Source organism: Pseudomonas sp. MWU16-30322 (assembly GCF_020515535.1).
GTDB classification, from domain to species: Bacteria; Pseudomonadota; Gammaproteobacteria; order Pseudomonadales; family Pseudomonadaceae; genus Aquipseudomonas; species Aquipseudomonas fluorescens_H.
This window is the reverse complement of the sequence record NZ_JAIWYL010000006.1, coordinates 1-226,819: the sequence shown is the minus strand read 5'-3', so window position 1 is coordinate 226,819 and position 226,819 is coordinate 1. Positions and strand designations below refer to the sequence as shown.

Here is a 226,819-nt window from a genome sequence, read left to right as displayed (position 1 = left end):
GAGGTGTGGCGGTTGGAGGATTTCTGATCTTTTTGCCGCTGGAACGGGAAACCCGCAGATGAGTGATTGTCTGCGGGTTTTTTGTTGGCTGCGATTTGCTTTTCTGTAGGAGTGAGCCTGCTCGCGATGGCGCCCTGACAGGCGACCATGCTCTGTCTGATTGAGTGAATATCCGTTTCTGCGGGTGCTGCGGCTGGCGGTTTCGCTCTTACAGCGAGTCACTTTTGACAAACGCCTCAAAAGTAACCAAAAAGTCTTGCTCCTGCGTTCGGCCCGCTCGCTGGGGCTCGGGGTTCCTTCGCTGCGGGATCGATCCGGGGGCAGCGCCTACGGTTTGCTTCGCTGCACCTCCTCTCGCTGTGTTTGGCTGCGCCAAACGGTCGCTGCGCTCCCACCCCCGGATCAATCCCTCCACTCAGCCTTCCGACGTCGCCCGTGGATCAAGATCAAGAGCGACAGCCGAGCTTGCGCTCATCCTGGAGTGGGGCGGCTTCGCCGCATGGGGTGTGCGCTTGCTAAATTGTAGGAGCCAGCTTGCTGGCGATGGTGGCCTGACAGCCGACCAATCTCTACCTGAATACACCGGGTTCAAACTGTGGGAGCGGGCTTGCTCGCGAAGGCGTCCTGATAGCTCACTGATCCATCGCAGATGTACTCAACCCCTGTGGGAGCCTGGCTTGCCAGCGATGGCGGCCTGACAGCCGACCAATTTCTATCTGAATAAACCGGGTTGAAATTGTGGGAGCGGGCTTGCTCGCGAAGGCGTCCTGCCAGCTCACTGATCCATTGCAGATGTACTCAACCCCTGTGGGAGCCTGGCTTGCCAGCGATGGCGGCCTGACAGCCGACCAATCTCTACCTGAATACACCGGGTTGAAATCGTAGTAGCCAGCCTGCTGGCGATGGGGTTAGTCCGGTCACCAAGGATATTGGGCCTGTTTAAATCTGTGTCAAATAACCAGAACCTTCCCACAAGGTTTTCAGGTTGTCCCTCGGACGCCCGGTCTCTAGGCTTTGTCTGTCGCTGCCAATTCAGCGACCGGGAGGTGAGATACCCGATTTGGATCCCCAGACAAGTGCCCCCATAATTGCGGTCAGCTTTCGCTGTCAGCAATTCCTTATGGCGGCTATGTACGGGCGGACTTCGGTCCGGCCGGATTTGGGGTCCTTACCGGTAATCTCACTCCGTACATGGCTGCCACCTCTTCTCCGAGTGAGATCGGGAGCAAGTGGCTGCAACACTTAAAAGGACTTGTTCGATGGACAAACTGATCCCCGACCCACCCCACGAAACCACAGCACCACCCGTCGACGCCATCCGGGTTGAAGACCTGACGAAAGACCGTGAAGCCATCAAGCGCGCTGTCGATTTCTACTTCACCCCGCAGCCCGCTCAGGCGCATCAGTCCAGCACAATGTTCCTGGTCAACCCAAGCATCGACACCGAAACCTTGCTGGCCCACGCCTACGAATCGTTGGCCTGCGCCAGTGCCATGGCCAGCAACTTCGCCAACGAACTCAGCGGCCTGCAACGCAGCACCGTACTGGTGATCCAGCAAATCATCATGCTCGCCGAACTCGCGGTAAACCGGGTGCTGGACCGAGTCGATCCACAGACCTGACGAGCGCCCATCGTTCATCGCCAGCAGGCTGGTTCCCACATTTGAAATGCTTCACTGTGGAAGTGAGCTTGCTCGCGAAAGCATTTTTCTAGCTGTCGGAATACTTCCTGTACCTCATCAATTAGTAGATTTTTCCTACCGGATTTTCAGGTTGTCCCTCGGAAGCAGCCTCTCTACCTTGGGTTGTCTCTGGCAAACAGCGAACTTGGCAATAGACCGAAAACGGGCTGTTGCTCTTTTCACTGAGCCGTCGCTATGACTCTGAGGTTTAAAATGGAATTGCTTCCCGTCGTTACGCCCCGTCTCAACACGAACACCGCGTTGGGGCGGGCGCTGGTATCGATGTTCAAGTCAGTTGAGGCGGAACTGATTCAAGAGAACGCTGCGCCGGGGGCGGTCAAGATCATCGTGTTTGGAGGATGCGCGGTTCACCTCTACACCAATCACCGCATATCGTTGGACGTCGACGCGGAAATCTATGAGGCTTGTATTCCGGCAGGATTCGACCTGCGTACGCTGCTTGCCGAGGTGCCGGAGCCGTTTGTCGATGAGCGTTCTGCGCGAAAGATGGAGTTGAACTACGACTTGCAATACAACACTAGCTTTGGCCCGATTCACGAGGACTATTGGTCTCGAAGTATTCCCATGCCAGAGTTTTCGCGGGTGTCCCCTCTGCGTGTACATATTGCTGCACCCGTCGACATAGCCATTACAAAACTGGGCAGGGCTACCGATCACGATATCGCCGACATCAATGCCCTTCTCAGGTTTGGATTCATACTGACCAGCGAGCTCCGGCGTCTGGCATTGCAGGCCATTGATGTATATGTTGGCAACAAAGAGCCACCAACTTCGGTTCTGACTAACATATTGCAAGACTATCTGGAGAAGGGAGATGACGAAGGTGAATGACGCGCACGTCCTCTCATCCGCGTTGGATACTCTCGTCAGGAGCCCTCTCAATCAGGCCGATGACGTCGCGCTGGTGAACGCTGCGAAAGAAGTGTGGTACTCGAATTCCAGTGTTGAAAGCGAGGTTAAGGCGTTTCTGAAAAATCACAGTGACGATATAGAACGCCGTCGCGCGGCTTACCTGTTGGAGCGGTTTACGCGCTTCTCTTGTGTGTCTGATAGTCGCGTGCTGGAAACGCTGCATGCGTTGCAGCTTTTCGCGCACTCGACGCCGAAGCAGGATGTTGCACCTCCAAAGATGGTTTCGTTACGCAATCGCAAGGATCAATTAGCCGTCTCTTGGGGGTTAGCAGAAAGCCTTGGATTGAAGGTTCAAACGCTGATGCCATTCCAGACTCGCCATTACCAGGCAGAACAGCATTTACCCTGAGCTGAACGTATCAGCGATAAAAAACCGGCCTGAGCCGGTTTTTTTGTGTTGATTAAACCTTGGCGCTAACCTCACTCCGATTAACCAACGCCTCAATCGCCCCACTCAAACTCGCCGCTTTCTCGCCAATCAACAAATGCCAGACCCCACCTTCCAACGGGCTGACACCCTGGCAACCCAACTCTTTCAACTGAGCCTCGGACAGCGCTTTACCATCGGCCAGTTGCAGGCGAATACGGGTCAGGGCGATGCAGTCCAGTTGCAGCACATTCTCGCTACCGCCCAAGGCAGTCAGCCATTGTTGGGCTTCCGGTGCTGTGACCAATACGGCTTTCGATTCCTCGACCACCACCGCAGGCGCAGCCACCAACGCACGCCCCAGCGTCGGCATGGCGAGGCGGATTTCGTCGGCGATGCTGTCGGCCAATGGCCCAACCACCACCTGCAAGCTGCCGCCCTTGCCCGGGCGTACCACGGCCATCGCGCCCAGCGCTTTCAAATCCGCATCGGATGCCTTGTTGCGATCGACCATTTCCAGGCGCAGACGAGTCGTGCAGGCGCCAACGGTGACCAGATTCTCGGCACCGCCCAAGGCTTTGATGTAAGCCGCCGCGCGCTCGTTCTCGGTGAGAACTGCCTTGTCAGCCGCCGCCACATCCTCACGCCCCGGCGTCTTCAAATTGAAGCGACGAATACAGAAATCAAACACCGCGTAATACACCACGGCATACGCCAGACCGACCGGAATCACCAGCCAGCCATTGGTCGAGCGCCCCCAACCCAGCACCATGTCGATGAAGCCGCCGGAGAAGGTGAAGCCGAGGTGGATGTTCAGCGCATTGGTGATCGCCATCGACAGACCGGTCAGCAGCGCATGCAGCAGATACAACAACGGTGCCAAAAACATGAAGGCGAATTCGATTGGCTCGGTCACGCCGGTCAAAAACGAGGTCAGGGCCATCGACAGGAAAATCCCGCCCATCACCTTGCGGCGCTCCGGCAGCGCATTGCGGTACATCGCCAGGCACGCGGCGGGCAGGCCGAAGATCATCATCGGGAACATGCCGGTCATGAACTGGCCGCCCTTTGGATCGCCAGCGAAGTAGCGTGACAGGTCGCCGGTGACCAGTGCGCCGGTAGTCGGGTCGGTGAAGTTGCCGAACACAAACCACGCCATGTTGTTGAGGATGTGGTGCAGGCCGGTGACGATCAGCAGGCGGTTGAACACGCCGAAGACGAAGGCGCCGAAGCTGCCGCTTTCCATCATCAAGGTGCCGAAGCTGTTGATGCCGTGCTGGATCGGCGGCCAGATGTAGCCGAACACCACGCCCAGCGCGACGGCGGCGAAACCGGTGACGATCGGCACGAAGCGTCGGCCACCGAAGAACGCCAGGTACTCCGGCAGCTTGATGTCTTTGAAGCGGTTGTACAGCGCGCCGGCCATCAGGCCGCTGACGATCCCGGCGAGCATGCCCATGTTGATGCTCGGGTCGAGCACCTTGAGGGTGGAGATCATCACCAGGTAACCGATCACCCCGGCCAGACCCGCGGTGCCGTTGTTGTCCTTGGCGAACCCGACCGCGATGCCGATGGCGAAGATCATGGCCAGGTTGGCGAAGATCACTTGCCCGGCATCGTGGATGATCGCGATGTTCAGCAGGTCGGTGTCACCCAGACGCAGCAGCAGCCCGGCGATCGGCAGGATCGCGATCGGCAGCATCAGCGCACGGCCGAGGCGTTGCAGGCCTTCGATGAAGAGTTGGTACATGGTGGTTCTCCCTGCTCTTTATAGAGAGCTTGTTGTTAGTGCAGAGGCCAATGCTGGTGGCAGGCGTGACGTACCGTAGCGGCGCTGTTCAGTTTCAACAGGTCGAGGCTGAGGCGTTGGCATTCGGCCTCGTGCAACTGGCGCACGCGATCCTTGATTTCACCGATCTGCACCGGGCTCACCGACAACTCGGTCACGCCGAGGCCGATCAACACCGGCGTCGCCAGTGGGTCGGAGGCGAGGGCACCGCAGACGCCGACCCAGCGCTTGTGCACTGCCGCACCTGCGCAGGTCATGGCGATCAGTCGCAGCAGCGCCGGGTGCAGGGCATCGACCCGAGCGGCCAAACCTGCGTGGTCGCGGTCCATCGCCAGGGTGTATTGCGACAGATCGTTGGTGCCGATCGACAGGAAGTCGGCGTGCTCGGCCAGTTGTTCGGCTTGCAGCGCGGCAGCGGGGACTTCGATCATCACGCCGATTTCCGGGCGCTCGCTGATGCCCAACTCCAGACACAGCGCATCGACCCGTTGACGGATGTGCAGCAGTTCGTCGACTTCGGTGACCATCGGCAACAGGATCCGGCAACGGCGCAGCGGGCTGACTTGCAGCAGTGCGCGCAGTTGCTGATCGAGAATTTCCGGGCGGGCCTGAGCCAGACGAATGCCGCGCAGGCCGAGCACCGGGTTGGCTTCGGCGGGCAGCGGCAGGTAGTCGAGTTGCTTGTCGCCGCCGACGTCGATGGTGCGAATGATCACCGAGTGCTCACCCATGGCATCGAGCACAGCTTGATAGGCGGCGCGCTGCTCTTCGATGTCCGGCGCGGTCTGCCGGTCGACGAACAGAAACTCGGTGCGCAGCAAGCCGACGCCATCGGCGCCGTTGGCAAAGGCGTCCGCCGCTTCATGGCTGGAGGCCACGTTGGCGACCACTTCGATCGCCACGCCATTGCGGGTTTCGGCGGGCAGATGGGCTTTGGCTTGTTGCGCATCGCGGCGTTGCTGGCGCTCGATTTGCGCTTGCTGAACTTCGGCCAGGCGTTCGGCGTTCGGCGTCAGTTCGAGGCGTCCGCCATCGGCATCCAGCACCACCGCCTGACCTTGCGGCTGATCGAGCAGAGCGGCGCCCAACGCCACCAGGCATGGCAGGCCTTTGCCGCGCGCCAGAATCGCGACATGCGACGTCGCGCCACCCTCGGCCATGCACAACCCGGCGACACCCTGCGCGCTGAGTTGCAGCAGATCCGACGGCGTCAGTTCATGCGCAGCGACGATGGCGCCGGGCGGCACGTCGTAATGCCAGGCTTCACCGAGCAGGGCGCGCAGGACGCGCTGTTTGAGGTCGCGCAGGTCGTTGGCGCGTTCGGCCAACAGTGCGCTGCCGGTGTGTTGCAGCACTTCGCACTGCACGTCGATCGACTGGCTCCAGGCGTGAGTCGCCGCCGTGCCTTGGTCGATAGCATGCTGCGCAGCGTCGAGCAGGGCCGGGTCTTCGAGCAGTGCCAGGTGCGCGGCGAAGATCGCTTCTTCGTCGGCATTCTTGTGCCTCTTGGCCTCGGCCAGGGTGCCGTCGATTTCGCTGCGCACTTGATTGAGGGCGGTGTCGAGGCGTTGTAGTTGTTCGGTTGAATCATGATGGCCGGGATCGACTGGCAGGACTGGCAGGCTGATCGCGCTCAAGCGAAACAGCGGCCCGCCGACCAGTCCCGGCGCCGCGCACACACCGTGCAGCACACCGGCTTCGGCCGGACGTTTGCGCGGTGCGGCGCTGACCGGTGCTGCGGCGTGATGGTCGTCGGGCAGGGCAGTCGCCAATGCATTGAGCAAGGCTTGCAGCGCGGCTTCGGCGTCCGGCCCCTGACAGCTGACTTGCACTTCATCCTGCTCGCCAACCGCCAGTCCCATCAGCCCGATCAGGCTGTTGCACGGCGCCGACTTACCAGCGAAGTGCAGCTGCGACTGGCTCTTGAAGCCTTGTGCGGTCTGCCGAATCAGTGCGGCCGGGCGTGCATGCAGGCCGCCGCGATGCGCCACCAGCACATGACCGTGAACCTCGGGTCCGTCCAGCGTTTCAGCATTTGCCACCGAACTGTTGCGCGCAACGATGTGCAGCAACGGATCGCCGACCTTTACCGGTTTGAGCGTGATCGGGCGCACCTGGAAGTCCTGGCTGTTGGTCAGGATCAGCAGGCTGACCAGGCTCTTGCACTGCTGGCCGACCTTGTCCAGGTCGTAGCGCAACAACGGTTGGCCGTTGCTGACCCGCGTACCTTCCTTGACCAGCATCGAGAAGCCTTCGCCGTTCAGTTCAACGGTGTCGAGGCCCAGGTGCAGGAGGATTTCCGCGCCGTTGTCGGCACGCACGGTCAGTGCGTGGCCGGTGCGGGCGACGTGGATGATCACCCCGGCGCAGGGCGAATACAGGGTGTCGTTCAGCGGATCGATGGCGATGCCGTCGCCCATCGTGCCACTGGCGAACACCGCGTCCGGGACTTTGGCGAGCGTGAGCACCGGGCCGCTGAGCGGGGCGCTGAGGGTCAGCTCTTTATTGTTGTTGTGCATGGCTCGGTCTCATCAGGTGTGCAGTCATTCGGACTTAGTGCGTACGCGTCACTTTGCTCAGGTGGCGCGGCTGATCCGGGTCCATGCCTCGGGCCACGGCCAGGTTGGCGGCCATCACGTAGAAGCTCTGGATCGCCAGAATCGGATCAAGGGCCGGGTGTTCGGCGCGGCTCAGGGTCAGGTCGCGTTCGAGGATGTCGTCCGGCGCCGCGAGCAGCACACGGGCGCCGCGTTGACGCATCTCTGCCGCAAGGCTGATCAGACCGGCCTGTTCGGCACCGCGCGGGGCGAACACCAGCAGCGGGTAATGCTCGTCGATCAGCGCCATCGGGCCGTGGCGGACTTCGGCGCTGCTGAACGCTTCGGCCTGGATCGCCGAGGTTTCCTTGAATTTCAGCGCGGCCTCTTGGGCGATGGCAAAACCGGCACCACGGCCGATGACCATCAGGCGTTCACAGTCGCGCAAGGCGTCGATGGCCGCGCTCCAGTCTTGTTGCGCCGCGTCGCGCAGGCCTTCGGGCAGGGCGTTGTGCGCTTCCAGCAGTTCGCTGTCTTCTTTCCAGTGCGCGATCAGGCGGGCGCTGGCGCTCAGGGTGGCGATAAAACTCTTGGTCGCGGCGACGCTGCTTTCGGTGCCGGCGAGCAGCGGCAGACTGAATTCGCACGCCGCTTCCAGAGGGGAGTCGCTGGCGTTGACCATCGACACACTGAGGGCACCACGCTTGCGCAACAGACGCAGGCTGTTGACCAGGTCCGGGCTCTGCCCCGACTGCGAGAACGCGAACGCCACCTGACCGCTGACCTTCAGCGGCGCCTGCTGCATGGTCACCACCGACATCGGCAACGACGCCACCGGCACACCCAGTTGCTGCATGGTCAGGTAGGCGAAGTAGCTCGCCGCGTGGTCGGAGCTGCCGCGCGCGACGGTCATCGCCACTTGTGGCGGCTGACGGCGCAGGCGTCCGGCGATCTCGATCATCTGCGGGTCGAGCTGTTGCAGTTGGGCTTGCACGGCCTCGAACGAGGACAGCGCCTCTTCAAGCATTTTTGAAGTCAATGTCTTCTCCTTCGACCATGACGGCGGTCAGTGTGAGTGAGCGATCCAGCCGCACGCAGTCGGCCCAGGCACCCGGTTGCAGGCGCCCGCGTTCAGTGATGCCGAGGTAGTCGGCGGGAAATTGCGACAGACGCTGCGAGGCCTCGCTGATCGGCAAACCGATCTTCACCAGGTTGCGCAGGGCCTGATCCATGGTCAGGGTGCTGCCGGCCAACGTGCCATCGGGCAGGCGCACGCCGCCCAGGCATTTGGTCACGGTGTGGCTGCCGAGCTTGTATTCACCGTCGGGCATGCCGGCGGCCGCGGTCGAATCGGTGACGCAATACAGGCATGGGATCGATCGCAGGGCCACGCGGATCGCGCCGGGGTGCACGTGCAGCAGATCCGGGATCAGCTCGGCGAATTTGGCGTGGGCCAACGCGGCGCCGACGATGCCCGGCTCGCGGTGATGCAGCGGGCTCATGGCGTTGTACAAGTGAGTAAAACTGGTCGCGCCAGCCTCCAGAGCGGCGACGCCTTCCTCGTAACTGCCGAGGGTGTGGCCGATCTGCATGCGGATGCCGCGGCTGCTGAGTTCGCGGATCAACCCGTCGTGGCCGGCGATTTCCGGAGCGATGGTGATCACCCGGATCGGCGCCAGCGCCAGGTATTCCTCGACTTCGGCCATCAACGCGGTGTGGGCGAAGTTCGGTTGCGCGCCGAGTTTGCCGGGGTTGATGTACGGGCCTTCGAGATGCACACCGAGTACCCGGGCGGCGCCTTGCGGACGCTGTTCGCAGAACTCGCCGACCTCTTTCAGCACGCTGGAGATCTCGGCGCTCGGCGCGGTCATGGTGGTGGCCAGCAGCGAAGTGGTGCCGAAGCGCACGTGGGTTTTGGTGATGGTCTCAAAGGCACTGGCGCCTTCCATGATGTCTTTGCCGCCACCGCCGTGGACGTGCAGGTCGATGAAACCCGGCAGCAGGTACGGAAAGTCATTGTCGGCCGGATCGCAGGGCACGCCTTCGATCGACACGACTTTGCCGTGTTCGTGGATCAGCCGGCCGCGAACCCAGCCGTGAGCGGTGAGGATGTTGTCTTCGGACATTTCGGTTCTCGCTGTTTGACGGCTTCGCCCGGTTAGCGGCGCAGCTCTGCAACAAAGTCGTAGTAGTCGTTGCGGCAATAGGTGTCGGTGACTTCGATCGGCGTGTTGTCTTCCAGATAGCCGACCCGGGTCATCAGCAGCATGGCGGTACCGGGGGCGATGCCGACCAGCGCGGCGAACTCGTCCGAGGCGTTGATCGCCTGGATGTGCTGCAGGGCGCGGACGATCGGTTTGCCGATGCCGTCGAGGTATTCGTAGAGCGAATCGCCGACCAATTGCGGCTTGGGCATGATCGAGGCGGGCAGGGTGCTCATCTCGATGGCCATTACGGTGTCGTCGGCCTTGCGCAGGCGTTTCATGCGCGCCACCTTGTCGTTCGGCGACAGGCTCAGGCGGATCAGTTCTTCGTGAGTCGGCAGGGTGATTTCGCGCTCCAGCCACTGCGAGCTGGGCACGAAACCCTTGAGGCGGAGCATTTCGCTGAAGCCCGAGAGGCGCGACAGTGGTTGTTCCAGACGGGGCGTGATGAAGGTGCCGGAACCTTGCAGGCGGCGGATCAGACCTTGATCAAGCAGCACTTCCAGCGCCTTGCGGGCGGTGACCCGGGAGATACCCAGTTGCTCGCTGAGATTGCGCTCGGAAGGCATCGCCTGCTCGGCCTTCCACTGCCCGGAATGGATCGCCGACTCCAGATTACGCGCCAGCTGCAGGTACAGCGGTGTCGGCTGAGAGTCATCTGGGCGTAGGGCCTGGAGGTCGTTCATGTAGGTCATTTCCGACGCGAGTGTAGGATTGTTGTTGCTCGCTTGTGGGGCGGAAATTAATACCACTTGAATACCATGTCAACGCAGGGAATTGGCCTGCAGTCCAATGAAATGGCGGGTTTCGGGTGTGATGTATTGAAGTGGTATTAGAGGTGGAATGCAGAAAGCAAAAGATCGCAGCCTGCGGCAGCTCCTACAGTGGGAAGTGGTATCAACCCTGTAGGAGCTGCCGCAGGCTGCGATCTTTTGATTTATTTTTTTCAGGTGACCAGTGGTCGCTGGTTAAGGGCGGATCTCGATCATCGTGCCGTCCGGCACCAGGCCCCAGACTTCACGCATGTCCATGTTGCGCATGGCGATGCAGCCGTCGGTCCAGTCCAGGGTGTGGAACAGGTCTTCGGGCGTGTCCTCGGTGTCGGGCGTGCCGTGGATCATGATCATCCCGCCAGGCTCGACGCCTTCGCGGCGGGCGCGGGCCGAATCGCTGATGTTCGGGTAGGAAATGTGCATCGCCAGGTTGAATTTTTCGCTGACCTTGCGCCAGTCGATCCAGTACAGACCTTCCGGGGTGCGTTTGTCGCCCTCAATCAGTTTCGGACCTTTCTTCGCGCCCTTGCCCAGGGAGATGCGATAGGTCTTGAGTGGCTTGCCGTCGGAGATCAATTGCAGTTGATGCGCCGATTTGAACACCAGTATTTTTTCGATCCGGGGGGTATTCGATGGCGTCACGGTGGTCACGAATGACGCTTGGGACACGGTGACGAACGACAGGCAGAGCAGGGCAAGCAACCAGCGCATTGAAACGATTCCCCAAGAGTGACGCATTGTTAAGTGTAGGAGCTGCCGCAGGCTGCGATCTTTTGATCTTTGATTTTTTTGAGTCAGCTGATGGCAGGCTGGACCAACGGTGGAATCGATTCCGAACGAACCGGATACGCCTCGACCCGTCGATCAGCGAAGAAGCATTCTAAAGTACGCCCCACCGTGCGAAAAGCCAGCTCGTCCCACGGGATGTCGGCTTCGTCGAATAGTTGCACTTCGAGGCTCTCGGGGCCGGCGGCAAAGTCCAGATCGGCCAGTTCGGCACGGAAGAACACGTGCACCTGGCTGATGTGTGGCACATCGATCAGCGTATAGATGCTCAGGTTGCGCACCCGGGCGCAGGCTTCCTCGGTGGTTTCGCGGATCGCGGCCTGCTCGATGGTCTCGCCGTTTTCCATGAAACCGGCGGGCAGCGTCCAGTAGCCGAGACGGGGCTCGATGGCGCGGCGGCAGAGCAACACTTGGCTGCCCCAGGTCGCGACGCAACCGGCGACGATATTGGGGTTTTGATAGTGAATGGTCTGACAGCTGTCACAGACAAATCGCAGCCGCGAATCGCCTTCGGGAATGCGCTGGGTCACCGGGTTGCCGCACTGGCTGCAAAATTTCATGCTGGGGTTCCTGAATGCTGCGCCTATCTTGGCGCGCAGCGGTGCCGGTCGGCAAGTTGTCGTTTCGCGACATGGCCCGGCGAGGGGCTTGGGCGGCTGCCATGATTGGTGCATGATGCAGGGTAAGGCACAGATCGAGAACACTCATGCTGGACGAGCTACTGCATAGGGTAAGCAACCACACACCGCGCACGCTGGAGACCGATAAACGTTTCCCCGAGGCCGCTGTTCTGGTGCCGATCACCCGCAGTGACGAGCCCGAGCTGGTACTGACCCTGCGCGCCAGCGGCCTTTCGACCCATGGCGGCGAAGTCGCCTTCCCCGGCGGACGCCGTGACCCGGAAGACCCCGACCTGATTTTTACCGCCCTGCGCGAAGCCGAGGAAGAAATCGGCCTGCCACCGGGGCTGGTCGAGGTCATCGGCCCGCTCAGCCCGCTGATCTCCCTGCATGGCATCAAGGTCACGCCATATGTCGGGGTGATCCCGGACTTTGTCGAATACCAGGCCAACGATGCCGAGATTGCCGCAGTATTCAACGTGCCGCTGGAGTTCTTCCGCAAAGACCCGCGCGAACACACGCATCGTATCGACTACCAGGGTCGCAGCTGGTACGTGCCGAGTTATCGGTACGGCGAGTTCAAGATCTGGGGGTTGACGGCTATCATGATCGTCGAGCTGATCAATCTGCTCTATGACGAACAGATCAGCCTGCATCACCCGCCCAAAAGTTTTATCAATACCTGAAGCCATCGCTCGAATGGCCCGTTCGTGAGCCCTGAGGAAAACAAGATGAAATACCGCCTGGGCGACGCCCGCGTCGACACCCATCCACAGAGCTGGGTAGCGCCCAATGCCGTGCTGGTGGGCAAGGTCAAACTCGAAGAGGGCGCCAACGTCTGGTTCAACGCCGTGCTGCGCGGTGACAACGAACTGATCCTGATCGGCAAGAACAGCAATGTTCAGGATGGCACCGTGATGCACACCGATATGGGCTATCCGCTGACCATCGGCACCGGCGTGACCATCGGTCACAACGCCATGCTGCATGGCTGCACCGTCGGCGACTACAGCCTGATCGGCATCAACGCGGTGATCCTCAACGGCGCGAAAATCGGCAAGAACTGCATCATCGGCGCCAATTCGCTGATCGGCGAAGGCAAGGAAATTCCCGATGGCTCGCTGGTGATGGGCTCGCCGGGCAAGGTAGTGCGTGAACTCACCGAGCCGCAGAAGAAAATGCTCGAAGCCAGCGCCGCGCACTATGTGCACAACTCGCAGCGCTACGCGCGTGACCTGGTAGAGCAGGAAGAATGAGTACGCCTGAAAGACCCGTTGCCTCGCCGTGCGTGAATATCTGCGCACTGGATGAGGACGATATTTGCACCGGCTGCCAGCGTACGGTCGCGGAGATTACGCGCTGGGGGCGGATGACCAACGACGAGCGGCGGGTGGTGCTCGGGTTGTGCCATGAGCGGGCGAAGGCGAGCGGGTTGGTGTGGATGATCCCCGGGAAATCTGGCGTCTGACAAACCGCCTTCGCGAGCAAGCCCGCTCCCACATTGGATTTGTGTTCACCTTCGATCAACTGTGGGAGCGGGCTTGCTCGCGAAGAGGCCGGAACAGTCGCTACTTCTTATTGGCCCAACTCAAAGCCTCAAGTAACCTGTGCGCCAATTTGACAGGTCGCCCCCATGATTTTCCTCATCGCCTACATCAGCAGCGTCGTGCTGATCAACTTCGCTTTCTCCACTGCGCCGCACCTGGACATCATCTGGTCGGCCTGGGGCGGGTTGGTGTTCGTGTTGCGCGACATGGTGCAAACCCGTTTTGGCCACGGCGCCATCGTGGCGATGCTGGCGGCGCTGGTGCTGTCCTACGTCACCTCTGATCCGTCGATCGCCTTGGCCAGCGCCACCGCGTTCGCGATCTCCGAGTGCATCGACTGGCTGGTGTTCAGCGTCACCAAACGCCCGTTGCGTGACCGCTTGTGGATCAGTTCGGCACTGAGCATTCCCCTCGATACCTTCATCTTTTTCGGCATGATCGACCTGATGACGCCACCGGTGATCATCACCGCGCTGGTCTCGAAGTTCGCTGGCGTCACTGCCGTTTGGCTGATCATGGCCTGGCGCGAGCGCAAACAGGCTGTCGCCAGCTAAGCCAAACCCTCCGGTTCATGTAAAATGCCGCGCTTTCTCCCCATGGAAAGCGCGTCTGGCGTTGCTTTCCTCGATGATCCGCTTCTTTGAGGACCTGAGATGACCCGTATCGGAACTCCATTGTCGCCGACCGCGACCCGCGTATTGCTGTGTGGCTGTGGTGAGTTGGGCAAGGAAGTGGTGATCGAGCTGCAACGCCTGGGCGTTGAAGTGATTGCCGTCGACCGTTACGCCAACGCGCCGGCCATGCAGGTTGCGCACCGCAGCCACGTGATCAACATGCTCGACGGCGCGGCCCTGCGTGCCGTCATCGAAGCCGAGAAGCCGCACTTCATCGTGCCGGAAATCGAAGCCATCGCCACCGCCACGCTGGTCGAACTGGAAGCCGAAGGCTTCACTGTGATCCCGACCGCGCGCGCCGCGCAACTGACCATGAACCGCGAAGGCATCCGTCGTCTGGCCGCTGAAGAGCTGGACCTGCCGACCTCGCCGTACCACTTTGCCGACACCTTCGAGGACTACAGCAAAGCCGTTCAGGACCTGGGTTTCCCGTGCGTGGTCAAACCGGTCATGAGCTCGTCGGGCAAAGGCCAGAGCCTGCTGCGCAGCGCTGATGACGTGCAGAAAGCCTGGGATTACGCACAAGAGGGCGGTCGCGCCGGCAAAGGTCGGGTGATCATCGAAGGCTTCATCGATTTCGACTACGAAATCACTCTGCTGACCGTGCGCCACATCGGCGGCACTACGTTCTGCGCACCAGTCGGTCACCGTCAGGAGAAGGGCGACTATCAGGAGTCCTGGCAGCCGCAGGCCATGAGCCCGATTGCCCTGGCTGAGTCCGAGCGCGTGGCCAAAGCTGTGACCGAGGCTTTGGGCGGTCGCGGTCTGTTCGGCGTCGAGCTGTTCATCAAGGGCGATCAGGTGTGGTTCAGCGAAGTCTCGCCGCGCCCGCATGACACCGGTCTGGTGACCCTGATTTCTCAGGATCTGTCGCAGTTCGCCCTGCACGCTCGCGCCATTCTCGGTCTGCCGGTGCCACTGATCCGTCAGTTCGGCCCTTCGGCTTCGGCAGTGATTCTGGTGGAAGGTCAGTCGACCCAGGCCGCGTTCGCCAACCTGGGCGCTGCGTTGAGCGAGCCGGATACGGCGTTGCGTCTGTTCGGCAAGCCTGAAGTCAATGGTCAGCGCCGGATGGGCGTGGCGTTGGCGCGGGATGAGTCGATCGAAGCTGCGCGTGCCAAGGCGACCCGGGCGGCTCAGGCTGTTGTTGTAGAGCTGTAAACCGAGGCGCGGCATTCGCGAGCAAGCCCGCTCCCACATTGGATCTGTGGCGTACACAAAACCAATTGTGGGAGCGAGCCTGCTCGCGAAGCTTTTGATCTTCTGTCAGGCAACCTGATTCAGATCGTTATTGCGCGTTTCCTTCAGGCACAGCACAGCAATCAAGCTGAGAACCGCTGCCGCCGACACATACCCGCCGACATAACTCAAACCGCCCATCGCCACCAGTTTCTGCGCGAAGAACGGGGCGGCCGAGGCGCCGACGATGCCGCCCAGGTTGTAGGCCGCCGATGCGCCGGTATAGCGCACGTGCGTCGGAAACAGTTCCGGCAGCAGCGCGCCCATCGGGGCAAACGTCACGCCCATCAAGAACAGCTCGATGCACAGGAACAGCGCCACGCCCCAGGTCGAACCTTGCGTCAGCAGCGGCTCCATCAGGAATCCGGACAGGATCGCCAGCACACCACCGACGATCAGCACCGGTTTGCGCCCGTAACGGTCGCTGGCCCAGGCGGACAATGGCGTTGCCGCGGCCATGAACAGCACGGCAAAACACAGCAGTCCAAGGAACGTCTCACGGCTGTAACCCAGTGTGGATACGCCGTAGCTCAGGGAAAACACCGTCGAGATGTAAAACAGCGCATAGCACACGACCATCGCCGCCGCGCCGAGCAGGGTTGGCGCCCAGTACTGGCTGAACAGCTCGACCAGCGGCACTTTCACTCGTTCCTGACGGGCAATGGCGTTGGCGAACACCGGGGTTTCGTGGAGTTTCAGGCGCACGTACAGGCCGACCATCACCAGTACCGCACTGAGCAGAAACGGAATCCGCCAGCCCCAGCTGCGGAACTGCTCGTCGTTGAGGGTCATGGCCAGGGTCAGGAACAGCCCGTTGGCCGCGAGAAACCCAATCGACGGGCCAAGCTGCGGAAACATGCCGAACCACGCCCGTTTACCCTTGGGCGCATTCTCCGTGGCCAGCAACGCCGCGCCACCCCATTCGCCACCCAGTCCCAACCCCTGACCGAAGCGCAGCACGCATAGCAGAATCGGTGCCCAGGCGCCAATGCTGGCGTAACCCGGCAGCACGCCGATCAGCGTGGTGCACACGCCCATCAGAAGTAGCGAGGCGACCAGTGTCGATTTGCGCCCGATGCGGTCACCGAAATGGCCGAACAGCGCCGAACCCAGCGGGCGGGCGAGGAAGGCGATGCCGAAGGTGAGAAACGCCGAAAGCATCTGCGCGGTGCCGGACGTCTGCGGAAAGAACACCGGCCCGATCACCAGTGCGGCGGCAGTGGCGTAGACGTAGAAGTCGTAGAACTCGATGGCGGTGCCGATGAAACTCGCCGTCGCCACGCGGGTGGCGGAGTTGGTCGGTTGGGCAGGCGCGGTGTCGCTGTAAGCGGTACTGGTCGTCATGCGGTGATCCCTGACAGTCATGAGCTCCGTTGGAGCGAATTATTATGGTCGAACACCCAGGGATGTGGGATCAGGCGCGAGCGCTGTTTCGAGTAGGAACAGTCGTCGGGGTGGTGCGGAAAATTACCGAAACCGTTGGCGTGCGGGGTAAGCACAGGGCTCGGCGGCGCTTGGGTAAGCGGCTCGATTATAGGAAGGGGGCTAACAATCAAACAAGAGCAAAGGATCGCAGCCGTTGGGCTTTCTGTGGCGAGGGAGCTTGCTCCCGCTCGGGCGCGCAGCGGCCGCATGAATCTGTGGGGTAAATCAAAAGCCAGGGCTGCTTCGCAACCCAGCGGGAGCAAGCTCCCTCGCCACAACAGCGCTTAGATCTTGGCGGGCACCGAGGTCGTATGCCAGATCAACACCTTGCTCACCCGGTTGTCTTCGGTCTCGAGAATTTCCAGCCGATAGCGGCCGATCTTCAGGCACACCGCGCTATCGGGAATGGTCTCCAGTGCTTCGGTCACCAGGCCGTTAAGGGTCTTCGGCCCGTCGCTCGGCAAATGCCAGCCCAGGCATTTGTTCAACTCGCGGATCGACGCGGTGCCGTCGATCACCATGCGCCCGTCGGGCTGCGGATGGATGTGCGGGTTGTCGAGGCTGTGCTCGCTTTCGAATTCGCCGACGATTTCTTCGAGAATGTCTTCCAGGGTCACGATGCCCAGCACTTCGCCGTACTCGTCCACCACCATGCCCAGCCGGCGCTGCTGCTTGTGGAAGTTCAGCAGTTGCAGTTGCAGCGGGGTGCTTTCCGGGACGAAATACGGTTCGTAGCTGGCGGCCAGCAGCGCTTCGCGGGTCAGGTTGCCATCGTTGAGCAGATGGCGGATCTGCCGGGTGTTGAGCACCGCTTCGACCTGGTTGATGTCGCTGTGGAACACCGGCAGGCGTGTGCGCTTGTTCTGGCGCAGTAGTTCGATGATCTCTTCGATCGAGTCGTCAAGGTTGATGCCGTCGACATCGCTGCGCGGCACCAGAATGTCATTGACCGTGATGTTGTCCAGCGCGTGGATCCCCGAAACCGGGTGTGTGCGAGACGGGTGTTCCGGGTCGTCGTTGTGCTCAGCGGGATCTTCGTCTTCGCTCTGCTGGACCACTTGGGGCTTGCGCGCGAAGGGGCGCAGCAGCCAACCGCTGAGGCTGCTCAGCAGCCAGGCCAGCGGGTAAAGGATTTTCAGTGGGACGGTCAGCAGGGTATTGCCGAACGACAGCACTGCATCGGGATAACGCTGGGCTACGCTGCGCGGAAAGTAATCGGCAAACACCAGCAACACGGCGCCGGCGCCCAGGCAGGCAGCCCAAGGGCCGTTCTCTTCGCAAAGAAAGATCGCCAGCAGTGTGGCGATGATCACCGCGAGCGCTCGGCACAGGGTGTTGCACAGGATCAGGCTGTCGAGCGGAAAGCTCAGCTTCGCCAGCGGCTTGTCGCTGGCACGCGAGGCCGTGCGTTGCGCCAGCAGGTGCTGCTGAGCGACTTCGACGGCAGTAAACAGCCCCGACCATAAAATCAGCAGGACAAATACCGCGAGCATCGGCCCTATGGGCAAACCGTCCATTTATGCCGCCCGTCAGATGTGCAGGATGTATTCACGAACCAGTTTGCTGCCGAAATACGCCAACATCAGCAGGCAGAAACCGGCGAGAGTCCAGCGAATCGCCTTGTGGCCACGCCAGCCGAGGCGATTGCGGCCCCACAGCAGCACGCTGAACACGATCCAGGCCAGGCACGCCAGCAAGGTCTTGTGCACCAGATGCTGGGCGAACAGGTTCTCGACGAACAGCCAGCCGGAGATCAGCGACAGCGACAGCAGCGTCCAGCCAGCCCAGAGGAAGCCGAACAACAGGCTTTCCATGGTTTGCAGCGGCGGGAAGTTCTTGATCAGGCCCGACGGATGCTTGTGCTTGAGCTGGTGATCCTGCACCAGCAGCAACAAGGCCTGGAACACCGCGATGGTGAACATGCCGTAAGCGAGGATCGACAGCAGGATATGGGCGAGGATGCCCGGTTCTTCGTCGATGATCTGCACCGTGCCGGCCGGCGCGAACTGGGCCAGCAGCACCGTGGCCGCGCCGAGCGGAAACAGCAGCACCAAAAGGTTTTCCACCGGGATCCGCGAGCAGGCCAGCAGCGTCAGAGCGATGACGGCCGCGGCAATCAGGCTGGCGGCGCTGAAGAAGTCCAGGCCGAGGCCGATCGGCGTCAGCAGGTGAGTGAGCAGGCTGGCGCTGTGGGCGAGCACGGCGAAGATGCCGAGCGTAACCAGCAGGCGCTTGTTCGCCTTGGCGCCGGAGGCCAGGCGGGTGCCCTGATAAAGGGTCGCAGCGGCATAAAGGAGAGCGGCGGCGAGCGTGGTCAGCAAACTGGGTGACAAGGGGAGCATAAATCCTGTTAGGCAGGCCCGAAAGGCGCTGAGTTTGGCATAGAACCGCCACACCACGAAAGTGCGAGGTGTCCGCCCGACGCAGTCTTCGCTATAATCCGCGACCTGCCCACGCCGCAGGCTCGCCGAGCACATGTTGAATCCGGTCTGGGCCGCCATTATCCCGGTCTACACAGGGCCTGAAAGGATCGCGCAATGTTTGAAAACTTAACCGACCGTCTCTCGCAGACGCTGCGCCATGTCACCGGCAAGGCGAAGCTGACTGAAGACAATATCAAAGACACCCTGCGCGAAGTGCGCATGGCGTTGCTCGAAGCCGACGTCGCCCTGCCGGTGGTCAAGGACTTCGTCAATTCGGTCAAGGAGCGCGCTGTCGGCACCGAGGTGTCGCGCAGCCTGACGCCGGGCCAGGCGTTCGTGAAGATCGTCCAGGCCGAACTCGAAAGCCTGATGGGCGCGGCCAACGAAGACTTGAACCTGAGCGCCGTGCCGCCCGCCGTCATTCTGATGGCCGGTCTGCAGGGCGCCGGTAAAACCACCACCGCCGGCAAACTCGCGCGCTTCCTCAAGGAGCGCAAGAAGAAGTCGGTGATGGTCGTGTCGGCGGACATCTACCGTCCTGCTGCTATCAAACAGCTGGAAACCCTGGCCAACGACATCGGCGTGACGTTCTTCCCGTCCGACCTGAGCCAGAAGCCGGTCGACATCGCGACCGCTGCTATTAAAGAAGCAAAACTGAAATTCATCGACGTGGTCATCGTCGATACCGCCGGTCGTCTGCACATCGACGAAGAGATGATGGGCGAGATCAAGGCGCTGCACGCCGCGATCAACCCGGTTGAAACCCTGTTCGTGGTCGATGCCATGACCGGTCAGGACGCCGCCAACACGGCCAAGGCCTTCGGTGATGCGCTGCCGCTGACCGGTGTGATCCTGACCAAGGTCGACGGCGATGCCCGTGGCGGTGCCGCACTGTCGGTACGCGCGATCACCGGCAAGCCGATCAAGTTCATCGGTATGGGCGAGAAGAGCGAAGCGCTCGATCCGTTCCACCCTGAGCGTATCGCTTCGCGGATCCTCGGCATGGGCGACGTGCTCAGCCTGATCGAACAGGCTGAAGCGACCCTCGACAAGGACAAGGCCGACAAACTGGCCAAGAAGCTGAAAAAGGGCAAGGGCTTCGACCTCGAAGACTTCCGCGATCAGCTGCAACAGATGAAGAACATGGGCGGCCTCGGCGGGCTCATGGACAAACTGCCGAGCATCGGCGGCGTCAACCTGTCGCAGATGGGCAATGCCCAGAACGCGGCAGAGAAGCAGTTCAAGCAGATGGAAGCCATCATCAACTCCATGACCCCGGCCGAGCGCCGCGACCCTGAGCTGATCAGCGGTTCGCGCAAACGCCGGATCGCCATGGGTTCCGGCACTCAGGTGCAGGACATCGGCCGCTTGATCAAGCAGCACAAGCAGATGCAGAAGATGATGAAGAAATTCACCGCCAAAGGCGGAATGGCGAAAATGATGCGCGGCATGGGCGGTATGTTGCCCGGCGGCGGCATGCCGAAAATGTGATTCAGGACACCAAGACTTCGCCGGTCGTCGCACCGGCGCAGACCCTGCAAGGATGCAGGATCAACAGCAAACCCGCACTCGGCGGGAGCTGACTGGCCGTTTTCATCGACGGCTCTATATGCAAATCCGCACGGCATGCCATAGGCGCCGGAAAAAGTCATTTGCAAAAGTCCGGATATTCCTTAGAATATGCGGCCTTTCGGGCACCCATGCCCGCTGTGCATTTAGATTTGCAGCACCGACTACAGGAACGATGTTCACATGCTAACAATCCGTCTTGCCCTTGGCGGCTCCAAAAAGCGCCCGTTTTACCACCTGACCGTAACCGACTCGCGTAACCCGCGTGACGGCTCCCACAAAGAACAGGTTGGCTTCTTCAACCCTGTTGCCCGTGGTCAGGAAATCCGTCTGTCCGTGAACCAAGAGCGCGTAGCCTACTGGCTGAGCGTTGGTGCACAGCCTTCTGAGCGTGTTGCTCAGTTGCTGAAGGAATCTGCCAAGGCTGCAGCCTGAGCAGTATGAGCGCGACGCCAGAAAAAGCTGATGACCTGATCGTTGTCGGCAAGATTTTTTCGGTTCACGGCGTTCGCGGCGAGGTGAAGGTCTTTTCCTTTACCGATCCGATTGAAAACCTGTTGGACTACCGCAACTGGACGCTTCGGCGCGAAGGCGTGGTGAAACAGGTCGAGCTGGTCAGCGGCCGATCCACTCAAAAGGATCTGGTTGCCAAGCTCAAAGGCCTCGACGATCGCGATGAAGCCCGTCTTCTGAGCGGTTATGAGATCTGCATCTCGCGAAGCCTTTTGCCCAACCTGACAGGCGACGAGTACTACTGGTACCAGTTGCAGGGTCTGAGCGTCATCAACCAGGACGAGCAATTGTTCGGCAAGGTTGATCACCTGTTGGAGACCGGCGCGAACGATGTATTGGTGGTCAAGCCCTGCGCGGGCAGCCTGGATGATCGCGAGCGGTTGTTGCCCTATACAGAGCAATGCGTGCTGGCCATCGACCTGGATGCAGGCGTGATGCGGGTGGAATGGGACGCGGACTTCTAAGCAATGGCCAGCCTGCGCGTAGACGTCATTACGCTGTTCCCCGAGATGTTCTCGGCCATCAGTGAGTACGGCATTACCAGTCGTGCGGTCAAACAGGGGCTGTTGCAGCTGACCTGTTGGAATCCGCGGGATTACACGACGGATCGGCATCACACTGTGGACGATCGCCCGTTTGGCGGTGGTCCGGGCATGGTGATGAAGATCAAGCCCCTGGAAGATGCTCTGGTTCAGGCCAAGGCAGCAGCCGGGGAGGCGGCGAAGGTGATTTACCTGTCCCCCCAAGGCCGTCAACTGACTCAGTCGGCGGTACGCGAGTTGGCAAAATCGGATGCATTGATCCTGATTGCCGGCCGCTATGAAGGCATTGACGAGCGCTTTATTGAGGCTCATGTCGATGAAGAGTGGTCGATTGGTGACTATGTACTGTCTGGCGGCGAGCTGCCGGCCATGGTCATGATCGATGCGGTTACACGACTGCTGCCCGGAGCTTTAGGGCATGCGGATTCCGCTGAGGAAGATTCCTTTACGGATGGTCTGCTGGATTGCCCGCACTACACCCGACCTGAGGTGTATGCGGATCAGCGTGTTCCCGACGTGTTGCTAAGTGGCAATCACGCGCATATCCGGCGTTGGCGTTTACAGCAGTCCCTTGGTAGGACCTATGAACGACGCGCCGATCTTCTGGAAAGCCGCTCGCTTTCTGGAGAAGAGAAGAAGCTGCTCGAGGAATACATCCGCGAGCGGGACGATAGTTAACAACGTATCGATGGTAGATCAGTTGATTTACCTTAGGAGCACAGCATGACCAACAAAATCATCCTTGCACTCGAAGCAGAGCAGATGACCAAAGAAATCCCTACCTTTGCCCCAGGCGACACCATTGTCGTTCAGGTGAAAGTGAAGGAAGGCGATCGTTCCCGTCTGCAAGCGTTCGAAGGCGTTGTAATCGCCAAGCGTAACCGCGGCGTGAACAGTGCGTTCACCGTTCGTAAAATCTCCAACGGTGTTGGCGTAGAACGTACTTTCCAGACCTACTCCCCGCAGATCGACAGCATGGCTGTTAAACGTCGCGGTGACGTACGTAAAGCCAAGCTGTACTACCTGCGCGACCTGTCGGGTAAAGCAGCTCGCATCAAGGAAAAACTGGCTTAAGTCCAGCTTCCGATGCAGAAAAAAGCAGCCTACGGGCTGCTTTTTTGTTGCCTGCAATTTATCCACAGCATTTTTGTTTCAGGCCAGAACCATGACCACCCGTGACCAGGAAATCGAACGCCGCACCGAACTCTCGGTGACCCGCGTGACCAAAGCCGTCTTCCCGCCGACCACCAACCACCACAACACCCTGTTCGGCGGCACCGCGCTGGCGTGGATGGACGAAGTGTCGTTCATCACCGCCACGCGTTTCTGCCGTTTGCCGCTGGTGACCGTGTCCACCGACCGTATCGACTTCAATCACGCGATACCGGCCGGCTCCATCGTCGAGCTGGTGGGCCGGGTGATCAAGGTTGGCAATACCAGCCTCAAGGTCGAGGTGGAAGTGTTCGTCGAGAGCATGAGCTGTGACGGGCGCGAGAAGGCGATCCATGGGCAGTTCAGCTTTGTGGCCATCGACGATGACAAGCGGCCGGTGCCGGTGCTGCCCGGATTTCCTGCCTGATCTGAAACCGAGTCGCGGCCTTCGCGAGCAAGCCCGCTCCCACAGTGATCCGGGTGAACGCAAAAAATGTGTCCAACACAGAACCTGTGGGAGCGGGCTTGCTCGCGAATTCGTCAGATCAGGCGCCGCTGCTTTCAGGCTGGATCAACGCCAACAACGTCCACCCGGACCCCGGTTTCAAAGCAGTCTCCGGCGTCACCACATGCACCCAGCCGCTGTCATCGCGCATGAACAGCAGGGTCGCCCGACTGCCATGCAATGCCTGGTAGTCCTCCCAGCCAAAACCGTCCGTCAGCGTTGTGCTGTACAACTCGGCGCCATTGCTGATCAGGCTGGCCAGCTTGGCATAGGTCAGCGCCTCGCTCCCCAGCTGATTGCCACGATGCTCAAGACTCGCCCGGTGCTTGTCGCTGCGACGACTTTCCTGACCGCTGGCCAGGCCAAACAGCCGTTGATGACCGAAGTCATGGCGAAAGCGCATCGCCGCCAAGGTATTCAGCTCGCCTGAAGGCGACAGCGCCAACAAGTGCCCCAACCCCACCAGATCCAGATGCGCATCGGCATGCTGCGAAGCCGGGTTACCAAAGTACGTCGGCAACCCCTCCATGCGCGCCGCACGAATGTTCTCCCAGCTCGAATCGGTCAACAGCACCCGGCTGCCCAATTGCTGCAACGACTTGCCCAACAGACGCGCCGGGCCGTTTGCTCCAACGATCAGGAAGCCGCTCGGCGCTGGTTCGGCGACGTTCAGCAAGCGCGCCAAGGGGCGTGCTGTTGCGCTTTGCAGCACCACGGTGCCGATGATCACCGCGAAGGTCAGCGGCACCAGCAGCAGGGCGCCTTCATGTCCGGCTTGATCCAGGCGAATCGCGAAAATCGCCGAGACCGCCGCCGCCACGATCCCGCGCGGGGCGATCCAGCAAAGCAGGGCGCGTTCACGCCAGCTCAGGCTGGAGCCGGCAGTGCTCAACAGCACGTTCAACGGGCGCGCGATCAGTTGAATCACCAGTAGCAGAATCAGCACCAACGGCCCGAGGCCGATCAGGGCATGCAGATCCAGCCGCGCCGCCAGCAGAATGAACAACCCGGAAATCAGCAGTACGCTGAGGTTTTCCTTGAAGTGCAGGATGTGCCGCACATCCACGCCCTTCATGTTCGCCAGCCACATGCCCATCAGCGTCACCGCCAGCAGGCCGGACTCGTGCATCACCTGATTGGACGCAATGAAGATCCCCAGCACCGCCGCCAGCGAGGCGAGGTTGTGCAGGTACTCCGGCAGCCATTGGCGCCGGATGATGGTGCCCAGCACCCAGCTGCCGACCACCCCGAATACGCTGCCGCAGACAATCACGCCGCCGAAGGTCAGCAGGCTCTGTTCGAGGCCGTTGCCTTCGGCGCGCGCGATGATGAAGCTGTAGACCACCACCGCGAGCAGGGCGCCGATCGGGTCGATGACGATGCCTTCCCAGCGCAGGATGTTGGCGATCGAGGCTTTCGGCCGCACCACCCGCAGCATCGGCACGATCACCGTCGGCCCGGTCACCAGCGTCAGGCTGCCGAACAGGATCGCCAGCAGCCAGTCGAAGCCGAGCAAGAAGTGGGTCGCGACGGCAATCACCACCCAGGTCGTGAGCGCGCCGATTGTCACCAGCCGATGCACGACGCTGCCGATCTCGCGCCATTCCGACAGGTGCAGGGTCAGACTGCCCTCAAACAGGATCAACGCCACCGCCAGCGACACCAGCGGCATCAGCAGCGGGCCGAACATTTCCTGCGGATCGAGCCAGCCCAGTATCGGGCCTGCGAGAATCCCGGTCAGCAACAGAAACAGAATCGCCGGCAGCTTCAGGCGCCACGCCAGCCACTGGCAACCCAGCGCCGCGGCGCCGATCCCGCCAAATGCCAAGAGAATTTGCTGCTCGTTCATTGAAGCTCCCTGTTCCTTGAAATTGCGGGCTATGAAAGACTAGCGGCCAATCCTACAGTTCACTCTACATTTGCGCGCAGCCCTGGAGGTTGCGTGTCTTGAGCGCCCATGCCTGCCATCGACCATCCACTGATTGACCAATTCCTCGACGCCCTGTGGCTGGAAAAAGGCCTGTCCGACAACACCCGCGGCGCCTACCGCAGCGATCTGGCGCTGTTCAACGGCTGGCTGCAGGAGAAAAACCTCGAGCTGATCAATGCCGGTCGCGAGTTGATCCTCGATCACCTGTCCTGGCGCCTGGAGCAGAACTACAAACCCCGTTCCACCGCCAGATTTCTTTCCGGTGTGCGCGGCTTTTATCGCTATCTGCTGCGGGAAAAACTGATTACGGTCGATCCGACCTTGCGCGTCGACATGCCGCAACTGGGCAGGCCGTTGCCCAAATCGTTGTCGGAAGCTGACGTCGAGGCGCTGCTCAAAGCGCCTGATCTGAGTGAAGCCATCGGCCAGCGTGACCGCGCCATGCTTGAAGTGCTGTACGCCTGCGGCTTGCGCGTGACCGAACTGGTGAGCCTGACGCTGGAGCAAGTCAATCTGCGCCAGGGCGTGTTGCGGGTGATGGGCAAGGGCAGCAAGGAGCGGCTGGTGCCGATGGGCGAAGAGGCGATTGTCTGGATCGAGCGCTATATGCGCGATGGCCGCAGCGAGCTGCTCGGCGGGCGCCCCAGCGATGTGCTGTTCCCCAGTCAGCGCGGCGAGCAGATGACCCGCCAGACCTTCTGGCACCGCATCAAGCATTGGGCCAAGGTCGCCGGGATCGGCAAATCGCTGTCGCCGCACACCTTGCGTCATGCGTTCGCCACGCACCTGCTCAACCACGGCGCCGACCTGCGGGTGGTGCAGATGCTGCTGGGGCACAGTGATTTGTCGACCACGCAGATTTACACCCATGTGGCGCGGGCCCGGTTGCAAGACCTGCACGCCAAACACCACCCAAGAGGCTAATGAAAAACCTGTGGGAGCGGGCTTGCTCGCGAAGAGGCCGTCACAGAAGAGATATTTGTCGCCTGCCAAGACGCCTTCGCGAGCAAGCCCGCTCCCACAGGGTTTGCGTCGCCCACAATCTCTGGCGACAGGCGCATTCGGCCATGCGAGCCTTATGTGGTAGGCTTTGCCGGTTTGCACGATGGACGGTTATGACCCGGTGTTCCGGCTCGGGCGTTCTGACCGTTTCATTTGTCCGCCTTCAGGAGTTCTCATGCGTCTGACCCAGATTTTCGCCGCCGCCGCCATTGCGTTGGTCAGCACCTTTGCCGTCGCCGATGACGCGGCCGACAAAGCCATTCGTCAAAGCCTGGAAAAACTCGAACTCGAGGTTCCGGTAGAAAGCATCAGCGCCAGCCCGTTGCCGGGCATGTATGAAGTCAAGCTCAAGGGCAGCCGCGTGCTGTACGCCAGCGCCGACGGCCAGTACATCGTTCAGGGCTACCTGTTCCAGCTCAAGGACGGCAAGCCGGTCAACCTGACCGAGAAAGCCGAGCGCGCGGGCATTTCCAAACTGATCAATGCCATTCCGGTGGCCGAAACCGTGGTGTATCCGGCCGTGGGCGAGACCAAATCGCACATCACCGTGTTCACCGACACCACCTGCCCGTACTGCCACAAGCTGCACGCCGAAGTGCCTGAGCTGAACAAGCGCGGCATCGAAGTGCGTTACGTAGCGTTCCCGCGTCAGGGCCTCGGCTCGCCGGGTGACGAGCAGCTGCAAGCGGTCTGGTGCTCGGCAGACAAGAAAGCGGCCATGGACAAAATGGTCGATGGCAAGGAAATCAAGGCCGCCAAGTGCGATAACCCGGTTTCCAAGCAATTCGCTTTGGGTCAGTCGATCGGCGTGAACGGTACACCGGCCATCGTTTTGGCCGACGGACAGGTCATTCCGGGCTACCAGCCGGCGCCACAAGTCGCCAAACTGGCGCTGGGCGCCAAGTAATTCGCATCGTCACGGTCAGCCTTTGACGATCATGGTCCGGCGGTAACTCCGCCGGGCCATTAATAGAGAGCCGCGAACACGCGGTTGTTTTCCGGCCGACCTTGCGTCGGCCGTTTCATGGGGAGTTCACAGTGAATCCGGTCAAAGTAGGCATCTGTGGGTTAGGGACCGTCGGTGGCGGTACCTTCAACGTACTTCAGCGCAACGCCGAGGAAATTGCTCGTCGTGCCGGGCGTGGGATCGAAGTGGCACAAATTGCCACGCGCACGCCAAAGCCTCAGTTCCAGACGACCGGTATTGCGATTACCAACGATGTCTTCGAAGTGGCCACGAACCCTGAGATCGACATCGTCATAGAGCTGATGGGCGGCTACACCGTTGCCCGCGAGCTGGTACTCAAGGCCATCGAGAATGGCAAGCATGTGGTCACCGCGAACAAGGCACTGATTGCCGTTCACGGTAATGAAATTTTCGCCAAAGCACGCGAGAAAGGCGTGATCGTGGCGTTTGAAGCGGCCGTGGCCGGTGGCATTCCGGTGATCAAGGCGATCCGTGAAGGCCTGTCCGCCAACCGCATCAACTGGGTCGCCGGGATCATCAACGGCACCGGCAACTTCATCCTCACCGAAATGCGCGAGAAGGGTCGCACCTTCGAAGACGTGCTGGCCGAAGCGCAAGCGCTGGGCTACGCCGAAGCCGATCCGACCTTCGACGTCGAAGGCATCGACGCAGCGCACAAGCTGACGATTCTGGCGTCGATCGCGTTCGGCATTCCGCTGCAATTCGACAAGGCTTACACCGAAGGCATCACCAAACTGACCACCGCCGACGTGAACTACGCCGAAGCGCTGGGTTATCGCATCAAACACCTCGGCGTGGCGCGCAGCACCGCGGCCGGTATCGAGCTGCGTGTACACCCGACGCTGATCCCGGCGGATCGTCTGATCGCCAACGTCAACGGCGTGATGAACGCCGTGATGGTCAACGGTGACGCCGCCGGTTCAACGCTGTTCTACGGTGCCGGTGCGGGCATGGAGCCGACCGCTTCGTCGGTGATCGCCGACCTGGTGGACGTGGTTCGTGCCATGACGTCCGATCCGGAAAACCGCGTACCGCACCTGGCCTTCCAGCCGGACTCGCTGTCGGCGCATCCGATCCTGCCGATCGAAGCCTGCGAAAGCGCCTACTACCTGCGCATCCAGGCCAAGGACCATCCGGGCGTACTGGCTCAGGTGGCGAGCATCCTCTCGGAGCGCGGCATCAACATCGAGTCGATCATGCAGAAGGAAGTCGAGGAACACGACGGTCTGGTGCCGATGATCCTGCTGACCCACCGCGTGCTGGAGCAGCACATGAACGATGCGATTGCCGCTCTGGAAGCCTTGGCCGGCGTCAACGGTCCGGTTGTGCGGATCCGCGTCGAGCACCTTAACTAAGCAGCGGCAAGCTACGAGCGGCAAGCGGCAAGCTAGAGGCCAGTGACACTCAGCTTGCAGCTTGAAGCTTGAAGCTCGCAGCTCAAACCGAAGGTTTGAAAACATGCGTTATATCAGTACCCGCGGCCAGGCACCGGCCCTGAATTTCGAAGACGTCCTGCTGGCCGGTCTGGCCACTGACGGCGGTCTGTACGTCCCGGAAAACCTGCCACGTTTCACCCAGGAAGAAATTGCCTCCTGGGCCGGCCTGCCGTATCACGAGCTGGCTTTCCGCGTAATGCGCCCGTTCGTCACCGGCAGCATTCCTGACGCCGATTTCAAAAAGATCCTCGAAGAAACCTACGGTGTGTTCTCGCACAGCGCCGTTGCGCCGCTGCGTCAGTTGAACGGCAACGAATGGGTGCTCGAGCTGTTCCACGGCCCGACCTTGGCGTTCAAGGACTTCGCCCTGCAACTGCTCGGTCGGCTGCTCGATTACGTGCTGGAAAAGCGCGGCGAGCGCGTGGTGATCGTCGGCGCCACCTCGGGTGACACCGGTTCGGCCGCCATTGAAGGCTGCAAGCATTGCGAAAACGTCGACATCTTCATCCTGCACCCGCACAACCGTGTGTCCGAAGTGCAGCGTCGGCAGATGACCACCATCCTCGGTGAGAACATCCACAACATCGCCATCGAAGGCAACTTCGATGACTGCCAGGAAATGGTCAAGAACAGCTTCGCCGACCAGAGCTTCCTCAAGGGCACGCGCCTGGTCGCGGTGAACTCGATCAACTGGGCGCGGATCATGGCCCAGATCGTTTACTACTTCCACGCAGCCCTGCAGTTGGGCGGCCCGGCACGTTCGGTGGCGTTCTCGGTGCCGACCGGCAACTTCGGCGACATCTTCGCCGGTTACCTGGCACGCAACATGGGCCTGCCGATCAACCAGTTGATCGTCGCCACCAACCGCAACGACATCCTGCACCGCTTCATGAGCGGCAACCAGTACGTCAAGGAAACCCTGCACGCCACGCTGTCGCCGTCGATGGACATCATGGTCTCGTCGAACTTCGAACGCCTGCTGTTCGACCTGCACGGTCGCAACGGTGCGGCGATTGCCGGTTTGATGGATTCGTTCAAGCAGGGCGGCGGTTTCAGTGTCGAGCAAGAGCGCTGGACTGAAGCCCGCAAGCTGTTCGACTCGCTGGCCGTGGACGATGCGCAAACCTGCGAAACCATTGCCGAAGTCTACGCGCAGTGCGGCGAAGTGCTGGATCCGCACACCGCCATCGGCGTCAAGGCCGCACGCGAATGCCGTCGCAGTCTGGACATCCCGATGGTGATCCTGGGCACGGCGCATCCGGTGAAGTTCCCGGATGCCGTAGAGAAAGCAGGTGTAGGAAAAGCTCTCGAACTGCCTGCACATCTTTCTGATTTGTTTGAGCGAAACGAGCGCTGCACCGTTTTGCCAAACGAACTGAAAGCCGTACAGGCCTTTGTCAGCCAGCATGGCAACCGCGGCAAGCCGCTGTAAGTCGAAAAAGCTGTCACATTTTGAAGCCCGTCTCCTGACGGGCTTTTTTGTTTCTGCTGCCACACTGCTCGGGTTTTCGCCCATGAAGGACGGGTGAGTCGATCACGAAGGAAGTGGCAATGCTGTTTGAAAGAGGATGGAAACACACCCTGAAGCGGGTACTTCTGTTGTGCCTGTTGTGGGGTTGGCGCGTGGGTGCGGCGGCGCACCTGGCGCATGATGAAGAGCAGTTGAACATCGGCACCGTGGTGCTGGATGAGGAAGAGCTGCAATGGATCCGGGATAACCCGACGGTGATCGTGGCAGCGGAGCAATACCCGTTGTACCTGTTCCTGGATGAGCACGGTCACTGGAGTGGCCTTAACAGTGATGTGCTCAAACGCATCAGTGCCATGACCGGATTACAGTTCATCTACCGGGAATCCTTCTCGACCGCGCAGATGCTCGAGCGCCTGGAAACCGGTGCAGCGGACATGAGCACGACCCTGGCGATGAATGACGAGCGCAGATCGAGTCTGGATTTCAGCCATGCCTTTGGCGGTGCCGGCTGGGTGTTTGTCGGCCGTACCGGCGAACCCGGGCTGCATTCGTTGGAGCAGTTGGCCAAACGGGTGCTGGTATTACCTGGCCGGCACGCGCTGGAGGGGATGATCCGGCGCGATTATCCGTCCATCGAATTACGGTCGGTCAAAACCTATGCCGAGGCGCGGGCGTTGGTCGAAAGCGGCGAAGCCTATGCCACCATCGAAAACGAAATCGGCGCGCAACTCTACCCTTCGGGCCTGCTGAAGGTCGGCGAACTGCTGGAGGGCAAGTGGGAGGCCGATCTTCTGGCGGTGCGCAGAGGCCAGCCGCAATTGCTGAGCATTCTGAACAAGGCTCTGGAAGCGTTCCCGGCCTCAGAGCTACGAGCCATTCGCCTGAAATGGCTGGGCGGCATCGGCCAGAAGCCGGCCGCCGCCGGTTGGCAGCACTGGCTCCGCTCGAGCTGCTGGGGCGTGGTTCTGGTCGGGGGCTTTTGTGTGATGTCGCTGCTATGGAATCGGCGAATGGCGGCTGTGATCAAACAGCATCGAGACGTGCAAAGCGAACTCGGCGATCAGTTGGTGTTCCAGCGTGCGTTGATTGATGCCATGCCTGATCCGGTGTTCGTTCGTGACCTGGAGGGGCGCCTGATTCTGTGCAACAAAAGTTATGAAGAGGCGTTGTCGATCCGCTTTGAACAGGTGAAAGGATGCCGCTTGATCGACGTCGATGCGCTGCCGCGAGCTACCGCCGGGATGCTGCATGATGAGTTCATGATTCAGTTGAGGACACGCAGAACCCGCTTTAGCCGACGCCGCCTGCAATTCAATAATGGCAATCGGGAAATCTACCAGTGGACCGTGCCGTTCTACAGCGCGAAAGGCGAATTGCGAGGCCTGCTCGGCGGCTGGACGGATATCACCCAGCGCGACGCAACAACGGTATGACATCGCAGTGATACAGGGAAATTTCCTATGTCACGCGCCTCCTTTTCCGATGGGGGACTGAAGGAGGCTGCCCTAAAGTGGGCGGCAACTGCGGACAAGTCCGCGATTGCCGTTTCCGAGGTCGCCCATGCGCTCGCTCAAAGTCCTGATCCTAGAACCTGATCCTTATCGAATGATGGCGTTGCACCAGATGCTCAACGCGGTCGGCATCTATGACGTACTGACGGCGCCGTCGCTGGCTTCGGCGCGCTGTTCGCTGGAGCGTCGTACCCGGGTCGACATCGCGATCTGCGATCCGCAACTGGAAGGCGGGGAAGGCCTGGCACTGATCCGGCATCTGGCGGCCCGACGGGAGGCCAGCGCCGTCATCCTGCTGGGGCGGATGGCAGCGGGTCTGCTGAGCGATCTCGAAAGCATGCTGCACGCTCAGGACCTGAAGCTGCTCGGGCGCTTGCAGACGCCGGTCTCGGCGGTACTGATGCGCGGGTTGCTGGACAGCTACCTGCAAACGGCAGCCCATCCGTCGGGTGCCTGAACCGACGGTTTTGTTTCTGTCATCTTCACCGTGCATTCTTTGACAGACCGCTAACTGCTCCGGGAGCAGCGCGGTATTCAGAACTTTCTTCTCGGGCGGGTGGTCATTTATTGTGAACACGCCCCAGGCACAATGTTTTCGGACTATTGAGTGGAGATCGAGATGGAAAGTATCAGTCTATTGCTCGGTGAGGCTCTGAGCCCGTACCAGGTCACGTTGACTCCGTGTGGCGCCCATGGCGAATGCCTGGTGACGCTGAAGAACAGCAACGGGGCCATCGTGGTGGAGCGCGAATTCAATCAGGCGCAATTGACCGACAAGCGCCTGCTGACCGATGTGGTCGACGGTCTGCACCGCGATGTGCTGATCGCCGAAGGTCGACTGGAGCCCTGTGTGATCGCGGCTTTGCGCAATGCAGCGCTGGATAAGCGCGCTGCACTGTAAAGATGAAATATTTTTTGTGGGAACCTTCCTGCACTCTCGTCAGTCAGACCCCATAACAGCAGGATCAAGCATTGTGCTCCGGTGCTTGTCGCTTGCTGCTACGGGTCTTTATGTAGACCACGTTTAACCCCGAGTCGTCTCCCCACTTCTCGGGGTTTCTTTTGCCCGCAGGTTTTATTGCGCGGTCTGCTGCTCGAAAAACATCCGCGCCTGTTGCAGGTAATCCGTGCGCATCTCGGGATCCAGCCAGTCGGCGTACGACTGGTCAAGTTGCGCATGGGGCAGGGTACGCAGCAGTTGGTTGATCTCGCTGATCGCCTGACGGCCCTGAGGCGTATCGGAACATCCGACATAGCCAGACAGATACTTGCCGGTGCCGCGAATCGGATAGAACACCAATTCATCTTCGGCAATTTGCGCCTGCTGCGCCTGATAGCGGATCTCCGGCCAGTAACCCAAGACCACTTGCAGACGCCCCAGACGCTGCATCGACAGCAGGCTGCTCAGGGCATCATTGCCGTAGTGCGGCGTCAGTGCGCCGCCGGGTGCCTGCTTGAGCAGATTGTCGAGAAATTCGCCGTAACTACGCTCTGCGACGACCCCGACCTTGATTTCGCCATTGGCCAGAAATGCCGTCAGATCGACTTCGCCATCGACCAGGTAAGGTGCCAGTACGTCGCGATCTTTCTGCCGCACCACCAGACCATTACTGACAGCGCGAAACGCCGGGATAGAGAAAGCGATCCATTGCGTGCGCTCCTTGCTCCAGATCAGCGAGGGGTCGCAGGTGAAGGACGGCTCGTGCAGCATCTGCATGCCGCGGGCGCGATTGACCCGCATCAGCGTGTGTTCGTATTGCGGCATGCCGGCGATCAACATCGGCAGCAGTTGGTCGATGACGCCCTGGCCCTTTTTCGGGCCTTCGAAGATGGTCAGGGGCGGCAGATCGCGCAGTAACCAGATCAGTGTCGGTTTTGCCTGCGCCCAGGCGGGCAGAACCAGCAGAAACAACAGGCCGAACAGCCGCCACGTCCACCAGTGGTGGGCGCGGTTGGCGTCCGATGTCCGGTGATGTTTCAGGTTAAATGGCTCCGTCTGCGCGCAGTCGGGCGATCTGCTGTTCGTCGTAGCCAAGATCCTGGAGTACCTGCGCATTGTGTTCACCGAGCTGCGGCCCGACCCATTCGGAAGTGCCCGGTGTCTCAGAGAGTTTCGGCACGATGCCCGGCATCTTGAAAGGCTTGCCGTCCGGCAGTTTCGCCTGCAGGAACATTTCCCGGGCGAGGTACTGCGGATCGCTGAACATGTCTTCGGCACTGAAGATCCGGCTGGCCGGTACATCCGCCTGATTGAGCAGGTCGAGCACATTTTGCAGCGGCAGCGAATTGACCCAGCGGTCGATCACGCCATACAACTCGTCGCGACGATTATCACGCCCATCGTTGCTCGCCAGCGTCGGGTCGTTGGCCAGATCCTCACGACCGATGATCAGCATGAAGCGTTTGAAGATCGCGTCGCCATTGGCACCGATCTGCACGTGCTTGCCGTCGGCGCTGGTGTGGATCGATGACGGCGTGATGCCCGGCATGATATTGCCGGTGCGCTCGCGGATGAAACCGAACACGTCGAACTCCGGCACCATGCTTTCCATCATGGCGAAAATCGCCTCGTACAGCGCGACATCGACCACTTGGCCGAGACCGCCGTTGACCTCGCGATGACGCAGCGCCATCAGCGCGCCGATCACGCCCCACAGCGCGGCAATCGAATCGCCGATGGAAATCCCGGTGCGCACCGGTGGCCGGTCGTCGAAGCCGGTGATGTAGCGCAAGCCACCCATGGACTCGCCGACCGCGCCGAAGCCCGGTTGATCTTTCATCGGCCCGGTCTGGCCGAAACCGGAGAGGCGCACCATCACCAGTTTCGGATTCAGCGCGTGCAGGGTTTCCCAGCTCAGCCCGAGTTTTTCCAGCACGCCGGGGCGAAAGTTTTCGATCAGGATGTCGGCTTCGCCGAGGAGTTTTTTCAGGATCGCCAGACCCTCGGGGTGCTTGAGGTTCAGCGTCAGCGACTTTTTATTGCGCGCCTGGACGAACCACCACAGCGAGGTGCCTTCATACAATTTGCGCCACTTGCGCAGCGGATCGCCGCCGTCGGGCGATTCGATCTTGATCACTTCGGCACCGAACTCGCCGCAAATGCGCGAGGCGAACGGCCCGGCAATCAACGTACCCAATTCAATGACTTTCACACCGCTGAGCGGTTTGTTGGCGAACGGCATACTGAATCCTGTAGGACAAGGCTGAGCGGATACAGCGTTTTAACATAGCCGGCTGTCAGACGCCGCAGGTTGATCGCCATCAATTCGATGATTGCCTACGGCATCGGTTAGACTTGCCGACTTTCCTCGTATCAAGAAGCCCGTTCATGGCCCAGCCGTCTACCACGTACAAATTCGAACTGAACCTCACCGACCTCGACCGTAGCGTCTACGAGAGCGTCAAGCAGACCATCGCCCGTCACCCTTCGGAAACCGAAGAGCGCATGACCGTGCGGCTGCTGGCCTACGCCCTCTGGTACAACGAGCTGCTGTCGTTTGGCCGTGGTCTGTCGGATGTGGATGAACCTGCGCTGTGGGAAAAAAGCCTGGATGACCGCGTTCTGCACTGGATCGAAGTTGGCCAGCCGGACGCCGATCGTCTGACCTGGTGTTCGCGTCGTACCGAACGCACCAGCCTGCTGGCGTACGGCAGCCTGCGCGTGTGGGAAGGCAAAGTGGTACCGGTGGCCAAGAACCTGAAAAACGTCAACATCGCCGCCGTGCCGCAAGAGGTGCTGGAAACCCTGGCCAAGGACATGCCGCGCGTCATCAAGTGGGACGTGATGATCAGCGAAGGCACGATCTTCGTCACTGACGACCGCGGTCAGCACGAAGTCCAGCTGGAATGGCTGGCCGGTGAACGCGGCTGATCCTGCGCCGCTCACTGATTAATCCCACGTATTCAAGAGAAGTTTCCGTTACCCCATGCGTATTGATCCTCGACCGTTGCCTGCCACGCTGCCGTTTCTCGGTGACCTGCCACCTTTGCTGACGCGTTTGTACGCCGCGCGGGGCGTGCAGTCCGAGGCGGAGCTGGATAAAAGTCTGGCGCGGCTGATTCCGTTCCAGCAGCTCAAGGGCATCGAGGCGGCGGTGGATCTGCTGGTGACGGCGCTGGAGCAGCGTCAGCGGATTCTGATCGTCGGTGACTTCGACGCCGATGGCGCGACCGCCAGTACGGTCGGCGTGCTCGGCTTGCGTCTGCTGGGCGCGGCGCATGTCGATTATCTGGTGCCGAACCGCTTTGAATACGGCTATGGCCTGACCCCGGAAATCGTCGAAGTCGCCCTGACCCGCGAGCCGCAGTTGTTGATCACCGTCGACAACGGCATCTCCAGCGTCGAAGGCGTGGCCGCGGCGAAAAAGGCCGGACTCATGGTCTTGATCACTGACCACCACTTGCCCGGCGATGAACTGCCGCAAGCCGATGCGCTGGTCAACCCGAACCAGCCAGGCTGTGAGTTTCCGAGCAAGGCGCTGGCCGGGGTCGGGGTGATTTTCTACGTGTTGATGGCCTTGCGCGCGCGCCTGCGCAGCCTCGGCTGGTACGAGAGCAAACCGCAGCCGAACATCGGTGAACTGCTGGATCTGGTGGCGCTGGGCAGCGTTGCCGACGTGGTGCCGCTGGACGCCAACAATCGGATTCTGGTGCATCAGGGCCTCGAGCGGATTCGCGCCGGGCGTGCCCGTCCGGGGATCAAGGCGATTCTTGAAGTCGCCAAGCGTGACGCGGCGCGGATTACCTCCACAGACCTGGGATTCATCGTCGGCCCGCGTTTGAACGCGGCGGGGCGTCTGGACGACATGAGTCTCGGGATCGAATGCCTGCTCACCGCCGACGGCAATCTGGCCCGGGAAATGGCCGCGCAACTGGACGGCATGAACCAGGATCGCAAATCCATCGAGCAGGGCATGCAGCGCGAGGCGTTGGCCCAGCTCAAGGACTTGCCGGTGGAGTCGATGCCGTTCGGCCTGTGCCTGTTCGATCCCGAGTGGCATCAGGGCGTGATCGGCATTCTCGCCTCGCGCATGAAAGAGCGTTATTTCCGCCCGACCATTGCCTTCGCCGATGCCGGCGATGGTTTGCTCAAGGGCTCGGGCCGTTCGGTGCAGGGTTTCCACATCCGCGATGCTTTGAGCGTGGTGGCGGCGCAGCATCCGAACCTGATCACCAAGTACGGCGGTCACGCGATGGCAGCCGGCCTGACCTTGCCGCAAGAGAATTTTCCGCTGTTCGCCGAGGCGTTTGACGCTGAAGTGCGGCGGCAACTTCGCGAAGAAGACCTGACCGGGCGCATGCTGTCGGATGGCACGTTGGCCGTCGAGGAATTCCACCTCGAACTGGCCCGCGCACTGCGTCATGCCGGGCCTTGGGGCCAGCACTTCCCGGAGCCGCTGTTCCATGGCGTGTTCCAGTTGGTCGAGCAGCGAGTGGTCGGCGAGCGGCACCTGAAAGTGGTGCTGAAAAGCGAGTGCGGTTCGGTGAAGCTGGATGGCATTGCCTTTGGTATTGACCGTGACGTCTGGCCGAATCCGACCATTCAGTGGGTCGAGCTGGCCTACAAGCTCGACGTCAACGAGTTTCGTGGCAACGAGACGGTGCAACTGATGATTGCCCACATCGAACCGCGCTGATCCCCTGAGTGCTTTTGTGGCGAGGGAGCTTGCTCCCGCTGGGCTGCGAAGCGGCCCCAGACCCTGCAAACGGGTTGCTGCAGGAAAATCACAGTGCAGGGTTTTACGACTGCTGCGCAGCCGAGCGGGAGCAAGCTCCCTCGCCACAGGTTCGGTGGCACTCATGGAAAATGTCTTGAACCCTCCCTCATCCCCGGTTGTCGACTAGGCTCTAAGCACTGCTTGATTGGCCTTGTGACGTCTTGTCGAATTTTTTGCCCGCGGGGGCGGGTGCTGCACCTTTTCCTGTCACTCGTCGACTTTTCAAACAGAACCCTGGAGCCTGCCCACTGATTTGAGAGGTGCCCCATGAGTCTGCTGCTCGAACCCTTTACCCTCCGCCAACTGATCCTGCCCAACCGCATCGCCGTGTCGCCGATGTGCCAGTACTCCAGCGTCAACGGTCTGGCCAACGACTGGCATCTGGTGCACCTGGGCAGCCGCGCGGTGGGCGGCGCCGGCCTGATATTCACTGAAGCCACGGCGGTCACCGCCGACGGGCGGATCACCGCCGAAGACCTCGGTTTGTGGAACGACGAACAGATCGAACCGCTGCAACGCATCACCCGCTTCATCACCGCTCAGGGCGCTGTTGCCGGCATTCAACTGGCCCACGCCGGGCGCAAGGCCAGCACTCATCGGCCATGGATCGGCAAACACGGTAGCGTCAAACCGGAGGATGGCGGCTGGACCCCGGTCGGGCCATCGCCGATTGCTTTCGATCCGCAACACACACAACCGAAACAGCTTGATGAAGGGCAGATCGCCGAGGTCATTCAGGCCTTCGTTGCCGCCGCCAAACGCGCGTTGACCGCGGGTTTCAGCGTGGTCGAGGTACATGCCGCCCACGGTTATCTGCTGCATCAGTTTCTGTCACCGCTGAGCAATCAACGCCGCGATCAATACGGTGGTTCGTTCGAAAACCGCATTCGGCTGGTGCTGCAAGTCACCGAGGCCGTTCGCGAGGTGTGGCCGCAAGAGCTGCCGCTGTTCGTCCGGGTCTCGGCCACCGACTGGGTTGAAGACGGCTGGAACCCGGATGAAACCGTGGAACTGGCGCGTCGCCTCAAGGCACTGGGAGCGGATCTGATCGACGTCTCCTCCGGTGGTACCGCCGCCAACGCCGAGATTCCTGTGGGGCCGGGTTATCAGACGCGCTTCGCCGAACGGGTGCGCAAGGAGTCAGGCATCGCCACCGGCACCGTGGGCATGATTACCGAGCCGGCGCAGGCCGAGCACATTCTGCGCACCTGCCAGGCCGACATCATCTTCCTCGCCCGCGAGTTGCTGCGCGATCCTTACTGGCCGCTGCACGCCGACGATGATCTCGGCGGGCGTCAGGCGGTGTGGCCGGCGCAGTATCAACGCGCGACCCATCGTGATCAGCCGATCCACGAGTCTGACTTGCGCGATTGATTCCAGGCCTGCGTAACGTCTATAAAACCCGCCATTGAACCGGCGGGTTTTTTCTTGCCTGCCATTTGCCAAGGAAGTCGAGCATGTTGATCGAACGAGAACTCACCGAACACGACTTGCCGCTGCTGGCGCAGATCGACCGCAGTGAGCTGGTGGAAGAGTGCTATCGCCTGGAGAACGGCGTGCTGGTGCTTTATCCGGCACGTTTCGACATGCGCGGATGGCCGGAAGGCGAAGCCGAAGAGAATGCGCTGACGCTGGCGAAGTGCTTGCGGCGCGGTGGTTGGCTGTATGGGTTTTTCGACGGGCAGGCGCTGGTCGCGGCGGTGGTTGTGGATAACCGGGTTATTCACAATCAGGGACTGAGCATGCGCCAGTTGAAGTTTCTGCACATCAGCCGCGACTACCGGGGGCAGGGACTGGGGGCGAAGTTGTTTGCGCTGGCCTGCGAGCAGGGCCGGCGATTCGGTGCCGAGGCGTTGTATGTCTCAGCCACTGAATCGCGTAACACCGTGGAGTTCTATCAGCGTCAGGGCTGCCGGCTGGTTGATCAACCGGATCCTGAGCTGTTTGATCAAGAACCCAAAGACATTCATCTGTATTGCCCACTGACCTGACGCAGTTTCTTCAATATCCGATGTTGAATGTTCTGCCGCTTTCGCGAGCAAGCCCGCTCCCACCCTGGTTCCGTGTCAGTCACAAATTGTGTGATCGACCGAGAGCCAGAGTGGGAGCGGGCTTGCTCGCGAAGAGGCCCGCGCAAGCGCCTCAAATCATCAAGGATACTTGCGCTTGTCCGGCGCCGGCGGGAAGTACTGGTACAACCAGGTCTCGCTCAATGTGCGGTCATTGGTGCGGATGAACAAGCGCAGTTCCACCGGATCGACACTGTCGCTGGTCGGGTACCAGTCAAACAGGATCCGGTAACCCTTGATGTCATCCAATACCAGCACGCTGAAGTCCTGCACCTTGCCGTTGGAGCAGGTGACCACCGGTTCGATCCCGGTGCCCTGCGGCAGGCGATCGAGGCCGCCGCCGGTGAAGTCCACGGCAAAACGCCGCGCCCAGATCGGCGGGTAATGCTCGCCCGGTGCCCAGCCTTCGACGAATCCACCCATGCCCGAACGGGTCGCATGCACCCGCGCCAGCGGCGTACCGACCGGTGGCAGGGCGCTCCAGTAGAGCTTGTAGCCATAGTTCAGCGAGTCGCCTGCGGCCACCGGTTTTTTCGGCGTCCAGAACGCGACGATGTTATCGAGCGTTTCGCCGGTGGTAGGAATTTCCAGCAGATCGATGGAGCCTTCGCCCCACGCGGTTGTAGGCTCGACCCACAGGCTCGGGCGCTTGCTGTACCAGTCGACGGTGTCCTGATAGTTGGCGAACTCGTGGTCGGTCTGCACCAGACCGAAGCCCTTCGGATCGGTGTCGGCGAATGCGTTGAACTGCAGGGTCGCCGGGTTGTTCAGCGGACGGCAGATCCACTCGCCGTTGCCGCGCCACATCGCCAGGCGATCGGAGTCGTGAATCTGCGGGTGGATGGTGTCGCACATGCGGCGTTCGTGGGTGCCGCAGCTGAACATGCTGGTCATCGGTGCGATGCCCAGTTGTTCGATGGCGGTACGCGCGTTGATGTGGGCGTCGATTTCCATCACCACGCGCTCGGCCTGACAATCGATGTCGAAGCGGTACGCACCGGTGGCGCTCGGCGAGTCGAGCAGGGCGTAGACCACAAAGCGCGTGGCGTTCTGATCCGGGGTCTCGAACCAGAATTTGGTGAAGTCCGGGAATTCTTCGCGCTTTTTCGCGTAAGTGTCGACGGCCAGGCCACGGGCCGAGAGGCCATATTGGCCAGTCGCATCCACCGCGCGGAAATAGCTGGCGCCGAGGAACGACACCACGTCATGGCGATCCAGCTCCGGCGCCTTGAACAGCTTGAAACCGGCAAAGCCCAGGTCACCCTTGAGCTGCTGGGTATCGACCGAGGTGTTCTCGTAGTTGAACAGCGTCGGGCGGAAATGCACTTCGCGGGCCGTGCGGGTCTTCGGATCGACGCTGTACATGCGCACTGGCTGACGGAAACCCATGCCGACGTGGAAAAACTGCACGTCCAGCTGACCCTTGTTTTCTTTCCACAACGAATGATCGCCGTCGTAGCGGATCGCGTTGAAGTTCTGCGGGGTCATGGTCGCCAAAGTCGGCGGCAGCACCTGTTTGGTGTCCTGATAGGCCGTTCCGGCCAATTGCTTGGCTTGGCGCTTCAGCGCTTCGAAGTCGAAAGCCTGGGCCTCGCCATCGGCGGCGCCACCATTGGCTGCCCAGGCACGGGCGGCCAGCAGGCCGGAAGCCGAGAGACCGGTGTAAGCCGCAATGGCCATCGACGCTTTGAGCAAATTCCTGCGGTGCATAAATACAACCTGTCGTGAGCAATCCCGCGCCTTTCCTGGCACGTGCTGGATCAGAAATTACGGTTCGGACAAGCCTTCGGCCAAACGCAACGGACTATAAACAGATGCCGGCTAGCTTAAACGGTTCGCTCGCGTTGCAAAATTCGTTGATACACACCGACAGAGTGTCAATGAAACAAGACATGTCGGTTAAATGTCCGACGGCACTTTCTGATTTACAGGGCATTTCTGCTTTTTTCGACTAATTACTCTAAAAACCGCTTTTCAGCGCCGATTAAATTTCTATTCTATGAACATGGCCGGCACGACCGGCGGGGCACAGGCGCTGCTGTAAGGGGCAGGGCGATGTGGTGATCAAGCAATTCTTCGAAGTATCAGAGAAGGACATCGTCCATGGCAAAAATACAAGGCATCGCCGAAATGCTCGGCATCTTCCCCTGCCTCGGCAGCGGCCGAAGAAGGCGTCGTTTGAGTTCTGAAGAGCTGAAGCTGGTGGAGCGTTATCGCGAGTTGTCGGAGAGTGACCGGATAGCGATGCGGTATCTGGTGGATGCGATGCGGAGTGTTTCGCGGTTTTAGTGTTTGGATAGCCACTTGTGGCTAGGGAGCAAGCTCCTTAACCACAAGTTCGTTGTTCGGGTGAGCATCAGCGACAAGTAGCCAACACCGGATACGGCTTCTGGCCGTGCGTCAACTCCAGCACTTCAAGCCTCTGACCCCGGACTGCTGAATCTGCAGTAGCGGGATAAACGCCATTGTTCAGGCGCTAGCGGCGCCAAGTCCAGGTGCAAGTACAGCGTAGGAAACAGTACTTTTTCGCGAAGGCTGTATCTGTAGGAAACGCCTGTTTTTGCGCTGTCTGCAGCCGGCCTGCATCTGGGGCGCGTTTTTTCATTTATTTATGGAGATCCATGCAACGAACTGCAGGTTTTCTCCATGCTGATCGAATTTTCGGTTTCCAATTATCGCTCGTTCCGTGACAGGCAAACCCTGTCCATGGCAGCAAGCCCGCGCTTGAGCAAAACCCGAAACACTTTCAACGTCACCACGACCACTGAAAAACTTCCGGACCTGCTCAAGGTCGCTGCCATTTATGGCCCGAACGCTTCAGGCAAGTCCTCACTAGTTCGTGCGATGGGGATAGTGAGCAGGTTGCTGGCGACGCCAGCAGGCATCCAGGATGACGTGTTACCCGTTGCATCCTTTCGCTTTGACGCAGCGCTCAAAGAGTCTCCCAGCATTTTTGAATACGATTTCGTGCAATGTGGGCTGCGCTACCGATTTGTGCTCGCGTTGACGGCACAGCGAATTGTTCATGAACAATTGCTCTGCTATCCAAAAGGAAAAGAGACTTTGCTGTACAACCGTCAAGTTGATACTCAGGGCGAGCATTACACCTTTGGTAAAACTCTTGAAGGCGGTAAAGACGTACATTGTGCCTGGGGGCGTTTGACCAGTCCTAAGATGCTGTTCATCGCGCAAGCCGTTATCCATAGCAGCGAAGAGCTGACCCAGTTGCGCGCACCGTTTTGCTGGTTTCAAAGAGGCCTGCTGGTGGTCGAACAGAGCAACATGCGCAGCCTGTCTTCAGCATCGATTCGCTTTCTTCAGATGGCTGAAAGTCATACCAGCGATCTACGCGAATTTCTCTGTGCTCTGGATATTCCTGTATCAGCCATCCAGCTCAGTTCGGAACATTCTGTGGCGCCTCCAACCAACAGAAAAATGACATTGAAGGAGTTCGTTGCGGCTGCACAAGGAGACAGATTGACCCTTACGCACTCCAGTATCTCAGGCGAAGCCGAATTCGATTTTGCCGAAGAGTCATGCGGTACCAGGAACCTGATCGGCTTCTGGTTGCCTTGGTTCATGATGAATCAGGCTGGTGGCAGCGGCGTTCTCTGTGTCGATGAGTTGAACAGCAGTCTGCATCCTGAAATTGTCGTGGACTTGATTGGCAAACATTTGGACAGCGGGCTGAATACCCAGTTGATTTTCACCACTCACGACACGCACCTGATGAATGAAAAGATTCTGCGGCGTGATCAGTTCTGGATTACGGAACGTGATGCTTACGGTGCGACGAGTCTGTTTTCCGTTCACGACTTTGAAGGCCGAGAAAGCGAGGACGTTGAGAAACGTTATTTCGAGGGGCGCTATCGCGGGCTGCCGCTGATCAGGCAGGGCTGACAATGGTGAGTTTGAACAAGTCGTTTGATCGAAAAGCGTCACGCTTCAAACCGCAACCCAAAGTGCTTGTGCTCTGTGAGGACAGCAAGTCGGGAAAGCGTTATCTGGAGGAAGCCGCATTTCACTTTCGGGCCAGGGCTCAGGTTGAGATCGTCCACTGCGGTGTGACACACCCGAGCGGTATCGTTGAGCGGGCAGTGATGCGGCAGAAACGCTTCGATAAGGTATTTTGTGTATTGGATCGCGATACGCATCTGTGCTTCGAGCGTGCGTTGAGGACGGCCAAATTGCATCCAAAAATCAACGTCATCGCATCGTATCCGTGCTTCGAGTTCTGGCTCCTTTTGCACTTTGGCTTCAGTCGGAAGCCATATCGGGCCGCCGGGAAAAACTCCCCAGGTGATCTGGTGAACAAGTGCTTGAGGACTAAGCCGGATATGGCGGGTTATGAGAAGGGCAGAGACATCAGTTATTTCACCCGGTTGCTGGGTGAGCCGTTCCAGCGGGCGAGAACGCTTGCGCCGAAAGTGCTTGAGGATGTCGCGGTCAGTGGTGAGCCCAATCCCAGTACGGAAATCCATTTGCTGATGGATGAGTTCGAGACATTATCCAAGCCTCAACTCATCTAGCACCCTGCACCGGCCCGCATCCTTGCGGGCCGGTTGCTGATATTTAGCGACTCACCTTCCACGCATCCCCAGCCGGCGCCTTCCCATGGTCATACGGCTTGCCGATCCACATATAAACCAAGCCCAGCCCAATCACGATCACCGTACTCAACACCATCGCATAGTTCACGTACCACGCCGCATCCGGCGTACGTGGCCAGGCCATGTTGATGATTGCGCCGACGCCATACACCAGCGCGCCGATGTTCACTGGCCAGCCCCACGCGCCGAGGGTGAATTTGCCGCTGGGTTTCCAGCCTTTCATTCGCGCGTACAAAGCGGCCAGCACGATCATCTGGAACGCGAGGTAGATGCCGATGGCGGCGAAGCTGACGATGGTGGCCACGGCGTCTTGCAGGAAGAAGCCGAGGGCGATGATCAGGGCGGGCAGGACGCCGGACACGAACAGCGCGGCAACGGGCACCTGAGTGGTAGGAGAAATCTTTTTCAGCAGTCGGCTGCCGATGACCATTTCATCGCGAGCGTAGGAGTACAGCAGACGGCTCGCCGCAGCCTGCAGGCTGATGACGCAGGAGATGAAGGAAATCATTACCACGCCCATCACCACTTTCGAACCGACCGGGCCGAAGGCGTTGTTGAGGATGGTGGTGACCGGGTCCTTGTCGGTGCCGTTGATCACCGCTTGCATGTCCGGCACGGCGAGGATCAGCGCCAGGCAGGCGAACATCGCCGCGATGCCGCCGATGTAGATGGTCATGCGCATGGCCACCGGGATTTTCGCGCTCGGGTTCGGGGTTTCTTCGGCAACATCGCCGCAGGCCTCGAAGCCGTAGTAGAGGAACATCCCCGCCAGCGAAGCGGTGAGAAACGCCGGCAGGTACGAGCCGTCGACGCGTATGTCGAAGGTGTTGAACAGCACGCTCAGCGGCTGGTGACGCTCGAAGATCAGCAGGTACACGCCGACGATCACCGCGCCGACCAGTTCGCAGAGGAAACCGAACATGGCAATGCGCGCCAGCACTTTCGTGCCGCTCAGATTGACCAGCGTGGCGAACAAGGTCAGCACCAGCGCGATGACGATGTTGGTGTTGTTGCTCGGTTCAAACCCGAGCATGGCCGCCAGATACGGGCCGGCACCGACGGCCACCGCCGCGATGGTCACGCACAGGGCGATGGAGTAGATCCAGCCGACCATCCACGCCCACTTCTTGCCGACCAGACGTCGCGCCCATGGATAGACGCCGCCGGAAATCGGGAACTGCGAGACCACTTCGCCGAAGATCAGGCACACCAGCAACTGCCCGCAACCGACCAGCAAGTAAGCCCAGAACATCGGTGGCCCGCCGGCCGCGAGGCACAGGCCGAACAGGGTATAAACCCCTACGACCGGTGACAGATAAGTGAAGCCCAGGGCGAAGTTTTCCCACAGGCTCATGCTGCGGTTGAAGTTCGAGGTGTAGCCGAGTTTGCGCAGTTGTTCGGCATCGCTGTCGGCAACGGCGGCCGAGAGTTCGGGTGAGGCACTCATGTGTTTTGCTCCGGGAAATCGGCAGATTTCGGATGGCCGAGGCCGTGGCGGGGCTTTGCGGGCGCCGCCCGGGTCGGTAGTTATTGTTAGGTGTTGAATCCTGGTGGTGCGTGTGGCCGGTTTCTGCCTTGAAGCCGGAGTTGACGCCATCGCGAGCAGGCTCACTCCTACAGGTTGAAATGCGATTCCTTGTAGGAGCCAGCCTGCTGGCGATGCTTTAGTGCTTGAACATCACATGCCGAACCGTGGTGTAGTCCTCCAGCCCGTACATGGACATGTCCTTGCCATAGCCGGACAACTTCTGACCGCCATGCGGCATTTCGCTGACCAGCATGAAGTGCGTGTTGACCCAGGTGCAGCCGTACTGCAACCGCGCGGACAAGCGATGGGCGCGTCCGACATCCGCCGTCCATACCGAGGAGGCGAGGCCGTAGTCGGAATCGTTGGCCCACTCCAGCGCCTGCGCTTCATCGGTGAATTTGGTCACCGAGACCACTGGGCCGAACACTTCGCGGCGAACGATCTCGTCATCCTGTTGCGCGTCGGCCAGCACCGTCGGTTCGAAGAAGAATCCGTTGCCCTCAACAGCCTTGCCGCCGGTGATCAAGCGAATGTGCGACTGCGCTACGGCACGTTCGACGAATGCGGCGACGCGGTCGCGATGTTGCGCGGTGATCAGCGGCCCCAGTTCGGTCGACGGATCATCCTGCAAGCCGTACTTGATGCTGCTGACCGCTGCGCCGAGCTTCTCGACGAACTGGTCGTAGATGCCTTGCTGCGCGTAGATCCGGCACGCGGCGGTGCAGTCCTGCCCGGCGTTGTAGAAACCGAACGTACGAATGCCTTCAACCGCCGCATCGATGTCGGCGTCGTCAAAGATGATCACCGGCGCCTTGCCGCCCAGTTCCATGTGCATGCGTTTCACGCTGTCGGCGGTGCTGGAAATGATGTTCGAGCCAGTGGCGATGGAGCCGGTCAGCGAGACCATGCGCACTTTCGGGTGAGTCACCAGCGGGCTGCCGACGCTAGGACCGCGACCAAACACCAGATTGAATACACCGGCCGGGAAGATTTCCGACGCCAGTTCGGCCAGACGCAACGCGGTCAGCGGGGTCTGTTCCGACGGCTTGAGCACCACGGTATTACCGGCGGCGAGGGCCGGAGCGATTTTCCAGGCGACCATCATCAGCGGGTAGTTCCACGGCGCGATGGAGGCGATCACACCCACCGGGTCGCGGCGGATCATCGAGGTGTGGCCGGGCAGGTATTCGCCACCGGCCGAACCGCTCATGCAACGGCTGGCGCCGGCGAAGAAACGGAACACATCGGCAATCGCCGGGATCTCGTCGTTCAGTGCGGCGCTGTAGGGTTTGCCGCAGTTGTCGGATTCGAGTTTGGCCAGTTCCTCGCCGTGGGCTTCGATGGCGTCGGCGAGTTTGAGCAGCAGCAGCGAACGGTCTTTCGGCGAAGTTTGCGACCACTCGGCGAACGCGTTGTCGGCGGCGCGCACGGCGGCGTCGACCTGGGCCTCGGAGGCTTCGTTGATTTCCACGAGTACGCTGCCGAGCGCCGGGTTGAGCACTGGTTGGGCCGGGCCTTCGCCGTTGACCAGGTGGCCGTTGATCAAGAGTCTGGTTTGCATGTCTGTTGTCCTCGCTAACACTTTTATTGTTCTGTCGAAACCGGATTGAAACGGTGGGAGCGGGCTTGCTCGCGAAAGCGCTGTGTCAGTCAACATCGATGTTGGATGTGACGGCCTCTTCGCGAGCAAGCCCGCTCCCACAGGGGGATTTTGGTGTCTGTCAGATATTCATTTCCCGCCGCTACCGGCGACGCTCTCGCCACCCCGGGTCAGGTAATACGCGCCGAGAATCGGCAGCATGGTCACCATCATCACCAGCATGGCGACCACGTTGGTCACCGGCACATCCCGTGGGCGGCTGAGCTGGTTGAGCAGCCACAACGGCAACGTGCGCTCATGCCCGGCGGTGAAGGTGGTGACGATGATCTCGTCGAACGACAGCGCAAACGCCAGCATGCCGCCGGCCAGCAACGCCGAGCCGAGGTTCGGCAGGATGATGTAGCGAAAGGTCTGCCAGCCGTCGGCGCCGAGGTCCATCGAGGCTTCGATCAGGCTGTGCGACGTGCGGCGCAGGCGGGCGATGACGTTGTTGTAGACGATCACCACACAGAAGGTCGCGTGGCCGACGATGATGGTGAACATCCCCGGCTCGATCCCCAGCGTCTTGAACGTTGCCAGCAGCGCGATCCCGGTGATGATCCCCGGCAGGGCGATCGGCAAAATCAGCATCAGCGAAATGCCCTGTTTGCCAAAGAAATCGCGACGGTACAACGCTGCCGAAGCCAGCGTGCCGAGCACCATCGCGATCAACGTGGCGATGGCGGCAATCTGCAGCGAGAGCTTGATCGCCTCCAGCACATCCGGCCGTGAAAACGCCACGCTGAACCAGTGCAGGGTGAAGCCCTTCGGCGGAAAGCTGAATGCGGCTTCCTCGGTGTTGAAGGCGTAAAGGAAGATGATCAGGATCGGGAAGTGCAGGAACACCAACCCGCCCCAGGCGGCGATGCGCAGACCCAGTGAAGCGCGCTCAGAGTGCATCGAAGGCCCCCAGACGTTTGACGATGGACAGGTAAACCGCGATCAACACAATCGGCACCAACGTGAACGCCGCGGCCATCGGCATGTTGCCGATCGCACCTTGCTGCGCGTAGACCATGCTGCCGACGAAGTAGCCCGGCGGGCCCACCAGTTGCGGCACGATGAAATCGCCCAGGGTCAGCGAAAACGTGAAGATCGAACCGGCAGCAATCCCCGGGATCGACAACGGCAAAATCACCTGCATGAAGGTCTGGCGCGGCTTGGCGCCGAGGTCGGCAGAGGCTTGCAGCAGTGACGGCGGCAGACGCTCCAGCGACGCCTGAATCGGCAGGATCATGAACGGCAGCCAGATGTAGACGAACACCATGAAGCGCCCCAGATGCGAGGTCGACAAGGTACTGCCGCCGACGCCGGGAATGCCGAGGATGAACTGCAACACCGGCTCCAGTCCCAGATGCTGCACGAACCATTGCGCGACGCCGCCCTTGGCCAGCAGCAGCGTCCAGGCGTAGGCCTTGACGATGTAACTGGCCCACATCGGCATCATCACCGCGATGTAGAAAAACGCCTTGGTCTTGCCTGTGGTGTAGCGCGCCATGTAGTAGGCAATCGGGAACGCGACGATGGCGCTGGCGATCGACACGATGATGGCCATGCTCAGCGTACGCAGGATGATGTCGAAGTTCGACGGCTGGAACAGCGCGGCAAAATTCGCCAGCGTCAGGTCAGGGGTGACCGCCATGGTGAAGTCGTCGAAGGTGTAGAAACCCTGCCACAACAGCACCAGCAACGAGCCGAGGTAGATCGCGCCGAACCACAGCAACGGCGGCACCAGCAGCAGCGACAGATAAAGATTCGGCTTGCGATAGAGCAGGTTGGAAAACCGGCGCAAGGGCGGTGCCTGGGTCATTGCGAGCGTGCTCATGTCAGACCCCGCTCGCAACGGTATCGTGCAGCGGAATCATCGCTTCCCGCGCCCAGCGAGCGCTCAGGCGCTGGCCGGTCTGGTGCTGCGCGCTGCTGTCGATCCACTGATTGTTGGCGTGGCTGATGCTCAGGGTCTGGCCGTTTTCCAGCGTCAGTTCATAGCGCGTGGCGCTGCCCTGATACTGGATGTCGTGGAGCAGACCGCTGACTTCGATTTCATGGCTGGCGAGCGGCCCTTCGGCGAAACGCACGTGCTCGGGGCGAATCGAAAACGGCTGCGGATGGCCGCTGAGCTGACGCGCCAGATCGCCACGAATCACGTTCGAAGTACCGACGAATTCGGCGACGAAGGTTGTAGTGGGTTTCATGTACAGATTGCGCGGGGTGTCGACCTGCTCGATACGGCCCTTGTTGAACACCGCCACGCGGTCGGACATCGACAGCGCTTCGGTCTGGTCGTGGGTGACGAAGATGAAGGTGATGCCGAGCTGGCGCTGCAGTTTCTTCAATTCACTTTGCATCTGTTCGCGCAACTTCAGATCGAGAGCGCCCAACGGTTCATCGAGCAACAGCACCCGTGGGCGATTGACCAGGGCGCGGGCGAGGGCGACACGCTGGCGCTGACCGCCGGACAACTGCACCGGTTTGCGTGCGCCGTAGCCACCGAGGGCGACCATGTCCAACGCCTCTTCGGCGCGCTTGTGGCGCTCGGTTTTGCTCACGCCTTTGACTTTCAAGCCGTAGGCGACGTTGTCCAGCACGTTCATGTGCGGGAACAGCGCGTAATCCTGGAAGACGGTGTTCACATCACGTTGATACGGCGGCAGACCGGCGGCTTCGGCGCCGTGAATGCGGATCGAGCCGGCACTCGGTTGTTCGAACCCGGCGATCAGGCGCAGGCAGGTGGTCTTGCCCGAGCCGGAAGGGCCGAGCATGGAAAAGAACTCGCCGTCCTGGATATCGATGGAAACCCGGTCAACGGCTTTCACTTCGCCGAACTGCCGGGAAACGTTGGTGAACTGGACTGCAAGCGTCATGGTGCGGTGCTCCAAAAAGGCGCGGGCCGTCGCAGCGGCCCTGCCTGGACTTCTGAAAAAGCTGAATCTTGTTGCTTTTGTGGCGAGGGAGCTTGCTCCCGCTGGAGTGCGCAGCACTCCCGGATTGGCCACATGCGATTTGACTGGCAGACCGCATTGACAGGTCTTGGGGCGGCTTCGCCACCCAGCGGGAGCAAGCTCCCTCGCCACCGGTGAGCGGCGTGTCAGCGACCGCCCATGATCGCAATGTAGTCCTGAGTCCAGCGGCTATAAGGCACGAACTTGCCGCCCTCGGCCTGCGGGGTTTTCCAGAAGGCGATCTTGTCGAACTGGTCGAAGCCATTGGTCTTGCAGCCCTCGGCGCCGAGCAGTTCGCTCTCCTTGCACGCCGCCGGCACTGCTGGCAGGGAACCAAACCACGCCGCCACATCACCCTGGACTTTCGGCTGCAACGACCAGTCCATCCACTTGTACGCGCAGTTCGGGTGCTTGGCCTCGGCGTGCAGCATGGTGGTGTCGGCCCAACCGGTAGCGCCTTCTTTCGGGATGGTCGAAGCGATCGGTTGTTTCTCGTTGATCAGGCCGTTGACCTGATACGGCCACGCGCTCGACGCCACCACACCTTCGTTCTTGAAGTCACTCATCTGCACCGTGGTGTCGTGCCAGTAGCGGTGAATCAACGGCTGCTGCGCGCGCAGCAGATCGAGCACGGCTTTGTACTGCGCTTCGGTCAGTTGATACGGATCCTTGATCCCCAGCTCAGGCTTGGCAGTCTTCAGGTACAACGCCGCATCGGCGATGTAGATCGGCCCGTCATACGCTTGCACGCGGCCCTTGTTCGGCTTGCCATCGGGCAGCTCCTGAGCCGCGAACACTACGCTCCAGCTGGTTGGCGCGGTCTTGAACACGTTAGTGTTGTACATCAGCACGTTCGGGCCCCACTGATACGGGGTGCCGTAGGTCTGGTTGTTGACCACGTACCACGGCGCATCTTTCAGACGTGGGTCGAGGGTTTTCCAGTTCGGGATCAACGCGGTGTTGATCGGTTGCACGCGCTTGCCGACGATCAGGCGCAACGAGGCATCGCCCGAGGCGGTGACCAGGTCGTAACCGCCCTTGGCCATCAGGCTGACCATCTCGTCGGAGGTGGCAGCGGTCTTGACGTTGACCTTGCAGCCGGTTTCCTTCTCGAAACCGCTCACCCAGTCGTAGGCCTTGTCGCTTTCGCCACGTTCGATGTAGCCCGGCCAGGCCACGATATCCAACTGACCTTCGCCGGCGCCGACCGCCTTCAGCGGCTCGGCAGCTTGCAGGCTGGCGCTGGCCAGCAGGGCTGTGGTGATTGCACTGAGCAGTGCGGTCTTGTGCACGAACATGGTTGAACCCTCTTCTTTAAATTATGGTCGGGGCAGTTGTGAACGCGGTGAAGCCATGCCGTTTTGCGGCTTGTTATTAGCGTAGTCAGAGATGCTGGCCGTGGCGGGCCATGATGTGCCGCACCACGCTGTAGTCCTGCAACGAATCACTGGATAAGTCTTTGCCGTAACCCGAACGTTTCAGCCCGCCGTGGGGCATTTCGCTGACCAGCATGAAGTGGCTGTTGATCCAGGTGCAGCCGTACTGCAAACGGGCGGCGACCTGCATCGCCTTGTCCAGATTCTGCGTCCATACCGACGACGCGAGGCCGTATTCGGAGTCGTTGGCCCAGTCCACCGCTTGCGCGAGTTCGTCGAAGCGGGTCACGGTGACCACCGGGCCGAACACTTCGCGCTGGACGATTTCATCGCTCTGTTTGCAGCCAGCGAGCAGCGTCGGTTGGTAAAAGAAACCAGCGCCGGAATGCACCGCCGCGCCAGTCACCCGCTCGATGTGCGGTTGACCGAGGGCGCGCTCGACGAAACTGGCGACGCGGTCGCGCTGGCGGGTGCTGATCAGCGGACCGATCTCGTTGTCGGCATCGCGCTTGCCGGCGAAGCGCAGGCTGCTGACCGCTGCGCCGAGTTCGGCGACCAGTTTGTCGTGAATCCCGGCCTGCGCGTAGATCCGGCACGCGGCGGTGCAGTCCTGCCCGGCGTTGTAGTAACCGTAAGTGCGCACGCCGTCGACCACCGCTTGAATGTCGGCGTCGTTGCAGACGATCACCGGGGCTTTGCCGCCGAGTTCCAGATGCGTGCGCTTGAGGGTTTTTGCCGCCGCCTGAAGGATCTTCTGCCCGGTGACGATATCGCCGGTCAGCGAGACCATGCGCACCTTGGCGTGACCGACCAGATGACTGCCGACGCCTTCGCCACCGCCGCAGATGATGTTGATCACCCCGCGCGGCAGGATCTCGGCCAGTGCGGGCGCCAGCGCGAGGATCGACAGCGGCGTGTGTTCGGATGGCTTGAACACCAGGGTGTTGCCGGCGGCGAGGGCCGGGGCGATTTTCCACGCGGCCATCATGATCGGGTAGTTCCACGGCGCAATCGAGGCCACGACGCCAATCGGATCGCGGCGCACCATGCTGGTGTAGCCCGGCAGGTATTCACCGCTGAGCTGACCGGTCTGGCAGCGCACGGCGCCGGCAAAGAAGCGGAACACGTCGACGGTGGCGGTCAGATCGTCCTGCCGCGCCAGGTGCAGCGGCTTGCCGCAGTTCAAGGATTCGAGGCGGGCGAGGTAGTCGGCGTGTTTTTCCACCGCGTTGGCGATTTCCAGCAGCAGGTTCGAGCGTTGCTGTGGCGTGGTCCGTGACCATTCGGCAAGGGCGCGGTGGGCGGCGAGGATCGCAGTTTCGACTTGCTCAGTGCTAGCCTCGGCGATGTGGGTGAGGATTTCACCGGTGGCCGGGTTGAGGATCGGTTCGACAAAACCTTGCCCGGCGACCAGTTCGCCGTCGATCAACAACGCGGTACACATCGGGGTCTGCACGCCAGCCATTTTCCGCGATCTCTTTTCTTGTGTGGTCATTGTTGCTCCCGTGCCCGGGAGCCGACCGTCTTATAGATGCTGCAAGACTAGTGCGCGGCTCCGAGGTCGACAAATTCTAAATACTGAAGGTGGCATTCGATTAAATAGATGGCTTGCGTCCGCCGTGCGGTTGTTCGCGGGCCACGGTCAGGAATGGATCAACCAGCGCGGGGCGCGCTGTCCCTCGGCGCCAGGCCAAACCGACATCGAGGGTCTGGTTGAGGTCGGCAATCGGCCGCGCTTCGATGATGTCGCCTTCCAGTGACCACGGGCGGTAAGTCATGTCCGGTTGAATCGATACGCCCAGACCCGCCGCTACGAGGCTTCGCACCGCTTCGGTGGAGGCCGTGCGCAGGGTGATCTTCGGTTGCAGCCCGGCGCCGCGCCACAAGCGCTGGGCATTGCGATCCATCTCGTCGACGTTCAGTTGAATCAGCGGCTCGCGAGCGACGTCGGCGAGGTTGATGCTGTCGTGTTCCAGCAATGGATGCTGGGCCGGCAGCCACAGACGGTGCGGCGAGTGGGTCAGCACTTCGGTCTGCAAGGCGTGACGGTCTTCGAGGTTGGAGAGGATCAGTACGCCAATATCGATCTCGCCGCTGACCAACAGGTGCTCGATGTAGGGGCGCTCGTCCTCCATCACGCGGATTTCGACATTGGGGTAGGCGCGCTGAAAGCGGGTGAGCAGATCGGCGAGGTAGTAACCGGCGACCAGACTGGTCACCCCGACGATCAACTGCCCGGCAACCTGATCGGTGCTTTGTTGCAGGCTGCGCTTGGCGTTATCCACCGTGGCCAGAATCAGGTGCGCCTGACGCAGGAACTGATGGCCCTGATGAGTCAGGGTCATGCCCTTGGCGTGACGGCTGAACAGGCTGACGCCGATTTCCTCCTCCAGTTGCTGGATCGCCAGGGTCAACGTCGATTGGGAAATGAACGCGGTTTGCGCCGCCGCGGAAATCGAGCCGGTCTCGGCCACCGCGATGAAGTGACGGATCTGACGCAGGGTCATCATGAGCAGGGTACCCGGTGGGCGGTTTTTATAGATTGGCTGGAGTGTATATCTATTTTCACGAAGGGCTGGTGCAGGCGGAGCAACATCTGGAAGCACACTCGCAGGCCGGGCCGGGGCACTTTCGAACTAGGCTGAGGGCCTGATAGATCCGGATAACCCCTGTTTTGGAGGCTGAACATGAACACCCGTGGATTGCTCGATCAACTACTCAAGTCCGGCCAGGATCTGTTGCAGAACAAGGCCGGTGGCGCGCAGAACAAACCGGCGGCTGGTGGCCTGGGCGGTTTGCTCGGTGGCACTTCAGGCGCTGGTGCGCTGGGTGGCCTGCTCTCGGGGGCGGGCGGTGGCGCGTTGGCTGCCGGGGCGATGGGCCTGCTGCTCGGCAGCAAAAAAGCGCGCAAGGTCGGCGGTAAAGTTGCGGTCTACGGTGGCCTCGCTGCCCTTGGTGTGCTGGCCTATAAGGCTTACGGCAACTGGAACGCGCAAAAAGGCACCGCCCCACAAAACGAACCGCAGACGCTGGATCGACTGCCACCCGCGCAAGCCGAGCAACACAGCCAGGCGATTCTCAAAGCACTGGTCGCCGCCGCCAAGGCTGACGGCCACATTGATGACCGTGAGCGCCAGTTGATCGAAGGCGAGTTCACCAAACTCGACAACGATCAGGAACTGCAACACTGGCTGCACGCCGAACTCAACAAACCCCTCGACCCAGCCGATGTCGCCCGCGCCGCCGGCACCCCGGAAATGGCCGCGGAGATGTACATCGCCAGTGTGATGTTGGTGGATGAGGAAAGCTTTATGGAAAAGGCCTATCTGGAAGAGTTGGCGAAGCAACTCAAGCTGGAGCCGGGATTGAAGGTAGAACTGGAGAAACAGGTGCGCTTGACCGCTGCGTAATGCCGGCGGGCCCTTCGCGAGCAGGCTCGCTCCTTCCTTTGGAATGCGTTCCCTTGTAGGAGTGAGCCTGCTCGCGATTGCTTTCCAGCCTCACAACAACAGCAATGGCCGATCCATCGCCCCTTTTTGCCATTCCATCGCTGGCACGCCAGCCCGGGATTGTCGGACAGTCCCACCCCAGAGCCTTCCCGCCAAGCACGTCGGGCGGGCCCGAGGGTTAAAAAGCGTCTTATAAATGAAACACCGCCCTCGGCTATACTCCCCGCATTTCGACTTAGGCACGAGGACTCACTGTGAAGAACTGGACGTTGCGCCAACGCATTTTGGCGAGCTTTGCGGTGATTATCGCCATCATGTTGCTGATGGTCGTTGTTTCGTATTCACGCTTGCTGAAGATCGAAGCCAGTGAAAGCAGTGTGCGTGACGACGCGGTGCCCGGCGTCTATTACAGCTCGATGATTCGTGGCGCCTGGGTCGACAGCTATCTGCAGACCCAGGAACTGCTCGGCCTCAAGGAAGGGCAGGGCATCAGCAGCGAAGACGCAGCGGACTACAAGGCGTTCGAGACGCGCCTGCAAGAGCAGATGGCCAACTACCGCAACACCGTCACCACCGATGAAGACCGGGTCGAGTTCGCCGCGTTCGAGAAAGACCACGACGTCTACATGCAGATCCAGGATCAGGTGCTCGACTTGCACAAGCGCAACCTGGAAGCCGAGGCGGTCAAGCTGTTCACCGAGAAGCTGACCCCGGCGTGGTACACCGGCCGCATGAAACTCAATGACATCATCGGCGAGAACAAGAAGGTTGCCGATCAGGCCATGGCCAACATCGACGAAGCTGTGGCGGCAGCCAAGGTCAGCATGTTCGTCTCGCTGCTGGTGGCGGTGCTGGCGGCCGGTGCCTGCGGTCTGCTGCTGATGCGCGCGATCATGGCGCCGATGAACCGCATCGTGAAAATCCTCGAAATCATGCGTACCGGCGACCTGAGCAGCCGTCTGAACCTCGACCGCAAGGACGAGTTCGGCGCGGTGGAAACCGGCTTCAACGACATGATGACCGAGCTGACTTCGCTGGTGTCCCAGGCCCAGCGCTCCTCGGTGCAGGTGACCACCTCGGTGACCGAAATCGCCGCCACTTCCAAGCAGCAACAGGCCACCGCTACCGAAACTGCGGCCACCACCACCGAGATCGGCGCGACCTCGCGGGAGATCGCCGCCACCTCGCGGGATCTGGTGCGCACCATGACCGAAGTGTCCACCGCCGCCGATCAGGCCTCGGTGCTAGCCGGTTCCGGCCAGCAAGGTCTGGCGCGGATGGAAGACACCATGCACTCGGTGATGGGCGCGGCCGATCTGGTCAACGCCAAACTGGCGATCCTCAACGAGAAGGCCGGCAACATCAATCAGGTGGTGGTGACCATCGTAAAAGTCGCCGACCAGACCAACCTGCTGTCGCTCAACGCCGCCATCGAGGCCGAGAAGGCCGGTGAATACGGTCGCGGTTTTGCCGTGGTCGCCACCGAAGTGCGGCGTCTGGCGGATCAGACCGCCGTCGCCACTTACGACATCGAACAAATGGTTCGCGAGATCCAGTCGGCGGTGTCCGCCGGCGTGATGGGCATGGACAAGTTCTCTGAAGAAGTGCGCCGTGGCATGTCCGAAGTGCAGCAGGTCGGCGAGCAGCTGTCGCAGATCATCCATCAGGTGCAGGCGCTGGCGCCGCGGGTGTTGATGGTCAACGAAGGCATGCAGGCCCAGGCCACCGGTGCCGAGCAGATCAACCACGCGCTGGTGCAGTTGGGCGATGCGAGCAGCCAGACTGTCGAGTCGTTGCGTCAGGCCAGTTTCGCCATTGACGAACTGAGCCAGGTGGCCGTCGGGCTGCGCAGCGGCGTTTCGCGATTCAAAGTCTGATGAGCGAAATCACCGCCAAACGCAGCGCTGCGCCAGTGGCGAAGCAGGCGTTGTTCCTGCTGTTTCGCATCGGCAACGAACGTTACGCCCTGCGCGCCACCGAGGTGGCGGAAGTGCTGCCGCGCCTGCCGTTGAAGCCGATTGCCCAGGCACCGCACTGGGTCGCCGGGGTGTTCGCCTATCGCGGTACGGTGGTACCGGCGCTCGACCTCAGTGCGCTGACCTTCGGCCAGCCTGCCGAGGCGCGCACCAGTACGCGGCTGGTGCTGGTGCATTACCGCCCGGATGAACGGCAGCCGTCGCGCTGGCTCGGGCTGATCCTTGAGCAGGCGACCGACACCCTGCGCTGCAACCCTAAAGATTTCCAGCCTTATGGCCTGGACAATCGTCAGGCGCCATACCTCGGCCCGGTGCGCGAAGATGCCCAGGGACTGGTGCAGTGGGTGCGGGTCAACGACTTGCTGGATGACGCGGTGCGCAGCCTGCTGTTTCCGGCGCCGCCTGAGGCGCAGTCATGAGCAGCGACCAGCGTTTTTTCGATTTCCTCAAGGAACGCATCGGTCTGGATGTCACCTCGGTGGGCCCGGCGATCATCGAGCGGGCGGTGCGTCAGCGCACCACGCTTTCGCAAGCGGCGCACAGCGATGAGTACTGGCAACTGCTGCAAGGCTCGCGTGACGAGCAGCAAGCGTTGATCGAAGCGGTGATCGTCCCCGAAACCTGGTTTTTCCGTTACCCGGAATCCTTCGCCACGCTTGGCAAGCTGGCGCGCAAGCGTCTGGACCAATTGAACAACATGCGCGCGCTGCGCATCCTCAGCTTGCCGTGCTCGACCGGCGAGGAACCCTATTCGATTGCCATGGCTTTGCTCGATGCCGGTCTCAAACCGCATCAGTTCAAGGTCGACGGCATGGACGTCAGCCCGCTGTCGGTGGACAAGGCGCGGCGGGCTCTTTACGGCAAGAACTCGTTTCGTGGTCAGGATCTGGACTATCGCGAGCGTCATTTCACCGCCGAGCCGGAGGGGCATCGGGTCAACGAAGCGGTGCGCGAGCAGGTGCGCCTGCAGGCCGGCAATGTGCTGGATCCGACGCTGCTGGCGGGTGAGCCGCCGTTCGATTTCGTGTTCTGCCGCAACCTTTTGATCTATTTCGACCAGCCGACCCAGAAGCAGGTGTTCGAAGTGCTCAAGCGTCTGACGCACGTTGATGGCGTGTTGTTCATCGGCCCGGCCGAGGGCAGTCTGCTCGGGCGTCTGGGCATGCGCTCCATCGGCATCCCGCAGTCGTTTGCCTTCAGTCGGCACAATGATCCGCTGCCGGAGCCGGTGTCATTGCCGACCCCCACGCCATTGCCCGTGCGCCAACCGTTGCGCAGTCCGCCGCCGCCACCGCCGGTGCGCCCGCGTCCGTTTGCCAGCGTTGCACCGCTGCCCGTCAACAGCAAAAGCGCCACCTCGGACGCGGCGACCTTGCTCGCCAACATCGCTGCGCTGGCCAACGAAGGCAAGAGTGCCGAAGCCCGCGCGGCATGTGAGCAGTACCTGCGCAGTCACGAACCGGTAGCCCAGGTGTTCTACTGGCTCGGCCTGCTCAGCGACGTTGCCGGCGCCGCCCTCGAAGCCCAGAGTTATTACCGCAAGGCCTTGTATCTTGAACCGCAACACCCCGAAGCGTTGATGCACCTGGCTGCCTTGCTGCAGGCCCAGGGTGACAGCGCCGGTGCCAGACGATTGCAGGAACGCGCCGCCCGCAGCGGCCGCACCGCCGACAGTGAGCGTAAACGATGATCCCGTCCGACACCTTGAACGTCACCCACGAAGACGCCCGGGCCATCGATGATTGCTGGAACCGTATCGGCATTCATGGCGACAAGTCCTGTCCGTTGCTGGCCGAGCATATTCATTGCCGCAACTGCGCGGTGTATTCCGCCGCCGCCACCCGTCTGCTCGACCGCTATGCGTTGCAGCAGGACGAGCGCGATCCGGTCGCCGTGGCGGTTGAAACCGATGTGAAAACCCGTTCGCTGCTGATGTTCCGCCTCGGCGAGGAATGGCTGGGACTGGCCACCCGCACTCTGGTGGAGGTGGCGCCGCTGCAGGCGATTCACTCGTTGCCGCATCAGCGTTCGCGGGCCTTGCTTGGCGTGGCGAACGTGCGCGGGGCGTTGGTCGCCTGCCTGTCGCTGGTCGAACTGCTCGATCTGGACGGCAACGCCGCACCGGCCAGCGGCGCGCGGATCATGCCGCGCATGCTGATCATCGCCGCCCACGGCGGGCCGGTGGTGGTGCCGGTGGACGAAGTCGACGGTATCCACGCCATCGAGGAAAAAATTCTCGACGCCGCGTCGCGTGCCGGCGGTGAACACCACAGCACCGCCAGCGCCAAATACACCCGTGGTGTCCTGCAATTTCGGGGGCGCAGCCTGCGTTGGCTGGATGAAGAACAGCTGCTGTCCGCCGTGACCCGGAGCCTCACATGACCCCCGAGCAAATGCGCGACGCCTCGCTGCTGGAGCTGTTCGGTCTCGAAGCGGAGGCCCAGACCCAGGTGCTCAGCAGCGGGCTGCTGGCGCTGGAGCGCAATCCGACCCAGGCCGATTATCTGGAATCGTGCATGCGCGCGGCGCACTCGCTCAAGGGCGCGGCGCGCATCGTCGGAATCGACAGCGGTGTCAGCGTCGCCCACGTGATGGAAGATTGCCTGGTCAGCGCTCAGGAAGGGCGGCTGTTGCTGCGCCCCGAACACATCGATGCGTTGTTGCAGGGCACCGATCTGTTGATGCGTATCGCCACGCCGGCCAATGCCCCGCTAGCGCCGGACATCGAAGCGTATGTGGCGTTGATGGGGCGCCTGCTTGACCCTTCGGCACCGCCCGCAGTGGCGCCGCCGCCGATGGCCGAGTTGCAGATGCAGGCGCCAACGCCGACTCCGATTGAGCCTCCAGCGACAGTGATCGATACACCGCTGGAAGCGTCCGATTCGGCTCCGCGCAAGAGCAAACGCACCACCGAAGGTGGCGAGCGGGTGCTGCGGGTTACCGCCGAACGCCTGAACAGCCTGCTCGACCTGTCGAGTAAATCGCTGGTCGAAACCCAGCGCCTCAAACCGCATCTGGCGACCATGCAGCGCCTCAAACGCATGCAGAATAACGGCCTGCGGGCACTGGAAAGCCTCAACGTGCATCTCAAGGAACACGCGCTGAGCCTCGAAGCCCAGGAAGCCCTTGAAGATGCCCGCCGCTTGCTGGCCGAGTCTCAGCAATTGCTCGCGGAAAAGAACGCCGAACTCGACGAATTCGCCTGGCAAGCCAGCCAGCGCGCCCAGGTGCTCTACGACACCGCGCTGGCCTGCCGCATGCGCCCGTTTGCCGACGTGCTCACCGGGCAGGTGCGCATGGTCCGGGATCTGGGGCGCAGCCTTGGCAAACAGGTGCGGCTGGAGATCGAGGGCGAGAAGACCCAGGTCGATCGCGACGTATTGGAAAAACTCGAAGCGCCGCTGACTCATTTGTTGCGCAACGCGGTCGACCACGGCATCGAAACCCCGGAACAACGCCTGCTCAAAGGCAAGTCCGAAGAAGGCCTGATCCGCCTGCGTGCCTCGCATCAGGCTGGTTTGCTGGTGCTGGAATTGAGCGATGACGGCAATGGCGTTGATCTGGAAAAGGTCCGCCGCAGCATCGTCGAACGTCAGCTTTCGCCCGCCGAAACGGCGGCGCAGTTGAGCGAAGACGAGCTGCTGACATTCCTGTTTCTGCCGGGCTTCAGCCTGCGCGACACGGTCACCGAAGTGTCTGGACGTGGCGTCGGTCTTGATGCGGTGCAGCACATGGTGCGGCAGTTGCGCGGTGCGGTGGTGCTGGAGCAGACGGCAGGCGAGGGCAGCCGCTTTCATCTGGAAGTGCCGCTGACCCTGTCGGTGGTGCGCAGTCTGGTGGTGGAAGTCGGCGAAGAGGCCTACGCCTTTCCGCTGGCGCACATCGAGCGCATGTGCGATCTGCAGCCACAGGACATCGTGCAGATCGAGGGGCGCCAGCATTTCTGGCACGAAGGCCGGCACGTCGGACTGGTCGCCGCCAGCCAGTTGTTGAATCGTCCGGCCAGTCAGACCAGCAGCGAAACCCTCAAGGTCGTGGTGATCCGCGAGCGCGATGCGGTCTACGGCGTGGCGGTCGAGCGTTTTGTCGGCGAGCGCACGTTGGTGGTGCTGCCGCTGGATGAGCGGCTGGGCAAGGTTCAGGACATTTCCGCCGGGGCGTTGCTCGACGACGGTTCGGTGGTGCTGATCGTCGATGTCGAGGACATGCTGCGGTCGGTGGACAAACTGCTCAATACCGGGCGTCTGGAACGTATCGCCCGCTATGGCAATCAGGCCGCCGAAGTGGCGCGCAAGCGGATTCTGGTGGTCGACGACTCGCTGACCGTGCGCGAGCTGCAACGCAAGCTGCTGCTCAATCGCGGCTACGACGTGGCGGTGGCGGTAGACGGCATGGACGGCTGGAACGCCTTGCGTTCGGAGGACTTCGATTTGCTGATCACCGACATCGACATGCCGCGCATGGACGGCATCGAGCTGGTCACCCTGTTACGCCGTGACAACCGTCTGCAATCGCTGCCGGTGATGGTGGTCTCGTACAAGGATCGTGAGGAGGACCGGCGTCGTGGACTGGATGCCGGCGCCGACTATTATTTAGCCAAGGCCAGTTTTCATGACGACGCCCTGCTTGATGCAGTGGTTGAGCTCATTGGAGGAGCGCGGGCATGAAAATCGCAATTGTCAACGACATGCCCCTGGCGGTAGAGGCGCTGCGCCGTGCGCTGGCCTTCGAGCCGGCGCATCAGGTGATCTGGGTCGCCAGAGATGGCGCCGAGGCGGTGCAACTGTGCGCCGAAAACACTCCGGATCTGATCCTGATGGACCTGATCATGCCGGTGATGGATGGCGTCGAGGCTACCCGGCGGATCATGGCCGAAACCCCGTGCGCCATCGTCATCGTCACGGTCGACCGCCAGCAGAACGTGCACAGGGTCTTCGAAGCCATGGGCCATGGCGCGCTGGACGTGGTCGATACCCCAGCCATTGGTGCGGGGAACGCGCAGGAAGCGGCGGCGCCGTTGCTGCGCAAGATCCTCAACATTGGCTGGCTGATCGGCGAGAAAACCCCGCGCTCGCGCCCGGTGCCGACGCCCCACCGCAGTTCGGCGTCGTGCAAGCGGCTGGTGGCGATCGGCTCGTCCGCCGGCGGACCGGCAGCGCTGGAAGTGTTGCTCAAGGGCCTGCCGCGCAATTTCTCGGCGGCCATCGTGCTGGTGCAGCACGTGGATCAGGTGTTTGCTGCCGGCATGGCCGAATGGCTGGCCAGCGCCAGCGGCCTCGATGTACGCCTGGCCCGCGAAGGCGAGCCGCCGCAGGCTGGCGCGGTGCTGCTGGCCGGCACCAACCACCATATTCGTTTATTGAAAAACGGCACGCTGGCCTACACCGCCGAGCCGGTCAATGAGATCTACCGACCTTCGATCGACGTGTTTTTCGAAAGTGTCGCCAGTTATTGGAACGGCGATGCGATCGGGGTTTTATTGACCGGAATGGGACGCGACGGGGCGCAAGGGCTTAAGCTCATGCGCCAGCAGGGTTATCTGACCATCGCGCAGGACCAGCAAAGCAGTGCGGTGTACGGCATGCCGAAGGCAGCAGCGGCCATCGATGCTGCCGTCGAAATCCGTCCACTGGAAAAGATCGCGCCACGGTTGCTGGAGGTTTTCCCCAAATGAACAGGCTATTCCGCAATCCTGGCCCCCGCAGTACTCAGGTGACCGCCCATGAATGATTTACAGATCGACGACATTAAAACCGACGAAAACGCCGCCATGGTGTTGTTGGTGGACGATCAGGCGATGATCGGCGAGGCCGTGCGCCGTGGGCTGTCGAATGAAGAGAACATCGACTTCCACTTCTGCTCCGACCCGCACCAGGCCATCGCCCAGGCGGTACGGATCAAACCGACGGTAATCCTGCAGGATCTGGTGATGCCCGGCCTCGACGGCCTGAGCCTGGTGCGCGAGTACCGCAATCACCCGGCGACCAAGGACATCCCGATCATCGTCCTGTCGACCAAGGAAGACCCGCTGATCAAGAGTGCGGCGTTCTCCGCCGGGGCCAACGATTATCTGGTGAAGCTGCCGGACACCATCGAGCTGGTGGCGCGCATCCGTTACCACTCGCGCTCCTACATGACCCTGCTGCAGCGGGATGCGGCGTACCGTGCGTTGCGCGTCAGCCAGCAGCAGTTGCTCGACACCAACCTGGTGCTGCAACGGCTGATGAACTCCGACGGCCTGACCGGGCTGTCCAACCGCCGGCACTTCGACGAGTACCTGGAGCTGGAATGGCGCCGGTCGTTGCGTGATCAGAGCCAGTTGTCGCTGCTGATGATCGACGTCGATTACTTCAAGTCCTACAACGACAGCTTTGGCCACGTCGAAGGCGACGAGGCGCTGCGCAAGGTCGCCACGGCGATCCGCGACGCCAGCGCCCGACCGTCGGATCTGCCGGCGCGCTACGGCGGTGAAGAGTTCGCCCTGGTGCTGCCGAACACCTCGCCGGGCGGCGCACGCCTGGTGGCGGAGAAACTGCGCCAGACCGTGGCGGCCTTGAAGATTCCGCACAACACCCCGAGCGAAGGGGCGAGCCTGACCATCAGCATCGGCCTGGCGACCATGGTGCCGCAGTCGGGCAGCGATTGCCGGCTGCTGATTTCGGCGGCGGATCGCGGGTTGTACCTGGCGAAGAACAACGGGCGTAATCAGGTGGGTATCGAATAGGTTCGCAATCCCCCTGTGGGAGCGGGCTTGCTCGCGAATGCGGAGTATCAGTCGACATCGATGCTTAATGACACACCGCCTTCGCGAGCAAGCCCGCTCCCACAGAGGATGCGCGTCAGGCCATGTCAAGTGAATCGCCTTAACAGCCGCCAGACGGGCTGCCGTGACAGCCTGATTACGTTATACTCGCCGGCTTTCAAAAGTTCGCCAACGAGTGCTGCCTGTCATGGAAATCAACCCGATCCTGAACACCATCAAGGACCTGTCCGAGCGCTCCGAAACTATTCGGGGGTATCTTTGACTACGATCAAAAGCATGAGCGTCTGACCGAGGTCAATCGCGAGCTTGAAGATCCGAGTGTCTGGAACAAACCTGAATACGCCCAGGAGCTGGGCCGCGAGCGCTCGGCGCTGGCGCAGATCGTCGACACCCTCGACGAACTGAACGGCGGTCTGGCCGATTGCCGCGACCTGCTGGACATGGCTGTCGAAGAAAACGACGAAGGTGCAGTGGGCGATGTCGTCGCCGAACTGGCCCGTCTCGAGGAAAACCTCGCCAAGCTTGAATTCCGCCGCATGTTCAGCCACGAGATGGACCCGAACAACGCCTACCTGGACATCCAGGCCGGCTCCGGCGGTACCGAGGCCCAGGACTGGGCCAACATCCTGCTGCGCATGTACCTGCGCTGGGCGGACAAACGCGGTTTCGATGCGACCATCATGGAGCTGTCGGCCGGTGAAGTCGCCGGTATCAAAGGTGCGACCGTGCACATCAAGGGCGAATACGCCTTTGGCTGGCTGCGCACCGAGATCGGCGTGCACCGTCTGGTGCGCAAGAGCCCGTTCGACTCCGGCAACCGTCGCCACACCTCGTTCTCTGCCGTTTTCGTCTCGCCAGAGATCGACGATAAGGTCGAAATCGAAATCAACCCGGCAGACCTGCGGATCGACACCTATCGTTCCTCCGGTGCCGGTGGTCAGCACGTAAACACCACCGACTCGGCCGTACGTATCACCCACGTACCGACCAACACCGTGGTCAGCTGCCAGAACGAGCGTTCCCAGCACGCCAACAAGGACACCGCCATGAAAATGCTGCGTGCCAAGTTGTACGAGCAGGAAATGCAGAAGCGCAACGCCGCTTCCCAGGCGCTGGAAGACACCAAGTCGGACATCGGCTGGGGTCACCAGATCCGTTCGTACGTGCTCGACGCGTCGCGGATCAAGGATCTGCGCACCAACATCGAACGCAGCGACTGCGACAAGGTGCTCGACGGCGACATCGACGAATACCTGGAAGCCAGCCTGAAGTCGGGGCTGTAAAAGACGCACACAGGGGCGCTGATGCAACGCGATCCCTGTAGGAGCCAGCCCTGCTGGCGATTCCCGGGCCGCCAGGCCCGGGGGCAACGAACCTGATGGAATATCTAAAGACATGAGCGACCAACAACTCGACCCGCAAGCCCTGCAACAGGAAGAAAACTCGCTGATCGCCCTGCGCAAGGAAAAGCTGGCTGCCGAGCGCGCCAAGGGCAACGCCTTCCCGAACGACTTCCGCCGCGAAAACTACTGCGAAGATCTGCAGAAGAAGTACGCGGACAAGACCAAGGAAGAGCTGGCCGAGGCTGCTATCCCGGTCAAGGTTGCCGGTCGCATCATGCTCAACCGTGGCTCGTTCATGGTGATCCAGGACATGACCGGTCGCATCCAGGTCTACGTCAACCGTAAAACCCTGTCCGAAGACACCCTGGCCGCGGTCAAGACCTGGGACATGGGCGACATCATTGCCGCCGAAGGCACCCTTGCGCGTTCCGGCAAGGGCGACCTGTACGTCGAAATGACCAATGTGCGCCTGCTGACCAAGTCGCTGCGCCCGCTGCCGGACAAGCACCACGGCCTGACCGACACCGAACAACGCTACCGTCAGCGTTACGTTGACCTGATCGTCAACGAAGACGTGCGCCAGACCTTCCGCGTACGCTCGCAAGTGATCGCGCACATCCGCAGCTTCTTGATGAAGCGCGACTTCCTCGAAGTCGAAACGCCGATGCTGCAGACCATTCCTGGCGGCGCCGCAGCCAAGCCGTTCGAAACCCACCACAACGCGCTCGACATGGAAATGTTCCTGCGTATCGCGCCTGAGCTGTACCTCAAGCGTCTGGTGGTTGGCGGTTTCGAAAAAGTGTTCGAGATCAACCGCAACTTCCGTAACGAAGGCGTTTCGACTCGTCACAACCCTGAATTCACCATGTTGGAGTTCTATCAGGCTTACGCCGACTACGAAGACAACATGGACCTGACCGAAGAACTGTTCCGCGAACTGGCGCAGCTGGTTCTGGGCAGCACCGACGTGCCGTACGGCGACAAGGTGTTCCACTTCGGCGAGCCGTTTGCCCGTCTGTCGGTGTTCGACTCGATCCTCAAGTACAACCCTGAGCTGACCGCCGATGACCTGAACGACATCGACAAGGCCCGCGCCATCGCCAAGAAGGCCGGCGCCAAGGTGCTGGGCTTCGAGGGTCTGGGCAAGCTGCAGGTGATGATTTTCGAAGAGCTGGTCGAGCACAAGCTGGAGCAGCCGCACTTCATCACCCAGTACCCGTTCGAAGTGTCGCCGCTGGCCCGTCGTAACGACGAGAACCCGAACGTCACCGACCGTTTCGAGCTGTTCATCGGCGGCCGTGAAATCGCCAACGCCTACTCCGAGTTGAACGACGCGGAAGACCAGGCCGAGCGCTTCATGGCGCAGGTGGCCGACAAGGACGCCGGCGACGACGAAGCCATGCACTACGACGCCGACTTCGTGCGTGCGTTGGAGTACGGCATGCCGCCAACGGCCGGTGAAGGTATCGGCATCGACCGTCTGGTGATGTTGCTGACCAACTCGCCGTCGATCCGCGATGTGATCCTGTTCCCGCACATGCGACCGCAAGCGTAAACGTTTCAGTTAAAAAGCCGCCTAAAACAGGCGGCTTTTTATTGCCTGTCTGGTACAAATGTATCAATTGGTTACTTTTGAAATAGCAGAGGAAGTCCAGTCGTGATGGTTGCAATCGCTCAAGAAGGTGCAGCGGGTATCGCCACTGCGGTCGCTGAAAGTGTTCAGTACCAGGGCCGCAAGGCCAGCCGACAGGGCAGCGAGCAGCGTCGTCAGGACATTCTCGACGCGGCGATGCGCATCGTCGTGCGTGACGGCGTGCGTGCCGTACGCCACCGCGCCGTGGCGGCCGAGGCCGGTGTGCCGCTGTCGGCCACCACCTATTACTTCAAGGATATCGATGACCTGCTCACCGATACCTTCGCTCAATACGTCGAGCGCAGCGCGGCCTACATGGCCAAGCTGTGGATCAACAACGAAGGCCTGCTGCGCGAGATGGTCGTCAGTGGCGACGGCAGCCCCGAGTCGCGCTCGAAACTGGCGGATGACATCGCGCGGCTGATGGCTGACTACGTGCACCGGCAACTGGTCAATCGCCGCGAGCATCTGATGGCCGAGCAGGCGTTCCGCCAGGAAGCGCTGCTCAACCCGCGGCTGGCGGATCTGGTGCGCTCCCATCAGCAGATTCTGCTGCAGGGCACCTGCCAGTTGTTTCAGGTATTGGGCTCGCGTGAACCGCAGCAAGATGCCAAGGTGTTGACGGCGATTATCGGACGGATGGAATATCAGGGCCTGCTCAACGACGCCGAGCCTTTGGCCGAACAGGACATGCTCGGGATTCTGACGCGGTATATGCATCTGGTCCTCGCCTCGGTCTGACAGCTGATGGAAATCCCCTGTGGGAGCGGGCTTGCTCGCGAATGCGGTATCACATTCAACGATTCAGTTGACTGACCCACCGCCTTCGCGAGCAAGCCCGCTCCCACAAGGGGACTGAGCCGGATCATCAGGGCGACGCGTGTTCATAGGGAGTGTTGAATGAAAGCCTGGCGTGGCGTGCTGATCGCCTTGTCGTTCCTGCTGCTCAGTGGCTGTCTGGTGACCTTCAAGGATCCGCTGCCTGCCAGTGCCCCGGCGCCCAAGGGGTTGCTGGGCACATGGTCGAGCACCAATGCCTGGGGCGAGCCGATGAACCTTGAGCTGACCCGCGTCGGCACTGATCGCTATCAGGCCATCACCTGGTTCAAGGCCAGACCCCACGAGCGCGAGGCTTACCCGTTCACCGTGTCGCACCATGGCAGTCGCTGGTATCTGTCGGCGAAAGTGCCGGCGCGTTACGGTGGCCAATACACCATCGCCGGTTTCGAACTCACCGACAAACACGAGTTGGTGGTGTACAGCCTCGACCTCGAACAGATCAATCAGGCGATCAAACAGAAAACCCTCGACGGTCAGCCATTCCCGACCGACGATGGTGACGGCGTGCAGGTCGACAGCAGTCTCGACAAGGTCTTTGCTTACCTCGACGATCCGGCCAATTCCGATGCATTCGTCGAAGCCGCGCGCTATCAGCGCCAGGCCCGCGCCAAATAATTCAGTTTTCTACAGGAGTTTCGGGTGGACGATTACCAGCAGACGATACGCACGCTGTCCGATCGCATTGTGCTGGCGCAGACGCCGATCCGCGTGCTCGATGCGGTGAAGTGGGACGAGAATATCCGCAAGGGTTTTCTCAAGGCCAAGGGCAAGGAAATGCCGGCGGTGGATCGCGACTACTACCTCAATCGGCCGCTGTCCTTCGATTCGAGCAAGGTCAAACTGGAATTCCAGAACATCGAGCGCGACATCACCCGCCAGCTCGGCCAGTTCAACCCGGTCGGGCAGATCATGCGGCGCATGTGCAAGGAATACCGCATGGTGGTGCGCATGCTCGAAGCGCGCGGTACCGAGGATTTCGGCCTGATCTCGCAAGAGCTGTACGGCGCCGCCTCCGATGCGTTTCACGCCGGCGACCCGACCCTGGCCGACCTCGGCCTGATGATGTCCGACTACCTGAACAACATTGATGGCCGGGGCGACCTGAAGGACGAGCCGAAGATCCTCACCGCCAAGGACGCCGTGCACCTGCTGCAAACGCGTTTGAACAAGGTGTTCGGCGAGGCCGAGGAAACCATCCGCGTGTTCGAATCCGACGGGATTGTCGCCGACGCGGCGGCGGGCGCCGACTACATCAAGATCCGCACCGACGCGCTGTTCAACGACCGCGACGTGCGCGCACTGGAAGTCCACGAAGGCCTGGTGCATGTCGGCACCACCCTCAACGGTCTGAACCAGCCGATCTGCACCTTCCTGTCCAAGGGGCCGCCCTCGTCGACGGTAACCCAGGAAGGCCTGGCGATCCTGATGGAAATCATCACCTTCGCCTCCTACCCGAGTCGCCTGCGCAAGCTGACCAACCGTACCCGCGCGATTCACATGGTCGAGGAGGGCGCGGACTTCTTGCAGGTGTTCGAGTTCTTCCGCGAGCAGGGCTTCGAAATGGCCGAAAGCTACGGCAACGCCAGCCGGGTGTTCCGTGGTTCGACGCCGACCGGCCTGCCATTCACCAAAGACTTGTCCTATCTCAAGGGCTTTATCATGGTTTACAACTACATTCAGTTGGCCGTGCGTAAAGGCAAGCTCGAACAGGTGCCGCTGCTGTTCTGCGGCAAGACCACCCTGGAGGACATGCGTACCCTGCGACAGTTGGTCGATGAAGGTCTGGTGGTGCCGCCCAAGTATTTGCCGGAACAGTTTCGCGACATGAACGCGCTGTCGGCGTGGATGTGCTTCTCCAACTTCCTCAATCACCTGAGCCTGGACCGGATCGAGGCGGATTATTCCAATATCCTGTAGACCACACACAGACCCCCTGTAGGAGTGAGCCTGCTCGCGATAGCGGTGAGTCAATCAGCATAAATATCGCCTGACACACTGCTATCGCGAGCAGGCTCACTCCTACAGTTTTTGACTGTATTCCAACCCGAATCTTTTGCGAGGTTTCACCGGATGAGAATCCTCGGCATCCTTTGCCTGCTCCTGACCCTCGGCGGTTGCAGTTCGTTGTTGTTCTACCCTGAGCCGGGCCAGATCTTCACCCCGGAAAAAGCCAAGCTCGAATACCGTACCGTCACGCTGACTACGGCTGACGGCCTCAAGCTCAACGCCTGGTGGCTGCCGGCCAAACCCGGGGTCGAGGTCAAGGGCACGGTTCTGCACCTGCACGGCAATGGCGGCAATCTGCCGATGCACCTCGGCGGCAGTTGGTGGTTGCCGAAAAACGGCTATCAGGTGCTGCTGGTGGACTATCGCGGGTATGGCTTGTCGGAGGGTGAACCGAGCCTGCCGGCGATCTATCAGGACATCGACGCCGCGTTCGCCTGGCTGGATCAGGCGCCCGAGGTCAAAGGCAAGCCGCTGATCCTGCTCGGTCAGAGCCTCGGCGGCTCGATGGCTGTGCATTGGCTGGCGCAGCACCCCGAGCGGCAAAAACAGCTCAAGGCTTTCGTGCTCGATGGTGTGCCCGCCAGTTACCGCAGCGTCGGCCAGTACGCCCTCAGCACCTCATGGCTGACATGGCCGTTCCAGGTGCCGCTGTCGTGGCTGGTGCCGGACGGCGACAGCGCCATCCACTCGATGCCGCAGCTCAAGGGCGTGCCGAAACTGATCTTTCACAGCATCGACGACCCACTGGTGCCAATGTCCAACGCCATCCGCCTGTATCAGGCAGCGCCGCCACCGCGTGTGCTGCAACTGACCCGCGGTGGCCACGTGCAGACCTTCGGCGACCCGGTCTGGCGCCAGGTGATGCTGCGTTATCTGGAAGACCCCGAGCATTTCAACGGCCTGCGCCGCCTCGGCGAGATCCCGAACTACCCGCAACCCCCGAATTCTGAAAATGAGAGTCCGCAATGACTGAAGAACGTAACGCCATCCCGCTGATCATCACCGGTATCTGCAGCATCCTCGGCACGGTCGGTGCCCTTTGGTACTACGGTTACCTGCACTTCGCCAAACCCGAGGATGCGCTGCTGCTCAACGAATTCACCATGCTCAAGACCGTGCCGGGTGAAGACTACAAAATCTCGCTGGACCCGGCGCCGCAAGTGGCGCAGTGCATCGATGGCGTGCTGGTGCTGTTTGATACCGAGCAGAAAGGCCTGACCGGTGTGCTGATCAATGCGCAGAAAAAAGCCGTGCGCTGCATGGGGCAGGAAACCCCGCAGAAACTCGAGCAATAACCCGATCAAAACTGTGGGAGCGGGCTTGCTCGCGAAAGCGGTGTGTCAGTCACTCTATATTCCGACTGATCCACCGCTTTCGCGAGCAAGCCCGCTCCCACAGGGGAATATGTATGGCCAAAAAAAGCCCCGCCTGACTCAGTCAGGCGGGGCTTTTGCGTTACTGCGTGACGCTTAGTTCGAGCTGACGGCCGAACGTGGCAGCACTGGCTGGTTGTCGTTGGAAATGGTCACTTCCACACGACGGTTCATCGCACGGCCCGAGACGCTGCCGTTGTCGGCAACCGGGTATTCCTTGCCATAACCCTGAACCACGATGCGCGAAGGATCTACGCCCATCTTGATCAGTGCGACTTGAACCGAGGTCGCACGACGCTCGGACAGCGACTGGTTGTAAGACGCCGCGCCGGTGCTGTCGGTGTAGCCTTCGACGATCACTTTGCGATCAGGGTTTTCCTGGAGGAATTGCGCCAGTTTGTTGATGTTCACCAGACCGCTGGATTTCAGGTCAGCCTTGTTGGTGGCGAACAGCACGTCGCCGAAGGTCACCAGGGTACCGCGGTCGGTCTGCTTGGCGTTCAGGCTATTCTGCAGCTGTTTGATCTGCTGATCGCGAGCGTCCAGACGGGCCTGGGCACGTTGCGCGGCAGCGTTCTTCAGGTTGTTTTCAGCGGTGCGCAGGGCGATGGTCTGCTTGGCCACTTCCACGCGCTGGTTGGTCAGGTAGGCCAACTGGTCAACCTTGGCTGCGTCTTGCTTGTCCAGATAAGCCTTGTCAGCCTTGTCCAGATAATCGCTGGCGTCCTTGGTTTCCAGGGCAGCGACTTTGCTGGCCTGTGGGTTGGCCTGCAGGCCGGCGTAGTTGGTGCGCGCCTGTTCCAGGTTCGGGTTAGGCGGAGTGGAGCAGGCAGCCAGGGCAACGCTTGCGGCCAGAAGAGCGGGGATCATCAGTTGCTTACGCATAATTTGTCGTCCTTTCTATCGATAAAAGTTTCAGCTTTGCGATTCCGGATGCGCGCTTACTGCACGGTGCGCTGACTTTCCTGACGCAGTTCCTGAACACCTTTCTGGGAATCCTTCAGAGCCTGTTCGGCCTTGGCGGCCTGAGCCTTGCGTTCTGCTACACGCGCATCCCATTCGGCCTGTTCGGCGAGGGTGCGAGCCTGTTCATACTTCTTGTCGTGCATGGCGATTTCGGCTTGTTTCAGCTTGTCCTGCGCCTGCTTCATTTCCACCGCAGCAAACTCGGTACCACCGGCGCTGACGGCGCTGTTGACCGCCGATTGGGTCACGGCGTACTGCTCGGTCGGTGGGTTACCGGCGCAACCGGCCAGAACGAAGCTGGTACCGATAGCCAGAGCAGCCAGTTTCAGACCGCGCAGGTGGGAGAACGAGGTTTGGGTCTTCATGGTCTTCAACTCCATTGTTTAACTCCTGATAAAACTGAAAATCCATCCTGGTCGAGGAGCCGCGAGCGTCGTGTAAAGCGAGTTTTTGAAACGCTCGTTCCAGGCGTGGTTACAGCTTCCGACCGGAGGCGTTTTTCAAAAGTTCAGAAAAGATGGCCTATCGCCAAATTTTTTTTTGACCAAACGGACAAGGCTCTAAACCGGGAACTTTGGAGGCGGGGAGAGGTACGCGCGGGGAAAATCAGGCAACTTTTCAAAAGGAAACACGACCCTGTAGGCCTTCGCCTGCTCGCGATAGCAGTGTGTCAGTCGGCATCAAAAGCCACAGGTACACCGCTATCGCGAGCAGGCTCACTCCTACAGTTTGATGTGTGTTGTGTCAGTGTTTTTGCTTGCCGGCAGCGGCGGACAAGTCCTGCAGATGCCGCCGCGACAGCGCCAGAAACCGCGGTGTCGGCCCGACGTCTTCATACAGCGGATCACCTTCCTCATCGGTGGCGACCACGGTCGAACCTTTCACATACGGCAGGCTCGCCTCGAACTCTTCAAGCGCGGCGCCGATCAGTTCGCCGAGCAGTTCTTCCGGGTGGCGTTTGGGGTACATCTCGGCAATCGCCGCCAGCCGCGCAGCGGCCTCGACGTCCAGATGAATCGTGTAGCCGGTGTCGGTCAGGCGACCCTTGGCGTTTTCTTCCCAATGCTGGGCGAGTTCACGAATTTTCATGATGACCTCATTTCGTGCCTGCTCGTGGCAGGCCTGGGTGAGTGTCCGGCGGGGCCGGCGGCAAGCCGTTGTACGGCTTGCTATTGAGACTAGCTCCAAGCCCCAAGGTTTAAAGTCCCTTCGTCGTCTGCTTGTAAGAAGCGCCGTAGAGCGGCACTCTCTGGGCAAAGCATTCGTTTCTGAGCCGTCCCGATTACCGCTGGAGAACTGCTGATGACCGATATTGATGCACGCTTGCGCGAGGACGTTCACCTGTTGGGTGAGCTGTTGGGCAATACCATCCGCGACCAGTACGGCGAGGGATTTCTCGACAAGATCGAGCAGATCCGCAAGGGCGCCAAGGCCGACCGGCGTGGCTCGATGGACGCTGAACTCAGCGCCAGCCTCAATCAGTTGAGCGAAGACGAATTGCTGCCGGTGGCGCGGGCGTTCAACCAGTTTCTCAACCTGGCGAACATCGCCGAGCAGTATCAATTGATTCATCGTCGCGAAGAGTCGCAGCCGGCGCCGTTCGAATCCCGCGTGCTCCCGGAACTGCTCGCCCGCCTGCGCAATGAAGGCCACAGCGCCGAATCCCTGGCCCGGCAACTGGCGCGCCTGGAAATCGAACTGGTGCTGACCGCGCACCCCACTGAAGTGGCGCGGCGCACGTTGATCCAGAAATACGACGCGATTGCCGGACAACTGGCCGCTCAGGATCATCGCGACCTGACCAGCGCCGAGCGCGAACAGATCCGCAACACCCTGCAACGGCTGATCGCCGAAGCCTGGCACACCGAAGAAATCCGCCGCACCCGGCCGACCCCGGTCGACGAGGCCAAGTGGGGGTTTGCGGTGATCGAACACTCGCTGTGGCAGGCGATTCCCAACCACATGCGCAAGGCCGATCAGGCGTTATTTGCTGCCACCGGCCTGCGTTTGCCACTGGAAGCGGCGCCGATCCGCTTTGCTTCGTGGATGGGCGGCGACCGTGACGGCAACCCGAATGTCACGGCAGCGGTGACCCGCGAGGTGCTGTTGCTGGCGCGCTGGATGGCTGCCGATCTGTACCTGCGCGATGTCGATCACCTCGCTGCTGAACTGTCGATGCAGCAGGCCAGCGACGCGCTCAAGGCCAAGGCCGGCGACAGCGCCGAACCCTATCGGGCGGTGCTCAAGCAATTGCGCGAACGCCTGCGCGCCACGCGCAACTGGGCCCATGCGTCGCTGACTGCGCCCACGCCGGCACCGGCCGACGTGTTGCACAACAACCGCGATCTGCTCGATCCGCTGGAACTGTGTTTCAACTCGTTGCACGAATGCGGCATGGGCGTGATCGCCGACGGGCCGTTGCTCGATTGCCTGCGCCGGGCGGTGACCTTCGGCCTGTTCCTGGTGCGCCTCGATGTGCGTCAGGATTCGACGCGACACAGCTCGGCGATGACTGAAATCACCGACTACCTCGGCCTCGGTCGCTACGAAGACTGGGACGAAGAGCAGCGCATCAGCTTCCTCACTCGCGAATTGAGCAATCGTCGGCCACTGCTCCCGGCGCATTTCAAACCGTCCGCCGACACCGCTGAAGTGCTCGCCACCTGCAAGGAAATCGCTGCCGCACCGAGTGCATCGCTGGGTTCCTACGTGATCTCGATGGCAGGCGCCGCCTCCGACGTGCTGGCGGTGCAACTGCTGCTCAAAGAGTCCGGTGTGCTGCGGCCGATGCGCGTGGTGCCGCTGTTTGAAACCCTCGCCGACCTCGACAACGCCGGGCCGGTGATGGAGCGTCTGTTGCTGCTGCCGGGTTACCGCGCCAGGCTGCAAGGCCCGCAGGAAGTGATGATCGGTTATTCCGACTCGGCCAAGGACGCCGGCACCACCGCTGCGGCGTGGGCGCAATATCGCGCCCAGGAGCGGCTGGTGGAGATCTGCCGCGAGCAGCAAGTCGAACTGTTGTTGTTCCATGGTCGCGGTGGCACCGTGGGCCGTGGCGGCGGTCCGGCGCACGCGGCGATTCTGTCGCAGCCGCCGGGGTCGGTGGCGGGGCGGTTCCGCACCACCGAGCAGGGCGAAATGATTCGATTCAAATTCGGCCTGCCGGACATCGCCGAGCAGAACCTCAATCTGTATCTGGCTGCCGTGCTGGAAGCGACGTTGTTGCCGCCACCGCCACCGACGCCCGAATGGCGCCACCTGATGGATGAACTGGCCGCCGACGGCGTCGCCGCGTATCGCGCCGTGGTGCGGGAAAATCCGCAGTTCGTCGAGTATTTCCGCCAATCGACGCCGGAGCAGGAGTTGGGACGTCTGCCCCTCGGCAGCCGCCCGGCCAAGCGCCGTGCCGGCGGCATCGAAAGTCTGCGGGCGATTCCGTGGATTTTCGGCTGGACCCAGACCCGTCTGATGCTGCCGGCCTGGCTCGGCTGGGAAACCGCGTTGAGCAAGGCGCTGGCGCGTGGCGAGGGCGAACTGCTCGGGCAGATGCGCGAACAGTGGCCGTTCTTCCGCACCCGTATCGACATGCTGGAAATGGTTCTGGCCAAGGCCGACGCCGACATCGCGCTGTCGTACGATCAGCGTCTGGTCGAGCCGGACTTGCTGCCGTTGGGCGCGCAGTTACGCGACCTATTGTCGCAGGCGTGCGCGGTGGTACTCGGCCTGACCGGCCAGTCGCAGCTGCTGGCACATAGCCCGGACACCCTGGAATTCATCCGTCTGCGCAACACCTATCTCGATCCGCTACATCTATTGCAGGCCGAACTGTTGGCCCGTTCGCGGCAACAGAATGTCGAGCAGGGCAGCCCGGTGGAACAGGCGCTGCTGGTGTCTGTGGCGGGGATCGCCGCCGGTTTGCGTAATACCGGCTAAGGTTTTTGCTGTCGTGTCAGGCGCCCGGTGCACAGGCCGGGTGTCGCTTTGTATACGGCGAGCAAGTGCGGGCAGGCGACAGTTAGTGATGGGGTTGCGACTTGGCTCACCGGGTCGCAAGGTCGCGGCAGGCGGCGGTTTCTCCGACTTTTGGCGTCTTGTGTGGGCGCAGCCTGCTGTGTATCTTGATCAGCCTTTGGCCGTTTGTGCGGCCACGACCCATATTTTTAAGATCCGCCCCAAGAGGCGAATCCTGTTGTTTTCTATATAAAAAATTGAGGAGCACATCGATGCGCGTCATTCTGCTGGGAGCTCCCGGGGCCGGTAAAGGTACTCAGGCTAAGTTCATCACCGAGAAATTCGGCATTCCGCAAATCTCCACCGGCGACATGCTGCGTGCTGCGGTCAAGGCCGGCACTCCGCTGGGCGTTCAAGCCAAGAGCATCATGGATGCCGGCGGTCTGGTGTCGGATGACCTGATCATCGCGCTGGTGCAGGATCGCATCGCTCAACCAGACTGCGCCAACGGCTTTCTGTTCGACGGTTTCCCGCGCACCATTCCACAGGCCGAAGCACTGGTAACCGCCGGTGTCGAGCTGGACGCCGTGGTTGAAATCGCTGTTGAGGACGAAGAAATCGTTCAGCGTATCGCCGGTCGTCGCGTTCACGAGGCCAGCGGCCGCGTTTACCACATCGTCTACAACCCGCCGAAAGTGGCTGGCAAAGACGACGTTACCGGCGACGACCTGGTGCAGCGCAAGGACGACACCGAAGAAACCGTGCGTCATCGCCTGTCGGTCTACCACTCGCAGACCAAGCCGCTGGTGGACTTCTACCAGAAGCTCTCCGCTGCCAACGGCAAGCCGAAGTACAGCCACATCCCGGGCGTTGGTTCGGTGGAAGCGATCACCGCCAAGGTGCTCGAAGCGCTGAGCTGAAAAAGCTGATTGGCTGCATCATCCTCGGCCCGCTTGCGGGCCGTAGTTGTTTATACTGACGCACTTTTTCCACCACCTGTTTTGGATACATCGATGAGCACCTTGCTGGCCCTGGACACCGCGACCGAAGCTTGCTCCGTTGCCTTGCTGCATGACGGCAAGGTCACGAGCCATTACGAGGTGATCCCGCGTTTGCACGCGCAGAAACTGCTGCCGATGATCCAGCAACTGCTGGCCGATGCCGGCACCACGCTGCAAGCGGTGAACGCCATCGCGTTCGGTCGTGGGCCGGGTGCGTTTACCGGCGTGCGGATTGCCATCGGTGTGGTGCAGGGGCTGGCGTTCGCGCTGGATCGTCCGGTGCTGCCGGTGTCGAACCTGGCCGTACTGGCGCAACGTGCGTATCGCGAACACGGCGTGAGCCAGGTCGCAGCGGCCATCGATGCGCGGATGGATGAAGTGTATTGGGGCTGCTACCGCGAAACCGCGGGCGAGATGCGTCTGGTCGGTGTCGAAGCGGTACTGCCGCCGGAAGTGGCGGCATTGCCGGCCGATGCCAGCGGCGAGTGGTTCGGTGCCGGTACCGGTTGGGGCTATGGTGAGCGGATCGCGGTCAGTCTGTCCGGTCAGGACGCCGGCATGCTGCCTCACGCTGAAGACCTGCTGACCTTGGCGCGGTTTGCCTGGGAACGCGGTGAGTCGATCCCTGCCGATGATGCGCAACCGGTTTATCTGCGCGACAAAGTCGCCACCCCGAAGGCTCGCTGATTCACCACAAAACCTGTGGGAGCGGGCTTGCTCGCGAAGAGGCCATGTCAGTCTCTATCCAGGTGCCTGACACACCGCTTTCGCGAGCAAGCCCGCTCCCACAGATCCGGTGTTCAATTAAAGTCACTGCCAATCGTCAGTTTCCAACCCCGCGCTTTAAACCTTTTACGCTTTATGTGTTCTAGTTATCACTCGGCAGTTTGCTAAGTCGGCCAAGTGCCGCTAAATTGCCATCATCGATACCGAGCATGAATTTATGCGTATAGACGGCCTCTCCTCTCAGTCCTACCCCATCAAGCGCAAGCCTCGCAAAGGCAATGTGGCGCTGGATGAATCCGTCGACGATATCGACGGCGAGCTGGAATTCCCGACTGAAGAGCAACTGGCCGCCCGCGCTGCCAAAGCCTCCGCACAACGCCTTGCCAATCTGCCTGCCCGTCAGCAAGACATGATTTATCACCGCGCCATGAGCAAGAGCGTAGCGATGGCCCTCGCCAGCTACCTGAGCACCGCCGGTTTTGTCGATTGGGATGCGGATGTGCTGGGCCTCGACCTGTACATCTGATGGATCTGCCTTACTACCTCGGTTGCCCGTCCTGGAGTGAAAACGCCTGGCGCGAGTATCTGTACCCCGAAGACGCCAAGACCGCGGACTTCCTCAGTCTCTATTCCCAAGTGTTCAACGCCGTCGAAGGCAACACGACCTTCTACGCCAGCCCTTCGCCGGCCACTGTGCAGCGCTGGGCCGAGACCATGCCCGAACACTTTCGCTTCACCGCCAAGTTCCCCGGCGACATCAGCCACAGCGGTGACCTGCGCGATCAACTGACTGCCGCCGAAACTTTCGTAAACCTCCTCAGCCCGCTCGGCGAACGTGTTTCGCCGCTGTGGCTGCAACTGTCGAAAAGCTTCACCCCGCATCGGCTGCCGGAGTTGACCGCGTTCATCGACGCGCTGGACCGACCGCTGGCGGTGGAAGTGCGTCACGAACAGTTCTTCGCCAAGGGTGAGAGCGAACGCCTGCTCAATCGCTTGCTGCTCGACCGTGGCGTAGAACGCATCTGCCTCGATCCACGGGCGCTGTTCAGTTGCCTGTCGACCGAGTCTTCGGTGATCCACGCGCAATCGAAAAAGCCCCGGGTACCGACCCGTCCGGCGGCGTTCACCCAGTTTCCGCAGGTGCGCTTCATCGGCCACCCGGAGCTGGAAGCCAACGATCCGTTCCTGGTGCCGTGGGTGGCGAAAATTGCCGAGTGGATCGAAGAGGGCCGCACGCCCTACATCTTCCTGCACACCGCCGACAACGTCATGGCGGCGAAGCTGGCGCAACGTTTTCACGCACAATTGATGCAACGTTTGCCTGGCCTGCCATCCCTGCCTGAGCTATACAGAGAACCCGCCGCCGAGCAACTCGGCTTGCTCTGAGGCGGATTTTCCCTGCTCAGGAGCCTGCCGATGGACGCCCACGCCCGTAACGAACAAGCCCGCAAAGCCCAAGCCTTCAAAGCCCTGCATGAAGGTGCGGGGATTTTCGTGATTCCCAACCCGTGGGATGCCGGCTCGGCGAAGATGCTCGCCAGTCTGGGCTATCAGGCGTTGGCGACCACCAGTGCCGGTTACGCATTTTCCCAAGGCAAGGCCGACGGCGCCTTGAGTCTCGATGACACCCTGGCCAATGTCCGGGCAATTGTCGCGGCCACCGATCTGCCGGTGGCGGTGGACCTGGAAAACGGTTTCGCCGATGACCCGGCCGAGTGCGCCAAAAGCTTGCTGCGTGCCGCCGAGGCCGGCGCGGTGGGCGGTTCGATCGAGGACGCCACAGGCCGTGCCGACGCACCGATTTACTGCTTTGAACATGCCGTGGCACGCATCGAAGCTGCCGTTGCCGCTGTGCGCACACTGCCATTTCCCTTCACCCTGACCGCTCGCGCGGAAAACTACCTGCACGGCAATCCCGATATCCACGACACTATTCGCCGCCTGCAAGCTTTCGCCGAGGCCGGCGCCGACGTGCTGTACGCGCCGGGTTTGCGTAACGCCGAAGAAGTGCTGGCGGTGGTGCGCGCAGTGGCGCCGAAGCCGGTCAATGTGTTGATGTCCGGCGGTTTGAAACTGACCGTGAAGGAGCTCGAAGAAATGGGCGTGCGGCGCATCAGTACCGGTTCGGCATTGGCCTTGGCGGCGTTCGGTGAGTTCTTCCGCGCGGCAGAAGAAATCCAGCAGCACGGCACCTTCGGCTTCACGTCGCAATCGATGCCGTACGCCAAGGCCAATCAGTTTTTCAAGGGCTGAGCATGGGTCGCTGGATCGCGCTGTCGGTATTGTTGATGATTGCTGGCGCCGTGGTCAGCGCCTGGCGCGGCTGGCTCGACGTACCGGCCGAGTGGAATCCGTGGGCGCCGCTGGACGTGACGGCCGCGCCGAACTGGCTGACCGGTTTCAAACTGATGCGCCTGCGCGGCAATCCCGAGTTATGCGCACAAGTCCTGAGCAACTCGGGTCTGCGCGTCACAGCGCAAGCCGACAGCCCCGACGCCAAGTGTCCTTTGATTGACGCCGTGCGCGTGCAGGGCGCAGAGGTGGCGCTGAGCAGCAGCTTCCTCGCCAGTTGCCCGCTGGCGGTGGCTTACGCGATGTTTGAGCGGCATACCCTGCAACCCGCCGCGCAATCTGTTTACGGGCAGAGGGTGACGCGGCTTGATCACCTCGGCAGCTTTGCCTGTCGCAATGTCTATAACCGCGAGAGCGGGGCGCTCAGCCGGCATGCCAGTGCCGATGCGCTGGACATTGCCGGTTTTCGTCTGGCGGACGGGCGCACTATCAGCGTGCTCAAGGACTGGCCGAAGCAGAATCAGGACGCACGGTTTCTGCGGCAGGTGCGCGACGGCGCTTGCGAGGCGTTCAGTGTGGTGTTGAGTCCGGATTACAACGCTGCCCATCGCAATCACTTCCATGTCGATGTCGGGCGCTGGAGCGTATGTCGCTGAGGTGTCAGGCGGCGAGGCGCAGGTTCTGCAACACGATCGGGCGCGCCCAGCCGTTATCGAAGTCCAGTGCCTTCTGTTGCTCGGCAATTTCTTCCGGCGGGAACGGCGGATAAGGTTTTTGCAGCAGATCGAGATCGAATTCGGCAATCGGCAGGTACAGCGGCTTTTTCTGCGGCGCCGGGCCAGGCTCTGGCACAGGCTGACCGTTGTTGATCACGATTGGCCGGACCCAACTGCTGTCGAAATCCTGCTGCTCTTGCTGAGCCTTGAGTTCTTCTGGCGGGAACGGTGGGAACGGCTTGTCCAGCAGGTCGGTTTCGAACTCGGCGATCGGCAGGAACAGCGGCTCCGGCGGACGCACTTCGGTGTCGACCACGTCGCACTGACGCTGCTCGACGATGTGCGCGTGCAGCTCGCTGCCCAGGGTCGGTTCTTCCGGGCTGTTCAGGTCAACCGGTGGAAAGGTGCCACAGGCCGGCACCACATCACTCGTCTGTTCGGCCAGGGCCTGGGCAAAGAAATCCTGCCACAGGTGACTGACGCCGCCCAATGCTTGAGTGTTATGACGGCTGAAGTCGCCCTTGGGCGAAATGTAGCCAATCGATGTGGGAAGAATGCCTGACATTTTTTTCGGTTGACGCTCAGCTCTGGCAAAATGCGCGTTGATTGGTTTATCGGCCACTTTTTGCCGATCCTTAACTTTTTTGAGCGTGTTTTCATGATTGAGCAACCCGCGGCCTGCCGCATCCATGTCCAGGCCCTTGCCCCGACGTTTGAAGCGCAGGCCGAGCAATGGGCCGAGCGTCTGGGCCTGCCGCTGCAGGTGGACGACGGCGAGTTCGCCTTGCAGGTCGGCGAGCAGGGTTTGCAGCTGCAACAGCTCGGCCCGGATGCACCGGGGCCGGTGCGCGTGGACTTCGTCGAGGGTGGCGCGGCGCATCGGCGTCTGTACGGTGGCGGCAGCGGGCAGATGATCGCCAAGGCGGTCGGCATCGCCCAGGGCGTGCGCCCACGGGTGCTGGATGCCACGGCGGGGCTGGGCAAGGACGCGTTCGTGCTGGCCAGTCTGGGCTGCGAGATGAGCCTGATCGAGCGTCAGCCATTGATCGGTGCGCTGCTGGAGGATGGTCTGGCGCGGGCGGCGGAAGATTTCGACGTGGCGCCGATTGTCGCGCGGATGAAGCTGCTCAAGGGCAACTCCATCGAAGTCATGCGCAACTGGGAGGGCGAGCCGCCGCAGGTGATCTACCTCGACCCGATGTTCCCGCACCGTGAGAAAACCGCGCTGGTGAAGAAGGAAATGCGCCTGTTCCGGCCACTGGTCGGGGATGATCCGGATGCACCGGCGCTGCTCGAAGCGGCATTGGCACTGGCGACGCATCGGGTGGTGGTCAAGCGTCCGCGCAAGGCGCCGTGCATCGAGGGGCCGAAACCGAGCCATGCGCTGGATGGTAAATCCAGTCGGTATGACATTTACCCGAAGAAAGCGCTCAAGGCTTGAGACCGAGTTGTCCCTTTCGCGAGCAAGCCCGCTCCCACATTGGAATGCATTTCAAATGTGGGAGCGGGCTTGCTCGCGAAGAGGGCAGCCGCCACACCGCAAAATCAGGGCCGATACGCCCGCATGAACAACCCCACCACTTCCTGCACGTGACTCTCTGAAGCCTCTTCGCTCAGCGGCTCACCGCAGCAATACAGCAAGCGAAAATTCCCCGCGCCCTTGATCAGGCAGAAGAAATGCTCGGCCGCATTGCGCGGCTGATCGATGCGCAGCGCGCCGGTCTCGTCGATGCGCTTCAGCAGCCGCTCCATCCCTTGCACCATGCGCTCGGGACCGGCTTCGAAGAAAATCTGCGACAACTTCGGATCTTGCGTACCCAGCGCCATCATCAAACGGTGCAGATTCACCGACTCGTCGCTGTTGATCAGCTGATGAAAGCCCCGGGCAATGTTCAGCAACACATTTTCCACGGGGATGCCGGCGGGCAATTCGAAGAACAGCGGCGGTAACTGCTCCTCGCATTTGGCCATCACCGCGGAGGAGAACAGCGTCTCCTTGTCGTTGAAGTGGCTGTAAACCGTCAGTTTCGACACGCCAGCCTCGGCGGCCACCGCGTCCATGCTGGTGTTGGCGTAGCCGTGACTCAGAAACAGGGTTTTCGCCGCATCGAGGATCGCCCGGCGCTTGGCCGGATCCTTCGGACGGCCCGGACCGTTTGGAGCTGAAAGATTGTTCGACATTCTTCGCTTTTAATACTGGACTGGTGAGTTTGCTATTAATACCATACCGGCCAGTATAAATATTCCAAGCACCATTAGCGAAAGGTCCGTCACCATGTTCCGCCATGCGTTGTGCTTTGCCGTGCCAGTCAGCCTGGCTTTTTTATTGTCCGCGTGCGGTCAGGAAGAGGCGACGCAAGTCAGCGTTCGACCGGCCATGGTGGTGCAGCCAGAGCCTTCGGCGCAGGCGATGGAAAGTTATCCGGGCGAAGTGCGCGCTCGCTACGAACCCGATCTGGCGTTCCGCATTGGCGGCAAAGTCAGCCGACGACTGGTCGAGGAAGGCCAGCGCGTCAAGGCCGATCAGCCACTGGCTGAGCTCGATCCGCAGGATGTGCGCCTGCAACTCGAAGCCACCCGCGCTCAGGTTGCCGCCGCTGAAGCCAATCTGAGTCTGGTGCGCGCCGAGCGTGACCGCTACAAGACCCTGATGGAGCGGCAGATGGTCAGCCGTTCCGCCTACGACAATGCGGAAAACCTCTACCGCTCCGGCGAAGCCCGTCTCAAGCAGATCAAAGCCGAATTCAACGTCTCGACCAACCAGGCCAGTTACGCCGTGTTGCGTGCGCCGCAGGACGGCGTGGTGGCCAAACGTTCGGTGGAAGTCGGGCAAGTGGTTGCCGCCGGGCAAACCGTGTTCACCCTCGCCACTGATGGCGAGCGTGAAGTGTCGATCAGCCTGCCGGAGCAGAGCTTCGGACGGTTCAAAGTCGGTCAGCCAGTGACCGTTGAACTGTGGACCCAGCAGAACCAGCGCTTCGCCGGGCAGATTCGTGAACTGTCGCCGGCAGCCGATCCGAAATCCCGTACCTTCGCTGCACGCATCTCGTTCACCAGTGGCAAAGTCCCGGCGGAACTCGGCCAGAGCGCCCGGGTGTTTGTGCAATCGGCGGATGCCGTGCCGCTGTCGGTGCCGCTCTCGGCGCTCACCGCGGAAAACGGCGCGACCTACGTCTGGGTCGTCAGCGCCAACAACACCCTGAAAAAGACCCCGGTGCGCATTGGCCCGTTCGGCGAGAAAAGCGTGCCGGTGCTCGAAGGCCTCAACGCCAGCGACTGGGTAGTCGCCGCCGGCGTTCACGTATTGCTCGAAGGTCAGCAGGTGCGGCCTGTGGATCGCTCCAACCGTGTGGTCAATCTGGCGGACAAGGAGTAAGTCCCGATGCGCTTCAACCTTTCCGAATGGGCGTTGCGTAATCGCCAGATCGTACTGTTCCTGATGCTTTTGCTGGCCATCGTCGGCGCGTTGTCCTACACCAAACTCGGCCAGAGCGAAGACCCGCCGTTCACCTTCAAGGCCATGGTCATCCAGACCCGTTGGCCGGGGGCGACCGCGCAGGAAGTCTCGCGTCAGGTCACTGAACGCATCGAAAAGAAACTGATGGAAACCGGCGAGTACGAACGCATCGTGTCGTTCTCCCGCCCGGGTGAATCCCAGGTCACCTTTATTGCCCGCGACTCCATGCATTCGGTGGACATTCCCGACCTCTGGTATCAGGTGCGCAAGAAGGTCAGTGACATTCGCCAGACCTTGCCGCCGGGGATTCAAGGGCCGTTTTTCAACGATGAATTCGGCACCACCTTCGGCAACATCTACGCGCTGACCGGTGACGGTTTTGACTACGCGGTGCTCAAGGATTACGCCGACCGTATCCAGATCCAGCTGCAACGGGTCAAGGATGTCGGCAAGGTCGATCTGCTTGGCTTGCAGGACGAGAAAATCTGGGTCGAGCTGTCCAACGTCAAACTCGCCACCCTTGGCTTGCCACTGGCGGCGGTACAGCAGGCACTGGAAGAGCAGAACGCGGTGTCCACCGCCGGCTTCTTCGAGACCGGCAGCGAGCGTGTGCAGCTACGGGTCTCGGGGAATTTTCAGACAGTCGACGAGATCAAGAACTTCCCGATCCGGGTCGGTGATCGGACGTTCCGCATCTCCGATGTGGCCGATGTGCGTCGTGGTTTCAATGATCCACCGGCGCCACGCATGCGTTTCATGGGCGAGGACGCCATCGGTCTCGCCGTGGCGATGAAGGGCGGCGGCGACATTCTGGTGCTGGGTAAAGCGCTGGAGGGCGAATTCTCGCGCCTGCAAAAGAACCTCCCGGCCGGCATGCAGCTGCGCAAGGTGTCCGACCAACCGGCAGCGGTGAAAACCGGTGTCGGCGAATTCGTCCAGGTGTTGGTCGAGGCGCTGGCGATCGTGTTGCTGGTGAGCTTCTTCTCCCTCGGTGTGCGCACCGGCATGGTGGTCGCGCTGACCATTCCGCTGGTGCTGGCGATGACGTTCGCCTGCATGTATTACCTCGGCATCGGCCTGCACAAAATCTCTCTCGGCGCGCTGGTGCTGGCGTTGGGCTTGCTGGTGGACGACGCGATCATCGCTGTGGAAATGATGGCGATCAAAATGGAGCAGGGCTTCGACCGGATCAAGGCTGCGAGCTACGCCTGGACCAGTACCGCGTTCCCGATGCTCACCGGCACGCTGATCACCGCCGCAGGCTTCCTGCCGATTGCCACCGCGCAGTCCGGCACCGGCGAATACACCCGTTCGATCTTCCAGGTGGTGACCATCGCGTTGCTCGCGTCATGGGTGGCGGCGGTGATGTTCGTGCCGTATCTGGGGGAAAAACTCTTGCCGGATCTGGCGAAGATTCATGCGGCCAAACACGGTACGACCGACGGGCAGGCCGACCCCTATGGCACGCCGTTCTATCAACGGGTCCGGCGTCTGGTGGAGTGGTGCGTCGCGCACCGTAAAACCGTGATTGTGCTGACGGTGGGGCTGTTTATTGCGTCGGTGATGCTGTTCCGTTTCGTGCCGCAGCAGTTCTTCCCGGCCTCCAACCGGCTCGAGTTGATGGTCGATCTGAAACTGGCTGAAGGGGCGTCGCTGGCCAACACCACGGCCGAGGTCAAACGGTTGGAGGCGATGCTCAAGGATCACGCCGGCATCGACAACTATGTGGCGTATGTCGGCACCGGTTCGCCGCGTTTCTACCTGCCGCTGGATCAACAACTGCCGGCGGCGAGCTTCGCCCAGTTTGTGGTGTTGGCGAAAAACATCGAGGAGCGCGAGACCCTGCGTACCTGGTTGATCGACACGTTGAACGAGCAATTCCCGGCCTTGCGTTCGCGGGTCACGCGTCTGGAAAACGGCCCGCCGGTTGGCTATCCGGTGCAGTTCCGCGTCACCGGTGAACACATCGAAGAGGTCCGCGCCTTGGCGCGCAAAGTGGCGGCCAAGGTGCGCGAGAACCCGCACGTGGTCAACGTGCACCTGGATTGGGAAGAACCGAGCAAGGTGGTGTACCTGAACATCGATCAGGACCGTGCCCGGGCGCTCGGTGTGAGCACGGCCAATCTGGCGAAATTCCTCCAGAGTTCGCTGACGGGTTCGAGTGTCAGCCAGTACCGCGAGGACAACGAACTGATCGAGATTCTGCTGCGCGGCACCGTGCATGAGCGCACCGAGTTGTCGTTGCTGCCGAGCCTGGCGGTGCCGACGGATAACGGGCGCAGTGTGGCGTTGTCGCAGATTGCCACGCTGGAATATGGGTTTGAGGAAGGCGTCATCTGGCATCGCAATCGGTTGCCAACGGTGACGGTGCGCGCGGACATTTACGGCAAGGAGCAGCCGGCGACGCTGGTGCAGCAGATTCAGCCGACGCTGGATCCGATTCGCGCCGAATTGCCTGACGGGTATCTGCTGGATGTTGGCGGTACGGTTGAGGACTCGGAGCGTGGGCAGAAGTCGGTGAATGCCGGGGTGCCGATGTTCATTGTGGTGGTGCTGACGTTGCTGATGGTGCAACTGCGCAGTTTTTCGCGCACGGCGATGGTGTTTCTGACGGCGCCGCTGGGGTTGATCGGGGTGGTGTTGTTTCTGATGGTGTTCCGCCAGCCGTTCGGGTTTGTGGCGATGCTGGGGACGATCGCGCTGTCGGGGATGATCATGCGTAACTCGGTGATTCTGGTGGATCAGATCGAGCAGGATATTGCCTCTGGTCTTAAGCCTTGGCAGGCGATTATCGAGGCGACGGTGCGGCGGTTTCGGCCGATCGTTTTGACGGCTTTGGCGGCTGTGCTGGCGATGATTCCGTTGTCGCGCAGTGTGTTTTTCGGGCCGATGGCGGTGGCGATCATGGGGGGGTTGATTGTGGCTACGGCTTTGACGCTTTTGTTTTTGCCTGCTTTGTATGCGGCCTGGTTCCGAGTGCGTCGCGACGCTTGATGGTTTTGGACGTGGCGGCCTTTGGGCCGACCATGTTCCTGGGTTTTGGGGGTTTATCCGTTTTTTTGGGTGTGGCGGCTGGCGGTTTCGCCCTTACGGCGAGTCACTTTTCCAGACGCCGAAAAGTAACCAAAAGGCTTGGCCCCGGCGTACGGCCCTCGCTTGGGCTCGGGTTCCTTCGTTGCGGGGTTCATCCGGGGGCATCGCCTCCGGTTTGCTTCGCTGCACCTCCTCTCGATGTGTTTGGCTGCGCCAAACGGTCGCTGCGCTCCCACCCCCGGATGAACCCCTCCACTCAGCCTGCCGATGGGGCCGGCACGGCAAGATCAAGAGCTGCAGCCGAGCTTGCGCTCATCCTGTTGAGTGGTGAAAAGCGTGCGGTCGGCTTTTGCTTTTCTGTAGGAGTGAGCCTGCTCGCGATGGCGGCCTGACAGCCGACCAATCTCCAACTGCCTGCACCCAATCCCACTGTAGGAGTGAGCCTGCTCGCGATAGCGGCCTATGAGCCGACCAATCTCCAACTGCCTGCACCCAATCCCACTGTAGGAGTGAGCCTGCTCGCGATAGCGGCCTATGAGCCGACCAATCTCCAACTGCCTGCACCCAATCCAAAATGTGGGAGCTGGCTTGCCAGCGATGGCGGCCTATGAGCCGACCAATCTCCAACTGCCTGCACCCAATCCCACTGTAGTAGTGAGCCTGCTCGCGATAGCGGCCTACGAGCCGACCAATCTCCAACTGCCTGCACCCAATCCCACTGTAGTAGTGAGCCTGCTCGCGATAGCGGCCTACGAGCCGACCAATCTCCAACTGCCTGCACCCAATCCCACTGTAGGAGTGAGCCTGCTCGCGATGGCGGCCTACGAGCCGACCAATCTCCAACTGCCTGCACTCAATCCAACTGTGGGAGCGGGCTTGCTCGCGAAGAGGCCCGCCCAGCCACCCAACCTCTTTGGTCTGTTTAAAAATCGCTCGCTGAGCTGTCGGTTAACCGCGTCCCCGATCAAGTCGATCCGCAAGGCTGACCCACAATAAAAAGCCCGCTGACCTTCACAGGTTCAGCGGGCTTTTGCGTGCCGCGGCAAAAATTACAAGGTGCCGAACACTTTCTTCGCCAGACCCGTCGCTGCAGCGGCGGGATTCTTGCGGATGGTTTCTTCCTGTTTGCCGATCATTTCGAACAGGCCGTTCAGCGCTTGTTCGGTGACGTAGTTTTCGACGTTGGTGCTTTTTGCGTCCACCACGCCCAGGGTCGCGGCCTGGCCGGCGAAGGCGTTGTACTTTTGTGCTACGCCGACTTTGTCGGTGGCTTGTTTGACGATGGGCAGGAACTTGGCGCGGATTTGTTCGCGGCTGGTTTTGTCCAGGTATTGGGTGGCCGAGTCGGTGCCGCCGCTGAGGATGCCCTTGGCGTCGGCCACGGTCATTTTCTTCACGGCGTCGACGAGGATCGGCTGGGCCTGGGTCACGGCGCTTTCTGCGGCTTTGTTCATCGCGGTTTCGAGTTCGTCGACCTGGGCGCCCATGCCGAAGGCTTTCATCTTGCCGGCGACTTTACCGAGTTTGCCCGGCAGTTCGATTTTCACTTCCGGGTTGTTGCTGAAGCCGCCCGGGGTGCCGAGTTGTTTGACGGCGATTTGCGCGCCTTGGGTCAGGGCGTCCTTGAGGCCGCCGGTGGCGTCTTGTTGCGAGAGGTCGCTGAGCGACAGTGCCAGGGCGCTGGCAGAGATCATCAAGCCCGCGCACAGGCCGGCGAAGCGAAGGGTAGGGCGGAGCATGGCAGCTTCCTTGAAAGACAATTAGCGAATGGCGTCGACGCGGATTTTCAGCGGCTGCGGATCGTTGCCGTCCAGTTGCACGGCGTGGTTCTCGGTGGTGATGAACATCAGCTCGCCGTTGACTTCGATGCGCGCGCTGACCGAGTAGCGGTGGCCGGGTTTGACCTGGGCCGGATCGTAACTCAAGTGGAACGGCAGTGGCACCTGGCCTTTGACCGGGCCTTTCTGTTCGTCGAGGACCACCGCCGGGGCGTCGGCCAGCGATACGTCCTGCAGGCTCACGCTCAGGGTCGCGCTCGGTGGAAGGGCGATGCGTTGCAGGTAGAACACTTCGCCATCGAGGCCGACCTTGCCGGCGGGGGTGGTCGACTGGCAGGCGCTCAACAGGGTGGCTGCGGCGAGGAGGGTGAGTTTTTTCATTGGGGACCTCTGAGACGTTTGCGCCGGAAGAATCCCGGCACCGAAGGAAATCTAGCGGATTTTGGCGTCAGCGTCAGTGAACAAACGTAAGGGTTTTTCCAGCCAATGCATCAGGGCCTGAAATGACCACGCCTGTTGTTCGCGTGTGACAGGGGACAGTTCGATCGATCCCGGCGAAACCGGAACCGCTTGGTGGTAGCGGTTTTCAACGGCGCTCAGCACATAACGTTTGCCAGGGATGACACTGTCGGGATCGTATTTCAGATAAAACGAAGTGGCGGTCTGTTCGTCATGGTTGACGCGTACCAGTTCAACTTGCGGCTGCTCGAGTTCATGCAATCTGATGGTCACGGCTTCTTCAGCCGGGACCGTCGTGGGTTCCTGTACTTCGACATAAAGTTGCCCGATCGGGCTCAAGTGCAAGGTCTGACGATGCGGCGCCTTGTTGACGGTGACGAAGTAGTCCAGCTCGATCAGCAACGGTTGGCGGTTGTGGAGCATCTGGACATTGACCTGATACTTCACGCCCACATCGCTGTAAGGGTGGGGAAAGTCAAACTTCCATCCGGCGTCATAGAGCGAAGCATGGCGCCAGTCCTTGATCGTGACGGGCGCTGCAGAGTTGAGGCGTTTGACGCTGACCCGCGTTTCGCTGATGCCACCCTGTGGGGCAACAAAGTCCGCTGGCAGACTGAAGTTCAAAGTGACGCTGGGGGGTTGCTGATTTAACAGGCTCATCTCGATATCCGTATCGTGATTGGTTGATGGCGCCTATTAATTCATGAATCAACTAACGGGGCCATTGCAGGGCGTCCCCGTTAGTTGTCGGCAAGTTTCAGACTTGCGGTGCATCCGCTGTTTCGGCGGCATCTTCACTGCGATGCAGGGCTACCTGACGAATCGACAAACGAATCTCCGCCGGCAATACGCGTTTGGCCGCGCCTTCGGCCAGTTCGCCGAGCAGTTCGTGGTAGCTCAGCTTGCCGGCTTCGTCGCGACGCAGTACGTCGAGGTCGAGCAGGGTCTGGATGAAGTGACGGAACAGGCTCTTGTCGAAGAACTCCGGGGCGTTCAAACCGTGGAGGATCGACAGGCGCTGGGCCATGACCGTGCACAGGTCTTCCAGCTCTTCGGCGCTGATGCTGTGCTGGCCGCTGTTGAGCAGCAAGGACACGGTCATGTAGAAGCGCTGCAGGGTCTGGGCGATGCTTTTCGACAGCAGGGTCAGCAGCACAAAGTGCCGCGAACTTGGCGCCGGACGCATATACACATCCTTCTCGAAGCGCAGCAGGCCTTGCTCGACGAAGGCTTCCAGCCATTGATCGACCACGGCGTCGAGTTCGTCCAGGCTCCAGCGAATGAACAGCTCCGCCTGCAAGTACGGATACAGCGCGCGGGTGTAGCGCAGGATCTGTTCGCGGCTCATGCGCGAGGTGCTCTGGAAGAAACTCGCCAGCAGCGCCGGCAGGGCGAAGATGTGCAGCACGTTGTTGCGGTAGTAGGTCATCAGGACGGCGTTCTGCTCGTCCAGATAGAGAATCTTGCCCAGCGCATCGTTCTGCTCGGACAGCAGATCCATGTCCTTCACGTGTTCGATCAGCGCACGGCCATCGCCTTCCGGCAGGGTCGTGTGTGGCGAGTAGGGGACTTTGCGCAGCAGCGCCAGATACAGATCCAGCACCCGCGCCATCGCCCGATCGTCCAGCGCCAGGCGAGTGGTCGAGAGCAGTGCCAGCGCCACCAGATTGACCGGGTTGATCGCCGCCGCTTCGTTCAGGTGCTGTGCGACTTTCTCGCCGAGGCGATTGGTGGCTTCGTTGAGCCACGCCGGTTTGTACTGCGGGCCGAGTTCCTGTTGGCGCCAATCCGGCTGTTCGCTGTCGAGGAACTCCGCGAGTTTGATCGGCTCGCCGAAGTTCACCGCGACCTGACCGAAGCGCTGCTTGAGCGCGCCGATGACTTTGAAGATATCGAAGATCGACTCTTTCTTCTTGCTCGCGCCGCGCAGTTCGCCGAGGTAAGTACGACCTTCAAGCACGCGCTCGTAACCGATGTACACCGGCACGAAGACAATCGGCATGCGCGACGAGCGCAGGAAGCTGCGCATGGTGATCGCGAGCATCCCGGTTTTCGGTTGCAGCATGCGCCCGGTGCGCGAGCGGCCGCCCTCGACGAAGTATTCGACCGGAAAGCCTTTGGTGAACAGGGTGTGCAGGTATTCGTTGAACACCGAGGTGTACAGCGGATTGCCCTTGAACGTCCGGCGCATGAAGAACGCGCCACCACGCCGCAGCAGGCTGCCGATCACTGGCATGTTGAGGTTGATCCCGGCGGCGATGTGCGGCGGGGTCAGGCCGTTGCGGAACAGCAGGTACGAGAGCAGCAGGTAGTCGATGTGGCTGCGGTGGCACGGCACGTAGATCACTTCGTGACCCTGAGCGACCTTCTGCACGCCTTCGATGTGGTTGACCTTGATCCCGTCGTAGATCTTGTTCCAGAACCAGCTCAGCACCACTTCGAGGAAGCGGATCGCGGTGTAGGTGTAGTCCGAGGCGATTTCGTTGCCGTAGCGCAACGCCTGGGCCTTGGCTTTTTCCAGAGAGATGTTCTCGCGCTCGGCCTCTTCAACGATCGCTTGCTTGACCAGTGGCTGGTTGAGCAGGCCCTTGACCAGATTGCGCCGGTGGGAAATGTCCGGGCCGATCACCGCGGCTTTGAGGTTGCGGAAATGCACGCGCAGGATGCGCTGGGCCATGCGCACGGTGCGCTCGTGGCCCTTGTTGTGGTCGATCAGTTCGCGCAGGTGGATTGGCGCGGAGAACTGCACGCGAGTCTTGCGCCCCAGAACGATGATGCTCAGCAGCCGGCGCAAACGCCCGGTGACCGCCCAGCTGTCGGCGAACAGCAGCTTCCACGGACTGTTTTCGCTGTCCGGCGACTGGCCCCAGAACACGCTGACCGGAATGATCTGCGCGTCTTCGGCGGCGTTCTGGGTCAGGGCGCTGACCAGGCGGGTCAGGGTTGGCGGCGCGCCGCGCTTGTCTTGACGGCCGAGCCAGTCCGGGTCCGGCGTCAGGTAGAAAAACGCTGCCGGTTCGATCAACGGCCCGACGGACACCGGCAGCACCGGACGCGGCAGGCCGGCCTTGGTGCACTCGGTGTCGACTACTGCCAGATCGGTGAGCGAGGGATTTTGCAGGACGTAGAACACCGGACGACTGCGGTCGAGGTTGAGGGTGAACGACGACTGGTTGATCGTCTCCGAGCGAACCCAGAGGTACAACAGTCGGCGCAAGGTGCCAAACACAAGACGGCGGAACGGGGAACGGGTCATACGGCTTCTGCGTGAGTTGATAAAACCGAGCAGATGCTCGGGGGCGGACAGTGTGCCGGATTCATCGAAAATCGGCAAAAAAGCGGCGAAGTAAACTCCTGTTGAGAGTTTTCGTGCCTGTCATATACTCGGCAATCTGTCGCCGGGGCCCTTTATGGACGTCGGGCGCAGTCTGACGTTCCGCAAAGGCTTTCCTGCGAAAAGCCTGTTCAATAATAAAAAAGGAGTATGAACAGATGGCAACACGTGAAACCGGTAATGTGAAGTGGTTCAACGACGCCAAGGGCTACGGCTTCATTCAGCGCGACGACGGCGTGGACGTGTTCGTGCACTACCGCGCGATTCGCGGTGAAGGGCATCGCTCGCTGACTGAAGGTCAGCAGGTTGAATATGCGCTGGTGACGGGGGAGAAGGGGTTGCAGGCTGAGGACGTGGTAGGTCTGTAATACAACGCTCCAAAACACCCCAAAACCACTGTGGGAGCGGGCTTGCTCGCGAATGCGGTGTATCAGTCACTATTGATATCGACTGATACACCGCATTCGCGAGCAAGCCCGCTCCCACATGGGATCTGTGTTGACTGCGATTACGCGGTTTTCCAGGTGATCTCTTCTTCACCGTCCTCGCTGATGCGAATCCAGCGATCCGCCGTTTCTTCGCCTTCTTCCTCGACCCACGTGCCCGGTGCGCAACGCACTTCGACGTTCAGCGCGGCAAAGGCGGCGCGGGCGCAGGCGATGTCGTCGTCCCATGGGGTCGCATCGCTTTCCAGGTACAGGCTGTTCCACTTGCCCACGGCTTTCGGCAACCAGGTCACCGGCACATTGCCGGCCTTGCATTTGTAGGTCTGGCCTTTCTGTACCCAGTCGCTGCACGGGCCCAGGGCTTCGCCGAGCCAGGCGGAAATCGCCTTGTGGTCGACGTCGGCGTCTTTCAGGTAAATCTCGATATCCGGTTGGCGCATGGATGTCCTCACTGCGGGTCTGAAAAATCCATTCGCGGATTTAGCCGGCCCCGGGCACTTGCCCGAGACCAAAAGTTATTGAAGAACGAAATAATCGTAGCGCATCGACACGGTGGTCACGAACGGCTCGGCCTGTTCGATCACTGCGGCGCGGCGTTCGGCACTGGCGCGCCAGCCGTGGGGTGTCATCGCCAACAGGTTGGCGCGATCCTCGGGCTTGTCCAGCGTCAGTTTGAATTCCAGGGTTTCGCTGTGCGCCAGCGCCATGCCTTCCGGCACCAGGGCCAGATGCTTGTCGTCGGTGTATTCGCGCACTTCGTCGTACAGGCGTTCGCGCAGTTCCATCAGGTGGCCGCTGGTCGGGCCGACCTTCATCAGGCCGCCGCCGACGCTGAGCAGGCGCTTGGCTTCTGCCCAGTCCAGCGGACTGAAAACGCTGGCGAGAAACTGGCAACTGCCCGACGCCAACGGCACGCGGGCCATGCTGGCGATCAACCAGGTAAGCGCCGGATTACGCTTGCAGGCGCGTTTCACCGCCTCGCGGGAGATGTCCAGCGCGTAGCCATCGGCGTCCGGCAAAGCTTCGGCGATTTGTGCGGTGTAGTAACCCTCGCCGCAACCGATATCGACCCAGCGTGCCGGCGCATAACTTGCCGCCAGTTCGGCCAGACGCTTGGCCACCGGAGCGTAATGCCCAGCGTTCAGGAAGTCGCGGCGCGCCTCGACCATCGCCTGATTGTCGCCAGGGTCGCGACTGTTCTTGTGCTGCACCGGCAACAGGTTCAGGTAGCCCTGACGCGCACGGTCGAAGCGGTGGCCGGCGGGGCAGACCACGCCGTTGTCGACGCTGTTCAGCGGTTCACTGCAGATCGGGCACGCGAGCATCAGGCGAGCAACTTGATCAGAGTCTGGTAGTAGATCTCGGTCAGCACGTCGAGATCGGCCGCCAGCACACGCTCGTTGACCTGGTGAATGGTCGCGTTGACCGGGCCCAGCTCAACCACTTGCGTGCCCATGGTCGCGATGAAACGGCCATCAGAGGTACCGCCGCTGGTCGACGCCTTGGTCTCGCGGCCGGTGATGTCCTTGATGCTCGACGACACCGCGTCGAGCAGCGCGCCCGGCTCGGTGAGGAACGGTAGACCGGACAGCGCCCAGTCGATGTGCCAGTCCAGATCGTGTTTGTCGAGGATGTCGGCCACGCGTTTCTGCAGGCCTTCGACGGTGGATTCGGTGGAGAAGCGGAAGTTGAACACCGCCACCAGATCACCCGGGATCACGTTGGTCGCGCCGGTGCCGGAGTTGAGGTTGGAAATCTGGAAACTGGTTGGCGGGAAGAAATCGTTGCCGTGATCCCAGTGCTCGGCGGCCAGTTCGGCCAGCGCGGGGGCTGCGAGGTGGATCGGGTTCTTCGCCAGATGCGGGTAGGCCACGTGGCCCTGCACCCCGCGCACGGTGAGCTTGGCGCCGAGCGAGCCGCGACGACCGTTTTTCACCACGTCACCGACCAGTGTGGTGCTCGACGGTTCGCCGACGATGCACCAGTCCAGACGCTCTTTGCGCGCCACCAGACGTTCCACCACCGCTTTGGTGCCGTGGTGCGCCGGGCCTTCTTCGTCGCTGGTGATCAGGAACGCGACCTTACCCTTGTGGTTCGGGTAGTCGGCGACAAAGCGCTCGGCGGCGACGGTCATCGACGCCAGGCTGCCTTTCATGTCGGCCGCGCCGCGACCGCAGAGCATGCCGTGTTCATCGATCACGGCGTTGAACGGTTCGATCTGCCAGGCAGTCACCGGACCGGTCGGCACCACGTCGGTGTGGCCGGCGAAGCACAGCACCGGACCGTCGTCGTTGCCGTGGGTGGCCCAGAAGTTGTCCACGTCCTCGATGCGCATCGGCTCCAGGGTGAAACCGGCATCGCCCAGGCGCTGCATCATCTGCTTCTGGCAATCGGCGTCGACCGGCGTCACGGATGGACGGCGGATCAGGTCGATGGCGAGTTGGAGGGTCGGCGAAAGGTCGGCGTGGGCCGTCATGGAAAACTCCGGAGTCATGAATGTGGGCGCGGACTGACTGTAGGAGTGAGCCTGCTCGCGATTGCAGTGTGTCAGTCAACTTAAACATTGATTGTTACAACGCAATCGCGAGCAGGCTCACTCCTACAGGGGATGGTGTCCGGTCAGTCAGACCGTGTATCCCGCCAAGCCCTGCAAAATGGCGGTTATCTTAAAGCAAAACGGCGACCATTGGCCGCCGTTTAGTGCTTCGTCGAGGAATTAGACGACAGGCGCCGGTTCAGGCGCTGTCGCAGGTTTTGGCAGCGACGAGAGGAACGCCATGATCAGCGCGGCCAGGTACGGCAGCGACTGCACCAGCAGCATCGCCACCCAGAAGCGCATGTCGTTGCTCGGAATGCCCTGCACCAGGTAGATCCCCAGCGCCGCGCCCCACAACAGCAGCATGATGAACAGCTCTTCGCGCGCTTCGGAAATCGCCACCCAGAAGCCATGGTTGTCGGCGTTTTTCGGCGTGCGGAAGAACGGAATGCTGCTGGTGAAGAAGCCGTACAGCACCGCTTTGGCGATGGTGTGCGACAACGCCAGGCCAGCCAGTGCGGCGCAGAACGCATCCTTGAGGTTCACGCCCACGGCGCGACGGTAGAGGAAGATGATCTTGCCGACCTTGAACACGAACAGCGCCAGTGGCGGGATTGCGAAGATCAGCAGCGGCGGATCGACCCGTTGCGGCACGATGATCATCGCCGCCGACCACAACAGTGCGCCGACGGTGAAGAAGATGTTCATGCCGTCCGCGACCCATGGCAACCAGCCCGCGAGGAAGTGGTAACGCTGGCCACGGGTCAGCTCGGTGTCCTTGCCGCGCAGCAGGCTGCGGGTGTGGCGCTTGATGATCTGGATCGCGCCGTAGGCCCAGCGGAAACGCTGCTTCTTGAAGTCGATGAAGGTGTCCGGCATCAGACCCTTGCCGTAACTGTCGTGGTAATACGCCGCCGACAGGCCTTTCTCGAACACGCGCAGACCCAGCTCGGCGTCTTCACAGATGCACCAGTCGGCCCAGCCCAGCTCTTCCAGAACCGAACGTCGGGTCATGGTCATGGTGCCGTGCTGGATGATCGCGTCGCGGTCGTTGCGGGTGACCATGCCGATGTGGAAGAAACCTTTGTATTCGGCGTAGCAGAGCTTCTTGAAGGTGCTTTCGTTCTGGTCGCGATAGTCCTGCGGCGACTGCACCACGGCGATTTTCGGATCGGCGAAGTGCGGCACCATGTGCTTGAGCCAGTTCGGATGCACGCAGTAGTCGGAGTCGATCACCGCGATCACTTCGGCGTCCTTGGCGGTATGCGGAATCAGGTAGTTCAGCGCGCCGCCCTTGAAACCGGCCAGGGGCGAAACGTGGAAGAACTTGAAACGCGGGCCGAGGGTTGCGCAGTAGTCGCGCACCGGCTCCCACACGGCCGGGTCTTTGGTGTTGTTGTCGATGATCAGGACTTCATAGTCCGGATAATCGAGGGCGGCCAGGGCGTCGAGGGTCTGTTTGACCATCTCCGGCGGCTCGTTGTAGCACGGTACGTGGATCGAGACTTTCGGTCTGTAGTCCGAATCGCCCACCACCGGCAGGAATTCACGCCGGCGCTTGTGGGTCCAGACTGCTTCGGCCAGTTCATGCGCCTCGGTCAGCAACACGATGAACACCCCGAGCGCACCCAGCGCCAGCAGGAAACCCACCGTCAGGCTGAACCACGTGCTGTATTGCTGGCTGTAGTCGTAACCGATCCACACCAGCACCGAACCGCAGAGGAACGCGATAAAGGTCAGGAAGGTGCGGCCACGCTGGCGCAGGGCCGAGCCGTCGATCATCAGCAGGGTCAGCGACAGCAGTGCCAGCACCACCGAACCGATGGCCAGCACGCGCCATTGCGGGATGGCGACGACCGGGCCTTCGAAGTTGAATTTCTGCTGGCGGGCGGCGTTGAACACGCCCCAGTAGGCGCCCACCGAACCTTCGTCACTGGCCTTCCACGGCTGGTCGAACGCTTCGATCACGAAGTAGTTGAAGCCTTGGCGGTTGAGCTTGTTGACCAGTGTGCGCAGGTAGATCGCCTGATCCGCCGGCGACGCATCGGCGCCACCGCGCATGCGACCGTTGCTCGGCCAGCCGACTTCGGACAGCAGCAGCGGCTTTTTCGGGAACAGCTTTTTCAGGTCACGGGCACGGTCGAAGACGAACTGCCCGGCCTTGTCGACCGGGATGAATTCCCAGTACGGCAGGACGTGCGCAGCGATCAGGTCAACGTGCTTGGCCAGCTCCGGGTGTTCTTCCCAGACGTGCCACTGCTCGGAGGTGGTCACCGGCACTTTCACCGCCGCGCGCACCCGATCCAGCAGCACGCTCAGTTGCTCGGCAGTGATTTCCTTGCGGAAGATCGCTTCGTTACCGACCACCACGCGAACCACGCTGCGCGAGGTGTTGGCCAGTTCGATGGCGCGCTGGATTTCCCGCTCGTTGCGTTCCTGATCGGGGCTGATCCAGACCCCGAGGGTCACGCGCAGACCGAACTCTTCCGCCAGTTTCGGGATGTCCTGCAGCGAACCGTCGACCGAGTAGATGCGGATGTTGTCCGTCAGCTTGCTCATGATCTCCAGGTCGCGGCGCATTTCGTCGTCAGTCGGATACTGATCCTTCTGCGGGAGCTGGCCCTGCTGGAATGGCGAATAGGAAAAACCGGAGATCTGTTCCGGCCAGTTGGGCGCGGAGACCGGGCGGTTGATCAGCGCCCAGAAACCGGTGAACAGGGCGGCGATTGCCAGAACCACCACCAGGTTGAGACCAAATTTACGCGATGACATAGCTATTTCGGGTTCCAAAGGCTGTGGAACGAAGGAACGGATCGGCTTACGCCAAAAGGGCGCGAATCCTACACCGGCAGTTCACTGCTCGTACACCGGGCAGGAAAATGCCCGACATTGGGCAGTCCAACCTGATTTAAGTTCTTTAGTAACAGCTTGTAAGAGAAAACTTTGTTATTCAGTTATAGCAATTCCCGTGGCGAGGGAGCTTGCTCCCGCCGGACTGCGAAGCAGTCCGCTTTTCAAGGGCCGCTTCGCGACCCGGCGGGAGCAAGCTCCCTCGCCACAAGGCTTGTGCAAAACGGCGGCGTTCACCGTTCATAGCGTCAAAGATGCTCTTGGCCGCCGACGGCCCTATAATGCGCGCCGGTTTTTGGGGTAATGGTCATGAGTACAGAAGATCCGCGGTTTGCAGGCATCGCCCGTTTGTATGGCATCGAGGGCCTTGAGCGCCTGCGTGCGGCCCATGTGGCGATTGTCGGCGTCGGTGGCGTCGGTTCCTGGGCGGCGGAAGCCATGGCCCGCTGTGGCGTGGGCGAGATTTCGCTGTTCGACCTCGACGACGTCTGCGTCAGCAACGCCAACCGCCAGTTGCATGCGCTGGACAGCACCGTCGGCAAACCCAAGGTCGAGGTGATGGCCGAGCGCCTGCGCGGGATCAATCCGGATTGTACGGTGCATGCGGTGGCGGACTTCGTGACGCGCGACACCATGGCCGAGTACATCACGCCGAACATCGACTGCGTGATCGACTGCATCGACGCGGTCAACGCCAAGGCTGCACTGATCGCCTGGTGCAAACGCCGCAAGATTCAGATCATCACCACGGGCGGTGCGGGTGGGCAGATCGATCCGACGCTGATTCAGGTCTGCGACCTCAACCGGACCTTCAACGACCCGCTGGCCTCGAAAGTGCGCTCGACCCTGCGCCGCGACTACGGTTTCTCGCGCACCGTGACCCGCCATTACAGCGTGCCGTGCGTGTTCTCCACTGAACAGCTGCGCTATCCGAAACCGGACGGCAGCATCTGTTTGCAGAAGAGTTTTGTCGGCGATGGCGTGAAGCTCGACTGCGCCGGCGGGTTTGGCGCGGTGATGATGGTCACGGCGACGTTCGGCATGGTCGCGGCGACCAAGGCTGTGGACAAGATTGTGGCGGGTGTGCGGCGGCCGGCGGATCGGGTCAAACCTCAGGTTTGATTCTGGGGCTGAGGGCCTCATCGCGAGCAGGCTCACTCCTACAGGGGAACGCATTCCAATTGTAGGAGTGAGCCTGCTCGCGATGGCTGCGAAGCAGCCGCTTTATTTAGCCAACTCATTCATGCGCTTGAGCACGGCATTCAAGCCATTACTGCGCGACGGCGACAATTGCCGCGACAGCCCCAGTTGATTGAACCAGTCGGGCAAATCCACCTGCTGCAACTCGGCAGCGCTCAAACCGTTGACCCGCAACAGCAGCAACGCCACCAACCCGCGAATCATCCGCGCATCGCTGGCAGCGCTGAACTGCCAGTGGCCGTCCTGCAATTCCCCCACCAGCCACATCTGACTTTCACAGCCATGCACCCGGTTGGCCTCGCATTTGTCCGCGTCATCCAGCGGCGGCAGACGATCGCCAAACTGCATCAGCAACCGTGCGCGCTGTTCCCAACCGGCAGCATTCTGAAAGGTCTGCAGCGCTTCGGCAGCGGCGAGCGGCAGGCTCATCGCAGCAACTCCAGGGCCTGATCCAACGCTTCGAAGAAACGCTCCAGATCCTCGGAGTCGTTGTACAGCGCCAGCGACACGCGAATCGCCCCGGCCAGCTCAAAGCTTTTCAGCAACGGCATGGCGCAGTGATGCCCGGCGCGCACGGCGATGCCTTGTTCGGTGAGCAGGTGCGCCAGATCGGCGTTGTGCACACCCTCGACGACAAAACTCGCCAGCGCCAATTGCGGCTTGCCGAGCAGACGAATGCCGTTGCGCGCGGCCAGGCCTTGCAGCAGGTAGGCGTGCAGCGCCGCTTCGTGGGCCGACACCGCGTCCTGATCCAGCCCTGCCAGATAATCGAGAGTTGCGCCGAGGCCGATCACGCTGGCAATCGGCGGCGTACCCGCCTCGAAACCCAACGGGGCAGGGCGGAAGCGCGCATCGTGATAATTGGCTTCCAGCACCATTTCGCCGCCGAACTGCCACGGCTGCAGTTGCTCAAGCGCCTTGTTGCGCCCGAACAACACACCGAGACCATCGGGGCCGTACAGTTTGTGGCTGGAAAACACGTAGAAGTCGCAACCCAGTGCCTGCACGTCGTGGCGACCATGCACCACACCTTGGGCGCCATCGACCACGGTCAGCGCGTTCTGCGCCTTGGCCATCGCCAGCAGCGCTGGTAGCGGTTGCCAGGCACCGAGCACGTTGGACAGCTGACTGACCGCCAGCAAGCGAGTGCGCGGGGTGATCAAACGCACGGCGGCGCCGAGGTCGATCACGCCGTCGGCGTCCAGCGGCAGGATCACCAGTTTCAGCTCGCGACGCTGCGCCAGTTGCTGCCACGGCAGCAGGTTGGCGTGATGCTCCAGGGCGCTGATGACAACTTCATCGCCCGGATGGAAAAGATGCTCAAGGCCATAGGCCAGGAGATTCAGCGCGCTGGTGGCGCCGTGGGTGAAGATGATCTGCCCGCTGTCACCAGCATTCAGCCACTGGGCAACCTTGAGCCGACTGTCTTCGAACGCCTGCGTCGCGTGGGCGCCGGGCAGATGCTGCGCACGATGCACATTGGCTGCGCCGTTGGCGTAGTAGTGCGTTAGCGCGTCGAGCAGGGCCTGGGGTTTTTGCGTGGTGGCGGCGTTGTCCAGATAGGTCTGGTCCTGCCGTTGCAGGGCGGCGATGGCCGGAAAATCGGCGCGCCAGGGGGAGGGAATCATCATCTGTTCAGCCCTGTGAACTTGGGCGGGTGTACACCGAACCTTGTGGGAGCGAGCTTGCTCGCGAAAGCGGCGTGTCAGTCGAAATCAGTGGTGACTGACGCACCGCCTTCGCGAGCAAGCCCGCTCCCACAGGGGGATTGGGTGGCTGCTTAGTTGTGAGCGTGCAGCGCTTCGTTCAGCTCGATCGCCGATTTGTGGGTTTTGCACTCCACGGCACCGGTTTCCGAGTTGCGACGGAACAACAGGTCGGTCTGACCGGCCAGTTCACGCGCCTTCACCACCTTGACCAGGTTGTTGTGCTCGTCCAGCAGCGCCACCTTGGTGCCGGCGGTCACGTACAGGCCCGACTCGACGGTGTTGCGGTCGCCCAACGGGATACCGATACCGGCGTTGGCGCCGATCAGGCAGCCTTCGCCGACCTTGATCACGATGTTGCCGCCGCCCGACAGGGTGCCCATGGTCGAGCAGCCGCCGCCCAGGTCCGAACCCTTGCCGACGAACACGCCAGCGGACACGCGGCCTTCGATCATGCCCGGGCCTTCGGTGCCGGCGTTGAAGTTGATGAAGCCTTCGTGCATCACGGTGGTGCCTTCGCCCACGTAAGCGCCCAGACGCAGACGTGCCGCGTCAGCGATACGCACGCCGGCCGGAACCACGTAGTCGGTCATTTTCGGGAACTTGTCCACCGAGAACACTTCCAGCAGCTCGCCGCGCAGACGCGCTTCCAGTTGCAGTTCGGCCAGTTCGCTCAGGTCGATTGCACCCTGGCTGGTCCAGGCCACGTTCGGCAGCAGCGGGAAGATCCCGGCCAGGCTTACGCCGTGCGGCTTGACCAGACGATGCGACAGCAGGTGCAGCTTGAGGTAGGCCTCAGGCGTCGAGGTCAGTTGTGCGTCTTCGGCCAGCAGGGTGGCGACCAGCGGCTTGTGGCTCTCGGCCAGACGGGTCAGCAGTTTGCCTTGAACGGCGTCGATGCCTTTGACCGCTTCAGCCAGTTGCGCAGCCTGTGCAGTGGTGAAGGTGATGGCCTGGTTGCCTTCGGTGTAACCGAGGATCGGCGCCACGGCGGCGACCAGTTCGGCCGAAGGGTTGAGCAGTGGCTGAGCGTAGAACACTTCCAGCCACGCGCCTTGACGGTTCTGAGTGCCGACACCAAAGGCGATGCTGAACAGAGAGTTGGACATGTGAATACCTCTAGCAATAAGTGACGGGCTGCTTACTTGAGTGCGGCCGCGTAGATGTCTGGCTTGAAGCCAATCAGGGTTCGGTCACCGAGATCGAGCACCGGGCGCTTGATCATCGAGGGTTGAGCGAGCATCAGTTCGATGGCTTTCGACTGGTCGAGATCGGCTTTACGTTCGTCGTCGAGTTTGCGAAAGGTCGTGCCTGCACGGTTCAACACCGTTTGCCAGCCGTGCTCGTCACACCATTGGGTCAGGTGCTCACGGTCGATACCGGCGGTTTTGTAATCGTGGAAGTCGTAGCTGACAGCGTGTTCATCGAGCCAGGTGCGCGCCTTCTTCATGGTGTCGCAGGCTTTGATGCCGAAAAGGTGCAACGTTTTACTTGAAACGGTCAAGGAATCGCCCCCTTTACAGGTGCTGGAAAAAAATGGTGTCGGATTATGCCATGACCAAAGCGTTTCGGGCGCCCGGCTTCATTTGGCAATGCAAAACCCTGTGGGAGCGAGCTTGCTCGCGAAGGGGCCGTGTCAGTCAAAATCTCTGTTAATGACACACCGTATTCGCGAGCAAGCTCGCTCCCACATTGGAATGGCGTTGCGGGCGTGCGACATAGGTGCAACGGTCAGACGCATCCTAAGCGGCTAATATGGCAGTTCAACGCTGTCGATTGCCTGAGATTTCCGCTTTATGCAAACCGCTTACACCGTCCTTATCCTGCTGATGCTGGTCAGCGTTTCGCGTCTGGTTGGACGGGTCATCCCGCTGCCGCTACCCCTCGTGCAAATCGCCGCCGGTGCCTTGCTGGCCTGGCCGACGCTGGGCCTGCACGTGGCGCTGGATCCGGAACTGTTCCTGTTTCTGTTCCTGCCGCCGCTGCTGTTTTCCGACGGCTGGCGCATGCCCAAACGCGAATTCTGGCATTTGCGTGGGCCGATCCTGACGCTGGCGGTGGGCCTGGTGCTGTTCACCGTGGTCGGCGCCGGGTACTTCATTCACTGGCTGTTGCCGAGCATTCCGCTGCCGGTAGCCTTTGCGCTGGCCGCCGTGCTGTCGCCGACCGACGCCGTGGCCGTCTCGGCCATTTCGCAGAACCGTTTGCCGACACCGCTGATGCACATGCTGCAGGGCGAAGCGCTGATGAACGACGCCTCGGGTCTGGTGACGTTCAAGTTTGCCCTCGTCGCGGCAGTGACCGGGGTGTTCTCGCTGGCCAATGCCAGCCTGACCTTCGTGCTGGTGGCGGTCGGCGGGCTGGCGGTCGGTGTCGCGCTGAGCTGGCTGGTCGGGCGTTTGCGCGCATGGATGATTGCCCGTGGCTGGGATGATCCGGCCACCCATGTGGTGTTCATGTTGCTATTGCCGTTCGCCGCTTATGTACTGGCCGAGCGACTGGGTGCATCGGGGATTCTTTCGGCCGTCGCGGCGGGGATGATGCAGAGCTGGCTCGATCTGTTGCCACGGCAGACCAGCACCCGTCTGCTCAACCGTAGCGTCTGGTCATTGCTGGAGTTCGCCTTCAACGGTCTGATCTTCCTGCTGCTGGGCCTGCAATTGCCGGACATCATCAAAGCCGTGGTCAGCCACGAACCGACGTTGTGGCCGACCCTGCTGTATCGCGGCCTCGACGTGGTGGCGATTTTTCTCGCGCTGGTGCTGCTGCGCTTTATCTGGGTGCAGAGCATCTGGCGTTTGTCGGTGCTGCTGCGGCGGTTGCGCGGCAAGGGTGACCTGACGCAAGTACCCACGGCGCGCTCCTGCTGGTTGCTGACCGTTGGCGGTGTGCGCGGCGCGGTGACGCTGGCCGGTGTGATGTCGGTGCCGATGTTGATGGGGGCTGAGGCGTTTCCCGAGCGTGATCTGCTGATCTTTATTGCCGCCGGGGTGATCCTGTTGTCGCTGATTGTGGCGTGCATCGCCTTGCCGTTGCTGTTGCGCGGTATCGAAAAAAGTCCGGACGACAAGCGTCGTCAAGAAGTGCGCGATGCCTGGCGCAAGACCGCCGAAGCAGCGATCCATGCGTTGGAAACCGAAGAAGTTGCGCCGCAGGATGCCGCGCAGGCGGCGCTTTCGGCTGAACTCAAGGCGCGGATCATGTCCGAATACCGGCATCAGCTTGAGGTGTTCAACGATTCGGCTGAAGCCCAGGCGCTGGCGTTCCAGATGGATCTGCTGGAACGCCGTTTGCGCTTGAAGGCACTGCGCGCGCAGCGCCTGGAGTTGTATAGCCTGAGCCGTCAGCACCAGATTGGTGATGACGTGCTCAGAGAAGTATTGGGCGAACTTGATTTGAGCGAGGCGAATCTGGGGCAGGTCAAATAGCCTGATGGGGTGAGTTCACTCACACACCGGGTAGGGATAAGCGTTCGACATGAAGATTTTGTCCTGTTCGCTGAGATCCAGATTAATGAAGAGCTGGAAGTCACCGAGGGTCCAGGACTGCTTGATGCGATAGTGCATGATCGACGTTCGATCGTACGCCGAATAGATGCTTTCGTCGGGATTGCCGCGATCAAAGTACCAGTCGTGCAGGCGTTTGCGCGTCACGCTGGCCCGGTAGTCGTCTTCTTCCGGGTTGGCAGTTAATTCATGTTCCTCATAAATGGCTGGCATGTCCCAGGGGATGTTTGCTGTCGGGTTGGTTTGCTCATGCTCTGCGCCAAGCATGTGGCCGAACTCGTGCATTACATTGGCTGCGAAGTAACGTGCGCTGCCGGCTGGGTGGGGCCAGAGTCTCATGGTCGGCTCATCGGGGAATAACCGGGCATCGGTACCAATAAATGAAGAAAACGTTCCTTCCTGGCTGAGTATGCGGATATCGCCCGCTTCACCTTCGACGAAATCAAACTTCAAATTAATGTGCGGCAACCAGTTGCTGGCGGCGGCGATGGTCGCGTCCTTGAATTCTTGCGTGCCATTGAGGAAGGCGATGCGAAGTGTGCAGCCGGGTGTCCAGAATTTCGCCGGATTATTTTTAGCCCACATGTTTCTGAAACTCCCGAGCGTGTTTCAGAGACCGGAATATTTGCGTGTTTTCAGATTTTCTGCGTGGGTGAGGCCATGTTGAGTGCATAACTGAACATCCATGTTTTCATTCTTCAGGTTTAACTTGTCGGGTTGCTTGGTGTTCCCGGCAAGTCGCTTTGAATGAGGGATGCTAGTGACTGAACTTGAGTGGGTAAATTGAATATGTGTGCGGTTTTATGACGGGTCACCGTGCCAGCAGAACTGGCACGGTAAAGTAACTTATGACTGGCGAGTGACGAACGCGCGAATCCGCTCTGCGGCCTCGACACACTCGGCCAGTGGCGCGACCAGCGCCATGCGCACACGCCCGGCCCCCGGATTGACGCCGTCTACATCTCGCGACAAATACGAGCCCGGCACCACGGTCACGTGTTCCTGTTCGAACAGGTCGCGGCAGAAGGCGGCATCGTCGCCGGCCACGTTCGGCCACAGGTAGAAGCTGCCGTCCGGACGCTGCACATCCATCACCGGGCTGAGGATTGCCAGGACTGCGTCAAACTTCTCGCGGTACAGCGCACGGTTGGCGCGTACATGTACTTCGTCATTCCACGCGGCGACGCTGGCCAGTTGGGTTTGCACCGGCATCGCGCAGCCGTGGTAGGTGCGGTACAGCAGGAAACCCTTGAGGATATCGGCGTCACCGGCGACGAAACCGGAGCGCAGGCCCGGCAGGTTGGAGCGCTTGGACAGGCTGTGGAACACCACGCAGCGGTTGAAGTCCTTGCGGCCCAGTTCGACGCAGGCACTGAGCAGGCCTGGCGGCGGGGTCTGTTCGTCGAAGTACAGTTCGCTGTAGCACTCGTCGGCGGCGATCACGAAGTCGTATTCGTCGGCCAGGGCGATGAGTTTTTTCAGCACGTCGACCGGGATCAGTGCGCCGGTCGGGTTGCCCGGCGAGCACAGGAACAGGATCTGGCAGCGTTTCCAGATGTCCGGCGAGACTGCATCGAAATCCGGGTTGAAGCCGTTTTCGTCCAGGCATGGCAGGTAGTGCGGCTTGGCCCCGGCGAGGAACGCTGCGCCTTCGTAGATCTGATAGAACGGATTCGGGCTGACCACCAGTGCATCGTCACCGCGATTGACCACGGTCTGAGTGAAGGCGAACAGCGCTTCGCGGGTACCGTTGACCGGCAGCACATTGCGCGCCGGATCGATCCAGCCGCTCGGTACGCCAAAACGACGTTCGCACCAGCCGGCGATGGCTTCGCGCAGGGCCGGGATGCCAAGGGTGGTCGGATACACCGCCATCTGATCCAGATTGTTCGCCAGCGCTTCGGCGACAAAGCTTGGCGAGCGGTGTTTCGGCTCGCCGATCGACAGGGCGATCGGGCGTTTGTCCGGGTTCGGCGTGACCGTGCCAAGCAGGGCGCGGAGCTTTTCGAACGGGTAGGGCTGGAGCTGGTTCAGAGCGTTGTTCATGGGGGCCTCGTTCAATGTGGGAGCGGGCTTGCTCGCGAAAGCGGTGTCATTGAATGATGTGCTGCCTGACACACCGCTTTCGCGAGCAAGCCCGCTCCCACAGGGGGGAAGTTGCTGGATCAAATACTGATGCGCGAAAGCTTGATATCCGGTTCCTGATTGACGCTCAGTTGCTCGACGATTGCGTCCTGCAAGCGGCTGCACAGCAGCGGGTCGGAGAGCGGCTGGTTGTGGGCGTCGGTGATGAAGAACACGTCTTCCACGCGTTCGCCCAGGGTCGCAATCTTGGCGTTCTGCAGCGACAGGTCGAACTCGAGGAAGATCCCGCCGATCCGCGCCAGCAGGCCCGGGCGGTCAGGGGCGGTGAGTTCCAGCACCGTCACCGGACGCTGGGCGTCGTTGTGGATCGTCACCTGCGGCGCGAAGGCGAAGTGCTTGAGCTGGCGCGGCACCCGGCGCTGGATGATCGTCGGGTAGTCGTCGGGGTTGCGCAGGGCTTCGGTCAGACCGTCGCGAATCTGTTTGACCCGCGCCGGGTTATCGCCGATCGAGTCGCCGTCGGTGTCGAGCACGATGTAGGTGTCGAGGGTGAACTGGCTGCTCGAGGTGATGACCCGGGCGTCGTGAATGTTCAGGTTGAGCTGGTCCATCGCGGCCACGGTCACGGCGAAGAAATCGTGCTGATCCGGGGCGTAGATGAAGATCTGCGTGCCACCCTCGAATTCGCGTTGGGTGGTTTCCTTGATCAGCACCAGCGGACCGCCATCGGCCGGCTGCTGCAGGATCGCGTCACTGTGCCAGGCCACGTCGCCGGCGGTATGACGGAGGAAATAGTCATCGCCCAACTGCGCCCACAACTGCTCGACGTCGTCCGGGTCGGTGCCGCCGCGCACCAGAATGTCCAGTGCCGCGCTCTGGGTCTGGCGGATCTGCTCTTCGCGATCCACCGGGTTTTCCAGGCCACGGCGCAGGGCGCGTTTGGTCTCGGTGTAGAGCTGGCGCAACAGGCTCGCGCGCCACGAGTTCCACAGCGTCGGATTGGTCGCGTTGATGTCGGCCACGGTCAGCACATACAGATAGTCCAGACGGGTTTCGTCGCCGACGATCTGCGCGAAATCGTGGATCACTTGCGGGTCGGACAGATCCTTGCGCTGTGCGGTGGTCGACATCACCAGGTGGTTCTGCACCAACCAGACGATCAGGCGGCTGTCCCACAGCGGCAACTGATGGCGCTGACAGAACGCTTCGGCATCGACCGCGCCGATGTCCGAATGATCGCCATGCCGGCCCTTGCCGATGTCGTGGTACAGACCGGCCATGTAGATGAGTTCGGGCTTGGGCAGTTTGGCCATGAGTTTCGCCGCCAGCGGGAATTTTTCCGACACCTGGCTGTACTGCAACTTACGCAGGTGCTTGATCAGGTTCAGGGTGTGCGCATCGACCGTATAGATGTGGAACAGGTCATGCTGCATCTGTCCGACGATAAAGCCGAACTCCGGCAGGTAACGCCCGAGAATGCCGTAACGGTTCATCCGCCGCAGGTTGCGATGGATGCCGATCTTGCACTTGAACAGCTCGATGAACAGGCTGGTATTGCGGATGTCGTTGCGGAAGTTGTCGTCGATCAGATGACGATTTTCCCGCAGCAGACGAATGGTGTCGGCGCGCACACCTTTGATTTCCGGCTGCTGGGCCATCAGCACGAAGATCTCGAGCATGGCGAACGGCGTGCGGCGGAACACGTTGTCGTTACGTGCTTCGATGTAGCCGTCGTGCAGCTGGAAACGCGAGTTGATCGGCTGCGGCGGTGCCTCATCTTCCGGGGCGAGGATCACTTCCTCGAAGTGCTGGATGATCAGGTCGCTGAGCTGGGCGATGCTCATGACCACGCGGAAGTACTGCTGCATGAAGTTTTCGACGGCCTGTTTGGCGTCGTCACCTTCAAAGCCCAGCAGGCCGGCGATGGTCCGCTGATGGTCGAACAGCAGGCGGTCTTCCGAGCGGCCGGCGAGCATGTGCAGGGCGTAACGGACTTTCCAGAGAAATTCCTGGGAGGAGGCCAGCAGGGCGTTTTCGCTCTCGACCAGGAAACCTTCGCCGGCGAGGGCGCGCAGGTTCAGGGTGCCGTACTGACGCCGGGCCACCCACAGAATCGTCTGGATATCCCGCAGGCCGCCGGGCGAGCCTTTGACGTTGGGTTCCAGGTTGTATTCGGTGTCGTTGTACTTGTGGTGGCGGGCCTTCTGCTCGGCGCGCTTGGCCAGGAAGAACTCCTTGGCCGGCCACATGTGTGCGGTGCTGGTGACATCGAGCATGCGCTGGCGCAGACGCTCGGGGCCGCAAATGGTGCGGCTTTCCATGAGGTTGGTGACCACGGTCAGGTCGGCGCGGGCCTCTTCGGCGCATTCGTCGACCGAACGCACGCTCTGCCCGACCTCCAGACCGATGTCCCACAGCAGCGTCAGAAAACGCTCGATGGAATCGCGGAAAACTTCGTGGTCGGCGCTGTCCAGCAGGATCAGCAGGTCGATGTCGGAATACGGGTGCAACTCACCACGGCCGTAACCGCCGACCGCGACCAGCGCGATGTCGGCGTCTTCGCTCCAGTTGAACTGCTCCCAGGCCTTTTGCAGGATGTTGTCGACGAACCAGGCACGGTCTTCGATCAGCCGGCGGATGTCGCGGCCGCTGCGAAAACGCGTGTCGAGGACCTCGCGAGCCTGGCGGATCGCCTTCTTGAACGCCGCAATGGGACTCGCTTTCAGGGCCAGTTCAGCCTGGAACTGGCCGCGGTCGAAGAGTTCGGGATCCACCTGCGGCATCGATTGGCTTTCCTTCTATAAGGCTGGGAGCGTTCTTGGGATCAGGCCGAGACGCGCGGGATGGTGTCGTCAGCGCGCAGGGTGAAGATCTCGTAGCCGGTGTCGGTCACCAGCAGGGTGTGTTCCCACTGTGCCGAGAGCTTGCGGTCTTTGGTGATCGCGGTCCAGCCGTCACCCAGCACCTTGGTGTCGGCCTTGCCCTGGTTGATCATCGGTTCGATGGTGAAGGTCATGCCGGCCTTCAGTTCCATGCCGGTGCCGGCGCGACCGTAATGCAGGATCTGCGGCTCTTCGTGGAACACCTTGCCGATGCCGTGGCCGCAGAACTCGCGAACCACCGAGAAACCGTTCTTTTCCGCGTGCTTCTGGATGATTTCACCGATGTCGCCAAGGCGGCAGCCAGGTTTGACGATTTCAATCGCCTTGTACATGCACTCCTGAGTGACCTGCGACAGGCGTTCGGCCCAGACCGGCACTTCACCGACGTGGAACATGCGGCTGGTGTCGCCGTGGTAGCCATCCTTGATCACGGTGACGTCGATGTTCAGCGTGTCGCCATTCTTCAGCGGCTTGTCATTCGGGATACCGTGGCAGACCACGTGGTTGATCGAGGTGCAGATCGACTTCGGATAACCCTTGTAGTTGAGCGGGGCAGGGATGGCCTGCTGCACGTTGACGATGTAGTCGTGGCAGATCTGGTTCAGTTGATCGGTGGTAACACCCGGTTTGACATGTTCGGCAATCATTTCCAGCACATCGGCGGCCAGTTTGCCGGCGACTCGCATGCCAGCGATGTCCTCGGGGGTTTTGAGGTTGACGGTCATACAGGCTCTCTCTGCGCTCGGCGGCGCTTACTGATACGGAGAGGGTGGCAAGTGTTGGATTTGCGACCCTGAAAAACGCGATTCTATCAGACGGAAGGAGCAAATCCGCGCCTGCGTGCATCGCGTCTGTCTATACAATGGTGCGCCTGAAGGCGATTCCAAGGGGGCTGCGCCCATGTCCTTGGTGCGATTACAGATTCCGGGTTCCGTTTCTGCGCACCCTGTGGTATAAAATGCGCCGCTTTCCGGGGATACCCCGAAAAGCTTAAATCCACACACGTGTCGACACGATGACCTGGGTGCTTTTGGCTTTATGCCACTGGTTGGTCATTGGGATACGTGGAGGCCAAACCCGACTTATTAAGGAACTATCATGTCCCAAGTCAACATGCGCGATATGCTGAAGGCCGGTGTGCACTTCGGTCACCAAACCCGTTACTGGAATCCGAAAATGGGTAAGTACATTTTCGGCGCGCGTAACAAGATTCACATCATCAACCTTGAAAAAACCCTGCCAATGTTCAACGAAGCTCTGACTTTCGTAGAGCGTCTGGCCCAGGGCAAAAACAAGATTCTGTTCGTCGGCACCAAGCGTTCCGCTGGCAAGATCGTTGCTGAAGAAGCAGCACGTTGCGGTTCGCCGTACGTCGATCACCGCTGGTTGGGCGGCATGCTGACCAACTTCAAAACCATTCGTGCTTCCATCAAGCGTCTGCGTGACCTTGAAGTTCAAGCCGAAGACGGTACTTTCGCCAAGCTGACCAAGAAAGAAGCGCTGATGCGCTCCCGTGACCTGGAAAAGCTGGATCGCTCCCTGGGCGGCATCAAGGACATGGGCGGTCTGCCAGACGCACTGTTCGTGATCGACGTTGACCACGAGCGCATCGCGATCACCGAAGCCAACAAGCTGGGCATCCCGGTCATCGGCGTTGTCGATACCAACAGCAGCCCGGAAGGCGTTGACTACATCATCCCAGGCAACGATGACGCAATCCGCGCTATCCAGCTGTACATGGGTTCGATGGCTGACGCAGTGATCCGTGGTCGCAACAATGTTGCTGGCGGCACTGTTGAGTTCGCAGCTGAAGAAACTCAGGCTGCAGCTGAGTAATTGACGCCCTGGCGTTGACTCAGTAAGCAAAAAGGGGGCTTGGCCCCCTTTTTGCCACCTCGAAAACCGTTTGTTGGCGCCCGTGTCTGGTGGCGCAGCCCCTGCATCTGTAACGTGCGGCGGGTACAAGGTGATTCGGGAAGAATTGAACGCCCGTTCGATCGGGTGGAATGGTTGAAAACCTATCCAAGAGGAATTTGAAAATGGCAGCAATTACTGCAGCGTTGGTTAAAGAACTGCGCGAGCGTACCGGCGAAGGCATGATGGACTGCAAGAAAGCCCTGGAAAAGGCTGACGGCGACATCGAAAAAGCCATTGATGACATGCGTGCTTCGGGCGCGATCAAGGCTGCGAAAAAGGCTGGCAACGTTGCCGCTGAAGGCGCAATCGCAATCAAGGACGACGGTAAAGCTGCCGTTATCCTGGAAGTGAACTCGCAGACCGACTTCCTGGCTCTGCAAGACGACTTCAAGAACTTCGTTGCTGCCAGCGTTGAAAAAGCTTTCGCTGACAAGCTGACCGACGCAGCTCCGCTGATCGCTTCGCAAGAAGCTGCTCGCGAAGCACTGGTTGCCAAAGTAGGCGAAAACGTCAACATCCGTCGTCTGACCCGTATCGAAGGTGACGTTGTAGGTTCTTACCTGCACGGCAACAAGATCGGTGTTGTTGTGGCTCTGAAAGGCGGTGACGTCGAGCTGGCCAAAGACATCGCGATGCACGTCGCTGCGAGCAACCCTGAGTTCCTGCTGCCTTCGCAAGTTTCGGCTGAAGCGATCGAGCGTGAAAAAGCTGTGTTCCTGCAGCTGAACGAAGAGAAGATCAAAGGCAAGCCAGAAAACATTGTTGAGAACATGGTCAAAGGCCGTATCAGCAAGTTCCTGGCAGAAGCGAGCCTGGTTGAGCAGGCGTTCGTCAAGAACCCTGAGATCAAGGTTGGCGAACTGGCCAAGAAAGGCGGCGCAGAAATCGTTTCCTTCACCTACTTCAAAGTAGGCGAAGGCATCGAGAAGCCGGTCGACAACTTCGCTGAAGAAGTTGCTGCCCAGCTGGCTGCCGCCAAGCAATAAGGCGGTTTTTCAACTGTCGCCCGAAAGAGGCTGCCCGCTCACGCGCGCAGCCTCTTTTCAGATGGGGTTACCAATTTTTTATTGGTTTCCACTGGGAACTGACTTACAAAGCCAGGTTCCGATGGCGCTGAAGCAGCGCCAAGCTAGAGTGAACGCCAGCTGTAAAACAGCTTGCAAAGAATTTTTTAAATACGCCGCAGGAGAGATTCGCAATGGCTCAGCAGGGCAGTGGTTATCAGGCTCGCTATAAACGCATTCTACTCAAGCTTAGCGGCGAGGCCCTGATGGGCTCGGAAGAGTTCGGGATCGATCCAAAAGTGCTGGATCGGATGGCGCTGGAAGTCGGCCAACTGGTCGGCATCGGCGTACAGGTCGGTCTGGTGATCGGCGGTGGCAACCTGTTCCGTGGCGAGGCCTTGAGCAAGGCTGGCATGGATCGGGTGACAGGCGACCACATGGGCATGCTGGCCACTGTGATGAACGCCCTGGCCATGCGTGATGCGCTGGAACGTGCCAATATCTCGGCCATCGTGATGTCGGCCATTTCCATGGTTGGCGTGACCGATCACTATGATCGCCGCAAAGCCATGCGCCACCTGAACTCCAAGGACGTGGTGATTTTCGCCGCCGGTACCGGCAATCCGTTCTTTACCACGGATTCGGCAGCCTGCCTGCGTGCCATCGAGATCGACGCTGACGTCGTACTGAAGGCGACCAAGGTCGATGGCGTCTATACCGCTGACCCGTTCAAAGACCCGCATGCCGAGAAGTTCGATCATCTGACTTATGATGAAGTGCTGGATCGCAAGCTGGGTGTAATGGATCTGACAGCTATTTGCCTGTGCCGCGACCACAAAATGCCGCTGCGCGTATTCAACATGAACAAGCCCGGCGCCCTGCTGAACATCGTGCATGGCGGCGCTGAAGGCACTCTGATCGAGGAAGGTCAACAATGATCAACGAAATCAAGAAAGACGCTCAAGAGCGCATGCAAAAATCCCTGGACTCTCTGGCCCATGCATTCGGCCAGATTCGTACCGGCAAGGCTCACCCAAGCATCCTGGGCAGCGTGATGGTGCCGTACTACGGCGCAGACACTTCCATCACTCAAGTGGCCAACATCACTGTAAAAGACTCCCGCACCCTGCAAGTCGTCGCTTTCGAGCGCAACATGCTGGCGGCCGTCGACAAAGCGATCCAGAGCGCCGGTCTGAACCTGAACCCGACCAACCTGGGTGAACTGCTGCTGATCTCCATGCCGGCCCTGACCGAAGAAACCCGTAAGGGCTTCACCAAGCAGGCGCGTGCTGCCGCTGAAGATGCACGTGTTGCTGTGCGCAATATCCGCCGTGATGCGCTGGGCGATCTGAAAAAACTGGTCAAGGATAAAGAAATCAGCGAAGACGAAGAGCGTCGTGCCACCGCTGATATCGACAAGCTGACCAAAGACTTCGAGGCCCAGATCACCAAGGCCACGGACGAGAAAGAAAAAGACCTGATGGCCGTATAAGGGTCGAGTTTCAAATGGACAAGACCAAGCAGTCTGCGCCGTCCGCGGTGCCGCGCCATGTCGCGATCATCATGGATGGCAACAATCGCTGGGCGAAAAAACGCTTTATGCCGGGTGTCGCCGGGCATAAAGCTGGCGTGGATGCTGTGCGGGCGGTAATCGAGGTGTGCGCCGAGGCCAAGGTCGAAGTGCTCACCCTGTTCGCCTTTTCCAGTGAAAACTGGCAGCGCCCGGCCGATGAAGTCAGTGCCTTGATGGATCTGTTCTTCAAGGCGTTGCGTCGTGAGGCCAAGCGCCTCAACGACAACAACATCAGCTTGCGCATCATCGGTGATCGCTCGCGCTTCCACCCTGAGCTTCAGGCGGCGATGCGCGAGGCGGAAGCCATGACGGCCGGTGCCAACCGCTTCATCCTGCAGATCGCCGCCAACTACGGCGGTCAGTGGGATATTGCCCAAGCGGCGCAGCGTCTGGCGCGTGAAGTCCAGGCCGGGCATCTGCGTCCGGAAGATATCACTCCGGATCTGCTGCAGACCTGTCTGGCCACCGGCGACCTGCCGTTGCCGGATCTGTGCATCCGCACCGGTGGCGAGCACCGCATCAGCAACTTCCTGCTGTGGCAACTGGCGTACGCCGAGTTGTACTTCTCCGACCTGTTCTGGCCGGACTTCAAACACGAAGCCATGCGCACCGCGCTGGCCGATTTCGCTTCGCGCCAGCGTCGCTTCGGTAAAACGAGCGAACAGGTCGAAGCTGGAGCCCGGGTTTAATGCTTAAACAACGAATCATCACTGCGCTGATCCTGCTGCCGATCGCTCTGTGCGGGTTTTTCCTGCTCGAAGGGTCTGGTTTTGCCCTGTTCATCGGTCTGGTCGTGAGCCTGGGCGCCTGGGAATGGGCGCGTCTGGCTGGCTTTACCGCGCAGTCGTTCCGTGTCGGCTTTGCCGCTGTCGTCGCGCTGATGCTGTTCGTCATGTACGTCCTGCCGGGCCTCGCCCCTTGGGTGTTGGGCGCCTCGGTGTTGTGGTGGGCGGTGGCGACCTATCTGGTGCTGACCTATCCGCGTTCGAGCGAGCACTGGTCCACGGCGGCCACCAAACTGGTGATCGGCTTGCTGATCCTGCTGCCGGCCTGGCAAGGGCTGGTGCAGATCAAGCAGTACCCGCTGGGTAACTGGTTGATCATGGCGGTGATGGTGCTGGTCTGGGGGGCCGATATCGGTGCCTATTTCTCCGGCCGTGCCTTTGGCAAGCGCAAACTGGCGCCGCAAGTCAGCCCTGGCAAAAGCTGGGAAGGCGTTTACGGTGGTCTGGCGCTGAGCCTGGTGATTACCGCGATCGTCGGCCTGGTGCGTGACTGGACCGTTGGCGAGCTGCTCAAGGGCCTGATCGGCGCTGCGTTGATCGTATTCATTTCGGTGGTGGGTGACCTCACCGAGAGCATGTTCAAACGTCAATCCGGCATCAAGGACAGCAGCAACCTGCTGCCCGGTCATGGCGGTGTGCTTGATCGCATCGACAGTCTGACCGCCGCGATCCCGATTTTCGCTGTATTGCTGTGGATGGCTGCGCCGTGAGCCGCCCTCAACAGATTACCGTTCTGGGGGCTACCGGCTCGATCGGTCTGAGCACCCTCGACGTCATCGCTCGTCATCCTGAGCGTTATCAGGTTTTCGCGCTGAGCGGCTTCACGCGCCTGAGCGAGTTGCTGGCCTTGTGCGTGCGTCATGTGCCGCAATTCGCAGTCGTGCCGGAAGTGGCGGCGGCGCGTGGTTTGCAGGACGACCTGCGTGCGGCCGGTTTATCCACTCGCGTACTGGTCGGGGAGGGGGGGCTGTGCCAGGTCGCCTCCGCGCCCGAAGTCGATGCCGTGATGGCCGCCATCGTTGGCGCCGCGGGTCTGCGTCCGACCCTGGCAGCGGTGCAGGCCGGGAAGAAAATCCTTCTGGCCAACAAAGAAGCGTTGGTGATGTCCGGCGCGTTGTTCATGCAGGCCGTGCACAAGAGCGGTTCGGTATTGCTGCCGATCGACAGCGAACACAACGCGATCTTCCAGTGCATGCCGCAGGATTTTTCCCGTGGTCTGGGCGCTGTTGGCGTGCGGCGGATTTTGCTGACGGCTTCGGGCGGTCCTTTCCGTCAGACGCCGATGAGCGAACTGGCGCATGTTTCGCCTGATCAGGCGTGTGCGCACCCGAACTGGTCCATGGGTCGCAAGATCTCGGTGGATTCGGCCAGCATGATGAACAAGGGCCTGGAGTTGATCGAGGCTTGCTGGCTGTTCGACGCCAAGCCGTCGCAGGTCGAGGTGGTGATTCATCCGCAGAGTGTGATTCACTCGCTGGTCGACTATGTGGATGGCTCGGTATTGGCGCAGTTGGGCAACCCCGACATGCGCACGCCGATTGCCAACGCATTGGCCTGGCCTGAGCGGATCGACTCGGGTGTGGCGCCGCTGGACCTGTTTGCCATTGCCCGCCTGGATTTCGAAGCACCGGACGAGCAGCGCTTCCCTTGCCTGCGCCTGGCGCGACAGGCGGCAGAGGCTGGCAACAGCGCGCCGGCCATGCTCAATGCGGCCAACGAAGTGGCGGTCGCGGCGTTTCTCGACGGACGCGTTGGTTATCTGGAAATCGCGAGTATCATCGAGGATGTGCTGAATCTCGAGCCAGTGGTTGCGCTTGAGGATCTGGACGCGGTGTTTACCGCTGATGCGAAAGCGCGGATTCTGGCCGAACAATGGCTTGATCGTCACGGCCGATAGCCGTTGCAGGACCATGGCTTCACGCGGCACTGAACAGGATTGCGGAGAAAGTAGATGAGCGCGCTCTATATGATTGCCGGCACCCTGATCGCTTTGGGTGTGCTGGTCACCTTTCACGAATTCGGCCACTTCTGGGTCGCGCGTCGCTGTGGCGTCAAGGTTTTGCGTTTCTCCGTGGGCTTCGGCATGCCCTTGCTGCGCTGGCACGACAAGCAGGGTACCGAGTTTGTCGTCGCCGCGATTCCGCTGGGTGGCTACGTCAAAATGCTCGATGAGCGTGAAGGCGAAGTCCCGGCCGATCAGCTTCATCAATCCTTCAATCGCAAATCGGTTCGCCAGCGTATCGCTATTGTTGCAGCGGGGCCGATCGCCAACTTCCTGTTGGCTCTGGTGTTCTTCTGGGTGCTGGCCATGCTCGGCAGCGAGCAGATCCGTCCGGTCATCGGTGCCGTCGAGTCCGGGAGCATTGCGGCCAGGGCTGGCTTGAGTGCCGGTCAGGAAATCGTCGCCATTGATGGCGAGCCGACTTCTGGCTGGGCGGCCGTCAATTTGCAGTTGGTTCGTCGTCTTGGGGAAAGCGGGGCCCTGCAATTGCTCGTGCGTGAGCAGGGCTCTACAGCGGATACGCCGCGCGAACTGGCGCTCGATCATTGGCTCAAAGGGGCGGACGAGCCCGATCCGATTCGCTCGCTGGGGATTCGCCCATGGCGACCTGCTCTGCCGCCAGTGCTGGCCGAGCTCGATCCAAAAGGTCCGGCGCAGGCCGCTGGTCTGAAAACCGGCGACCGTCTGCTGTCGCTCGATGGTCAGGCGCTGGGTGACTGGCAGCAAGTGGTCGATACCGTTCGTACGCGTCCTGATACCAAAATCTTGCTGCGCGTCGAGCGTGACGGTGCTCAAATCGACGTCCCGGTGACCTTGGCGGCGCGCGGCGAAAGCAAAGCGCCGAGCGGTTATCTCGGGGCTGGCGTAAAAGCCGTGGACTGGCCGCCGGAAATGATCCGCGAGGTCAGTTATGGCCCGTTGGCCGCGATTGGCGAGGGTGCCCGACGTACCTGGACCATGAGCATCCTGACGCTGGACTCACTGAAGAAAATGCTGTTTGGCGAGCTCTCGGTAAAAAACTTGAGTGGGCCGATAACCATTGCTAAAGTGGCGGGCGCTTCTGCCCAGTCGGGCGTTGCTGATTTCCTGAATTTCCTTGCTTATCTGAGTATTAGCCTGGGAGTTCTGAATTTGCTGCCCATCCCTGTACTGGATGGGGGGCATTTGTTGTTTTATCTGATTGAGTGGGTGCGTGGTCGCCCCTTGTCGGATCGGGTGCAAGGTTGGGGGGTGCAGATCGGTATCAGTTTGGTGGTCGGAGTGATGTTGCTTGCTCTGGTCAATGATCTGGGCCGTCTGTAAAGCTTCGCTGAATTGCGAATCTGCCGCATTTTGCGGCAGTTTGTTTATTGCCAGTTGGAATAAGAAAGGACTTCATGAAACGTCTGCTGCTAACTGCGGTTCTCACCGTATTGATGATCGCCGAAGTTCACGCCGAGTCCTTCACTATCTCTGATATTCGCGTCAATGGCCTCCAGCGGGTCTCCGCGGGTAGCGTCTTTGGTGCCTTGCCGTTGAACGTCGGCGAGCAGGCGGATGATCGTCGCCTGGTGGAATCCACTCGTGCGTTGTTCAAAACCGGTTTCTTTCAAGATATCCAGCTGGGCCGCGAAGGCAACGTTCTGGTGATCACGGTCGTCGAACGCCCGTCGGTCGCGAGTATCGAGATCGAAGGTAACAAGGCGATCTCTACCGAAGACCTGATGAAAGGCCTCAAGCAGTCCGGACTCTCGGAAGGCGAGATCTTCCAGCGCGCCACCCTCGAAGGTGTGCGTAACGAGCTGCAGCGCCAGTACGTTGCGCAGGGCCGCTATTCGGCCACGGTTGATACCGAAGTGGTCTCGCAGCCGCGTAACCGCGTAGCCCTGAAAGTGAAGATCAACGAAGGCACTGTGGCTGCCATCCAGCACATCAACGTGGTGGGCAACACGGTTTTCCCTGACGACGACCTGATCGACCTGTTCGAGCTGAAAACCACCAACTGGCTGTCGTTCTTCAAGAACGACGACAAGTACGCCCGTGAAAAGCTCTCCGGTGACCTGGAGCGTCTGCGTTCCTACTACCTGGACCGCGGCTATATCAACATGGATATCGCTTCGACCCAGGTGTCCATCACCCCGGACAAGAAACACGTCTACATCACCGTCAACATCACCGAAGGCGAGAAGTACACCGTTCGTGACGTCAAGCTCAGCGGTGACCTGAAGGTGCCTGAAGACCAGGTCAAGTCGTTGTTGCTGGTGCAGAAAGGCCAGGTGTTCTCGCGCAAGCTGATGACCACCACCTCCGAACTGATCACTCGCCGTCTGGGTAACGAGGGTTACACCTTCGCCAACGTCAACGGCATACCTCAGCCGCATGACGACGATCACACTGTGGACATCCTGTTCGCCGTCGATCCGGGCAAGCGCGCCTACGTCAACCGCATCAACTTCCGTGGCAACACCAAGTCCGAGGACGAAGTGCTGCGTCGCGAAATGCGTCAGATGGAAGGTGGCTGGGCTTCGACCTACCTGATCGACCAGTCCAAGACCCGTCTTGAGCGTCTGGGCTTCTTTAAGGAAGTGAACGTCGAGACACCGGCTGTTCCGGGTGTCGACGACCAGGTTGACGTGAACTACGCCGTTGAAGAACAAGCCTCCGGCTCGATCACCGCCAGCGTCGGTTTCGCCCAGAGCGCCGGTCTGATCCTCGGCGGCTCGATCACCCAGAACAACTTCCTGGGTACCGGTAACCGTGTGAGCGTGGGCCTGACCCGCAGCGAATACCAGAGCCGCTACAACTTCGGCTACGTTGACCCCTACTGGACCGCCGACGGCGTGAGCCTGGGTTACAACGCCTTCTATCGCACCACCGACTACAAAGATCTCAACATCGACGTAGCGAGCTATGCGGTAGACAGCCTGGGTGCCGGCGTCAACGTTGGCTATCCGATCAGCGAGACTTCGCGTCTGACCTTCGGTCTGTCCGCACAACAGGACAAGATCAAGACCGGTCAGTACACCGTTGACGAGATCTTCGACTTCGTTAACAAGGAAGGCGATCAGTATCTGAACTTCAAGGCGTCGGCCGGTTGGTCCGAATCGACCCTGAACAAGGGTGTCTTGCCGACCCGTGGTCGTTCTCAGAGCCTGACGCTGGAAACCACGATTCCAGGCAGCGACCTGTCGTTCTACAAACTCGACTACCGTGGTCAGTTGTTCCAGCCGATCACCGAGAACTACACCCTGCGTCTGCACACCGAGCTGGGTTATGGCGACGGTTATGGTTCGACCGACGGCTTGCCGTTCTATGAAAACTACTATGCTGGTGGTTTCAACTCGGTTCGCGGCTTCAAGGACAGCACGCTGGGTCCTCGCAGTACTCCGAGTCGTGGTACCAACCCGGGCACTTCGGTTGACCCGGACCAGGATCCGCTGCCGTTCGGTGGTAACGTCCTGATCCAGGGCGGTGCCGAGGTTCTGTTCCCGCTTCCGTTCGTGAAGGATCAACGCTCCTTGCGTACCTCGGTATTCTGGGACGTGGGTAACGTTTTCGATTCGCAGTGCAAGGACACCACTAACGCAAATGGCTCGACGTCCAACACCAAGTGCAACGACATCAGCCTGAGCAACATGGCCAGTTCCGTTGGTGTGGGTGTGACCTGGGTCACCGCACTGGGTCCTCTGAGTTTTGCTCTGGCGATGCCGGTCAAGAAGCCGGATAACGCTGAAACTCAAGTGTTCCAATTCTCCCTCGGCCAGACGTTCTAAGCGTCTGACCCAAGACAACGACAATGGATTTTGTAGGAGTGCATCGTGCGTAAGTTGACTCAATTGGTTCTCCTGGCCTCCGTACTGGTGGCAGGCCCGGCGTTCGCCGACATGAAAATCGCCGTGCTGAACTATCAGATGGCACTGCTGGAATCCGACGCGGCCAAGAAGTACGCCGTGGATGCCGAGAAGAAGTTCGGTCCGCAACTGACCAAGCTCAAGACGCTGGAAAGCAGCGCCAAGGGCATTCAGGATCGCCTGATGGCCGGTGGCGACAAGATGCAGCAGGGCGAGCGTGAGCGTCTGGAGCTTGAATTCAAGCAAAAGGCCCGTGACTTCCAGTTCCAGTCCAAGGAGCTGAACGAAGCCAAGGCAGTTGCCGACCGCGAAATGCTCAAGCAACTGAAGCCGAAACTGGATAGCGCAGTGGAAGAAGTCATCAAGAAAGGTGGTTTTGACCTGGTGTTCGAGCGTGGCGCAGTCATCGATGTCAAACCGCAGTACGACATCACGCGCCAGGTTATCGAGCGCATGAATCAGCTGAAGTAACCCATGACCGTGACTATCAAGCTCGGCCAGTTGGCCGAGTTCCTCGGCGCCACCCTGCGTGGCGACCCCGAGACGCAAATTACTGGGCTAGCCACCTTGCAGGAGGCTGGCCCAGCTCAGTTGAGCTTTCTGGCAAATCCTCAATATCGCAAATACCTGGCAAGTTCCCAGGCGGCTGCGCTGTTGCTCAAGGAAGCCGATGTCGAAGGTTTTGCCGGCAATGCGCTGGTGGTGCCGGATCCTTACCTGGCTTATGCGCGTATCTCTCACCTGTTCGATCCCAAACCGAAAGCCACCGCGGGTGTTCATCCCACGGCGGTGATTGCGCCGGATGCGGTGGTTGATCCAAGCGCCAGCATCGGCCCGTTCGTGGTGATCGAGACTGGTGCGCGCATCGGTGCGCAGGTCACCCTAGGCGCTCATTGCGTCATCGGTGCCCGCAGTGAAATCGGTGAGGGCGGCTGGCTCGCTCCGCGGGTAACGCTTTATCACGACGTGCGCATCGGCAAGCGGGTGGTGATCCAGTCCGGTGCCGTGCTCGGTGGTGAAGGCTTCGGTTTTGCCAATGAGAAAGGTGTCTGGCAGAAGATCGCCCAGATCGGCGGCGTGACCATCGGTGACGATGTCGAGATCGGTGTGAACACCGCCATCGACCGTGGCGCGCTGGCGGATACCGTGATCGGCAACGGCGTGAAACTCGACAACCAGATCCAGATTGCGCACAACGTCCAGGTCGGTGATCACACCGCCATGGCCGCGTGTGTCGGTATCTCCGGCAGCACCAAGATCGGCAAGCACTGCATGCTCGCCGGTGGCGTCGGTCTGGTGGGGCACATCGATATTTGCGACAACGTTTTCCTGACCGGGATGACCATGGTGACCCACTCGATTACCGAGCCAGGCGCCTATTCTTCCGGCACAGCCATGCAGCCGGCGGCCGAATGGCGCAAAAGCGCGGCCCGCATCCGTCAGCTCGATGACATCGCGCGACGATTGAAGCAGTTGGAAAAGCGCGTTGGGGAAGTGACCCCCGGCAGTAATGCTTCATCTGATGGCTGATACCATTTCCATATCAAGTGTGCACAGCCTCTAGACTGCCTCCTTGATTTGCTAGAGGAGTGCGCGTCAGTCGCGCTCCCAATCTTTACATAGGCTTCCCCCCGAAATGATGGACATCAACGAGATTCGCGAATACCTGCCTCACCGTTACCCGTTCCTGCTGGTGGACCGGGTGGTGGAACTGGACACTGAAGGCAAGCGCATTCGCGCCTACAAGAATGTCAGCATCAATGAGCCATTCTTCAATGGTCACTTCCCTGCGCATCCAATCATGCCAGGCGTGCTGATCATCGAGGCGATGGCCCAGGCTGCCGGGATCCTCGGTTTTAAAATGCTCGACGTGAAACCGGCCGATGGCACGCTTTACTACTTCGTCGGTTCCGACAAGCTGCGTTTCCGTCAGCCAGTGCTGCCGGGCGATCAATTGATTCTTGAAGCGAAGTTCATCAGCTGCAAGCGTCAGATCTGGAAATTCGAATGCCAGGCTTCGGTCGACGGCAAGCCGGTCTGCTCGGCTGAAATCATCTGTGCGGAACGCAAGCTATGAGTTTGATTGACCCTCGCGCAATCATCGATCCGTCGGCCGTTCTGGCTGACGGCGTCGAGGTCGGCCCGTGGTCGATCATCGGCGCAGGTGTGGAAATCGGCGAGGGTACTGTGATCGGGCCGCACGTGGTCCTCAAAGGCCCGACCCGCATCGGCAAGCACAATCGCATCTACCAGTTTTCCTCGGTCGGTGAGGACACTCCCGACCTGAAGTACAAGGGTGAAGAAACCCGTCTGGTGATCGGTGATCACAACGTCATTCGCGAAGGCGTGACGATTCACCGTGGCACCGTTCAGGATCGTTCGGAAACCACCCTTGGCGATCACAACCTGATCATGGCCTATGCCCACATCGGACATGACAGCGTGATCGGCAACCACTGCATTCTGGTCAACAACACGGCTTTGGCCGGGCATGTACATGTCGACGACTGGGCGATCCTTTCCGGGTTCACCCTGGTGCATCAGTACTGCCACATCGGCGCCCACAGCTTTTCCGGCATGGGCACTGCCATCGGCAAGGACGTTCCGGCGTTTGTGACCGTGTTCGGCAACCCGGCCGAAGCGCGCAGCATGAACTTCGAAGGCATGCGCCGTCGTGGTTTCAGCGAAGACGCGATCCATGCGCTGCGCCGCGCCTATAAAACGGTGTATCGCCAGGGCCTGACCGTGGAGCAAGCGTTGGCCGAGTTGGCCGAGCCTGCTGCGCAGTTCCCGGAAGTCGCGGTGTTCCGTGACTCGATCCAGTCGTCGACTCGCGGCATCACCCGCTGATCATGGCCAGTCTGCGTATTGCGCTGGTGGCGGGAGAGGCTTCCGGTGATATTTTGGGCGCCGGTCTCATGCGCGCCCTCAAGGCTCAACACCCGGCAGTCGAGTTCATCGGTGTCGGCGGTCCGTTGATGCAGGCCGAGGGCTTGACGTCTTATTTCCCCATGGAGCGTCTGTCGGTCATGGGGCTGGTGGAAGTGCTCGGGCGGCTGCGCGAGTTGCTCAAGCGCCGCAAGGACCTGATCGCCACGTTGATTGCCGAGAAACCGGACGTGTTCATCGGCATCGACGCTCCCGATTTCAACCTCAACATCGAACTCAAGCTGCGTCAGGCCGGGATCAAAACCGTGCATTACGTCAGCCCTTCGGTGTGGGCGTGGCGGCAGAAGCGTGTGCTGAAGATTCGCGAAGGTTGCGATCTGATGCTCACCCTGTTGCCGTTCGAAGCAAAATTCTACGAAGAGAAGGGCGTGCCGGTGCGGTTCGTCGGTCATACGCTGGCCGATACCATTCCGCTGCAGGCCGATCGCGCCGCAGCGCGTGCCGAACTCGGCTTGCCCGACGGACCGCTGGTGGCGTTGATGCCCGGCAGTCGCGGTGGTGAAGTCGGCCGTCTCGGTGCGCTGTTCCTGGATACGGCCGAGCGTCTGCGGGCCATGCGCCCGGGGTTGCGTTTCGTCATCCCGTGCGCGAATGCCGAGCGTCGCGCTCAGCTCGAAGAACTGCTGGTTGGCCGTGATCTGCCGGTAACCCTGCTCGACGGCAAGTCGCATCTGGCCCTGGCGGCGTGCAACGCGGTGTTGATCGCCTCCGGCACGGCGACACTTGAAGCCTTGCTGTACAAGCGGCCAATGGTCGTTGCGTATCGCCTGGCGCCGCTGACCTTCTGGATTCTCAAACGCATGGTCAAGAGCCCCTACGTGTCGCTGCCGAACCTGCTGGCCCAGCGTCTGCTGGTACCGGAATTGTTGCAGGATGATGCGACAGTCGAAGCATTGGCCCAGACCCTGGCGCCGCTGATCGAAGGTGGCGAAGAGCAGACCCGCGGCTTCGACGAGATCCACCGCACGTTGCGGCTGGATGCTTCCAATCAGGCGGCGGATGCCGTCCTCAACCTGATCGGTCAGAAACCATGAGCAAGACGATGCAGATGGGCCTGGATTTCACTCTGGTCGCCGAAGTTGAAGAGCTGGTGGCCGGTGTCGACGAGGTCGGTCGCGGCCCGTTGTGCGGGGCAGTGGTGACGGCGGCGGTGATTCTCGATCCGAACCGGCCGATTCTCGGTCTCAATGACTCGAAGAAACTCACCGAAGCCCGGCGCGAGAAACTTTACGACGAGATCATCGAGAAATCCCTGAGCTGGTGCATCGCCCGTGCCGAAGTCGAAGAAATCGACGAGCTGAACATCCTGCACGCGACCATGCTCGCCATGCAGCGCGCGGTGGCCGGGCTGCATATTCAGCCGAAACTGGCGATGATCGACGGTAACCGCTGCCCGAAACTGCCGATGCGCGCCGAAGCGGTGGTGAAGGGCGACAGCAAGGTGCCGGCGATTGCCGCCGCATCGATTCTGGCCAAAGTCAGTCGCGACCGGGAGATGTCGGCGTTCGAATTGATCTACCCGGGTTACGGCATCGGCGGCCATAAAGGCTATCCGACGCCCGTTCATCTGGAAGCGTTGGTGCGGCTTGGCCCGACGCCGATTCACCGGCGCTCGTTCGCCCCGGTGCGTCAGGCTTACGAGGCGCTGGAAGGTCTGACGCAGGTTTAGGCGCAAGGCTGATGTTTTGTTCGAGGCCCGGTACAATCCGGGCCTTGTTGTCTCTATGTAACTGGACAGGATCACTATGCCGGCTTCATTCGTTCATCTACGCCTGCACACTGAATACTCCCTGGTCGACGGGCTGGTGCGGATCAAGCCACTGGTCAAGGCGCTGACCGGCATGAACATGCCGGCGGTGGCAGTCACCGATCAGAACAACATGTGTTCCCTGGTCAAATTCTATAAAAACGCCATGGGCGCGGGCATCAAGCCGATCTGCGGCGCCGACCTGTGGCTGTCGAACAAGGATCCGGACGCGCCATTGAGCCGGATCAGCCTGTTGGTGATGAACGCCAAGGGCTATCGCAATCTCACCGAGCTGATCTCGCGTGGCTTCATCGAGGGTCAGCGTAACGGCATGATCATCATCGAGCGCGAATGGGTCGCCGAGGCCAACGAAGGCCTGATCATGTTGTCCGCCGCCAAAGAAGGCGAGATCGGCATGGCGCTGATCGGCGGCAACCCGGCCGAGGCCGAAGCGCTGGCGCGTGAATGGATGGCGGTGTTCCCGGATCGTTTCTATCTGGAAATCCAGCGCACCAACCGTCCCAACGACGAAGAACAACTGCACGGTGCGGTGGCGCTGGCCGACAAGCTCGGCGCGCCGCTGGTAGCGACCAACGATGTGCGCTTCATCAAGCAGGAAGACTTCGCCGCTCACGAAACCCGCGTGTGCATCGGCGAGGGCCGCGCGCTCGACGATCCGCGGCGTTCGAAGAATTACAGCGATCAGCAATACCTCAAAAGCGCCGAGGAAATGGCCGAGCTGTTCAGCGACATTCCCGACGCCATCGAAAACACCGTCGAAATCGCCAAGCGCTGCAACATCGAAGTGAAACTGGGCACGCACTTCCTGCCCAACTTCCCGATTCCCGATGGCATGACCATCGACGAATACTTCCGCAAGGTGTCCTTCGAAGGTCTCGAAGAGCGCCTCGCGGTGCTGTTGCCCAAGGACACCACCGAAGACTACGAAGCCAAGCGTCAGGTCTATGTCGATCGCTTGAATTTCGAGCTGGATATCATCATCCAGATGGGCTTCCCCGGTTACTTCCTGATCGTGATGGACTTTATCCAGTGGGCCAAGAACAACGGCGTGCCGGTAGGTCCTGGCCGGGGGTCGGGTGCCGGCTCGCTGGTGGCTTACGTGCAGAAGATTACTGACCTCGACCCGCTGGAATACGACCTGCTGTTCGAACGTTTCCTTAACCCGGAACGGGTATCGATGCCCGACTTCGACGTCGACTTCTGCATGGACGGTCGTGACCGGGTGATCGACTACGTGGCCGAGAAGTACGGTCGCAACGCGGTGAGTCAGATCATCACTTTCGGTTCCATGGCCGCCAAGGCTGTGGTGCGTGACGTGGCGCGGGTGCAGGGCAAGTCCTATGGTCTGGCGGATCGTCTGTCGAAGATGATTCCGTTCGAAGTCGGCATGACCCTGGAAAAAGCCTACGAACAGGAAGAGATCCTGCGTGACTTCATCAAGGTCGATGAAGAAGCGGCGGAAATCTGGGAGATGGCGCGCAAGCTCGAGGGCGTGGTGCGTAACGTTGGCAAGCACGCCGGTGGTGTGGTAATCGCCCCGACCAAGCTGACCGACTTCTCGCCGATCTATTGCGACGAGGCCGGTGACGGTCTGGTAACCCAGTTCGACAAGGACGACGTGGAGGCGGCCGGTCTGGTGAAGTTCGACTTCCTCGGCCTGCGAACCCTGACGATCATCGACTGGGCGCTGAAAACGATCAACCGCGACCGCGCCAAGGTCGGCGAAGAGCCGCTGGACATCGCGTTTATCCCGCTCGACGACAAGCCGACGTACAGCCTGTTGCAGAAAGCCGAAACCACCGCGGTGTTCCAGCTTGAATCGCGCGGCATGAAAGAGCTGATCAAAAAGCTCAAGCCCGACTGCCTGGAAGACTTGATCGCACTGGTGGCCCTGTTCCGTCCGGGCCCGCTGCAGTCCGGCATGGTGGACGACTTCATCAACCGTAAGCACGGTCGCGCCGAACTGGCGTACCCGCACTCGGACTACCAGTACGAAGGCCTCAAGCCGGTATTGGCGCCGACTTACGGCATCATCCTGTATCAGGAACAGGTGATGCAGATCGCCCAGGTCATGGCCGGTTACACCCTCGGTGGTGCGGACATGCTGCGTCGAGCCATGGGTAAGAAGAAGCCCGAGGAAATGGCCAAGCAGCGTGGCGGCTTTATTGAAGGCTGCGCGACCAACAACATCGACGCCGACCTGGCCGGTAACATTTTCGACCTGGTGGAAAAATTCGCCGGTTACGGCTTCAACAAATCCCACTCCGCCGCCTATGGCCTGGTGTCGTACCAGACCGCATGGTTGAAGGCGCACTACCCGGCGCCGTTCATGGCCGCGGTACTCTCGGCGGATATGCACAACACCGACAAGGTCGTGACCTTGATCGAGGAAGTGCGCACGATGAAGCTGCGCCTCGACGCGCCGGACGTGAACACTTCCGAGTTCAAGTTCACGGTGAACGACGACGGCCGCATCGTCTATGGCCTGGGCGCGATCAAAGGCGTCGGCGAAGGCCCGGTGGAAGCGATCACCGAAGCGCGTCAGGCCGGCCCGTTCAAGGATCTGTTCGACTTCTGCGCCCGGGTCGACCTCAAGCGCATCAACAAGCGTACGCTGGACGGCTTGATCCGTAGCGGCGCACTGGATCGTCTCGGGCCTTATTTCCACGATGAGCAAAAGGCTTATCAGGCCAACATCGACCGCAACCGCGCCGTGCTGCTGGCGGCGATGGAAGAGGCGATCAAGTCTGCCGAACAGACCGCACGCACCCACGACAGTGGCCACGCCGACCTGTTCGGCGGGCTGTTCGTCGAGGAAGATGCCGACGTTTACGCGACCCATCGCAAGGCCAAGGAACTGACCCTCAAGGAACGCCTCAAGGGTGAGAAAGACACTCTGGGCCTGTACCTCACCGGGCATCCGATCGACGAGTACGAGGGCGAAATTCGCCGTTTCGCCCGGCAGCGCATCATCGACCTGAAGCCGGCTCGTGACACGCAAACCGTGGCCGGGATGATCATTGCCCTGCGGGTGATGAAGAACAAGAAGGGCGACAAGATGGGCTTCATCACCCTCGATGACCGTTCGGGACGGATCGAGGCGTCGCTGTTCGCCGATGCGTTCCACTCTGCGCAGTCGCTGTTGCAGACCGACGCGATGGTGGTGGTCGAAGGCGAAGTCAGTAACGATGACTTCTCCGGCGGCTTGCGTCTGCGGGTCAAGCGGGTGATGAGCATGGAAGATGCACGCACCAATCTGGCCGAGAGCCTGCGCCTGAAGCTGCACACTCAGGACTTGAAAGGCGATCAGCTACGCTGGTTGGGTGAACTGCTCAAGCGTCACCGCGGGGCGTGCCCGATCACCATGGAGTACACCAGTCCCGATGCGAAGACCTTGCTGCAGTTCGGCGAGACCTGGCGAATCGACCCGGCGGATGCGTTGATTCAAGCCCTGCGTGACCAGTTCGGGCGAGACAACGTCTTCCTCCAATACCGTTGACCGGCAAGTGCCATCATTGCGCTTGCCCACAACCTGAATTTTTAATCTCGACCTCAGCGCGCCTCTCCCTTAAGGTAGGCGCGAATAGACAACCGGCCGGCCCAAGCTCATTTGGGACACGACCCAAGACGGACGCCTATGAACCCGAATTTTCTAGATTTCGAACAGCCGATCGCCGACCTGCAAGCCAAGATCGAAGAGTTGCGCTTGGTCGGTAATGACAATTCGCTGAATATCGGCGATGAGATCTCCCGCCTGCAGGACAAGAGCAAGACGCTGACCGAAGACATCTTCGGCAAGCTGACCAGCTGGCAGATCGCACGCCTGGCGCGTCACCCGAAACGCCCGTACACCCTCGACTACATCGAGCACATCTTCACCGAGTTCGACGAACTGCACGGTGACCGTCACTTCTCCGACGACGCCGCCATTGTGGGTGGCGTGGCACGTCTGGAAGACCAGCCGGTGATGATCATCGGTCACCAGAAGGGCCGTGAAGTGCGCGAGAAGGTACGCCGCAACTTCGGCATGCCGCGTCCGGAAGGCTACCGCAAGGCCTGCCGTCTGATGGAAATGGCCGAGCGTTTCAAGATGCCGATCCTGACCTTCATCGACACCCCGGGTGCTTATCCAGGCATTGACGCTGAGGAGCGTAACCAGAGCGAAGCGATTGCCTGGAACCTGCGCGTGATGTCGCGCCTGAAGACCCCGATCATCGCCACCGTTATCGGTGAAGGTGGTTCCGGCGGTGCGCTGGCGATCGGTGTCTGCGATCAGCTGAACATGCTGCAATACTCGACCTACGCGGTGATCTCGCCGGAAGGTTGCGCTTCGATTCTGTGGAAAACCGCCGAAAAAGCACCGGATGCCGCTGAAGCGATGGGCATCACCGCCGAGCGCCTGAAAGGCCTGGGCATCGTCGACAAGGTGATCGCCGAGCCACTGGGCGGCGCCCACCGTGATCCGGCCGCTGCCGCTGCATCGATCCGTGCCGAGCTGAGCTCGCAACTGGCGATGCTGAAGAAGTTCGACAACGAAGCGCTGCTCAAGCGTCGTTACGATCGTCTGATGAGCTACGGTCTCTGACAGATCTCGCAATACCCAATGTGGGAGCGGGCTTGCTCGCGAAAGCGGTATAACATTCGGCAGATGTGTTGAATGTTGAAACGCCTTCGCGAGCAAGCCCGCTCCCACATTTGATTTGGGCCAAGAGAAAGATATGGGTCAGTCCGTGAGTGATCTGCCTTCCCGGCTTCTGCGCAATCTTGCAGCTTGGCGCAACGCCAAGGCTTGGCGCGTGGCTTTCTCCGGCGGTCTGGATTCCACCGTCCTCCTGCATCTGCTGGCCCATCTCGCTCAACACCACTCCCTGCCGGCGCTCAGCGCCATCCATATCCACCACGGCCTCCAGGCTGCGGCCGATGCGTGGCCGGAGCATTGTCAGTCGGTCTGCGACGCACTGGACGTCCCGTTGCAAGTGGTGCGGGTGACGGTGCAACCCGGCGCCAGCCTGGAGCGAGCAGCGCGGGAGGCGCGGTATGCGGCGTTCACCTCGCTGACCGAGGCTGGGGATTTGTTGCTGACCGGTCAGCATCGGGATGATCAGGCGGAGACTTTGCTGTTTCGCCTGATGCGCGGCGCAGGCGTGCGCGGACTGTCGGCGATGCCGGTGCAGCGACCGTTGGGGCAGGGCACGCTGCTGCGCCCATTACTCGACGTGACGCGCACCGAGCTTGAGGCTTACGCCCGCGCGCACCAGCTGCGCTGGATCGAAGATCCGTCGAACGAAGATCGGCAGTTCTCGCGCAACTATCTGCGCCATCAGGTGTTGCCGTTGCTCACCGCGCGCTGGCCGCAGGCGCAGGCGAGCATGGCGCGAAGTGCGGCGCATCTGCGCGAGGCGCAAGGTTTGCTCGATGAGTTGGCGCAGCTCGATCTGGCACAAGCCGCCACGCCGAGTGAGTTTGCATGGCTGGGCCTGCCGTCGCTGGAACTGGCGCCGCTGGCGCGTTTATCTGCCGCTCGTCAACGCAATGCGCTCAGCCATTGGCTCGAGCCCCTGACCCGACTGCCGGACTCTGACCATTGGTCGGGTTGGGACAGCCTCTGCGGCGCTGCCAGCGATGCATCGCCGGTCTGGCGTCTGGCCGATGGCGAACTGCAGCGCAGCGCCGGCCGGCTATGGTGGCTGAGCGGCGACTGGCTGCGCGCGCCAGCGGTCAGCGGTGAATGGCATGACCCGTCGACAGCGCTACGTCTGCCGAATAACGGGCGTGTCATGTTCAGCGGGCAGACTCCCGACGGGCCGTTGCGGATTGGCTATCGGCAGGGCGGCGAGCTGATGCATCTGGCGGGGCGTGGCCACCGCGATCTCAAGCGCCTGCTCAATGAGCGCGCGGTACCGGGCTTCGTCCGTGGCAGATTGCCGCTCCTGTTTCGCGGCGCAGAATTGCTCGCCGTGGCGAACCTGCCGGGCCTTGACGGGCAGGGGCCGGACGGCTGGAAATTGCATTGGCAGCCAACAGACGAAGATCAAGGTTTGAGATGAAAGGGGCATTCCGGTAGACTACGCTCCCTTCTTGATACAACTTCTGTGGATTCGCCTGAATTGCAGGAGTTGCCGATTACCAAGCAGTCTTTGCTGGGCGATTCCAAAAAATGTGTAGCGAGCAACGTACCGGTGTTTCATCTGCCGGTCTGTCCCAACGCGGCGGTTTTTTTGAAAGGTGCACTGTGATTAATGCAGGTGATCGGGGGCTTCGGCCTTCCTTCGCTTTCCCCGGCGGCTCGTACCGCTTTAACGCAGACTTCTAGGGTTTTTCATGACGCGCTACATATTCGTCACGGGCGGTGTTGTTTCTTCATTGGGGAAAGGCATTGCCTCGGCTTCATTGGCGGCCATCCTGGAGGCGCGGGGGCTTAAGGTCACCATGCTTAAGCTGGATCCGTACATCAACGTCGACCCGGGCACCATGAGCCCGTTCCAGCACGGTGAAGTGTTCGTCACCCACGACGGCGCCGAGACCGACCTGGACCTGGGCCACTACGAGCGGTTCATCCGCACGACCATGACCCAGAACAACAACTTCACCACCGGTCGTGTCTACGAGCACGTGCTGCGCAAAGAGCGCCGTGGTGACTACCTGGGTGCAACCATCCAGGTGATTCCGCACATCACCGACGAAATCAAGCGTCGCATCATCAAGGGTGCCGGCGATGCCGACGTGGCCCTGGTGGAAATCGGCGGTACCGTTGGCGACATCGAATCGCAACCGTTCCTCGAAGCCATCCGTCAACTGCGTGTGGAAGTCGGTTCCAAGCGCGCGATGCTGATGCACCTGACGCTGGTTCCGTACATCGCCACCGCGGGCGAGACCAAAACCAAGCCAACCCAGCACTCCGTTAAGGAACTGCGTTCGATCGGCCTGCAGCCAGACGTGCTGATCTGCCGCTCCGACCATCCGGTGGATGTGTCGTCGCGTCGCAAGATCGCGCTGTTCACCAACGTTGAAGAGCGTGCGGTGATCTCCCTGGAAGACGTCGACACCATCTACAAGATCCCGGCCGTGCTGCACGCTCAGGGTCTGGACGATTTCGTCGTCGAGCGTTTCGGCCTGCAATGCAATGGCGCCGACCTGTCCGAGTGGGAAAAGGTCGTCGATGCCAAGCTCAACCCAGAGCACGAAGTCACCATCGCGATGGTCGGCAAGTACATGGAACTGCTGGACGCCTACAAGTCGCTGATCGAAGCGATGAGTCACGCCGGCATCACCAACCGTACCAAGGTCAACCTGCGTTACATCGATTCCGAAGACATCGAGAACCAGGGCACTGCGCTGCTCGAAGGTGTCGACGCGATCCTCGTTCCGGGCGGCTTCGGTCTGCGCGGCGTGGAAGGCAAGATCACTGCCGTTCAGTACGCTCGTGAAAACAAGGTTCCATACCTGGGTATCTGCCTGGGCATGCAAGTGGCGGTCATCGAGTTCGCCCGTAACGTGCTGGGCTGGAAAGACGCCAACTCCACCGAGTTCGATCGCGCCAGCGGCCATCCGGTTGTGGGCCTGATCACCGAGTGGGAAGACGCCACCGGCGCCGTTGAAGTGCGTACCGAAGCGTCCGATCTGGGCGGCACCATGCGCCTCGGCGCTCAGGAATGCCTGCTCGAAGCCGGCTCCAAGGTGCACGATTGCTATGGCAAGGACGTGATCGTTGAACGTCACCGTCACCGTTACGAAGTGAACAACAACCTGCTGCCACAAATCATCGAAGCCGGCCTGAAAATCTCCGGTCGCTCCGCTGATGCCGCGCTGGTTGAAGTGGTCGAAGCACCGGATCATCCATGGTTCGTCGCTTGCCAGTTCCACCCGGAGTTCACCTCGACGCCACGTGACGGTCACCCGCTGTTCAGCGGTTTCGTGAAAGCTGCGTTGGCTCAACACCAGAAGAAGGCGTAACCCGATGGCACAGAAGATCATCCGCGTTGGCAACATCGAGATCGCCAACGACAAGCCCATGGTGCTGTTCGGCGGCATGAACGTGCTGGAAAGCCGTGACATGGCCATGCAGGTTTGCGAAGAGTACGTGAAGGTCACCGAGAAACTCGGTATCCCTTATGTGTTCAAGGCCAGCTTCGACAAGGCCAACCGATCTTCTGTGACCTCGTATCGCGGTCCTGGCCTGGAAGAGGGCATGCGCATCTTCCAGGACATCAAGCAAGCCTTCGGCGTGCCGATCATCACCGACGTCCACGAGCCTGATCAGGCCGCGGTCGTCGCTGAAGTCTGCGACATCATCCAGCTGCCGGCCTTCCTGTCGCGCCAGACCGATCTGGTCGTGGCGATGGCCAAGACCAACGCTGTGATCAACATCAAGAAAGCCCAGTTCCTCGCGCCTCAGGAGATGAAACACATCCTGAACAAGTGCGTGGAAGCGGGTAACGATCAATTGATCCTCTGCGAGCGTGGTTCGAGCTTCGGCTACAACAACCTCGTGGTCGACATGCTCGGCTTCGGCATCATGAAGCAGTTCGAATACCCGGTGTTCTTCGACGTGACCCACGCGCTGCAAATGCCTGGTGGTCGTGCCGACTCCGCCGGCGGTCGCCGTGCGCAGGTTCTGGATCTGGCCAAGGCCGGCATGAGCCAGGCGCTGGCTGGTCTGTTCCTCGAAGCGCATCCGGATCCGGACAACGCCAAATGCGACGGCCCTTGCGCCTTGCGTCTGGACAAACTGGAGCCATTTCTGGCCCAGCTCAAAGCCTTGGACGAACTGGTGAAGAGTTTTCCGACGGTAGAAACCGCGTAAACCTCATTTCTCCGGTAAAGTACCGCACGATTTGTCGCACATGCCCTCGGGCATGTGCGTTGTCGTCTGCAAGCTGCCCGCTGCACACCACTTGCCGACGGTAAAAAGATTTCCTCTAGCTGCGTCGTTTTCGTCAACTTTGGAGTGTTTACAACAATGGCAAAAATCGTCGACATCAAAGGTCGTGAAGTTCTCGACTCCCGTGGCAATCCCACCGTGGAAGCGGACGTGCTTCTCGACAACGGCATCATCGGCAGCGCTTGCGCGCCGTCCGGTGCATCCACTGGCTCGCGTGAAGCGCTCGAGCTGCGTGATGGCGACAAGAGCCGTTACCTGGGCAAGGGCGTGCTCAAGGCGGTAGCCAACATCAACGGTCCGATCCGCGATCTGCTGCTGGGCACTGACCCAAGCGACCAGAAAGCCCTCGACCACGCGATGATCAAGCTCGACGGTACCGAAAACAAGGCAACCCTGGGCGCCAACGCCATCCTCGCGGTGTCCCTGGCTGCGGCCAAGGCGGCTGCACAGGACCAGGATCTGCCGCTGTACGCACACATCGCCAACCTGAACGGTACCCCGGGTGTTTACTCGATGCCGGTGCCGATGATGAACATCATCAACGGTGGCGAGCACGCCGATAACAACGTCGACATCCAGGAATTCATGGTGCAGCCGGTTGGCGCCAAGACCTTCTCGGAAGGTCTGCGCATGGGCACCGAGATTTTCCATCACCTCAAAGCAGTGCTGAAGGCCCGTGGCCTGAGCACCGCCGTTGGCGACGAAGGCGGTTTCGCACCGAACCTGGCGTCCAACGAAGACGCGCTGAAAGTGATCTCCGAAGCCGTGGCCAACGCCGGTTACAAGCTGGGCACCGACGTGACCCTGGCGCTGGACTGCGCGGCGAGCGAATTCTACGAAGACGGCAAGTACAACCTGTCCGGCGAAGGCCAGGTGTTCACCGCTGAAGGTTTCGCCGACTACCTGAAAGGTCTGACCGAACGTTATCCGATCATCTCGATCGAAGACGGTCTGGACGAGTCCGACTGGGCTGGCTGGAAGATCCTCACCGACAAGATCGGCGAGAAAACCCAGCTGGTTGGTGACGACCTGTTCGTGACCAACACCAAGATCCTGAAAGAAGGCATCGATAAAAAGATCGCCAACTCGATCCTGATCAAGTTCAACCAGATCGGTACCCTGACCGAAACCCTGGAAGCCATCCAGATGGCCAAGGCTGCCGGTTACACCGCCGTGATCTCGCACCGTTCGGGCGAAACCGAAGACTCGACCATTGCCGACCTGGCTGTGGGCACCTCGGCTGGCCAGATCAAGACCGGTTCGCTGTGCCGTTCCGACCGCGTTTCCAAGTACAACCAACTGCTGCGTATCGAAGAGCAGTTGAATGGCAAAGCCAAGTACAACGGTCGCTCCGAGTTCCGCGGTTAAGCAGTAGATGTTAAAAAGACACCGGATTGTGTCGGAAAAGTCGTGACAGCGATGGATTTGCCACTAATCTGATGCCTTATATGCACAAGCCTGGATCTTCCAGGCTTCGTGCTATCAGACGTTTCAAAGTTTTCGCGTGGCTGTCTTTTTTCACTGGATACCTGATATTCGATGCGCAGTCCTTACTGGTTGTTTCTCGTTTTGCTCTTGCTGCTGGCCGGTCTGCAGTACCGCCTGTGGGTGGGCAATGGCAGTCTGGCGCAGGTCGCCGAGCTGAATCAGCAGATTGCTGATCAACACGCCGAGAACGAAGCCCTGCTGGAGCGCAACCGGGTGATGGACGCTGAAGTCAGCGAGCTGAAAAAAGGCATGGAGACCGTTGAAGAGCGGGCTCGCCATGAGCTGGGCATGGTCAAGGACGGTGAAACCCTTTACCAGCTCGCGCAATGATCGATTCTCTGCCGGCCTTCTGGGCCGTGATTCCTGCCGCGGGCGTCGGTGCCCGAATGGCCGCGGACCGTCCCAAGCAATACCTGCAACTGGGCGGGCGCACAATTCTTGAACACAGCCTCGGCTGTTTCCTCGATCACCCGAGCCTCAAAGGTCTGGTGGTCAGTCTTGCTGTTGATGATCCCTATTGGCCGAACCTCGCCTGCGCCAGCGACTCGCGGATTCAGCGTGTCGAGGGCGGCTCCGAGCGTTCCGGGTCGGTGCTCAATGCCTTGCTGCATTTGCATGCGCAGGGTGCCGATGACGATGACTGGGTACTGGTCCACGATGCGGCTCGACCTAACCTGAGTCGTGACGATCTCGACAAGTTGCTGGTTGAACTGGCGGACGATGCCGTTGGCGGTTTACTGGCCGTGCCAGCACGCGACACTCTAAAGCGGGTCGACAAGCACGGTCGTGTGCTCGAAACCGTTGATCGCAGCGTGATCTGGCAGGCGTATACACCGCAGATGTTCCGCCTCGGTGCGTTGCATCGAGCGCTGGCCGACAGCCTGGTGGCCGATGCGCTTATCACCGATGAAGCCTCGGCGATGGAGTGGGCCGGTCTGGCGCCACGACTGATCGAAGGGCGGGCGGACAACCTCAAGGTCACCCGGCCGGAAGACCTGGAATGGTTGCGTCAGCGTTGGGTCAATCGCCGCTGAATGCTGTGGCGCCTGTCAGATTGCCTTCGCGAGCAGGCTCGCTCCCACATTTGATTTGCGCCTGCCCCCGAATTTGCATGCACCGCCGATCCCCTGTGGGAGCGGGCTTGCTCGCGAAGGCGGCCGCACAAACACCCCATCCCTCAGCTCCGATACTCCGGTCGCTCGGCCAGCCCTTCCTTCAAGAAATCCACCAGCTTGCGCACTTTCGGCGACAAATGCCGCTGCTGCGGATACAACGCCCACACCGCCGTATTCGGCGGCTGATGCGCCTCCAATAAAGAAATCAGCGCCCCACTGTGCAAATGTTCGAGCACGTAATAGTCCGGCAACTGGCACAGCCCGACCCCTTGCAGCGCCGCATCCAGCACCGCCTGCCCACTGTTGCAACGCCAGTTTCCCTGCACGCGCTGGGAAAATTCCCGCCCGTTCTGTTCCAGTTGCCACAGATCCGAGCTGCCGATCAGGCAATTGTGGCGGCTCAGTTCCGACAAACTGTGTGGGCGGCCATACCGTTCAACGTAGGACGGAGACGCGCACAGATACATCCGACGCGGCGCCAGGCGGGTGGCGACCAACCGCGAATCCTGCAGCCGACCCAGACGAATCGCCAGATCCAGCCCTTCATGCACCAGATCGAGCTGGCGGTTGGTCAGCTCGATATCGATCCGCAGTTGTGGGTAATGCCCCATGAACCGCGTCACCAGCGGCACGATAAACCGTTCGCCATACGCCACGGCGCAAGTCATGCGCAGCATGCCTTTGGGTTCGCTGGTCAGATCGCCGACCGCGCGCAAAGCTTCTTCGCGACCGTCCTGCAGGCGCTGACAATGCTGCAGAAAGGTCTGTCCAGCTTCGGTCAGAGCCACGCGACGGGTACTGCGATAGAGCAGACGCGTCTGCAATCGCTCCTCCAGTCGGACGATTTGTCGACTGATGTGCGAGGACGAAACCCCGAGGCGTTCTGCTGCGGCGGTGAACTGGCTGCATTCGGCGACGGCGACGAACTCGTCGATGCCTTCCCAGCGGTTTTCCGACATCGGGATTATCCCTGTATGGCAATAATGTTTTGCTTTTGTCCGGATTATTCATCAGATCGCGCTGTACTACACTGCCGATCTGGTTTTTTATTCAATGGATTCACTGGAGAGTCAGAATGATCAAGTCGCGCGCCGCCGTTGCCTTCGAGGCCAAGAAGCCGCTGGAAATCGTAGAAGTCGATGTGGCCATGCCCAAGGCCGGTGAAGTGTTGCTGCGCGTAGTGGCTTCCGGGGTTTGCCATACCGACGCCTACACCCTGTCCGGTGCTGACCCGGAAGGCATCTTCCCGTCGATCCTCGGCCACGAAGGCGGTGCGATCGTTGAAGCCATCGGCGAGGGCGTGACGTCTGTTGCGGTTGGCGACCACGTGATTCCGCTGTACACCCCGGAATGCGGTCAGTGCAAATTCTGCAAGTCGGGCAAGACCAACCTGTGTCAGGCGATTCGCGCTACTCAGGGCAAAGGTCTGATGCCGGACGGCACTTCGCGCTTTTCCTACAAGGGCCAAACGATTTTCCACTACATGGGGACATCGACGTTCTCGGAATACACCGTGCTGCCGGAAATCTCCGTGGCGAAAATCGCCAAGGATGCGCCGCTGGAAAAGGTCTGCCTGCTCGGTTGTGGCGTGACCACTGGTATCGGCGCGGTGATCAACACTGCCAAGGTCAAGCCAGGTGACACCGTGGCGATCTTCGGTCTCGGCGGCATCGGTCTGTCGGCAGTCATTGGCGCAGTGAAAGCCAAGGCTGCGCGGATCATCGCCATCGACATCAACCCGGCCAAGTTCGAAATCGCCAAGCAGCTGGGCGCCACCGATTGCGTCAACCCGAAAGACTTCGATCGTCCGATCCAGGAAGTGATCGTCGACATGACCGATGGCGGCGTCGACTTCTCCTTCGAATGCATCGGCAACGTGCAACTGATGCGCGCCGCGCTGGAATGCTGCCACAAGGGCTGGGGCGAGTCGGTGATCATTGGCGTTGCCGGTGCCGGCCAGGAAATCGCCACCCGTCCGTTCCAACTGGTGACCGGTCGCGTCTGGCGTGGTTCGGCGTTCGGTGGCGTGCGTGGCCGTACCGAGCTGCCAAGCTATGTCGACATGGCGCAGAGCGGCGAGATTCCGCTGGATACTTTCATTACCCACACCATGGGTCTGGAAGACATCAACAAGGCCTTCGACCTGATGCATGAAGGCAAGAGCATTCGTACCGTCATTCATTTCTGATCAATCGCGACGCCCCGGCTACAGACCTTGAAGGTTTGTAGCCGGGGCCGCGTAGGAGTCTTTACATGAGTCTGGAAAACATCTCCTGTCAGAAAAGTTTCGGCGGCTGGCACAAGCGCTATCGCCACCGTTCCGACGTGCTCGGCTGCGACATGGTGTTTGCCGTGTATCTGCCGCCGCAAGCGGAGCAGGGTGGCAAGCTGCCGGTGCTGTATTGGCTGTCAGGCCTGACCTGCACCGACGAGAACTTCATGCAAAAGGCCGGTGCGATGCGCATGGCCGCTGAACTCGGTCTGATCATCGTCGCGCCGGACACCAGTCCGCGTGGCCCTGATGTGCCGGGTGATCCGGATGGCGCCTGGGATTTCGGCCTCGGAGCCGGGTTCTACCTGAATGCCACGCAGGAACCGTGGTCGCGGCACTATCGGATGCATGACTATGTCGTGCAGGAATTGCCTTCACTGGTTGAAGCGCATTTCCCGGCGTCGGATAAACGCAGCATCAGCGGCCATTCCATGGGCGGCCACGGTGCACTGGTTTGTGCGCTGCGCAATCCGGGGCGTTACCAGTCGGTGTCGGCGTTTTCGCCGATCAACAATCCAATGGATTGTCCGTGGGGGCAAAAGGCGTTCTCCCGTTACCTGGGTGAAGATCGCTCCAAGTGGAAAGAATGGGATGCCTGCGCGCTGATTGCTGAAACCAGCGAAAAACTGCCGTTACTGGTCGATCAGGGGGATCGCGACGATTTCCTCGAAAACCAGCTCAAGCCCGAAGCCCTGCAACAAGCGGCAAAACAAGCGGAACATCCGCTGACATTGCGTCTCCAACCGGGCTACGACCACAGCTATTTCTTCATCTCAAGCTTCATAGACGACCACTTGCAGCATCACGCACGCGCTCTGCGCGGCTAATGCAGGTAGAATCACGCCCTGACAAAAATCGGGGCGTTTTTTTATGCGTATTGGCCACGGCTACGATGTTCACCGTTTCGCTGAAGGCGATTTCATTACTCTGGGCGGCGTGCGCATTGCACACAGCTTCGGGCTGCTCGCTCACTCCGACGGTGACGTCCTGCTGCACGCCTTGAGCGATGCGTTGCTCGGCGCGGCCGCGCTGGGCGATATCGGCAAGCACTTTCCGGACACCGACCCGCAATTCAAGGGCGCCGACAGCCGTGTGCTGCTGCGTCATGTGGTCGCGCTGATCCACGCCAAAGGCTGGAAAGTCGGTAACGTCGACAACACCATCGTCGCCCAGGCACCGAAAATGGCCCCGCATATCGAAGCGATGCGCGCGTTGATCGCCGCCGATCTGCAAGTTGAGCTGGATCAAGTGAACGTGAAAGCTACCACCACCGAAAAACTCGGCTTTGTCGGTCGCGAAGAAGGCATCGCCGTACACTCCGTTGCCTTGTTGCTGCGCGCATGAACGAACTGCAATTGCTCGGCCCGCGCGCCTATGGCGAACCACTCGGCACTGCGGTACTGAAAGCCATCGCCGAAGATTTCCAGGTCGATGAAGTGCTCGACATCCCGTTCAGCGGCGATGGCGAACACCTGTGGATCTGGGTCGAAAAGCGTGGTCTGAACACCGAAGAAGCGGCACGGCGCATCGCCAAGGCCGCCGGCGTGCCATTGCGCACCGTCAGTTATGCCGGGCTCAAGGATCGTCAGGCACTGACCCGTCAGTGGTTCAGCGTGCAACTGCCGGGCAAGGCCGACCCGGATCTGTCGGCGGCGGAAAACGACACGTTGAAGATCCTCAAGACCACACGCCACAAGCGCAAGCTGCAACGCGGCGCGCATTCGGCCAACGGCTTCACCTTGCGCCTGACCCAGTTTGCCGGCGACAAGGACGCGATCGAACAGCGTCTGCAACTGATCGCCAGGCAAGGCATTCCCAATTATTTCGGCGCCCAGCGTTTTGGCCATGACGGCGGCAACGTCGTTGATGCGCGTGCGTGGGCGGCGCGCAAGGCGCTGCCGGAGCAGCGCAATGTGCGTTCGCGGCTGCTGTCGACGGCGCGCAGTTTTCTGTTCAATCAGGTGCTGGCCGCCCGGGTGGCCGATGGCACCTGGCAGCAGGCGCAGGTCGGCGACCTGCTGGCGTTTACCGACAGCCGCAGTTTCTTCCCGGCGGGTGTTGCTGAATGCAGCGATCCGCGCCTGGCGATTCTCGACCTGCACCCGACCGGCCCGCAGTGGGGCGAAGGTGACTCACCGACTGCCGGCGCTGTCCATGACCTGGAGCAGGGGATTGCCGAGCGTGAGGCGGATCTGCGCGATTGGTTGATCATTGCCGGAATGAGCCACGAACGTCGCATCCTGCGGCTGCCCATTGGCGGGTTGTCGTGGCATTATCCCCAGCCTGACATTCTGCAACTGGAATTCGTCCTCCCGGCCGGATGCTTCGCCACCGTATTGGTGCGCGAACTCGTTGATCTGGTGCCGGTGGGGCAGACGGACAGCCCATGCGTATTCTGATTTCTAACGACGATGGGGTAACCGCACCCGGTCTCGCCGCGCTTTATGCTGCGCTGGCGGATTACACCGAATGCGTGGTTATCGCCCCGGAGCAGGACAAAAGCGGCGCCAGCAGTTCGCTGACGCTCGACCGTCCGCTGCACCCGCAATACCTGGCCAACGGTTTCATCAGCCTCAACGGTACGCCGACCGACTGCGTGCACCTGGGCCTCAACGGCCTGCTGGAGCGCGAACCGGACATGGTGGTTTCCGGGATCAACCTCGGCGCCAATCTTGGCGATGACGTGCTGTATTCCGGCACTGTGGCGGCAGCCCTCGAAGGACGCTTTCTCGAGCGCCCTTCGTTTGCGTTCTCGCTGTGTTCGCGACAGGTGGACAATCTGGCGACAGCAGCACATTTCGCGCGCAAACTGGTCGAGGCGCATGCCGGGCTGGACCTGCCGCCGCGTACGGTGCTGAACGTGAACATTCCCAATCTGCCGATCGACCATATTCGGGGCATTCAGCTGACCCGTCTGGGCCATCGCGCCCGAGCGGCAGCGCCGATGAAAGTGGTCGATCCGCGGGGCAAGGCCGGTTACTGGATTGCTGCTGCCGGCGATGCCGAAGACGGCGGCCCGGGCACTGATTTTCATGCGGTGATGCAGGGCTATGTCTCGATCACGCCGTTGCAGCTCGATCGCACCTTCAACGACGCCTTCAGAAGTCTGGACGGCTGGCTGGAGGGACTGCGCTGATGGCTCGTGAACACGAAGACAGAATGCGCAGCGGCATCGGCATGACGTCGCAGCGCACGCGCGAACGTCTGATCCAGCGTCTGTATGAAGAAGGCCTGTCCAACGCCAAGGTGCTGGAAGTGATCCGCCGTACGCCGCGTCATCTGTTTGTCGATGAAGCGCTGGCGCATCGCGCCTACGAAGATACTGCGCTGCCGATCGGCCACAACCAGACCATCTCCCAGCCTTATATGGTGGCGCGCATGAGCGAGCTGCTGCTGGAGGCCGGGCCTTTGGACAAGGTGCTGGAGATCGGTACCGGTTCGGGCTATCAGACGGCGGTGCTGTCGCAACTGGTTGAGCGGGTATTTTCGGTCGAGCGCATCAAGGTCTTGCAGGATCGGGCCAAGGAACGTCTGGTCGAACTGAACCTGCGTAACGTGGTGTTCCGCTGGGGCGATGGCTGGGAAGGCTGGCCGGCGCTGGCGCCGTACAACGGCATCATCGTCACCGCGGTTGCGACCGATGTGCCGCAGGCGTTGCTCGATCAACTGGCACCGGGTGGGCGGATGGTGATTCCGGTCGGCTCGGGGGAAGTGCAGCAACTGATGCTGATCGTGCGCGAAGAACACGGCTTTTCTCGTCACGTTCTGGGGGCGGTGCGCTTCGTGCCATTGCTCAATGGCCCACTGGCCTGAGCATTTGTTTGCGGGCGCTGAATTCCTGGCGCTGGCTTCGGTCTTACAGCGGCGGCGAGTGTTTAAACGCAGTCGATCGGTTCTTGGCAAACGTGTGCGTGCAGCGATTTCGCTTCATTAAAGGTAAAGACGGCGCGGCCCGTTATACTTGCGACACCTCATGCCTGAATGGGCATTCCATATTTTTTCAGCCACCACAAAGGGAGCGGCGGGTGAGTCTCACAGTCATTGCGCAGCGTATGGGTAACACGAGCTTTCAGCGCCTGGTGACTGGCCTTGTCTTGAGCACCTTGCTGGTCGGTTGCTCCAGCACCAAATCGAGTAACGTGCGGGTGGTCGATCGCAACAGTGCGGCGGCCCAGCGTCCGGCCGTCACGACCGGGCAGTATGTAGTCCGTCCGGGCGATACGCTGTTTTCCATCGCTTTTCGCTACGGCTGGGACTACAAAGCCCTCGCTGCCCGGAACAATATTCCTACGCCGTATACGATCCACCCGGGTCAGACAATTCGCTTTGACGGCCGTACCGGTTCAACGCCGACGGCGGTTGTGAGCAACGGTGGTTCCGCGCCATCATCGTCGAGCAAAACTACGGTAATCCGGCGCCAGGCGAATGGCACGACGACCACCACGGTGACCGGCTCCGGTGCTGGTTCTGCGGGGGCTGCACCGTCCGTCGCCAGTAAATCGGCACCTGCTCCACTGCCTCCACCGGGTCCGGCCCCGACCGGCTGGGGATGGCCATCTAATGGCATTCTGATTGGAAAATTCTCTTCAAACGGTAGTTTGAATAAAGGAATTGATATCGCCGGAGATTTGGGACAGCCTGTTTTAGCTGCGTCTGATGGGACGGTGGTTTACGCCGGGAGTGGCTTAAGGGGCTACGGCGAATTAGTCATCATCAAACACAGCGAAACCTACGTCAGTGCCTACGGACATAACCGCAGGCTGTTGGTACGGGAGGGGCAGCAGGTCAAGGTCGGACAGACAATTGCCGAAATGGGGTCAACGGGTACAGACCGGGTGAAACTGCATTTTGAGATTCGCCGACAAGGTAAACCTGTAGATCCGCTGCAGTTCCTGCCCAGACGTTGATTTGAGGCCAGCCTGTTCCGTCGCGTAGAGGGGACAGGCTCCAGCGCTGCCAAGGATAAAGGCGTCGCTTGAGCTTGGGGTCGAACTCACCAAAGGACTATAACAATGGCTCTCAGTAAAGAAGTGCCGGAGTTTGACATCGACGATGAGGTTCTCCTTATGGAGACCGGCATCGATTCGGATTCGATGTCGAATGATGAAGGGGCTGCTCCACCTTCCGTTCGTTCCAGATCCAAACACTCCGCTTCACTTAAGCAACACAAGTACATCGACTACACTCGGGCACTCGATGCCACGCAGCTGTATCTCAACGAAATCGGCTTTTCTCCACTGCTCTCCCCTGAGGAAGAAGTTCACTTCGCGCGTCTGTCGCAAAGTGGCGATCCGGCGGGGCGCAAGCGCATGATTGAAAGTAACCTGCGGCTGGTCGTGAAGATCGCCCGGCGTTACGTCAATCGAGGGCTGTCGCTGCTGGACCTGATCGAAGAGGGCAACCTCGGCTTGATCCGCGCGGTGGAAAAGTTCGATCCCGAGCGCGGCTTCCGCTTCTCGACCTACGCTACCTGGTGGATTCGTCAGACCATCGAGCGCGCGATCATGAATCAGACCCGGACCATCCGGCTGCCGATTCATGTGGTCAAGGAACTCAACGTCTACCTGCGGGCGGCACGGGAACTGACGCAAAAGCTCGATCACGAACCTTCACCCGAAGAAATCGCCAACCTGCTGGAAAAACCGGTGGGCGAGGTCAAGCGCATGCTCGGCCTGAACGAGCGGGTTTCTTCGGTCGACGTCTCGCTGGGTCCGGATTCGGATAAAACCCTGCTGGACACCCTGACGGATGACCGTCCGACCGATCCATGCGAACTGCTGCAGGATGACGACCTGTCACAGAGCATCGATCAATGGCTCTCGGAACTGACCGACAAGCAGCGCGAGGTGGTTGTACGCCGCTTCGGCCTGCGCGGGCATGAGAGCAGCACGCTGGAAGATGTAGGCCTGGAGATTGGCCTGACCCGGGAACGGGTGCGGCAGATCCAGGTGGAGGGCCTGAAGCGCCTTCGGGAAATTCTCGAGAAGAATGGCCTGTCGAGCGAGTCGCTGTTTCAGTAAGCGCCTCTGACACCCGCCCATAAAAAGCCCCGACTTCGGGGTTTTTTATTGCTCGGATATTGGCTGATGACTGTCTGTGGCGAGGGCGCTTACTCCCGCCGGATTGCGCAGCAATCCCAAAGACTCATGAGTGCTGCGCACTCAAGCGAGAGCAAGCTGCCTCGCCACAAAGTTCATTGCCGGACATACGGTCAGCATTTCCATCGTTTGTAGTCTCACGGTGTAAGCCTTGGCTTACTCTTTCGTAAGTGTTCCCTATTTTTGCAGGACGGCAGACGTCGATTGCTCAGAGTGATCGAGTTTAACTAGTTGATTTAAAAGCTTATTTTTTATTGTGAAGTGCTTATTACAGGGTTTTTCAGCCCGCAACACCGATTGCTCTCGGCAGGGAACTCTTTAGTATCAGCACTGTGTCGACGGACAGACACGCCCTTCAAGGAAGAGGGGAATGGACATCGCAGGACGCGATTCATCAGGACGATGAAAAGGAACACAGGGAATAGGGAAAAAATGTGGGCGGGTCAAACCGCCCCTTTTTTTGCCTGTAGAAAAGTAAAACCCGGAAAGCAAAAAGGCCCGCAAAGGGCCTTTTCGTAACGCGCGACAGATCAGCGTTCGAGGTCTTTGATCTTGCCTTTGACGCCATCCCACTCTTCGGCATCCGGCAGCGATTCTTTCTTCTCGGTGATGTTTGGCCAGATTTCGGCCAATTCAACGTTCAGTTGAATGAACTCCTGCATATCCTCCGGAACTTCGTCCTCGGAGAAAATCGCGACGGCCGGGCATTCCGGTTCGCACAGGGCGCAGTCGATGCACTCATCCGGGTGAATCACCAGGAAGTTCGGGCCTTCGTAAAAGCAGTCCACCGGACAGACTTCTACGCAGTCGGTGTACTTGCACTTGATGCAGTTGTCGGTGACGACGAAGGTCATTTCTAATTTTCTCCTCAGGCGGCGGCAGCGTTGCCCCTTCACGGTTGGGGTCGCCAGGTTCGGGAGCGATGTCTGCCAGCCAGGCTATTAGCCAGCAGCATCCCAAACCGCGCGAGATTCTAACAGCTTGAAGCCGTTTGCGTTATATCCGGTTCTTTAGTGCTTAGATCCGGTTCTTGAGTGCATATAACAATTCGAGCGCTCGACGCGGGGTCAGGTCATCGAGATCCACTTTGGCCAACTCATCGAGCACTGGGTGCGGCAGGCTGGCAAACATATCGCTTTGCTGCGGAGCGGCCGGTTTGCCTTTGACGGCAGGCTTGGGCGCTTCATGCGGCAATGCGGTGTCTTCCAGTCGGCTCAAGTGCTCACGGGCACGCACGATCACTTCACTCGGCACGCCGGCCAGTTGCGCTACCGCCAGGCCGTAGCTCTGGCTGGCAGGCCCCGGCAACACATGGTGCAGGAACACGATGCGCTCGTTGTGCTCGGTGGCGTTCAGATGCACGTTGGCCACCAAAGGCTCGGCTTCCGGCAACACGGTGAGCTCGAAATAGTGCGTAGCAAATAGAGTATAGGCACGCAGATGCGCCAGACGCTCGGCGGCCGCCCATGCCAGCGACAGGCCGTCGAAGGTGCTGGTGCCGCGCCCAACTTCGTCCATCAGCACCAGACTGCGTTCGGTAGCGTTGTGCAGGATGTTGGCGGTTTCGCTCATCTCGACCATGAAGGTCGAACGGCCACCGGCGAGGTCATCGCTGGAGCCGATCCGGGTGAAGATCCGGTCCACCAGCGACAACTCGCAACTGGCCGCCGGCACGAAGCTGCCGATATGCGCCAGCAGCACGATCAATGCGGTCTGGCGCATGTAGGTGGATTTACCGCCCATGTTCGGACCGGTGATCACCAGCATCCGGGTGTTGTCATCCAGGCTCAGGTCGTTGGCCACGAACGGCGTGGTCAGCACTTGCTCGACCACCGGGTGACGACCCTGGGTGATGCGCATGCACGGCTCGCTGACGAAGCGCGGGCAGTTCAGGTCAAGGTTCAGCGCACGTTCGGCGAGGTTGCTCAGCACATCCAGTTCGGCCAGTGCGCCGGCGGTGTCCTGCAGTGGTGGCAGCTGGCTGATCAGGTCTTCCAGCAGCGCCTCGTAGAGCATTTTCTCGCGGGCGAGGGCACGGCTCTTGGCCGACAGCGCCTTGTCTTCGAACTCTTTCAGCTCCGGCGTGATGAAGCGCTCGGCGCCCTTGAGCGTCTGGCGACGGATGTAATCGGCCGGAGCGGATTCCGCCTGCTTGCTCGGCAGCTCGATGAAGTAGCCGTGAATGCGGTTGTAGCCGACTTTCAGGTTGGCCAGGCCAGTGCGCGCCTTTTCCCGGGCTTCGAGATCGATCAGGAACTGGCCGGCGTTCTCACTCAGCGATTGCAGCTCATCGAGTTCGCTGTCGTAACCGGTTTTCAGCACGCCGCCGTCGCGGATCACCGCTGGCGGGTTGTCGATAATGGCTTTTTCCAGCAGCGCCGCCAGTTCCGGGTAGGTGCTGGTGGTGGTTGCCAGGCGTTGCAGGTGCGGCGCTTCCAGGTCGGTCATCGCCACTTGCAGTTGTGGCAGGGCGCCGAGAGCATCACGCAGTCGAGCAAGGTCGCGAGGGCGCGCATTGCGCAGGCCGATCCGCGCCAGAATCCGCTCGATGTCGCCGATTTCCTTCAGCTGTGGCTGGAGTTTTTCGAAGCGGTAGCCATCGAGCAGACAAGTGATCGAGGTCTGCCGCGCCAGCAGCACGGTCAGATCACGCAGCGGACGGTTCAGCCAACGGGTCAGCAGGCGGCTGCCCATCGCGGTCTGGCAGCGATCGACCACCGACTGCAGGGTGTTGTCGCGACCGCCGGCCAGGTTGGTATCGAGTTCCAGGTTGCGGCGACTGGCGCCGTCGAGCACCACGGTGTCATCCAGGCGCTCATGACGCAGGCTGCGCAGATGGGGCAGGGCGGTGCGCTGGGTTTCCTTGGCGTAGGCCAGCAGGCAACCGGCGGCGCCGATGGCCAGGGTCAGGGTTTCGCAGCCGAAGCCTTTCAGGTCTTGCGTGGAAAACTGCTGGCAGAGACTTTTCAGCGCCGAGTCACGCTCGAAATCCCACGGTGCACGACGACGCACGCCACGGCGTTTTTCCGCCGGCAGGTCTTTCGGCCAGTCGTCCGGGATCAGCAGTTCCACCGGGTTGACCCGCTCCAGTTCCGCCAGCAGGTTCTCCCAGCCCTTGATTTCGAGCACGGTGAAGTTGCCACTGGTGATGTCCAGCACAGCCAGACCGAACAGACGCTCGTCGCCCAGTACCGCCGCAATCAGATTGTCGCGGCGCTCATCGAGTAGCGCCTCGTCACTGACCGTGCCCGGGGTAATGATCCGCACCACCTGGCGCTCCACCGGCCCCTTGCTGGTAGCCGGATCGCCGACCTGCTCGCAGATCACTACCGACTCGCCGAGCTTGACCAGTTTCGCCAGATAACCTTCCGCCGCGTGGTAAGGAATCCCGCACATCGGAATCGCCTGTCCCGCCGACTGACCGCGCGCGGTCAGGGTGATGTCGAGCAACTTGGCAGCCTTCTTCGCGTCTTCATAGAAGATCTCGTAGAAGTCGCCCATGCGATAGAACATCAGCTGGTCCGGGTGCTGGTTCTTCAGGCGCCAGTACTGCTGCATCATCGGGGTGTGGGAGGACAGGTCGGAGACGGCTTTATTCATCGGATTGTCAGGTAACTCGTTAAATGATGTAGGGCAAAAGCAAGGGCAACCGCCGGGCTTTTCCGCGATGGGCGCAAGGTTACCATGGGCAGTCTGCTTGACGCAGGCATGACAGTCCGCTGGCACTTTCTGCGTTTAATTGTGATATATGCACGATTTATGCAAATCAGCATTTGTCTTCGGAAAAAACTTCAAGCACTATGCGCGTTATGCAAAAACGCAACGTATCCTCCGTCTTAAGAGCACTGCTCGACCAGCACGGGATCTCCCCCACGGAGCTCCACCGTCGCACCGGCGTGCCTCAATCAACGCTCTCGCGGATTCTCAGCGGGAAGATCGTCGATCCTTCGGATAAACACATTTCGAAGATCGCCGAATACTTCAATGTGAGCACTGATCAATTGCGCGGCCGCGCAGACGTCGCACCGGCGACGGGCGGCGCGCGTGATGACGTGCATGCGGAACTCAAGGACATAAGCCTGTGGGACGACGATACCCCTGTCGATGACGACGAGGTGTCGGTGCCCTTTCTTCGCGAGGTTGAATTGGCTGCTGGATCAGGAAGATTCGTCATCGAAGAGAGCGAACGCTCTAGCCTGCGCTTCGGCAAGCGCAGCCTGCGCCACAATGGTGTGCAGTTCGACCAGGCCAAATGCGTGACGGTGCGCGGTAACAGCATGATGCCAGTGCTGCGTGATGGCGCCACGGTCGGGGTGAACGCCGGCAAGTGCGGGATCGGCGACATCATCGATGGCGACCTGTACGCGATCAATCACAACGGTCAGTTGCGCGTGAAGCAACTCTATCGCCTGCCGACCGGCATCCGTCTGCGCAGTTTCAACCGTGATGAGCATCCGGACGAGGACTACAGCTTCCAGGACATGCAGGAAGAGCAGATCGTCATCCTCGGTCACGTCTTCTGGTGGGGCATGTACGCCCGATAGACTTCCCCCTTCACTTAGAACCCGCCCCCTGGCGGGTTTTTTTTCGCCCGAATAAAACCCCAACGCCTTGATTTATGCGGCTTTCATGCGTCGGTGCATTTCTTGCGCATAAATAAATGCATCTATGCATTGACTGTATATGCATCCATGCATATCCTTGCCACCAAGCCGCTCGACAAAGCGGCTGGCAACAACAGCTCTTTAGTTCCACAAGAACAGGCAGCGATGAACCGGCCTCAACGGTTCAGAGGGTTGGCAACTGACCCGGGTGTGCAGCGTAAAGCACCAAGAGCAGTTATCCGGCGGGCAGGGACCGCGGTCGGAAAAACAATTTGAACGGACTCGTACCGCGCCAGTAGCGCCGAAAAGTCAGCTTCCTTCTCGGATACAGGATTTGAAGGAAGGCGAAGGAGCGCATTACTGAAAAGCCCGGCAACCATTGCCGGGCTTTTTGGAATGCCTGCCTGATGCAGACAGATAAATCTATGCCGCGATACCGGCGATCAAATAAGGATGCTAGCAATGAGCTTGAAAAAATATGCACGCGTAGTGAATGGCAAAGTCGACAACATCTTCGAAACGGTCAATCCAATCACCGAAGAGTTTCCCGGCGACCAAGTGTGGGTCGACATTACCGCTACCGCAGCTGGCCAGGTTGACTACGGCCATAACGCGGTCAACACCGACGGCGTCTGGTCTTTCGCCCCCGAGTTCCCTTGGGGCCAATCTGTGTTGGGTGAACAACTGCGCAATGAAAAAACGCGTCGGTTCGACAATGCAATCACCCGTGTCGTCTCTGCCGGGCTGCAATACAAAGTTGATCTGGGCATTGCCACTACTGCGGAGCAGCTGTATCTGAGCGCGTTCAAGGAGTACTGCGTGGCTTTCACTCAGGTCAATAAACAGCCCGATTTTCCGGTGACCATCGTTTGGCCAGAGTTGCCGTAAGTCGCGAGAGTTAACTATTGAAAAGCCCGGTCAATTGCCGGGCTTTTTGGAATGCCTGCTTGGCGCTCTCATCGCTCCGTGGATCATTGAGCTGAATGACGGTTTGCACAAAACAATGCAGTGCCTGAACTTTATAAGGAGTTGAAAATGAATCGTTATGTCTACGTTGGCAGTGCCTACGCCACCAACTTTTCGCAGGTTATCCAGATTTTGGATACGGAGGAGGGCATGCCGACTGCGCCGATCGAGGGAGTATCGGGCGTATGGGTTGATGCAACTGGCAATACAACAGTTCAAGTCGGCTGGAAGGCTTTTCAGTCCTGGCAACCTAATGGCACCAGCGTATATGTTTTTGTTGAGCTGACCGACGAAGACCACCTCGTGATCGCACGTACCCGCCTTCGCAAGGAGCTGGATGACGCCGTCGAATGGCTGAATTTCCACCCTCTGCATTACAAGCACGATCTGGGTATTGCTACGTCTGAAGAAGAGGCGAAGTTGCTTGCTTACAAGCAGTACTTCGTGGCTCTTGGCGAAGTGAACAATCAACCCGGCTACCCTGCCTCGATCAACTGGCCAGTGATCCCCTTCTGATTTCGTCATGAGCGGCAGTGCAAAAGCTGCAGTGCAAAAGCGAGAGTGCATTACTGAAAAGCCCGGCCAATTGCCGGGCTTTTTGGAATGCCTGCCTCAAGAGAAAACAATTGAACCCAACACACACCATTCATCCATCACACCAGGAGGCGTGACATGACAAACGAGCAACAAGCGTTGGCGGACATGCCGGTCTGGCTGGTTATCCTGCTTGCCTTGGTGGGCGGGGTATCCGGTGAAATGTGGCGCGCCGACAAGGACGGCGCTCGAGGCTGGGCGCTCATGCGACGTCTGGCGTTGCGCTCCGGTGCCTGCGTCATCTGCGGGGTGTCCGCCATTATGCTGTTGTACGCCGCTGGCATGTCGATCTGGGCTGCGTGCGCAATCGGCTGCCTGACCGCCATGGCCGGGGCCGACGTGGCCATCGGTCTGTACGAACGCTGGGCCGCCAAGCGCATCGGCGTCTGCGAAGTTCCCCCGCCGCGCGATCCACAGTAACTCAACACTTTCCTGCCTCGCTGCAACTGATGCGGCGGGGCTGCGCGTGGACATATGAAAAGGAGGTCAATGCATGCCCGTACTGATCCAGCAGCCTTCGCAGCTGTTCACGGCGATGGCGACAACCTTGCGCAACAGCGCCGGCCTGAACCTGCAGGTCGGCAATCACGACGACTTCACGGCACCCGGCGCTCAGGCCTGGGCGTTGATCGACTTCGACCGTAATGCACCGGGCGCACGTGCCGCTGACGGGCGTATCGCCCACGTCATGACGGTGTCGCTGCAAGTCATTCCGGCACTTTCTGCGAGCGCATTTGCGGCCTGCGATCTGATCGCCGTACTGAAAAACCTGATCACCGACAACCGTTGGGGCCTGCCCGGTGCTCAATGTGATCTGCCGATGAACCTTGATGGTCTGCCGTCAGTGCTGATCCGCGCCGACCAGCCATACAAGGCGTGGACGCTGACCTTCACCCAGACCCTCTATCTCGGCCCAACCTTGCTCGACGACCCGCTCGGTACGCCGAAATTCGCCCGCACCTGGGAAGTCAGCAACATCGATGACCCCGACCAATACACCGCGCTGGAGGCCTGACTGATGTTCGACGCATTACTGCGCATGCAACTGGGGCCGATCATCGAGCGGCTGGCGGAGATGGAAGCGGAAATCGATGACCTGCACCGACGTGCCGAGAGTTTTTGTCGCATCGGCATTTGCCAGACCGTCGATGCCGCGAGCAACACCTGCCAAGTCAGCCACGGAGGATTGCTCACGCCGTCGATCAAGTTCTTCAACCCCAGCGCCGGAGCGCAGAGCGAGTCGCGGATTCCGAGCGTGGGCGAGCAGTGCCTGCTATTCAACTACGGCAGCGGTGAAAGCGGCGCGCAAAGCGTGGCGTTGTTCGGCCTCAACAGTGACCGCTTTCCGCCGACGGCGACGGTACCGACGCTGACGCGCCGGGTGCATGTCGACGGCAGCGAAAGCGGCTACGACGACGCCACGCACACCTTGCACTGGCAGAACGGCCCGGCCGCATTCAGTGGCTCTCGCGAGTCGCTTGCACTGAGCATCGGCCCGGCGCAACTGACGATGACGCCACAGCTGATCAGTCTGCAACTGGGCGGCGTCGGCCTGAGCATCGACGCCTCGGGCGTGCACTTCAGCGGCCCGTTGGTGGATCACCAGGGCCGCGTCATCAGCCCCTGAATCAAGAGCTTCCCATGATCGGAATCGATAGAGACTCCGGGGCCACGGTCGACGACTGGCTGCAGTTTGTGCAGCGCGCGACACGAGCCCTGACCACGCCGCTGGGCACCCGGCAAAAAAGGCCCCTTTATGGCTCGCTGATCCCCACGCTGCTGGGGCAGAACCTCGGTGACGACGTTCTGCTTCTGGCGCAGAGCCACGCGGCTCAGGCGTTCTACAACGCGCAGAACGGGATCAGCGATTTTCAGCCGAGCGTGATCGTCGCCAGCCGTCAGGGCGCCGGTCTGCTGCTGCGTTTCGCCGGGACCTGGAAAAACCGTCAACAGACCTTCGAGGTAGTGACATGAGCATGTTGATCCCCGGCCAGAATCAGTTGGCCGAACCGGCGCTGATCACCGTCGACGCCTTCGAAGACCTGCTCGCCGAGTTCAAGAACTTCGTCATCGAATACGTCGGCGCCCGAGCGCCGGACAGCGCGGCGAAACTCAAGACCAGCCTCGACAACGAAAGCGAGCTGCTGACCCTGGCGCTGGAAGCCTTCTGCGTGCGCCTGCAAACCCATGAACGCAAATACAACGCTCGCATCAAGCAGATGCTGGCGTGGTGGGCGACCGGCAGCAACCTCGATGCACGGCTGGCGGACATGGGCCTGGAGCGGCAGTTGCTCGATGCGGGCGACCCTGCAGCCTTCCCGCCGGTACCCGCGATTTACGAAAGCGACGACGACGCCCGGCTGCGCTATTACCTGGCACCGCACGCCCCGGCAGCGGGCTCGCGAATGCAGTATCGCCGCGAAGTGTTCACCCTCGGTGAACGGCCAACGGTGAAGGTCGAATCCACCGATGCCGGTGTGGTGAACGTCACCTACGCCTTCAACCCGGACGGCTTGGCGGCACAGGTCAAGGACGGCAATGGTCGGCGCACTGCGCCGGGCGAGGTGCAGGTCACGGTGTTGTCGCGAGACGGCGATGGCACGCCATCCGCCGCATTGCTCGATGGCGTGCGTCAGCACTTCGCCCGCCCTGATGTGCGACCGGAAACCGACCTGGTCACGGTCAAGGCTGCGGACATTCAACGCTACAAGATTCGTGTCGTGGCCAAGATCAATTCCGGCCCCGACTCGGGCCTGACCAAAGTCGCCGCACAGCAGCAATTGCAGGCCTACGCCGACAGTTGCCATCGCCTCGAAGGGCGGGTCGATCCGAGCTGGATCGACTACACGCTGCACAGCGCTGGCGCCGTGCAACTGCAGATTCTTGAACCGCTGGCGCCGATCGTCACCACGGCGTTTCAGGCGCCGTACTGCACGGCGGTCGAGGTCGAGGTGCTGACGTTATGAGTGAGCCAACGCATAGCCCGACGTTGCTGCCGGCCAACAGCTCGGCACTCGAACGTGGACTGGATCTGGGCTTCGGCGCACTGCTTGATCGCATCGCGCCGCCGTTCCCCGAACTGATGAATCCGAGCGAAACACCGGTCGCATTCCTGCCGTATCTGGCAGCGGATCGCGGTGTCGCCGAATGGAGCACCAGCGCACCGGAAGCGGAAAAGCGCCTGACCGTCGAACTGGCCTGGCCCACCGCGCGCCAAGCCGGCACTCGCAAGGCGCTGGAAAACGCAGCCAAGGGTTTGCAACTGCGCCCGGAAGTTCGCGCCTGGTACGAACAGACGCCGCCCGGCGAGCCTTACAGCTTCTCCGTGCGCGCCTTCAGCGACCAGCCCTACAGCGCAGAAATCGATGCCCGTCTCGACCGACGCCTGGCCGATGCCAAGAGCGAGCGAGACATTCTTTCGGTAACGGTTGGCTTGAGCGCGTTCGGCAGTCATTCCATCGCCGCTGCGACTTTCTGCGGTGAGCTGACGACGGTTTATCCGGTGTTCATCGAAGGGCTTGAAACCTCTGGCGAGGCGTTCATGGCCGCCGCGATGTACACCGTCGAAACATCCACTATTTATCCTCAGGGGGCCTGAATGGCTGACTATTACACCCTGCTCACCAACGCAGGGATTGCCTACGAAACGGCGTGCAAGGCTGCGGGCACACCGATCAAGTTGACGCAGATTTCCGTCGGTGACGGCGGCGGCGCGGTCTACAACCCGGCCGCGACCGCCACCGCGCTGAAACGCGAAGTCTGGCGCGGGCCGCTCAATGCGCTGTTCCAGGACGAGAAAAACCCGAGCTGGCTGCTCGCCGAAGTGACCATTCCGCCGGACGTTGGCGGTTGGTACGTGCGTGAAGCGGGGCTGTGGACCGACACCGGGATTCTCTACGCCATCGTCAAATATCCGGAGTCGTTCAAACCGGTGCTGGCGACTTCGGGCTCGGGCAAAGAGTTCTACATTCGCTCGATTTTCGAGACCAGCAATGCATCGCTGGTGACCTTGCTGATCGACGACACGGTGGTCAAAGCCACCCGTGCCTGGGTCATGAGTTACCTCGCCGAAGAACTCGGCAAACTCGATGGCAAGCAATCGGTGCGCGTCGCGGCCTCTACCAACATCGTGTTGAACGGTGCGCAGCAGATTGACGGCGTCGCCGTGATTGCCGGTGACCGCGTGCTGCTGGCGAATCAGACCCTGGCCAAGGACAACGGCCTGTGGATCGTCGCCAATGGCGACTGGGTGCGGGCGACTGATGCCAATACCAGCGTCAAGGTCACGCCGGGCCTGACGGTGATGGTCGAGGAGGGTACGGCCAACGGCGATTCGCTGTGGCACCTGACCACCAATGCGCCGATCACCCTCGGCACCACCGCACTGACGTTCAAGATGCTCGCCGGGCGCACCGGGATTGCGGCCGGGACTTACAAGAGTCTGACGGTTGATGAATATGGTCGCGCGACTGCGGGTGCCAATCCTGAAACGCTGGCAGGGTTTGGGATTAAGGATTCCTATACCAAGGCTGAAGTCGAGGCGTTGATTGCCAAGGCATCGGCATTGCCGGTGGGTTCGATTGTCGCGTTCCCGGTAGATGCACCGCCGCCGGGTTTTCTGGAGCTGGATAACAGCGTCAAGAGCAGTGCGACTTACCCGGACTTGAGCGCTTATCTGGGTGGCAAGTTCAACAAGGGGGATGAGGGGGGTGGCAATTTCCGTTTGCCGGAAGCGCGAGGTGAGTTCCTGCGTGGTTGGGATCATGGGCGTGGGGTGGATGCGGGGCGAGGTGTTGGCACGTATCAGACTGATGACTTCAAGTCGCACAATCATCCGCCACTAAGTAATCGCCCTGGTTTCATGAGTAATGAGTATCCGACGATTCAGGCGTATCACGGAACGAGTTCATCTGGTGCTCCGACGTACTCGGGAGAAGGGCAGCAGATGGCTACCACTGGAGTCCGAGGTGGTGCCGAAACTCGGCCCCGAAACGTCGCTGTCATGTGGTGCATCAAAGCCTGGAACGCCCCGGTCAATCAGGGAACCATCGATGTAGCCGCACTGGCCAAGGAAGTCGAACGACTCAAGTCCGCTGTTCCGGTGGGCGCTGTTTTGGCTTTCCCGACGGGGATCGTTGCGCCTGGTTATCTGGAGCTGGATGGCAGTGTGCAGAGCATTGCGACCTATCCGGATTTGGCGGCGTTTCTCAGTACCACTTACAACAGGGGCGATGAGGGTTCCGGTAACTTCCGCTTGCCGGAATCACGCGGTGAGTTCTTGCGTGGTTGGGATCATGGGCGCGGGGTGGATGCGGGCCGAACTTTGGGGAGTTGGCAAAAAGGTACTTTGCAGTCCTTTGACCCATCTAATGTTAACCCCGCAGTTTCCGGTCTCTGGCACAACACCGCATCGGATGCGGATATAGGCAAGTTACACGGCCTTGATCCGCATACAGCTTTGGACTATTCCGTCAGTAACGCAGTTTTCACCACGGGCTCGACGCCGGTAAATGCAAGTGCTTTAGGTGTGTCTCGCCCTCGCAACATCGCTGTCATGTGGTGCATCAAAGCGTGGAACGCCCCGGTCAACGAGGGAAGCATTGATATTGCCGGGTTGGCCGTTTTGGCGCAGCAAGCGACTGAGTTCCATCAAGGTACGGCGAAAGTTGCCACGCAAACACAAACAGAAGACGGTGTTGATGACACGACAATCGTCACCCCAAAAAAGCTACGTTTTGGATTTTCAGCAAGTTTTACCTCAAACGGCTACATCGTTTTCCCGAAGTGGATGGGAAGTCTCATTATGCAGTGGGGGCTCTCTCCGGCCGTTGCTTCGGGTGCATTAAATACTCAAGCGTTTCCATTGGCCTTTCCTGTGTTCCCTTTCGCGGTGCTGATCAATTACGCCGATGGTGCAACACAAGTCGGTGCTGGACGTGGCAGCCCTTGGCAGCTTGGTAACTGGACTAAGACAAATTTTAATTGGTCGCATAGCGGTACATCGGCGACGGCCCAGTTTTACTGGTTTGCGGTTGGCCGATAGAGGAAAAAAATATGCGTTACTACAGCAAGTCGACAGGTTGTACCTATCTTGAAGGTATTCACAAAGAGATGCCGGCAGACGCAGTATTGATTACTGAATCACGGTTTGCCGAGGTTTTGGGCACATCCAGTCCTGGCAAAGTTCGCAGCCATGACTCGGAGGGGCTCCCAATTTGGATTAATCCGCCAGAGCCCACGGTAGAAGTATTAGCTGCCGAAGAGCGTGTGTGGAGAGATTTGGAATTTGAAAGAGTCAAATGGTTACGTGAGAGACATCGTGACCAAGTCGAAATTAATCAGCGGCCTACTCTAGCTCCAGAACAGTTCAGCGAACTCCTGTTTTTCCTTCGTAGCCTGCGTGATTGGCCACAATCGCCAGATTTTCCATCCAAAGATTCACGCCCGGTAGTACCGGCCTGGATCGCCGAACAGCCCGAATAAACGCTCCGCACTCCGGCGCGTTTTCTTATCCGCCCAATACATTCAACACCCGCCAAGCCCCTCCCCACGAGGGGCTTTCCCGTTTATGGAGAAACGAAAAATGGCAACCCGCCAAACCTACACCGTGCTCGTCCCATTCCCCACCGGCGGTGGGCATTGGTCGAGCGCCGGTCAAGACCTTGATCTGCTCGACGTCGAGGCCAGTGCGCTGCACAGCGCCGGTCGACTTGAACTGAAAACACCCTCCACCCAGGCCAAAAAGGCCGCTGCCAAGAAGGCTGACTAACCATGGCTGAGGTTTTGAACTTCGAGCACAACGGCATTACCGTCAATGCCACTGAATCCCCCGAGGCCATGGGTGGCCTGGGTGACAACGTCATCGGTCTGGTCGGCACGGCGCCGAAAGCCGATCCGCTGATTCCGCGCAACGCTCCGTTCCGCATCAACAGCTTCACCACCCACGCACTGCTCGATCCGACCGGCGCCGAAGAGGGCACGCTGTACCACGCGGTTTACCAGATCCTCAAAGTGGTCAAGGTGCCGGTGTACGTGGTGATCGTCGAAGCGGGCGCAACTCCGGCCGACACCGTTAACGCGGTGATCGGCGGTGTTGATCCAACCACCGGCCGCAAGCTCGGTCTGGCCGCACTGGGCAGCGTCCCGGAAGACCTGACCATCATCGGCGCGCCGGGCTTCACCGGCACCAAAGCGGTGGCCAGCGAGTTCGCCTCGTTCGGCAAACGCATCAAGGCCCGTGTTGTACTGGACGGCAAAGATGCTTCGGTCGCTGATCAAGTGGCTTACAGCCAGGAACTGGGCGGCGCCGACCTCGGTTTCGACCGCTGCCTGGTGGTGCACAACATGCCCGCCGTGTACTCGAAAGCCGCGAAGAAAAACGTCTTCCTCGCGCCGTCCAGCCTGGCGATTGCCGCGCTGGCCAAGGTCAAGCAGTGGGAGAGCCCGGGCAACCAGGTGACTTATGCCGAAGACGTGTCCCGGGTCGTTGAATACAACATCCTCGACACCTCCACCGAAGGCGATCTGCTCAACCGTTACGGCGTGAGCTACTACGCCCGCACCGTGCTCGGTGGCTTCTCGCTGCTGGGTAACCGTTCGATCACCGGCAAGTTCATCAGCTACGTCGGCCTCGAAGATGCGATCAGCCGCAAGCTGGTCAAGGCCGGCCAGAAAGCCATGGCCAAGAACCTGACCAAGTCGTTCATGGATCAGGAGGTCAAGCGCATCAACGACTGGCTGCAGACCCTGGTCGCCGACGAAACCATTCCTGGCGGCAGCGTGTACCTGCACCCGGAACTCAACAGCGTCGAGAAGTACAAGAACGGCACCTGGTACGTGGTCATCGACTATGGCCGCTACGCGCCGAACGAACACATGGTTTATCAACTCAACGCCCGCGATGAAATCATCGAGCAGTTCCTGGAGGACGTTCTCTAATGTTTACCAACCGCGTAAGACAGGCCATCGCGGCCACCCTGCAAGGTTTGCCGTTGTCGGCGACCGTTGAGGAGTTCACTCCGCCGAAAATCGATTTCGACATGGAAAGCATGGCGGGCGGGCGCTTCATCGTTGAGGAAATGGCCAAGAGTGCCAAGGCTCTGAACGCCACGCTCAAGCTGCAAGGCACCGGTGCTGAAGTGTTGCTGGCGATGGGTGTGAAGTTGGGCGACGACATCCTGCTGAACGTGCGTGAAGCCGGTCAGGATCAGGACGGCAACACCTGGTTCACCTATCACACAGTAGGCGGCAAGCTGAAATCTCTGGCTGAGGATGCGCTGAAAATGGGTAGCAAAGCCATCACCACACTGGAGCTGTCCTGCCGCACCTACAACCGCCTGGAAAACGGCATCCCGGTGATCGACATCGACGTGCGCACCCAGAAGTTCGTGCTCAACGGCGTCGATATCCTCGGTGATGCGCGCCGTGCGGTGCTGATGCCGTAACCCTCGATACACCCCAAACCCTGTAGGAGTGAGCCTGCTCGCGATGAGGCCAGCACATTCAACATCAATGTGCCTGAAAGACCGCCATCGCGAGCAGGCTCACTCCTACAAGGGGATTGCTACACCCCCTCAAGAATCACCAAGGAATTCATACATGTCGTGGATGCCACCCAAGCATGACCTGCTGTCGCCGATCACCGGTGACGACGGCGCGCAGATCGAACAGATCCAGCTCAAGCCGCTGTTCTACGCCGCGCAGAAAGAAGCGCTGGAACGCGCCGGCGATGATGAAGACGATCAGTTCTTCGAACTGGCGTTGCTCGCCACCGGCCTGTCGGTCAAGGAACTCGACCAGCTGAAACGCCCGGATTATGTGAGCATCGCCCAGTACGTGCACGAGATGTCGACCCGTCCGGCGTCGTACTTTCTGGAGCAGGTCGAGGACGCGGAAAAGTCCGACGATCCTGACGAAGTGCAACTGCTGCAACCGCTCGCCGTGACCGGTCGCACCGTGACCTCGCTGTCGCTGGAAATGCCGGCACTGCGCGCCACCAAAGTGATGAAGAAACTGAAAACGGCCAAAGAACGCGCCGAGTTCATCACTGCCCACTGCACCGGTCTGATGATCCCCGATCTGGCCCAGCTGAGCGTCCCGGACTGGACCCAATTGCAGGTGCGCATCGACGATTTTTTAAACCAGCCGGCGGCCTACTTTCGGAACGCGACATCGAAGTAATCCTCGATATCGTCCCGCTCATTTACCCGGTAAGTGAGGCGGAGATTCTGGAATGGGACGCCGAAAAGGCGTTGCGCCGCTACGACATAGCGATCACTCGCCTTGGCGTGAAACAGGAGTAGAGCGGCATGGCAGAGAGTAAATATGCGCTCGCATACGCCGGTGAGAGTGGCAATACGGCGGACGCGCTGCCGACCAACCTCGGCAAATCACTACAGGATCTGAACCTGACATTGTCCCTGGCAAGCGTGGATATTCGCTTGCTGACTCAGGAGCAGATCAAGCTGCGCGAGCTGCTGGTCAGCCAGCAATCGTTGTTCAAGGTCGTCGCGGCGCCGCCAGCCGCCAATAGTGAGCCGAAGTCAAAACTCAAGGCGGAAATCGAGCAGCGTCCGCCACCGAAGAACCTGCAATCGGCGATGGCTAACGAGACGGCGCTGGTTGAGCTCAATCAGTTGCTTGGGCTCAACAAAGACCAGCTTCAAGCGCATTCAGAGCAAACCCTCGAACTCGCGACTCAGCGATCGGTTGCCGCCAGTGGCGCGACTGGTGCGGATCTGTTGCAAATCCAGCAGGTCGGGGCGCGATCTGGTATTGCCGACGGCGCCAAGGGTGATCAGCGGGCGACAGAGCTAAGAGCGTATTCCGGCGACGCGGCGATCAATGCCACAGCCTTCCGGATTGACGTCAAGGCCGCGGGGGAAATGCTCGCGGTCTGGCGTTCCTCCTTGAAGCTGGATCGATACCAGGGACAGGATCTGGCCGATGCGGTCAGTTACCTGGGCAGCAGCGGTCTGGATGCCAAGCCTGCCGATATCGGCGCGGTCGTACAACGCTCTGGCGAGAGTGCTGTTGCATCGGGAATGACACCGGAACAGGTGGCAGCGTTTGCCACTGCGCTGTTGAACAGCGGGGCCGACAAGGACGGTGCCAGTGCGGCATTGAAGAGCTTTACGTCGGTCTTCGGCAAAGGAAACACGGCGTCAACCGAACAGCGTTCGGCGATGACCCGGTTGCACCTGGACCCCGATTTGTTACCAGAGAAGATGCGCACGGATGCGCCAGGTGCCATTGATTCGGTGCTCGCGGCGCTCAGTAAACAATCCGTACCCGAACGTGCCGCCACGGCGAAGACGCTGTTTGGCGAGAGTAGTACCAACATTCTTGAGTTGTTGAAGAAGCCCGACGACGTCAAGACAGCCTTCACGCGAGTGTCCGACAAGCACCAATATGCAACCTCGGAGCTGGGTTCCGGCGGCGGTGCCGCGACGAAAACGGCCGAAGCCTTTGGCGATACGTCACAAGGGCGCTGGAATGCGCTGGATGCGAGTCTTAATCGCTTGTCGACAGCGGTGGGAAATGCACTCGCGCCCGTGACTGACGCGTTGGCAGTGTCGCTAACGGCTGTGGTCAATGGCTTGAGTTCAGCGGCTGAAGCACTGCCGTTTCTGGCGGCTGGTCTCACATTTGCCGGTGTGGCCGCCATGCCGTTCGTCGGTGGTGTACTGAAGACCGGGGTCGCCTCGGTGCTGGATGCGGTCAACTCGAAACTGTTGCGTCTGGCGACGGCGCGATTGCCCGCCGATATTGCCGATGTGATCAATGGCGGTGACGACGGCGGCGAGGGGCCTAAAAGAAAGCGCGCCGGTCGACGCGCATCTTCCAGCGCGCGGTCTCGTGTTCCTTCCTCTGGCGCCGGTCGAGGCGGACGTTTGAGCACGATGACGGCCAAAATCGCCCCGATGTTTGACGATGCGATAACCCGCGTGAAAATGGTCGGCGAGATGGCCAAAAGCATGCGCCCGAGTTGGCTCAACGGCGCGACCGCCAAGCTCATGCCGCTGGTCGAGGGTGCCAAATCCAAGCTTCTACCGCCGCTGGTCAAATCATTGCCCGCCTTCAAGATGGGCGCGCCGCTGGCGATTGGTCATGCCGCTTACGCAGGTTTGAAGGGCTGGCGTGACGGCGATGATCAAGCTGTCAAAGGTGCTGCCGGCGAGTTGGCTGGAACTGCGATTGGCGCCACGATCGGCTCGTTCATTGCACCTGGTATTGGCACATTCATCGGCGGCACTCTGGGCGGAATGCTCGGCTCCTATGTGGGGGAACAATGGGGGAAACCTGCCGAGGACAAACTCGCGCCCCCCGCGCAAGTGGCCAAGGATCTGTCCAGCGCTCAGACGCTACTCACCAATAACACCTACTCGCCGTTGGTGCAGATCAGCGGCAGTGATGCGCTCAATGCCGAAAAGATCGGCGATGTGGTTTCGCAGGTCATGCGCAACCATTTCGATACCGCATTCACACCCGCTGCAGGCACCAACGCTCTCGCCACCCGCCGTGACGCAGCCCTCACCGATGGAGTCGCCTGATGAAACAACAAATGGCACTGGGCAGTTTCATCTTCGGCCTGTCGCGCAACTTTGCGTACCACCAGCTGCTGCGCAAGGCCGACGGTGGCTGGGCCGAAATACAGATCCTGACCAGTAAACCCAAATCCAGTCAGACCGGGCAAAAACCGGAAACCCTGACCATCACCGGCAAGTCGATGTACGCCGTGGCCATGGACCGGCTCGATGAATTGCGCGCCTTGCAGGCGCTGTGCATACCACTGCCATTGATCGATGGCATCGGTCGCAACTGGGGTTTGTGGCGGATCAATTCGGTTCAGGAAACGCAAACCCAGATCATCGATGACGGCACGGCAATGGTCGTCGATTGGGTCATCGAGCTAGCGGAGTTCAACAATGCGTAAGGTCCGAAGCATGGCCGGTGATTCGGTGAATCTGCTGCTCTACCGCGAAACCGGGCGCAGTGATGACGCCGCCGAAGAAGCTCTGTGGAAACTCAACTCGACCCTGGCCGAGCACGGCCCGATCCTGCCTGCGGGCGTCTGGGTCACGTTGCCGGAACTCGACTCGAAACCGGCCACGATCAAACCGCTCACGGCCTGGGATTAAGGAGGTTGCATGACACTGGGTTTCACCCCGGCGGTAAGACTCTACGGGGCCCATTCGGCCCTGCTCAATCAACGCCTGATCAGTTGGGAACACATCGACGCTGCTGGTTTCGAGTCCGATCAACTGACGTTGACGATTGACCTTGAAGGCCTCGAAGGGCTGCCGGATCTGGGTGGAAAAATCGGCCTTGAGGTCGGTTATCTGGAGTCGGGAATGGTCGACAAGGGCCAGTTCAAAGTGACGCGCCTGACGCCGACGCTGTTCCCGTTCCGCCTGACGCTGGTGGCCACGGCGGCGCCGTTCAGCAAGGATGACGAGACGGGCTTCAAGCAACGTCGCACGGCCAGTCATGGCCCGACAACACTGGGGTCGCTGTTTCGCGAACTGGTGTCGAGCCATGGCTTTTCACCGCGCGTCGCGCCCGAGGTGGCGATGATCAGGATCGAGCACGTCGACCAGTCCAACGAAACCGACATGAGCTTTCTGACGCGCCTGGCGAAAAAGTACAACGCGGTGACCAAACCCTACAACGACGTGTACGTGCTGGCCCGTCCCGGCCAGACCAAATCGTTGTCGGGCCAGGTGCTGGCGGACGTGACATTGTCGGTGACCAGCAACAACCGTCCCGGCGATCACGCGTTCGTCAGCGCCACGCTGGAGGAGTCTGCCCGCGAGCAGACCAAGGGTTGCAAGACCTGTTTTTGGGATGGCGCTGCAGGTGTGTTGCGCTGGGTTGAAACAGGAATCGCGCCGTTCAAGACCCTCCGCCAGAAGCAACCCACTGAAGCCGATGCAATCGCCGTCGGCGAGGGCGAAGTGCGCAAGATGCTCCGCCAGAAGTACAAGGTGAAAATCACTTGTCCCGGCAATCCACTGCTGGCGGCCGAAGGTCTGGTGCTGCTCGATGAGACCTGGCCGGACTTCATGCGTGGGCGCTGGTCGATCGAAAAAGTCACCGCCAGCGGCAATCGCGAGAACAGTTATCGCTGCCTGATCGATGCCGCGTGCCTCGACCCGAAAGCCGAAGCCAAGGACTGATCTCACATCCACGAATCCCCTGTAGGAGTGAGCCTGCTCGCGATAGCGGTGTGTCAGGCACATTGATTGTGAATGTGGCACCGCCATCGCGAGCAGGCTCACTCCTACAGTGGATTCGCGGTGTTTTCTGCAACTCATTTCAATTCTGGAACACCACCATGAAGATCTCCCCGATCCTCACGCAACTGCGTGGGCAATGCCTTGGGCTTGCCAATCACATTTCGGTGGGTGTCGATCTGGCTTTGCTGCAAGGCAATGCCGATCTGCCAACACCCTCGGCCCACGTGCTGCCGCTGGCCGATCTGGCCAGCAATAGCACCGCACAAAACCTCACCACCCAACCGATCCGCGACCGTTTCGAAATCGTCCTCGCGCTTGACGCTACGGACGGCACAAAAGCGCTGGATCTGTTGCACGACCTGCGTGCCGAACTGTGGCGCGCGCTGGTGGGGTTCAAGCCGGGCACTGACTACAGCGCCATCGTCTACGACGGCGGCGAAATGGTCTCGATCAACAGCAGCCGCGCCTTTTACCGGCTGCGCTTTTTTGCCGAGTTCCAGCTCGGCCGCAATCTGCCAAGTCAGCCTGCGGAGAGTTGGCACGAACGTGAACTGGACGGTTTGTCGTCCTTTACCGGGGTCACCGTGCGGGTCGATGCGATCGACCCGGCCGACCCCAATCTGAAACACCCGGGCCCTGACGGGCGCGTGGAACTGACTTTCTCTGGAGACGTAACCCCATGAGCAATCGCATCACCGTACTGCCGGCCGCTGGCCGTGCCGTGCCTGACCCGGAAGCGGGCGATCTGCTGCCCCTCGAAGGCCGTGAAGTGCTGGACAGCGCCTGGTGGCGCCGGCGTCTGGCCGACGGCGATATCACAATCAAAACCGTAAAAGTCAAAGCACAGGGAGCCAAATAATGGCGATCGGATTCAGCAACATCCCCGCGGACATTCGTGTACCGCTGTTCTATGCCGAAATGGACAACTCGGCCGCCAATAGCGCGAGCTCGACCCTGCGTCGTCTGATCGTCGCTCAGGTCAACGACAACATTGCCCCGAGCGAAGTCGGCAAACTGGTGCTGGTCTCCAGTGTCGCGCTGGCAAAAAGCATCGGTGGTCAGGGCTCGATGCTCGCCTCGATGTACGAGACCTTCCGCAAGGCCGACCCGATCGGCGAGATCTGGTGCCTGCCGCTGCACAACGCTGAAGGCGCGATCGCCAAAGGCGTGTTGACCCTGACCGGCACCGCGACTCAGGCTGGCGTGCTCAACCTGTACGTCGCTGGTGTGCGTGTGCAAGCCACCGTGGTCAACGGTGCCACCGCTGCTCAGGCAGCCACCGCACTGGCACAGAAAATCAACGCCACGGCCGATCTTCCGGTGAGCGCTGCCGCTGCCGAAGGTGTAGTGACCCTGAGCGCCAAGTGGACGGGCGACAGCGGTAACGACATCAGCCTGCAGTTCAATCGCCTGGGCAAGAGCAACGGCGAAGAAACCCCGGCCGGCCTGACCACCGCGATCACCGCCATGACCGGCGGTGCCGGTGTGCCTGACCAGGTCGCAGCCGTGGCTGCACTGGGCGACGAGCCGTTCGAGTTCATCGCACTGCCTTGGTCGGATCTGTCGACCCTCAACACCTGGCAAGCGGTGATGGATGACAGCACCGGTCGCTGGTCCTGGGCCAAGCAACTGTTCGGTCACGTCTACAGCGCCAAGCGCGGCACCGTTGGCACTCTGGTAGCCGCAGGCCAGGGCCGTAACGACCAGCACATGACCATTCAGGCGCTGGAGCCGGGCGTACCGCAACCGTTCTGGGTACAAGCTGCAGCACTGGCTGCGCGCACCGCGGTGTTCATCTCCGCCGATGCCAGCCGTCCGACGCAAAGCGGCAGCCTGCCGGGCGTTGATCCGGCACCGGCCAGCGAGCGTTTCACCCTGACCGAGCGTCAGTCGCTGCTCAACTACGGCATTGCCACCGCCTACTACGAAGGCGGTTACGTGCGCATCCAGCGTTCGATCACCACCTACCAGAAGAACGCTTACGGTCAGGCCGACAACTCCTACCTGGACAGCGAAACCATGCACCAGTCGGCGTTCATCGTGCGTCGTCTGCAAAGCGTGATCACCAGCAAATACGGGCGCCACAAACTGGCCTCCGATGGCACCCGTTTCGGCGCCGGTCAGCCGATCGTGACGCCAGCGACCATTCGCGGCGAGCTGATCGCGCAGTACGCCAAGCTGGAACTGGAAGGCCATGTGGAGAACGCCGAGCTGTTCGCCGAGCACCTGATCGTCGAGCGCGACGTGCAGGACCCGAGCCGCGTGAACGTGCTGTTCCCGCCGGATTACATCAACGGTCTGCGCGTGTTCGCACTACTCAACCAATTCCGTCTGCAATACGACGACGCGGCCTGATCGCCGCGTTTGGCCGTAAGCATTCAGCCCACCTCGGTGGGCTTTTTTATTTGAAGGGAGTAACACCATGGGTCAAGTGATTGCAGGCACCTGCTACGTCAAAGTCGACGGTGCACAACTGACTATCAACGGCGGCTGCGAAGCCCCGCTGATGGCCGTCAAACGCGAAACCGTCGTACCGGGTTTCTACAAGGAAACCGACGTTGCGCCGTCGTTCAAAGTGACCGCGCTGCACACCGCCGACTTCCCGCTGAAGAAGCTGATTGAAGGCACCGACATCACCGTCACCTGCGAATTCAGCAACGGCAAGGTCTACGTGCTGGCCGGTGCCTATCTGGTCGAAGAACCGGTTTCCAAGGGCGATGACGCCACCATCGAACTGAAATTCGAAGGCATCAAGGGGACCTGGCAATGAGCGGCGCCGTGAAGCTTCAGGTTGCGATCGAAGCTCACGGCGAGCCCCTGACCGAACTCGTCCTGCGCCGTCCGACGGTGCAGGAAGTGCGAGCGATCAAGGCGCTGCCGTACAAGATCGACAAGAGCGAAGAAGTCAGCCTCGACATGGACGTGGCGGCCAAATACATCGCCGTGTGCGCCGGTATTCCACCGTCGTCGGTCAACCAGCTCGATCTGGCTGACCTCAACGCGCTGAGCTGGGCCGTTGCGAGTTTTTTCATGAGTGCGGCGTCGGAGCCATCACCGACCTGATCGCAGTCGCCTATGACCTGGCCTGGTTCTGGAAGGTTGACCCCGAACAGATGATGGCCAGGCCACTGGATGTGCTCCGCGAATCGCTGGAGCACGCGCAACGGATCAATGCGATGCAGCAGGTGCAGTGATGGCAGACGAAGAAAAGAAAGTGCAAACACCGGTGCTGATCACGGGCATCGATGAACTGTCGCCCAAACTCGGCGCCCTGCGAGTAAAGGTCGAGAGCTTCAAGAAAAATCTCGAACAGACCGGACTCGGCAAACTCGATATCAGTGGTCTGTTCAAGGGCGGCAGCGTGATCACGCCGTTCGTGGACGGGATCAAGTCGGCGGCGGCGTTTCAGGGCAAATTGACTGAAGTCAGCGAGACGGCGAAAACCGTGGATCTGCCTGCCGCACCGAAAGTCGCTGCGCAGAACATGAACGTGTTCAGTGCGTCGATGGAAAAGGTTTCCACGGCGGTGAATGCCGCGCTGGTGCCGGCGGTGGGCGCGGTGGTCGTCGGACTTGAGCCATTGATGACCGGGGTGGGCAATTTGCTCAATGACAACCCTGAGCTGGTGCAAGGACTCGCGGCGGGAGCTATCGCGTTTTCGACGATGCAAACCGCCGTGGCCGGTGCGACCCAGGTGTTCGACGTGATGAGCATGGTGATGAAGGCCAATCCGATCATGCTGATTGCCACGGGCATTGCCTTGGCCGCCGGTTTGATCGTGGCTTACTGGAAACCGATCTCGACGTTTTTTATCGGGCTCTGGCAGAAAATCGCCCCGGTGGTCATGCCGATGGCCGAGTTTTTCAAGACGATGTTCAGTTACACGCCTTTGGGGATGCTGATCAGCAATTGGGGCCCGGTCACCGAGTTCTTCAGGGCATTCTGGCAAGGTCTAAAGGCCGTGGCGGTGCCTGTGATCGAGTTCTACAAGTCGATGTTCGCGTGGACTCCTCAAGGCATGATCCTCAATAACTGGGGAACAATCAGCCCGATATTTGCGGCAATTTTCGGGCGCATCAAGGAAAACGTGGCCTCGACCTTCGCCGCCCTCAAGGAGGGCTTTGGCTGGACGCCGCTGGGTTTGATAGTAAATAACTGGGGACCTGTCACCGGATTGTTCGCGGCCATTTGGGACTTGCTGGCAGCGCTGGTCGTGCCGCTCAAGGAGACGTTGCGCAGTGTCTTCAACGACTACGTTCCCATGGACAAGATCAACGAACTCTGGGGCCAGGTGCCTGCGTTCTTTGCCGAAAAAGCGGAGTCCATTCGTGCGGTGATGATGGCGCTGGGCGCGATTTTCGGTCTGCCGTTCATGGGGTCACCGCTGGAAATGTTTGACTTGAAGTGGTCGCCGCTGACCGATCGCATCCGAGAGTTTGCGGACAAGATCGAGTCGTACATGGCGCCGATCAGGGAAATGCTCGGTGGCAGTTTTGGTGGGTTCGTCACCAAAATCACTGGCAAGATCGAAGGCCTGTCCGAAGCTCAGAAAAAAACCAATGCCGAAGGTAAGGGTGAGCTGGCGCCGGCGTTCTTTGGCGGCAACAGCGAGCCAGCGTCGAATGCATTGTCGGGCTCCGACATCGCGCAGGATAAACCTGCTCTGCAGGGCGGCTCACTGTCGCAAACCTCCAACACCCTGATCCAGCAAAGCGCCGCCAACAACCGGACGCAACTCGAAGGCGGTCTGACCGTGCGCTTCGAAAATGCGCCGGCCGGGCTGCGCACCGATCAACCACAAACCAATCAACCGGGGCTGGCGCTGTCTTCGCGCATCGGCTATCGCTCGCTGTCGGCAGGAGGTTCCAATGAACTGGCGTGACCGTTTGTTGCCGGCATCGTTTCGCGGTGTCGGGTTCTGGATCGATCAGGCGAAAACCCCGGTCGGTCGCAAAGGTCAGTTGCACGAATATCCGCAACGCGACCTGCCGTATTTCGAGGATCTCGGCCAGCAGGCCAAGACCCACGACATCACGGCGTTCATCATCGGCGCCGATTGCCTGGAGCAGCGCGACAAGCTGCTGAAGGCCTTGGAGGCGGGCAGTGGTGAACTGGTGCATCCGTGGCTGGGACGCCTGCAAGTCAAGGTTGGCGAATGCGACATGACCCACACCCGCCAGGACGGCGGATTGGTGACGTTCAGCCTGAAGTTCTATCCCGATCGGCCGCTGCCGTTTCCGACTGCCACGGTCAGTACGCAAAAAGTTCTGTTGGCCAAGGCTGACACTTTGTTGGGTTCTGCGGTGGCGCGCTTCGAGCAGGCGATGACGTTGATCAAGGCTGCGCGGATCGGCATCGCCAATCTGCGCAACAGCCTGACCGGCGTCTATGAGGTGATCAAAGAGCAGCTCAAACCGCTGATCGAGCAGTACAAGCAGATCACCGAACTGGTCAAAGCCGTGAAGGAATTGCCCAAGGAAGTGGCGGCGGAGTTCAAGGGCTTGCTCGGCGATATCAAGGAGCTGAAGGCGTTCGCGAAGGAGGGCTACCGTGGCGTGATTGCCGACGTGTCCCAACAACTCGAAGCCATCCGCAAGTTGGATGCGCCGAAGATCACCACCGGCAAGGACACCAATGCTGCGGCGCAAGCCATGGCTGATCTGGTGCAGGACACCATGCTGGTGAAAGTGGCGCAATGGGTGGCGTCGATGCCGGTAGCGACCCCTCCGGTCAAACTGACGTCGACCGCTTCGGTTGCGCATCAGGCGGATCAACCGGTGACCCGTCAGGAAGTGCCGGTGACCGACGAAATGAAAGCGCTGCAGAAGGCGGTCGGGGTGGCAATTGACCCGATGCTGGATAAGGCCGATCCCAAACATCACCAGGCAATCAACGATGTGAAGGAAGCGCTGATGGCGCATCTCAAGGCCGTGGCGTCATCCGGTGTGCGACAGGTCACCAAATCGTTCCAGGAAAGCCTGCCGGCGCTGGTTGTGGCCTACAAGCAATTTGCCGATGCCACACGGGTGACTCAAGTGACGCAGAGCAACGCGATGAACCATCCGGGCTTTTCACCCAACGACGTGAAAGTGTCCAGGGAGTGAGCCATGAGCGAGATGGATAACCATGTCACGCTGACCGTTAACAACATGGAATACGGCGGCTGGAAAAGCGTGGAAATCACCGCTGATCTGGAGCGCCAGTTCCGCACCTTCAAACTCGACATCACCTGGCAGTGGCCGGGGCAGACGGTGGATCAACGGATCAAACCGGGTGACCCTTGCGAAGTGAAAATCGGCCAGGATCTGGTGCTCACCGGCTACGTGTTCAAGGCACCGATCAGTTACGACGGACGCCAGATCAGCTTGAGTATCGAGGGCAGTTCCAAGACTCAGGATCTGGTCGATTGCGCAGCCACCAACCGCCCGAATCAATGGCAGGAGCAACCGCTGCTGAGCATCGTCCAGGCTCTGGCGGCGGAGTACTCGCTGTACGTGGTCAACGAAATTCCCGAGACCGCGCGGCTCGCCAAACACACTATCGTGCCGGGCGAAACAGTGTTCCAGTCGATCGACCGATTGCTCTCGCTGTTTCGGGTGTTTTCCACCGATGACGAGCAGGGCCGGCTGGTGCTGGCCAAGCCCGGCAGCGGTGGTCGGGCCAGTGACGCGCTGGAGTTGGGCAAGAACATTCTGTCGGCGAACGCGCCGATGGATCAGAGCCAGGTGTTTTCCGAATACCGGGTGATCGGTCAGCAGAAAGGCTCGGACAAGAAGAGCGGGGCGGCCGTCAGCGAGGTTCAATCCAGCGCGGCTGATCTGAGCTTCAAGCGCCGCCGCACCACGATCATCAACGAGGGCACCGCACTGACGTTCGAGTTGGCCCAGCAACGCGCCCAATGGGAAAGCGCCACCCGCATGGGCCGGGCCCAGACCACGACCTATCAGGTACAGGGCTGGCGCCAGACCAATGGCGACCTGTGGCGCCACAACACGCTGGTCAAGGTCACGGATCCGGTGCTCGGTTTCGACGGCGACATGTTGATTTCCAAAGTCACGTATTCGTTGTCGGCGCAGGGCTCGGTGACCACGCTGCAAGTGGCGCCGCCGCATACCTTCGATCCTGATCCCACGCCTCCGAAAAAATCTTCGGCCTGACACCGAACCCCTGTGGGAGCGGGCTTGCTCGCGAAAGCGTCAGCAGCTCCAACATCCCATTGACTGACCCACCGCTTTCGCGAGCAAGCCCGCTCCCACATGTTGTCCGTGTCGGGTCTGCTCCCTGAGGACAATTCATGAGCCTACTGACACGCCTGCTGGCGCGCGGCACTGTCGTGCTCGCCAACTCGGCATCCAAGCTGCAATCGCTGCAAATGCGCCTCACCGCCGGCGAAGTGAACGACGACATGGAGCACTTCGAACCCTACGGTTTCACCAGCAACCCGCTGGCCGGCGCCGAAGGCATCGTCACTTTTCTCGGCGGTGACCGTTCCCACGCCATCGCCCTGGTGGTCGCCGACCGTCGCTATCGCCTGCAGTCGCTGGCCTCGGGCGAAGTCGCGATCTACACCGACGAGGGCGACAAAATTCACTTCAAGCGCGGGCGGATCATCGACATCGAAACCGCCACCCTGAACATCCGCGCCAGCAGCGCGGTGAACTTCGACACGCCGGTGATCAACCAGACCGGCAAGATCGTCTCCACCGGCGATCAGCTCGCCGGTGGCATCAGCCAGATCAAACACGTGCACGTCGGCGTGCAGGCCGGCAGCGGCCAGACCGGTGCGCCGGCAGGAGGCAAATGATGTTTATCAGCCAGAACCTCCACGCCGCACTGACCCGCGCCGTGCTCATCAGCCTGTTCACCTGGCGCCGCGCCGCCGATGACGACGCACTCGACGACGAGGAGCGCTTCGGCTGGTGGGGCGACAGCTTTCCCACCGTCGCCGACGACCGCATCGGCTCGCGGCTGTGGCTGTTGCGTCGAGTCAAGCTGACCCGACAGACCCAGATGGACGCCGAGTTCTATGCCCGCGAAGCCCTGCAATGGCTGATCGACGACGGCCACTGCAGCGCCATCGACATCATCAGCGAACGCCTCGACGCCCAGCGCCTGAACCTGCGCACGGTTCTGACCCTGGCCGATGGCGAACGTCTGGACATCAACCCCGATAACAGTTGGCAGGTGATCTATGCCGTTTGAAACCCCTTCGCTGCCGGTGCTGATCAAGCGCACCCAAAGCGACCTGGCCGGCGATTCGCTGCGCCAGTCCGATGCGCAAGTGCTGGCCCGCACCTTGGGTGGCGCGGCTTATGGTCTGTACGGTTATCTCGACTGGATTGCCGAGCAGATCCTGCCGGACAAGGCCGACGAGTCGACCCTGGAACGCATCGCCGCGCTGCGCTTGAACCAGCCACGCAAACCGGCGCAAGTGGCGACCGGCAGCGTCAGCTTCACCGCGACCGCAGGCGCCGTGCTCGACGTCGACACGCTGCTGCAAGCGAGCGATGGCCGTACCTACAAAGTCACCGCTTCACGCACCACCACCAATGGCAGCAACACCACCACCATCGCCGCGCTCGACGCTGGCAGCCTGGGCAATGCCGACGCCGGCCTGGCACTGACCCCGGTGCAACCGATCGCCGGCGTGGTCGGCAACAGTTTTGTGGTGCTCGCGCCCGGCCTCAGCGGCGGCGTGGCGCGAGAAAGTCTGGAGTCGTTGCGCTCGCGGGTGATCCGTTCTTATCGCGTAATCCCCCATGGCGGTTCGGCCAGCGACTACGAAACCTGGGCGCTGGAAGTGCCGGGTGTGACGCGGGCCTGGTGCCGTGGCGGCCTGCTCGGGCCAGGCACGGTGACGGTGTTCATCATGCGTGACGAAGACCCGCAACCGGTGCCCAACGATGAGCAACTGGCGGAGGTTCAGGAGTACATCGAACCGCTGCGTCCGGTGACTGCAGAAGTGCATGTGCAGCGACCGATTCAGGTGCCGGTGGTGTATCGCTTCAAGAGCGTCAATCCGGACACCACCGCCGTGCGCGCCGCCGTTGAAGCGCAGTTGCGCGACCTGCATAACCGCGAGGCCGATCTGGGTGTGCCGCTGCTGATCAGCCATATCCGCGAAGCCATCAGCAGCGCCGGCGGTGAGTACGATCACACGCTGACCGCGCCGGCCGCTGACGTGACTGCGGGGCAAAGCGAACTGCTGACCTTCGGAGGTTGCGTATGGGGGGCATAAGAACCGCCGCGCAATATCAGGCGCAACTGCGCGCGTTGCTGCCCAGCGGCCCGGCGTGGGACCCGGAACGCGTACCGGAACTCGAGGAGGTGCTGCAAGGCGTCGCCGTCGAACTGGCACGCCTCGACGCCCGCGCCGCCGACCTGCTCAACGAGATGGACCCGGCGGGCGTCAGCGAACTGGTGCCGGACTGGGAGCGGGTGATGGAACTGCCCGACCCATGCCTGGGCGCCACGCCGCTGTTCGACGACCGCCGCCTCGCTGTACGCCGGCGCTTGCTCGCGGTCGGTAGCCAGGCCGTCGGTTACTACCTCGACATCGCCAAAAGCCAGGGCTACCCCAACGCCAGCATCACCGAGCACGAAGCCCCCCGCATGGGCCGCGCGCGTTTCGGTGCGGCGCACTGGGGCACCTGGGAAGCGCAATTCATGTGGACGCTCAACACCGGCGGCCGCCTGCTGCTCGGTCGGCGATACGGCGCGAGCTACTGGGGCGAGCGTTTCGGCGTCAACCCGGGCTCGGCACTGGAGTGCCTGATCCACCGCAGTGCGCCGGCGCATACCAAGGTGCACATCAATTATGACTAGGGAGGAATGACAGGATGGATTATCCGAAGAGTGTGCCCAGTGCTGGTTTGGTGAATGGGAAGTTTGTCGATGAGGACGCCATCAACGGCACTCCGGGCTCGTTGATTCCTGCTGCGTGGGGCAATGGCGTGACAGAAGAGATCGTCAATGTCATCAAGGCAGCTGCCATCGTGCCGGACGAACAGAATCACGCCCAACTGCAGCAGGCGATCACAAAAAGCATCAGTGACCGGTTACCGGGTCAAGCCAGTGAAACCGGTGCAGGGGTGATGAAGGTCGCTACTCAGGATCAGGTAGGAAGCGGGGTAGATGACACGGTGGCAGTGACCCCGAAGAAGCTCAAGCTCGGGTTCAGTCTGGCTAACAGTGGAGGCACCGGATACCTCGCCTTCCCGTCCTGGATGGGCGGCTTGATCATCCAGTGGGGCTGGATCAACAGCGCTACGACCGATGTGATTACCACGCTTCCCGTCAGCTTCAATTCAAACTTTTTTCGGGTGATGGTCTGCAACGATTATACGGCGGCGTCCGGGTCGATCGGCTATATCGCGGCCAGCACCCGGAGTTTGTCCACCATTGTTTCCCGGGGCTCTAGCGCGTCTCTGGGCGCGCAATACATCGCCATAGGCAAGTAGGTCATTCATGAAAATTTATTGGAGTCCCTCGGTTCAGGGATTTTTTGATTCTCGTGTCAATTCGTCGATTCCCAAAGACGCCGTTGAGATCTCGCCATCGCACCGCAACGAGTTGATCGAAGGGTGCAAGCGCAATCAGGTGATTGTATGTCGCGCCAATGGCTTTCCCATTTTGGCTGATGCAGCGTCCGCGACCTCGGCAGAGGCGGCGAGCACCGAGCGCCAGTGGCGCGATACGCAATTGAGCGAAACGGATCCCCTGGTTGCACGTCACCGCGACGAGTTGGAAAACGCGCAGGACACCACCCTGTCCGCTGAGCAATACACAGCGTTGCAGCAGTACCGCCGCGATCTGCGCAACTGGCCTTCATCGGCACCGTTTCCAGCCATTGCACAACGCCCCGTGATGTCAGTCACGAGCGCCGTTGTGGTGAAAAAGCCCCGGGCAAGGTCCAGAGCCAAACAGTGATGCTCATGACGCAAGCGTTCAGCAGCAAAGTCGAGTGATCGTCAGAAAAGTGTGTCCGGTTGCGGGCGGGTGAACAGCCAATTCGTCGATGAAAATCCGCTGACCGGCACTTCGATATCTACCTGCTGGATCCAGGCAATCAAGCCCACCTCAACCGTGGGCTTTTTATTTTCAGAAAACAGACCGCCACTGGCTCGCATCAGCGATAGCCGCGACGCGGTTCATTTGTATTTCAGAGGAACGAAAAACCCATGGATTATCCAAAAAGCGTCCCCAGCGTCGGCTTGGTCGATGGCCGGTTTGTCGATGAAAACCCGGTGGCAGGCACGCCGGGTTCGTTGATTCCGGCGGTGTGGGGTAACAGCGTAACCGAAGAGCTGTTGTCCGTGATCAAGGCGGCCGGAATGACCCCGGCTGAAGGGACCAACAATCAGTTGTTATCGGCGTTGCAAAAGCTCCTGAGCCTGGCCAGTCCGATGTCTTCGCGGGTCACTGAAGTTTCGACATCAAAAGTCCTGGCACCGGAGGAAGCCGGGCTGGTTCTGATCAGCGCCAGTACAGCGGATACCACGATCAATCTGCCGGCCGTCAGTACGTTGTCCGGCATTCGCGACTTCATCGTTCGTCGTGTCGACAACAGCAGTAAACGCCTGGTGGTGCAAGCTTCCGGCAATGACCGGATCAGGTTTCACACGCACTTGTCGGCAAACGGCTATCCGTTTCTGGCGTTGATAGGGGCGGGAGACTGGTGGCACCTGCGCAGTGACGGCACTGGTAACTGGTGGCCGGTCGGTCGGTTCGACGCGACACCTTTGGGCCGGATCGTATTCGAGACCTCGACAGCCGCGAACCCCGGCGGCTACGGCGCGTTGGATGGCCGGGAAATGCTGCGTTCCGAATGGCCTTGGCTCTGGGATCACGCCGTGCAGTCCGGCATGTTGCGCGCAGAAGCTGCGCGGGCCGGCGGCTGGAGCAGCGGTGACGGGGTCAAGACATTTCGAGGCCCGGAGGTCCGTGGCGAATTTATCCGGGTGCTCGATGAACAGCGCAACATCGATACGGCGCGGGTCGCCGGGTCCTGGCAGTCCGGCACCAACATCACCGGTGACAACGGTAATGCTCCAGCGGTGCAGGGGATTGGTGATCTGGCGACGGTTGGCGTCGACCCGACATCGTTCGCCGGTCTTTCCTATTGGTCGGCTGCGGCGTTTGCCGAAAATCTGGTCAGTGGCTACTGGGGTATGACTCGCCCGCGAAATGTCGCCTATCCAGCTCGCATAAAACTCATCTGATGCCGGTGCCTCCGGCCCCTTGCAATAGCAAATGGAAGTGAACAATGCCTTATTACTATGTCGATGAAATGACGCGAGAAATTACCGGTCCATTCGAACCCATGCTTGTTCCCGGGATAGGTGTGCAAATACCCGGCAACGCAATCGAACTTCCGCAACCGCTGCCGGCCGTCGAGTCTGGTTATGCGTGGGTGTGGCGTGATGGGCAAGCGGCGCAACTGCTCGATTTACGTGAGCGCCTGGTGTTTCGCAAGGACAATGGCCTCTCGTTCTATTGGACCGAGTTCGGCCCATTGCCTGATCACCTGACTGTCACGCCTCGCCCCAACGAATATTACATCTGGAAGGATGATGGCTGGGTTCTGGATGCCGATGCCGAACGTGCGGGGCAGGCTGCCCAGGCGGACATCGAGCGCGATAATCGTCTGCGCACCGTGGTGATTCGCGTCGCGCCGCTGCAATACGCTTACGAGCTGGGCGAGGCGGCCAGTGAACAACTGACCGCATTGCAAGCCTGGAAGCGTTATGCATTGAACTTGGCGCGGATCGACCTGCAACCGGGTTACCCGGCAATCATCGAATGGCCGATCGCGCCGGAACAGAGCGTTGTTTCGCCAGCGATATAACTCGTCATTTCACTGAAAACGTTGCAGATGGCCTTTTGCTGCAGGCGTTCGGCTGTCTGTAAAAACTGGAGGGTTATGACGTGGATTATCCAAAAAGTATTCCCGGCGTTGGCCTAGTCAACGGCGGCTTCGTCGATGAAAACCCGATCGCCGGTTCCCCGGGATCGTTGATCCCGGCCGCGTGGGGCAACAGCGTCACGCAGGAAATTCTCAACGCGATCAAGGCTGCCGGGCTGACGCCTGATGAAGCCAGAACCGACCAATTGGCAACGGCCATCGGTGCGCTGGTCGACTTCACCAAACTGAAAAATACCCCGACCACATTGGCCGGGTACGGCATCACCGATGCGGTGGGGCGATTGCTGGCGGTGCGGCAGATCGAGACGGTCGGGATCACGGTTTACAAGCCCAATCCCAGGGCCAAGCGGATTCGCGTGCGGTTGGTGGGGGCGGGTGGTTCGGGTGGTGGTTGTGAGCCTGTGCCGGCAGGTAGCCAGATGCTTGGTGGCGGTGGTGGTTCCGGTGCTTACGCGGAAAGCCTGTATGACGTTACCGCCCAAATGCTGGCTGGCGTACCGGTCTCGCTGGGCGCGGGCGGTGCAGTCAGCAACACCACAGGTCTGGCGGGTGGTGGTGCTTCTTTTGGCGCCTACATGAGCGTTTCGGGAGGCGGCGGTGGGCAAAAACTGGCGATCGTGACTTCGGCTACATCGTCCGGATTCATTCAGGGCGGGGTCGGCGGGACGGTAACAGGCGGCAACTTGTGCAGCGCCCGCGGCATCACGGGGGGATTTGGGATGAGTAACGCCAATTGGGGGCTGCTCTCAGGTTGCGGGGCTCCGAGTCCGTTCGACGGCGGGGCATCTTTTACCGGGTCCAACACAGCTGGTAACGCAGGTATCCGTGGTTCGGGCGGCAGCGGTTCGTGCTCGGTCAGCGCGTCGGCTTCAATCATCAGCGGCGCTGGCGGCAACGCCTTCTGTGAAATCTGGGAGTACGAATAATGGCCCGTTATGCACGAGTGGAAAATGGTGTCGCGGTCGAACTGATCGACACCGGCGACTACGCGATCACCCAACTGTTTGCTCCCGCTTTCGTCGAGTCGATGATCCCGGTGCCTGAGGGCGTGCAGATCAAAATCGGTGTGCCCATCGGCGAGCTGCGCCCTGAGTTTGCGCCGTCACCATTAATCGAAAGTCCGGTCGTTATTCCTGAAATCGTCCCCGAGGAGCAAGAGCCACTGGCGGCAGCGCGTACCTGGCGAAAAAACAGTTTGTCGGCCACCGAATGGTGGGTGACACGGCATCGCGACGAGCAGGAGCTGGGGCGCGGGACGACGCTCAAGGCGGCGCAGTATCTGGAATTGCTGGAGTACCGCCAGGCGCTGCGCGACTGGCCTGATTCAAGTCAATTTCCCTCGACAGTTTCCCGGCCTTTGGCCCCGACTTGGCTCACTTGCAGAGCAGGAGAAAAATAATGGATTACCCAAATAGTGTTCCCAGCGCCGGGCTGGTGAACGGCAAGTTTGTCGATGAGGACCCGCTAAACGGCTCGCCGGGTTCATTGATTCCGGCAAGTTGGGGCAACGGCGTTACCCAAGAGATTCTCGGCGTAGTGCGGGCCGGTGGACTGACGCCGAGTGAGGCGTCGAATACTCAATTGCTCGGCGCCCTGCGCAGCAATCAATTGTTCCAGACGGCTGCGCCATTCGATGTCAGTCGTTCGGCGGCAACGTCCGAGTTCGTTCAGCGCGCTCTGGGTAACTACGCCGGAGCGCGTGGCGTGTCTGCCGCGACGCAACTGACGGCGGCGGATGCGGGATGGGCGATCGGTCTGGGAGGGAACTCGGCGTACACAGTGACACTACCGGATATCACTACCGTTCCCAACGGTGCAGCGATCACCTTTCACTGCCGCAGTAATGCCGCGATTACCATCGCCTGCACGAGCGGTAGCCAAATAAGCCCGCAGGGGGCCTATCTGACGTCGATTGTGATGAACAGCGGCGAGAGCGCCAACGTTGTCAGGGAGAACGGTATCTGGATGGTTCACGGGACCGCCAGTCTGAAATATGCCGCGCTGTTTTCCGGACTGGTGAATAACCCCGGATATCAGAAACACGCCAGTGGAAATATCGATCAGTGGGGCTCGGGACTGTCGAATGCCGCTGGCAACGTCAACGTGACATTCCCGGTTCCATTCCCGAGGGGTTATTTCTCGCTCGTGGCCACCCATGCGGGAGGCGATGCAGCAATGATCGCATTGATTGCCGTCAGCCAAGTGGGTTGCACGCTGAGAATTCGCGATGCGGCCGGCTCTTTGGCCGGCAATTGCACCGTGAATTATTTTGTAAAGGGCTATTGAATGAATACCTTCAATGTTTTGTTCAGCGCCAGCACCTTGGGCGCGTATGTACCTGGTATCAATTCGACGGACATTCCCGACGACGTTATCGAAGTTCCCCAGGGCTACTGGATCTCGCTGCTGCAGCAAATGGCTGTCAGCCCGAAAGTGATCGGTGTGCGAGCGGATAACGGCTATCCGATCCTGGTCGATCCCCCGCCTCCTTCACCAGATGAAGCGGCTGATATCGAGCGCTCATGGCGTACGGCGCAACTTTCTGCCACCGACGGTCTGGTAGCACGTGACCGCGATGAACTCGAGGACGGCGGCGGCACTACATTGACCACCGAGCAATACGCCGAACTGCAAACCTATCGACGTGAGTTGCGAGACTGGCCGCAAGGTTCGTTTTTTCCGTTCAGCGAGCACCGGCCGGTAGCGCCGAGGTGGCTGGCTGCTGCGCTGTAACTCATCAGGGAAATTGAAATGGATTATCCAAAAAGCGTTCCCAGCGTCGGGCTGGTGAACGGAAAGTTCGTCAATGAAGACGCCATCGCCGGCCTGCCCGGATCGCTGATCCCGGCAACCTGGGGCAACAGCGTCACCGATGAACTGTTGAATGTCGTCAAATCTGCAGGTCTTGAACCCAGCGAAACCGATACCACGCAACTGTTGCAGGCGCTGAAAAAAATCAGTCAGGCCGGTGAAGACAAGCATGCTGCGGACATTGGGGCGGCCAATCTGTACATGGCCAATTACGTGCCCGCCATCGCTACGTTGAAGGACGGTCTGGCGCTGCGCTTTACCGCTGGCAACGCCAACACCGGGGCGAGTACGTTTGCGCCGAACGGGTTGCTGCCCAAGCCGCTGGTGAGCCTGGCGCTGAGTGCGTTGCGACCTGCCGAGATTGTCGGCGGCAGTGTGTGTTCGGTGGTGTACAGCGCGGCGCTGGATAGTTGGGTGCTGGTGTATGCCAGTGGTGGCGGTGCTGCGAGTGGACGGCTATTGGGAGTGAAGACGTTTACCTCGTCTGGCACTTATGTGCCGACGGTGGGGATGAAGAATGTGCTGGTCAAGGTAGTGGGTGGTGGTGGCGGGAGTGCGGGAGTTGCCGCTACTAACGCAAACGAAACTTCGCTTGCGGGGGGAGGGGCCTCGGGCAGTTATGCTGAGTCATGGATTTCATCGGTGCCTATTGGAAGCAGTCAAGTCATCACGGTAGGCGTCGGTGGCACACCGGGAGCCATTGGCGTGAGCGGTGGGCCGGGTGGGACGAGTTCTGTCGGCTCTCTGGTGTCCGCTCCTGGGGGGAACGGATCATCCCGTTTTGAAACGATCGCGGTTGCCGGTTTCGGTCTATTCGTGGGAGGTACGCCAGGCATCAACGCAACCGGAGGCAACATCCTCAACAGCAGTGGAGCTGCGGGAAGCCCGGGAATCAATGTCAATGGTTCAATTCTTGCGGGTCATGGCGGGAGTTCACCGCTGGGCAGTGGTGGCGCTGGTAGAGGCGCTGGTTCGGGTGCAGCATCGGGCAGCGGCTATGGCTCCGGTGCGGGTGGTATCGCCAATGGCCCCAGCCAGCCAGGTCATCCGGGCGGAGCAGGAGCGCCGGGCATTGTGATCATTTACGAGTACGCCTGATGAAAACCTACGCACGTATCGTCAATAACACTGTGGTCGAGCTGTTCTCCACTGGCGGCAACATGGCCGATATGTTCCATCCGGATCTGCTGTGGGTCGACATCACCGACGTGACACCGACACCGCAAATCGACTGGAACGCGAACTTCGGCACTCTCGGCTGGGTGTTCACGGCCCCCGAAGTCGCGGCATCGAACAACACCCTGACAACTCTGGCAAAAAAATGGCTGGGGGCCGTTGTCCGCCAACCATGATTCAATCGGAGCATCCAGGGAGGATTACGCATTATGCAAATAACCGAAGAAAACCTTAAAACCATCATGCCCAACGCCCGCAGCCAAGCGGGCGTTTTTGTTTCTGCGCTTAATAACGCAATGACTCGGCGCCATATCGACTCGCCAAAACGCATGGCCGCGTTCCTGGCGCAAGTCGGTCATGAGTCGGGGCAGTTGCAGTACGTGCGCGAACTGGGCAACAACCAGTATCTGAGCAAATACGACACCGGCACGCTGGCGTTACGTCTGGGCAACACGCCCGAGGCCGACGGCGACGGACAGAAGTACCGTGGTCGCGGGCTGATCCAGATCACCGGGCGCACCAACTATCGCCAGTGCAGTCTCGGCCTGTTCGGCGATGAACGTCTGCTGTCCTTGCCGGAGTTGCTGGAGCAACCGCAATGGGCGGCCGAATCCGCAGCATGGTTCTGGGAACAGAACGGCTTGAACGATCTGGCCGACCGCGATCAGTTCAACAGCATCACCCGCCGAATCAACGGAGGGTTGAACGGTTTGCAGGATCGCCTCGATATCTGGGCGCGGGCGAGGGCGGTGCTATGTCCATCTCCTGGCGCCTGATCGGCCTTTTGTTGCTGGCTGCGTTGGCCGCCGCGCTGGCCTGGCAGTTTCAGGACTGGCGCTACGGGCGGCAACTGGCCGAGCAGGCCCGGCTGCACGCCGACACCCTCAATCAACTGACCTCGGCCGCCGCCACCGTGCAGCAGGCCGAGCAGGACAAGCGTCTGGCGCTGGAGCAACGGCTCGCAGCCAGTGAACAAACCCACTATCGAGCCATGAGCGATGCCCAACGTGATCAGGATCGCCTGCGCGATCGTCTTGCCACTGCTGATCTGCGCCTGTCAGTCCTCATCGACGCCGGCGATGCTGCCCCAGGCTGCGGGATGCCAGCCGCCACCGGCCCCGGCGGCGTGGATCATGCAGCCGTACGCGCCCGACTTGACCCCGCGCATGCTCAACGAATTATCGCCATCACCGACACCGGCGACCGCGGACTGATTGCTCTGCAAGCCTGTCAGGCCTATGTCAGAGCGCTGGCGCCCGAACATTTTGAATGAGTCTGTGTATTGAAAGCGCAACCGGGTCGTGTACGGTGGTAGTCATTCCACCCGATCCGGAGCGCACCGTGAAAGAGATCACTCAACTGGCTGCCGAGCTTGGCCGACGTTTGCAGTTGCTCAACGCCCACGTCACCACGGCCGAGTCGTGTACCGGTGGCGGGATTGCTGAAGCGATCACGCGGATTCCCGGGAGCTCGGCATGGTTTGAGGCCGGTTATGTGACGTACTCCAACCGGCAGAAAACCCGACAACTGAATGTGCCTGCGGAATTGTTCGACACGGTGGGGGCGGTCAGTCGCGAGGTGGTCGAATCGATGGTGCGTGGCGCGCAGAAGCACAGCCTGGCGCGGTTTGCCGTGGCGGTCAGCGGCGTGGCGGGTCCCGACGGCGGCACACCGAACAAACCGGTGGGCACGGTGTGGCTGGCCTGGGGCGTGGGCGATGCGGTTTCCAGCGAGGTTCAGCACTTCTCGGGCAACCGCGACGAGGTGCGCCGACAAACGGTGAAGGCCGCGCTAGAGGGGCTGCTGCGACTAGCGGCACGAGAAATCGAAAATCAGGGGTAGGCGATCCGCGAACGCTGTGGAATAATACTGGCTACTTATACAGGTGTTGGCCGTCAGGCCTTATTGATTACGTGAGGACTTTAATGGACGACAACAAGAAGAAAGCCTTGGCTGCGGCCCTGGGTCAGATCGAACGTCAATTCGGCAAGGGTGCCGTGATGCGTATGGGCGATCAGGACCGTCAGGCGATCCCGGCTATCTCCACCGGCTCTCTGGGTCTGGACATCGCACTCGGCATCGGCGGTCTGCCAAAAGGCCGTATTGTTGAAATCTACGGTCCTGAATCTTCCGGTAAAACCACACTGACGCTGTCCGTTATCGCCCAGGCTCAAAAAGCCGGCGCGACCTGCGCCTTCGTCGACGCCGAACACGCCCTCGACCCTGAGTACGCCGGCAAGCTGGGCGTCAACGTCGACGACCTGCTGGTTTCCCAGCCGGACACCGGTGAACAGGCCCTGGAAATCACCGACATGCTGGTGCGTTCCAACGCGGTTGACGTGATCATCGTCGACTCCGTGGCGGCACTGGTGCCGAAGGCTGAAATCGAAGGTGAAATGGGTGACATGCACGTGGGCCTGCAAGCCCGTCTGATGTCCCAGGCGCTGCGTAAAATCACCGGTAACATCAAGAACGCCAACTGCCTGGTGATCTTCATCAACCAGATCCGCATGAAGATCGGTGTGATGTTCGGCAGCCCGGAAACCACCACCGGTGGTAACGCGCTGAAGTTCTACGCCTCGGTTCGTCTCGACATCCGCCGTACCGGTGCGGTGAAGGAAGGCGACGAAGTGGTCGGCAGCGAAACCCGCGTCAAGGTTGTGAAGAACAAGGTGGCTTCGCCGTTCCGTCAGGCCGAGTTCCAGATTCTTTACGGCAAGGGCATCTACCTCAACGGCGAGATGATCGACCTGGGCGTGCTGCACGGTTTCGTCGAGAAGTCCGGCGCCTGGTATGCCTACGAAGGCACCAAGATCGGTCAGGGCAAGGCCAACTCGGCCAAGTTCCTGGCAGACAACCCGGAAGTCGCTGCCAAGCTTGAGAAGCAGCTGCGTGACAAACTGCTGTCGCCAGCCGTGATTGCGGACTCCAAGGCCTCTGCGGTCAAAGAGACCGAAGACGATCTGGCCGACGCTGATATCTGATAACAGCGATGACCACCGCCGTACTCGATACCCTCGTCGCGGTGCGGCGAACCGCCATGGACCTGCTCGCTCGACGCGAGCATGGTCGAGTCGAGCTGACGCGTAAACTGCGTCAGCGCGGCGCTGAGGCGGAAATGATCGAAACAGCCCTCGACCGATTGGCGGAAGAGGGGCTGCTTTCCGAAGCCCGTTACCTTGAAAGCTTTGTTTCCTACCGTGCCCGTTCCGGCTACGGCCCTTTGCGCATTCGCGAAGAGCTGGGCCAGCGAGGTTTGCAACGCGCCGATATCGAACTCGCCCTGCGTGAAAGCGGTATCGACTGGCAGGAGCAGCTTCGCGAGACATGGCAACGCAAGTTCTCCGGACACTTACCGATCGATGCCAAGGAGCGCGCCAAACAGGGCCGCTTCCTTGCCTATCGGGGCTTCTCGATGGAGATGATCAACCGCTTGTTCAGCGGTAGAGGGATGGACGATTAAAACGGTTGAACAAAAACGGCCCGCTATGAAAATAGCGGGCCGTTTTTTTTTGCCTTCAGATTACCTTCGATGGCTCACGTGCACGTTGGGTGGTCTGCGGTTTGCTGTGGGCCCAGTTTTCCGGGAGGTTGATGTAGTCCACCAGTTCCCTTAGTCGGCCATGGTTCCGGGCATTGAACGCGAAGGCCAGTCGCACCAGATGGCTGTACTGCGCTTCGTCGTGTTCTTCGCCGCTGTAGGCGTGTTGATGGAACTGGTCACTCAGGCACAGATCAGCGAAAGCTTCTTGCATATGTTCCAAGGCCTGATCGCTAAGCTTGTGGTTCATACGAATCACGAACTGACGCTTGAGCCAGCGGCTGGAGTGGAAGTTGCCGTAGAACTGATTGATCTGCTGTACCGCCTCATCGACGCTGTAGACCAGGCGCATCAGTTTCAGGTCGGTGGGCAGGATGTAGTGGTTCTCTTCGAGCTGCTGGCGAATGAAATCCAGTGCGCCTTGCCAGAACGTTCCGCCCGGCACATCGAGCAGCACCACGGGCACCAATGGACTTTTGCCGGTCTGGATCAGTGTCAGTACTTCCAGTGCCTCGTCCAGTGTGCCGAACCCGCCGGGGCACAGCACCAGTGCGTCGGCTTCCTTGACGAAGAACAGTTTGCGGGTGAAGAAGAAATGGAACGGCAGCAAGTTGCCAGTGCCGTCCACTGTCGGGTTCGCATGTTGCTCGAAGGGCAGAGTGATGTTGAACCCGAGACTGTGGTCGCGCCCGGCGCCTTCGTGCGCGGCGGCCATGATCCCGCCACCGGCACCGGTGATGACCATCATGTCCGAGCGTGTCAGAGCCGCGCCGAGTTCCCGGGCCATGGCATACAGCGGATGCTCGACCGGCGTGCGTGCCGAACCGAACACCGTGACTTTGCGTCGTCCCTTGAACTTCTCGAGAACCCGGAACGCCTGCTCCAGTTCGCGCAGGGCCTGCAGGGTGATCTTGGAGTTCCAGCGGTTGTGATCTTCCTCGGCCATGCGCAGCACGGTCAGGATCATGTCGCGGTAAATCGGCAGGTTCGGGCTGTTGGGGGAAATCTGGTTGAGTTGTTCTTCGACCTTGCTGATGAGGTCGGGGAGTTGTTCCTGAAAATGCCGACTGAGCAGGTCATTCGGTTGGTAAGGCATTCAACGTCTCCTTCTGCACAGAGCGGGTGGCCCTGACGTGCGGCGTCAGTGCCGCGCTGCAAAAAACACACACGATCGGCAGCTCCTTTGCTGCCGTGAACAAGTGATCGGGAACACTTTGAATCTAGACCTTCACACGGGTTTGCGCTGACTTGATCATTGCCCCGCAGAATCCTTTCTGGCAACTGCTGATTGCCTATTCACGTAATCAGTCACCGCTCGTCCGAACGTACACCGTAGAGCAATCGCTCTGATTTACTAACCTACAGGCACTGCACGACAGCTTCGCGTCAACGGGCGTATGCAAGGTGCGCGCTTTTCAAGGATTCGTGGTGGCAAGGAGGCGGGATAGATGGCCAGAGTAATTCTGGAAATCGATACGCAGCTGTATCGGATGTTGAAAGCATCAGCCGAGACCAACCAAGTGAGTCTCGAAGAGGAGTGCTGCCGACGGTTGGCAGGCGGGGAACGCCGTTCGCGTTATCTACAGGCTCTGGTGGCCGAATTGCGCGCCGAAGATGAACAACGGCGCGCCAATTCCCGATGATTACTTCTTCGCCGGGACAGCTTTCGGACAATCCGACTCTTGATAGCTGGCCGAACCGATTGCGCGGTTGGTCTTCACTTCGCTGAAGTCGTAGCGCATCACGGCGCCCTTGGCCATCAGCTTGCGGTACGACGGGTTATTGCACACCGAAGCACCCAGCTGGAAATACACGGCTTTTGGGTCAGCGCGCATCTTCTCGGCGTGGCTGGCCTGCACACTCAGGTGGTTGATCAGCGTAGTGCCTTCGACGGTGTAGCCTTGATCGAGAATGTCTTCGTTGATCGCCCGTGGGGTGCCCACGCTGCTTTCCTCGGCGACACGGCGCAGCTCTTTGTTCAGATTCTGCTCACTCAGGGACGCAGCGTGTGCGCTGAAGGACAACGCCATGGCGATGGCCGCGGTAGGAACGATAAGGCGCAGCATGAAACTCTCCTGATTCAGTGACTGGTGGTTCGACCAGCCCCGTGGCTGTGCGTTCAGTGGCGGCGAATTATAGGGGAGCCGGTCAGGACGGTACAGGCTTGTCCCCGTCGCTCTGATAAACTGCCAGCCTTTATTGCCTTGCCGAGTGTTGTTCGTGTCGAGTTTTCCTGCCTCCGGGCGCTGCCTGCAATGAATCACGCCCCCAACGCCGTCGCCCGCCTGCGCGACCAGCGCGAAGATGAAGGTATCAAGCCGATCCAGGCCCGTGGTTTCCGTTCCGAGCGTTGCCGCGATTGTCGTGTGATTATCAGCCACTGCCTGTGCGCCTGGCGTCCGACGGTGGAAACTCGATCCGGCGTATGCCTGATCATGACCGGCAAGGAAGTGTTCAAGCCGAGCAACACCGGCTGGCTGATCGCCGATGTGGTGCGCGACAACCATGCATTCATCTGGTCGCGCACCGAACCTGACCCGCAGATGCTGGCGCTGCTCGATGACCCGCAATGGCAGCCGTACCTGGTGTTTCCTGGCGAATACGTCGAGCCGTCACGGGTGACCAACACCGTCGCGCCCGATAGCAGCAAGCGTCCGTTGTTCATTCTGCTGGATGCGACCTGGACCGAGGCGCGCAAGATCTTTCGCAAGAGTCCGTATTTCGACCGCTTGCCGATCCTGAGCCTGCTGCCCGACAAACTTTCGCGTTATCGCCTGCGTCGTTCGACCCGCAGTGAGCACCTGTGCACCGCCGAGGTCGCGGCGTTGTGCCTTGAGCTGGCAGGTGACAGTGATGCCGCTTCTGCCCTTGACGCTTATTTCGATGTGTTCAGCCAACATTATCTGGGGGCCAAACAGCAGTTGGACGTCAACGAGGCGACCCCGGCCCACGCCGAGTTGTTGCCTTATATACGAAAGCCGCAAGCGGTGTTGGCGCGATAGTGGCCCATACTGCAGAGAGCGCCGGCCGTGCTGCTTGACCACCCCGGCTGCGCTGGGCATGCTTGGCGCCGATTAGGGTGCGGCCAAGGTTTGAAACGCCGTGTTTGCTTGTGATTGGCGTTGAACGTGCTCTTGTGGATACCGCTTTGGTAGCGGCATCTTGAGTTGCTTTGGCCAGGCCCGAATACACCGGGCCTGCCATCAAAAACAGGATCATTTTGAAAAATGGCCACATACGAAATCCTGATTGCCGATGATCACCCGCTGTTTCGTAGCGCGCTGCATCAAGCAGTGACCCTGGGACTCGGCCCGGATGTAAGGCTGGTGGAAGTGGCGAGCATCGCCGAACTGGAAACCCGCCTGACCGAAAAGGCCGACTGGGATCTGGTTCTGCTGGACTTGAACATGCCGGGTGCCTATGGGTTTTCCGGACTGGTGCTGCTGCGGGGACAGTACCCGCAGATCCCGGTGGTAATGGTCTCGGCGCAGGAAGAAGCCTCGGTGATGGTCAAATCCCGCGAGTTCGGCGCCAGTGGCTTCATCCCCAAGTCCAGCGACCTGAGCGTGATTCAGCAAGCCGTGCGCAAAGTGCTCGATGGCGACGTGTTCTGGCCACCACAGGCGTTCGAGGCGGTCAGCGTCTCCGCCGAAGCCAAAGCCGCCAGCGACGGCCTCGCCAGCCTGACCCCGCAACAGTTCCGCGTATTGACCATGGTCTGTGAGGGCCTGCTGAACAAGCAGATTGCCTACGAGTTGAATGTCTCCGAAGCGACCATCAAGGCTCACGTCACGGCGATCTTTCGCAAGTTGAACGTGCGCACCCGGACACAGGCGGCCTTACTTCTGCAACAACTTGAGTCAATTCCGAGCCAATAATGGCTGGCGTCTTCACGCTTTTTTGACTTTTGTTGCTCTAGCTTTCCCACTCCCTTCTGGTTGGTTTTTACTTTATGTCACCTTTCAAGGGCCAGACCGGCCTGAAACGCATCCTCAACGCATCCGGCTACTCGCTGGACGGTCTGCGCGCCGCCTTCACCGGTGAAGCGGCATTTCGCCAACTGGTCCTGCTCAATGTGGTGCTGATTCCGCTGACGTTCTTCCTGAATGTCAGTCGCGTCGAACAGGCGCTGCTGATCGCCGTTTGCCTGCTGGCGCTGATCGTCGAGTTGCTGAATTCGGCGGTGGAAGCGGCCATCGACCGCATTTCGCTGGAACTGCACCCGCTGTCGAAGAACGCCAAGGACATGGGCAGCGCCGCGCAATTCGTGGCCCTGAGCATGATTGCCCTGGTATGGGCGGTGATTCTGCTCTAAGCGATACTCGGCAAGACGATCTCGTCGCTGCGCTGCACCCCGGCGGTGAAGGCGCGGCACAGCTCGAGAAACTCGCGCATGGCCGAGGTCTGGTATTTCTGCTTGTGCCAGATGAAGTAGAACTGCCGGGACAGATCCAGATCCGGCGTTTCCACCGCCACCAGACTGCCGCGCCGAAAGGCATCACGCAGCGCCAGCCGCGAAATACAGCCAATCCCCAGCCCTGATTCCACCGCGCGCTTGATCGCTTCGGTGTGTTCCAGCTCCAGACGGATATTCAGCGCACTGCGATGATGACGCATCGCCTGATCGAAGGTCAGGCGCGTACCGGAACCCTGTTCGCGCAGAATCCACGCCTCGTGCGTCAACTCTTCCATGGTCGCGCTGCCGCGTTTGGCCAGCGGATGCTGCGGCGCGCAAAACACCACCAGTTCATCTTCGACCCAGCTCTGCACTTCGATGTCCGGATGGCTGCAGTCGCCCTCGATTAGACCCAGATCAATTTCGTAGTGGGCGACTTGATGCACGATATTGGCAGTGTTCTGTACATGCAGCTTCACCTGGCTTTCCGGATGGCGCTGCATGAAACCGCCGATCAACAGGGTCGCCAGGTAATTGCCGATGGTCAGGGTGGCGCCCACCGACAGTGAGCCGAAACCGGATTTGCCGTTAAGCAGGTCTTCGATTTCCTTGGACTGGTCGAGCAGGGCCACCGCTTGCGGCAGCAGCTGTTTGCCCAGGGCGTTGAGGCTCAGCCGTTTGCCGGCGCGGTCGAACAGCTGGCAGCTGGACTGGCGCTCCAGTTCGGTGATCGAGGTGCTCGCCGCCGATTGCGAGAGGTTGAGCAGACCCGCAGCACGGGATACGCTTTCCTGCTGGGCGACGGCGACGAAGACTTGCAGTTGACGAAGAGTAAATCGCATATCGATATAACCGATAACCCTTATCTTAATAATCCAGTTAACAGATATTGTCGTCGCTATTAGAATGCGTTGCAATTGCGCACTGTCGGCCGCAAAGGCGAGCGCAGACCCAATATCCAGGAGTCCCACGTACATGAGCAACATGAACCACGAGCGTGTCCTCAGTGTTCATCACTGGAACGACACTCTGTTCAGCTTCAAGTGCACCCGCGATCCGGGCCTGCGCTTCGAGAACGGTCAGTTCGTGATGATCGGCCTGCAACAGCCAAACGGCCGCCCGCTTATGCGCGCTTACTCGATCGCCAGCCCGAACTGGGAAGAGCATCTCGAGTTCTTCAGCATCAAAGTGCCTGATGGTCCGCTGACCTCGCAGCTGCAGCACCTGAAGGAAGGCGACGAGATCATCATCTCGAAAAAGCCTACCGGCACCCTGGTGCTGGACGACCTGAACCCGGGCAAGCACCTGTATCTGCTGAGCACCGGCACGGGTCTGGCGCCATTCATGAGCGTGATCCAGGACCCGGAAACCTACGAGCGCTTTGAAAAAGTGATCCTGGTGCACGGTGTACGCTACGTCAACGAAGTCGCCTACCGCGAATTCATCACCGAGCACCTGCCGCAGAACGAGTTCTTCGGTGAAGCGCTGCGTGACAAGCTGATCTACTACCCGACCGTGACCCGCGAGCCGTTCGAGAACCAGGGCCGTCTGACCGACCTGATGCGTAGCGGCAAGCTGTTCAGCGACATCGGTCTGCCACCGATCAACCCGCAGGACGACCGCGCAATGATCTGCGGCAGCCCGAGCATGCTCGACGAGACCAGCGAAGTGCTCGACAGCTTCGGCCTGAAGATCTCGGCGCGTATGCGGGAGCCGGGTGACTACCTGATCGAGCGTGCATTCGTCGAGAAGTAACCCGCAATACCTGTGGGAGCGGGCTTGCTCGCGAAGGGGGGCTGTCAGTCGACGTCAATGTTGAATGGCGCACCGCTTTCGCGAGCAAGCCCGCTCCCACAATGGTTTCGTGCTACACAGAAAAGCCCGCGTTGCCTGAGAAGGCAACGCGGGCTTTTGCGTTTCCAGGGTTCAGTTGCCGGCGGGGATGACTTCCAGCACGCAAATCTGCTCCGGCGTCGGGTAATGCCAGCGCACATCCAGATCCCAGAACTGCGCGCCGTACTCGCGCTCTGGTGTCGGCGTCTGGTACGCCGGACGCGGATCCTGCGCCAGGCACTGCTCGATCAACTCGACCAGAGGCTCGCCAAGGCGCTGAGCATGGCTGTGCGCCTGTTGCAGTGCAGCGTCCGTCCACTGCACGGCAATCAGCTGTGGCGCAGCGCTGGCGATGCTGTTGGAGGCGTCAGCGATGATATCGGCGTAAGGCACGTAGGGTTTGATATCGAGAATCGGCGTGCCGTCGAGCAAATCGATCCCCGAGATGAACAGCCGATGGGCCTCGACCTTGTCCAGCTTCACCACCGACTGCCCGATGCCATTGGGCCGGTGGGTCGCACGGGTGGCGAACACGCCCATGGACTTGTTACCGCCCAGACGCGGTGGCCGCACCTTCAGGCGCGGCTTTTCTTCCAGCGCCTGATGAAACAGGAACAACAGCCAGACATGGCTGACCTGCTCCAGACCTTGCACGGCGTCCCCCTGATCGAACGGCGCCACCAGCTCCAGCACGCCACGGGCAGCGGGGGCCAATTGCGGCTGGCGCGGGATGGCGAACTTTTCCTTGAAACAGGAACGCACGAAGCCGATGGGGGAGACGTTGTAAGTCATGGTCTGGAGTCAAGGTGGGAGCGGGGTGGGGATGATAACCCGAGGTGGCCGGGCCGACGCCTTCGCGAGCAAGCCCGCTCCCACAGGGATCTCGAGTGGAGTCCGGTTTTGTGTCAGCCACAAAACCTGTGGGAGCGGGGCTTGCTCGCGAAGGTCGCGCCGCCGATTCAGAGCTTGTGGCGCAGATCAGCCGCGAACACGCAGGGTCAGGCCCTTGAGGAAGTTGCGCAGCAACTGGTCGCCGCACGGGCGGTAGTTGGTGTGGCCGACCTTGCGGAACAGTGCGCTCAGCTCAGGCTTGGACACCGGAAACTCGGCAGCCTTGAGGATCGCGTGCATGTCGTCCTCTTTGAGCTCGAAGGCCACGCGCAGCTTCTTCAGGATGATGTTGTTGGTCACCGGCACTTCGATCGGCTGCGGCGGACGGCTTTCGTCCTTGCCACGCTTGAACACCACCAGACCGTCGAGGAAGTGCGCCATGACTTCGTCCGGGCAGCGCACGAAGCCTTCTTCGTCTTCTTCTTTCTTGTCGAGGTATGCGACGACGTCTTTCAGCTCCACGTCCAGGCCGCCGAGCTTGATGATCTCGATGACTTTCTTGTCGCTGATGTCGAGCATGTAGCGCACGCTGCGCAGTACGTCGTTATGAATCATGTGGGTAATCCTGATAATCGTTGTGGGCAACGCGCAGGCACGCTGCCGGAATGTGTGGCGGCAACAGAGGCTTTAGAACTTCTCTTTGCCGGACAGGTAGCGCCATTGGCCGAGCGGAACCTTGCCGATCGAGACGCCGCCGATGCGGATGCGACGAATGCCGACGACCTTCAGGCCAACCGCTTCACAGAACTGGGCGATGATCCCCGGCTGCGGGTTCTTCATGGCGAAGCGCAGGCGGTTTTCGTTCTGCCAGCTGGCCTTGACTGGCGGCAGTTCCTTGCCCTTGTGGGTGAGACCGTGCTGCAGGCGATTGAGGCCGTGGGCAACCATGTCGCCTTCGACTTCAACCACGTATTCCTGCTCGATCTTGGCCGCGTCGGCAGTCAGTTTGCGCAGCACTTTCCAGTCTTGGGTAAACACCAGCAGACCGCTGGCCTTGGGCTGCAGATCGGCGCTGGCGGTCAGGCGCAGGAAGTGGCCGCGCAGCGGACGTTTGCCGTAGCGGTGCTCGTCGCTGAGGGTGTCGGCGCTGAGCGATTGCATGGCGGTGTCGACGTCCATGCCGGCCGGCACGTTGAGCAGGATGGTCACCGGCTCCGGCGCGGTGGCCTGGGCGTCCTTGTCGAGCTCGACCTTCTGGTCGCCGACCTTGAATTGCGGTTCGTCGATCACTTCGCCGTCCACGGTGACCCAGCCGCCCTCGATGAACAGCTCGGCCTCCCGGCGGGAGCAACCGACCAGTTCGATGAGGCGTTTGGAGAGGCGAATCGGGTCAGTCATGACAGGGCCGTAACAAAAAAGGGGTGAGCATTGTACCTGCCTGGCGCCGGTTAAGCCCGGTTCCATTTCGGTAGGTGGTTTTTTGTAGGAGTGAGCCTGCTCGCGATTGCCGTCTAACATTCAGCATTGATGTCGGCTGGTCCGGCGCTATCGCGAGCAGGCTCACTCCTACAAGGGTTCTACGGTGTGTCAGGCATGCTTCGAGCGCTGCTGATTCTGCCGCAAGCGCATATGCAGCAGCGGATACGGCTGGCCCATGCCATCTACCTCCGATCGGCCGATCACTTCAAAGCCCTGCTTGAAGTAAAACCCCAGCGCCTGCGGGTTCTGTTCGTTGACGTCCAGTTCATCGGCATTCAGATGCTGCATGGCGTAGTTCAGCAATTGCTTGCCCAGCCCCTGGCCACGGTGCGCGGGATCGATAAACAGCATTTCGATCTTGCCCGCCGCCGCCCCGGCGAATCCGGTGATGCGCTGCTGATGGTCCTTGGTGCAGATCAGCATCACCGCGTCCAGATAACGGGTGAGCACCAGATTGCGCAGCAACTCGATGTAGCTGTCCGGCAGAAAATCATGGGTCGCGCGAACCGAGGCCTCCCAGACCCGTGTCAGTTCCTGATAATCGCTGAGTTTCGGCGTGTGAATGACCGAATGCTGACGCATGCCCGATGGCCTCTTGTTCGTTTCAAGGGAGTCCTTCCCCCGGTAAACGATAGCCGTAAAAAAGCCCCGCATCTCGTAAAAAAGAGCGAGGCTTTTGATGACACGACTATCCCCTGTGGGAGCGGGCTTGCTCGCGAAAGCAGTGTATCAGTCGACATATTCAGGGACTGATACACCGCCTTCGCGAGCAAGCCCGCTCCCACAGGTTTTTTGTGGTGCTTAGATCTGCTCAGCCCACAGGTCGTATTCGTCAGCGTCAGTCACCTTGCACCAGACCTTGTCGCCCGGCTTGAGGTTGCTGCCGTTGTCGATGAATACGTTACCGTCGATTTCCGGGGCATCGAAGAAGCAGCGGCCGACTGCGCCTTGCTCGTCGACTTCGTCCACCAGCACTTCGATCTCGCGGCCGATGCGCATTTGCAGGCGCGCCGAGCTGATCGCCTGCTGGTGCGCCATGAAGCGCTCCCAACGGTCTTGTTTGACGTCGTCCGGCACCACTTCCAGGTCCAGGTCATTGGCGGGCGCGCCATCGACCGGCGAATACTGGAAGCAGCCGACGCGGTCGAGCTGGGCTTCGGTCAGCCAGTTCAGCAGGTACTGGAAGTCTTCTTCGGTTTCGCCCGGGAAGCCGACGATGAAGGTCGAACGGATGATCAGGTCCGGGCAGATTTCGCGCCAGTTCTTGATCCGCGCCAGGGTCTTGTCTTCGAACGCCGGGCGTTTCATCGCCTTCAGCACTTTCGGGCTGGCGTGCTGGAACGGGATGTCCAGGTACGGCAGGATCTTGCCGGCGGCCATCAGCGGGATCAGCTCGTCGACGTGCGGGTACGGGTAAACGTAGTGCAGACGGACCCACACGCCCAAGGTGCTCAGCGCTTCGCAGAGTTCGGTCATGCGGGTTTTCACCGGCGCGCCGTTCCAGAAACCGGTGCGGTATTTCACGTCGACGCCGTAGGCGCTGGTGTCTTGCGAGATCACCAGCAGCTCTTTGACGCCGGATTTGACCAGACGCTGGGCTTCGTCGAGTACATCACCCGCCGGACGGCTGACCAGTTTGCCGCGCATCGACGGGATGATGCAGAAGCTGCAGCTGTGGTTGCAGCCTTCGGAAATCTTCAGGTAGGCGTAGTGACGCGGAGTCAGCTTGATGCCTTGCGGCGGCACCAGGTCGATCAGCGGATTGTGATCCTGACGCGGTGGCACGACTTCGTGCACGGCGTTGACCACTTGCTCGTATTGCTGCGGACCGGTCACGGCCAGCACACTCGGGTGTACGTCGCGGATATTGCCTTCTTCCACGCCCATGCAACCGGTGACGATCACCTTGCCGTTTTCCTTGATCGCTTCACCGATCACTTCCAGCGACTCAGCCTTGGCCGAGTCGATGAAGCCGCAGGTGTTGACCACCACCACGTCGGCGTCCTGATAGGTGGACACCACGTCATAGCCTTCCATGCGCAGCTGGGTCAGGATGCGCTCGGAGTCGACCAGTGCTTTCGGGCAACCCAGAGATACGAAGCCAACCTTTGGATTGGCCGGCGCAGGAGTGGTGGACATGTCTAACCTCGGTGTTTTGTGACGTCGCTTGCCTGGTGTGGAAGCTGACGGACGGGCGCTTGAAGTGCGCCTCTGATCAAAAAGTGCGCAATTCTAGCGATGAGCAACGCACTTGACCAGCTTTATGCAGGGAAATACGACGAGTGCTGCGCTATGCTTCGCGCCGTTGAGCTTTACCAATTTTTTACAGTCAACAAAACGTCTGTAACAACAGGTAAAACAGCGCATGCTGCACCACAAAGCATAGTGCTTCATTCAAAGAAGCCGGTTCTGAGAAGTAGGAGTGTTGGATGGGTCAGGCAAGTAGTCAGGCGGCGGGCGCCGAGCATTCGGCTGCAAAACCGCTGAGCATGCTGGTCGCGGCAGTCGGGGTGGTTTACGGCGACATCGGCACGAGCCCGTTGTACACCCTCAAAGAAGTTTTTGCCGGTCACTATGGGGTGCCGGTCAACCACGACGGAGTCTTCGGGATTCTGGCGTTGATTTTCTGGTCGCTGATCTGGGTCGTGACGATCAAGTACGTGTTGTTCGTCCTGCGGGCCGACAACCAGGGTGAGGGGGGGATCATGGCGCTGACCGCCCTGGCGCGACGTGCATCCAGCCGCTATCCCAGGTTGCAGGCCGTGCTGGTGATTCTGGGGTTGATCGGTGCCGCGCTGTTTTACGGCGACAGCATGATCACCCCGGCCATCTCCGTGTTGTCCGCGGTTGAAGGTCTGGAGTTGGCGTTCGATGGCCTGGAGCGCTGGGTGGTGCCGATGGCACTGGTGGTCCTGGTTGCGCTGTTCCTGATCCAGAAACACGGCACCGATCGCATCGGCAAGCTGTTTGGCCCGGTGATGGTCGTGTGGTTCCTGGTGCTGGGTGGGCTGGGTGTCAGCGGGATCGTCAGGCACCCTGAAGTCTTGAATGCGCTGAACCCGATCTGGGGCGTGCGTTTCTTCATGGTTCACCCGGGCATGGGTGTGGCGATTCTCGGTGCGGTGGTGCTGGCGCTGACCGGTGCTGAAGCCCTGTATGCCGACATGGGCCACTTCGGGCGCAAGCCGATTGCCCGTGCCTGGCTGGTGCTGGTGCTGCCGGCGTTGGTGCTGAACTACTTCGGTCAGGGCGCATTGCTCCTGGAAAACCCGGAAGCGGCGCGTAACCCGTTCTACCTGCTGGCGCCGAACTGGGCGCTGGTACCACTGGTGGTGCTGGCGACCCTGGCCACGGTGATTGCTTCGCAAGCGGTGATTTCTGGCGCGTTCTCGTTGACCCGGCAGGCCATCCAGCTCGGTTACATCCCGCGCATGCACATTCAGCACACGTCCAGTGCTGAACAGGGGCAGATTTACATCGGTGCAGTGAACTGGGCGCTGATGGTCGGCGTGATCCTGCTGGTGATCGGTTTCGAGTCTTCCGGCGCATTGGCGTCTGCCTACGGCGTGGCAGTGACGGGCACCATGCTGATCACCAGTATTCTGGTGGCGGCGGTGATCCTGCTGCTGTGGAAATGGCCACCGCTGCTGGCGGTGCCGATTCTGCTTGGTTTCCTGCTGGTCGATGGCATGTTCTTCGCGGCCAACGTGCCGAAGATCATTCAGGGCGGTGCCTTCCCGGTGCTGGCGGGGATTGTGTTGTTCATCCTGATGACCACCTGGAAACGCGGCAAGGAGCTGCTGGTCGATCGCCTGGACGAAGGCGCGCTGCCGCTGCCGATCTTCATCAGCAGCATCCGCGTGCAACCGCCGCACCGTGTGCAGGGCACCGCGGTGTTCCTCACCGCGCGCTCCGACGCCGTGCCGCACGCCCTGTTGCACAACCTGCTGCACAACCAGGTGTTGCACGAGCAAGTGGTGCTGCTGACCGTGGTCTACGAAGACATCCCGCGCGTGCCGCCGGCACGCCGCTTTGAGGTGGACTCCTACGGCGAAGGCTTCTTCCGGGTGATCCTGCACTTCGGCTTCACCGACGAGCCGGACGTGCCGCAGGCGCTGAAACTGTGTCATCTGGATGATCTGGACTTCAGCCCGATGCGCACCACCTACTTCCTCAGCCGCGAAACGGTAATCGCCTCGAAACTCGAAGGTATGGCCCGCTGGCGCGAGGCGCTGTTCGCATTCATGTTGAAGAACGCCAACGGCAATTTGCGCTTCTTCAATCTGCCGCTGAACCGGGTGATTGAGTTGGGGACGCAGGTGGAGATGTAGGCCACGCCCCAATTGAAAAGCCCCCGTCAGCTTCAAGGCTGGCGGGGGCTTTTTTGTGCCTGAACACATTGCTTGAATCCTGCACCCATCCCCTGTGGGAGCGAGCAAGCCCGCTCCCACAGGGAAGTGGGTTAAATGCCGGAATGTAAAAAGCCCCCGCAACCGTGAGGCTGCGGGGGCTTTTTGTGCTGCTGGCTCAGATCACTCTGTCGGCTGATCCTTGCTCTGGCGCTTCTCGATCAAGTCCACCAGACGCTTGGCCAGCGCCGGGTAGTTCTCGTCGAAGTGGTGGCCGCCGGGCAGTTTCACCGCTTCGCCGACTGCCGTCTTGTCGGTGCAGCCGCTTTCGTCGGTTTCTTCGGCGCCGTAGATGCACACTACTTTGGCCGCTGGCAGCTTGGCCATTTCCGGGCCGGTGGCGGCTTCTTTGCCGGCGTTGCCGAGCCAGCCTTCGACTTCGATTTCGAAGCTGCCGGTGCGGGCGAAGGCCAGCAGGATGATGGCGTCGACGCGTTGCTGCTCGGTGTCCGGCAGGCGGTTGTAGATCGCCGGCAGGACGTCGGCACCGAACGAGTAACCGGTCAGGATGAAGCGCTTGGTGCCCCATTTCTGGCGGTAGTGCTGCATCAGTTCGGTCAGGTCCAGGGCGCTTTGCTCCGGGCTCTTGTGCTGCCAGTAGTAGCGCAGGGTGTCGATGCCGACCACCGGGTAGCCAATCTTGGCCATCTCGCCGGCCACATCGCGGTCGAGGTCGCGCCAGCCGCCATCACCGGAAAGGAACAGGGTCACGGTGTCCTTGGCCTGACCGGCCGGCACTTCAACCACCGGAATCGCCAGACCACCGTTGGCCTTGTCGCCGCCGACGAGGATCTTGCGCAGCTCGTTGTTCAGCACCTGCGGCAGATTGATGTCGTAGTCGCTGATGCTGGTTTCGGCGTTCGGTTGATCGCGCACGAAGCCGGCGCTGGTGTCGTCCGGGTTGTCGTTCCATGCCACCAGCCAATGGCCGTGGGCCGCGGATTTCGGCAGCAGGTGGGTGCAGCCCGGTTTTTCCAGGGCCAGGTCAACCGAGATGGCCTGGGCCTTGTCGTCCTTCTGCTCGGACAACCAGCGCCAGGCCAGCACGGCGCCCGGGCCGATACCGCTGACCAGCGTGGCCGGGCCGTTCAGTTCGCGCAGGCCGGTTTGCAGCGCGCGGCTCTGTTGCAGGCAGTCCTTGGGCAGAATCACCTGAACGATTTGCGCCGAGGCGCTGCGGCTCAGGGTGCTCAGTTGGTTGTCGGTCAGCTTCTGGTCGTCATTGACCGCTACCAGCACCTGAGCCTTGGGCTGGGTGCCGGGAACGACGCGGGTCATGACCGTGCCGTCGGCGGCAGTCAACGGTTGCAGAGTCGGTTGCGGTGCCGGGCGTTTGAGGTACCAGTAACCGCCGCCGGCAATCACGGCCAGCACGATCAGTGCGGCCAGGATGTACTTCAGGGAGCGTTGAATCATCAGCGTTTCACCAATCCAGTCAAGCCGCCCGCGATCAGGGCAGCAGTATCGGCCAGCGCCACCAGCGGATCGAGTCCGGCGGGCACTGCCATATAACGGGGTTCCCAGTCAGGCTGGAACTTGTCTTTGAAGCGGCGCAAGCCTTGGAAGTTGTACAGCTGCTCACCACGGCGGAAGACCATCGAGCCCAGACGCTGGGTCAGCGGTGCACCACGCCGGGGTTGCAACCCCGACAACGGCACCATGCCCAGGCTGAAGCGCGCGTATCCGTGACTCTTATAGTGTTGAATCAGGCCGACCATCAGGAACTCCATGGTCAGCTTGGGGGCGTCCGGGTGCGAGCGCATCAGATCGAGACTGGCCAGGTCATGGCTGTAAGTCTCGAGCAGGTTGGCGAACGCCACCGGGCGGCCTTCGAAGCGAATCACCGCAATGCGGAAATGCTTCAGGTAATCGTCGCTGAATCGACCGAGGGAGAAACCTTTCTCGCGCACGTTCTTGCCGGTCAGCCACGCATCGGAAATCACTTTCAACTCGTCCATCGGCGCCTGGCCCGGCTCGTGGATTTCCAGCGACAGGCCGTCGCGGGTCCCACGGTTCCAGGTGTAGCGCAGGTCCTTCATCTCCTTGCCCTTGGCTTCCAGGTCAAAGCGATGCAGATCGACCCGGGCTTCTTCGCCGAGCTTGATCGCAGTCAGGCCGATGTCCATGTAGTACGGCAGGTTCTCCGCACGTACCTGATAGAACACCGGACGGGTGTGATGAATGTCGCACAGGTCGCGGAACTGCCAGATCATTTCGGCACGCTGCTGGCCGGGGCCGATCGGGTCGTACAGCGCCACGAGGCTGCGGCCACGGCGGGCGTACATCAGGAACGCCTCGTCGTTGGGGTGAAACAGCAGTGCCTTGTCACCGGTCAGTGCCAGGCCGCCATCGGGTTGCGACGAGGCCATGAGGATCTTCGAGGCGCGTTCCAGTTCATCCGGTGTCGGCAGGTGAATCACCGGGCGCGCGGTGCGCAGCAGCCAGGTCAGGGCGATCACCAGCAACAGTACGGCAGCACCGAGCAGCGAGCGCAGGCCACGTGGCGCGTCAGCGTCGAGGGTGAACTGCCACCACAGTTGATGGCTGTAAGGCACGTCCTGATAGGCGAACAGCAGCAGCCAGGTCGAAGCCCCCAGCACGCAGAGGCTGGCCACCAGATACAGTGGCGAGAACGGTAGCTCGGTCAGGCGGCTCGGACGATAGAACGAACGGCGGAACACCCCCAGCAACGCAGCGGTGAGTGTCATCAGCGTGGCTTCTTCCCAGTCGAAGCCTTTGAGCAGCGAGAGCAGGGCGCCGACCAGCAACAGAATGGTGGTCAGCATCCACGCGGCAGACAGCCGACGACGCAGGCCCTGGGCGAGCAACAGGCACAGCACGCCGATCAGACTGGCGCCGAAGTGCGAGGCGTCGACCAGACGATGCGGGATCAGAAAACCGATGTGTTCGAGACGGGTGTCGATCTCCGGGGTAGCGCCGGAAAACAGCAGCACCACGCCAGACAGGAACACCAGCACCGCCAGAATGGGCGCCGCCAGACCGGACGCTGCGCGCATGGTCTGGGTCTGAAACAGGCGCTGGCCTTCGTTGATCAGCAAGAACAGGCAGGCCACCAGCAGCGGCAGCACGACATAGATCAGGCGGTAGAGCAGCAGGGCGGCGGCCAGTGGCGCGGCACCGAGTGTGTCGGCGAACGCGGCGAGCAGGATCGCCTCGAAGACCCCGACGCCCCCAGGCACATGGCTGAGCACGCCGGCGGCCAGGGCCAGCAGGTACACCAGCAGGAAGGCGCCGAATGGCGGGGCTTCCGGCAGCAGCAGGTAAAGCACGGTGGCTGCTGCGGCGACGTCGAGGGCGGTGATGATCAGTTGCAGGAAGGTCAGTCGGCGGCCCGGCAGGCGCAGCGTCCGGCGCCCGGCCCTGACCAGCAGGTTATCGCGGTACGGTTGCTCCGGCAGGCGCCGGCGGTAGATGCCGATCGCCAGAATCGCGCCCAGACCCAGCACCACCATGGCAATCGTGCCAAGCAGGCCCTCTGACAGGCCCAGGGCGGCGGAAGCGGAAGGCAGGTCGCTCAGGGTCGCGAGAGCCGCCAGCGGTGGCAGGGCGCAGCCCAGCGACAGGCTGGCGAACAGCGTCATGTGGGCGACTTCTGATGCCCCCAGACCATGACGTGCATATAAACGGTAGCGCACCGAGCCGCCGGACAGCAGCGAGAGGCCGATGGCGTTGCCAATTGCAAACGCAGTGAAGCCGCCCAGCGCCAGCGTGCGCGGTGGCAGCGTCACGCCGGCATAGCGGCTGGCTGACCATTCATAGCCCAGCAATATAATGAAGCCGATCACCGTCGCACCCAATGCCCCGAGCAGAGCAGGTTTCGGCACGGCCAGGATCGAGTCATGCAGCGCGTAGAGATCGAGTTCGCTCAGCAGATGGCGACAGGCAATCAGCGCAATGGCAAACAACAGCAATGTGACCGCCAGACCGATAGGCTGGCGGTATTTGCTCAAACGATCCAGTAAGCGCAGGCGCTCGGGCTTGATCGGATGGTCTGCTGTGACGGTGTCTTGTGGATCAGACGAGTTGGCGCGCATCAATCACCTCTTGGATTGTGCGCGACAGGATGGAGGTATCCAGCCAAGTTACCAATCCCTGTAGAAAAAAATAATCACAAAATACTACGCCTCTCATCGGGTATCGGCGAGGGCGGGTCATGGATTGCAGACGTCTTGCCTGCGACTCAAGCATAGTCGCAACTCGGCGGGTCTGATGATCCTGAGTGTTTCACTGCAGCGTGACAGATCATTGTTGCGAAAGGACTTTTTCCACAGATACAAAAAAGGCCACTCTTTCGAGCAGCCTTTTTTGATGTTTGGTTGCGGGAGCCGGATTTGAACCGACGACCTTCGGGTTATGAGCCCGACGAGCTACCAGACTGCTCCATCCCGCGTCTGTGTGGCGGCATTCTACAGGCGAACGGCGAGGTGTCAACCGCTAATCCCGTAAAGGGTCAAATAAGTGTGAATTTGCGTCAAACGGTCGCAGTGGTGCGGTAAGTTTCGGAAATGCAACGAATTCCTGTTCGCCCGGATGTGCGTGATGTGGAGGCCGGTCTGAAAAACAGACAGGCACAAAAAAGGCCACTCTTTCGAGTAGCCTTTTTTGATGTTTGGTTGCGGGAGCCGGATTTGAACCGACGACCTTCGGGTTATGAGCCCGACGAGCTACCAGACTGCTCCATCCCGCGTCTGTGTGTCGGCATTCTACAGAGGAACGCCGGTCTGTCAACCTTGAATTCAGATAAATCTGTTCTTGTTCAATCGGTTAGCGCTTTTTACAGGGCAGGCGAAGGGCACGCAGGGCAGGTGGGGCAAGGCTTTCAGCTCTATTGGCGGGAGATTTTCGATTGAGAAAATAAATTCATGGTCGTTTTCCTACAGCCTGAAAAGAACATTCAGACTACTGGTGCTATATACAGGTGTCAGTGAGATACTGCGGATCCGGCTCGCCATGTTTCCTTTTCTGTCATGACCCAACGAAAAATCATCCACGTCGACTGCGACTGTTTCTACGCCGCCATCGAAATGCGCGACGACCCGAACCTGGCAGGCAAGCCGCTGGCGGTGGGCGGGTCGGCGGATCGGCGCGGGGTGATTGCTACCTGTAACTATGAAGCACGGGCGTATGGCGTGCGCTCGGCGATGTCATCCGGACATGCCTTGAAGCTGTGCCCCGACCTGACCATCGTCAAGCCGCGCATGGACGCCTATCGCGAAGCTTCCAAGGAAATTCATACGATCTTTCGCGATTACACCGACCTGATCGAACCGCTGTCGCTGGACGAGGCCTACCTCGACGTCTCCGACAGCGCGCATTTTGGCGGCAGCGCCACGCGAATTGCCCAGGACATTCGTCGCCGGGTTTCCAATCAGTTGCACATCACCGTGTCTGCGGGTGTTGCGCCGAACAAGTTTCTGGCGAAAATCGCCAGTGACTGGAAGAAGCCCAACGGGTTGTTCGTCATTACCCCGGATCAGGTCGAGGATTTTGTCAGTGGTCTGCCGGTGAGCAAGTTGCACGGCGTCGGCAAAGTTACCGCCGACAAGCTGGGCAAGCTCGGCATCGTCGACTGCCTGCAACTGCGTGAGTGGGACAAGTTGGCGCTGGTGCGCGAATTCGGCAGTTTCGGTGAGCGACTGTGGAGTCTGGCCCGTGGGATCGATGACCGGTTGGTGCACAACGACAGTCGCCGTCAGTCAATCAGCGTGGAAAACACCTACGACGTTGATCTGCCCGATCTGCGCAGTTGCCTGGACAAATTGCCGGAGCTGCTGGAAACCCTGAAAACCCGCATGGAGCGGATCGACAGCAGCTATCGCCCGGGCAAGCCGTTCGTCAAAGTGAAGTTCCATGACTTTACTCAGACCACACTGGAGCAAGCCGGGGCAGGGCGCGATCTGGGCAGTTATCAATTGATGCTGACGCAGGCGTTCAACCGGGGCGGGAAACCGGTGCGGTTGTTGGGGGTGGGGGTCAGGCTGGAGGATTTGCGGGGTGGGTTTGAGCAGATGGAGTTGTTTGAGCGCTAATTGCTGCGGTGTTGCTGATGCCGCTTTCGCGAGCAAGCCCGCTCCCACATTTGATCGAGTTCCTTCAGTGGAATGCAATCAACTGTGGGAGCGGGCTTGCTCGCGAAGCTTTTCAGCCTTAATTCGGTCCCGGATCCGCCACCAGACGCCCGGCATCCTTGGTCAGCGACTTGAGAAACTCGGCCTGTAACTCAGGATCGTTGCGCGTCAGTTCGATCAGGCTTTGCTCCAGCTCGCTGGCTTCCTCTTCCAGACCCAGCTCCGACAGACGCTTGACCCGGTGGACCCACTGGCTCACTTCGTCGTCTTCCAGATCGTCGTAAATCAAACCGTGGGCTTCGAGCAGCTTGCTGCGCAAATGGCTGCTGATGGCCAGGGACGAATCGCTGTGCACGTCATCCTTGCCGTCTTCAACGCTGATCTGCAGCTTGCCGATATGATTCAGGTCATTTTCGGCGAACGGACTGTCCAGCAGGTTCAGGCGCAGCACACCGTTGCGGTCGGTGGTCATGTCGAATGTCTGCTTGCCAGCCTTGACCTGCACCGGACGCTCGCTCCACGGCAGGCTCGAATACTCCATGCGCTTGTCGCGCTGGACTTCATCGATACTGGCCAGATTCTGTTGCGCACGACCATGGGATTGCATGTTCATGGCCGGGTTGAGCCCGTCCAGACCGTAGCTCAACCAGTCCCTGGTCATGCTGTCCGGCAGGTTGCCGAGTGCGAAGACGTTGACCACGTTGGCGCCGATACCCCCCACCAGCGCAACCGCACCCAGCGGAATCTCGTAGATTTTCCGCCAGGGCTGGTAAGGCGTATAGCGATCGTAATGCCGCGTGACCTCGAACTCGGTGACCTCGAAGGTCTTCTGTTCGCTGATTTTCACGCGGCGTTGCGGCAGTTCGAGCACCTTGGGCTCACCGACGTCGATCTGCAGGCTGTGATCGAGCAATTTACGCTCGACCCGCTCTTCGTGCTCGCTGCGCTGTGACATGTGATTGGCGCAGCCGCTGACCAGCAGGGCGCCGCATAAGGCGGCGCCACCGAGGCCCAGGGTGTTTCGCTTGAACATGAGGTCTCTATCTGGATTCAGCGGCGGATACGGGCCTGAAGGAAGGACAGCACGTCGGCAACCGGCAGCGCTTGCGCTTCGGCCTCGGTGCGGCTCTTGTATTCCAGGTTGCCTTCGGCGAGACCGCGGTCGCTGACCACGATCCGGTGTGGAATGCCGATCAGCTCCATGTCCGCGAACTTGATGCCCGGGCTGGTTTTCTTGTCGCGATCGTCCAGCAGCACTTCGAAGCCGGCCGCAGTCAGTTCTGCGTACAGCTTGTCAGTGGCTTCGCGCACCTGCTCGGTTTCATAGCGCAGCGGTACCAGGGCGATCTGGAACGGCGCCAGGGTGTCGCTCCAGATGATGCCTTTGTCGTCGTTGTTCTGCTCGATGGCAGCAGCCACCACGCGGGATACGCCGATACCGTAGCAACCCATTTCCAGGGTGACCGGCTTGCCGTTCTCGCCCAGCACTTCGCACTTCATCGCCTTGCTGTACTTGTTGCCCAGCTGGAAGATGTGCCCGACTTCGATGCCGCGCTTGATTTCCAGGGTGCCTTTGCCGTCCGGGCTTGGGTCACCGGCCACGACGTTACGCAGGTCGGCGACGGTCGGAACCGGCAGATCGCGCTCCCAGTTCACGCCGAAGTAGTGCTTGTCGTCGATGTTCGCGCCGATACCGAAGTCGCTCATCAGTTCGACCGAGCGGTCGATGATGATCGGCAGTGGCAGGTTCAGCGGGCCGAGCGAACCGGCGCCGGCGCCAATGGCGTCACGCAGTTCGGCATCGGAAGCCATGACCAGCGGGCTGGCAACGCCCGGCTGCTGGGCGGCCTTGATTTCGTTGAGCTCGTGGTCGCCACGGATGACCAGGGCAATCAGCTTGCCTGGCTCTTCGGCGTGGACGATCAGGGTCTTGATGGTCTTTTCAATCGGCAGATTGAATTTTTCCACCAGGGCGGCAATGGTCTTGGTATCTGGGGTGTCGACCAGGCGCAGCTCTTCGGTCGGTGCTGGACGCGAGGTTTCGCGTGGCACGGCTTCGGCTTTTTCGATGTTCGCGGCGTAGTCGGAACCGTTGCTGAAGACGATATCGTCTTCGCCGGATTCGGCCAGTACGTGGAATTCGTGGGAGCCAGCGCCACCGATCGAACCGTTGTCGGCTTCAACCGGACGGAATTTCAGACCCAGACGGCTGAACACGTTGCAGTACGCCTGATGCATGCGGTCATAGGTGATCTGCAGCGAAGCCTGATCGGCGTGGAACGAGTAGGCGTCCTTCATGATGAATTCGCGGCCGCGCATCAAACCGAAGCGTGGGCGGATTTCGTCACGGAATTTGGTCTGGATCTGGTACAGGTTGATCGGCAGCTGCTTGTAGCTGCTCAACTCGTTGCGCATCAGATCGGTGATCACTTCTTCGTGGGTCGGGCCCGCGCAGAAGTCGCGACCGTGGCGGTCTTTGATGCGCAGCAGCTCAGGGCCGTATTCTTCCCAGCGCCCCGATTCCTGCCACAACTCGGCCGGTTGGGTGCTCGGCATCAACACTTCAAGAGAACCGGCAGCGTTCATTTCTTCGCGAACGATGGCTTCAACCTTGCGCATTACCCGCAAGCCCATCGGCAGCCAGGTGTACAGGCCCGAAGCGAGTTTGCGGATCATGCCGGCGCGCAGCATCAGCTGATGGCTGACGACGACCGCATCGGAAGGCGTTTCTTTCTGTGTGGCGAGCAAAAATTGACTGGTGCGCATGGTTGGCCGTTGTCGGTTGCTATGACTGGAAATGACGGAGCAGTGTACCGGCGAGATTTGCCGACGTACAGGATTGCGCTCGGCGGTGAGGCTCAACGGCGGGAATCCTCCCGCCGTATCTGAATTGTCCTACGACTCTTCGACCACGCTGGTCGGCACAGGCTCGGGCGTTGGTGTCGGGCCTTCGCGGCGGTTTTCCTGAAACCAGTGCAGGGCGATCAGCACCAGGGTCGGCACGCCGAGCAGCGCCGTGATCATGAAGAAGTTGTGGTAGCCGAACTTCTCGACCATTACCCCGGAATAACCGCCGATCAGGCGCGGCAGCAACAGCATGATCGAGCTGAGCAGGGCGTACTGGGTGGCCGAGAACTTCAGGTTGGTCAGACTCGACAGGTAGGCGACGAAGGCTGAGGTCGCCATCCCCGAACTGAAGTTGTCGAGGGAGATGGTCACCACCAGCATCTGCAGGTTCGGGCCCATGTCAGCCAGCATCACGAACAGCAGGTTGGTTGCCGCCGAAGCTGCGCCGCCAATGAACAGGATCGGCAGGATGCCGAAGCGTACGATCAGCAGGCCGCCCATCCCGGCGCCGAGGAGGGTCATGATCAGGCCGAAGATCTTGCTGACGCTGGCGATCTGATCCTTGGTGAAGCCCTGGTCGATATAAAACACGTTGGCCATCACGCCCATCACCGTGTCGGACATCCGGTAAGTGGCGATCAGCCCGAGCAACAGCAATGCCTGCCAGCGGTAGCGCAGGATGAAGTCGTTGACCGGGGTCAGCACCGGCGCCAGGCCGCGACGGCCCATGGTCGACAGGCACAGGCCGGTGAGCAGGGTGTAGAGGATGGCGCGCAGGAAGGCGCGGTCTTCGAGCAACAGGTCGAGCGGGCTCATATTGCCGAACAGAACGCCGGCGAAATCGGTGTTGTAGAGCTGGGTGAACATCGCCGGAACCGACACCAGCAACACAATCAGCACGAATACCGAGGCCAGTTGATGCCCGAAACTGTAGCGGCCGGCCTGCAACTGCGTGCGCAGTGGCACTGGCGGTTCGCGCATAAGCAGCGAGGTCAGCAGGGCAGGGATCATCAATACCCCGAACAGGGCGTAGGTGCCGGTCCAGGCCGAGTGTTGATAGTTGAAACCGGTGGAGCCGAAGCCTTCGGCAAAGAACAGCGCGCCCGCCGTGGCGAGCAGGGCGGCGACGCGGTAGCCGGACATGTAACTGGCAGCCAGCGCGGCCTGGCGGCTGTCGTCAGCGATTTCCAGGCGATAGGCGTCGACCGCGATGTCTTGGGTGGCGGAGGCGAAGGCGACGATGACGGCAATGGCGATCAGCCAGGACAGGTGTTTCTGCGGATCACAGAAGCCCATGCCGATCAGGCCCAGAATCACCAGGGTCTGCGAGAGCACCAGCCACGAACGGCGGCGGCCAAGCTTGCCCAATAAAGGCAGGCGCCATTGGTCGAGCAGCGGTGACCACACCCATTTGAAGGCGTAGGCCAGGCCGATCAGGCTGGCGTAGCCGATGGTTTCACGGGCAACACCGGCTTCACGCAGCCAGACGGAAAGCGTCGAAAACACCAGCATGTACGGCAGGCCGGCAGCAAAACCGAGCAACAACAGCACGAGCGTCGAAGGACTGGCATAGGCGGCGAGCGCGGCGCGCCAGGTTTTACGGGGCATGGGCTGAAGTCTGCCTCAAGATTGCGAAAACAAAGCGCGCACTCTAACCGCTGTGCTCTATCGGACGCCAGCCATGGCGCTGAATATCCACACGATTGTTCAGGACGGTGACGCCTTCAGAACGCAATCGTGCCCGTTGTTCGTCCCCCGAGGGGCTGCCCGGCGGCAGGCTGATCCGACCGCCGGCGCCTAATACCCGGTGCCACGGCAACCTGGTATCGGCGGGTAGCTGGCTCAGGGTCCGGCCGACCCAGCGGGCGGCGCGCCCCAACCCCGCGAGTTCAGCCAACTGACCATAGCTGACCACTTTGCCCTCAGGTACTTGGGCAAGTGTCGAATAGAGCGCCGTGCGTCGGATTTGCGCCGGGCTTTCGTCGGGATGGGGTGGCTCTTTCACCTGCGCCGTTCCTGAACAAGAGGTGGTGGATGGGGTCAAGGGTAATCCGTCGGCGCGCAGATGAGAAATGAACTCAATGGAAATCGCCCGGTCAGTCCTTGTCAGGGTCTTATTCCTACGGATAATGCCGACCTTTTTTCGCAAACTTGAGCCCTCGATCCGCTTATGCTGTCCAGAACCTTGCTGTGCCTTGCTGTCTTCAGTGCCTCCACGCCGCTGCTTGCCGATACCGTCTGGTTAAAGAACGGTGACAAGTTGAGCGGTAAGATTTCCTTGTTCGACGGCGGCAAATTGCTGATCCAGACCCAGTATGCGGGGGCGGTCAGCATCGACTGGAAAGAGGTCAAGACCCTGCAAAGCGATCAGGAGCTGCTGGTCAAGCAGGATGCCTACAGCGGTGAGAAAGCCAAGTCGCTGACCGCCGCCGATGACGGCAAGGTCACCTTGGCCAACGGTGAGGCGCCGAAAACCGTGGAGCTGGCGAGTATCCAGCAGATTCTCAAGCCGAAACCGGTGGTCGAGGATCTGGTGTGGAAGGGTAATGTTGGTCTGGCTCTGGATTATCAGCGTGCGGAAAAGGATACCGACGACTACGACATTGACTTCAAGACCACCGCGCGTCATGGCCGCTGGCGGCACACCGCCGAGGGCGAATACAACCGCGAAGTGCAGGACGAGCAGGTCACCACCAATAACTGGCGTGCCGAATACGCACTCGACCGCTTCCTGACTGACAAATGGTTCTGGCAGGGCCGCCTGAACTACAAGCGCGACTACGTTGAAGAGCTGTCGCGTCAGCGTGTGGTCGGTACCGGTCCGGGCTACCAGTTCTGGGACGACGAACTGGGCGCGTTCTCGCTCGGTTCGTTGCTCAACCGCACCGATTACGAATACAGCGATGGCGGCAAGGACAACTTCTATTCGGTCGCCATGAAGTGGGATTACAACCGCTACCTGATCGGCAAAAAAGTCGAGTTCTTCACCAATGGCGAACTGGGCAAGCCACTCTCTGACGTAGCCAACTACGCGCTGGATGCCGAGATGGGCCTGCGCTACAAGGTCACCGACTGGGCGTCGCTCAACCTCAAGGCTGAACGCGACATCATCAGCGGCACCAAGGACGCGGATTTGAACAAGACCCGCTACACCGCAGGGTTTGGCGTGGCCTGGTAAAGCACAAGCAAAAAGATCGCAGCCTGCGGCAGCGCCTACAAGGGGATGGTGTTCATCCTGTAGAAGCTGCCGCAGGCTGCGATCTTTTTTTGTGCGTGGAAAAACACACGCCCACAAAAAAGCCCCGCTTTGAGGGCGGGGCTCTTTTCTAAAGAAGCTACAAGTTAGATAACTTGTACTTCTTCAGCTTGCATGCCTTTCTGACCGCGGGTAGCGATGAAAGAAACCTGTTGGCCTTCTTTCAGGCTTTTGAAGCCGTCGGATTGGATAGCTTTGAAGTGAACGAACAGGTCGTCACCGGATTGTGGAGTGATGAAGCCGAAGCCTTTTTCATCGTTGAACCACTTAACGGTACCGGTTTGGCGATTAGACATGGTGTAACTCCTTGAACAAAGATAACTGCGACTCAGGAAGAACCCTGGCCGAGACTGAGTGCAAAGAGCAGGAAAAATTCTTGTAGATGGTTGGATCGAAATTCAACATATCGTGTAGAGATTCTCAGTGACACAAGCAACACAGTGGCGCCACCTTAACCCTTTTTCCGGAACGTGCCAATGTTTCTTGCGAAGGTTTCTCTGTTTTAGGGATCGGCGGTGTGACAGTTCGTCGCCAGAACCCGTATTTCCAGCGTGTTCGGCGAGAATTTCAGTGTGGACTTTGAACACGGCGGCGCGCCCGGTAAGATGCCGGACAGATTTTTTCCACCTCGCTATTCAGGACACCCGCCATGAGCATCAAATCGGACAAGTGGATTCGCCGCATGGCGCAGGAACACGGCATGATCGAGCCTTTCGTCGAGCGCCAGGTGCGCGGCAGCGACGACAGCCGTGTGATTTCCTACGGTGTGTCGAGCTACGGCTACGATGTGCGCTGCACCAACCATTTCAAGGTGTTCACCAACATCAATTCGGCGATCGTCGATCCGAAGAACTTCGACGCCGGCAGCTTCGTCGACATTCACAGCGACGTCTGCATCATTCCGCCGAACTCCTTCGCGCTGGCCAGCACCGTCGAATACTTCCGCATTCCGCGCAACGTATTGACCATCTGCCTGGGTAAAAGCACCTACGCGCGCTGCGGCATCATCGTCAACGTCACTCCGCTCGAGCCTGAGTGGGAAGGTCACGTGACGCTGGAATTCTCCAACACCACCAACCTGCCGGCGAAAATCTACGCCAACGAAGGCGTGGCGCAGATGCTGTTCCTCGAATCCGACGAGCAGTGCGAAGTTTCGTACAAGGATCGCGGCGGTAAATATCAGGGCCAGCGTGGCGTGACTCTGCCACGTACCTGATCCATCCGGCAGTTCGCGGGAATTCTTTGGCGGGCAGACACTCTATGGGGTGTACTGTCCGTTTTTGCTTCTGGCAAAGCGGGCCTTCGCCGAGGAGGGTTCCATGAAGATCGATCCGCATATCACCGCCGAACTGGCAAGGCTTGAGCCCAATCAGGTTGGCGTACTGGCCTGGTCTCTGCTGGCACATCCGCTGAACATGGCCGGCGGGATTCCCGGCCAGCCTGATCCCGATACCCCCAATGAACAACCGACCGAACCGGGCGAGCCAACGCTGCCGGACGAGCCGCCACCCGCGCCAGTGGCCTGAGCCACTGCCCCATGAATGGCCAGTCAGCTGAGGTTTGCCCAAGACCTCAGCTGACTGGCCATATTTCGTCATCACCGACGACAAAAATCCTGCAGGCGTCATCCTTCTCCACCGCAAAGCCGCCGGTAAACGCGCCAAACGCCGGCAGCAGACTCAAACGTTCGCCCAGCCGGAAACACGCCAGCCGTAAACGCTGCCGCCCCTTGCCATTGAGCCGATAGACCGGATGCACGTGCCCGGCCAGCACATGGCGTTCGGGATGCGGGTCGGGTTCGTGCTGCAAGGCAAACGGCCCGAGCAGCAGCGGCTCCGGCACTACCCGGATGTTCAACGACTGGGGCGGATCGCCGGCGCGTTTGTCGTGATTGCCACGAATCAGCGTCATCGGCAGATCCACGTGACGTGCGCGCCATTCGGCCAAGGCATTCAGGGTGCCCGCTGCATGCGAACCGGGGCCGTGCAGAAAGTCGCCGAGGAAAATCAGCTGCCGGCAGGGCAGTCTCGCCAGCAAGCGGTCGAGCACTTCGATGTTGGCCGCCGTGGTGCCCTGCGGCACTGGCTGGCCGAGGCTGCGGTAGGCCGCAGCCTTGCCGAAATGCACATCGGCGATCAGCAGCGCTTGCTGCGCCGGCCAGTACAGGGCCTTTTCCGGCAGCAACCAGAGTTCTTCACCGGCCAGGCGCACGGGATAAGCTGCGCTCATGAGGTTTTACCCTTGTCCGCGGATTTTTCCAGATCGCCGACCATGCGCCGGATACGGTCGGCGAGTTTTTCCGAACTCATGCTTTCGCGCATGCGCTCGACCAGTAATGGAAAGCCCAGCGGTGTAGGACGTTTAATCAGGTGCATGTCCAGTTTCATCCGGTTGATCCGCTCCAGTGTCTGTTCCAGACGACGAATATCCAGTTCTTCGCGTAGGACTTCTTCCCCGGCCTGAGCCAGCAGCAGGTTGTCGGCGTCGTATTGCTTGAACACTTCAAAGAACAACCCGCTGGAGGCCTGCACCTGACGGGTGCTTTTCGGCGCGCCGGGATAACCGGCGAACACCAGCCCGGCGATCCGCGCGATTTCACGGAAGCGCCGCAACGCCAGCTCCCCGGCATTGAGGCTGGCCAGCACGTCGCGCAACAGATGATCGGGGCTGAGCAGCGCCGCATCGAGTTGCCCGGACCAATCGACCGGCGTGGCGCTGAGCAATTCCAGCCCGTAATCATTCACTGCAATCGAAAACGTCAGCGGCTGGCGCTGACTCACGCGCCACGCCAACAGACTGGCGAGCCCCAGATGCACCTGACGCCCGGCAAACGGGTAGAGGAAAAGGTGCCAGCCCTCGCGGGATTTCAGCACTTCGGCCAACAGGCTGTCGGAGGTAGGCAGGCCCGACCAGCGCGCCTGGGTTTGCAGCAATGGTTGCAGCGCCTGCATTTCCGGGCCGGCGAACTCACCCCGTGCTGCCGCCGTGAAGCGGCTGACCACAGCGGCGGCCAGTTCGTTGGAAAGCGGCATTCGTCCACCATTCCAGCGCGGCACGGCGGCTTTTTTCGCGGTGCTGCGTTTGACGTACGCGGTCATGTTTTCGACGCGCACCAATTCCAGCAAACGCCCGGCGAACAGAAAGCCGTCACCCGGTTTCAGGCGCGCGATAAAGCCTTCCTCGACACTGCCCAACTGCTTGCCGCCACCACCCTTGCTCCAGAATTTCAGATGGATGCTCGCGTCGCTGACGATGGTGCCGATGCTCATGCGATGACGGCGCGCCAACCGCGCATCGGGGACACGCCAGACGCCGTGTTCGTCCGGTTCGACCCGGCGGTAATCCGGATAGGCTGTCAGAGAAAGCCCACCGTGACGTACGAAAGCCAGCGCCCAGGCCCAATCCGCCAGCGTCAGGTCACGATAGGCCCAGGCGCCACGCACTTCTTCGTACAGCTCTTGGGGAATGAAGCCACCGCCCAGCGCCATGCTGACCAAATGCTGCACCAGCACATCCAGCGGTTTGTGCGGCGACAGGCGTGGCTCGATGTGTCGTTGCTCCACCGCGTCACCTGCGGCGGCGGCTTCGATCAGTTCCAGGCTGTGGGTCGGCACCAGCGTCACTCGCGAGGTGCGCCCCGGCGCATGACCGGAGCGCCCGGCGCGTTGCATCAGTCGCGCCACGCCTTTGGCCGAGCCGATCTGCAGCACCCGTTCCACCGGTAAAAAGTCCACGCCCAGATCCAGGCTCGAGGTGCAGACCACGGCTTTCAGCTTGCCGTCCTTCAACGCTTGCTCGACCCAGTCGCGGGTCTCGCGGGACAGTGAGCTGTGGTGCAGCGCGATCAACCCGGCCCAGTCCGGTCGCGCTTCGAGCAACGCCTGATACCAGATCTCCGACTGCGCGCGGGTGTTGGTGAACACCAGGCTGCTGGCGCAGGCGTCGAGTTCGGCAACAACCTGCGGCAGCATCTTCAGGCCGATGTGCCCGGCCCAGGGAAAACGCTCGATGGCGGGTGGGATCAAGGTGTCGACCGTGAGTGATTTTTCGCTCTGGCCTTGCACGCTGATGCCACCGCCCTGTGGGATCAGCACCTGTTCGGCGTGGGCTTGATTACCGAGGGTGGCGGACACGCCCCAGACGATCAGCTCGGGTTGCCAATGGCGCAGGCGGGCGAGGGCCAGTTGCAGCTGTACGCCGCGTTTGTTGCCGAGCAGCTCGTGCCATTCATCGACGACGATCATCCGCAGGCTCGATAAGGCAGTCTTGGCGTCGGCACGGGCGAGCAGCAGGGTCAGGCTTTCCGGGGTGGTGATCAGCGTGGTCGGCAGGCGCCGGCCCTGACGCGCGCGTTCGGCGCTGCTGGTGTCGCCGGTGCGCAGGCCGATGCTCCACGGGATCTGCAAATCGCTGACCGGCGCTTGCAACGCGCGGGCGGTGTCGGCCGCGAGGGCGCGCATCGGCGTGATCCACAGCACGGTCAGCGGTTCGCTCTGGGGTTTGCGTTTGCTGGTTGTGGCTGCGGGCGCGGCCAAACGGGCGAAGCGGTTGAGCGCAGCGAACCACACCGCATAGGTTTTACCGGCGCCGGTACTGGCGTGGAGCAGGCCTGACTGACCTTTTTTAACGGCGGCCCAGACGTTTTTCTGAAAGGCGAACGGCTTCCAGCCGCGTGCGCTGAACCAGAGTTTTGCGAAGTCGGGAGATGTCGCCATGCCTGCTGCACGCTCTGGAGGTGATACTCCAATGACCGCGCGGCAGGTCGACAAGTTTGATTTTCAGGCTGGCACGGTGTGCTTTTTTGTAGGAGTGAGCCTGCTCGCGATGGCGTCAGCACATTGAACATTGATGTGACTGCAACACCGCTATCGCGAGCAGGCTCACTCCCACAGGGGAACGGTGGATGGGGTTACTTGAGGTTACCGCTGAGGAACTGCTTCAGCCGTTCACTCTTCGGATTGCCCAACACATCTTCCGGCGCACCTTCTTCTTCCACCAGCCCTTGATGCAGAAACAGCACCTGACTCGATACCTTGCGTGCAAAGCTCATTTCGTGGGTGACCATGATCATCGTTCGGCCTTCCTCGGCCAGTCCCTGAATCACTCGCAGCACCTCACCCACCAGCTCCGGGTCGAGCGCCGAGGTCGGTTCGTCGAACAGCATCACTTCCGGTTCCATCGCCAGCGCCCGGGCAATCGCCACCCGCTGTTGCTGGCCGCCAGAGAGAAACGCCGGGTATTGATCGGCAACCCGTGCGGGCAGGCCGACCTTGTCCAGGTAACGGCGGGCGCGGTCTTCGGCTTCCTGCTTGCTGCAACCCAGCACCCGGCGCGGGGCCATGGTGATGTTTTCCAGCACGGTCATGTGGCTCCACAGGTTGAAATGCTGGAATACCATCGCCAGGCGCGTGCGCAGGCGTTGCAGTTCATTCGGGTCGGCGACGTGCATGCCGTGGCGGTCGGTGACCATGCGGATCGCCTGGCCATCGAGGCTCATGGCGCCATCGTTGGGTTGTTCGAGGAAGTTGATGCAGCGCAAAAAGGTGCTTTTGCCCGAGCCGCTGGCGCCGATCAGGCTGATCACGTCGCCGGTTTTGGCCTTGAGCGAAACGCCTTTGAGTACCTGATGGTCGCCGTAGCTTTTGTGCAGACCTTCAACAGTCAATTTGTACATGGGACAGACATCCTCAAGGCGAAAGTAGGTAGCCGCTGCGATAGGCTTCGGCGCCCGCCACGTGGGCGATGACCATCCCGGCAGTGGCCATGCGCCGCAGCGAGCGGGCGTACATCACGCCGGCAGCGGTACAGCAAATAGAGGTCACCCGATCAGTGATCGGGTCGATGATTTCGGCAATCTGTTGCCCGGCGTCGAGGTATTGCCCGGCCTGTGCGGTGTACACCAGCAGGCCGCCAACGGGCGTCACCACCGGTTCGACACCCGCCAGTGGCGTGGCGGCGAAGGGCAGCGGCGGCAACGCTGCCGGTTCGCCGACAATCGCGCCGAATTGCACCAGATAGTCGAGCAGTGCCTGGCAGTCTCGGCTGGCCATCGGATGATTGACGTCACCCTGGCCGCGCAATTCGACGGTCACCGAAAAGCTGCCCAGCGGAATCGCGAAGTGCTCGCCAAAGCGTTCCTGCAGTTGCCACCACAGCAGGGTGAAGCATTCGTCGAACGACTGGCCGCCGGAATCGGTGGCCAGCAGACTGGCCTGGGCTTCGATGTAACGCGCCAGCGGCTCGACCTGCGGCCACGCCTCGGGCGTGGTGTAGAGGTGAACCACCGATTCGAAATCGCAGTGCAGGTCCAGCACCATGTCGGCATCGCACGCCAGCCGTTGCAGGGTCAGGCGCTGGGATTGCAGTTGCGTGGCGGCGGTCTGGCGTGCGAGGGCGTTGCGCAGGCTGGTGCGGATCAACTCAAGGTTGCGCTGCGGGTCGTCGCCCAGCTTGCCCTCGATGTCGTTGCCGATTTCTTCGCTGAGGTCGACGAACCAGCGATTGAAATTCTGCCCGCTCTCCATTTCGTAACGGCCCAGCGGCACGTCCATCAGCACTTGTTCAAGGCCGACCGGGTTCGCTACCGGCACCAGCACGATCTGGCTACGCAGGCGCCCGGCGGCTTCCAGCTCCGCCAAGCGCTGCTTGAGATGCCAGGCGACGAGCATGCCGGGCATTTCATCGGCATGCAGCGAGGACTGGATGTAGATCTTGCCTTGGGCCTGCTCCGGGCCGAAGTGGAAGCTGTGGATCTGTCGTGCGGTCCCCGGCACCGGGGCCAACAGGTCATGGATCTGGTGTCGCATTACAGGTTTTCCTAGTGGGTCGGCCCGAGGAACGCCAGCCATCGGCGTTCGGCGAGGCGGAACAGGCCGACCAGCGCAAAGGTAATGGTCAGGTAGATCAGCGCGGCGATGCCGAACGACTGGAAGGTCAGGTAGGTCGCCGAGTTGGCGTCCCGCGCAACTTTCAGGATGTCGGGGATGGTCGCGGTGAAGGCCACGGTGGTCGAGTGCAGCATCAGGATCACTTCGTTGCTGTAATACGGCAACGAGCGACGCAGCGCCGACGGCATGATCACGTAGGCGTACAGCTTCCAGCCGGTCAGTCCGTAGGCCTTGGCCGCTTCGACTTCGCCATGGTTCATGCTGCGGATCGCTCCGGCGAAAATCTCCGTGGTGTAGGCGCAGGTGTTCAGGGCGAACGCGAGGATCGTGCAGTTCATCGCATCGCGAAAGAAACTGTCGAGCAACGGCTGTGCGCGCACGGCGGCCAGGCTGTAGATCCCGGTGTAGCAGATCAGCAACTGGATGTAGAGCGGCGTGCCACGGAACAGGTAGGTGTAGAACTGCACTGGCCAGCGCACATAGAAGTGCGAGGACACCCGGGCAATCGACAGCGGGATCGACACCAGAAAGCCAATGAAGATCGAGGCGCTGAGCAGCCACATCGTCATCGCCAGCCCGGTGATGTTGTTGCCGTCGGTATAAAGGAAGGGTTTCCAGTATTCCTGCAGTAGTTCGATCATCGTACGGCCTCCCGGGCACCGGCGGCGTAGCGACGCTCGAGCCAGCGCAGGATGACGTTCGAAGCACTGGTGATCAGCAGATAGATCAAGGCGGCGAGTACCAGGAAGTAGAACAGTTGATAGGTGCTTTTACCGGCGTCCTGCGCGGCTTTGACCAGATCCGCCAGACCGATGATCGACACCAGCGCGGTGGCCTTGAGCATCACCATCCAGTTGTTGCCGATGCCCGGCAAAGCGAAGCGCATCATTTGCGGGAACACCACGAAGCGAAAACGCTGGCCACGCTTGAGGCCGTAGGCGGTGGCCGCTTCGACCTGACCGCGCGGTACGGCGAGGATCGCCCCACGGAAGGTTTCGGTGAAATACGCGCCATAGATGAAGCCCAGGGTGATCACCCCAGCGGTGAAAGAGTCGATTTCGATGTAGTCCCACTCCATGACGTCGGTCAGGGCCGTCAGCCAGGTTTGCAGGCTGTAGAAGATCAACAGCATCAGCACCAGATCCGGCACCCCGCGAATCAGCGTGGTATAGAGCTGGGCAGGCAGGCGCAGCAGTTTCGATTTCGACAGTTTGGCACTGGCGCCCAGGAGGCCGAGCAACACGGCCACCAGCAGCGACAACGCCGACAATTTGATGGTCATCCAGGTGCCTTCCAACAGCAACGGGCCGAAACCCTTGAGGCTGAAGGCGGAGAGCCCCAGATTTTGTAAGAGGTTTTCGAACATAAATCAGCAACCTGAGCGGATGGAAAAGGCGCCCATCGAGTGATGGGCGCCAGGGCATTATTTACCGCTGTACAGATTCAGATCGCCAAAGTGTTTCTTTTGAATCTCGGCGTATTTGCCGTCATCGTGTAACGCTTTGATACCTTTATCTAAAAGCGCCTTCAGCTCTTTGTTACCTTTCTTAATACCGACAGCGGTTTTGGCTGGCAGCAATTCGCTGTCGACCGGCTTGCTGACTTCATAGTTGGCGCCATCCGGCGACTTCAAAAAGCCCAGTTCGGCTTGCAGCATGTCCTGGATCGAGGCGTCCAGACGGCCGTTTTTCAGGTCGGCGTAGACCTGATCCTGGTTGGCGTAAGCCTGGATTTTCACCCCGGCCTTCTCCAGCACAGCCTTGGCGTAGGCTTCCTGGATGGTGCCTTGCTCGTAACCGACCGACTTACCCTTGAGGGAAGCGACGTCATCGCTCAGGCCGGAACCCTTCTTGAACACGTAGGAAGTCGGGCCGGAGAACAGCTCGCTGGAGAAATCGATCGCCTTTTCACGGGCCGGGGTCACGGTCATCGACGAGATCACACCGTCGAATTTGTTGGCGTTGAGGCCCGGAATCATGCCGTCGAAGTCGCTTTCAACCCATTTGCACTTGACCTTCAGCTCGGCGCAGATCGCGTTGCCCAGGTCGATGTCGAAGCCCACCAGGCTGCCGTCGGCCGCTTTCGACTCGAACGGTGCGTAGGAAGGATCAACGCCAAAACGCAGCTCTTTGTATTCCTTGGCCAGCGCGGAGCCGGCAGCCATGCACAACGCCAGTGCAGAAAGGGTCAGCAATGCTTTTTTCATTATTCAATCCCTAAGAACCAATATGAGCGCTTGTGGCGCAGAATTATTGTTACTGCAACGCGTACGACCTATAGAAAGTAGCAATTTCCGAACCAGAGTCCCGAACAAGTGTTTTAAAAGGTTGGGGCAGGGGAAGGCGAGAGGGATTGGTGCACGGAAATGGGCGGCTGTTGAGCGCTGCACCAAGTTGGGTCGATGCACGTATTTTTAAGGGATGGAATGAGCCGTTGTGGCGAGGGAGCTTGCTCCCGCTGGAGGGCGAAGCTCTCCCCTGGATTTTTCAGAAAGACCGTCTTTTTGCGACTGCTGCGCAGTCGAGCGGGAGCAAGCTCCCTCGCCACAGGGCGTTCATCCAGTTAAATGTGATCGGTGTCCCCGGAAACCGGGTCAGGCCAGCAAATCCTGCAGCGTCGCCAGGCTGTCGGCCTCATCCACCGTCTTGTCCTGCCGCCAGCGCAGCATTCGCGGAAAGCGCACGGCGATCCCGCTCTTGTGCCGTCGCGACAGGGCGATGCCTTCGAACCCCAGTTCGAACACCAGACTCGGCTTGACGCTGCTGACCGGGCCGAATTTTTCCACGGTGGTCTTGCGCACGATGCTGTCGACCTGGCGCATTTCCTCGTCGGTCAGTCCCGAATAGGCCTTGGCGAACGGCACCAGCGCTCGTTGGCTGGATTCTGGCGGGCCGTCCCACACGGCGAAGGTGTAATCGCTGTACAGACTGGCGCGCCGGCCATGTCCGCGCTGGGCGTAGATCAACACCGCATCGACGCTGAACGGGTCAACTTTCCACTTCCACCACACGCCCATGTCCTTGGTCCGGCCCACGCCATACAGGGCGTCGCGGGCCTTGAGCATCATGCCCTCGACACCGAGGCGCCGTGAGGCTTCACGCTGGCGCGCGAGGTCGAACCAGTCGCTGCCGGTCAGAATCGGCGAGGGCAGTAACACCGGGTTGTTACCGTGGGCGATGACTTGTTCCAGTTGCGCCCGCCGTTCGGCCTGCGGACGGTTGCGCCAGTCCTCGCCCTGCCATTCCAGCAAGTCGTAGGCGAGCACCACCACCGGCACTTCTTCGAGGATTTTCTTGTCGAGGGTTTTGCGCCCGATGCGTTGCTGCAGCAGGGCGAACGGTTGCACCGCCGGCGGTGCGCTCGATTGCGGATCGAAGGCGTCTTCGGTGCTCGGATGAGTGCTTTTCCAGACCACGATTTCCCCGTCGATCACCGTGCCGTCGGGTAACGCGTGAACCAGTGTGTCGAACTCGGGAAAGCGCTCGGTCACCAGTTCTTCACCTCGCGACCAGACCCACAGCCGACCCTCGCGCTTGACCACCTGCGCGCGGATGCCATCCCACTTCCATTCCACCTGCCAGTGGCTCGCCGGCCCCAGCAGCCCTTCAAATTCCTCGACCGGTTGCGACAAGGCATGCGCGAGGAAGAACGGGTAGGGCTGGCCGCCACGCTGGGCGTGTTCGTCGGCGGATTCCGGCGCGATCAGTTTCAGGTAGCTGGCCGCGTTCGGCCGGTTCGACAGGTCGGTGTAACCCACCAGTCGTTGCGCCACGCGTTTGCTGTCGAGGCCGGCCATCGACGCCAGTGCGCGGGTGACCAGCAATTTCGACACGCCGACGCGGAAGCTGCCGGTGATCAGCTTGATGCACAGCATCAGGCTCGGCCGATCCAGTTGCGCCCACAGCGCGGGCAGTTGGCGGGCGAGGTATTCCGGGGTTTCACCGCGCAGCGGCAGCAGCTTGTCTTCGATCCATTCGGCGAGGCCCGCCGCGGAGCTGTGCGAATTCTCCGGTAGCACCAGGGAAATGGTTTCCGCCAGATCGCCGACGGACTGATAACTTTCCTCGAACAGCCACGGTTGCAGCCCCGAGACATCTACCGCCAGTTCGCGCAGGATGCGCACCGGCACCAGTTGCCGTGGGCGCCCGCCGGACAGAAAGTACACCGCCCACGCCGCGTCCTGCGGTGCAGCCTGGGCGAAGTAACTTTGCATCGCCGCCAGTTTGGCGTTGCTGGACGTGGTGGCGTCGAGTTCGGCGTACAACTCGGCGAAGGCTTTCATGCTTGCACCTCGGCGATGGCAGGTTCGGCGTCGATGTTTTCCTCTTCGTCGTCGCCGTACTCGGTGTTGAAACCCTGCGCGTCCAGGCCTTGTTCACGCAGATGGCGCACCAGCACGCCGATCGAACCGTGGGTCACCATCACGCGCTCGGCGCCGGTCTGTTCGATGGCCCAGAGTAGACCCGGCCAGTCGGCGTGATCCGACAGCACAAAGCCGCGATCCACCCCACGACGCCGGCGGGTGCCGCGCAGGCGCATCCAGCCGCTGGCGAAGGCATCGCTGAAATCACCGAAACGGCGCATCCAGGTGCTGCCACCGGCCGAGGGCGGGGCGATGACCAGCGCTTGACGCATGATCGGGTCGGACTTTTTGATGTCGCCAGCGTAGATCGTCGGCGGCAGATACACGCCGGCCTCGCGGTAGACCCGGTTCAGCGGCTCGACGGCGCCGTGACTGAGGATCGGGCCGAGGCTGGCGTCGATGCCGTGCAGGATCCGCTGGGCTTTGCCGAACGAATAACAGAGCAGCACGCTGGCCTTGCCCGCCGCGATGTTCGCCTGCCACCACTGATTGATCTCGCTGAACACCTGCGCCTGCGGTTGCCAGCGGTAGATCGGCAGGCCGAAGGTCGATTCGGTGATGAAGGTGTGGCAGCGCACCGGTTCGAACGGCGCGCAGGTGCCATCGGGTTCGATCTTGTAATCCCCCGACGCGACCCAGACTTCACCGCCGTATTCCAGACGTACCTGAGCCGAACCGAGCACATGCCCGGCGGGATGGAAACTCAAGGTCACCCCGTGGTGGGTCAACCGCTGGCCGTAGGCGAGGGTTTGCAGGTTGATGTCCTGACCCAGACGCGCACGCAAAATCCCTTCGCTGGCGCTGCTGGCAAGGTAGTGCTGATTGCCATTACGGGCGTGATCGCCGTGTGCATGAGTGATCACCGAGCGCTCGACCGGGCGCCACGGATCAATGTAGAAGTCCCCGGCAGGGCAATACAAACCTTCGGGGCGGGCGATAACAAGGTCCATGTCGTTACCAGAATGGAGGGCTTGTTAGCTATGAGGTGGGCGCGAGTCCGGAAGTTCTATCGATTATTTCCAGGTCGGCACAAAGCCCCTGTAGGAGTGAGCTTGCTCGCGATCACGGTGTGTCAGACGCTTCAATTTTGAAGGTCAGACCGCGATCGCGAGCAGGCTCACTCCTACAAAGGGATTGCGTTTATTTGCCCGGTGTGAGGGTCAAACGCGTTTTGCCATACACCCGGTCAAAGTTCTGCGGCTGCATCGGCAAGCCGATGTACTGACCCTTGAGCCACGCATCGATGCCGTTGAGGTAGTTCGGGCTCGCGGGGTTGCCGGACTGGCCGGTGCCGTTCTGGCCCATCAGCGGCTCGCTCTGGCTGAAGTCGACGATGAAACGCATCGACGGCGCCCGCGTGGTGTTGAAGTCCTTGCCCCAGGCAAACGCCGCGGTATTGAGCGTGGTGTGATCGCCGCCGGCTGCCAGCGGCCCGCGAACGGTCTGGCCGCTGGCGTTTTTCCACGTGTAGCCATGCAGTTTGCCCCACTGCCAGGCCTTGTGATCGCCACCCAACTGACTGTCGCCAGCGTTGATCGCGGCCGCCAGACTGCGCGCCAGAATCTGTGCCTTGTCTTCTTTTTGCGGTGTGCGGATGTCATCCCAGAACGGGCTGTCTTCACGCCCCAGCAGGTGATCGGCCTGCGCCGAATAGGACAAGTCGCCATTGGCGATAAAGGCTTTCCACGCCGGGCTGGACTCGGGGCCAAGTTCGTCGAGGAAGATCTGCTTCATGCTTTCTTGCAGAAACAACTCGTAGATCGCCGCATCCGCCGACGTCGGGCTGAGCTTGCCGTCGAACGCCATCAATCGGGTCAAGGCCTCGCGAGCCTTGCTGCGATCGGCTTCCGGCAGGGCGTCAATCGCCTGTTTCAGCGGCTGTTTCATGCCCGGCGCTTCGAACATTTTTTTCAGCTTGGCGGCAAACGTCGTGGTCTGGTCGTACTGCATGGCGATCACGCTGCGACCGTCCTGTTTGCCACTGCCGGCCAGTTCCGCCAGACGTTCGCCGCGCTCCGGCGCCGCCCAGGAGTTGGACAGTTGCATGCCGTAGCCATGGGGAATGACGCGCTGGTTGGCGGTGCCGAGCCAGCCCTGGGTCGGGTCCTGATCGTACGGGTGCAGCATCGGGTCGGCGTAACCGTCCCAGTCGTAGCGACCTTCCCAGCCCGGCGATGGCAGCAGGCCTTCGCCTTCACGACGGTTGGGGAAACGCCCGGTAACTTGCCAGCCGATGTTGCTGGCGTCGGCGAATACCATGTTCAGGGCGATGGCGCGGATCTCGCGACTGGCGTCCGAGGCGCGTTCAACGTTCTGTGCGCGGGTCAGGTCAAAAAACGCGTCCAGCGATTTGTCGTCGGTGAAGCTCGGTGTTTGCAGGGCCAGGCCAAAACCGTTGCCTTGTGCGGCCTGGGCACTGTTGAGCAGCGCGCCGTGGCGGGTTTCGTACACCGCTTCGCGAATCGGCCGCTGGCCTTTGACGAAATAGGTTTCGTTGCGCACGCCCAGCGGTTGCCACTTGCCGTTGACCTCATAGGTCAGGCTGTTGCCCTGACGGCGGATCTTTTCCAGGAACAGGTCCTGGTTGTCGCCGAGCACGCTGGTGGCGCTCCACGCGACTTTGCCGTTGAAACCGCCGAGGATCATCGGCAGACCGGCGACGGTGACACCGGCAGCCTGATATTTCGGCGCGCGGATCTGCACGAAGCTCCACAGCGACGGTGCCGCCAGTGGGCCATGGCTGTCGCTGGCCAGAATGCTCTTGCCGCTGCGGCTGCGCTGCGGGGCGATCGCCCAGTTGTTCGACGTGCTGGCGCCCAGCAGATTCATCGCTGCCAATTGCTGGCTGGCATTGCTCAGCTCGGTGAGACCGGGGATCTGCCCAGTGAGCTTGAGGCCTTGCAGTTTGTCGGCCTCGGCCAGTGGCAGATTTTCATCGGGTGCGGACGGGGTCAGCCAGGCAAGTTTGTCGCTGGTCACGGTTTGCGCCAGCACCAGGGATGAGATCTCTTCCGGCAGGTTGGCCGACTGGCTGAAGTTCAGCAGCGCGAAGATCAGCGCCGAATCTTCCGGTTTCCAGTATTCCGGCTTGTAGCCACTGGAGGCGAGGTCGCCCGGCAACTTGTCGGCGTAGCGGAACAGGTAGGCGTTGACGCCCCGCGCATACACTTCAAAGAAGCGCTGGAGCCGTGGCGACGAAGCCTTGTAAAGCTCGGCGGCGCTTTTCTTCAGGTTGACCGCACGCATGTAGCGGTCGGCATCGAGCATCGCCGGCCCGGACATTTCCGCCAGACGTCCCTGAGCCAGCAGGCGCAGGGTGACCATCTGGTTGATGCGGTCGCTGGCATGAACATAGCCGAGACTGAACAGTGCGTCGTGGAAACTGTTGCTCTCGATCAACGGCATGCCTTGGGCATTGCGTCGCACCGAAACGTTCTGCGCCAGGCCCTTGAGCGGTTGCACGCCGGAGGTGGGCGGGAGGGTGTCCTGAGCGTTCCAGGTCTGGCAACCGGACAGGCTCAAGACACCGGTCACTGCTGCGGCAACGCCGAACCGGGGAAGAAAATGTGTAAGGGCTGGCGAGGCCATGGCAAAGCTCCTGCGGGGGTGTAGAGGCTGGGGGCGCAATAAAGCCGCTACGTTAGTGAGCAGGAGGTGGCCGCGCAAGCGGGGGCAGGGGTTATTTGTGTATTTCTGTCGAATGGAAAAGATCGCAGCCTGCGGCAACGCCTGCATTGGATTGAGTACACCGTGCAGGAGCTGCCGAAGGCTGCGATCTTTTGCGCTTCAATCAGGCTTTCGGCGGGTTGATCTGCTGCACCAAGGCATACGCCTGCACCGTCGCCGGACGCTCCTTGATCCGGTTGAACCAGCGCAACACGTGCGGGAAGTCTTCAAGGTTCTGACTCTGCCACTTGTGCGAGACGATCCACGGGTAGATCGCCATGTCGGCGATGCTGTATTCGCTGCCGGCGACGAATTCGTGATCGGCCAGTTGCTTGTTCAACACGCCGTAGAGGCGCGCGGTTTCGTCGATGTAGCGTTTGATCGCGTAGGGAATTTTTTCCGCGGCGAACTGGCTGAAGTGATGATTCTGCCCGGCCATTGGCCCCAGGCCGCCCATCTGCCAGAACAACCATTGCAACGCGGTTTGCCGGCCGCGCAGGTCTTTGGGCAGGAATTTGCCGGTCTTCTCAGCCAGATACAGCAGGATCGCTCCGGACTCGAACAGCGACAGCGGCTCACCGCCATCGGCCGGTTCGTGGTCGACGATCGCCGGAATCCGATTGTTCGGCGCGATCTTCAGAAAGTGTGGCTGAAACTGCTCGCCCTGGCTGATGTTGATCGGATGCACCTTGTAAGGCAGGCCAGCCTCCTCGAGGAACAGCGAAATTTTGTGGCCGTTGGGGGTGGTCCAGTAATACAGATCGATCATTGCAAACTCCAGATCAACAATTGGCTTGGTTGCGTAGAGCAAACGCCGGCAGCAGGTGGTCCCGTGTGTTCGATAGCTTGCTTAATAAGTTCAGGTGATGCTGAACTGCGGAAAATTCAATGACCCCCGTGAGAAAAATCGCCATGGAGCTGAAGGCCAACGCGGCACTGATCATCATCGACCAGCAACAAGGCATTCTGGAGCCGCGCCTGGGGCGGCGGAATAATCCGCAGGCCGAAGAACGCATGCTCGACTTGCTGGGGGCATGGCGCAGCCGCGGGCGACCGGTGATTCATGTGCAGCATCTGTCGCATTCGCCGGATTCGGTGTTCTGGCCCGAACAACCGGGGGTGGAGTTTCAGCCACGGTTTGCGCCGCAGCAAGGCGAGTGGCTGATCCAGAAACGTGTGCCGGATGCGTTTTGTGCCACAGGGCTGGAAGCGCAGTTGCGTGAGGCGGGGATCGGGCAATTGATCATCGTTGGCGTGGCCACTAACAACTCGGTGGAATCCACAGCGCGCACGGCGGGCAATCTGGGGTTTGAGGCGTGGGTGGCGGAGGATGCGTGTTTCACCTTCGACAAGGCCGATTACTTCGGCACACCGCGCTCAGCCGAAGAGGTGCACGGGATGTCGCTGGGGAATTTGCAC

The 226,819-nt window shown here is 60.6% G+C and carries 218 protein-coding genes, 2 tRNA genes and 3 pseudogenes (1 of these 223 cut by a window edge); 148 read left to right on the top strand and 75 right to left on the bottom strand.

Translation table 11 applies throughout. From position 1 onward, the window contains the following. The 4 genes from LCH64_RS14415 to LCH64_RS14400 all read left to right on the top strand — a co-directional run. Positions 1-27 carry the 3' end of a YqfO family protein gene (locus LCH64_RS14415; RefSeq protein ID WP_047601396.1) on the top strand. Its footprint begins 285 nt before the window's first position, so 27 of the gene's 312 nt are visible here — the last part of the coding sequence; the start codon falls outside the window, past its left edge; its stop codon occupies positions 25-27. 1,232 nt (positions 28-1,259) lie between these two features. Then, positions 1,260-1,622 (top strand): DUF6124 family protein, encoded by a 363-nt coding sequence (locus LCH64_RS14410; protein WP_226500578.1) that lies wholly within the window; start codon positions 1,260-1,262, stop codon positions 1,620-1,622. 273 nt (positions 1,623-1,895) lie between these two features. After that, the gene (locus LCH64_RS14405) at positions 1,896-2,534 is read left to right on the top strand and encodes a DUF6036 family nucleotidyltransferase (RefSeq protein ID WP_226500577.1); all 639 of its coding nucleotides are present in this window, start codon (positions 1,896-1,898) and stop codon (positions 2,532-2,534) included. Continuing rightward, on the top strand, positions 2,518-2,964 hold the full coding sequence (locus tag LCH64_RS14400; protein WP_007967820.1) for a hypothetical protein: 447 nt from the start codon (positions 2,518-2,520) through the stop codon (positions 2,962-2,964). Before LCH64_RS14405 ends, LCH64_RS14400 begins: the two co-directional genes overlap by 17 nt. 52 nt (positions 2,965-3,016) lie before the next feature. On the opposite strand, the gene nagE is transcribed toward LCH64_RS14400, so the two are convergent. The 7 genes from nagE to LCH64_RS14365 all read right to left on the bottom strand — a co-directional run bounded on the left by nagE (position 3,017) and on the right by LCH64_RS14365 (position 11,631). Next, positions 3,017-4,732 carry an N-acetylglucosamine-specific PTS transporter subunit IIBC gene (gene nagE / locus LCH64_RS14395; protein WP_201135729.1) on the bottom strand — a complete coding sequence of 572 codons (1,716 nt, stop codon included), beginning with the start codon at positions 4,730-4,732 and terminating at the stop codon, positions 3,017-3,019. Positions 4,733-4,767: 35 nt separating this feature from the next. Continuing rightward, complete coding sequence (gene ptsP / locus LCH64_RS14390; protein WP_226500576.1) at positions 4,768-7,290, bottom strand: phosphoenolpyruvate--protein phosphotransferase; 2,523 nt, start codon at positions 7,288-7,290, stop codon at positions 4,768-4,770. Positions 7,291-7,324: 34 nt separating this feature from the next. After that, on the bottom strand, positions 7,325-8,335 hold the full coding sequence (locus LCH64_RS14385; RefSeq protein ID WP_226500664.1) for an SIS domain-containing protein: 1,011 nt from the start codon (positions 8,333-8,335) through the stop codon (positions 7,325-7,327). Then, positions 8,328-9,434, bottom strand: a complete 1,107-nt coding sequence (gene nagA / locus LCH64_RS14380; RefSeq protein WP_226500575.1) for an N-acetylglucosamine-6-phosphate deacetylase — start codon at positions 9,432-9,434, stop codon at positions 8,328-8,330. The genes LCH64_RS14385 and nagA overlap by 8 nt, the downstream gene beginning before the upstream one ends. Positions 9,435-9,466: 32 nt before the next feature. Continuing rightward, the gene (locus LCH64_RS14375) at positions 9,467-10,207 is read right to left on the bottom strand and encodes a GntR family transcriptional regulator (protein WP_166496649.1); all 741 of its coding nucleotides are present in this window, start codon (positions 10,205-10,207) and stop codon (positions 9,467-9,469) included. Positions 10,208-10,480: 273 nt separating this feature from the next. Next, positions 10,481-10,996, bottom strand: coding sequence for a L,D-transpeptidase family protein (locus tag LCH64_RS14370; RefSeq protein ID WP_226500574.1), 516 nt, complete (start codon positions 10,994-10,996; stop codon positions 10,481-10,483). Positions 10,997-11,079: 83 nt separating this feature from the next. After that, the gene (locus LCH64_RS14365) at positions 11,080-11,631 is read right to left on the bottom strand and encodes an NUDIX hydrolase (protein ID WP_226500573.1); all 552 of its coding nucleotides are present in this window, start codon (positions 11,629-11,631) and stop codon (positions 11,080-11,082) included. A gap of 146 nt (positions 11,632-11,777) precedes the next feature. Here LCH64_RS14365 and LCH64_RS14360 point away from each other — a divergent pair, with 146 nt between their 5' ends. The 5 genes from LCH64_RS14360 to purT all read left to right on the top strand — a co-directional run bounded on the left by LCH64_RS14360 (position 11,778) and on the right by purT (position 15,073). Beyond that, a complete protein-coding gene (locus LCH64_RS14360) occupies positions 11,778-12,377 on the top strand; it encodes a CoA pyrophosphatase (protein ID WP_003221960.1) in 600 nt (199 codons plus the stop codon). 45 nt (positions 12,378-12,422) lie between these two features. Beyond that, a complete protein-coding gene (locus tag LCH64_RS14355) occupies positions 12,423-12,947 on the top strand; it encodes a gamma carbonic anhydrase family protein (RefSeq protein WP_003221962.1) in 525 nt (174 codons plus the stop codon). After that, positions 12,944-13,159, top strand: coding sequence for a DUF1289 domain-containing protein (locus LCH64_RS14350; RefSeq protein ID WP_183785784.1), 216 nt, complete (start codon positions 12,944-12,946; stop codon positions 13,157-13,159). Before LCH64_RS14355 ends, LCH64_RS14350 begins: the two co-directional genes overlap by 4 nt. Before the next feature lie 165 nt (positions 13,160-13,324). Beyond that, on the top strand, positions 13,325-13,792 hold the full coding sequence (locus tag LCH64_RS14345; RefSeq protein ID WP_003221966.1) for a hypothetical protein: 468 nt from the start codon (positions 13,325-13,327) through the stop codon (positions 13,790-13,792). 99 nt (positions 13,793-13,891) lie between these two features. Continuing rightward, on the top strand, positions 13,892-15,073 hold the full coding sequence (gene purT, locus LCH64_RS14340) for a formate-dependent phosphoribosylglycinamide formyltransferase (RefSeq protein WP_226500572.1): 1,182 nt from the start codon (positions 13,892-13,894) through the stop codon (positions 15,071-15,073). 105 nt (positions 15,074-15,178) lie between these two features. Here the strand turns inward: purT and LCH64_RS14335 are convergent, their stop codons facing one another. The 3 genes from LCH64_RS14335 to ccsA all read right to left on the bottom strand — a co-directional run bounded on the left by LCH64_RS14335 (position 15,179) and on the right by ccsA (position 18,918). After that, positions 15,179-16,495: an MFS transporter gene (locus LCH64_RS14335; protein WP_226500571.1), complete on the bottom strand. Its 1,317-nt coding sequence runs from the start codon at positions 16,493-16,495 to the stop codon at positions 15,179-15,181. A gap of 365 nt (positions 16,496-16,860) precedes the next feature. Continuing rightward, positions 16,861-18,093 (bottom strand): transporter associated domain-containing protein, encoded by a 1,233-nt coding sequence (locus LCH64_RS14330; protein ID WP_003221972.1) that lies wholly within the window; start codon positions 18,091-18,093, stop codon positions 16,861-16,863. Between the two features lie 12 nt (positions 18,094-18,105). Further along, the gene (gene ccsA / locus LCH64_RS14325) at positions 18,106-18,918 is read right to left on the bottom strand and encodes a cytochrome c biogenesis protein CcsA (protein ID WP_045122309.1); all 813 of its coding nucleotides are present in this window, start codon (positions 18,916-18,918) and stop codon (positions 18,106-18,108) included. Positions 18,919-19,113: 195 nt separating this feature from the next. Here ccsA and ffh point away from each other — a divergent pair, with 195 nt between their 5' ends. The 6 genes from ffh to LCH64_RS14295 all read left to right on the top strand — a co-directional run bounded on the left by ffh (position 19,114) and on the right by LCH64_RS14295 (position 23,202). After that, complete coding sequence (gene ffh, locus LCH64_RS14320) at positions 19,114-20,490, top strand: signal recognition particle protein (RefSeq protein WP_003221977.1); 1,377 nt, start codon at positions 19,114-19,116, stop codon at positions 20,488-20,490. 261 nt (positions 20,491-20,751) lie between these two features. Beyond that, positions 20,752-21,003: a 30S ribosomal protein S16 gene (gene rpsP / locus LCH64_RS14315; RefSeq protein WP_003185073.1), complete on the top strand. Its 252-nt coding sequence runs from the start codon at positions 20,752-20,754 to the stop codon at positions 21,001-21,003. Between the two features lie 5 nt (positions 21,004-21,008). Further along, complete coding sequence (rimM, locus tag LCH64_RS14310) at positions 21,009-21,545, top strand: ribosome maturation factor RimM (protein ID WP_003221979.1); 537 nt, start codon at positions 21,009-21,011, stop codon at positions 21,543-21,545. 3 nt (positions 21,546-21,548) lie between these two features. Continuing rightward, positions 21,549-22,301 carry a tRNA (guanosine(37)-N1)-methyltransferase TrmD gene (trmD, locus tag LCH64_RS14305; RefSeq protein ID WP_003221981.1) on the top strand — a complete coding sequence of 251 codons (753 nt, stop codon included), beginning with the start codon at positions 21,549-21,551 and terminating at the stop codon, positions 22,299-22,301. Positions 22,302-22,346: 45 nt separating this feature from the next. Further along, positions 22,347-22,697, top strand: coding sequence for a 50S ribosomal protein L19 (rplS, locus tag LCH64_RS14300; RefSeq protein WP_003175895.1), 351 nt, complete (start codon positions 22,347-22,349; stop codon positions 22,695-22,697). A 91-nt stretch (positions 22,698-22,788) separates the two neighbouring features. Further along, positions 22,789-23,202, top strand: coding sequence for an acyl-CoA thioesterase (locus tag LCH64_RS14295; protein WP_098967381.1), 414 nt, complete (start codon positions 22,789-22,791; stop codon positions 23,200-23,202). 118 nt (positions 23,203-23,320) lie between these two features. Here LCH64_RS14295 and LCH64_RS14290 read toward each other — a convergent pair whose 3' ends face one another. Then, complete coding sequence (locus LCH64_RS14290; RefSeq protein WP_226500570.1) at positions 23,321-25,129, bottom strand: sodium:proton antiporter; 1,809 nt, start codon at positions 25,127-25,129, stop codon at positions 23,321-23,323. Between the two features lie 108 nt (positions 25,130-25,237). Between LCH64_RS14290 and xerD the strand changes: the two genes are divergently transcribed. The 7 genes from xerD to LCH64_RS14255 all read left to right on the top strand — a co-directional run bounded on the left by xerD (position 25,238) and on the right by LCH64_RS14255 (position 32,519). Continuing rightward, positions 25,238-26,134, top strand: a complete 897-nt coding sequence (gene xerD, locus LCH64_RS14285) for a site-specific tyrosine recombinase XerD (protein ID WP_003221987.1) — start codon at positions 25,238-25,240, stop codon at positions 26,132-26,134. A 253-nt stretch (positions 26,135-26,387) separates the two neighbouring features. Continuing rightward, the gene (gene dsbC, locus LCH64_RS14280; protein WP_003221989.1) at positions 26,388-27,119 is read left to right on the top strand and encodes a bifunctional protein-disulfide isomerase/oxidoreductase DsbC; all 732 of its coding nucleotides are present in this window, start codon (positions 26,388-26,390) and stop codon (positions 27,117-27,119) included. Between the two features lie 131 nt (positions 27,120-27,250). Further along, positions 27,251-28,555 carry a homoserine dehydrogenase gene (locus LCH64_RS14275; RefSeq protein WP_003221992.1) on the top strand — a complete coding sequence of 435 codons (1,305 nt, stop codon included), beginning with the start codon at positions 27,251-27,253 and terminating at the stop codon, positions 28,553-28,555. Between the two features lie 103 nt (positions 28,556-28,658). Then, on the top strand, positions 28,659-30,068 hold the full coding sequence (gene thrC / locus LCH64_RS14270) for a threonine synthase (protein ID WP_003221994.1): 1,410 nt from the start codon (positions 28,659-28,661) through the stop codon (positions 30,066-30,068). 119 nt (positions 30,069-30,187) lie between these two features. Continuing rightward, positions 30,188-31,540, top strand: a complete 1,353-nt coding sequence (locus LCH64_RS14265) for a transporter substrate-binding domain-containing protein (RefSeq protein ID WP_201135721.1) — start codon at positions 30,188-30,190, stop codon at positions 31,538-31,540. 127 nt (positions 31,541-31,667) lie between these two features. Further along, positions 31,668-32,075 carry a response regulator gene (locus tag LCH64_RS14260; RefSeq protein ID WP_201135720.1) on the top strand — a complete coding sequence of 136 codons (408 nt, stop codon included), beginning with the start codon at positions 31,668-31,670 and terminating at the stop codon, positions 32,073-32,075. Between the two features lie 162 nt (positions 32,076-32,237). Beyond that, positions 32,238-32,519 (top strand): DUF3509 domain-containing protein, encoded by a 282-nt coding sequence (locus tag LCH64_RS14255; RefSeq protein WP_003221998.1) that lies wholly within the window; start codon positions 32,238-32,240, stop codon positions 32,517-32,519. 174 nt (positions 32,520-32,693) lie between these two features. Here LCH64_RS14255 and LCH64_RS14250 read toward each other — a convergent pair whose 3' ends face one another. Together LCH64_RS14250 and LCH64_RS14245 are read right to left on the bottom strand one after the other, a co-directional pair. Then, positions 32,694-33,653: a TIGR02285 family protein gene (locus LCH64_RS14250; protein WP_226500569.1), complete on the bottom strand. Its 960-nt coding sequence runs from the start codon at positions 33,651-33,653 to the stop codon at positions 32,694-32,696. After that, positions 33,601-34,800: a CaiB/BaiF CoA-transferase family protein gene (locus tag LCH64_RS14245; RefSeq protein ID WP_226500568.1), complete on the bottom strand. Its 1,200-nt coding sequence runs from the start codon at positions 34,798-34,800 to the stop codon at positions 33,601-33,603. Before LCH64_RS14245 ends, LCH64_RS14250 begins: the two co-directional genes overlap by 53 nt. A gap of 146 nt (positions 34,801-34,946) precedes the next feature. Between LCH64_RS14245 and LCH64_RS14240 the strand changes: the two genes are divergently transcribed. The 4 genes from LCH64_RS14240 (at position 34,947) to LCH64_RS14225 (ending at position 39,326) form a co-directional block, all read left to right on the top strand. Then, positions 34,947-35,489 (top strand): YaeQ family protein, encoded by a 543-nt coding sequence (locus LCH64_RS14240; RefSeq protein ID WP_003222001.1) that lies wholly within the window; start codon positions 34,947-34,949, stop codon positions 35,487-35,489. A 55-nt stretch (positions 35,490-35,544) separates the two neighbouring features. Beyond that, on the top strand, positions 35,545-37,254 hold the full coding sequence (recJ, locus tag LCH64_RS14235) for a single-stranded-DNA-specific exonuclease RecJ (RefSeq protein WP_226500567.1): 1,710 nt from the start codon (positions 35,545-35,547) through the stop codon (positions 37,252-37,254). Between the two features lie 348 nt (positions 37,255-37,602). Beyond that, positions 37,603-38,709, top strand: coding sequence for an NADH:flavin oxidoreductase/NADH oxidase (locus LCH64_RS14230; protein ID WP_226500566.1), 1,107 nt, complete (start codon positions 37,603-37,605; stop codon positions 38,707-38,709). An 83-nt stretch (positions 38,710-38,792) separates the two neighbouring features. Further along, positions 38,793-39,326, top strand: coding sequence for a GNAT family N-acetyltransferase (locus tag LCH64_RS14225; RefSeq protein WP_226500565.1), 534 nt, complete (start codon positions 38,793-38,795; stop codon positions 39,324-39,326). A 159-nt stretch (positions 39,327-39,485) separates the two neighbouring features. On the opposite strand, the gene LCH64_RS14220 is transcribed toward LCH64_RS14225, so the two are convergent. Continuing rightward, the gene (locus LCH64_RS14220) at positions 39,486-41,114 is read right to left on the bottom strand and encodes a glucan biosynthesis protein D (RefSeq protein WP_226500564.1); all 1,629 of its coding nucleotides are present in this window, start codon (positions 41,112-41,114) and stop codon (positions 39,486-39,488) included. A 393-nt stretch (positions 41,115-41,507) separates the two neighbouring features. On the opposite strand from LCH64_RS14220, the gene LCH64_RS14215 reads away from it, so the two are divergent. The 3 genes from LCH64_RS14215 to LCH64_RS14205 all read left to right on the top strand — a co-directional run bounded on the left by LCH64_RS14215 (position 41,508) and on the right by LCH64_RS14205 (position 43,933). Beyond that, a complete protein-coding gene (locus LCH64_RS14215; protein ID WP_003222012.1) occupies positions 41,508-41,693 on the top strand; it encodes a hypothetical protein in 186 nt (61 codons plus the stop codon). Between the two features lie 357 nt (positions 41,694-42,050). Further along, positions 42,051-43,304, top strand: a complete 1,254-nt coding sequence (locus LCH64_RS14210; protein WP_201135714.1) for an ATP-binding protein — start codon at positions 42,051-42,053, stop codon at positions 43,302-43,304. Positions 43,305-43,306: 2 nt separating this feature from the next. Beyond that, on the top strand, positions 43,307-43,933 hold the full coding sequence (locus LCH64_RS14205; protein WP_003222016.1) for an RloB family protein: 627 nt from the start codon (positions 43,307-43,309) through the stop codon (positions 43,931-43,933). A gap of 43 nt (positions 43,934-43,976) precedes the next feature. On the opposite strand, the gene LCH64_RS14200 is transcribed toward LCH64_RS14205, so the two are convergent. From LCH64_RS14200 to LCH64_RS14165, 8 genes are all read right to left on the bottom strand, one after another. Beyond that, positions 43,977-45,461: an amino acid permease gene (locus LCH64_RS14200; RefSeq protein WP_201135713.1), complete on the bottom strand. Its 1,485-nt coding sequence runs from the start codon at positions 45,459-45,461 to the stop codon at positions 43,977-43,979. 217 nt (positions 45,462-45,678) lie between these two features. Then, positions 45,679-47,103, bottom strand: coding sequence for a gamma-aminobutyraldehyde dehydrogenase (locus LCH64_RS14195; RefSeq protein ID WP_226500563.1), 1,425 nt, complete (start codon positions 47,101-47,103; stop codon positions 45,679-45,681). 168 nt (positions 47,104-47,271) lie between these two features. Further along, on the bottom strand, positions 47,272-48,081 hold the full coding sequence (locus LCH64_RS14190; protein WP_003222021.1) for an ABC transporter permease: 810 nt from the start codon (positions 48,079-48,081) through the stop codon (positions 47,272-47,274). After that, a complete protein-coding gene (locus tag LCH64_RS14185) occupies positions 48,071-49,006 on the bottom strand; it encodes an ABC transporter permease (RefSeq protein ID WP_226500562.1) in 936 nt (311 codons plus the stop codon). The genes LCH64_RS14190 and LCH64_RS14185 overlap by 11 nt, the downstream gene beginning before the upstream one ends. Position 49,007: 1 nt before the next feature. Next, positions 49,008-50,045: an ABC transporter ATP-binding protein gene (locus LCH64_RS14180; protein ID WP_134785514.1), complete on the bottom strand. Its 1,038-nt coding sequence runs from the start codon at positions 50,043-50,045 to the stop codon at positions 49,008-49,010. A gap of 224 nt (positions 50,046-50,269) precedes the next feature. Next, positions 50,270-51,421 (bottom strand): putative ABC transporter substrate-binding protein YdcS, encoded by a 1,152-nt coding sequence (gene ydcS / locus LCH64_RS14175; RefSeq protein ID WP_226500561.1) that lies wholly within the window; start codon positions 51,419-51,421, stop codon positions 50,270-50,272. 85 nt (positions 51,422-51,506) lie between these two features. Next, positions 51,507-52,964 (bottom strand): gamma-aminobutyraldehyde dehydrogenase, encoded by a 1,458-nt coding sequence (locus LCH64_RS14170; RefSeq protein WP_226500663.1) that lies wholly within the window; start codon positions 52,962-52,964, stop codon positions 51,507-51,509. 130 nt (positions 52,965-53,094) lie between these two features. Then, complete coding sequence (locus tag LCH64_RS14165; protein WP_226500560.1) at positions 53,095-54,009, bottom strand: LysR family transcriptional regulator; 915 nt, start codon at positions 54,007-54,009, stop codon at positions 53,095-53,097. Between the two features lie 177 nt (positions 54,010-54,186). Between LCH64_RS14165 and LCH64_RS14160 the strand changes: the two genes are divergently transcribed. The 16 genes and pseudogenes from LCH64_RS14160 (at position 54,187) to LCH64_RS14085 (ending at position 70,805) form a co-directional block, all read left to right on the top strand. Beyond that, positions 54,187-54,909, top strand: a complete 723-nt coding sequence (locus tag LCH64_RS14160; RefSeq protein ID WP_226500559.1) for a tellurite resistance TerB family protein — start codon at positions 54,187-54,189, stop codon at positions 54,907-54,909. 293 nt (positions 54,910-55,202) lie between these two features. Beyond that, positions 55,203-56,825: a methyl-accepting chemotaxis protein gene (locus LCH64_RS14155; RefSeq protein WP_003222034.1), complete on the top strand. Its 1,623-nt coding sequence runs from the start codon at positions 55,203-55,205 to the stop codon at positions 56,823-56,825. After that, positions 56,825-57,343 carry a chemotaxis protein CheW gene (locus LCH64_RS14150; RefSeq protein WP_226500558.1) on the top strand — a complete coding sequence of 173 codons (519 nt, stop codon included), beginning with the start codon at positions 56,825-56,827 and terminating at the stop codon, positions 57,341-57,343. The genes LCH64_RS14155 and LCH64_RS14150 overlap by 1 nt, the downstream gene beginning before the upstream one ends. Continuing rightward, entirely contained in the window at positions 57,340-58,614 is a 1,275-nt protein-coding gene (locus LCH64_RS14145) for a protein-glutamate O-methyltransferase CheR (protein WP_226500557.1), read from the top strand. Before LCH64_RS14150 ends, LCH64_RS14145 begins: the two co-directional genes overlap by 4 nt. Continuing rightward, positions 58,611-59,306 (top strand): chemotaxis protein CheW, encoded by a 696-nt coding sequence (locus LCH64_RS14140; protein WP_226500556.1) that lies wholly within the window; start codon positions 58,611-58,613, stop codon positions 59,304-59,306. The genes LCH64_RS14145 and LCH64_RS14140 overlap by 4 nt, the downstream gene beginning before the upstream one ends. Continuing rightward, positions 59,303-61,591, top strand: coding sequence for a hybrid sensor histidine kinase/response regulator (locus LCH64_RS14135; RefSeq protein WP_226500555.1), 2,289 nt, complete (start codon positions 59,303-59,305; stop codon positions 61,589-61,591). Before LCH64_RS14140 ends, LCH64_RS14135 begins: the two co-directional genes overlap by 4 nt. Then, positions 61,588-62,598, top strand: a complete 1,011-nt coding sequence (locus LCH64_RS14130) for a chemotaxis response regulator protein-glutamate methylesterase (RefSeq protein WP_103485385.1) — start codon at positions 61,588-61,590, stop codon at positions 62,596-62,598. The genes LCH64_RS14135 and LCH64_RS14130 overlap by 4 nt, the downstream gene beginning before the upstream one ends. 48 nt (positions 62,599-62,646) lie before the next feature. Beyond that, on the top strand, positions 62,647-63,648 hold the full coding sequence (locus LCH64_RS14125; RefSeq protein ID WP_003222045.1) for a PleD family two-component system response regulator: 1,002 nt from the start codon (positions 62,647-62,649) through the stop codon (positions 63,646-63,648). A gap of 15 nt (positions 63,649-63,663) precedes the next feature. After that, positions 63,664-63,753 (top strand): annotated as a pseudogene (locus LCH64_RS28365) (metal ABC transporter ATP-binding protein); the annotation flags it as partial. 121 nt (positions 63,754-63,874) lie between these two features. Next, positions 63,875-64,970 (top strand): peptide chain release factor 2 gene (prfB, locus tag LCH64_RS14115; RefSeq protein ID WP_103485386.1). Its coding sequence is split into 2 segments (ribosomal slippage): positions 63,875-63,946 and positions 63,948-64,970, totalling 1,095 coding nucleotides; the frame shifts between segments, so codons are not numbered across the junction. A gap of 112 nt (positions 64,971-65,082) precedes the next feature. Next, the gene (lysS, locus tag LCH64_RS14110) at positions 65,083-66,585 is read left to right on the top strand and encodes a lysine--tRNA ligase (protein WP_003222049.1); all 1,503 of its coding nucleotides are present in this window, start codon (positions 65,083-65,085) and stop codon (positions 66,583-66,585) included. A 105-nt stretch (positions 66,586-66,690) separates the two neighbouring features. Next, positions 66,691-67,404: a TetR family transcriptional regulator gene (locus LCH64_RS14105; protein ID WP_003222051.1), complete on the top strand. Its 714-nt coding sequence runs from the start codon at positions 66,691-66,693 to the stop codon at positions 67,402-67,404. A gap of 159 nt (positions 67,405-67,563) precedes the next feature. Continuing rightward, positions 67,564-68,118, top strand: a complete 555-nt coding sequence (locus LCH64_RS14100; RefSeq protein WP_003222053.1) for a hypothetical protein — start codon at positions 67,564-67,566, stop codon at positions 68,116-68,118. Between the two features lie 24 nt (positions 68,119-68,142). Continuing rightward, complete coding sequence (locus LCH64_RS14095; protein WP_003222055.1) at positions 68,143-69,420, top strand: flavohemoglobin expression-modulating QEGLA motif protein; 1,278 nt, start codon at positions 68,143-68,145, stop codon at positions 69,418-69,420. Positions 69,421-69,573: 153 nt separating this feature from the next. Next, entirely contained in the window at positions 69,574-70,479 is a 906-nt protein-coding gene (locus LCH64_RS14090) for an alpha/beta hydrolase (RefSeq protein ID WP_003222056.1), read from the top strand. Then, positions 70,476-70,805, top strand: coding sequence for a hypothetical protein (locus LCH64_RS14085; protein ID WP_003222058.1), 330 nt, complete (start codon positions 70,476-70,478; stop codon positions 70,803-70,805). The genes LCH64_RS14090 and LCH64_RS14085 overlap by 4 nt, the downstream gene beginning before the upstream one ends. Positions 70,806-70,979: 174 nt before the next feature. Here LCH64_RS14085 and LCH64_RS14080 read toward each other — a convergent pair whose 3' ends face one another. The 3 genes from LCH64_RS14080 to LCH64_RS14070 form a co-directional block, all read right to left on the bottom strand. Further along, positions 70,980-71,768 carry an OmpA family protein gene (locus LCH64_RS14080; RefSeq protein WP_003222060.1) on the bottom strand — a complete coding sequence of 263 codons (789 nt, stop codon included), beginning with the start codon at positions 71,766-71,768 and terminating at the stop codon, positions 70,980-70,982. Between the two features lie 56 nt (positions 71,769-71,824). Beyond that, positions 71,825-72,229 (bottom strand): DUF4398 domain-containing protein, encoded by a 405-nt coding sequence (locus LCH64_RS14075; RefSeq protein WP_003222062.1) that lies wholly within the window; start codon positions 72,227-72,229, stop codon positions 71,825-71,827. 364 nt (positions 72,230-72,593) lie between these two features. Next, positions 72,594-72,938 carry a hypothetical protein gene (locus tag LCH64_RS14070; protein WP_003222064.1) on the bottom strand — a complete coding sequence of 115 codons (345 nt, stop codon included), beginning with the start codon at positions 72,936-72,938 and terminating at the stop codon, positions 72,594-72,596. A gap of 213 nt (positions 72,939-73,151) precedes the next feature. On the opposite strand from LCH64_RS14070, the gene ppc reads away from it, so the two are divergent. The 7 genes from ppc (at position 73,152) to LCH64_RS14035 (ending at position 80,475) form a co-directional block, all read left to right on the top strand. Beyond that, positions 73,152-75,782, top strand: coding sequence for a phosphoenolpyruvate carboxylase (ppc, locus tag LCH64_RS14065; protein ID WP_226500554.1), 2,631 nt, complete (start codon positions 73,152-73,154; stop codon positions 75,780-75,782). 290 nt (positions 75,783-76,072) lie between these two features. After that, positions 76,073-76,720, top strand: a complete 648-nt coding sequence (adk, locus tag LCH64_RS14060) for an adenylate kinase (protein ID WP_003222067.1) — start codon at positions 76,073-76,075, stop codon at positions 76,718-76,720. A gap of 93 nt (positions 76,721-76,813) precedes the next feature. After that, positions 76,814-77,488, top strand: a complete 675-nt coding sequence (tsaB, locus tag LCH64_RS14055) for a tRNA (adenosine(37)-N6)-threonylcarbamoyltransferase complex dimerization subunit type 1 TsaB (protein WP_226500553.1) — start codon at positions 76,814-76,816, stop codon at positions 77,486-77,488. 256 nt (positions 77,489-77,744) lie between these two features. After that, positions 77,745-78,053, top strand: a complete 309-nt coding sequence (locus LCH64_RS14050) for a hypothetical protein (protein ID WP_003222071.1) — start codon at positions 77,745-77,747, stop codon at positions 78,051-78,053. Next, the gene (locus LCH64_RS14045; RefSeq protein WP_204894983.1) at positions 78,053-78,913 is read left to right on the top strand and encodes a DUF72 domain-containing protein; all 861 of its coding nucleotides are present in this window, start codon (positions 78,053-78,055) and stop codon (positions 78,911-78,913) included. The genes LCH64_RS14050 and LCH64_RS14045 overlap by 1 nt, the downstream gene beginning before the upstream one ends. A 30-nt stretch (positions 78,914-78,943) precedes the next feature. Beyond that, the gene (locus tag LCH64_RS14040) at positions 78,944-79,780 is read left to right on the top strand and encodes an isocitrate lyase/phosphoenolpyruvate mutase family protein (RefSeq protein WP_226500552.1); all 837 of its coding nucleotides are present in this window, start codon (positions 78,944-78,946) and stop codon (positions 79,778-79,780) included. 2 nt (positions 79,781-79,782) lie between these two features. Then, on the top strand, positions 79,783-80,475 hold the full coding sequence (locus tag LCH64_RS14035) for an extensin family protein (protein WP_226500551.1): 693 nt from the start codon (positions 79,783-79,785) through the stop codon (positions 80,473-80,475). A 4-nt stretch (positions 80,476-80,479) separates the two neighbouring features. On the opposite strand, the gene LCH64_RS14030 is transcribed toward LCH64_RS14035, so the two are convergent. After that, positions 80,480-81,100, bottom strand: a complete 621-nt coding sequence (locus tag LCH64_RS14030) for an energy transducer TonB (protein WP_103485399.1) — start codon at positions 81,098-81,100, stop codon at positions 80,480-80,482. 96 nt (positions 81,101-81,196) lie between these two features. Here LCH64_RS14030 and LCH64_RS14025 point away from each other — a divergent pair, with 96 nt between their 5' ends. After that, positions 81,197-81,976 (top strand): class I SAM-dependent methyltransferase, encoded by a 780-nt coding sequence (locus LCH64_RS14025; protein WP_226500662.1) that lies wholly within the window; start codon positions 81,197-81,199, stop codon positions 81,974-81,976. Between the two features lie 104 nt (positions 81,977-82,080). Here the strand turns inward: LCH64_RS14025 and LCH64_RS14020 are convergent, their stop codons facing one another. Further along, on the bottom strand, positions 82,081-82,716 hold the full coding sequence (locus tag LCH64_RS14020; RefSeq protein WP_226500550.1) for a TetR/AcrR family transcriptional regulator: 636 nt from the start codon (positions 82,714-82,716) through the stop codon (positions 82,081-82,083). A gap of 94 nt (positions 82,717-82,810) precedes the next feature. On the opposite strand from LCH64_RS14020, the gene LCH64_RS14015 reads away from it, so the two are divergent. The 3 genes from LCH64_RS14015 (at position 82,811) to LCH64_RS14005 (ending at position 88,021) form a co-directional block, all read left to right on the top strand. After that, positions 82,811-83,911, top strand: coding sequence for an efflux RND transporter periplasmic adaptor subunit (locus tag LCH64_RS14015; RefSeq protein WP_226500549.1), 1,101 nt, complete (start codon positions 82,811-82,813; stop codon positions 83,909-83,911). Positions 83,912-83,917: 6 nt separating this feature from the next. Then, complete coding sequence (locus tag LCH64_RS14010) at positions 83,918-86,986, top strand: efflux RND transporter permease subunit (protein ID WP_226500548.1); 3,069 nt, start codon at positions 83,918-83,920, stop codon at positions 86,984-86,986. 573 nt (positions 86,987-87,559) lie between these two features. Then, positions 87,560-88,021: a hypothetical protein gene (locus LCH64_RS14005; protein ID WP_226500547.1), complete on the top strand. Its 462-nt coding sequence runs from the start codon at positions 87,560-87,562 to the stop codon at positions 88,019-88,021. Between the two features lie 53 nt (positions 88,022-88,074). Here LCH64_RS14005 and LCH64_RS14000 read toward each other — a convergent pair whose 3' ends face one another. From LCH64_RS14000 to plsB, 4 genes are all read right to left on the bottom strand, one after another. Further along, positions 88,075-88,764, bottom strand: coding sequence for a DUF4197 domain-containing protein (locus LCH64_RS14000; protein ID WP_226500546.1), 690 nt, complete (start codon positions 88,762-88,764; stop codon positions 88,075-88,077). Positions 88,765-88,785: 21 nt separating this feature from the next. Then, positions 88,786-89,184 (bottom strand): YbaY family lipoprotein, encoded by a 399-nt coding sequence (locus LCH64_RS13995; RefSeq protein WP_003222082.1) that lies wholly within the window; start codon positions 89,182-89,184, stop codon positions 88,786-88,788. 51 nt (positions 89,185-89,235) lie between these two features. Next, positions 89,236-89,922, bottom strand: coding sequence for a hypothetical protein (locus LCH64_RS13990; protein ID WP_226500545.1), 687 nt, complete (start codon positions 89,920-89,922; stop codon positions 89,236-89,238). Between the two features lie 97 nt (positions 89,923-90,019). After that, positions 90,020-92,518 (bottom strand): glycerol-3-phosphate 1-O-acyltransferase PlsB, encoded by a 2,499-nt coding sequence (gene plsB / locus LCH64_RS13985; protein WP_003222085.1) that lies wholly within the window; start codon positions 92,516-92,518, stop codon positions 90,020-90,022. A 236-nt stretch (positions 92,519-92,754) separates the two neighbouring features. Here plsB and LCH64_RS13980 point away from each other — a divergent pair, with 236 nt between their 5' ends. Continuing rightward, positions 92,755-92,964, top strand: a complete 210-nt coding sequence (locus tag LCH64_RS13980) for a cold-shock protein (RefSeq protein ID WP_102355641.1) — start codon at positions 92,755-92,757, stop codon at positions 92,962-92,964. Positions 92,965-93,104: 140 nt separating this feature from the next. Here LCH64_RS13980 and LCH64_RS13975 read toward each other — a convergent pair whose 3' ends face one another. The 4 genes from LCH64_RS13975 to LCH64_RS13960 all read right to left on the bottom strand — a co-directional run bounded on the left by LCH64_RS13975 (position 93,105) and on the right by LCH64_RS13960 (position 98,350). Next, positions 93,105-93,482, bottom strand: coding sequence for a hypothetical protein (locus LCH64_RS13975; RefSeq protein WP_003222089.1), 378 nt, complete (start codon positions 93,480-93,482; stop codon positions 93,105-93,107). 75 nt (positions 93,483-93,557) lie between these two features. Further along, positions 93,558-94,367 carry a putative RNA methyltransferase gene (locus LCH64_RS13970; protein ID WP_103520040.1) on the bottom strand — a complete coding sequence of 270 codons (810 nt, stop codon included), beginning with the start codon at positions 94,365-94,367 and terminating at the stop codon, positions 93,558-93,560. After that, positions 94,367-95,518 (bottom strand): succinyl-diaminopimelate desuccinylase, encoded by a 1,152-nt coding sequence (gene dapE, locus LCH64_RS13965; RefSeq protein WP_003222093.1) that lies wholly within the window; start codon positions 95,516-95,518, stop codon positions 94,367-94,369. The genes LCH64_RS13970 and dapE overlap by 1 nt, the downstream gene beginning before the upstream one ends. Before the next feature lie 240 nt (positions 95,519-95,758). Continuing rightward, positions 95,759-98,350, bottom strand: coding sequence for a glycosyltransferase (locus LCH64_RS13960; RefSeq protein WP_226500544.1), 2,592 nt, complete (start codon positions 98,348-98,350; stop codon positions 95,759-95,761). Between the two features lie 381 nt (positions 98,351-98,731). Between LCH64_RS13960 and tcdA the strand changes: the two genes are divergently transcribed. Then, entirely contained in the window at positions 98,732-99,550 is an 819-nt protein-coding gene (gene tcdA / locus LCH64_RS13955) for a tRNA cyclic N6-threonylcarbamoyladenosine(37) synthase TcdA (RefSeq protein ID WP_003222099.1), read from the top strand. A 102-nt stretch (positions 99,551-99,652) separates the two neighbouring features. On the opposite strand, the gene LCH64_RS13950 is transcribed toward tcdA, so the two are convergent. The 4 genes from LCH64_RS13950 to LCH64_RS13935 all read right to left on the bottom strand — a co-directional run bounded on the left by LCH64_RS13950 (position 99,653) and on the right by LCH64_RS13935 (position 102,838). Then, positions 99,653-100,057, bottom strand: coding sequence for a SufE family protein (locus LCH64_RS13950; protein WP_226500543.1), 405 nt, complete (start codon positions 100,055-100,057; stop codon positions 99,653-99,655). Further along, the gene (locus LCH64_RS13945) at positions 100,054-101,259 is read right to left on the bottom strand and encodes a cysteine desulfurase (RefSeq protein WP_226500542.1); all 1,206 of its coding nucleotides are present in this window, start codon (positions 101,257-101,259) and stop codon (positions 100,054-100,056) included. The genes LCH64_RS13950 and LCH64_RS13945 overlap by 4 nt, the downstream gene beginning before the upstream one ends. Before the next feature lie 149 nt (positions 101,260-101,408). Then, positions 101,409-102,443 carry a 2,3,4,5-tetrahydropyridine-2,6-dicarboxylate N-succinyltransferase gene (gene dapD, locus LCH64_RS13940; protein WP_007954762.1) on the bottom strand — a complete coding sequence of 345 codons (1,035 nt, stop codon included), beginning with the start codon at positions 102,441-102,443 and terminating at the stop codon, positions 101,409-101,411. A gap of 32 nt (positions 102,444-102,475) precedes the next feature. After that, positions 102,476-102,838 carry an ArsC family reductase gene (locus LCH64_RS13935; RefSeq protein WP_003222107.1) on the bottom strand — a complete coding sequence of 121 codons (363 nt, stop codon included), beginning with the start codon at positions 102,836-102,838 and terminating at the stop codon, positions 102,476-102,478. A gap of 292 nt (positions 102,839-103,130) precedes the next feature. Here LCH64_RS13935 and LCH64_RS13930 point away from each other — a divergent pair, with 292 nt between their 5' ends. Beyond that, a complete protein-coding gene (locus tag LCH64_RS13930; RefSeq protein WP_226500541.1) occupies positions 103,131-104,762 on the top strand; it encodes a Na+/H+ antiporter in 1,632 nt (543 codons plus the stop codon). A gap of 15 nt (positions 104,763-104,777) precedes the next feature. Here the strand turns inward: LCH64_RS13930 and LCH64_RS13925 are convergent, their stop codons facing one another. The 4 genes from LCH64_RS13925 to map form a co-directional block, all read right to left on the bottom strand. Further along, complete coding sequence (locus tag LCH64_RS13925) at positions 104,778-105,425, bottom strand: hypothetical protein (RefSeq protein ID WP_226500540.1); 648 nt, start codon at positions 105,423-105,425, stop codon at positions 104,778-104,780. 261 nt (positions 105,426-105,686) lie between these two features. Further along, entirely contained in the window at positions 105,687-106,886 is a 1,200-nt protein-coding gene (gene dapC / locus LCH64_RS13920; RefSeq protein WP_226500539.1) for a succinyldiaminopimelate transaminase, read from the bottom strand. A gap of 119 nt (positions 106,887-107,005) precedes the next feature. Further along, complete coding sequence (locus tag LCH64_RS13915) at positions 107,006-109,708, bottom strand: [protein-PII] uridylyltransferase (RefSeq protein WP_045122313.1); 2,703 nt, start codon at positions 109,706-109,708, stop codon at positions 107,006-107,008. Between the two features lie 41 nt (positions 109,709-109,749). After that, the gene (gene map, locus LCH64_RS13910) at positions 109,750-110,532 is read right to left on the bottom strand and encodes a type I methionyl aminopeptidase (RefSeq protein WP_007964271.1); all 783 of its coding nucleotides are present in this window, start codon (positions 110,530-110,532) and stop codon (positions 109,750-109,752) included. Positions 110,533-110,905: 373 nt separating this feature from the next. Between map and rpsB the strand changes: the two genes are divergently transcribed. The 23 genes from rpsB (at position 110,906) to ispD (ending at position 137,038) form a co-directional block, all read left to right on the top strand. Beyond that, a complete protein-coding gene (gene rpsB / locus LCH64_RS13905; RefSeq protein ID WP_003222119.1) occupies positions 110,906-111,643 on the top strand; it encodes a 30S ribosomal protein S2 in 738 nt (245 codons plus the stop codon). A gap of 203 nt (positions 111,644-111,846) precedes the next feature. Next, positions 111,847-112,710 (top strand): translation elongation factor Ts, encoded by an 864-nt coding sequence (gene tsf / locus LCH64_RS13900; protein WP_003222121.1) that lies wholly within the window; start codon positions 111,847-111,849, stop codon positions 112,708-112,710. Between the two features lie 212 nt (positions 112,711-112,922). Next, positions 112,923-113,666 carry a UMP kinase gene (pyrH, locus tag LCH64_RS13895; RefSeq protein WP_003222124.1) on the top strand — a complete coding sequence of 248 codons (744 nt, stop codon included), beginning with the start codon at positions 112,923-112,925 and terminating at the stop codon, positions 113,664-113,666. Further along, entirely contained in the window at positions 113,663-114,220 is a 558-nt protein-coding gene (gene frr, locus LCH64_RS13890; RefSeq protein WP_003222127.1) for a ribosome recycling factor, read from the top strand. The genes pyrH and frr overlap by 4 nt, the downstream gene beginning before the upstream one ends. Before the next feature lie 14 nt (positions 114,221-114,234). Beyond that, positions 114,235-114,990 carry a polyprenyl diphosphate synthase gene (gene uppS, locus LCH64_RS13885; protein WP_003222128.1) on the top strand — a complete coding sequence of 252 codons (756 nt, stop codon included), beginning with the start codon at positions 114,235-114,237 and terminating at the stop codon, positions 114,988-114,990. Then, the gene (locus LCH64_RS13880) at positions 114,990-115,796 is read left to right on the top strand and encodes a phosphatidate cytidylyltransferase (RefSeq protein ID WP_003222130.1); all 807 of its coding nucleotides are present in this window, start codon (positions 114,990-114,992) and stop codon (positions 115,794-115,796) included. The genes uppS and LCH64_RS13880 overlap by 1 nt, the downstream gene beginning before the upstream one ends. Further along, positions 115,793-116,983: a 1-deoxy-D-xylulose-5-phosphate reductoisomerase gene (gene ispC, locus LCH64_RS13875; protein WP_226500538.1), complete on the top strand. Its 1,191-nt coding sequence runs from the start codon at positions 115,793-115,795 to the stop codon at positions 116,981-116,983. The genes LCH64_RS13880 and ispC overlap by 4 nt, the downstream gene beginning before the upstream one ends. A gap of 54 nt (positions 116,984-117,037) precedes the next feature. Then, positions 117,038-118,390: a sigma E protease regulator RseP gene (gene rseP, locus LCH64_RS13870; RefSeq protein ID WP_003222134.1), complete on the top strand. Its 1,353-nt coding sequence runs from the start codon at positions 117,038-117,040 to the stop codon at positions 118,388-118,390. 74 nt (positions 118,391-118,464) lie between these two features. Next, positions 118,465-120,840, top strand: coding sequence for an outer membrane protein assembly factor BamA (bamA, locus tag LCH64_RS13865; RefSeq protein WP_202369572.1), 2,376 nt, complete (start codon positions 118,465-118,467; stop codon positions 120,838-120,840). A gap of 45 nt (positions 120,841-120,885) precedes the next feature. Further along, the gene (locus LCH64_RS13860) at positions 120,886-121,389 is read left to right on the top strand and encodes an OmpH family outer membrane protein (protein ID WP_003222140.1); all 504 of its coding nucleotides are present in this window, start codon (positions 120,886-120,888) and stop codon (positions 121,387-121,389) included. Positions 121,390-121,392: 3 nt separating this feature from the next. Continuing rightward, on the top strand, positions 121,393-122,448 hold the full coding sequence (gene lpxD / locus LCH64_RS13855; protein ID WP_226500537.1) for a UDP-3-O-(3-hydroxymyristoyl)glucosamine N-acyltransferase: 1,056 nt from the start codon (positions 121,393-121,395) through the stop codon (positions 122,446-122,448). A 106-nt stretch (positions 122,449-122,554) separates the two neighbouring features. Beyond that, positions 122,555-122,995: a 3-hydroxyacyl-ACP dehydratase FabZ gene (gene fabZ / locus LCH64_RS13850; RefSeq protein WP_003222142.1), complete on the top strand. Its 441-nt coding sequence runs from the start codon at positions 122,555-122,557 to the stop codon at positions 122,993-122,995. Continuing rightward, positions 122,992-123,768: an acyl-ACP--UDP-N-acetylglucosamine O-acyltransferase gene (gene lpxA, locus LCH64_RS13845; RefSeq protein ID WP_103486496.1), complete on the top strand. Its 777-nt coding sequence runs from the start codon at positions 122,992-122,994 to the stop codon at positions 123,766-123,768. Before fabZ ends, lpxA begins: the two co-directional genes overlap by 4 nt. After that, positions 123,768-124,901, top strand: a complete 1,134-nt coding sequence (lpxB, locus tag LCH64_RS13840) for a lipid-A-disaccharide synthase (protein ID WP_226500661.1) — start codon at positions 123,768-123,770, stop codon at positions 124,899-124,901. Before lpxA ends, lpxB begins: the two co-directional genes overlap by 1 nt. An 8-nt stretch (positions 124,902-124,909) precedes the next feature. Next, complete coding sequence (gene rnhB / locus LCH64_RS13835) at positions 124,910-125,536, top strand: ribonuclease HII (protein ID WP_003222148.1); 627 nt, start codon at positions 124,910-124,912, stop codon at positions 125,534-125,536. 76 nt (positions 125,537-125,612) lie between these two features. Further along, positions 125,613-129,134, top strand: coding sequence for a DNA polymerase III subunit alpha (gene dnaE, locus LCH64_RS13830; protein ID WP_003222149.1), 3,522 nt, complete (start codon positions 125,613-125,615; stop codon positions 129,132-129,134). Positions 129,135-129,272: 138 nt separating this feature from the next. Beyond that, the gene (locus tag LCH64_RS13825; protein ID WP_226500536.1) at positions 129,273-130,220 is read left to right on the top strand and encodes an acetyl-CoA carboxylase carboxyltransferase subunit alpha; all 948 of its coding nucleotides are present in this window, start codon (positions 129,273-129,275) and stop codon (positions 130,218-130,220) included. A gap of 133 nt (positions 130,221-130,353) precedes the next feature. After that, positions 130,354-131,682, top strand: coding sequence for a tRNA lysidine(34) synthetase TilS (gene tilS / locus LCH64_RS13820; RefSeq protein ID WP_226500535.1), 1,329 nt, complete (start codon positions 130,354-130,356; stop codon positions 131,680-131,682). A 274-nt stretch (positions 131,683-131,956) separates the two neighbouring features. Then, on the top strand, positions 131,957-133,588 hold the full coding sequence (locus LCH64_RS13815; protein ID WP_003222153.1) for a CTP synthase: 1,632 nt from the start codon (positions 131,957-131,959) through the stop codon (positions 133,586-133,588). A gap of 4 nt (positions 133,589-133,592) precedes the next feature. Then, the gene (gene kdsA, locus LCH64_RS13810; protein ID WP_003222154.1) at positions 133,593-134,438 is read left to right on the top strand and encodes a 3-deoxy-8-phosphooctulonate synthase; all 846 of its coding nucleotides are present in this window, start codon (positions 133,593-133,595) and stop codon (positions 134,436-134,438) included. Between the two features lie 156 nt (positions 134,439-134,594). Beyond that, positions 134,595-135,884 (top strand): phosphopyruvate hydratase, encoded by a 1,290-nt coding sequence (gene eno, locus LCH64_RS13805; RefSeq protein ID WP_003222156.1) that lies wholly within the window; start codon positions 134,595-134,597, stop codon positions 135,882-135,884. Positions 135,885-136,055: 171 nt separating this feature from the next. Continuing rightward, entirely contained in the window at positions 136,056-136,334 is a 279-nt protein-coding gene (gene ftsB, locus LCH64_RS13800) for a cell division protein FtsB (protein ID WP_003222158.1), read from the top strand. Continuing rightward, positions 136,331-137,038, top strand: coding sequence for a 2-C-methyl-D-erythritol 4-phosphate cytidylyltransferase (gene ispD, locus LCH64_RS13795; RefSeq protein ID WP_226500534.1), 708 nt, complete (start codon positions 136,331-136,333; stop codon positions 137,036-137,038). The genes ftsB and ispD overlap by 4 nt, the downstream gene beginning before the upstream one ends. Positions 137,039-137,181: 143 nt before the next feature. On the opposite strand, the gene LCH64_RS13790 is transcribed toward ispD, so the two are convergent. Then, entirely contained in the window at positions 137,182-138,078 is an 897-nt protein-coding gene (locus LCH64_RS13790) for a LysR substrate-binding domain-containing protein (RefSeq protein WP_103486008.1), read from the bottom strand. Positions 138,079-138,194: 116 nt separating this feature from the next. Here LCH64_RS13790 and LCH64_RS13785 point away from each other — a divergent pair, with 116 nt between their 5' ends. The 8 genes from LCH64_RS13785 (at position 138,195) to rpoS (ending at position 145,411) form a co-directional block, all read left to right on the top strand. After that, on the top strand, positions 138,195-139,307 hold the full coding sequence (locus tag LCH64_RS13785) for an S-(hydroxymethyl)glutathione dehydrogenase/class III alcohol dehydrogenase (RefSeq protein ID WP_003222162.1): 1,113 nt from the start codon (positions 138,195-138,197) through the stop codon (positions 139,305-139,307). A gap of 65 nt (positions 139,308-139,372) precedes the next feature. After that, positions 139,373-140,218 carry an S-formylglutathione hydrolase gene (fghA, locus tag LCH64_RS13780; protein ID WP_226500533.1) on the top strand — a complete coding sequence of 282 codons (846 nt, stop codon included), beginning with the start codon at positions 139,373-139,375 and terminating at the stop codon, positions 140,216-140,218. 43 nt (positions 140,219-140,261) lie between these two features. Beyond that, positions 140,262-140,735 (top strand): 2-C-methyl-D-erythritol 2,4-cyclodiphosphate synthase, encoded by a 474-nt coding sequence (gene ispF / locus LCH64_RS13775; protein WP_007964300.1) that lies wholly within the window; start codon positions 140,262-140,264, stop codon positions 140,733-140,735. After that, a complete protein-coding gene (gene truD, locus LCH64_RS13770) occupies positions 140,732-141,790 on the top strand; it encodes a tRNA pseudouridine(13) synthase TruD (protein WP_226500532.1) in 1,059 nt (352 codons plus the stop codon). Before ispF ends, truD begins: the two co-directional genes overlap by 4 nt. Then, the gene (surE, locus tag LCH64_RS13765; RefSeq protein WP_003222170.1) at positions 141,778-142,527 is read left to right on the top strand and encodes a 5'/3'-nucleotidase SurE; all 750 of its coding nucleotides are present in this window, start codon (positions 141,778-141,780) and stop codon (positions 142,525-142,527) included. Before truD ends, surE begins: the two co-directional genes overlap by 13 nt. Before the next feature lie 41 nt (positions 142,528-142,568). Continuing rightward, positions 142,569-143,204, top strand: coding sequence for a protein-L-isoaspartate(D-aspartate) O-methyltransferase (locus LCH64_RS13760; protein WP_169841266.1), 636 nt, complete (start codon positions 142,569-142,571; stop codon positions 143,202-143,204). Positions 143,205-143,416: 212 nt separating this feature from the next. Then, positions 143,417-144,298: a peptidoglycan DD-metalloendopeptidase family protein gene (locus LCH64_RS13755; protein WP_226500531.1), complete on the top strand. Its 882-nt coding sequence runs from the start codon at positions 143,417-143,419 to the stop codon at positions 144,296-144,298. 105 nt (positions 144,299-144,403) lie between these two features. Next, a complete protein-coding gene (rpoS, locus tag LCH64_RS13750) occupies positions 144,404-145,411 on the top strand; it encodes an RNA polymerase sigma factor RpoS (protein ID WP_103486013.1) in 1,008 nt (335 codons plus the stop codon). A 608-nt stretch (positions 145,412-146,019) separates the two neighbouring features. Here the strand turns inward: rpoS and fdxA are convergent. Then, a complete protein-coding gene (gene fdxA, locus LCH64_RS13745; RefSeq protein WP_003222178.1) occupies positions 146,020-146,343 on the bottom strand; it encodes a ferredoxin FdxA in 324 nt (107 codons plus the stop codon). Between the two features lie 163 nt (positions 146,344-146,506). Further along, positions 146,507-149,089, bottom strand: coding sequence for a DNA mismatch repair protein MutS (mutS, locus tag LCH64_RS13740; protein WP_007964305.1), 2,583 nt, complete (start codon positions 149,087-149,089; stop codon positions 146,507-146,509). Between the two features lie 200 nt (positions 149,090-149,289). Between mutS and LCH64_RS13735 the strand changes: the two genes are divergently transcribed. The 33 genes and pseudogenes from LCH64_RS13735 to LCH64_RS13575 all read left to right on the top strand — a co-directional run bounded on the left by LCH64_RS13735 (position 149,290) and on the right by LCH64_RS13575 (position 175,820). Beyond that, complete coding sequence (locus LCH64_RS13735; RefSeq protein ID WP_081794245.1) at positions 149,290-150,033, top strand: XRE family transcriptional regulator; 744 nt, start codon at positions 149,290-149,292, stop codon at positions 150,031-150,033. Positions 150,034-150,555: 522 nt separating this feature from the next. Beyond that, positions 150,556-150,981, top strand: a complete 426-nt coding sequence (locus tag LCH64_RS13730; RefSeq protein ID WP_226500530.1) for a tail fiber assembly protein — start codon at positions 150,556-150,558, stop codon at positions 150,979-150,981. 147 nt (positions 150,982-151,128) lie between these two features. Further along, positions 151,129-151,575: a tail fiber assembly protein gene (locus tag LCH64_RS13725; RefSeq protein ID WP_226500529.1), complete on the top strand. Its 447-nt coding sequence runs from the start codon at positions 151,129-151,131 to the stop codon at positions 151,573-151,575. A gap of 156 nt (positions 151,576-151,731) precedes the next feature. Beyond that, positions 151,732-152,073: a phage holin family protein gene (locus tag LCH64_RS13720; RefSeq protein WP_226500528.1), complete on the top strand. Its 342-nt coding sequence runs from the start codon at positions 151,732-151,734 to the stop codon at positions 152,071-152,073. Between the two features lie 73 nt (positions 152,074-152,146). After that, complete coding sequence (locus LCH64_RS13715; RefSeq protein ID WP_226500527.1) at positions 152,147-152,668, top strand: hypothetical protein; 522 nt, start codon at positions 152,147-152,149, stop codon at positions 152,666-152,668. Positions 152,669-152,671: 3 nt separating this feature from the next. Then, a complete protein-coding gene (locus LCH64_RS13710) occupies positions 152,672-153,280 on the top strand; it encodes a phage baseplate assembly protein V (protein WP_201135678.1) in 609 nt (202 codons plus the stop codon). A gap of 14 nt (positions 153,281-153,294) precedes the next feature. After that, positions 153,295-153,627, top strand: a complete 333-nt coding sequence (locus tag LCH64_RS13705; RefSeq protein ID WP_003222189.1) for a phage baseplate protein — start codon at positions 153,295-153,297, stop codon at positions 153,625-153,627. Next, positions 153,624-154,619 (top strand): baseplate J/gp47 family protein, encoded by a 996-nt coding sequence (locus LCH64_RS13700; RefSeq protein WP_226500526.1) that lies wholly within the window; start codon positions 153,624-153,626, stop codon positions 154,617-154,619. The genes LCH64_RS13705 and LCH64_RS13700 overlap by 4 nt, the downstream gene beginning before the upstream one ends. Beyond that, a complete protein-coding gene (locus LCH64_RS13695; protein ID WP_226500525.1) occupies positions 154,616-155,251 on the top strand; it encodes a phage tail protein I in 636 nt (211 codons plus the stop codon). The genes LCH64_RS13700 and LCH64_RS13695 overlap by 4 nt, the downstream gene beginning before the upstream one ends. Then, a complete protein-coding gene (locus LCH64_RS13690; protein ID WP_226500524.1) occupies positions 155,252-157,696 on the top strand; it encodes a phage tail protein in 2,445 nt (814 codons plus the stop codon). 11 nt (positions 157,697-157,707) lie between these two features. Next, positions 157,708-158,136, top strand: coding sequence for a phage tail protein (locus tag LCH64_RS13685; protein ID WP_226500523.1), 429 nt, complete (start codon positions 157,708-157,710; stop codon positions 158,134-158,136). A 100-nt stretch (positions 158,137-158,236) separates the two neighbouring features. Further along, entirely contained in the window at positions 158,237-158,422 is a 186-nt protein-coding gene (locus tag LCH64_RS13680) for a hypothetical protein (protein ID WP_226500522.1), read from the top strand. Between the two features lie 2 nt (positions 158,423-158,424). Next, positions 158,425-159,591: a phage tail protein gene (locus LCH64_RS13675; protein ID WP_103484524.1), complete on the top strand. Its 1,167-nt coding sequence runs from the start codon at positions 158,425-158,427 to the stop codon at positions 159,589-159,591. After that, the gene (locus tag LCH64_RS13670) at positions 159,591-160,097 is read left to right on the top strand and encodes a phage major tail tube protein (protein ID WP_003222203.1); all 507 of its coding nucleotides are present in this window, start codon (positions 159,591-159,593) and stop codon (positions 160,095-160,097) included. Before LCH64_RS13675 ends, LCH64_RS13670 begins: the two co-directional genes overlap by 1 nt. Before the next feature lie 154 nt (positions 160,098-160,251). Continuing rightward, positions 160,252-160,833, top strand: coding sequence for a phage tail assembly protein (locus LCH64_RS13665; protein WP_027611060.1), 582 nt, complete (start codon positions 160,252-160,254; stop codon positions 160,831-160,833). 128 nt (positions 160,834-160,961) lie between these two features. After that, complete coding sequence (locus LCH64_RS13660; RefSeq protein WP_226500521.1) at positions 160,962-163,205, top strand: phage tail tape measure protein; 2,244 nt, start codon at positions 160,962-160,964, stop codon at positions 163,203-163,205. Next, positions 163,205-163,588, top strand: coding sequence for a phage tail protein (locus tag LCH64_RS13655; RefSeq protein ID WP_226500520.1), 384 nt, complete (start codon positions 163,205-163,207; stop codon positions 163,586-163,588). The genes LCH64_RS13660 and LCH64_RS13655 overlap by 1 nt, the downstream gene beginning before the upstream one ends. After that, a complete protein-coding gene (locus tag LCH64_RS13650; protein WP_003222211.1) occupies positions 163,581-163,793 on the top strand; it encodes a tail protein X in 213 nt (70 codons plus the stop codon). Before LCH64_RS13655 ends, LCH64_RS13650 begins: the two co-directional genes overlap by 8 nt. Before the next feature lie 9 nt (positions 163,794-163,802). Further along, the gene (locus tag LCH64_RS13645; protein ID WP_226500519.1) at positions 163,803-164,831 is read left to right on the top strand and encodes a phage late control D family protein; all 1,029 of its coding nucleotides are present in this window, start codon (positions 163,803-163,805) and stop codon (positions 164,829-164,831) included. 158 nt (positions 164,832-164,989) lie between these two features. Next, on the top strand, positions 164,990-165,574 hold the full coding sequence (locus tag LCH64_RS13640; RefSeq protein WP_226500518.1) for a hypothetical protein: 585 nt from the start codon (positions 164,990-164,992) through the stop codon (positions 165,572-165,574). Next, the gene (locus LCH64_RS13635) at positions 165,571-165,750 is read left to right on the top strand and encodes a DUF2635 domain-containing protein (protein WP_103484531.1); all 180 of its coding nucleotides are present in this window, start codon (positions 165,571-165,573) and stop codon (positions 165,748-165,750) included. The genes LCH64_RS13640 and LCH64_RS13635 overlap by 4 nt, the downstream gene beginning before the upstream one ends. Beyond that, a complete protein-coding gene (locus LCH64_RS13630) occupies positions 165,750-167,246 on the top strand; it encodes a phage tail sheath subtilisin-like domain-containing protein (protein WP_226500517.1) in 1,497 nt (498 codons plus the stop codon). Before LCH64_RS13635 ends, LCH64_RS13630 begins: the two co-directional genes overlap by 1 nt. Before the next feature lie 67 nt (positions 167,247-167,313). Further along, positions 167,314-167,661: a phage tail tube protein gene (locus tag LCH64_RS13625; RefSeq protein ID WP_007964335.1), complete on the top strand. Its 348-nt coding sequence runs from the start codon at positions 167,314-167,316 to the stop codon at positions 167,659-167,661. Continuing rightward, positions 167,658-167,954, top strand: a complete 297-nt coding sequence (locus tag LCH64_RS13620; protein WP_003222226.1) for a phage tail assembly protein — start codon at positions 167,658-167,660, stop codon at positions 167,952-167,954. The genes LCH64_RS13625 and LCH64_RS13620 overlap by 4 nt, the downstream gene beginning before the upstream one ends. A 130-nt stretch (positions 167,955-168,084) precedes the next feature. Next, the gene (locus LCH64_RS13615) at positions 168,085-169,773 is read left to right on the top strand and encodes a phage tail protein (RefSeq protein WP_226500516.1); all 1,689 of its coding nucleotides are present in this window, start codon (positions 168,085-168,087) and stop codon (positions 169,771-169,773) included. Continuing rightward, entirely contained in the window at positions 169,760-170,995 is a 1,236-nt protein-coding gene (locus LCH64_RS13610) for a DNA circularization N-terminal domain-containing protein (protein WP_226500515.1), read from the top strand. Before LCH64_RS13615 ends, LCH64_RS13610 begins: the two co-directional genes overlap by 14 nt. Positions 170,996-170,998: 3 nt before the next feature. Continuing rightward, positions 170,999-172,048, top strand: coding sequence for a phage baseplate assembly protein (locus LCH64_RS13605; RefSeq protein WP_226500514.1), 1,050 nt, complete (start codon positions 170,999-171,001; stop codon positions 172,046-172,048). Positions 172,049-172,185: 137 nt separating this feature from the next. Further along, the gene (locus tag LCH64_RS13600) at positions 172,186-172,695 is read left to right on the top strand and encodes a phage baseplate assembly protein V (protein ID WP_003222233.1); all 510 of its coding nucleotides are present in this window, start codon (positions 172,186-172,188) and stop codon (positions 172,693-172,695) included. Continuing rightward, positions 172,695-173,093, top strand: a complete 399-nt coding sequence (locus LCH64_RS13595; RefSeq protein ID WP_047601236.1) for a phage GP46 family protein — start codon at positions 172,695-172,697, stop codon at positions 173,091-173,093. The genes LCH64_RS13600 and LCH64_RS13595 overlap by 1 nt, the downstream gene beginning before the upstream one ends. Further along, positions 173,083-174,129 carry a baseplate J/gp47 family protein gene (locus LCH64_RS13590; protein ID WP_226500513.1) on the top strand — a complete coding sequence of 349 codons (1,047 nt, stop codon included), beginning with the start codon at positions 173,083-173,085 and terminating at the stop codon, positions 174,127-174,129. Before LCH64_RS13595 ends, LCH64_RS13590 begins: the two co-directional genes overlap by 11 nt. Then, the gene (locus LCH64_RS13585) at positions 174,117-174,716 is read left to right on the top strand and encodes a putative phage tail protein (RefSeq protein WP_003222238.1); all 600 of its coding nucleotides are present in this window, start codon (positions 174,117-174,119) and stop codon (positions 174,714-174,716) included. The genes LCH64_RS13590 and LCH64_RS13585 overlap by 13 nt, the downstream gene beginning before the upstream one ends. A 14-nt stretch (positions 174,717-174,730) precedes the next feature. Beyond that, positions 174,731-174,949 (top strand): annotated as a pseudogene (locus LCH64_RS28360) (phage tail protein); the annotation flags it as partial. A gap of 409 nt (positions 174,950-175,358) precedes the next feature. Beyond that, a complete protein-coding gene (locus LCH64_RS13575; RefSeq protein WP_226500511.1) occupies positions 175,359-175,820 on the top strand; it encodes a phage tail assembly chaperone in 462 nt (153 codons plus the stop codon). 41 nt (positions 175,821-175,861) lie between these two features. Here the strand turns inward: LCH64_RS13575 and LCH64_RS13570 are convergent, their stop codons facing one another. Continuing rightward, on the bottom strand, positions 175,862-176,020 hold the full coding sequence (locus LCH64_RS13570; protein ID WP_226500510.1) for a hypothetical protein: 159 nt from the start codon (positions 176,018-176,020) through the stop codon (positions 175,862-175,864). A 51-nt stretch (positions 176,021-176,071) separates the two neighbouring features. Between LCH64_RS13570 and LCH64_RS13565 the strand changes: the two genes are divergently transcribed. The 13 genes from LCH64_RS13565 to recX all read left to right on the top strand — a co-directional run bounded on the left by LCH64_RS13565 (position 176,072) and on the right by recX (position 185,266). Then, on the top strand, positions 176,072-177,112 hold the full coding sequence (locus LCH64_RS13565) for a phage tail protein (RefSeq protein ID WP_226500509.1): 1,041 nt from the start codon (positions 176,072-176,074) through the stop codon (positions 177,110-177,112). 44 nt (positions 177,113-177,156) lie between these two features. Further along, positions 177,157-177,738 (top strand): tail fiber assembly protein, encoded by a 582-nt coding sequence (locus LCH64_RS13560; RefSeq protein WP_003222249.1) that lies wholly within the window; start codon positions 177,157-177,159, stop codon positions 177,736-177,738. Between the two features lie 80 nt (positions 177,739-177,818). Then, complete coding sequence (locus LCH64_RS13555) at positions 177,819-178,742, top strand: hypothetical protein (RefSeq protein WP_226500508.1); 924 nt, start codon at positions 177,819-177,821, stop codon at positions 178,740-178,742. Further along, the gene (locus LCH64_RS13550) at positions 178,742-179,215 is read left to right on the top strand and encodes a phage tail assembly chaperone (protein ID WP_226500507.1); all 474 of its coding nucleotides are present in this window, start codon (positions 178,742-178,744) and stop codon (positions 179,213-179,215) included. The genes LCH64_RS13555 and LCH64_RS13550 overlap by 1 nt, the downstream gene beginning before the upstream one ends. Continuing rightward, the gene (locus tag LCH64_RS13545) at positions 179,215-180,102 is read left to right on the top strand and encodes a phage tail protein (RefSeq protein ID WP_226500506.1); all 888 of its coding nucleotides are present in this window, start codon (positions 179,215-179,217) and stop codon (positions 180,100-180,102) included. The genes LCH64_RS13550 and LCH64_RS13545 overlap by 1 nt, the downstream gene beginning before the upstream one ends. Next, on the top strand, positions 180,103-180,549 hold the full coding sequence (locus LCH64_RS13540; protein WP_226500505.1) for a phage tail assembly chaperone: 447 nt from the start codon (positions 180,103-180,105) through the stop codon (positions 180,547-180,549). An 18-nt stretch (positions 180,550-180,567) separates the two neighbouring features. Beyond that, the gene (locus tag LCH64_RS13535) at positions 180,568-181,725 is read left to right on the top strand and encodes a hypothetical protein (RefSeq protein ID WP_226500504.1); all 1,158 of its coding nucleotides are present in this window, start codon (positions 180,568-180,570) and stop codon (positions 181,723-181,725) included. Further along, entirely contained in the window at positions 181,725-181,979 is a 255-nt protein-coding gene (locus LCH64_RS13530) for a hypothetical protein (protein ID WP_003222260.1), read from the top strand. The genes LCH64_RS13535 and LCH64_RS13530 overlap by 1 nt, the downstream gene beginning before the upstream one ends. Before the next feature lie 33 nt (positions 181,980-182,012). Continuing rightward, positions 182,013-182,579, top strand: a complete 567-nt coding sequence (locus LCH64_RS13525) for a glycoside hydrolase family 19 protein (RefSeq protein ID WP_226500503.1) — start codon at positions 182,013-182,015, stop codon at positions 182,577-182,579. Next, a complete protein-coding gene (locus LCH64_RS13520) occupies positions 182,558-183,076 on the top strand; it encodes a lysis system i-spanin subunit Rz (protein ID WP_226500502.1) in 519 nt (172 codons plus the stop codon). Before LCH64_RS13525 ends, LCH64_RS13520 begins: the two co-directional genes overlap by 22 nt. A 68-nt stretch (positions 183,077-183,144) precedes the next feature. Next, positions 183,145-183,645 (top strand): CinA family protein, encoded by a 501-nt coding sequence (locus tag LCH64_RS13515; protein ID WP_103484542.1) that lies wholly within the window; start codon positions 183,145-183,147, stop codon positions 183,643-183,645. An 83-nt stretch (positions 183,646-183,728) separates the two neighbouring features. Next, positions 183,729-184,787: a recombinase RecA gene (recA, locus tag LCH64_RS13510; protein WP_003222269.1), complete on the top strand. Its 1,059-nt coding sequence runs from the start codon at positions 183,729-183,731 to the stop codon at positions 184,785-184,787. An 8-nt stretch (positions 184,788-184,795) separates the two neighbouring features. Continuing rightward, entirely contained in the window at positions 184,796-185,266 is a 471-nt protein-coding gene (gene recX / locus LCH64_RS13505) for a recombination regulator RecX (RefSeq protein WP_226500501.1), read from the top strand. Between the two features lie 55 nt (positions 185,267-185,321). Here recX and LCH64_RS13500 read toward each other — a convergent pair whose 3' ends face one another. After that, entirely contained in the window at positions 185,322-186,440 is a 1,119-nt protein-coding gene (locus LCH64_RS13500; RefSeq protein WP_226500500.1) for a TIGR00730 family Rossman fold protein, read from the bottom strand. Between the two features lie 352 nt (positions 186,441-186,792). Here LCH64_RS13500 and LCH64_RS13495 point away from each other — a divergent pair, with 352 nt between their 5' ends. Next, positions 186,793-186,987 (top strand): hypothetical protein, encoded by a 195-nt coding sequence (locus LCH64_RS13495; RefSeq protein ID WP_003222272.1) that lies wholly within the window; start codon positions 186,793-186,795, stop codon positions 186,985-186,987. Here the strand turns inward: LCH64_RS13495 and LCH64_RS13490 are convergent, their stop codons facing one another. Further along, positions 186,988-187,410, bottom strand: coding sequence for a PA3611 family quorum-sensing-regulated virulence factor (locus LCH64_RS13490; RefSeq protein ID WP_226500499.1), 423 nt, complete (start codon positions 187,408-187,410; stop codon positions 186,988-186,990). A 189-nt stretch (positions 187,411-187,599) separates the two neighbouring features. Between LCH64_RS13490 and LCH64_RS13485 the strand changes: the two genes are divergently transcribed. From LCH64_RS13485 to LCH64_RS13475, 3 genes are all read left to right on the top strand, one after another. After that, positions 187,600-188,346 (top strand): tRNA-uridine aminocarboxypropyltransferase, encoded by a 747-nt coding sequence (locus tag LCH64_RS13485; RefSeq protein ID WP_003222274.1) that lies wholly within the window; start codon positions 187,600-187,602, stop codon positions 188,344-188,346. 225 nt (positions 188,347-188,571) lie between these two features. Next, positions 188,572-189,222, top strand: coding sequence for a response regulator transcription factor ErdR (erdR, locus tag LCH64_RS13480; RefSeq protein WP_003222275.1), 651 nt, complete (start codon positions 188,572-188,574; stop codon positions 189,220-189,222). A gap of 74 nt (positions 189,223-189,296) precedes the next feature. Continuing rightward, on the top strand, positions 189,297-189,659 hold the full coding sequence (locus LCH64_RS13475; RefSeq protein WP_003222276.1) for a diacylglycerol kinase: 363 nt from the start codon (positions 189,297-189,299) through the stop codon (positions 189,657-189,659). Here the strand turns inward: LCH64_RS13475 and LCH64_RS13470 are convergent. Then, on the bottom strand, positions 189,656-190,582 hold the full coding sequence (locus LCH64_RS13470; RefSeq protein WP_045122319.1) for a LysR family transcriptional regulator: 927 nt from the start codon (positions 190,580-190,582) through the stop codon (positions 189,656-189,658). The two genes, LCH64_RS13475 and LCH64_RS13470, sit on opposite strands and share 4 nt — an antisense overlap. Before the next feature lie 133 nt (positions 190,583-190,715). On the opposite strand from LCH64_RS13470, the gene fpr reads away from it, so the two are divergent. Then, positions 190,716-191,495, top strand: a complete 780-nt coding sequence (gene fpr / locus LCH64_RS13465; protein ID WP_003222277.1) for a ferredoxin-NADP reductase — start codon at positions 190,716-190,718, stop codon at positions 191,493-191,495. Between the two features lie 171 nt (positions 191,496-191,666). On the opposite strand, the gene tsaA is transcribed toward fpr, so the two are convergent. From tsaA to LCH64_RS13445, 4 genes are all read right to left on the bottom strand, one after another. Next, positions 191,667-192,365: a tRNA (N6-threonylcarbamoyladenosine(37)-N6)-methyltransferase TrmO gene (gene tsaA, locus LCH64_RS13460; RefSeq protein WP_226500498.1), complete on the bottom strand. Its 699-nt coding sequence runs from the start codon at positions 192,363-192,365 to the stop codon at positions 191,667-191,669. A 186-nt stretch (positions 192,366-192,551) separates the two neighbouring features. Continuing rightward, positions 192,552-193,019, bottom strand: a complete 468-nt coding sequence (locus tag LCH64_RS13455) for a DUF1456 family protein (protein WP_003222279.1) — start codon at positions 193,017-193,019, stop codon at positions 192,552-192,554. A gap of 72 nt (positions 193,020-193,091) precedes the next feature. Then, complete coding sequence (locus LCH64_RS13450) at positions 193,092-193,802, bottom strand: rRNA pseudouridine synthase (RefSeq protein WP_003222280.1); 711 nt, start codon at positions 193,800-193,802, stop codon at positions 193,092-193,094. 189 nt (positions 193,803-193,991) lie between these two features. Beyond that, positions 193,992-194,465, bottom strand: a complete 474-nt coding sequence (locus tag LCH64_RS13445) for a GNAT family N-acetyltransferase (RefSeq protein WP_226500497.1) — start codon at positions 194,463-194,465, stop codon at positions 193,992-193,994. A gap of 97 nt (positions 194,466-194,562) precedes the next feature. Here LCH64_RS13445 and LCH64_RS13440 point away from each other — a divergent pair. Continuing rightward, positions 194,563-194,673 (top strand): annotated as a pseudogene (locus LCH64_RS13440) (EamA/RhaT family transporter); the annotation flags it as partial. 11 nt (positions 194,674-194,684) lie between these two features. On the opposite strand, the gene rimO reads toward LCH64_RS13440, so the two are convergent. Next, complete coding sequence (rimO, locus tag LCH64_RS13435; RefSeq protein WP_226500496.1) at positions 194,685-196,022, bottom strand: 30S ribosomal protein S12 methylthiotransferase RimO; 1,338 nt, start codon at positions 196,020-196,022, stop codon at positions 194,685-194,687. A gap of 290 nt (positions 196,023-196,312) precedes the next feature. Between rimO and LCH64_RS13430 the strand changes: the two genes are divergently transcribed. Next, positions 196,313-198,214 (top strand): potassium transporter Kup, encoded by a 1,902-nt coding sequence (locus LCH64_RS13430; protein ID WP_003222283.1) that lies wholly within the window; start codon positions 196,313-196,315, stop codon positions 198,212-198,214. Positions 198,215-198,415: 201 nt separating this feature from the next. Here LCH64_RS13430 and LCH64_RS13425 read toward each other — a convergent pair whose 3' ends face one another. From LCH64_RS13425 to LCH64_RS13410, 4 genes are all read right to left on the bottom strand, one after another. Further along, on the bottom strand, positions 198,416-199,708 hold the full coding sequence (locus LCH64_RS13425) for an AcvB/VirJ family lysyl-phosphatidylglycerol hydrolase (protein ID WP_003222292.1): 1,293 nt from the start codon (positions 199,706-199,708) through the stop codon (positions 198,416-198,418). Further along, positions 199,708-202,347 (bottom strand): bifunctional lysylphosphatidylglycerol flippase/synthetase MprF, encoded by a 2,640-nt coding sequence (gene mprF, locus LCH64_RS13420; RefSeq protein WP_003222293.1) that lies wholly within the window; start codon positions 202,345-202,347, stop codon positions 199,708-199,710. The genes LCH64_RS13425 and mprF overlap by 1 nt, the downstream gene beginning before the upstream one ends. A gap of 279 nt (positions 202,348-202,626) precedes the next feature. Then, a tRNA-Met gene (locus LCH64_RS13415) sits at positions 202,627-202,703 on the bottom strand. Positions 202,704-202,923: 220 nt separating this feature from the next. Then, positions 202,924-203,000: transfer RNA gene (locus LCH64_RS13410), tRNA-Met, on the bottom strand. A 280-nt stretch (positions 203,001-203,280) separates the two neighbouring features. On the opposite strand from LCH64_RS13410, the gene dinB reads away from it, so the two are divergent. After that, a complete protein-coding gene (dinB, locus tag LCH64_RS13405; RefSeq protein WP_003222295.1) occupies positions 203,281-204,342 on the top strand; it encodes a DNA polymerase IV in 1,062 nt (353 codons plus the stop codon). Between the two features lie 118 nt (positions 204,343-204,460). Here the strand turns inward: dinB and LCH64_RS13400 are convergent, their stop codons facing one another. The 4 genes from LCH64_RS13400 to LCH64_RS13385 all read right to left on the bottom strand — a co-directional run bounded on the left by LCH64_RS13400 (position 204,461) and on the right by LCH64_RS13385 (position 209,233). Beyond that, positions 204,461-205,414, bottom strand: coding sequence for a hypothetical protein (locus LCH64_RS13400; RefSeq protein ID WP_226500495.1), 954 nt, complete (start codon positions 205,412-205,414; stop codon positions 204,461-204,463). Between the two features lie 17 nt (positions 205,415-205,431). After that, on the bottom strand, positions 205,432-207,147 hold the full coding sequence (locus LCH64_RS13395; protein WP_226500494.1) for a proline--tRNA ligase: 1,716 nt from the start codon (positions 207,145-207,147) through the stop codon (positions 205,432-205,434). A 129-nt stretch (positions 207,148-207,276) separates the two neighbouring features. Beyond that, a complete protein-coding gene (locus tag LCH64_RS13390) occupies positions 207,277-208,836 on the bottom strand; it encodes an AmpG family muropeptide MFS transporter (protein ID WP_003222302.1) in 1,560 nt (519 codons plus the stop codon). Positions 208,837-208,879: 43 nt separating this feature from the next. Continuing rightward, a complete protein-coding gene (locus LCH64_RS13385) occupies positions 208,880-209,233 on the bottom strand; it encodes an MGMT family protein (protein WP_003222304.1) in 354 nt (117 codons plus the stop codon). Positions 209,234-209,398: 165 nt separating this feature from the next. Here LCH64_RS13385 and LCH64_RS13380 point away from each other — a divergent pair, with 165 nt between their 5' ends. Then, positions 209,399-210,406 (top strand): DUF481 domain-containing protein, encoded by a 1,008-nt coding sequence (locus LCH64_RS13380; RefSeq protein WP_226500493.1) that lies wholly within the window; start codon positions 209,399-209,401, stop codon positions 210,404-210,406. A gap of 164 nt (positions 210,407-210,570) precedes the next feature. On the opposite strand, the gene LCH64_RS13375 is transcribed toward LCH64_RS13380, so the two are convergent. Further along, complete coding sequence (locus LCH64_RS13375; protein WP_002554837.1) at positions 210,571-210,780, bottom strand: cold-shock protein; 210 nt, start codon at positions 210,778-210,780, stop codon at positions 210,571-210,573. A 353-nt stretch (positions 210,781-211,133) separates the two neighbouring features. Here LCH64_RS13375 and dcd point away from each other — a divergent pair, with 353 nt between their 5' ends. Next, positions 211,134-211,700 (top strand): dCTP deaminase, encoded by a 567-nt coding sequence (dcd, locus tag LCH64_RS13370; protein ID WP_003222308.1) that lies wholly within the window; start codon positions 211,134-211,136, stop codon positions 211,698-211,700. A gap of 103 nt (positions 211,701-211,803) precedes the next feature. Continuing rightward, complete coding sequence (locus tag LCH64_RS13365) at positions 211,804-212,010, top strand: hypothetical protein (protein WP_003222309.1); 207 nt, start codon at positions 211,804-211,806, stop codon at positions 212,008-212,010. A gap of 46 nt (positions 212,011-212,056) precedes the next feature. Here the strand turns inward: LCH64_RS13365 and pdeM are convergent, their stop codons facing one another. From pdeM to LCH64_RS13310, 11 genes are all read right to left on the bottom strand, one after another. Beyond that, the gene (pdeM, locus tag LCH64_RS13360; RefSeq protein ID WP_226500492.1) at positions 212,057-212,713 is read right to left on the bottom strand and encodes a ligase-associated DNA damage response endonuclease PdeM; all 657 of its coding nucleotides are present in this window, start codon (positions 212,711-212,713) and stop codon (positions 212,057-212,059) included. Beyond that, positions 212,710-215,199 (bottom strand): ligase-associated DNA damage response DEXH box helicase, encoded by a 2,490-nt coding sequence (locus tag LCH64_RS13355; protein ID WP_226500491.1) that lies wholly within the window; start codon positions 215,197-215,199, stop codon positions 212,710-212,712. The genes pdeM and LCH64_RS13355 overlap by 4 nt, the downstream gene beginning before the upstream one ends. Before the next feature lie 194 nt (positions 215,200-215,393). Further along, on the bottom strand, positions 215,394-216,158 hold the full coding sequence (locus LCH64_RS13350) for an ATP-binding cassette domain-containing protein (RefSeq protein ID WP_003222314.1): 765 nt from the start codon (positions 216,156-216,158) through the stop codon (positions 215,394-215,396). A gap of 13 nt (positions 216,159-216,171) precedes the next feature. Further along, the gene (locus tag LCH64_RS13345) at positions 216,172-217,290 is read right to left on the bottom strand and encodes a succinylglutamate desuccinylase/aspartoacylase family protein (RefSeq protein ID WP_003222316.1); all 1,119 of its coding nucleotides are present in this window, start codon (positions 217,288-217,290) and stop codon (positions 216,172-216,174) included. Positions 217,291-217,301: 11 nt separating this feature from the next. Continuing rightward, a complete protein-coding gene (locus LCH64_RS13340; protein WP_003222318.1) occupies positions 217,302-218,012 on the bottom strand; it encodes an ABC transporter permease in 711 nt (236 codons plus the stop codon). Beyond that, positions 218,009-218,737, bottom strand: a complete 729-nt coding sequence (locus tag LCH64_RS13335) for an ABC transporter permease (RefSeq protein ID WP_003222319.1) — start codon at positions 218,735-218,737, stop codon at positions 218,009-218,011. Before LCH64_RS13335 ends, LCH64_RS13340 begins: the two co-directional genes overlap by 4 nt. A 57-nt stretch (positions 218,738-218,794) precedes the next feature. After that, entirely contained in the window at positions 218,795-219,577 is a 783-nt protein-coding gene (locus LCH64_RS13330) for a transporter substrate-binding domain-containing protein (RefSeq protein WP_003222321.1), read from the bottom strand. 387 nt (positions 219,578-219,964) lie between these two features. Further along, positions 219,965-221,653 carry an ATP-dependent DNA ligase gene (locus LCH64_RS13325; protein WP_226500490.1) on the bottom strand — a complete coding sequence of 563 codons (1,689 nt, stop codon included), beginning with the start codon at positions 221,651-221,653 and terminating at the stop codon, positions 219,965-219,967. Beyond that, positions 221,650-222,684 carry a ligase-associated DNA damage response exonuclease gene (locus LCH64_RS13320; protein WP_003222325.1) on the bottom strand — a complete coding sequence of 345 codons (1,035 nt, stop codon included), beginning with the start codon at positions 222,682-222,684 and terminating at the stop codon, positions 221,650-221,652. Before LCH64_RS13320 ends, LCH64_RS13325 begins: the two co-directional genes overlap by 4 nt. Before the next feature lie 190 nt (positions 222,685-222,874). Continuing rightward, entirely contained in the window at positions 222,875-225,322 is a 2,448-nt protein-coding gene (locus LCH64_RS13315) for a penicillin acylase family protein (protein ID WP_226500489.1), read from the bottom strand. Positions 225,323-225,524: 202 nt separating this feature from the next. Then, a complete protein-coding gene (locus LCH64_RS13310; protein ID WP_003222330.1) occupies positions 225,525-226,169 on the bottom strand; it encodes a glutathione binding-like protein in 645 nt (214 codons plus the stop codon). A 143-nt stretch (positions 226,170-226,312) separates the two neighbouring features. Here LCH64_RS13310 and LCH64_RS13305 point away from each other — a divergent pair. Beyond that, positions 226,313-226,819, top strand: a 507-nt coding sequence (locus LCH64_RS13305) for a cysteine hydrolase family protein (RefSeq protein ID WP_226500660.1), incomplete at its 3' end; no start/stop codon positions are given.

Excerpts from the sequence above, each read along its gene's own strand:
- fpr (WP_003222277.1), top strand. The coding sequence starts at position 190,716 with ATGAGCAACATGAACCACGAGCGTGTCCTCAGTGTTCATCACTGGAAC.
- pdeM (WP_226500492.1), bottom strand. The coding sequence starts at position 212,713 with ATGAGCGCAGCTTATCCCGTGCGCCTGGCCGGTGAAGAACTCTGGTTG.
- LCH64_RS13990 (WP_226500545.1), bottom strand. The coding sequence starts at position 89,922 with ATGAGCCTGTTAAATCAGCAACCCCCCAGCGTCACTTTGAACTTCAGT.
- LCH64_RS13455 (WP_003222279.1), bottom strand. The coding sequence starts at position 193,019 with ATGATTCATAACGACGTACTGCGCAGCGTGCGCTACATGCTCGACATC.
- LCH64_RS14240 (WP_003222001.1), top strand. The coding sequence starts at position 34,947 with ATGGCCCAGCCGTCTACCACGTACAAATTCGAACTGAACCTCACCGAC.
- LCH64_RS13395 (WP_226500494.1), bottom strand. The coding sequence starts at position 207,147 with ATGCGCACCAGTCAATTTTTGCTCGCCACACAGAAAGAAACGCCTTCC.
- LCH64_RS13350 (WP_003222314.1), bottom strand. The coding sequence starts at position 216,158 with ATGTACAAATTGACTGTTGAAGGTCTGCACAAAAGCTACGGCGACCAT.
- LCH64_RS13490 (WP_226500499.1), bottom strand. The coding sequence starts at position 187,410 with ATGCTGCGCCTTATCGTTCCTACCGCGGCCATCGCCATGGCGTTGTCC.
- LCH64_RS14090 (WP_003222056.1), top strand. The coding sequence starts at position 69,574 with ATGAGAATCCTCGGCATCCTTTGCCTGCTCCTGACCCTCGGCGGTTGC.
- LCH64_RS14295 (WP_098967381.1), top strand. The coding sequence starts at position 22,789 with ATGACCACCCGTGACCAGGAAATCGAACGCCGCACCGAACTCTCGGTG.
- kdsA (WP_003222154.1), top strand. The coding sequence starts at position 133,593 with ATGGCACAGAAGATCATCCGCGTTGGCAACATCGAGATCGCCAACGAC.
- LCH64_RS13610 (WP_226500515.1), top strand. The coding sequence starts at position 169,760 with ATGAACTGGCGTGACCGTTTGTTGCCGGCATCGTTTCGCGGTGTCGGG.
- LCH64_RS14400 (WP_007967820.1), top strand. The coding sequence starts at position 2,518 with ATGACGAAGGTGAATGACGCGCACGTCCTCTCATCCGCGTTGGATACT.
- LCH64_RS13880 (WP_003222130.1), top strand. The coding sequence starts at position 114,990 with ATGCTTAAACAACGAATCATCACTGCGCTGATCCTGCTGCCGATCGCT.
- LCH64_RS14160 (WP_226500559.1), top strand. The coding sequence starts at position 54,187 with ATGAACACCCGTGGATTGCTCGATCAACTACTCAAGTCCGGCCAGGAT.
- dapE (WP_003222093.1), bottom strand. The coding sequence starts at position 95,518 with ATGACGGCCCACGCCGACCTTTCGCCGACCCTCCAACTCGCCATCGAC.
- LCH64_RS13380 (WP_226500493.1), top strand. The coding sequence starts at position 209,399 with ATGCTGTCCAGAACCTTGCTGTGCCTTGCTGTCTTCAGTGCCTCCACG.
- LCH64_RS14180 (WP_134785514.1), bottom strand. The coding sequence starts at position 50,045 with ATGACGCTTGCAGTCCAGTTCACCAACGTTTCCCGGCAGTTCGGCGAA.
- LCH64_RS13950 (WP_226500543.1), bottom strand. The coding sequence starts at position 100,057 with ATGAGCCTGCCGCTCGCCGCTGCCGAAGCGCTGCAGACCTTTCAGAAT.
- LCH64_RS13945 (WP_226500542.1), bottom strand. The coding sequence starts at position 101,259 with ATGATGATTCCCTCCCCCTGGCGCGCCGATTTTCCGGCCATCGCCGCC.
- ccsA (WP_045122309.1), bottom strand. The coding sequence starts at position 18,918 with ATGCTCCCCTTGTCACCCAGTTTGCTGACCACGCTCGCCGCCGCTCTC.
- LCH64_RS13525 (WP_226500503.1), top strand. The coding sequence starts at position 182,013 with ATGCAAATAACCGAAGAAAACCTTAAAACCATCATGCCCAACGCCCGC.
- tsf (WP_003222121.1), top strand. The coding sequence starts at position 111,847 with ATGGCAGCAATTACTGCAGCGTTGGTTAAAGAACTGCGCGAGCGTACC.
- LCH64_RS13590 (WP_226500513.1), top strand. The coding sequence starts at position 173,083 with ATGCCGTTTGAAACCCCTTCGCTGCCGGTGCTGATCAAGCGCACCCAA.
- LCH64_RS14245 (WP_226500568.1), bottom strand. The coding sequence starts at position 34,800 with ATGCCGTTCGCCAACAAACCGCTCAGCGGTGTGAAAGTCATTGAATTG.
- LCH64_RS13565 (WP_226500509.1), top strand. The coding sequence starts at position 176,072 with ATGGATTATCCAAAAAGCGTCCCCAGCGTCGGCTTGGTCGATGGCCGG.
- recX (WP_226500501.1), top strand. The coding sequence starts at position 184,796 with ATGACCACCGCCGTACTCGATACCCTCGTCGCGGTGCGGCGAACCGCC.
- LCH64_RS13925 (WP_226500540.1), bottom strand. The coding sequence starts at position 105,425 with ATGTGGGCTAAAAATAATCCGGCGAAATTCTGGACACCCGGCTGCACA.
- LCH64_RS14200 (WP_201135713.1), bottom strand. The coding sequence starts at position 45,461 with ATGAGTGCCTCACCCGAACTCTCGGCCGCCGTTGCCGACAGCGATGCC.
- recJ (WP_226500567.1), top strand. The coding sequence starts at position 35,545 with ATGCGTATTGATCCTCGACCGTTGCCTGCCACGCTGCCGTTTCTCGGT.
- LCH64_RS14015 (WP_226500549.1), top strand. The coding sequence starts at position 82,811 with ATGTTCCGCCATGCGTTGTGCTTTGCCGTGCCAGTCAGCCTGGCTTTT.
- LCH64_RS13730 (WP_226500530.1), top strand. The coding sequence starts at position 150,556 with ATGAGCTTGAAAAAATATGCACGCGTAGTGAATGGCAAAGTCGACAAC.
- rseP (WP_003222134.1), top strand. The coding sequence starts at position 117,038 with ATGAGCGCGCTCTATATGATTGCCGGCACCCTGATCGCTTTGGGTGTG.
- LCH64_RS13660 (WP_226500521.1), top strand. The coding sequence starts at position 160,962 with ATGGCAGAGAGTAAATATGCGCTCGCATACGCCGGTGAGAGTGGCAAT.
- LCH64_RS13930 (WP_226500541.1), top strand. The coding sequence starts at position 103,131 with ATGCAAACCGCTTACACCGTCCTTATCCTGCTGATGCTGGTCAGCGTT.
- LCH64_RS14050 (WP_003222071.1), top strand. The coding sequence starts at position 77,745 with ATGCGTATAGACGGCCTCTCCTCTCAGTCCTACCCCATCAAGCGCAAG.
- ispD (WP_226500534.1), top strand. The coding sequence starts at position 136,331 with ATGATCGATTCTCTGCCGGCCTTCTGGGCCGTGATTCCTGCCGCGGGC.
- LCH64_RS14230 (WP_226500566.1), top strand. The coding sequence starts at position 37,603 with ATGAGTCTGCTGCTCGAACCCTTTACCCTCCGCCAACTGATCCTGCCC.
- truD (WP_226500532.1), top strand. The coding sequence starts at position 140,732 with ATGAACGAACTGCAATTGCTCGGCCCGCGCGCCTATGGCGAACCACTC.
- rpsP (WP_003185073.1), top strand. The coding sequence starts at position 20,752 with ATGCTAACAATCCGTCTTGCCCTTGGCGGCTCCAAAAAGCGCCCGTTT.
- LCH64_RS13635 (WP_103484531.1), top strand. The coding sequence starts at position 165,571 with ATGAGCAATCGCATCACCGTACTGCCGGCCGCTGGCCGTGCCGTGCCT.
- plsB (WP_003222085.1), bottom strand. The coding sequence starts at position 92,518 with ATGACCCGTTCCCCGTTCCGCCGTCTTGTGTTTGGCACCTTGCGCCGA.
- LCH64_RS14140 (WP_226500556.1), top strand. The coding sequence starts at position 58,611 with ATGATCCCGTCCGACACCTTGAACGTCACCCACGAAGACGCCCGGGCC.
- rimM (WP_003221979.1), top strand. The coding sequence starts at position 21,009 with ATGAGCGCGACGCCAGAAAAAGCTGATGACCTGATCGTTGTCGGCAAG.
- LCH64_RS14355 (WP_003221962.1), top strand. The coding sequence starts at position 12,423 with ATGAAATACCGCCTGGGCGACGCCCGCGTCGACACCCATCCACAGAGC.
- LCH64_RS14030 (WP_103485399.1), bottom strand. The coding sequence starts at position 81,100 with ATGTCAGGCATTCTTCCCACATCGATTGGCTACATTTCGCCCAAGGGC.
- LCH64_RS14330 (WP_003221972.1), bottom strand. The coding sequence starts at position 18,093 with ATGGACGGTTTGCCCATAGGGCCGATGCTCGCGGTATTTGTCCTGCTG.
- LCH64_RS14350 (WP_183785784.1), top strand. The coding sequence starts at position 12,944 with ATGAGTACGCCTGAAAGACCCGTTGCCTCGCCGTGCGTGAATATCTGC.
- LCH64_RS13520 (WP_226500502.1), top strand. The coding sequence starts at position 182,558 with ATGTCCATCTCCTGGCGCCTGATCGGCCTTTTGTTGCTGGCTGCGTTG.
- LCH64_RS13535 (WP_226500504.1), top strand. The coding sequence starts at position 180,568 with ATGGATTATCCAAAAAGCGTTCCCAGCGTCGGGCTGGTGAACGGAAAG.
- LCH64_RS14010 (WP_226500548.1), top strand. The coding sequence starts at position 83,918 with ATGCGCTTCAACCTTTCCGAATGGGCGTTGCGTAATCGCCAGATCGTA.
- LCH64_RS14410 (WP_226500578.1), top strand. The coding sequence starts at position 1,260 with ATGGACAAACTGATCCCCGACCCACCCCACGAAACCACAGCACCACCC.
- LCH64_RS13620 (WP_003222226.1), top strand. The coding sequence starts at position 167,658 with ATGAGCGGCGCCGTGAAGCTTCAGGTTGCGATCGAAGCTCACGGCGAG.
- LCH64_RS13550 (WP_226500507.1), top strand. The coding sequence starts at position 178,742 with ATGGCCCGTTATGCACGAGTGGAAAATGGTGTCGCGGTCGAACTGATC.
- ydcS (WP_226500561.1), bottom strand. The coding sequence starts at position 51,421 with ATGTTCGTGCACAAGACCGCACTGCTCAGTGCAATCACCACAGCCCTG.
- LCH64_RS13445 (WP_226500497.1), bottom strand. The coding sequence starts at position 194,465 with ATGCGTCAGCATTCGGTCATTCACACGCCGAAACTCAGCGATTATCAG.
- LCH64_RS13450 (WP_003222280.1), bottom strand. The coding sequence starts at position 193,802 with ATGACTGACCCGATTCGCCTCTCCAAACGCCTCATCGAACTGGTCGGT.
- LCH64_RS13670 (WP_003222203.1), top strand. The coding sequence starts at position 159,591 with ATGTTTACCAACCGCGTAAGACAGGCCATCGCGGCCACCCTGCAAGGT.
- LCH64_RS14150 (WP_226500558.1), top strand. The coding sequence starts at position 56,825 with ATGAGCGAAATCACCGCCAAACGCAGCGCTGCGCCAGTGGCGAAGCAG.
- LCH64_RS13625 (WP_007964335.1), top strand. The coding sequence starts at position 167,314 with ATGGGTCAAGTGATTGCAGGCACCTGCTACGTCAAAGTCGACGGTGCA.
- LCH64_RS14260 (WP_201135720.1), top strand. The coding sequence starts at position 31,668 with ATGCGCTCGCTCAAAGTCCTGATCCTAGAACCTGATCCTTATCGAATG.
- LCH64_RS13545 (WP_226500506.1), top strand. The coding sequence starts at position 179,215 with ATGGATTACCCAAATAGTGTTCCCAGCGCCGGGCTGGTGAACGGCAAG.
- lpxD (WP_226500537.1), top strand. The coding sequence starts at position 121,393 with ATGACCGTGACTATCAAGCTCGGCCAGTTGGCCGAGTTCCTCGGCGCC.
- LCH64_RS13760 (WP_169841266.1), top strand. The coding sequence starts at position 142,569 with ATGACGTCGCAGCGCACGCGCGAACGTCTGATCCAGCGTCTGTATGAA.
- LCH64_RS13655 (WP_226500520.1), top strand. The coding sequence starts at position 163,205 with ATGAAACAACAAATGGCACTGGGCAGTTTCATCTTCGGCCTGTCGCGC.
- rnhB (WP_003222148.1), top strand. The coding sequence starts at position 124,910 with ATGCAGATGGGCCTGGATTTCACTCTGGTCGCCGAAGTTGAAGAGCTG.
- dinB (WP_003222295.1), top strand. The coding sequence starts at position 203,281 with ATGACCCAACGAAAAATCATCCACGTCGACTGCGACTGTTTCTACGCC.
- LCH64_RS14130 (WP_103485385.1), top strand. The coding sequence starts at position 61,588 with ATGAAAATCGCAATTGTCAACGACATGCCCCTGGCGGTAGAGGCGCTG.
- LCH64_RS13575 (WP_226500511.1), top strand. The coding sequence starts at position 175,359 with ATGAAAATTTATTGGAGTCCCTCGGTTCAGGGATTTTTTGATTCTCGT.
- LCH64_RS14405 (WP_226500577.1), top strand. The coding sequence starts at position 1,896 with ATGGAATTGCTTCCCGTCGTTACGCCCCGTCTCAACACGAACACCGCG.
- fghA (WP_226500533.1), top strand. The coding sequence starts at position 139,373 with ATGAGTCTGGAAAACATCTCCTGTCAGAAAAGTTTCGGCGGCTGGCAC.
- ftsB (WP_003222158.1), top strand. The coding sequence starts at position 136,056 with ATGCGCAGTCCTTACTGGTTGTTTCTCGTTTTGCTCTTGCTGCTGGCC.
- adk (WP_003222067.1), top strand. The coding sequence starts at position 76,073 with ATGCGCGTCATTCTGCTGGGAGCTCCCGGGGCCGGTAAAGGTACTCAG.
- LCH64_RS14005 (WP_226500547.1), top strand. The coding sequence starts at position 87,560 with ATGAGCCGACCAATCTCCAACTGCCTGCACCCAATCCAAAATGTGGGA.
- mprF (WP_003222293.1), bottom strand. The coding sequence starts at position 202,347 with ATGCGCGCCAACTCGTCTGATCCACAAGACACCGTCACAGCAGACCAT.
- LCH64_RS13315 (WP_226500489.1), bottom strand. The coding sequence starts at position 225,322 with ATGGCCTCGCCAGCCCTTACACATTTTCTTCCCCGGTTCGGCGTTGCC.
- LCH64_RS13335 (WP_003222319.1), bottom strand. The coding sequence starts at position 218,737 with ATGTTCGAAAACCTCTTACAAAATCTGGGGCTCTCCGCCTTCAGCCTC.
- tcdA (WP_003222099.1), top strand. The coding sequence starts at position 98,732 with ATGGTCATGAGTACAGAAGATCCGCGGTTTGCAGGCATCGCCCGTTTG.
- LCH64_RS14185 (WP_226500562.1), bottom strand. The coding sequence starts at position 49,006 with ATGAGCACGCTCGCAATGACCCAGGCACCGCCCTTGCGCCGGTTTTCC.
- LCH64_RS14265 (WP_201135721.1), top strand. The coding sequence starts at position 30,188 with ATGCTGTTTGAAAGAGGATGGAAACACACCCTGAAGCGGGTACTTCTG.
- LCH64_RS13595 (WP_047601236.1), top strand. The coding sequence starts at position 172,695 with ATGTTTATCAGCCAGAACCTCCACGCCGCACTGACCCGCGCCGTGCTC.
- LCH64_RS14075 (WP_003222062.1), bottom strand. The coding sequence starts at position 72,229 with ATGGAGTTGAAGACCATGAAGACCCAAACCTCGTTCTCCCACCTGCGC.
- LCH64_RS14170 (WP_226500663.1), bottom strand. The coding sequence starts at position 52,964 with ATGGCTGGCGTGCAGACCCCGATGTGTACCGCGTTGTTGATCGACGGC.
- LCH64_RS13700 (WP_226500526.1), top strand. The coding sequence starts at position 153,624 with ATGAGCATGTTGATCCCCGGCCAGAATCAGTTGGCCGAACCGGCGCTG.
- LCH64_RS13330 (WP_003222321.1), bottom strand. The coding sequence starts at position 219,577 with ATGAAAAAAGCATTGCTGACCCTTTCTGCACTGGCGTTGTGCATGGCT.
- LCH64_RS14210 (WP_201135714.1), top strand. The coding sequence starts at position 42,051 with ATGCTGATCGAATTTTCGGTTTCCAATTATCGCTCGTTCCGTGACAGG.
- LCH64_RS14195 (WP_226500563.1), bottom strand. The coding sequence starts at position 47,103 with ATGCAAACCAGACTCTTGATCAACGGCCACCTGGTCAACGGCGAAGGC.
- purT (WP_226500572.1), top strand. The coding sequence starts at position 13,892 with ATGACCCGTATCGGAACTCCATTGTCGCCGACCGCGACCCGCGTATTG.
- LCH64_RS13340 (WP_003222318.1), bottom strand. The coding sequence starts at position 218,012 with ATGATCGAACTACTGCAGGAATACTGGAAACCCTTCCTTTATACCGAC.
- LCH64_RS14135 (WP_226500555.1), top strand. The coding sequence starts at position 59,303 with ATGACCCCCGAGCAAATGCGCGACGCCTCGCTGCTGGAGCTGTTCGGT.
- LCH64_RS13560 (WP_003222249.1), top strand. The coding sequence starts at position 177,157 with ATGCCTTATTACTATGTCGATGAAATGACGCGAGAAATTACCGGTCCA.
- uppS (WP_003222128.1), top strand. The coding sequence starts at position 114,235 with ATGGACAAGACCAAGCAGTCTGCGCCGTCCGCGGTGCCGCGCCATGTC.
- LCH64_RS13690 (WP_226500524.1), top strand. The coding sequence starts at position 155,252 with ATGGCTGACTATTACACCCTGCTCACCAACGCAGGGATTGCCTACGAA.
- pyrH (WP_003222124.1), top strand. The coding sequence starts at position 112,923 with ATGGCTCAGCAGGGCAGTGGTTATCAGGCTCGCTATAAACGCATTCTA.
- fdxA (WP_003222178.1), bottom strand. The coding sequence starts at position 146,343 with ATGACCTTCGTCGTCACCGACAACTGCATCAAGTGCAAGTACACCGAC.
- rpsB (WP_003222119.1), top strand. The coding sequence starts at position 110,906 with ATGTCCCAAGTCAACATGCGCGATATGCTGAAGGCCGGTGTGCACTTC.
- mutS (WP_007964305.1), bottom strand. The coding sequence starts at position 149,089 with ATGAATAAAGCCGTCTCCGACCTGTCCTCCCACACCCCGATGATGCAG.
- LCH64_RS13430 (WP_003222283.1), top strand. The coding sequence starts at position 196,313 with ATGGGTCAGGCAAGTAGTCAGGCGGCGGGCGCCGAGCATTCGGCTGCA.
- lpxA (WP_103486496.1), top strand. The coding sequence starts at position 122,992 with ATGAGTTTGATTGACCCTCGCGCAATCATCGATCCGTCGGCCGTTCTG.
- LCH64_RS14370 (WP_226500574.1), bottom strand. The coding sequence starts at position 10,996 with ATGCGCTGGTTGCTTGCCCTGCTCTGCCTGTCGTTCGTCACCGTGTCC.
- LCH64_RS14000 (WP_226500546.1), bottom strand. The coding sequence starts at position 88,764 with ATGCTCCGCCCTACCCTTCGCTTCGCCGGCCTGTGCGCGGGCTTGATG.
- LCH64_RS13570 (WP_226500510.1), bottom strand. The coding sequence starts at position 176,020 with ATGCGAGCCAGTGGCGGTCTGTTTTCTGAAAATAAAAAGCCCACGGTT.
- LCH64_RS14205 (WP_003222016.1), top strand. The coding sequence starts at position 43,307 with ATGGTGAGTTTGAACAAGTCGTTTGATCGAAAAGCGTCACGCTTCAAA.
- LCH64_RS13680 (WP_226500522.1), top strand. The coding sequence starts at position 158,237 with ATGGCAACCCGCCAAACCTACACCGTGCTCGTCCCATTCCCCACCGGC.
- LCH64_RS13675 (WP_103484524.1), top strand. The coding sequence starts at position 158,425 with ATGGCTGAGGTTTTGAACTTCGAGCACAACGGCATTACCGTCAATGCC.
- LCH64_RS13400 (WP_226500495.1), bottom strand. The coding sequence starts at position 205,414 with ATGTTCAAGCGAAACACCCTGGGCCTCGGTGGCGCCGCCTTATGCGGC.
- dapC (WP_226500539.1), bottom strand. The coding sequence starts at position 106,886 with ATGAACAACGCTCTGAACCAGCTCCAGCCCTACCCGTTCGAAAAGCTC.
- LCH64_RS13735 (WP_081794245.1), top strand. The coding sequence starts at position 149,290 with ATGCGCGTTATGCAAAAACGCAACGTATCCTCCGTCTTAAGAGCACTG.
- LCH64_RS14215 (WP_003222012.1), top strand. The coding sequence starts at position 41,508 with ATGGCAAAAATACAAGGCATCGCCGAAATGCTCGGCATCTTCCCCTGC.
- LCH64_RS14385 (WP_226500664.1), bottom strand. The coding sequence starts at position 8,335 with ATGCTTGAAGAGGCGCTGTCCTCGTTCGAGGCCGTGCAAGCCCAACTG.
- LCH64_RS13975 (WP_003222089.1), bottom strand. The coding sequence starts at position 93,482 with ATGCGCCAACCGGATATCGAGATTTACCTGAAAGACGCCGACGTCGAC.
- ptsP (WP_226500576.1), bottom strand. The coding sequence starts at position 7,290 with ATGCACAACAACAATAAAGAGCTGACCCTCAGCGCCCCGCTCAGCGGC.
- LCH64_RS13665 (WP_027611060.1), top strand. The coding sequence starts at position 160,252 with ATGTCGTGGATGCCACCCAAGCATGACCTGCTGTCGCCGATCACCGGT.
- LCH64_RS14165 (WP_226500560.1), bottom strand. The coding sequence starts at position 54,009 with ATGATGACCCTGCGTCAGATCCGTCACTTCATCGCGGTGGCCGAGACC.
- LCH64_RS14335 (WP_226500571.1), bottom strand. The coding sequence starts at position 16,495 with ATGACGACCAGTACCGCTTACAGCGACACCGCGCCTGCCCAACCGACC.
- LCH64_RS14220 (WP_226500564.1), bottom strand. The coding sequence starts at position 41,114 with ATGCACCGCAGGAATTTGCTCAAAGCGTCGATGGCCATTGCGGCTTAC.
- LCH64_RS14365 (WP_226500573.1), bottom strand. The coding sequence starts at position 11,631 with ATGAAATTTTGCAGCCAGTGCGGCAACCCGGTGACCCAGCGCATTCCC.
- LCH64_RS13540 (WP_226500505.1), top strand. The coding sequence starts at position 180,103 with ATGAATACCTTCAATGTTTTGTTCAGCGCCAGCACCTTGGGCGCGTAT.
- LCH64_RS13495 (WP_003222272.1), top strand. The coding sequence starts at position 186,793 with ATGGCCAGAGTAATTCTGGAAATCGATACGCAGCTGTATCGGATGTTG.
- LCH64_RS13960 (WP_226500544.1), bottom strand. The coding sequence starts at position 98,350 with ATGTCATCGCGTAAATTTGGTCTCAACCTGGTGGTGGTTCTGGCAATC.
- LCH64_RS13600 (WP_003222233.1), top strand. The coding sequence starts at position 172,186 with ATGAGCCTACTGACACGCCTGCTGGCGCGCGGCACTGTCGTGCTCGCC.
- rimO (WP_226500496.1), bottom strand. The coding sequence starts at position 196,022 with ATGTCCACCACTCCTGCGCCGGCCAATCCAAAGGTTGGCTTCGTATCT.
- rplS (WP_003175895.1), top strand. The coding sequence starts at position 22,347 with ATGACCAACAAAATCATCCTTGCACTCGAAGCAGAGCAGATGACCAAA.
- LCH64_RS13640 (WP_226500518.1), top strand. The coding sequence starts at position 164,990 with ATGAAGATCTCCCCGATCCTCACGCAACTGCGTGGGCAATGCCTTGGG.
- LCH64_RS14040 (WP_226500552.1), top strand. The coding sequence starts at position 78,944 with ATGGACGCCCACGCCCGTAACGAACAAGCCCGCAAAGCCCAAGCCTTC.
- LCH64_RS13320 (WP_003222325.1), bottom strand. The coding sequence starts at position 222,684 with ATGGACCTTGTTATCGCCCGCCCCGAAGGTTTGTATTGCCCTGCCGGG.
- nagE (WP_201135729.1), bottom strand. The coding sequence starts at position 4,732 with ATGTACCAACTCTTCATCGAAGGCCTGCAACGCCTCGGCCGTGCGCTG.
- dsbC (WP_003221989.1), top strand. The coding sequence starts at position 26,388 with ATGCGTCTGACCCAGATTTTCGCCGCCGCCGCCATTGCGTTGGTCAGC.
- dnaE (WP_003222149.1), top strand. The coding sequence starts at position 125,613 with ATGCCGGCTTCATTCGTTCATCTACGCCTGCACACTGAATACTCCCTG.
- eno (WP_003222156.1), top strand. The coding sequence starts at position 134,595 with ATGGCAAAAATCGTCGACATCAAAGGTCGTGAAGTTCTCGACTCCCGT.
- LCH64_RS13390 (WP_003222302.1), bottom strand. The coding sequence starts at position 208,836 with ATGCCCCGTAAAACCTGGCGCGCCGCGCTCGCCGCCTATGCCAGTCCT.
- LCH64_RS13325 (WP_226500490.1), bottom strand. The coding sequence starts at position 221,653 with ATGAAAGCCTTCGCCGAGTTGTACGCCGAACTCGACGCCACCACGTCC.
- LCH64_RS13650 (WP_003222211.1), top strand. The coding sequence starts at position 163,581 with ATGCGTAAGGTCCGAAGCATGGCCGGTGATTCGGTGAATCTGCTGCTC.
- LCH64_RS14290 (WP_226500570.1), bottom strand. The coding sequence starts at position 25,129 with ATGAACGAGCAGCAAATTCTCTTGGCATTTGGCGGGATCGGCGCCGCG.
- LCH64_RS13500 (WP_226500500.1), bottom strand. The coding sequence starts at position 186,440 with ATGCCTTACCAACCGAATGACCTGCTCAGTCGGCATTTTCAGGAACAA.
- LCH64_RS13995 (WP_003222082.1), bottom strand. The coding sequence starts at position 89,184 with ATGAAAAAACTCACCCTCCTCGCCGCAGCCACCCTGTTGAGCGCCTGC.
- rpoS (WP_103486013.1), top strand. The coding sequence starts at position 144,404 with ATGGCTCTCAGTAAAGAAGTGCCGGAGTTTGACATCGACGATGAGGTT.
- LCH64_RS13605 (WP_226500514.1), top strand. The coding sequence starts at position 170,999 with ATGAGCGAGATGGATAACCATGTCACGCTGACCGTTAACAACATGGAA.
- tsaB (WP_226500553.1), top strand. The coding sequence starts at position 76,814 with ATGAGCACCTTGCTGGCCCTGGACACCGCGACCGAAGCTTGCTCCGTT.
- LCH64_RS14045 (WP_204894983.1), top strand. The coding sequence starts at position 78,053 with ATGGATCTGCCTTACTACCTCGGTTGCCCGTCCTGGAGTGAAAACGCC.
- LCH64_RS13715 (WP_226500527.1), top strand. The coding sequence starts at position 152,147 with ATGCCCGTACTGATCCAGCAGCCTTCGCAGCTGTTCACGGCGATGGCG.
- LCH64_RS13720 (WP_226500528.1), top strand. The coding sequence starts at position 151,732 with ATGACAAACGAGCAACAAGCGTTGGCGGACATGCCGGTCTGGCTGGTT.
- LCH64_RS14035 (WP_226500551.1), top strand. The coding sequence starts at position 79,783 with ATGGGTCGCTGGATCGCGCTGTCGGTATTGTTGATGATTGCTGGCGCC.
- LCH64_RS13695 (WP_226500525.1), top strand. The coding sequence starts at position 154,616 with ATGAGTGAGCCAACGCATAGCCCGACGTTGCTGCCGGCCAACAGCTCG.
- LCH64_RS13485 (WP_003222274.1), top strand. The coding sequence starts at position 187,600 with ATGAATCACGCCCCCAACGCCGTCGCCCGCCTGCGCGACCAGCGCGAA.
- LCH64_RS14125 (WP_003222045.1), top strand. The coding sequence starts at position 62,647 with ATGAATGATTTACAGATCGACGACATTAAAACCGACGAAAACGCCGCC.
- tilS (WP_226500535.1), top strand. The coding sequence starts at position 130,354 with ATGGGTCAGTCCGTGAGTGATCTGCCTTCCCGGCTTCTGCGCAATCTT.
- nagA (WP_226500575.1), bottom strand. The coding sequence starts at position 9,434 with ATGTCCGAAGACAACATCCTCACCGCTCACGGCTGGGTTCGCGGCCGG.
- ffh (WP_003221977.1), top strand. The coding sequence starts at position 19,114 with ATGTTTGAAAACTTAACCGACCGTCTCTCGCAGACGCTGCGCCATGTC.
- LCH64_RS13645 (WP_226500519.1), top strand. The coding sequence starts at position 163,803 with ATGACACTGGGTTTCACCCCGGCGGTAAGACTCTACGGGGCCCATTCG.
- ispF (WP_007964300.1), top strand. The coding sequence starts at position 140,262 with ATGCGTATTGGCCACGGCTACGATGTTCACCGTTTCGCTGAAGGCGAT.
- LCH64_RS13915 (WP_045122313.1), bottom strand. The coding sequence starts at position 109,708 with ATGCCGCAGGTGGATCCCGAACTCTTCGACCGCGGCCAGTTCCAGGCT.
- dcd (WP_003222308.1), top strand. The coding sequence starts at position 211,134 with ATGAGCATCAAATCGGACAAGTGGATTCGCCGCATGGCGCAGGAACAC.
- LCH64_RS13785 (WP_003222162.1), top strand. The coding sequence starts at position 138,195 with ATGATCAAGTCGCGCGCCGCCGTTGCCTTCGAGGCCAAGAAGCCGCTG.
- dapD (WP_007954762.1), bottom strand. The coding sequence starts at position 102,443 with ATGTCCAACTCTCTGTTCAGCATCGCCTTTGGTGTCGGCACTCAGAAC.
- LCH64_RS14085 (WP_003222058.1), top strand. The coding sequence starts at position 70,476 with ATGACTGAAGAACGTAACGCCATCCCGCTGATCATCACCGGTATCTGC.
- map (WP_007964271.1), bottom strand. The coding sequence starts at position 110,532 with ATGACCGTCAACCTCAAAACCCCCGAGGACATCGCTGGCATGCGAGTC.
- LCH64_RS13790 (WP_103486008.1), bottom strand. The coding sequence starts at position 138,078 with ATGTCGGAAAACCGCTGGGAAGGCATCGACGAGTTCGTCGCCGTCGCC.
- LCH64_RS13530 (WP_003222260.1), top strand. The coding sequence starts at position 181,725 with ATGAAAACCTACGCACGTATCGTCAATAACACTGTGGTCGAGCTGTTC.
- LCH64_RS13685 (WP_226500523.1), top strand. The coding sequence starts at position 157,708 with ATGCGTTACTACAGCAAGTCGACAGGTTGTACCTATCTTGAAGGTATT.
- LCH64_RS13345 (WP_003222316.1), bottom strand. The coding sequence starts at position 217,290 with ATGCGACACCAGATCCATGACCTGTTGGCCCCGGTGCCGGGGACCGCA.
- tsaA (WP_226500498.1), bottom strand. The coding sequence starts at position 192,365 with ATGACTTACAACGTCTCCCCCATCGGCTTCGTGCGTTCCTGTTTCAAG.
- LCH64_RS13585 (WP_003222238.1), top strand. The coding sequence starts at position 174,117 with ATGGGGGGCATAAGAACCGCCGCGCAATATCAGGCGCAACTGCGCGCG.
- LCH64_RS14145 (WP_226500557.1), top strand. The coding sequence starts at position 57,340 with ATGAGCAGCGACCAGCGTTTTTTCGATTTCCTCAAGGAACGCATCGGT.
- LCH64_RS13470 (WP_045122319.1), bottom strand. The coding sequence starts at position 190,582 with ATGCGATTTACTCTTCGTCAACTGCAAGTCTTCGTCGCCGTCGCCCAG.
- LCH64_RS14105 (WP_003222051.1), top strand. The coding sequence starts at position 66,691 with ATGGTTGCAATCGCTCAAGAAGGTGCAGCGGGTATCGCCACTGCGGTC.
- LCH64_RS13615 (WP_226500516.1), top strand. The coding sequence starts at position 168,085 with ATGGCAGACGAAGAAAAGAAAGTGCAAACACCGGTGCTGATCACGGGC.
- LCH64_RS14360 (WP_003221960.1), top strand. The coding sequence starts at position 11,778 with ATGCTGGACGAGCTACTGCATAGGGTAAGCAACCACACACCGCGCACG.
- LCH64_RS13825 (WP_226500536.1), top strand. The coding sequence starts at position 129,273 with ATGAACCCGAATTTTCTAGATTTCGAACAGCCGATCGCCGACCTGCAA.
- thrC (WP_003221994.1), top strand. The coding sequence starts at position 28,659 with ATGCGTTATATCAGTACCCGCGGCCAGGCACCGGCCCTGAATTTCGAA.
- LCH64_RS14020 (WP_226500550.1), bottom strand. The coding sequence starts at position 82,716 with ATGTCGAACAATCTTTCAGCTCCAAACGGTCCGGGCCGTCCGAAGGAT.
- LCH64_RS14375 (WP_166496649.1), bottom strand. The coding sequence starts at position 10,207 with ATGACCTACATGAACGACCTCCAGGCCCTACGCCCAGATGACTCTCAG.
- LCH64_RS13710 (WP_201135678.1), top strand. The coding sequence starts at position 152,672 with ATGTTCGACGCATTACTGCGCATGCAACTGGGGCCGATCATCGAGCGG.
- ppc (WP_226500554.1), top strand. The coding sequence starts at position 73,152 with ATGACCGATATTGATGCACGCTTGCGCGAGGACGTTCACCTGTTGGGT.
- LCH64_RS13970 (WP_103520040.1), bottom strand. The coding sequence starts at position 94,367 with ATGCTCGCGTGCCCGATCTGCAGTGAACCGCTGAACAGCGTCGACAAC.
- LCH64_RS14080 (WP_003222060.1), bottom strand. The coding sequence starts at position 71,768 with ATGCGTAAGCAACTGATGATCCCCGCTCTTCTGGCCGCAAGCGTTGCC.
- LCH64_RS13365 (WP_003222309.1), top strand. The coding sequence starts at position 211,804 with ATGAAGATCGATCCGCATATCACCGCCGAACTGGCAAGGCTTGAGCCC.
- LCH64_RS13705 (WP_003222189.1), top strand. The coding sequence starts at position 153,295 with ATGATCGGAATCGATAGAGACTCCGGGGCCACGGTCGACGACTGGCTG.
- LCH64_RS13475 (WP_003222276.1), top strand. The coding sequence starts at position 189,297 with ATGTCACCTTTCAAGGGCCAGACCGGCCTGAAACGCATCCTCAACGCA.
- LCH64_RS13310 (WP_003222330.1), bottom strand. The coding sequence starts at position 226,169 with ATGATCGATCTGTATTACTGGACCACCCCCAACGGCCACAAAATTTCG.
- LCH64_RS14070 (WP_003222064.1), bottom strand. The coding sequence starts at position 72,938 with ATGAAAATTCGTGAACTCGCCCAGCATTGGGAAGAAAACGCCAAGGGT.
- surE (WP_003222170.1), top strand. The coding sequence starts at position 141,778 with ATGCGTATTCTGATTTCTAACGACGATGGGGTAACCGCACCCGGTCTC.
- recA (WP_003222269.1), top strand. The coding sequence starts at position 183,729 with ATGGACGACAACAAGAAGAAAGCCTTGGCTGCGGCCCTGGGTCAGATC.
- LCH64_RS14255 (WP_003221998.1), top strand. The coding sequence starts at position 32,238 with ATGGAAAGTATCAGTCTATTGCTCGGTGAGGCTCTGAGCCCGTACCAG.
- LCH64_RS13980 (WP_102355641.1), top strand. The coding sequence starts at position 92,755 with ATGGCAACACGTGAAACCGGTAATGTGAAGTGGTTCAACGACGCCAAG.
- LCH64_RS13815 (WP_003222153.1), top strand. The coding sequence starts at position 131,957 with ATGACGCGCTACATATTCGTCACGGGCGGTGTTGTTTCTTCATTGGGG.
- LCH64_RS14345 (WP_003221966.1), top strand. The coding sequence starts at position 13,325 with ATGATTTTCCTCATCGCCTACATCAGCAGCGTCGTGCTGATCAACTTC.
- fabZ (WP_003222142.1), top strand. The coding sequence starts at position 122,555 with ATGATGGACATCAACGAGATTCGCGAATACCTGCCTCACCGTTACCCG.
- bamA (WP_202369572.1), top strand. The coding sequence starts at position 118,465 with ATGAAACGTCTGCTGCTAACTGCGGTTCTCACCGTATTGATGATCGCC.
- LCH64_RS13375 (WP_002554837.1), bottom strand. The coding sequence starts at position 210,780 with ATGTCTAATCGCCAAACCGGTACCGTTAAGTGGTTCAACGATGAAAAA.
- LCH64_RS13630 (WP_226500517.1), top strand. The coding sequence starts at position 165,750 with ATGGCGATCGGATTCAGCAACATCCCCGCGGACATTCGTGTACCGCTG.
- LCH64_RS14225 (WP_226500565.1), top strand. The coding sequence starts at position 38,793 with ATGTTGATCGAACGAGAACTCACCGAACACGACTTGCCGCTGCTGGCG.
- trmD (WP_003221981.1), top strand. The coding sequence starts at position 21,549 with ATGGCCAGCCTGCGCGTAGACGTCATTACGCTGTTCCCCGAGATGTTC.
- LCH64_RS14190 (WP_003222021.1), bottom strand. The coding sequence starts at position 48,081 with ATGCACTCTGAGCGCGCTTCACTGGGTCTGCGCATCGCCGCCTGGGGC.
- lysS (WP_003222049.1), top strand. The coding sequence starts at position 65,083 with ATGAGCGACCAACAACTCGACCCGCAAGCCCTGCAACAGGAAGAAAAC.
- erdR (WP_003222275.1), top strand. The coding sequence starts at position 188,572 with ATGGCCACATACGAAATCCTGATTGCCGATGATCACCCGCTGTTTCGT.
- LCH64_RS13355 (WP_226500491.1), bottom strand. The coding sequence starts at position 215,199 with ATGGCGACATCTCCCGACTTCGCAAAACTCTGGTTCAGCGCACGCGGC.
- frr (WP_003222127.1), top strand. The coding sequence starts at position 113,663 with ATGATCAACGAAATCAAGAAAGACGCTCAAGAGCGCATGCAAAAATCC.
- LCH64_RS13425 (WP_003222292.1), bottom strand. The coding sequence starts at position 199,708 with ATGATTCAACGCTCCCTGAAGTACATCCTGGCCGCACTGATCGTGCTG.
- xerD (WP_003221987.1), top strand. The coding sequence starts at position 25,238 with ATGCCTGCCATCGACCATCCACTGATTGACCAATTCCTCGACGCCCTG.
- LCH64_RS13725 (WP_226500529.1), top strand. The coding sequence starts at position 151,129 with ATGAATCGTTATGTCTACGTTGGCAGTGCCTACGCCACCAACTTTTCG.
- LCH64_RS14100 (WP_003222053.1), top strand. The coding sequence starts at position 67,564 with ATGAAAGCCTGGCGTGGCGTGCTGATCGCCTTGTCGTTCCTGCTGCTC.